This is a genomic window from Enterococcus sp. DIV1224, assembly GCF_050555455.1.
Taxonomy (GTDB): Bacteria; Bacillota; Bacilli; order Lactobacillales; family Enterococcaceae; genus Enterococcus_B; species Enterococcus_B lactis.
Window position 1 is genome coordinate 230,284 of record NZ_CP187859.1, and the last position, 217,217, is coordinate 447,500.

The 217,217-nt window shown below is 38.2% G+C and carries 191 protein-coding genes, 1 rRNA gene, 6 pseudogenes and 2 other annotated features (2 of these 200 only partly in view); of the genes and pseudogenes, 145 read left to right on the forward strand and 53 right to left on the reverse strand.

The window, feature by feature from the left end; genetic code table 11:
* Positions 1 to 858 carry the 5' portion of a diphosphomevalonate decarboxylase gene (mvaD, locus tag IGK53_RS01110; RefSeq protein WP_002293367.1) on the reverse strand. Its footprint begins 120 nt before the window's first position, so 858 of the gene's 978 nt are visible here — the first part of the coding sequence; its start codon is at positions 856 to 858; its stop codon lies off the left edge, out of view.
* Positions 851 to 1,795: a mevalonate kinase gene (mvk, locus tag IGK53_RS01115; protein WP_002329704.1), complete on the reverse strand. Its 945-nt coding sequence runs from the start codon at positions 1,793 to 1,795 to the stop codon at positions 851 to 853. Before mvk ends, mvaD begins: the two co-directional genes overlap by 8 nt.
* A 315-nt stretch (positions 1,796 to 2,110) precedes the next feature.
* Between mvk and IGK53_RS01120 the strand changes: the two genes are divergently transcribed.
* Positions 2,111 to 2,770, forward strand: a complete 660-nt coding sequence (locus tag IGK53_RS01120; protein ID WP_002293362.1) for a deoxynucleoside kinase — start codon at positions 2,111 to 2,113, stop codon at positions 2,768 to 2,770.
* Between the two features lie 83 nt (positions 2,771 to 2,853).
* Complete coding sequence (locus IGK53_RS01125; RefSeq protein WP_002313988.1) at positions 2,854 to 3,759, forward strand: magnesium transporter CorA family protein; 906 nt, start codon at positions 2,854 to 2,856, stop codon at positions 3,757 to 3,759.
* Between the two features lies 1 nt (position 3,760).
* On the opposite strand, the gene IGK53_RS01130 is transcribed toward IGK53_RS01125, so the two are convergent.
* Positions 3,761 to 4,393: a pentapeptide repeat-containing protein gene (locus tag IGK53_RS01130; protein ID WP_002329703.1), complete on the reverse strand. Its 633-nt coding sequence runs from the start codon at positions 4,391 to 4,393 to the stop codon at positions 3,761 to 3,763.
* 150 nt (positions 4,394 to 4,543) lie between these two features.
* Positions 4,544 to 4,669, forward strand: a sequence feature (ribosomal protein L20 leader region).
* 43 nt (positions 4,670 to 4,712) lie between these two features.
* On the opposite strand from IGK53_RS01130, the gene infC reads away from it, so the two are divergent.
* From infC to IGK53_RS01195, 13 genes are all read left to right on the forward strand, one after another.
* On the forward strand, positions 4,713 to 5,237 hold the full coding sequence (infC, locus tag IGK53_RS01135) for a translation initiation factor IF-3 (RefSeq protein ID WP_002293357.1): 525 nt from the start codon (positions 4,713 to 4,715) through the stop codon (positions 5,235 to 5,237).
* A 71-nt stretch (positions 5,238 to 5,308) separates the two neighbouring features.
* Complete coding sequence (gene rpmI, locus IGK53_RS01140; RefSeq protein WP_002289309.1) at positions 5,309 to 5,509, forward strand: 50S ribosomal protein L35; 201 nt, start codon at positions 5,309 to 5,311, stop codon at positions 5,507 to 5,509.
* A 52-nt stretch (positions 5,510 to 5,561) separates the two neighbouring features.
* Complete coding sequence (rplT, locus tag IGK53_RS01145) at positions 5,562 to 5,921, forward strand: 50S ribosomal protein L20 (protein ID WP_002293355.1); 360 nt, start codon at positions 5,562 to 5,564, stop codon at positions 5,919 to 5,921.
* Positions 5,922 to 6,625: 704 nt separating this feature from the next.
* Positions 6,626 to 7,447: a PRD domain-containing protein gene (locus IGK53_RS01150; protein ID WP_002329702.1), complete on the forward strand. Its 822-nt coding sequence runs from the start codon at positions 6,626 to 6,628 to the stop codon at positions 7,445 to 7,447.
* A gap of 101 nt (positions 7,448 to 7,548) precedes the next feature.
* A complete protein-coding gene (locus tag IGK53_RS01155) occupies positions 7,549 to 9,450 on the forward strand; it encodes a beta-glucoside-specific PTS transporter subunit IIABC (RefSeq protein ID WP_002329701.1) in 1,902 nt (633 codons plus the stop codon).
* A 12-nt stretch (positions 9,451 to 9,462) separates the two neighbouring features.
* On the forward strand, positions 9,463 to 10,935 hold the full coding sequence (locus IGK53_RS01160; protein WP_430604891.1) for a sulfatase: 1,473 nt from the start codon (positions 9,463 to 9,465) through the stop codon (positions 10,933 to 10,935).
* Positions 10,936 to 11,031: 96 nt separating this feature from the next.
* A complete protein-coding gene (locus tag IGK53_RS01165) occupies positions 11,032 to 12,144 on the forward strand; it encodes a radical SAM/SPASM domain-containing protein (protein WP_002329699.1) in 1,113 nt (370 codons plus the stop codon).
* Positions 12,141 to 12,917: a sulfite exporter TauE/SafE family protein gene (locus tag IGK53_RS01170; RefSeq protein ID WP_002329698.1), complete on the forward strand. Its 777-nt coding sequence runs from the start codon at positions 12,141 to 12,143 to the stop codon at positions 12,915 to 12,917. The genes IGK53_RS01165 and IGK53_RS01170 overlap by 4 nt, the downstream gene beginning before the upstream one ends.
* A 15-nt stretch (positions 12,918 to 12,932) precedes the next feature.
* The gene (locus IGK53_RS01175) at positions 12,933 to 13,784 is read left to right on the forward strand and encodes a formylglycine-generating enzyme family protein (protein ID WP_002329697.1); all 852 of its coding nucleotides are present in this window, start codon (positions 12,933 to 12,935) and stop codon (positions 13,782 to 13,784) included.
* A 470-nt stretch (positions 13,785 to 14,254) separates the two neighbouring features.
* On the forward strand, positions 14,255 to 16,075 hold the full coding sequence (locus tag IGK53_RS01180; protein ID WP_002329696.1) for a DUF3329 domain-containing protein: 1,821 nt from the start codon (positions 14,255 to 14,257) through the stop codon (positions 16,073 to 16,075).
* Positions 16,076 to 16,368: 293 nt separating this feature from the next.
* Entirely contained in the window at positions 16,369 to 17,706 is a 1,338-nt protein-coding gene (locus IGK53_RS01185; protein ID WP_002329694.1) for a hypothetical protein, read from the forward strand.
* A 47-nt stretch (positions 17,707 to 17,753) separates the two neighbouring features.
* A complete protein-coding gene (locus IGK53_RS01190) occupies positions 17,754 to 19,883 on the forward strand; it encodes a hydantoinase/oxoprolinase family protein (RefSeq protein WP_430604892.1) in 2,130 nt (709 codons plus the stop codon).
* Positions 19,858 to 20,547 carry a hypothetical protein gene (locus tag IGK53_RS01195; protein ID WP_002329692.1) on the forward strand — a complete coding sequence of 230 codons (690 nt, stop codon included), beginning with the start codon at positions 19,858 to 19,860 and terminating at the stop codon, positions 20,545 to 20,547. The genes IGK53_RS01190 and IGK53_RS01195 overlap by 26 nt, the downstream gene beginning before the upstream one ends.
* 269 nt (positions 20,548 to 20,816) lie before the next feature.
* On the opposite strand, the gene IGK53_RS01200 is transcribed toward IGK53_RS01195, so the two are convergent.
* The 4 genes from IGK53_RS01200 to IGK53_RS01215 form a co-directional block, all read right to left on the reverse strand.
* Positions 20,817 to 21,503 carry a GntR family transcriptional regulator gene (locus IGK53_RS01200; protein WP_002312480.1) on the reverse strand — a complete coding sequence of 229 codons (687 nt, stop codon included), beginning with the start codon at positions 21,501 to 21,503 and terminating at the stop codon, positions 20,817 to 20,819.
* Positions 21,504 to 21,637: 134 nt separating this feature from the next.
* Positions 21,638 to 21,805 (reverse strand): hypothetical protein, encoded by a 168-nt coding sequence (locus IGK53_RS01205; protein WP_002292624.1) that lies wholly within the window; start codon positions 21,803 to 21,805, stop codon positions 21,638 to 21,640.
* 77 nt (positions 21,806 to 21,882) lie between these two features.
* Positions 21,883 to 22,323, reverse strand: coding sequence for an acyl-CoA thioesterase (locus IGK53_RS01210; RefSeq protein ID WP_002329691.1), 441 nt, complete (start codon positions 22,321 to 22,323; stop codon positions 21,883 to 21,885).
* A gap of 3 nt (positions 22,324 to 22,326) precedes the next feature.
* Positions 22,327 to 23,172 (reverse strand): NAD(P)H-hydrate dehydratase, encoded by an 846-nt coding sequence (locus IGK53_RS01215; protein ID WP_002329690.1) that lies wholly within the window; start codon positions 23,170 to 23,172, stop codon positions 22,327 to 22,329.
* A gap of 148 nt (positions 23,173 to 23,320) precedes the next feature.
* Between IGK53_RS01215 and pepV the strand changes: the two genes are divergently transcribed.
* Complete coding sequence (gene pepV, locus IGK53_RS01220) at positions 23,321 to 24,739, forward strand: dipeptidase PepV (protein WP_002329689.1); 1,419 nt, start codon at positions 23,321 to 23,323, stop codon at positions 24,737 to 24,739.
* A 55-nt stretch (positions 24,740 to 24,794) separates the two neighbouring features.
* Here the strand turns inward: pepV and IGK53_RS01225 are convergent, their stop codons facing one another.
* A complete protein-coding gene (locus IGK53_RS01225) occupies positions 24,795 to 25,742 on the reverse strand; it encodes a glycosyltransferase family 2 protein (RefSeq protein WP_430604895.1) in 948 nt (315 codons plus the stop codon).
* Positions 25,743 to 25,964: 222 nt separating this feature from the next.
* The gene (locus IGK53_RS01230; protein ID WP_002292629.1) at positions 25,965 to 26,315 is read right to left on the reverse strand and encodes a PepSY domain-containing protein; all 351 of its coding nucleotides are present in this window, start codon (positions 26,313 to 26,315) and stop codon (positions 25,965 to 25,967) included.
* Between the two features lie 199 nt (positions 26,316 to 26,514).
* Between IGK53_RS01230 and pepA the strand changes: the two genes are divergently transcribed.
* The 4 genes from pepA to ytpR all read left to right on the forward strand — a co-directional run bounded on the left by pepA (position 26,515) and on the right by ytpR (position 29,353).
* Entirely contained in the window at positions 26,515 to 27,594 is a 1,080-nt protein-coding gene (gene pepA / locus IGK53_RS01235) for a glutamyl aminopeptidase (RefSeq protein ID WP_002294156.1), read from the forward strand.
* 142 nt (positions 27,595 to 27,736) lie between these two features.
* Complete coding sequence (locus tag IGK53_RS01240; protein ID WP_002292632.1) at positions 27,737 to 28,057, forward strand: thioredoxin family protein; 321 nt, start codon at positions 27,737 to 27,739, stop codon at positions 28,055 to 28,057.
* Positions 28,058 to 28,078: 21 nt separating this feature from the next.
* Positions 28,079 to 28,543: a universal stress protein gene (locus IGK53_RS01245; protein ID WP_002292633.1), complete on the forward strand. Its 465-nt coding sequence runs from the start codon at positions 28,079 to 28,081 to the stop codon at positions 28,541 to 28,543.
* 204 nt (positions 28,544 to 28,747) lie between these two features.
* A complete protein-coding gene (gene ytpR, locus IGK53_RS01250; RefSeq protein WP_002292634.1) occupies positions 28,748 to 29,353 on the forward strand; it encodes a YtpR family tRNA-binding protein in 606 nt (201 codons plus the stop codon).
* A 105-nt stretch (positions 29,354 to 29,458) separates the two neighbouring features.
* Here ytpR and IGK53_RS01255 read toward each other — a convergent pair whose 3' ends face one another.
* On the reverse strand, positions 29,459 to 30,748 hold the full coding sequence (locus IGK53_RS01255; RefSeq protein WP_002290101.1) for a S1C family serine protease: 1,290 nt from the start codon (positions 30,746 to 30,748) through the stop codon (positions 29,459 to 29,461).
* 427 nt (positions 30,749 to 31,175) lie between these two features.
* Between IGK53_RS01255 and rlmH the strand changes: the two genes are divergently transcribed.
* From rlmH to IGK53_RS01295, 8 genes are all read left to right on the forward strand, one after another.
* Positions 31,176 to 31,655: a 23S rRNA (pseudouridine(1915)-N(3))-methyltransferase RlmH gene (rlmH, locus tag IGK53_RS01260; protein WP_002329688.1), complete on the forward strand. Its 480-nt coding sequence runs from the start codon at positions 31,176 to 31,178 to the stop codon at positions 31,653 to 31,655.
* Positions 31,656 to 31,806: 151 nt separating this feature from the next.
* Positions 31,807 to 32,976, forward strand: coding sequence for an IS256 family transposase (locus IGK53_RS01265; protein ID WP_002313998.1), 1,170 nt, complete (start codon positions 31,807 to 31,809; stop codon positions 32,974 to 32,976).
* Between the two features lie 115 nt (positions 32,977 to 33,091).
* Positions 33,092 to 33,340 carry a GlsB/YeaQ/YmgE family stress response membrane protein gene (locus tag IGK53_RS01270; protein ID WP_002292290.1) on the forward strand — a complete coding sequence of 83 codons (249 nt, stop codon included), beginning with the start codon at positions 33,092 to 33,094 and terminating at the stop codon, positions 33,338 to 33,340.
* A gap of 199 nt (positions 33,341 to 33,539) precedes the next feature.
* A complete protein-coding gene (locus IGK53_RS01275; protein WP_002292291.1) occupies positions 33,540 to 33,944 on the forward strand; it encodes an organic hydroperoxide resistance protein in 405 nt (134 codons plus the stop codon).
* A 132-nt stretch (positions 33,945 to 34,076) separates the two neighbouring features.
* Positions 34,077 to 35,120 carry a hypothetical protein gene (locus tag IGK53_RS01280; protein ID WP_002292292.1) on the forward strand — a complete coding sequence of 348 codons (1,044 nt, stop codon included), beginning with the start codon at positions 34,077 to 34,079 and terminating at the stop codon, positions 35,118 to 35,120.
* Between the two features lie 14 nt (positions 35,121 to 35,134).
* Complete coding sequence (locus IGK53_RS01285) at positions 35,135 to 35,698, forward strand: restriction endonuclease subunit S (protein ID WP_002294754.1); 564 nt, start codon at positions 35,135 to 35,137, stop codon at positions 35,696 to 35,698.
* 388 nt (positions 35,699 to 36,086) lie between these two features.
* Positions 36,087 to 36,992 (forward strand): EcsC family protein, encoded by a 906-nt coding sequence (locus IGK53_RS01290; RefSeq protein ID WP_002329687.1) that lies wholly within the window; start codon positions 36,087 to 36,089, stop codon positions 36,990 to 36,992.
* Between the two features lie 438 nt (positions 36,993 to 37,430).
* Positions 37,431 to 39,257: a GmrSD restriction endonuclease domain-containing protein gene (locus tag IGK53_RS01295; protein WP_226087101.1), complete on the forward strand. Its 1,827-nt coding sequence runs from the start codon at positions 37,431 to 37,433 to the stop codon at positions 39,255 to 39,257.
* 670 nt (positions 39,258 to 39,927) lie between these two features.
* Here IGK53_RS01295 and IGK53_RS01300 read toward each other — a convergent pair.
* Genes IGK53_RS01300 through IGK53_RS01310 form a run of 3 tightly spaced genes read right to left on the reverse strand, consistent with a single transcriptional unit; the run spans position 39,928 to position 43,305 of the window.
* Positions 39,928 to 40,809: an ROK family protein gene (locus IGK53_RS01300; RefSeq protein ID WP_002292294.1), complete on the reverse strand. Its 882-nt coding sequence runs from the start codon at positions 40,807 to 40,809 to the stop codon at positions 39,928 to 39,930.
* Between the two features lie 21 nt (positions 40,810 to 40,830).
* The gene (locus IGK53_RS01305; RefSeq protein ID WP_002310605.1) at positions 40,831 to 41,814 is read right to left on the reverse strand and encodes a LacI family DNA-binding transcriptional regulator; all 984 of its coding nucleotides are present in this window, start codon (positions 41,812 to 41,814) and stop codon (positions 40,831 to 40,833) included.
* Between the two features lie 12 nt (positions 41,815 to 41,826).
* Positions 41,827 to 43,305 carry a sucrose-6-phosphate hydrolase gene (locus IGK53_RS01310; protein WP_002329685.1) on the reverse strand — a complete coding sequence of 493 codons (1,479 nt, stop codon included), beginning with the start codon at positions 43,303 to 43,305 and terminating at the stop codon, positions 41,827 to 41,829.
* A gap of 228 nt (positions 43,306 to 43,533) precedes the next feature.
* On the opposite strand from IGK53_RS01310, the gene IGK53_RS01315 reads away from it, so the two are divergent.
* On the forward strand, positions 43,534 to 45,489 hold the full coding sequence (locus IGK53_RS01315; protein ID WP_002292298.1) for a sucrose-specific PTS transporter subunit IIBC: 1,956 nt from the start codon (positions 43,534 to 43,536) through the stop codon (positions 45,487 to 45,489).
* A complete protein-coding gene (locus IGK53_RS01320; protein WP_430604899.1) occupies positions 45,479 to 47,074 on the forward strand; it encodes a glycoside hydrolase family 13 protein in 1,596 nt (531 codons plus the stop codon). Before IGK53_RS01315 ends, IGK53_RS01320 begins: the two co-directional genes overlap by 11 nt.
* A 194-nt stretch (positions 47,075 to 47,268) precedes the next feature.
* On the opposite strand, the gene IGK53_RS01325 is transcribed toward IGK53_RS01320, so the two are convergent.
* Positions 47,269 to 47,589: a PRD domain-containing protein gene (locus tag IGK53_RS01325; RefSeq protein ID WP_002329683.1), complete on the reverse strand. Its 321-nt coding sequence runs from the start codon at positions 47,587 to 47,589 to the stop codon at positions 47,269 to 47,271.
* Between the two features lie 300 nt (positions 47,590 to 47,889).
* On the opposite strand from IGK53_RS01325, the gene IGK53_RS01330 reads away from it, so the two are divergent.
* From IGK53_RS01330 to IGK53_RS01380, 11 genes and pseudogenes are all read left to right on the forward strand, one after another.
* Complete coding sequence (locus tag IGK53_RS01330; RefSeq protein WP_002329682.1) at positions 47,890 to 49,770, forward strand: heavy metal translocating P-type ATPase; 1,881 nt, start codon at positions 47,890 to 47,892, stop codon at positions 49,768 to 49,770.
* A 78-nt stretch (positions 49,771 to 49,848) separates the two neighbouring features.
* On the forward strand, positions 49,849 to 50,076 hold the full coding sequence (locus IGK53_RS01335) for a heavy-metal-associated domain-containing protein (protein ID WP_002329681.1): 228 nt from the start codon (positions 49,849 to 49,851) through the stop codon (positions 50,074 to 50,076).
* A gap of 4 nt (positions 50,077 to 50,080) precedes the next feature.
* A complete protein-coding gene (locus tag IGK53_RS01340; RefSeq protein WP_002329680.1) occupies positions 50,081 to 50,623 on the forward strand; it encodes a ferritin-like domain-containing protein in 543 nt (180 codons plus the stop codon).
* Between the two features lie 243 nt (positions 50,624 to 50,866).
* A complete protein-coding gene (locus tag IGK53_RS01345; protein ID WP_025479011.1) occupies positions 50,867 to 51,586 on the forward strand; it encodes a DUF4767 domain-containing protein in 720 nt (239 codons plus the stop codon).
* 323 nt (positions 51,587 to 51,909) lie between these two features.
* Positions 51,910 to 53,130, forward strand: coding sequence for a serine/threonine transporter SstT (gene sstT / locus IGK53_RS01350; RefSeq protein WP_033607444.1), 1,221 nt, complete (start codon positions 51,910 to 51,912; stop codon positions 53,128 to 53,130).
* A 151-nt stretch (positions 53,131 to 53,281) separates the two neighbouring features.
* Complete coding sequence (locus tag IGK53_RS01355) at positions 53,282 to 53,917, forward strand: DUF998 domain-containing protein (protein ID WP_002329677.1); 636 nt, start codon at positions 53,282 to 53,284, stop codon at positions 53,915 to 53,917.
* A 219-nt stretch (positions 53,918 to 54,136) separates the two neighbouring features.
* Positions 54,137 to 55,777, forward strand: a pseudogene (locus tag IGK53_RS01360) (BglG family transcription antiterminator).
* Positions 55,774 to 56,205, forward strand: coding sequence for a PTS sugar transporter subunit IIA (locus IGK53_RS01365; protein ID WP_002329674.1), 432 nt, complete (start codon positions 55,774 to 55,776; stop codon positions 56,203 to 56,205). The pseudogene IGK53_RS01360 and the gene IGK53_RS01365 overlap by 4 nt, the downstream one beginning before the upstream one ends.
* Before the next feature lie 12 nt (positions 56,206 to 56,217).
* Positions 56,218 to 56,499: a PTS sugar transporter subunit IIB gene (locus IGK53_RS01370; protein ID WP_002329673.1), complete on the forward strand. Its 282-nt coding sequence runs from the start codon at positions 56,218 to 56,220 to the stop codon at positions 56,497 to 56,499.
* 4 nt (positions 56,500 to 56,503) lie between these two features.
* Positions 56,504 to 57,754 carry a PTS ascorbate transporter subunit IIC gene (locus tag IGK53_RS01375; protein ID WP_002329672.1) on the forward strand — a complete coding sequence of 417 codons (1,251 nt, stop codon included), beginning with the start codon at positions 56,504 to 56,506 and terminating at the stop codon, positions 57,752 to 57,754.
* Positions 57,755 to 58,494: pseudogene (locus tag IGK53_RS01380) on the forward strand (sugar isomerase domain-containing protein).
* A gap of 133 nt (positions 58,495 to 58,627) precedes the next feature.
* On the opposite strand, the gene IGK53_RS01385 reads toward IGK53_RS01380, so the two are convergent.
* Positions 58,628 to 61,348 (reverse strand): YfhO family protein, encoded by a 2,721-nt coding sequence (locus IGK53_RS01385; protein WP_430604902.1) that lies wholly within the window; start codon positions 61,346 to 61,348, stop codon positions 58,628 to 58,630.
* 194 nt (positions 61,349 to 61,542) lie between these two features.
* Between IGK53_RS01385 and truA the strand changes: the two genes are divergently transcribed.
* The 10 genes from truA to IGK53_RS01435 all read left to right on the forward strand — a co-directional run bounded on the left by truA (position 61,543) and on the right by IGK53_RS01435 (position 71,229).
* The gene (gene truA, locus IGK53_RS01390) at positions 61,543 to 62,286 is read left to right on the forward strand and encodes a tRNA pseudouridine(38-40) synthase TruA (protein ID WP_430604903.1); all 744 of its coding nucleotides are present in this window, start codon (positions 61,543 to 61,545) and stop codon (positions 62,284 to 62,286) included.
* Positions 62,287 to 62,520: 234 nt separating this feature from the next.
* The gene (gene msrA / locus IGK53_RS01395; protein ID WP_002329668.1) at positions 62,521 to 63,324 is read left to right on the forward strand and encodes a peptide-methionine (S)-S-oxide reductase MsrA; all 804 of its coding nucleotides are present in this window, start codon (positions 62,521 to 62,523) and stop codon (positions 63,322 to 63,324) included.
* Between the two features lie 139 nt (positions 63,325 to 63,463).
* Positions 63,464 to 64,420: an aldo/keto reductase gene (locus IGK53_RS01400; RefSeq protein ID WP_002348342.1), complete on the forward strand. Its 957-nt coding sequence runs from the start codon at positions 63,464 to 63,466 to the stop codon at positions 64,418 to 64,420.
* A 276-nt stretch (positions 64,421 to 64,696) separates the two neighbouring features.
* On the forward strand, positions 64,697 to 65,395 hold the full coding sequence (locus tag IGK53_RS01405; protein ID WP_002316012.1) for a FadR/GntR family transcriptional regulator: 699 nt from the start codon (positions 64,697 to 64,699) through the stop codon (positions 65,393 to 65,395).
* 148 nt (positions 65,396 to 65,543) lie between these two features.
* On the forward strand, positions 65,544 to 66,860 hold the full coding sequence (locus tag IGK53_RS01410) for a PTS sugar transporter subunit IIC (RefSeq protein ID WP_025479010.1): 1,317 nt from the start codon (positions 65,544 to 65,546) through the stop codon (positions 66,858 to 66,860).
* 16 nt (positions 66,861 to 66,876) lie between these two features.
* Positions 66,877 to 68,292 carry a glycoside hydrolase family 1 protein gene (locus tag IGK53_RS01415; protein WP_002329666.1) on the forward strand — a complete coding sequence of 472 codons (1,416 nt, stop codon included), beginning with the start codon at positions 66,877 to 66,879 and terminating at the stop codon, positions 68,290 to 68,292.
* A 311-nt stretch (positions 68,293 to 68,603) separates the two neighbouring features.
* The gene (locus IGK53_RS01420; RefSeq protein ID WP_002292494.1) at positions 68,604 to 68,924 is read left to right on the forward strand and encodes a PTS sugar transporter subunit IIB; all 321 of its coding nucleotides are present in this window, start codon (positions 68,604 to 68,606) and stop codon (positions 68,922 to 68,924) included.
* 24 nt (positions 68,925 to 68,948) lie between these two features.
* On the forward strand, positions 68,949 to 69,266 hold the full coding sequence (locus tag IGK53_RS01425; protein WP_430604904.1) for a PTS lactose/cellobiose transporter subunit IIA: 318 nt from the start codon (positions 68,949 to 68,951) through the stop codon (positions 69,264 to 69,266).
* Positions 69,267 to 69,294: 28 nt separating this feature from the next.
* Entirely contained in the window at positions 69,295 to 70,548 is a 1,254-nt protein-coding gene (locus tag IGK53_RS01430) for a PTS sugar transporter subunit IIC (protein WP_002329665.1), read from the forward strand.
* Positions 70,549 to 70,770: 222 nt separating this feature from the next.
* A complete protein-coding gene (locus IGK53_RS01435) occupies positions 70,771 to 71,229 on the forward strand; it encodes a GNAT family N-acetyltransferase (RefSeq protein WP_002292498.1) in 459 nt (152 codons plus the stop codon).
* A 136-nt stretch (positions 71,230 to 71,365) separates the two neighbouring features.
* Here the strand turns inward: IGK53_RS01435 and IGK53_RS01440 are convergent, their stop codons facing one another.
* Both IGK53_RS01440 and IGK53_RS01445 read right to left on the reverse strand, forming a co-directional pair.
* Positions 71,366 to 71,680, reverse strand: a complete 315-nt coding sequence (locus IGK53_RS01440; protein WP_002292499.1) for a YrhK family protein — start codon at positions 71,678 to 71,680, stop codon at positions 71,366 to 71,368.
* 30 nt (positions 71,681 to 71,710) lie between these two features.
* Positions 71,711 to 72,844 (reverse strand): alcohol dehydrogenase catalytic domain-containing protein, encoded by a 1,134-nt coding sequence (locus tag IGK53_RS01445; protein ID WP_002329664.1) that lies wholly within the window; start codon positions 72,842 to 72,844, stop codon positions 71,711 to 71,713.
* A gap of 290 nt (positions 72,845 to 73,134) precedes the next feature.
* Between IGK53_RS01445 and IGK53_RS01450 the strand changes: the two genes are divergently transcribed.
* Positions 73,135 to 74,007 carry a hypothetical protein gene (locus IGK53_RS01450; protein ID WP_002329663.1) on the forward strand — a complete coding sequence of 291 codons (873 nt, stop codon included), beginning with the start codon at positions 73,135 to 73,137 and terminating at the stop codon, positions 74,005 to 74,007.
* A 398-nt stretch (positions 74,008 to 74,405) separates the two neighbouring features.
* Here the strand turns inward: IGK53_RS01450 and IGK53_RS01455 are convergent, their stop codons facing one another.
* On the reverse strand, positions 74,406 to 76,100 hold the full coding sequence (locus IGK53_RS01455) for an oleate hydratase (RefSeq protein ID WP_002292503.1): 1,695 nt from the start codon (positions 76,098 to 76,100) through the stop codon (positions 74,406 to 74,408).
* Between the two features lie 56 nt (positions 76,101 to 76,156).
* Positions 76,157 to 76,285 carry a hypothetical protein gene (locus IGK53_RS01460; protein ID WP_002287569.1) on the reverse strand — a complete coding sequence of 43 codons (129 nt, stop codon included), beginning with the start codon at positions 76,283 to 76,285 and terminating at the stop codon, positions 76,157 to 76,159.
* Between the two features lie 432 nt (positions 76,286 to 76,717).
* On the opposite strand from IGK53_RS01460, the gene IGK53_RS01465 reads away from it, so the two are divergent.
* Positions 76,718 to 77,083, forward strand: coding sequence for a DUF1622 domain-containing protein (locus IGK53_RS01465; protein WP_002316003.1), 366 nt, complete (start codon positions 76,718 to 76,720; stop codon positions 77,081 to 77,083).
* A complete protein-coding gene (locus tag IGK53_RS01470) occupies positions 77,080 to 77,445 on the forward strand; it encodes a DUF1622 domain-containing protein (RefSeq protein ID WP_002292507.1) in 366 nt (121 codons plus the stop codon). The genes IGK53_RS01465 and IGK53_RS01470 overlap by 4 nt, the downstream gene beginning before the upstream one ends.
* A 160-nt stretch (positions 77,446 to 77,605) precedes the next feature.
* On the opposite strand, the gene IGK53_RS01475 is transcribed toward IGK53_RS01470, so the two are convergent.
* A complete protein-coding gene (locus IGK53_RS01475; RefSeq protein WP_002329662.1) occupies positions 77,606 to 79,033 on the reverse strand; it encodes a helix-turn-helix domain-containing protein in 1,428 nt (475 codons plus the stop codon).
* A 469-nt stretch (positions 79,034 to 79,502) separates the two neighbouring features.
* Between IGK53_RS01475 and tdc (IGK53_RS01480) the strand changes: the two genes are divergently transcribed.
* From tdc (IGK53_RS01480) to IGK53_RS01495, 4 genes are all read left to right on the forward strand, one after another.
* Complete coding sequence (gene tdc, locus IGK53_RS01480; RefSeq protein WP_002329661.1) at positions 79,503 to 81,338, forward strand: tyrosine decarboxylase; 1,836 nt, start codon at positions 79,503 to 79,505, stop codon at positions 81,336 to 81,338.
* 306 nt (positions 81,339 to 81,644) lie between these two features.
* Positions 81,645 to 83,123 carry an amino acid permease gene (locus IGK53_RS01485; RefSeq protein ID WP_002329660.1) on the forward strand — a complete coding sequence of 493 codons (1,479 nt, stop codon included), beginning with the start codon at positions 81,645 to 81,647 and terminating at the stop codon, positions 83,121 to 83,123.
* Complete coding sequence (locus IGK53_RS01490; RefSeq protein WP_430604907.1) at positions 83,089 to 84,420, forward strand: amino acid permease; 1,332 nt, start codon at positions 83,089 to 83,091, stop codon at positions 84,418 to 84,420. Before IGK53_RS01485 ends, IGK53_RS01490 begins: the two co-directional genes overlap by 35 nt.
* A 112-nt stretch (positions 84,421 to 84,532) precedes the next feature.
* Entirely contained in the window at positions 84,533 to 87,085 is a 2,553-nt protein-coding gene (locus IGK53_RS01495) for an HAD-IC family P-type ATPase (protein WP_002329658.1), read from the forward strand.
* A 6-nt stretch (positions 87,086 to 87,091) separates the two neighbouring features.
* Here IGK53_RS01495 and IGK53_RS01500 read toward each other — a convergent pair whose 3' ends face one another.
* Positions 87,092 to 88,531, reverse strand: a complete 1,440-nt coding sequence (locus tag IGK53_RS01500) for a helix-turn-helix domain-containing protein (protein ID WP_430604909.1) — start codon at positions 88,529 to 88,531, stop codon at positions 87,092 to 87,094.
* A gap of 143 nt (positions 88,532 to 88,674) precedes the next feature.
* Between IGK53_RS01500 and IGK53_RS01505 the strand changes: the two genes are divergently transcribed.
* On the forward strand, positions 88,675 to 89,037 hold the full coding sequence (locus IGK53_RS01505; RefSeq protein ID WP_002315996.1) for an MmcQ/YjbR family DNA-binding protein: 363 nt from the start codon (positions 88,675 to 88,677) through the stop codon (positions 89,035 to 89,037).
* A 186-nt stretch (positions 89,038 to 89,223) separates the two neighbouring features.
* Here the strand turns inward: IGK53_RS01505 and IGK53_RS01510 are convergent, their stop codons facing one another.
* Positions 89,224 to 90,081, reverse strand: coding sequence for a LysR family transcriptional regulator (locus IGK53_RS01510; RefSeq protein ID WP_002329656.1), 858 nt, complete (start codon positions 90,079 to 90,081; stop codon positions 89,224 to 89,226).
* A gap of 119 nt (positions 90,082 to 90,200) precedes the next feature.
* On the opposite strand from IGK53_RS01510, the gene IGK53_RS01515 reads away from it, so the two are divergent.
* The 33 genes from IGK53_RS01515 to IGK53_RS01675 all read left to right on the forward strand — a co-directional run bounded on the left by IGK53_RS01515 (position 90,201) and on the right by IGK53_RS01675 (position 124,110).
* Positions 90,201 to 91,112, forward strand: a complete 912-nt coding sequence (locus tag IGK53_RS01515; protein ID WP_002329655.1) for an ACP S-malonyltransferase — start codon at positions 90,201 to 90,203, stop codon at positions 91,110 to 91,112.
* 6 nt (positions 91,113 to 91,118) lie between these two features.
* Positions 91,119 to 92,765, forward strand: a complete 1,647-nt coding sequence (gene mdcA / locus IGK53_RS01520; protein ID WP_002329654.1) for a malonate decarboxylase subunit alpha — start codon at positions 91,119 to 91,121, stop codon at positions 92,763 to 92,765.
* A gap of 101 nt (positions 92,766 to 92,866) precedes the next feature.
* Positions 92,867 to 93,166 (forward strand): malonate decarboxylase subunit delta, encoded by a 300-nt coding sequence (locus IGK53_RS01525; protein ID WP_002292523.1) that lies wholly within the window; start codon positions 92,867 to 92,869, stop codon positions 93,164 to 93,166.
* Positions 93,156 to 94,832 carry a biotin-independent malonate decarboxylase subunit beta gene (mdcD, locus tag IGK53_RS01530; protein ID WP_430604911.1) on the forward strand — a complete coding sequence of 559 codons (1,677 nt, stop codon included), beginning with the start codon at positions 93,156 to 93,158 and terminating at the stop codon, positions 94,830 to 94,832. Before IGK53_RS01525 ends, mdcD begins: the two co-directional genes overlap by 11 nt.
* Positions 94,833 to 94,835: 3 nt before the next feature.
* Positions 94,836 to 95,429: a malonate decarboxylase holo-ACP synthase gene (locus IGK53_RS01535; RefSeq protein WP_002329652.1), complete on the forward strand. Its 594-nt coding sequence runs from the start codon at positions 94,836 to 94,838 to the stop codon at positions 95,427 to 95,429.
* A 23-nt stretch (positions 95,430 to 95,452) separates the two neighbouring features.
* Positions 95,453 to 96,538: an acyltransferase family protein gene (locus IGK53_RS01540; protein ID WP_002329651.1), complete on the forward strand. Its 1,086-nt coding sequence runs from the start codon at positions 95,453 to 95,455 to the stop codon at positions 96,536 to 96,538.
* 21 nt (positions 96,539 to 96,559) lie between these two features.
* Entirely contained in the window at positions 96,560 to 97,429 is an 870-nt protein-coding gene (gene mdcB, locus IGK53_RS01545) for a triphosphoribosyl-dephospho-CoA synthase MdcB (RefSeq protein ID WP_002329650.1), read from the forward strand.
* A gap of 111 nt (positions 97,430 to 97,540) precedes the next feature.
* On the forward strand, positions 97,541 to 98,305 hold the full coding sequence (locus IGK53_RS01550; RefSeq protein ID WP_002329649.1) for a TIM44-like domain-containing protein: 765 nt from the start codon (positions 97,541 to 97,543) through the stop codon (positions 98,303 to 98,305).
* Entirely contained in the window at positions 98,266 to 98,616 is a 351-nt protein-coding gene (locus IGK53_RS01555; protein WP_149029028.1) for a hypothetical protein, read from the forward strand. The genes IGK53_RS01550 and IGK53_RS01555 overlap by 40 nt, the downstream gene beginning before the upstream one ends.
* A gap of 176 nt (positions 98,617 to 98,792) precedes the next feature.
* A complete protein-coding gene (locus IGK53_RS01560) occupies positions 98,793 to 100,874 on the forward strand; it encodes a BglG family transcription antiterminator (RefSeq protein ID WP_002329648.1) in 2,082 nt (693 codons plus the stop codon).
* A gap of 35 nt (positions 100,875 to 100,909) precedes the next feature.
* Positions 100,910 to 101,212: a PTS sugar transporter subunit IIB gene (locus tag IGK53_RS01565; RefSeq protein WP_002292534.1), complete on the forward strand. Its 303-nt coding sequence runs from the start codon at positions 100,910 to 100,912 to the stop codon at positions 101,210 to 101,212.
* Between the two features lie 25 nt (positions 101,213 to 101,237).
* On the forward strand, positions 101,238 to 102,518 hold the full coding sequence (locus IGK53_RS01570) for a PTS sugar transporter subunit IIC (protein WP_002329647.1): 1,281 nt from the start codon (positions 101,238 to 101,240) through the stop codon (positions 102,516 to 102,518).
* Between the two features lie 18 nt (positions 102,519 to 102,536).
* Positions 102,537 to 102,944, forward strand: coding sequence for a hypothetical protein (locus IGK53_RS01575; RefSeq protein WP_002329646.1), 408 nt, complete (start codon positions 102,537 to 102,539; stop codon positions 102,942 to 102,944).
* Between the two features lie 22 nt (positions 102,945 to 102,966).
* A complete protein-coding gene (locus tag IGK53_RS01580) occupies positions 102,967 to 103,836 on the forward strand; it encodes a class II fructose-bisphosphate aldolase (protein WP_430604915.1) in 870 nt (289 codons plus the stop codon).
* Position 103,837: 1 nt separating this feature from the next.
* Positions 103,838 to 104,458 (forward strand): AAA family ATPase, encoded by a 621-nt coding sequence (locus IGK53_RS01585; RefSeq protein WP_002292538.1) that lies wholly within the window; start codon positions 103,838 to 103,840, stop codon positions 104,456 to 104,458.
* 196 nt (positions 104,459 to 104,654) lie between these two features.
* Positions 104,655 to 105,260 (forward strand): NUDIX hydrolase, encoded by a 606-nt coding sequence (locus IGK53_RS01590; RefSeq protein WP_002292539.1) that lies wholly within the window; start codon positions 104,655 to 104,657, stop codon positions 105,258 to 105,260.
* 135 nt (positions 105,261 to 105,395) lie between these two features.
* Positions 105,396 to 105,848: a MarR family winged helix-turn-helix transcriptional regulator gene (locus IGK53_RS01595; protein WP_002292540.1), complete on the forward strand. Its 453-nt coding sequence runs from the start codon at positions 105,396 to 105,398 to the stop codon at positions 105,846 to 105,848.
* A gap of 36 nt (positions 105,849 to 105,884) precedes the next feature.
* Positions 105,885 to 106,382, forward strand: coding sequence for a GNAT family N-acetyltransferase (locus IGK53_RS01600; protein WP_029744075.1), 498 nt, complete (start codon positions 105,885 to 105,887; stop codon positions 106,380 to 106,382).
* A 17-nt stretch (positions 106,383 to 106,399) separates the two neighbouring features.
* Positions 106,400 to 107,110, forward strand: coding sequence for a B3/B4 domain-containing protein (locus tag IGK53_RS01605; protein ID WP_002329644.1), 711 nt, complete (start codon positions 106,400 to 106,402; stop codon positions 107,108 to 107,110).
* Positions 107,111 to 107,249: 139 nt separating this feature from the next.
* On the forward strand, positions 107,250 to 107,672 hold the full coding sequence (locus IGK53_RS01610) for a hypothetical protein (RefSeq protein WP_016853114.1): 423 nt from the start codon (positions 107,250 to 107,252) through the stop codon (positions 107,670 to 107,672).
* 19 nt (positions 107,673 to 107,691) lie between these two features.
* Positions 107,692 to 107,916 (forward strand): hypothetical protein, encoded by a 225-nt coding sequence (locus tag IGK53_RS01615; protein WP_002315978.1) that lies wholly within the window; start codon positions 107,692 to 107,694, stop codon positions 107,914 to 107,916.
* A 243-nt stretch (positions 107,917 to 108,159) separates the two neighbouring features.
* The gene (locus IGK53_RS01620) at positions 108,160 to 109,473 is read left to right on the forward strand and encodes an NCS2 family permease (RefSeq protein WP_002292548.1); all 1,314 of its coding nucleotides are present in this window, start codon (positions 108,160 to 108,162) and stop codon (positions 109,471 to 109,473) included.
* 327 nt (positions 109,474 to 109,800) lie between these two features.
* Positions 109,801 to 111,438 (forward strand): glycoside hydrolase family 13 protein, encoded by a 1,638-nt coding sequence (locus IGK53_RS01625; RefSeq protein WP_002329642.1) that lies wholly within the window; start codon positions 109,801 to 109,803, stop codon positions 111,436 to 111,438.
* 147 nt (positions 111,439 to 111,585) lie between these two features.
* The gene (locus tag IGK53_RS01630) at positions 111,586 to 112,020 is read left to right on the forward strand and encodes a MarR family winged helix-turn-helix transcriptional regulator (RefSeq protein ID WP_002329641.1); all 435 of its coding nucleotides are present in this window, start codon (positions 111,586 to 111,588) and stop codon (positions 112,018 to 112,020) included.
* A 102-nt stretch (positions 112,021 to 112,122) separates the two neighbouring features.
* Positions 112,123 to 113,214 carry an NADH-dependent flavin oxidoreductase gene (locus tag IGK53_RS01635; protein ID WP_002329640.1) on the forward strand — a complete coding sequence of 364 codons (1,092 nt, stop codon included), beginning with the start codon at positions 112,123 to 112,125 and terminating at the stop codon, positions 113,212 to 113,214.
* Positions 113,215 to 113,243: 29 nt separating this feature from the next.
* Complete coding sequence (locus tag IGK53_RS01640; protein WP_002310684.1) at positions 113,244 to 113,921, forward strand: type 1 glutamine amidotransferase domain-containing protein; 678 nt, start codon at positions 113,244 to 113,246, stop codon at positions 113,919 to 113,921.
* A gap of 344 nt (positions 113,922 to 114,265) precedes the next feature.
* Positions 114,266 to 115,561: an NAD(P)/FAD-dependent oxidoreductase gene (locus tag IGK53_RS01645; protein WP_002329639.1), complete on the forward strand. Its 1,296-nt coding sequence runs from the start codon at positions 114,266 to 114,268 to the stop codon at positions 115,559 to 115,561.
* Positions 115,551 to 117,011 (forward strand): helix-turn-helix domain-containing protein, encoded by a 1,461-nt coding sequence (locus IGK53_RS01650; protein ID WP_002329638.1) that lies wholly within the window; start codon positions 115,551 to 115,553, stop codon positions 117,009 to 117,011. The genes IGK53_RS01645 and IGK53_RS01650 overlap by 11 nt, the downstream gene beginning before the upstream one ends.
* A 136-nt stretch (positions 117,012 to 117,147) precedes the next feature.
* The gene (gene glpK, locus IGK53_RS01655) at positions 117,148 to 118,644 is read left to right on the forward strand and encodes a glycerol kinase GlpK (protein ID WP_002292557.1); all 1,497 of its coding nucleotides are present in this window, start codon (positions 117,148 to 117,150) and stop codon (positions 118,642 to 118,644) included.
* A 13-nt stretch (positions 118,645 to 118,657) separates the two neighbouring features.
* Complete coding sequence (gene glpO / locus IGK53_RS01660) at positions 118,658 to 120,481, forward strand: type 1 glycerol-3-phosphate oxidase (RefSeq protein WP_002329637.1); 1,824 nt, start codon at positions 118,658 to 118,660, stop codon at positions 120,479 to 120,481.
* Positions 120,482 to 121,198: an MIP/aquaporin family protein gene (locus tag IGK53_RS01665; protein WP_002329636.1), complete on the forward strand. Its 717-nt coding sequence runs from the start codon at positions 120,482 to 120,484 to the stop codon at positions 121,196 to 121,198.
* Positions 121,199 to 121,503: 305 nt separating this feature from the next.
* Positions 121,504 to 123,432 (forward strand): endonuclease MutS2, encoded by a 1,929-nt coding sequence (locus tag IGK53_RS01670; protein WP_430604919.1) that lies wholly within the window; start codon positions 121,504 to 121,506, stop codon positions 123,430 to 123,432.
* A gap of 123 nt (positions 123,433 to 123,555) precedes the next feature.
* Entirely contained in the window at positions 123,556 to 124,110 is a 555-nt protein-coding gene (locus IGK53_RS01675; protein WP_002329634.1) for a CDP-alcohol phosphatidyltransferase family protein, read from the forward strand.
* 649 nt (positions 124,111 to 124,759) lie between these two features.
* On the opposite strand, the gene IGK53_RS01680 is transcribed toward IGK53_RS01675, so the two are convergent.
* Together IGK53_RS01680 and IGK53_RS01685 are read right to left on the reverse strand one after the other, a co-directional pair.
* Entirely contained in the window at positions 124,760 to 125,074 is a 315-nt protein-coding gene (locus IGK53_RS01680; RefSeq protein ID WP_002329633.1) for a DsrE family protein, read from the reverse strand.
* Positions 125,075 to 125,087: 13 nt separating this feature from the next.
* Positions 125,088 to 125,348, reverse strand: coding sequence for a metal-sensitive transcriptional regulator (locus tag IGK53_RS01685; protein ID WP_002292566.1), 261 nt, complete (start codon positions 125,346 to 125,348; stop codon positions 125,088 to 125,090).
* A 170-nt stretch (positions 125,349 to 125,518) separates the two neighbouring features.
* Here IGK53_RS01685 and IGK53_RS01690 point away from each other — a divergent pair, with 170 nt between their 5' ends.
* The 6 genes and pseudogenes from IGK53_RS01690 (at position 125,519) to IGK53_RS01715 (ending at position 132,657) form a co-directional block, all read left to right on the forward strand.
* Positions 125,519 to 125,833: a rhodanese-like domain-containing protein gene (locus IGK53_RS01690; protein ID WP_002329632.1), complete on the forward strand. Its 315-nt coding sequence runs from the start codon at positions 125,519 to 125,521 to the stop codon at positions 125,831 to 125,833.
* A 1-nt stretch (position 125,834) separates the two neighbouring features.
* Positions 125,835 to 127,490, forward strand: a complete 1,656-nt coding sequence (locus IGK53_RS01695) for an FAD-dependent oxidoreductase (RefSeq protein WP_002329631.1) — start codon at positions 125,835 to 125,837, stop codon at positions 127,488 to 127,490.
* An 82-nt stretch (positions 127,491 to 127,572) separates the two neighbouring features.
* Positions 127,573 to 129,708 carry a HelD family protein gene (locus tag IGK53_RS01700; RefSeq protein WP_002329630.1) on the forward strand — a complete coding sequence of 712 codons (2,136 nt, stop codon included), beginning with the start codon at positions 127,573 to 127,575 and terminating at the stop codon, positions 129,706 to 129,708.
* Between the two features lie 173 nt (positions 129,709 to 129,881).
* Complete coding sequence (locus IGK53_RS01705; protein ID WP_430604922.1) at positions 129,882 to 130,391, forward strand: hypothetical protein; 510 nt, start codon at positions 129,882 to 129,884, stop codon at positions 130,389 to 130,391.
* Positions 130,388 to 131,692, forward strand: a pseudogene (locus IGK53_RS01710) (glycosyltransferase family 2 protein). Before IGK53_RS01705 ends, IGK53_RS01710 begins: the two are co-directional and overlap by 4 nt.
* Before the next feature lie 107 nt (positions 131,693 to 131,799).
* A complete protein-coding gene (locus IGK53_RS01715; RefSeq protein ID WP_002329628.1) occupies positions 131,800 to 132,657 on the forward strand; it encodes an LPXTG cell wall anchor domain-containing protein in 858 nt (285 codons plus the stop codon).
* 110 nt (positions 132,658 to 132,767) lie between these two features.
* Here the strand turns inward: IGK53_RS01715 and IGK53_RS01720 are convergent, their stop codons facing one another.
* Positions 132,768 to 133,088 (reverse strand): putative heavy metal-binding protein, encoded by a 321-nt coding sequence (locus IGK53_RS01720; protein WP_002329627.1) that lies wholly within the window; start codon positions 133,086 to 133,088, stop codon positions 132,768 to 132,770.
* Between the two features lie 152 nt (positions 133,089 to 133,240).
* Here IGK53_RS01720 and dhaM point away from each other — a divergent pair, with 152 nt between their 5' ends.
* The 10 genes and pseudogenes from dhaM (at position 133,241) to IGK53_RS01770 (ending at position 140,164) form a co-directional block, all read left to right on the forward strand.
* Positions 133,241 to 133,636, forward strand: coding sequence for a dihydroxyacetone kinase phosphoryl donor subunit DhaM (gene dhaM, locus IGK53_RS01725; protein ID WP_002304157.1), 396 nt, complete (start codon positions 133,241 to 133,243; stop codon positions 133,634 to 133,636).
* Positions 133,611 to 134,621 (forward strand): dihydroxyacetone kinase subunit DhaK, encoded by a 1,011-nt coding sequence (dhaK, locus tag IGK53_RS01730; protein ID WP_002329626.1) that lies wholly within the window; start codon positions 133,611 to 133,613, stop codon positions 134,619 to 134,621. The genes dhaM and dhaK overlap by 26 nt, the downstream gene beginning before the upstream one ends.
* 28 nt (positions 134,622 to 134,649) lie before the next feature.
* Positions 134,650 to 135,255, forward strand: coding sequence for a dihydroxyacetone kinase subunit DhaL (gene dhaL, locus IGK53_RS01735; protein ID WP_002315957.1), 606 nt, complete (start codon positions 134,650 to 134,652; stop codon positions 135,253 to 135,255).
* A gap of 125 nt (positions 135,256 to 135,380) precedes the next feature.
* Positions 135,381 to 136,040: a glucose-6-phosphate 1-dehydrogenase family protein gene (locus IGK53_RS01740; protein ID WP_002292583.1), complete on the forward strand. Its 660-nt coding sequence runs from the start codon at positions 135,381 to 135,383 to the stop codon at positions 136,038 to 136,040.
* A gap of 380 nt (positions 136,041 to 136,420) precedes the next feature.
* Positions 136,421 to 136,942 carry a hypothetical protein gene (locus tag IGK53_RS01745; protein WP_002329625.1) on the forward strand — a complete coding sequence of 174 codons (522 nt, stop codon included), beginning with the start codon at positions 136,421 to 136,423 and terminating at the stop codon, positions 136,940 to 136,942.
* Positions 136,942 to 138,305, forward strand: a pseudogene (locus IGK53_RS01750) (DUF2974 domain-containing protein). Before IGK53_RS01745 ends, IGK53_RS01750 begins: the two are co-directional and overlap by 1 nt.
* A 16-nt stretch (positions 138,306 to 138,321) precedes the next feature.
* Positions 138,322 to 138,633 (forward strand): hypothetical protein, encoded by a 312-nt coding sequence (locus IGK53_RS01755; protein WP_002292588.1) that lies wholly within the window; start codon positions 138,322 to 138,324, stop codon positions 138,631 to 138,633.
* A gap of 18 nt (positions 138,634 to 138,651) precedes the next feature.
* Positions 138,652 to 138,915, forward strand: coding sequence for a hypothetical protein (locus tag IGK53_RS01760; RefSeq protein ID WP_002329623.1), 264 nt, complete (start codon positions 138,652 to 138,654; stop codon positions 138,913 to 138,915).
* 418 nt (positions 138,916 to 139,333) lie between these two features.
* Complete coding sequence (locus tag IGK53_RS01765) at positions 139,334 to 139,444, forward strand: cadmium ABC transporter ATPase (RefSeq protein ID WP_162499746.1); 111 nt, start codon at positions 139,334 to 139,336, stop codon at positions 139,442 to 139,444.
* Between the two features lie 60 nt (positions 139,445 to 139,504).
* Positions 139,505 to 140,164 (forward strand): Crp/Fnr family transcriptional regulator, encoded by a 660-nt coding sequence (locus tag IGK53_RS01770; RefSeq protein ID WP_002292592.1) that lies wholly within the window; start codon positions 139,505 to 139,507, stop codon positions 140,162 to 140,164.
* Between the two features lie 78 nt (positions 140,165 to 140,242).
* On the opposite strand, the gene IGK53_RS01775 is transcribed toward IGK53_RS01770, so the two are convergent.
* Positions 140,243 to 141,853: an ABC transporter permease gene (locus tag IGK53_RS01775; RefSeq protein ID WP_002292594.1), complete on the reverse strand. Its 1,611-nt coding sequence runs from the start codon at positions 141,851 to 141,853 to the stop codon at positions 140,243 to 140,245.
* A gap of 12 nt (positions 141,854 to 141,865) precedes the next feature.
* Positions 141,866 to 142,747, reverse strand: coding sequence for an ABC transporter ATP-binding protein (locus IGK53_RS01780; protein WP_002329622.1), 882 nt, complete (start codon positions 142,745 to 142,747; stop codon positions 141,866 to 141,868).
* A 253-nt stretch (positions 142,748 to 143,000) separates the two neighbouring features.
* Here IGK53_RS01780 and IGK53_RS01785 point away from each other — a divergent pair, with 253 nt between their 5' ends.
* Positions 143,001 to 143,600, forward strand: a complete 600-nt coding sequence (locus tag IGK53_RS01785) for a TetR/AcrR family transcriptional regulator (protein ID WP_002329621.1) — start codon at positions 143,001 to 143,003, stop codon at positions 143,598 to 143,600.
* A 66-nt stretch (positions 143,601 to 143,666) separates the two neighbouring features.
* On the opposite strand, the gene IGK53_RS01790 is transcribed toward IGK53_RS01785, so the two are convergent.
* Positions 143,667 to 144,968 carry a polysaccharide deacetylase family protein gene (locus IGK53_RS01790; protein WP_002329620.1) on the reverse strand — a complete coding sequence of 434 codons (1,302 nt, stop codon included), beginning with the start codon at positions 144,966 to 144,968 and terminating at the stop codon, positions 143,667 to 143,669.
* A gap of 261 nt (positions 144,969 to 145,229) precedes the next feature.
* Positions 145,230 to 145,435, forward strand: a binding site (T-box leader).
* Between the two features lie 104 nt (positions 145,436 to 145,539).
* Here IGK53_RS01790 and tyrS point away from each other — a divergent pair.
* The 4 genes from tyrS to nhaC all read left to right on the forward strand — a co-directional run bounded on the left by tyrS (position 145,540) and on the right by nhaC (position 152,105).
* Positions 145,540 to 146,796, forward strand: a complete 1,257-nt coding sequence (gene tyrS / locus IGK53_RS01795; protein WP_002315946.1) for a tyrosine--tRNA ligase — start codon at positions 145,540 to 145,542, stop codon at positions 146,794 to 146,796.
* 291 nt (positions 146,797 to 147,087) lie between these two features.
* Entirely contained in the window at positions 147,088 to 148,965 is a 1,878-nt protein-coding gene (gene tdc / locus IGK53_RS01800; protein ID WP_002286400.1) for a tyrosine decarboxylase, read from the forward strand.
* 266 nt (positions 148,966 to 149,231) lie between these two features.
* The gene (gene tyrP / locus IGK53_RS01805; protein WP_002316652.1) at positions 149,232 to 150,629 is read left to right on the forward strand and encodes a tyrosine-tyramine antiporter; all 1,398 of its coding nucleotides are present in this window, start codon (positions 149,232 to 149,234) and stop codon (positions 150,627 to 150,629) included.
* Positions 150,630 to 150,737: 108 nt separating this feature from the next.
* Positions 150,738 to 152,105, forward strand: coding sequence for a Na+/H+ antiporter NhaC (gene nhaC / locus IGK53_RS01810; RefSeq protein WP_002329619.1), 1,368 nt, complete (start codon positions 150,738 to 150,740; stop codon positions 152,103 to 152,105).
* Positions 152,106 to 152,287: 182 nt separating this feature from the next.
* On the opposite strand, the gene IGK53_RS01815 is transcribed toward nhaC, so the two are convergent.
* Positions 152,288 to 153,505, reverse strand: a complete 1,218-nt coding sequence (locus IGK53_RS01815; protein ID WP_002329618.1) for an IS110 family transposase — start codon at positions 153,503 to 153,505, stop codon at positions 152,288 to 152,290.
* Between the two features lie 455 nt (positions 153,506 to 153,960).
* Between IGK53_RS01815 and IGK53_RS01820 the strand changes: the two are divergent.
* Positions 153,961 to 154,556, forward strand: a pseudogene (locus tag IGK53_RS01820) (hypothetical protein).
* Here the strand turns inward: IGK53_RS01820 and IGK53_RS01825 are convergent.
* From IGK53_RS01825 to IGK53_RS01845, 5 genes are all read right to left on the reverse strand, one after another.
* On the reverse strand, positions 154,542 to 156,500 hold the full coding sequence (locus IGK53_RS01825) for an RNase A-like domain-containing protein (protein WP_430604926.1): 1,959 nt from the start codon (positions 156,498 to 156,500) through the stop codon (positions 154,542 to 154,544). The pseudogene IGK53_RS01820 and the gene IGK53_RS01825 overlap by 15 nt on opposite strands.
* 378 nt (positions 156,501 to 156,878) lie before the next feature.
* Entirely contained in the window at positions 156,879 to 157,904 is a 1,026-nt protein-coding gene (locus IGK53_RS01830) for a LacI family DNA-binding transcriptional regulator (RefSeq protein ID WP_002329615.1), read from the reverse strand.
* A gap of 21 nt (positions 157,905 to 157,925) precedes the next feature.
* Positions 157,926 to 158,933 (reverse strand): aldose epimerase family protein, encoded by a 1,008-nt coding sequence (locus IGK53_RS01835; RefSeq protein WP_002292607.1) that lies wholly within the window; start codon positions 158,931 to 158,933, stop codon positions 157,926 to 157,928.
* Positions 158,926 to 159,591 carry a beta-phosphoglucomutase gene (gene pgmB / locus IGK53_RS01840; protein ID WP_002329614.1) on the reverse strand — a complete coding sequence of 222 codons (666 nt, stop codon included), beginning with the start codon at positions 159,589 to 159,591 and terminating at the stop codon, positions 158,926 to 158,928. The genes IGK53_RS01835 and pgmB overlap by 8 nt, the downstream gene beginning before the upstream one ends.
* Positions 159,584 to 161,878, reverse strand: a complete 2,295-nt coding sequence (locus IGK53_RS01845) for a glycoside hydrolase family 65 protein (protein WP_002329613.1) — start codon at positions 161,876 to 161,878, stop codon at positions 159,584 to 159,586. The genes pgmB and IGK53_RS01845 overlap by 8 nt, the downstream gene beginning before the upstream one ends.
* Before the next feature lie 258 nt (positions 161,879 to 162,136).
* Between IGK53_RS01845 and IGK53_RS01850 the strand changes: the two genes are divergently transcribed.
* A complete protein-coding gene (locus tag IGK53_RS01850) occupies positions 162,137 to 164,302 on the forward strand; it encodes a PTS transporter subunit IIBC (RefSeq protein ID WP_002329612.1) in 2,166 nt (721 codons plus the stop codon).
* Between the two features lie 188 nt (positions 164,303 to 164,490).
* Positions 164,491 to 165,321: an endonuclease/exonuclease/phosphatase family protein gene (locus tag IGK53_RS01855; RefSeq protein WP_002329611.1), complete on the forward strand. Its 831-nt coding sequence runs from the start codon at positions 164,491 to 164,493 to the stop codon at positions 165,319 to 165,321.
* 102 nt (positions 165,322 to 165,423) lie between these two features.
* Here the strand turns inward: IGK53_RS01855 and IGK53_RS01860 are convergent, their stop codons facing one another.
* Positions 165,424 to 167,124, reverse strand: a complete 1,701-nt coding sequence (locus IGK53_RS01860) for a hypothetical protein (protein ID WP_024636437.1) — start codon at positions 167,122 to 167,124, stop codon at positions 165,424 to 165,426.
* 258 nt (positions 167,125 to 167,382) lie between these two features.
* Here IGK53_RS01860 and IGK53_RS01865 point away from each other — a divergent pair, with 258 nt between their 5' ends.
* Entirely contained in the window at positions 167,383 to 168,543 is a 1,161-nt protein-coding gene (locus tag IGK53_RS01865; protein ID WP_002329609.1) for a class C sortase, read from the forward strand.
* 15 nt (positions 168,544 to 168,558) lie between these two features.
* Positions 168,559 to 169,002: a GNAT family N-acetyltransferase gene (locus IGK53_RS01870; RefSeq protein WP_002329608.1), complete on the forward strand. Its 444-nt coding sequence runs from the start codon at positions 168,559 to 168,561 to the stop codon at positions 169,000 to 169,002.
* A 483-nt stretch (positions 169,003 to 169,485) separates the two neighbouring features.
* On the opposite strand, the gene IGK53_RS01875 is transcribed toward IGK53_RS01870, so the two are convergent.
* Positions 169,486 to 170,016, reverse strand: coding sequence for a phenolic acid decarboxylase (locus IGK53_RS01875; protein ID WP_002314051.1), 531 nt, complete (start codon positions 170,014 to 170,016; stop codon positions 169,486 to 169,488).
* Positions 170,017 to 170,120: 104 nt separating this feature from the next.
* Between IGK53_RS01875 and IGK53_RS01880 the strand changes: the two genes are divergently transcribed.
* Entirely contained in the window at positions 170,121 to 170,675 is a 555-nt protein-coding gene (locus IGK53_RS01880) for a PadR family transcriptional regulator (protein ID WP_002293202.1), read from the forward strand.
* Positions 170,676 to 170,831: 156 nt separating this feature from the next.
* Here IGK53_RS01880 and IGK53_RS01885 read toward each other — a convergent pair whose 3' ends face one another.
* The gene (locus IGK53_RS01885) at positions 170,832 to 171,305 is read right to left on the reverse strand and encodes a MerR family transcriptional regulator (RefSeq protein ID WP_430605042.1); all 474 of its coding nucleotides are present in this window, start codon (positions 171,303 to 171,305) and stop codon (positions 170,832 to 170,834) included.
* Between the two features lie 137 nt (positions 171,306 to 171,442).
* Between IGK53_RS01885 and IGK53_RS01890 the strand changes: the two genes are divergently transcribed.
* From IGK53_RS01890 to IGK53_RS01900, 3 genes are all read left to right on the forward strand, one after another.
* The gene (locus IGK53_RS01890; RefSeq protein WP_002293204.1) at positions 171,443 to 172,915 is read left to right on the forward strand and encodes an MDR family MFS transporter; all 1,473 of its coding nucleotides are present in this window, start codon (positions 171,443 to 171,445) and stop codon (positions 172,913 to 172,915) included.
* A complete protein-coding gene (locus IGK53_RS01895) occupies positions 172,912 to 173,622 on the forward strand; it encodes a DUF4811 domain-containing protein (protein ID WP_002329607.1) in 711 nt (236 codons plus the stop codon). Before IGK53_RS01890 ends, IGK53_RS01895 begins: the two co-directional genes overlap by 4 nt.
* 230 nt (positions 173,623 to 173,852) lie before the next feature.
* Positions 173,853 to 174,137, forward strand: a complete 285-nt coding sequence (locus tag IGK53_RS01900; RefSeq protein ID WP_002329606.1) for a DUF1905 domain-containing protein — start codon at positions 173,853 to 173,855, stop codon at positions 174,135 to 174,137.
* A gap of 42 nt (positions 174,138 to 174,179) precedes the next feature.
* On the opposite strand, the gene IGK53_RS01905 is transcribed toward IGK53_RS01900, so the two are convergent.
* From IGK53_RS01905 to IGK53_RS01915, 3 genes are read right to left on the reverse strand one after another with little or no spacing between them, the layout of a single operon-like run.
* Positions 174,180 to 174,599 (reverse strand): hypothetical protein, encoded by a 420-nt coding sequence (locus IGK53_RS01905; protein ID WP_002315934.1) that lies wholly within the window; start codon positions 174,597 to 174,599, stop codon positions 174,180 to 174,182.
* A 1-nt stretch (position 174,600) separates the two neighbouring features.
* The gene (locus tag IGK53_RS01910) at positions 174,601 to 175,185 is read right to left on the reverse strand and encodes a UbiX family flavin prenyltransferase (protein ID WP_002293209.1); all 585 of its coding nucleotides are present in this window, start codon (positions 175,183 to 175,185) and stop codon (positions 174,601 to 174,603) included.
* A gap of 46 nt (positions 175,186 to 175,231) precedes the next feature.
* Positions 175,232 to 176,707 carry a UbiD family decarboxylase gene (locus tag IGK53_RS01915; RefSeq protein WP_002329604.1) on the reverse strand — a complete coding sequence of 492 codons (1,476 nt, stop codon included), beginning with the start codon at positions 176,705 to 176,707 and terminating at the stop codon, positions 175,232 to 175,234.
* 180 nt (positions 176,708 to 176,887) lie between these two features.
* Here IGK53_RS01915 and IGK53_RS01920 point away from each other — a divergent pair, with 180 nt between their 5' ends.
* Positions 176,888 to 177,199: a hypothetical protein gene (locus IGK53_RS01920; protein ID WP_002320403.1), complete on the forward strand. Its 312-nt coding sequence runs from the start codon at positions 176,888 to 176,890 to the stop codon at positions 177,197 to 177,199.
* A gap of 262 nt (positions 177,200 to 177,461) precedes the next feature.
* Here IGK53_RS01920 and IGK53_RS01925 read toward each other — a convergent pair whose 3' ends face one another.
* Positions 177,462 to 179,798 (reverse strand): ATP-binding cassette domain-containing protein, encoded by a 2,337-nt coding sequence (locus IGK53_RS01925; protein WP_002329603.1) that lies wholly within the window; start codon positions 179,796 to 179,798, stop codon positions 177,462 to 177,464.
* Between the two features lie 141 nt (positions 179,799 to 179,939).
* Here IGK53_RS01925 and IGK53_RS01930 point away from each other — a divergent pair, with 141 nt between their 5' ends.
* A complete protein-coding gene (locus tag IGK53_RS01930; RefSeq protein WP_002329602.1) occupies positions 179,940 to 180,608 on the forward strand; it encodes a response regulator transcription factor in 669 nt (222 codons plus the stop codon).
* Between the two features lie 2 nt (positions 180,609 to 180,610).
* A complete protein-coding gene (locus IGK53_RS01935; protein WP_002329601.1) occupies positions 180,611 to 181,654 on the forward strand; it encodes a HAMP domain-containing sensor histidine kinase in 1,044 nt (347 codons plus the stop codon).
* A 233-nt stretch (positions 181,655 to 181,887) separates the two neighbouring features.
* On the opposite strand, the gene IGK53_RS01940 is transcribed toward IGK53_RS01935, so the two are convergent.
* Positions 181,888 to 182,769 (reverse strand): LysR family transcriptional regulator, encoded by an 882-nt coding sequence (locus IGK53_RS01940; protein ID WP_002329600.1) that lies wholly within the window; start codon positions 182,767 to 182,769, stop codon positions 181,888 to 181,890.
* Between the two features lie 161 nt (positions 182,770 to 182,930).
* Between IGK53_RS01940 and IGK53_RS01945 the strand changes: the two genes are divergently transcribed.
* The 10 genes from IGK53_RS01945 to IGK53_RS01990 all read left to right on the forward strand — a co-directional run bounded on the left by IGK53_RS01945 (position 182,931) and on the right by IGK53_RS01990 (position 191,516).
* A complete protein-coding gene (locus IGK53_RS01945) occupies positions 182,931 to 183,659 on the forward strand; it encodes a DUF554 domain-containing protein (RefSeq protein ID WP_002329599.1) in 729 nt (242 codons plus the stop codon).
* A 155-nt stretch (positions 183,660 to 183,814) separates the two neighbouring features.
* The gene (locus IGK53_RS01950; protein ID WP_002293224.1) at positions 183,815 to 184,132 is read left to right on the forward strand and encodes a PadR family transcriptional regulator; all 318 of its coding nucleotides are present in this window, start codon (positions 183,815 to 183,817) and stop codon (positions 184,130 to 184,132) included.
* Positions 184,125 to 184,733, forward strand: coding sequence for a DUF1700 domain-containing protein (locus tag IGK53_RS01955; protein WP_002329598.1), 609 nt, complete (start codon positions 184,125 to 184,127; stop codon positions 184,731 to 184,733). Before IGK53_RS01950 ends, IGK53_RS01955 begins: the two co-directional genes overlap by 8 nt.
* A gap of 14 nt (positions 184,734 to 184,747) precedes the next feature.
* Positions 184,748 to 185,578: a DUF4097 family beta strand repeat-containing protein gene (locus IGK53_RS01960; RefSeq protein ID WP_002315929.1), complete on the forward strand. Its 831-nt coding sequence runs from the start codon at positions 184,748 to 184,750 to the stop codon at positions 185,576 to 185,578.
* A 137-nt stretch (positions 185,579 to 185,715) separates the two neighbouring features.
* Entirely contained in the window at positions 185,716 to 186,204 is a 489-nt protein-coding gene (locus IGK53_RS01965; RefSeq protein ID WP_002293229.1) for a DUF5348 domain-containing protein, read from the forward strand.
* 47 nt (positions 186,205 to 186,251) lie between these two features.
* Positions 186,252 to 187,124: an SPFH domain-containing protein gene (locus IGK53_RS01970; RefSeq protein ID WP_002329597.1), complete on the forward strand. Its 873-nt coding sequence runs from the start codon at positions 186,252 to 186,254 to the stop codon at positions 187,122 to 187,124.
* Positions 187,125 to 187,293: 169 nt separating this feature from the next.
* Positions 187,294 to 187,656 carry a YxeA family protein gene (locus IGK53_RS01975; protein WP_002310770.1) on the forward strand — a complete coding sequence of 121 codons (363 nt, stop codon included), beginning with the start codon at positions 187,294 to 187,296 and terminating at the stop codon, positions 187,654 to 187,656.
* A gap of 8 nt (positions 187,657 to 187,664) precedes the next feature.
* Positions 187,665 to 188,417, forward strand: coding sequence for an ABC transporter ATP-binding protein (locus tag IGK53_RS01980; protein WP_002312797.1), 753 nt, complete (start codon positions 187,665 to 187,667; stop codon positions 188,415 to 188,417).
* A 13-nt stretch (positions 188,418 to 188,430) separates the two neighbouring features.
* Positions 188,431 to 190,233, forward strand: a complete 1,803-nt coding sequence (locus IGK53_RS01985) for an FtsX-like permease family protein (RefSeq protein ID WP_002329596.1) — start codon at positions 188,431 to 188,433, stop codon at positions 190,231 to 190,233.
* Positions 190,234 to 190,466: 233 nt separating this feature from the next.
* A complete protein-coding gene (locus IGK53_RS01990) occupies positions 190,467 to 191,516 on the forward strand; it encodes an aldose epimerase family protein (RefSeq protein WP_002329595.1) in 1,050 nt (349 codons plus the stop codon).
* Between the two features lie 47 nt (positions 191,517 to 191,563).
* Here the strand turns inward: IGK53_RS01990 and IGK53_RS01995 are convergent, their stop codons facing one another.
* The 6 genes from IGK53_RS01995 to IGK53_RS02020 all read right to left on the reverse strand — a co-directional run bounded on the left by IGK53_RS01995 (position 191,564) and on the right by IGK53_RS02020 (position 198,618).
* Positions 191,564 to 193,738 (reverse strand): glucosaminidase domain-containing protein, encoded by a 2,175-nt coding sequence (locus IGK53_RS01995; protein ID WP_430604930.1) that lies wholly within the window; start codon positions 193,736 to 193,738, stop codon positions 191,564 to 191,566.
* Positions 193,739 to 194,097: 359 nt separating this feature from the next.
* A complete protein-coding gene (locus IGK53_RS02000) occupies positions 194,098 to 195,471 on the reverse strand; it encodes a PTS transporter subunit EIIC (protein WP_002293240.1) in 1,374 nt (457 codons plus the stop codon).
* Positions 195,471 to 195,866, reverse strand: coding sequence for a D-ribose pyranase (rbsD, locus tag IGK53_RS02005; RefSeq protein WP_002293242.1), 396 nt, complete (start codon positions 195,864 to 195,866; stop codon positions 195,471 to 195,473). Before rbsD ends, IGK53_RS02000 begins: the two co-directional genes overlap by 1 nt.
* Before the next feature lie 21 nt (positions 195,867 to 195,887).
* Positions 195,888 to 196,811 (reverse strand): ribokinase, encoded by a 924-nt coding sequence (gene rbsK / locus IGK53_RS02010; RefSeq protein ID WP_430604931.1) that lies wholly within the window; start codon positions 196,809 to 196,811, stop codon positions 195,888 to 195,890.
* A gap of 109 nt (positions 196,812 to 196,920) precedes the next feature.
* A complete protein-coding gene (rbsR, locus tag IGK53_RS02015) occupies positions 196,921 to 197,934 on the reverse strand; it encodes a ribose utilization transcriptional repressor RbsR (RefSeq protein ID WP_002293245.1) in 1,014 nt (337 codons plus the stop codon).
* Positions 197,935 to 198,015: 81 nt separating this feature from the next.
* The gene (locus tag IGK53_RS02020; protein ID WP_002293246.1) at positions 198,016 to 198,618 is read right to left on the reverse strand and encodes an isochorismatase family protein; all 603 of its coding nucleotides are present in this window, start codon (positions 198,616 to 198,618) and stop codon (positions 198,016 to 198,018) included.
* A gap of 184 nt (positions 198,619 to 198,802) precedes the next feature.
* On the opposite strand from IGK53_RS02020, the gene IGK53_RS02025 reads away from it, so the two are divergent.
* The 3 genes from IGK53_RS02025 to treC all read left to right on the forward strand — a co-directional run bounded on the left by IGK53_RS02025 (position 198,803) and on the right by treC (position 204,304).
* Entirely contained in the window at positions 198,803 to 199,504 is a 702-nt protein-coding gene (locus IGK53_RS02025; protein ID WP_002293249.1) for an ABC transporter ATP-binding protein, read from the forward strand.
* Positions 199,505 to 199,513: 9 nt separating this feature from the next.
* On the forward strand, positions 199,514 to 202,234 hold the full coding sequence (locus tag IGK53_RS02030; RefSeq protein WP_047927972.1) for an ABC transporter permease: 2,721 nt from the start codon (positions 199,514 to 199,516) through the stop codon (positions 202,232 to 202,234).
* Between the two features lie 441 nt (positions 202,235 to 202,675).
* Positions 202,676 to 204,304, forward strand: coding sequence for an alpha,alpha-phosphotrehalase (gene treC, locus IGK53_RS02035; protein ID WP_002293254.1), 1,629 nt, complete (start codon positions 202,676 to 202,678; stop codon positions 204,302 to 204,304).
* Positions 204,305 to 204,365: 61 nt separating this feature from the next.
* Here treC and IGK53_RS02040 read toward each other — a convergent pair whose 3' ends face one another.
* Positions 204,366 to 205,547: an AI-2E family transporter gene (locus IGK53_RS02040; RefSeq protein WP_002293256.1), complete on the reverse strand. Its 1,182-nt coding sequence runs from the start codon at positions 205,545 to 205,547 to the stop codon at positions 204,366 to 204,368.
* 246 nt (positions 205,548 to 205,793) lie between these two features.
* On the opposite strand from IGK53_RS02040, the gene IGK53_RS02045 reads away from it, so the two are divergent.
* Complete coding sequence (locus tag IGK53_RS02045) at positions 205,794 to 207,317, forward strand: zinc ABC transporter substrate-binding protein AdcA (protein WP_002293257.1); 1,524 nt, start codon at positions 205,794 to 205,796, stop codon at positions 207,315 to 207,317.
* Between the two features lie 67 nt (positions 207,318 to 207,384).
* Here IGK53_RS02045 and IGK53_RS02050 read toward each other — a convergent pair whose 3' ends face one another.
* The 3 genes from IGK53_RS02050 to IGK53_RS02060 all read right to left on the reverse strand — a co-directional run bounded on the left by IGK53_RS02050 (position 207,385) and on the right by IGK53_RS02060 (position 210,149).
* Entirely contained in the window at positions 207,385 to 208,113 is a 729-nt protein-coding gene (locus IGK53_RS02050; RefSeq protein ID WP_002293258.1) for a LytR/AlgR family response regulator transcription factor, read from the reverse strand.
* Between the two features lie 12 nt (positions 208,114 to 208,125).
* Positions 208,126 to 209,406, reverse strand: coding sequence for an ATP-binding protein (locus tag IGK53_RS02055; protein WP_002293259.1), 1,281 nt, complete (start codon positions 209,404 to 209,406; stop codon positions 208,126 to 208,128).
* Between the two features lie 140 nt (positions 209,407 to 209,546).
* The gene (locus IGK53_RS02060) at positions 209,547 to 210,149 is read right to left on the reverse strand and encodes an accessory gene regulator B family protein (protein WP_002293263.1); all 603 of its coding nucleotides are present in this window, start codon (positions 210,147 to 210,149) and stop codon (positions 209,547 to 209,549) included.
* A gap of 245 nt (positions 210,150 to 210,394) precedes the next feature.
* Between IGK53_RS02060 and IGK53_RS02065 the strand changes: the two genes are divergently transcribed.
* Positions 210,395 to 210,601 (forward strand): hypothetical protein, encoded by a 207-nt coding sequence (locus IGK53_RS02065; protein ID WP_002293266.1) that lies wholly within the window; start codon positions 210,395 to 210,397, stop codon positions 210,599 to 210,601.
* Between the two features lie 184 nt (positions 210,602 to 210,785).
* Positions 210,786 to 211,505, forward strand: a complete 720-nt coding sequence (locus tag IGK53_RS02070; RefSeq protein ID WP_016853096.1) for a deoxynucleoside kinase — start codon at positions 210,786 to 210,788, stop codon at positions 211,503 to 211,505.
* Positions 211,506 to 211,584: 79 nt separating this feature from the next.
* On the opposite strand, the gene IGK53_RS02075 is transcribed toward IGK53_RS02070, so the two are convergent.
* Complete coding sequence (locus tag IGK53_RS02075; RefSeq protein ID WP_002293268.1) at positions 211,585 to 212,268, reverse strand: YoaK family protein; 684 nt, start codon at positions 212,266 to 212,268, stop codon at positions 211,585 to 211,587.
* Positions 212,269 to 212,487: 219 nt separating this feature from the next.
* Here IGK53_RS02075 and IGK53_RS02080 point away from each other — a divergent pair, with 219 nt between their 5' ends.
* The 4 genes and pseudogenes from IGK53_RS02080 to IGK53_RS02095 all read left to right on the forward strand — a co-directional run.
* On the forward strand, positions 212,488 to 214,674 hold the full coding sequence (locus IGK53_RS02080; RefSeq protein WP_002336062.1) for an ATP-dependent helicase: 2,187 nt from the start codon (positions 212,488 to 212,490) through the stop codon (positions 214,672 to 214,674).
* Between the two features lie 348 nt (positions 214,675 to 215,022).
* The gene (locus tag IGK53_RS02085) at positions 215,023 to 215,433 is read left to right on the forward strand and encodes a Spx/MgsR family RNA polymerase-binding regulatory protein (RefSeq protein WP_002286258.1); all 411 of its coding nucleotides are present in this window, start codon (positions 215,023 to 215,025) and stop codon (positions 215,431 to 215,433) included.
* Between the two features lie 13 nt (positions 215,434 to 215,446).
* Positions 215,447 to 215,804: pseudogene (locus IGK53_RS02090) on the forward strand (Spx/MgsR family RNA polymerase-binding regulatory protein).
* 674 nt (positions 215,805 to 216,478) lie between these two features.
* Positions 216,479 to 217,217, forward strand: a 16S ribosomal RNA gene (locus IGK53_RS02095); it runs 822 nt beyond the window's last position.

Here is a 217,217-nt window from a genome sequence, read left to right on the forward strand (position 1 = left end):
ATTAGGGCCAGCATCCATCGTAAAGTAGCATGGAATGCCTTGCTTTCTCAATTGCCGCACCGCATCCATCGCTTTTAAGCTGTCAGGAGACCAGTAAGTGAAAGGTGGTTGGGCAGCTAAAGTCGTTCCGTGCATTTTTAGTCCGTTTCTTTCCATCGTTTCTCCGAGAAGTTGGAAATCTTTTGTTTTGATTGCTTGTTTCAATTGATATAGATCCCCTTCAACGGAATCTAACCAGCCTTGATAAAAACTGGATGTTTCGACTGTCCGCCGCATCCCATTTCTGCTAGACACTTCTTTTTTCTGGTCGTTGATCAAAATGAAAACCATTGCTAGATCGTCTTCGAAAGAATCAGAAGGGACTGGCTTGGCATAAGAGCTTAAGTCATCATGACCTTTTTCCCATTCGACGAAACCACCAAAAATACTTCGGCAAGCTGAACCAGACCCGCGTCGAGCAAATCTTGAAAGAGAAAGATCGTCTAATCCAAGCTTAAGGGCAGTATTACAAGCGCCTGCTAAAGCAGCTAGCCCGCTAGCAGAGGATGCTAATCCGGCTGCGGTAGGAACGAAATTCTGACTGATTACTGAAGCTTTTAGTGAGATGCCGGCTTCTTTACGAAAAAGGTCAAGAAACTGACTAACTTTTTTTGTTGCTTTTTCGTCTTGCAAGGTGTCATCTAGATAAAATTCATCTGCTATATAGCTATCAGAAAAGATGACTTCTGTTTCGGTATAAAATGCATCCAATGTCAACGAAAGACTGTTGTTCATCGGAAGGATGAGTGCTTCATTTTTCTTACCCCAATATTTGATTAGGGCAATGTTGGTATATGCGCGTGCTTTGCCTTTAAACATAGGTATGTACTCCTAATCCTTGTATCCAAGTTTCAGCCGCACCCGCATCTTCAAGTGCTTGACTGATTTCTTGGGCTTTTGTTTTTGTTTGTGCTAATGCAATCATGCAGCCACCGCGTCCGCCGCCAGTTAATTTAGCACCTAATGCACCGGTATCTTTAGCTGTTTGGATCAGTAAATCAAGGAAATCGTTGCTGATCGTCAGTTTTTCCAGAAGTGATTGTGATTCATCCATTGTTTGAGCTAACATTTCTGGTGAATTTTCAATGATTGCTTGCTTCGCTTGCTTTGTGAAGTATCCTAATTTTTGGATCATTTGTCCAGTTTCATGTGGTTGTCTTTCAAACAGGTGAGCGACATCTTTGACGGCTTCTCTTGTTTGTCCTTTGATTCCTGTATCAGCGACAATCAAAAAAGCATCGATATTCAAAGAAAAATAATCAAAAGGATGCCCTTTTATAAAATAAATTGGCTGCAAGCTGCTAGTAGCGGCTGCATCGATCCCACTAGGATTGCCATGTGCGATTTTTTCCGAAAGTTGTACTTTCTCTAATAGTATTTCACGAGACAAAGGGAGTGCTAAGTAATCATAAAAAGCACGAGTAACTGCTGTGGCGACCGCAGCACTTGATCCCATTCCACGTTCAGCAGGAATCGTGCTTTCGATGGTTAGTTGCAAGTTTTTATGGATATCATGCTCTTTTTTTAAATGGATGAATAATTTTTTGATATTTTTTAATGTATGAGGAGCTTCGGCTAAATTTCCTGAATAGTAGGAAGAAACCAATTGATCGTCCATTGCATCCAGCTCTTCAAGGAATGCGGTGACTTTTGTTGCATAAAAAGGAAAGGCAATCGCCGGTTCTCCATAAACAACCGCGTGCTCGCCCATCAAGATAATCTTTCCGCTTGATTCTCCTTGGCCATAGTTTGCCATAATCTAACTCCTTCTCACGTAAAAGTGATTTTTAAGCAAAAAATAAAGCGCCCAAAACGAGTTGCGCTGCTTCACGAAATTTTTTGTCCGCTAAGGGTCTCAAAAAACATTCCTTCTTTATTTTACTAAAATCATCCCAGAAGTAAAACTAAGAATACGTTTTCTAAAGGAAAAACCCTTTTTTCTTAAGAATTTTTTGACCTTTTTTCTTTTTTGACTAGAAAAAAATACAATTGACACTACTAGATATTGGGGGTATATTTAAAAATGTTGGAGTTAAACACAATATTTAGTGATGAAGTGAGCTGGAGGTAAATGAGCGTGATCGTTTTAGCAGGTACAATTGGTGCCGGAAAATCAAGTTTGACAGAAATGATGGCTGAACACTTTGATAGTCAGGCATTTTATGAATCAATTGATGATAATGAAGTCTTGCCCTTATTTTATGCAAACCCTGAACAGTATGCTTTTTTGTTGCAAATTTATTTTTTGAATAAACGTTTTGCAAGCATCAAACAAGCAATGAAAGATGACAATAATGTATTGGACCGTTCGATTTATGAAGATTCGCTGCTTTTCCATCTAAATGCAGATCTAGGAAGAGCGACGGAAACGGAAGTTCGTGTGTATGATGAACTGCTGGAAAACATGATGGAAGAACTGCCCTATGCTGCCCATAAAAAACACCCGGATTTATTAGTTCATATTCGTGTATCTTTTGATACGATGCTAGAACGGATCGAGAAACGTGGTCGTTCGTATGAACAATTGTCCTTTGACCCAAGTCTGTACGATTATTACAAAGAATTGAACAGACGGTATGATCAATGGTATGAAGAATACAAAGAAAGTCCAAAAATCCAAATCGATGGAGATCGCTATAATTTTGTGGAAGATCCTCAAGCAAAAGAAGAAGTCTTGAAAATGATCGAAGAAAAATTAGCAGAAATCCGCCAAACTGAATTAGCTATTTGATTTAAAGCTACTCAAAAAAGGATGCTCCTTTATTTGAGTAGCTTTTTTCTTTATACTAGAAACAAATATCAGGAGGATGGAGTATGCGGGAAAAACACTATTTTAATCAAGAACGTAATTTTTGGATCAATATACAGCAAGATGATGTGCTAGCTGTTAAAAATTTAAAAGAAGAATATGGCATCAGCGATGAGATGCTGACTTATTCTCTAGATAAAAATGAGCGGGCACGCGTAGAGTATGACTCTTTTGATGAAGCGTTACTACTTGTATCAAATGTCCCGCACCAACAAAAAGTTGATAATCATTACGAAACTAGTCCTATCGCTTTTATTTTAAAAGAAGATGGTTTGTTTACATTTACCACGCCGAATACCGAGTATGTGATTCGACTGATTCGATCACTTTTGGAGCGAATGCCAGACATGAGTGTATACAGTTTATTGTTTCGTACATTATTTTTAATTTCCGATTCCTTTTTTCCTTTAATCGAGGAAGTAAATAGCGAACGTCAACGGCTCAACCTAAAGTTAAGGGAAAAAACAACAAACAAGAATCTACTGCAACTTTCAGATTTAGAGATTGGTTTGGTTTACTTAGTTACAGGAACAAAACAAAATGTAGTACTTTTGGAACAAATCAAGGCATTAGCCATTTATCGCAAGTTGTCAGAAAAGGAAAAGGAAGAGTTGGACGATGCACTGATCGAAGCACGACAAGCAGTTGAAATGACGAACTTAGCTTCGCAGATTTTAGATCAGCTTTCTGGCACTTATAATAATTTACTGAATAACAATTTAAATGACACGATGAAGTTTTTGACTGTCTGGTCGTTGATCTTGACTGTACCGACTATTGTGACAGGATTTTTCGGGATGAATCTTAAGCTACCATTTACCCATTCTGTTTTCGGATGGGGAATCGCCTTGATCATCAGTCTGGTTTTATCTGTTTGGATGCTCATTGCACTATGGCGGCGGATTCGTTGATCTAGTCTTTGATCTGCAAACCAAGGGCTTGAGCAATCACAAGTGCTTGCTCCTGGTTGACGATCAGTCCTGCCAAATAATCTTGAGATAAAGCAATGGCAGTGAAGAAATTAGTCGTAAAGTCTAATCCCTTCAGAGAAGTTCGGAACCAATTCGAACCAGTTAACTGATTATCAGACAAAAAAAGATTTTTCCAAGTGACCTCATAAAATTCGCTGTCTTCTAACTGGCAATGATCGAAGGATACGGCTTTCAAGTTTGTGCTGCTAAAGGAAGCCATCGAAGCAATGCAGTCAGTGAAAGTGCAGTCTCTAAGATAACTTTCGGCAAAATTCGTACCTGTTAATTTACATTGATGAAACACGACTTGGTGGAAACTGCCACCAATCCACTCCAGATTGGAAAAATCACACTTTTCAAAAATGACATTACTGCATTCAAAATGACGTAAAGCTGTTTTTTGCATGGTCAGTTTTTGGACATGACTCTCTCTTAATACCATATTTTTGGCATCAAGATAGCTTTGATCACCTCCATTGATCAGAAGACCAGAGAGGATTTCTTCATCTTCTAAATAAAAATCTCCTTTTGTCAGAGGAGGAAGAGAAGGTGGGATAGGTTCGATTTTTTTCATTTGGATTCACCTCGTTTTTCTTTAGTATAGCAAAGAAGCGGGAATCACTGCTAGAAAGTCTGCTAGACCAATCATTTTCAGAAAAGGAAGAAAAACTGTATGAAAAACATTGACAGAAGGATTGGTTTTTGCTATACTATGATGGTTGAGAAATAAAAGCAGAAGCACCCGCTTCTCGCCTTAGTTGATAATGTCACTGGGCTAGATAGTTTTCACTGGTTCTATTAGGTGAAGTACGCGCGGGTTCTGTAAGAGAACTCGTTTTTTTATTGCCGTTTATTCGGTAAGCTTTTCTTTCTCTCATAATATTTGGAGGTGAATGACCATAGCAAAGGATATGATGGTTAACGACGGCATTCGTGCACGAGAGTTACGATTGATCGGTTCAGATGGTGAGCAATTAGGAGTTAAGACAAAAGCAGAAGCATTGAATATTGCAGAACAAGCAAACTTGGATCTTGTGTTAGTTGCCCCTGGTGCGAAACCACCAGTTGCGCGAATCATGGACTACGGTAAATACCGTTTCGAACAACAAAAGAAAGACCGCGAAGCGCGTAAAAAACAAAAAGTGATCAATGTAAAAGAAGTTCGCTTAAGTCCTACGATCGACTTGAATGACTTCAATACAAAACTTCGTAATGCACGTAAGTTCTTGGAAAAGGGCGATAAAGTGAAAGCTTCTATCCGTTTCAAAGGCCGTGCCATTACCCATAAAGAAATTGGTCAAAAAGTCTTGAATCGCTTAGCTGAAGAAACTGCTGATATTGCAACAGTGGAACAAAAAGCGAAAATGGACGGACGCAGCATGTTCTTGACGCTGGCACCGAAAAACGACAGTAAGTAATTTGAATGACTAACTGGCTGTTGGACAGCCGATAGTCGGATAACGAAAGATTTTGAGGAGGAAATATAGTCATGCCAAAACAAAAAACACACCGCGGATCAGCAAAACGTTTCAAACGTACTGGTAAAGGCGGATTGAAACGCTTCCGCGCGTTTACAAGTCACCGTTTCCACGGCAAAACAAAAAAACAACGCCGTCAATTGCGTAAAGCAAGCATGGTTTCTAGTGGCGACTTCAAGCGTATTCGCCAACAACTAGCAAAAATGAAATAAGAAGTACAAATAACAGAATCTGAAGATTTATTTTTATTAGGAGGAATTATACATGGCACGTGTTAAAGGTGGAACAGTAACTCGTAAACGTCGTAAAAGAGTGCTAAAATTAGCAAAAGGTTACTACGGTTCAAAACACACTTTATTTAAAACAGCAAAAGAACAAGTAATGAATTCATACAACTACGCATATCGCGATCGTCGTCAAAAGAAACGCGACTTCCGTAAATTGTGGATTGCTCGTATCAACGCAGCAGCTCGTATGAATGGCTTGAGCTACTCAAAATTAATGCACGGTTTGAAAGTTGCTGAAATCGACATCAACCGTAAAATGTTAGCTGACTTGGCTGTTAACGATGCAGCAGCATTTACTGCATTGGCTGACCAAGCAAAAGACGCTTTGGCTAAATAAGCTTACAAACATTGATTTATAAATGTTATCCCTGCTCATTAAGCAGGGATTTTTTTGTCTTAAATTTCCACCCCAGAGATTTAAGACAAACTCAATATTTACCCTTGAAATGAGCGATTAGTGTGAAAAAAATATTGAAAATATTAGAAGATGAGTGAGAAAAACAGCGAATGTTGAAAATAATGAAAAATAGAAAGGAATAAAAATCGCTTTTAAGAGATATGTTAAGGATTTTTGTCTTAAGAAGAAAACTGAGTAACTCAAGCGAGACAAATATTTGAGTAGATTCCCCACCAATTTGATAATTGCCAAAAATAGTCCAGAGATATGCAAATAATAAAAGATGATTAAAAAATCTTAAATCGGAGATAAAACACAATAGATTTATAATATAAAGAGGAACAAAAGATTAACAAAGTATTTAGAAGAAAATAGCAAGAATTGAAAAAAGATGGGCAATGTACTTTTGAAGAATTAGAAAAAGTTGAAGGTAGACAATTATTAAAATTGTTGTTTCTTATGTCTTAGTATAAATATTGTTAAAAAGAAAAACGCTTGCAAAATGATATGGAATCATTTATAATTACATCAAATTGAATGGGTAGTTACTGATAAGGCAGGCTATACCTTACTACAAGTGAGATTTTATCACGTGTATTAAGGTATGCCTGTTTTTGCTTGTGCTCAAGGAGGTGAAACAGGTCTTGAAGATCAAAAAGATACTCAATAACAATGCAGTTCTGGTCGGAAAAAATGGGAAAGATTTTATATGGATTGGTACAGGATTAGGATTTCAAATGAAGCCAGGGTTAGAAGCTGATGAAAGCAAAATCGAAAAAATTTTTGTGTTAAAGGAAAAAACTTCTTATCAGCGATTTGAAAAATTGATTGCTTCTATACCAATTAAGTATTTTTCATTAACGGATGATATTATTCAATTGGCAAAGGATAGATTAGATTACGAGGTAAGCGAAATGCTCTATATTTCTTTAACGGATCACCTATTCAATTTAATGAAGCTTTATCGACAAGGAATATCTCTTCATAATCGTTTATCTTGGGAAATCAAAAAAAGTTATCCGAAAGAGTTTGAAATAGGAAAACAAGCGTTACGATTAATAGAAGAAAAACTGAATGTGAGACTAGAAGATGAAGAAGCTGGCAATATTGCTATGCATCTAATCAATACCCAGATTAATGAAAACGGCAATCAAAAATTTGATGCTAGGACCATTGCTAAAAAGATCCGTGATATTATTGTGATTATTCGTTTATCGAATAAGTTAACAATTAATGAAGATTCATTAGCTTACGATCGATTCATTACACATCTGCGTTTTTTCTTTCAACGTTTAGATGCAGAAGATCAATCAAAACCGAATCCATTATTAACGTATGTGAAAGAGCAATATCATCAAGCATTTCAGACAATGAAATTAGTAGAAGAGTACTTAGAATCAGCTTTAAATGATGATGAGCAATTATACTTAACCTTGCATATTCAAAAATTAATAGAGAACGATTAGGGTTGTTACTGGTAAAGCAGGCAAGACTGACAGAAGCTTTCTTAGGTGAAGGTCTTTGTTTGTCTTGCCTTTTTTAGTTGAAAATAGAAAGGAAGAAAAAAATGGCCTATGAAAAATTAGTAAAAGAAATCTTAAAAGATGTTGGTGGAAAAGAGAATATCAATGGACTGACTCATTGTATTACTCGTTTACGTTTCAACTTGAAAGATGAAGAAAAAGCAAATACAGAAGAACTAAAAGAAGTACCTGGAGTTGTGACCGTAGTTCAAAGTGGGGGACAGTACCAAGTTGTTATTGGTAATCACGTTCGGGATGTTTACAAGGAATTTATTGAACTTTCCGGGCTGTCAACAGAAACAGAAGTAGTTAAGGAAAAGAAAGGATTATTGGATAGCTTTATTGATATTATCTCAGGGATTTTTACACCTGTCCTAGGACTATTAGCTGCGACAGGGATGATTAAAGGACTGAATGTTCTATTTGTATCTTTAGGTTGGTTTACAAATACTTCGGGTACTTACGCCATTTTACAAGCTGCCGGAGATTGTTTCTTTTATTTTTTCCCAATCTTTTTAGGATACACAGCAGCAAAAAAATTCGGGTTGAATCAATTTGTCGGGATGGCTTTGGGAGCGGCATTAGTTTATCCCGCGATAGCAGGACTGACAGCTAGTGTAGAACCTCTATATACATTGTTTTCGGGAACGATTTTTGAATCACCAATTTATATTACTTTTTTAGGAATTCCAGTTATTTTGATGAACTATGGTTCAAGCGTTATCCCAATTGTCGTTTCAACTTTTTTTGGTAGCAAACTTGAAAAATCCTTAGCTCGCATTATTCCTGGTATATTAAAAAGTTTCTTAGTCCCCTTTCTAACAGTAATAATTATGGTTCCTTTAACTTTTATTATTATTGGACCCATAGCAACTTGGGCTGGAGATTTGCTAGGTGAGTTCGTCTTAACAATTTATAATTTTAGCCCAATTGTAGCAGGAATTGCTGTAGGAGCTATTTGGCAAGTTTTAGTAATGTTTGGTTTACACTGGGGAATTATTCCGATTGCAATCAACAATATCAGTGTCCTAGGTTACGATCCTGTGATGGTTTTAGGACAAGCAACGCCATTTGCAACTGCTGGAGCTGTGTTGGCGGTAATTATAAAATCTCGTAATGTCTCTGTTCGAGCAATCGGCATTCCGGCTTTTATTTCTAGCTTATTTGGCGTTTCTGAACCATCACTGTATGGGGTTACTTTACCACGAAAAAAACCATTCATTGCTACTTTGATTTCAGCCTCAGTTGGTGGATTAATAATGGGTATCTTCGGAACCAAGTCTTTCATTATGGGAGGAATGGGGATTTTTAGCTTACCAAATTATATTAGTCCTGAAAGTGGGATAGGAAGTGGATTTTATGGTTACGTTATTGCGATTGTAGTTGCTTTTGTACTGTCGTTCATCTTAACTCTAACTTTCTTATATGATCCAAAAGAAGACCGAGAAGCACAGAATAGAAGAGACAATGAAAAGAATAAAGTAGAGTCTAAGAAAAATGATTTGATGACAGAAGTAGCGGTCTCATTACCTATTGCTGGCGAAGTTTTTCCGCTATCAGAAATCGCTGATGCAGCATTCTCTACAGAATTATTAGGAAAAGGACTTGCTGTTCGACCAAGTGAAGGAAAAGTATATGCTCCTTTTGACGGTACAGTTGAAACATTTTTTCCAACAAATCATGCAGTTGGCTTGAAATCAGTAGATGGGATTGAACTATTGATCCACATTGGAATGGATACCGTGAATTTGGAGGGAAAATATTTTGTACCTAAGGTGAAGCAAGAAGATACGATTAAGAAGGGACAGTTATTGTTGGAATTTGATGGAAAAGCAATTCAAGAAGCAGGCTATTCCATTGATACACCAATTGTTGTTACAAATACGAAAAAATATTTGGATGTGGTAGAAAAAGTCGCAGAAAAAGAATTGATTATTATCAAATAAAGGAGCGAGATCATGCGAGCAATAATGATTATGTTCGATACTTTGTCACGAGAATATTTATCTAATTACGGAAATGAATGGATGAAGACTCCAAATTTTCAAAGATTAAGGGAACAAACAACAACTTTTGATCAATTCTATGGAGGTAGCATGCCTTGCATGCCAGCTCGTCGTGAGTTGCATACAGGACGCTATAATTTTATGCATCGTATGTGGGGGCAATTGGAACCTTTTGATCACTCTATCTTTGAAATTATGCAAAATAATGGGATTTATTGTCATTTAGTGACAGATCATTCTCATTATTTTGAAGATGGTGGGGCGACCTACCATAATCGTTATTCAACTTGGGAAGGATTTCGTGGGCAAGAAGGAGATCGTTGGATTCCCAGAAAAGCAGGAGAGAACCATCCTCAACAGAACTCTTTAAATAAGACAGGAATTTCTGTCGATCAACATTTTGCAAATCGAACCAAGCAATGCACTGAAGAAACAATGTCTAGTGTACAAACAATTCAAGCAGGACTAGAGTTTTTGGAAGCATACCGTACAGAAGATAATTGGTTCTTACAAATTGAATGCTTTGATCCTCATGAACCTTTTTTCGTTCCAGAAAAGTACCGAGAACTTTATCAAGACCAACCGACAGATCAACCTTATTTCTGGCCTAAATATGGACGAATTACGGAAGATATTACTGAAAATGACTTAACGGGAGTTCAAAAAGAATACGCGTCATTAATAAGTATGTGTGATAAACATCTAGGAAAACTATTGGATTACTTAGATGAAAATAATATGTGGGAGGACACATTAATCATAATTAATACGGATCATGGTTTTTTGTTAGGCGAACATGATTGGTTAGGAAAAAATGTAGCGCCTATGTATGAAGAAATTATCCACCTTCCATTTTTCATTAGTGCCCCAGATAGTAAAGTGGGAAATCATTGTCAAACTTTGAGCCAAACAATTGATATTCCAGCCACTTTACTGGATTATTTTGGAATTGAGAATGAGCTAGATATGGATGGGAAATCTTTACTACCTGCATTAAAAAATGAAGAAACACTGCTTCATCCGGAAATTATTTTTGGTACGAACGGCGGACATGTGAATATTTATGATGGACGTTATGTGTATATGCGAGCATCTATTTACCTTGATAATGGTCCAATTACTATCCAGACTTTAAATTATTCTATGATTCGAGGTTTTCTAAAAAAAGAAGTTTTAGATCAATTAACACTTAAGCCAGGGAATCGTTTTACAAACCAATATCCTTACACCGAAATACCAGTATCAACATATATTGATTCATATTCTATTGGACATTTGTTATTTGATTTGAAAAATGATCCTAAGCAAGAACACCCAATTAAAGATAAAAAAATCGAAAACAAAATGATTCGAAAATTAGTAGAAATTATGGATCGAATTGAAGTACCAGATAGTGAATATGAACGATTAGGACTCGTAAAATAGAGAAGAAATTAGCGAATCTTTAGTAAAAATTTCTAAGGATTCGTTCCTTTTTCGGTAAAAGTGAATAAATAAGGAGTTCAGAAAAAAGGTGAAGGAATGAAACATTTATCGGTTTTAATCAAACCAGCATCTTCGTTGTGTAATCTTCGCTGTAAGTATTGCTTTTATGCCAATGTTAGCTCACTCAGAGAGGTTCGTTCGTATGGAAAAATGAAATGTGAGATTGCGACAGCAATGCTAGAAAGTATTTACATCGATTTAGAAGATGGTGATGAATTAACTCTGGCTTTTCAAGGTGGCGAACCAACTATGGCAGGGATAAGTTATTTTGAAAACATTACTGATTTTGTAGCTCAACAAAACAAACAAGTGCATGTAAACTATGCGATTCAAACCAATGGCGTCATTATTAATGATCAGTGGTGTAAATTTCTAAAAAAACATAATTTTCTTGTAGGATTGTCCATTGATGGACATCCGTTGTATCACGACCTAAATCGTATAGATTCAAGAGGGAAAGGCACTTTTTATCGCGTTCTAGAAACCAAAAAACTCTTTGATCATTATGCAATTGACTACAATATTTTGTGTGTATTAACAAGGCCGTTAGCAGATGAAGGAGAAAAAATTTTTCATTTCTTAAAGGAGAAACGAATTGATTATGTCCAGTTTATTCCTTGTTTAGAAGATCTGGATGCAAAAGGGAAAAACAGCTATCCTTTAACGCCAAGAGGTTTTGCCAGTTTCTATCACAAAATATTTCAACTTTGGCTTGATGAATTGCGGACAGGACGATATATAAGTATTAAGTTATTTGATGACTTGATTAATTTGTTAGTTAGGCAACAAGTAACTGCTTGTGGCATTCTTGGGAATTGCCAAGTTCAATACGTCATTGAAGCAGATGGCAGTGTGTATCCTTGTGATTTTTATGTTCTAGATGAGTATAGAATTGGTTATATTCAAGAGAATACTTTACGAGAATTGTTTGAACAGGATGTTTCCCGTAAATTTATTTGTGAACGACCAGTGACTCCTAAAAAGTGTCAAAGTTGTCCTTTTCAGCAAATGTGTGGTGGTGGATGTAAACGAATGAAGGACGTGGTATACATTGACGAAGACGGTTACTGTGGCTATCAGGAACTACTTCAAGAATTTATACCAAAAATAGAAGAAATATTGATTTTGTTGCGGGAGGTGAATATGTGATAGGAATTCTTTACTTTATTGTAATTGTCTTAGCCAATACTGTTGGAGCAGTTTCTGGAATGGGCGGTGGCGTAATCATTAAGCCTATTTTTGATTTTATAGGTGCGCATGATGTGGCAGCAATATCCTTTTATTCTGCCACTGCGGTTTTTACGATGTCTGTCATTTCTACTACGCGTCAATTGACTAGTGGTCGTAAGTTTAATTGGGAAATCGTCAGTTGGGTATCTGTTGGTGCAGTGTTAGGTGGGAGTTTCGGAAATCTAGCATTTGAGGCTTTTTTTAGCTGGTTTGGAAATAAAGATATCGTGCAATTGATTCAAATAGCATTAACAATGGGTACCTTAATTTTTGCTTTTATGTATACAAAATACAACTGGAAAAATTTTCAATTTACACATGTTATTTGGTATTTTAGTTGTGGTTTAATCTTAGGATTTTTAGCTAGTTTATTAGGTATTGGTGGTGGTCCAATAAATGTTTCATTACTTATGTTACTGTTCTCGATATCTATTAAAGATGCAACTGTTTATTCTATCTGTACAATTTTATTTTCCCAGTTTGCCAAATTGCTTACAATTGCTCTTACGACCGGATTTAGTCGGTATGATTTAACAATATTGTGGTTTGTGATTCCAGCAGCAATTATTGGGGGATTACTGGGGGCAAAACTCAGTAATGTTTTATCACCAGAAAAGGTTACTATTGTTTTTCAGAGTGTCATTCTTCTTGTGCTATTTATAAATCTTTATAATGCTTATCAAATATTATAGAAAGAAGGGAACGGGATGATTGCTATTCCAGAAGGAACGTTTCACATTGGGACAAATCAACCAGATGGATTTCCTACAGATAATGAAGGTCCGAAAATAACTATCCAACACCCTGCATTTATGATTGATGAAACAACGGTAACCAATAAAGAATTTGCTTCATTCATTAAGAAAACTGGTTATATTACCGAAGCAGAGAAGTTTGGTTGGTCCTTTGTTTTTCATTATTTTTTGAGCGAAGTGACAAAAAAGAAAAGTAAATTAGTTCCTAATATGAACTGGTGGTACGCAGTAGCTGGAGCTGATTGGTCTCATCCCGAAGGACCAGATTCTTCAATTGAAGCCAGATGGGATCATCCGGTTGTTCAAGTCTCTCGAAATGATGCTGTTGCTTATTGTCAATGGGCTGGCAAACGGCTACCTACTGAAGCAGAGTGGGAAATTGCTGCTAAAGGGGGAACTGAGTTTCAAAAATATTATTGGGGGAAAGAATTCTTAAAAGATGGTACTTATCAATGCAACATCTGGCAAGGTGATTTTCCTAGGACGAATACGTTGGCAGATGGTTTTGCCAATACGGCTCCAGCAAAATGGTATGAAGCTAATGAGTATGGAATGTATCAACCTATTGGAAATGTATGGGAGTGGTGTAGTAACCCCGCGCGAATTGATTTAACAGAATTTAAGGAAAAGGACAGTGCTTATTACTGGTCACATCATCAAATAATTGATGATAAAACTTATGCTACGCGTGGAGGGTCCTTTTTGTGTCATGAATCTTATTGCAAACGATATCGGCTTTCCGCTCGAAATGGAAATACTGGAATGTCTGCTGCAAATAATTTAGGTTTTAGATGTGTAAAGTAATTAGTTGTTTAAAAATTCAGTTGATGATAAAGGATAAGACAGCTATTAGTTTAATAGTTTCTATTTTTGTTTAGATGTTTAAATTCTCTTCCTATATGTCCCACATTATTGATCCAGATTTTTATATGACGAGTTTATAGATTGACCCAGAAAATGACCCAGATTAATATGAAATTTGTTGATATTGATTGAAATGAGTATGATTATATTTCCTGAGCAATGCTTGATTTTAACTACGTATTCATAAAGAGGAAAGAAGATAACGAAAAGTTATGTTCTTTCCTCTTTTTTAGTGTTGTAATATACATAATTAAACAAAACAGTAAGAGAAATTTAGTAATCATTATTTCATCCTGCAGATTATTGGATTCATCGCGCATTAAAATAGAATAGATGCTATAATTTTTAAGAGAAAAGAATATTATTTAGCTAACTTTTCTTAAACAAAATATAACGAAAGAGGGAAAAAAGTGAATTGGTTAAAAGAAAATATAGACAAGAATAAAAGAATAGCCATGTTGTTATGTACTTATTTAATAATGGTTGTATTAAATTTTTTAACACCTTTAATTGCTGATGATATTGAATACATGTATAAAACTACGGATTTTTCAACTATACTACAAGACGAATATCATCAGTATATGACGTGGACTGGAAGATCCGTGGTGCATATCATCGCTCGTGTGTTTTTATTGATGCCTAAAATGGTTTTCAATTTAGTCAATCCATTAATTTATGTGTTGTTAACCATTTTGATTTACAAGATAACGACAAAAGATAAAACAGAGTTTCATGCTTTTAAATATTTGATGATAAATGTCGTTATATGGCTATTCATTCCCACATTTGGACAGACGATTTTGTGGGAAACAGGCGCTGCAAATTATATATGGGGTGGAATAATTATAACTAGCGTTCTGTTTATTTACCACCGTTATTGTTATGCCGATAGATTACTCCCTTTTAAATCAGTAGGAAACCTTATAATTATGGCAATTTTAGGTGTCGCCGCAGGTTGGTGTAATGAGAACACATCTGGAGGTGCTGTTTTAATTATTTTAGGTTATATCTATATAACTTACTGTAAGAAAAAGCCATTACAATTATGGATGTTCTCAGGCTTGGTTGGTACTATTTTTGGGTTGTTTATGATGGCATCAGCTCCAGGAAATGCGATTAGAGCAACTTACTTTGAACGTAGTACATGGTCTTTACCTCATAAATTGTTTTCAGGAATTGTAGATATTACCCAAACTCTACAAGAAAATGGATTACAGTTATTTATTTTATGTGCAATATTACTGTCATTGGGAATAATTTTTGATCACAGAAAAGAGTGGTTACGTCTATCTTATATTTATATAATAGCGGGATTGGCAACTATTTATGTATTAGCAATATCACCTGCAGGTCTTGGATGGGGGCGTTCTTTTTTTGGCGGAGTATTATATATTCTTATTGCAATGATGATAGAATGGCCCGATAAAATTGAAAAAAATGCGCCAAAGATTGTTTACAGTGTGATCAGCTCTATTTTGCTAGTCCAATTTCTATTTTCGTTTGCCTTAGGATCCATTGATATTGCACGTTCATATCGTAATATTGAAGAACAATACGATTACTTGAAAGCTCAAAAGCAACAAGGTAATTTGAATCCTGTTGTAAGTGAATTTCATTCGTATAATAATACGAGTTATCCTGCCTATTCCAACGCACTTTCGCATATAAAAGGGGATGTTGATGCGCAAGTAAACAGAGCTAACGCAAAGTATTTTGATTTACAAAGTGTCCGTTCTATATCTGAAGAGGACTGGAAAAATATCTATAAAAACGGCGATTCTAAACTGATGAATATATGGAATGCTCAGGATTATCTAAAAAAACTAGCGGACTCTGAAAATCCACTCATTGTTGCTGGATTTGGTGATGTCACACAGATAAATGAAACGTTGATAAATGACATGATAAAATTTTTCCCTAGCTTAGATCCAGAGATTTTTAAACAACACTGGAACTTTTCAGGAATGATTCTAGATAAAAAAGAAGCAATTTTATCACAAAAACAAAATTACAATATTTTCAGTAAAGATGTGGCTAGAAAAGAAATTACTGTTCGAACTAGCTATACGCCTTACGAAGATCAGCAGTTTGGATATATTAACATTGACGGGATAGCAATTTCACGGAATAAACCTGGAATCAATATAGTTGTTCTATCTAAGGATGGAAAGATCTTGGATTCTGTAAACATTGGCATAGTTAATGAAGAAGCGACTTTATTAAGATAAGGTTACTGAGACATCTTTTCATAAGTTTATTTCCTTTTGAACACCGTTTATTCGGAAAAGGGGGACTGTGACACAACTGTTGTCACAGCCCCCCTTTTTTTTGTTTCCAATTCTTCACCATATAAAACGGGATAACAGCGTATAAGACTAAAATAGCATAATTAAGGTTTTTTAATTGAAATCCGAACATTTATGGTCATCCTCTAATGAAAGCGCTAACTGCATAAGTTAGAATGAACTTGACTGATATATTAGTTTGTTTATTAGAAAAACAAAATGGACGGAGGAATAACATGAGTGATATTATTATTGGTATTTTGTTAGTTATCTCATTCTTTTTCATGGTTTGGTACTGTGTAAAGGGCTACAACTTGATGGTCGGTTTTGCCATCATGGCGACTGTATGGATGGGATTAGCGCTAGTCGGAAACACGTTTTCGCCGAACCCGGCGATGGAAGGACAAGGAGTAATTGATGTATTGACGCATATCTATACGACTGGACCTGCTGAGTACGCCAAATCGATTTTGGTAAATGTCTTCTTTGGTGCCTTTTTCGGGCGTGTTCTAGTAGATAGCGGGATAGCAGCCACACTGATTCGTAAAGTAGTCGAACTTGGAGGGGACAAACCAAGAATCACGATGAGTTTGCTGTGTGTTGTAACCGCTGTTATATTCATGTCGATGACAGGAATTGGACCAGTGATTTCTATCGCAGTCATTGTTTTACCGATCTTGATGTCTTTAGGAATCTCAGTACCAGTTGCGCTGTTCTCATTTATGGGCTCGATCATGGCTGGAATCTTTGCTAATATCGTCAACTTCAAACAGTATCAAACGATTTACGCTGGTTTCAACCCAGCAGCTGAAAGCTACACTTATAATGACTATTTCCAAATCGGTATGATTGGGATGGTTGTAAGTTTAGTTGTTGTACTAACGGTGGCTAATATATCAATGAATAAAAAGAAACGCTATGCAATGGCAGCAAACGTACCGGCTGAAGGCGGCGACGCACCAATGATCTCATGGTTAGCCGTATTATTACCAGTTTTAGGGGTCGTTTTGTTAGATCTTCCAATCATCTTAGGTTTTATTCTAGCAGGTATTTGGGCATTGCTGTTTACTGGAAAATTGCGCGGAGGTTATAAAGAAATCTGTCGTCAATTTGCGAAATTATTTACAGATGGCGCAGTCGATGTCGCACCAATGGTCGGTTTCTTGATGACCTTAGCGATGTTCAATAACTCAGCTGCGTACGCTTCTCCTTATTTTTCAGCTATTTTCGGAGATTTGATACCGCAATCACCATTAGTCTTAGCAATCGTATTTGCTATATTGACACCATTAGGATTTTTCCGCGGTCCAATGAATCTAGTCGGTTCAGGATCAGCTATTTTAGCTGTTGTATTAGCTGTGAACCCAACAATGTCGCCAGCCTTTTTGTTCCCATTGTTTGCAATCACAACGATTGCCCCTCAGCATTTAGATATTACACAATCTTGGGTCGCTTGGGGATTAGGATATACAAAAGTAACGTCTCGAGAATACATGAAGAAATCCATCCCAACTGGTTGGATCATCGGTGCGATCTTATGTTTGATTACATTCTTCTTGTACGGGAACGCCTAGTAAACAAAACGTCGATAGAAATGATTAGATGAATGGAGGAAAAGAAAATGAAACGTTTTGTGCGAATGGGAATTGATGTCGGTGGTACGCATACGAAAGCAGTGGCAATCGATAATGCGACACATGAAATCATCGGAAAGTCTTCAGTGAAAACGACCCACGACGATGTTCGTGGGGTGGCTGCAGGAGTCGTTCAATCTTTTCAAAATTGTTTGCGGGAAAATAATATTAGTCCAGAAGACGTTGTTTTTGTTGCACATTCTACTACGCAAGCGACGAATGCGCTGATTGAAGGGGACGTAGCAAAAGTCGGTGTAATCGGTATGGCAAAAGGTGGATTAGAAGGTTTTTTAGCAAAACGCCAAACTAGATTGAACGATATCGATTTAGGGAATAAGAAAAAAATAGAAATTGTCAATGCATTCTTACCTGTCAAACACTTAAATGTAGACCGTGTTTCAGAAACGATTTCTTCTCTAGAAAGGGAAAGAGCGGAAGTCTTGGTTTCTTCTATGGCATTTGGAGTAGATAATCGGGAACCAGAACGGGTCGTTTATGAAGCAGCATCGGTAAAATCGATCCCTACAACGATGGCTTCTGACATCACAAAATTATATGGATTGACAAGAAGAACTCGGACAGCAGCGATCAATGCGTCTATTTTACCAAAAATGTTAGATACGGCAACATCGACAGAAGACTCTGTACGAGAAGCAGGGGTCAATGTCTCTTTGATGATCATGCGCGGAGACGGCGGAGTAATGGAAATCAATGAAATGAAAAAACGACCTGTTTTAACCATGCTTTCCGGTCCAGCAGCATCAGTCATGGGCTCTTTGATGTACTTGAGAGCGTCTAATGGGGTTTATTTTGAAGTAGGCGGAACAACAACCAATATCGGGGTCATTAAAAATGGACGTCCAGCAATCGATTATTCAATTGTAGGTGGCCACCCAACATATATCTCTTCATTAGATGTTCGGGTTCTAGGTGTGGCAGGCGGTTCGATGGTACGGGCTAATCAGTCAGGAATCATCGATGTCGGTCCACGTTCTGCACATATTGCCGGTCTAGATTATGTAGTATTTACGGAGACAGAAAAAATCAAAGGTCCTAAGGTTGAATTTTTCTCTCCTAAAGAAGGAGACCCTGCTGATTACGTCAAGGTAGTGATGGAAGACGGAGAAGAAGTGACTATTACAAATACATGTACAGCCAATGTCCTTGGATTAGTGCAAGAAGAACATTTTTCTTATGGAAATGTCCCATCTGCACGAAAAGCCATACAGGCATTAGCAGACTATTGTCATACGACGGTTGAAGACATCGCAGAGCAGATCATGGAAAAATCCTATGCTAAGATTGAACCAGTGATTTTAGAATTGGCAGACAAGTATCACTTGGAGAAAGATCAGATTTCTCTTGTAGGTGTAGGGGGCGGCGCTGCCTCTTTGATTACTTACTTCAGCAATAAAATGGGTGTGAAATATTCTATCCCTGAAAATGCTGAAGTGATCTCTTCTATTGGTGTAGCACTTGCAATGGTCCGAGATGTTGTAGAACGTATCATTCCTTCACCAAGTAAAGAAGATATCCGATCATTGAAAAATGAAGCGATGAATAAGGCGATTGAATCAGGTGCTACACCAGAATCGATCGAAGTCCACGTAGAAATCGATCCACAGACTTCAAAAGTAACGGCTATCGCTACTGGTTCTACGGAAGTGAAAGCAACCGATCTAACCAAGGAAATCACAACAGAAGAAGCACTAGAGCTTGCTGCAGAGGATATGCGATTAAATAAAAATGAAGTTTGCTTATTGGAAAATACACCTTTCTTTTATGTATGCGGCGAACAGAATCGTTCAAAAAATGCTGGAAGTCTTCGGATCATCGATCAAAAAGGATTTATCAAGGTCCAACGTGGACATGCTTCATGTATGAAAACAACTGCAGCCAATTATATGGCAGCAGTCGAACAACTTTGGGAAGATATGGCAGTTTATCAAACTGAGTTGATCGCCCGACCAGAATTTTATCTCTGTTTAGGAGCAAGAGTCTCTGATTTTACAGCGACGGATCTGGAACAACTACAGCTTTTGATGGATCTGGAAGTATCTACTATGGAACCAGAGGAAGAAGTGATCGTCGTTGCCGGAAACATCAAACAAACATAAGTTAGAAGAGTTACTAAACAAATTACAACAGATCCCCGAAGAAATTTGGGGATTCTATCAGTTTCAGCGAGATTTGTTTTGGAAAAAGATCCCTTTGTCCAAGCAGAAAATCCTCATACAACAATCAATCGATTGTGGTATCGAAACGGCATGTAGCATCAAAAAAAAGTACCCTTTTGCCGATGTAGGAGAAATTTGTGAACAAATGGCTATTCCAATCGTTCCCTGTGAATCAGAGCAAATAAACGAACGAATCACTTTTGCAACTTATGCAGAAGATGAAGGGATCCGATTGATGACGGAGCCGTTAGAAAAATTAAAATGTTCAGGACTTACTTCGATCTCTAAAGAAACAGCGCAAGCTTTGATTATTGGACATGAACTATTTCACCACATCGAAGCTTCTGTTAAGGGAATTTATACGCAAAATGAAAAAATTGTGCTATGGCGGCTGCCTTTTTATACACACCAATCAAACATTCGTGCATTGAGCGAGATAGCAGCGATGAGTTTTTCAAAAGAGATGAATCAAAGCTGTTTTTCGCCTTATGTATTAGAGGCAGTCTTGCTTTGGCCATATAATGAAACGCATAGCCAAGGGATTTTAGAAGAAATAAAAGAAATAGAAAAAAGATGTGCGGAGTATGATTTTGCTCACAAATAAAGAGGTTGTGACAGAAGTGGTCAGCTTCAAGAAATAAGAAGGAATTTACGAAAATGGCTTCTTAAATTTTTATGACATTTCGGCTTATTTCAAAGAAGCTACTTCTGGAACACTGTGTATAAGAGGTTGTGAAAAAGCTGCCCTGCATCAAGTCATAAGAACAGCCAAACAAAAATAGCTCCTCATATTTTGCCGTTTTTTGAGCTAATACGAGGAGTTGGCAGGAGAACACTGAAAGGGACTGTGACACGATTTTTGTCACAGTCCCTTTATTTGATGGGTCTTTCCTGAATATCTTCAAAATAATCGGGGTAATTATGAATTACGTATTCTTGCTCTTCGATAATCATATGTAAATGCATCGTACAAAGAAACCCGACTTCATCAAAGTTATGATCAATCATTGATTGAAGCATTGTCTGATGTTCATCTAATACTCGACCCCAATCTAATTCTGAAATCGTCAAACGTAACCATCTGAAACGGTTCAAGTGCGTACTATAACTTTCCAGCCAGTCCCAAATCTCTCGTTTTCCAGCAATTTCATAACAAGTTCGGTGGAAATCAGTATCCAAATCAAAAAAAGCTTTTTTATTTTGAGCGATCACTGCCTGATCGGTTTGTTCTAATATTTTTTCTAGTTTAGCTTGATCTTGCGCTGTCATTTTCGCACTACATTCTTGCAGGATCGGTTTTTCCAGCTTTTCCCGCGTATAACGGGCTAATGAAGCAGATCGGATATCGATTTTTGAAACATAGGTGCCGGACTGTGGAATGGTTTTTACAAGTTCCTGATTACGAAGTTGGATCAGTGCTTCCCGAATCGGTGTGCGTCCGATAGCTAGTTGTTCTTCTAACACTTTATCGGAGATTTTACTTCCAGGTGCTAACTCGGAATAAATAATCTGTTTACGAATAGATTCATAAGCTTGCTGCTGCAAATTATTGATACCCATTAAAACTTCCTTTCTGTGTAAGTATAATCTATTATAACATAAATCGCTTACAAAACGTGTGGATGCAAAGACGTATTCTTGAAAAAAAGCCCTGATAGGCATGCCTATTAGAGCCTCGAAAAGAAAATACTGAATCAATCTGGTCGTACCTCTTGGATCGGTTTGACACGACCGCCGATTCTTTTAGCAAAAGCTTCGGATTCTTTTTTGTCTTTGAAAATGAGCAGATTGTCTAAGTTTTTTTCCCGAGTGCGGCAGCCAGTTTTATCGATGTAACCGTGCATTACTTTAACGACATACATGGGGATCACCTGCTTTTTTCTTTTCATTATACGAACTACTCGACACAATACAAGAAAAATGCTTAGACGGTTTTTTATTAAGAAATAGCATTATCCAGAGAAGCGTACGCTTGGAATAACTGATCCAGCTCCGGATTGACTTTGCTCAGCTTCACTAAACGTTGCGAATCAGAAAGTAAGAAACAGTGTTTACTGCTACCAATAGTTTTTAATTTTTTGTCTTCAGTTCCCACAATTTCGTAGCTAAAATCTAAACGTGTCCCCGTATATTTTTGGATAGTTGGATGGATGCTCACTTCTTCTCCGTAATGGATCATTTCTTTATAGCTGCAATTTACTTCCAGAACGGGGATAATGATCCCAGATTCTTCGATTTTTTTATAGGGAAACCCTAGATGTACCAATAAGGCTACCCGAGCCTCTTCAAACCAGCGGATATAATTGCTGTGATGAATAATCCCCATTTGATCTGTTTCATAATAAAAAGGTTCTCGTACATAACCTGTAAATTTCTCCATGATTCATGCCTCGTTTTCCATTGATTTTTTACAAAAATAATTCATCCACTTCGGAAGTGCTTCGCTGATCTGTGTCGGCAAAACGACATATTGTTCTTTTGCTAGCTGGTCTCCGATGAAACTATGAAGATAAACAGCTGCCGCAATCGTTTGGTCATTTTGAGGGAATTGGGCGAAGAATCCTGTGATCATTCCTGCTAAAGTGTCCCCCATGCCGCCTGTTGCCATAGCAGCTGAACCTAAAGGATTGGTGTAGAAGTGTTGGTGACCATAAATTTTTGTCTCATGACTTTTCAAAACGACCGCAGCACCGATTTCCTGTTGCTTCTTTTTGTTTTCTTCATCTCGCTGTTCTTTTATCGGTAGAGCACTCAACCGTTGCCACTCCATTTGATGAGGTGTAAGTACTGTTTGTTCGGGATAGGGTAGCGAAAGATGGTTAGCAGCCAGTAAACTTAAAGCAGAGCCATCAATCACCAGCCATTGTTCTTTTGATTGGTTTTCTAGTACTTGTTTGAAACGTTCCAAACTCTTGGAAGAAGTACCCAATCCGGGACCAATCAAGAGTACATTTGCTTGCTTTATCACGGAAAGAAACTGGTCAGTATCCGTCCAATCTACGATCATTGCTTCTGGCAGATGACTGTGAAGGGCACTCCGATTTTTTTCATCAGTTACTACTGTCGTGAGACCTGCTCCACTGTGTACGGCAGCTAAAGCACTCATGATGATTGCTCCGCCGTATTGTTCATTGCCGCCAATCAAAACGACACGTCCAAATGTTCCTTTATGTGAAATTTTTGGACGAGGTGTGATGACTATTTTCACTAGTTGTTTGTCTATCAGCATCAAAAAACCTCCTTTTACTCATTATAACGTATATTTTTTTTAGAGAAAAACAGATAAGAAAAGGAATTGTCAGATTTTTTGAACTATTTTTTTCTGTAATTTGTGGTATCATGAACACGAAGACTTAAATAAGTGGAGGATTAACTTTATGACAATTGATTGGCAAAAAGAAGTAGAAGCACGTAAAGAAGACTTGCTTGAAGACTTGAAAAATCTTTTACGTGTCAACAGCGAGCGAGACGACTCAAAAGTAACACCAGATGCACCATTTGGACCTGGACCTCGCGACGCATTGAAACATATGTTAGCTTATGGTGAACGTGATGGATTTAAAGTAAAAAATGTCGATAACTATGCAGGGCATATTGATCTTGGCGAAGGAGACGAAACACTAGGGATATTTGGACACATGGATGTCGTTCCTGCAGGAGATGGCTGGGACACAGATCCTTATGAACCAGTAATCAAGGATGGAAAGATCTTTGCACGCGGATCAAGTGATGACAAAGGTCCAAGTATGGCAGCTTACTATGCGATGAAAATCATTAAAGAACTTGACTTGAAACTATCGAAAAAAGTGCGTTTCGTAGTCGGTAGTGATGAAGAAAGCGGCTGGGGCGATATGGCTTATTATTTCGAACATGAAGAAGAACCAGATTTTGGTTTCTCGCCAGATGCTGAATTTCCAATCATCAATGGTGAAAAAGGAAATGTTTCTTTAGCTTTACGATTCAAAGGCGACAATGCAGGAGATTATGTATTGAAATCTTTTGTTTCCGGACTTCGCGAAAACATGGTGCCAGGAACAGCAACTGCAGCACTTCAAGTACCAAGTGCAGATACAGCTATCGCGATGGAAGAAGCATTTTACCAATTCATCGAAGCCAATCCAGTAAGCGGAACGATTGAAGCAGACAATACGTATGTAAAAATCGAATTAGTTGGTAAAGGTGCACATGGTGCAAGCCCACAATCTGGCATCAATGCAGGTTCTTTCTTGGCATTGTTCTTAGATAACTATGAATTCTTAGGATCTGCTAAACAATTTATCCATGTAGCAGCTGCTTATGTCCATGAAGATTTCTATGGAGAAAAACTAGGAGTCGCTTATGAAGATGAAAAAATGGGCAAATTGACAATGAATGCTGGACTGTTTGCTTTTGAAGAGAATGGTACAGAGGAAGCGAACTTCATCAATATGAATTTCCGTTTTCCAAAAGGTGTAACAGTAGACGGATTGCAAAGTGACATCGAACAAACAGTGGGCCAAGAAGGCGCAACAGTTACTCGAGGTGCTCGCGTAATGGAACCACATTACGTACCAATGGATGATCCATTGGTGGCTACATTATTGCAAGTCTATGAAGACCACACTGGAGAAAAAGGCTACGAACAAATCATCGGTGGCGGAACTTACGGACGTTTGTTGAAACGTGGCGTTGCTTATGGAGCGATGTTCCCAGGATATACTGATACAATGCACCAAGCAAACGAATTTATGAGTCTTGATGACTTGTTCAGAGCAACAGCAATCTATGCAGATGCTATCTACCGTTTGGCGAAATAATTAATTAAAAAAGGATCAAGAATTGCAAATTATCTTTGCAGCCTTGATCCTTTTTTTACTTTCTACTATGGTATTCATGATACACATGATATAGATTCAGCTCGTACTCTTTCTTTGCGTTCGTGACGACCGTATCCAAAATCAGTCCTGTTACTAATGAAAGAAGGGCTAAAGTCATCAATCCAGTACTTAAAATCGCAGAAGGGATGCGTGTAATGAAGCTTGTCAACATATATTCACGAATCACAGGAATCCCCGTGACCAATCCAAATATAAAGAAGAAGATGGTCCAGATCCCAAAGAAAAGCAAAGGTTTATAATCTTTGCACATTTTGATGATCATCATGATCACTTTGAATCCGTCAGAGAATGTATTCAATTTTGATTCGCTGCCTTCTGGTCGGTCCCGATATTCGATTGGGATCTCAACGAACTTGAATTTTTTATCTAGAGCATGGATCGTCAATTCTGTTTCGATTTGAAAACCAGAACTCATAATAGGAAAGCTTTTGACAAAAATTCGATTGAATCCTCGATAGCCGGTCATGACATCAAGAATTTTTGTTTTATACATTCTAGTAATTGTATTTCTAACAAGGTTATTTCCAAAATCATGGAAAGGACGCTTATTCTCATCAAAGTAGGTTCCATTTGATAGACGATCGCCAATGACCATATCTGCTTCGCCAGAACGTAATTTCTCAAGCAAACCATGTACAGCTTCGGCGGGATAAGTGTCATCGCCATCTACCATCAAATAATAATCGGCATCAATATCAAAGAACATTTGACGGATCACATTCCCTTTTCCTTGACGTGGTTCTTTCTTTACGATTGCTCCACCTTGAACGGCCAATTCGTATGTTCGATCGGTCGAATTATTATCATAGACATAAATATCTGCTTCTGGTAATTCTCGTTTAAAGTCTGCAATGACTGTTGAAATTGTTGCTTCCTCATTGTAACAAGGAATCAGAACAGCAATTTTTTCTTGTTGTTCCATTTTTCACTCTCCTTAACTATAGAAAACAAAAGCTGAATTAAAAATACCTCATAATCAAAGTAAATGCTAGTTTTTCCCGCTAAATATCATTTATTTAAAAAGAAAATACTGGAATATGTGTTTAAAAAGACCTGTCTAAAAAACCACCCACTATAAAAGAAGGATAGGAGACCTCTCTTTTAGATAGTGGGTGCGTATTCGTTATTTCATTTTTTTGACGTATTAATCTATTGCGCCCTTTTTTCTTGAAATGTCTAATACGGTTCCTGTATGAGCATCTGCTAAAAATTCATAATAAACAGTTTCGCCATCTTCTATCCGAGAAAGCCCACCTCGATAAGCACTCGACCGAACGGCGAATTTTCGAATAGGTTCTTTTTCAAAAGAGATCCAAGAACCTTCGATTGCGCCTTCTTTTAAAAAAGATGTTTTGATATTTTCAAGCACTTGGTCTGCTGACAATACTTTTTTGCGATGATACCAAATCGTTGAAGCTACCCCGCTCAATAATCCTAGACCGATCCCAACGGCTAACCCGCCTTTAAAATAGCTTAATTCGCTTTCTTCATACATGTGGATATACCTCCTTCTTCTCACTTGCTACTCCTTGTGCTTATTTTACCACACTCTCATATTTTCTTTGAAATAAATAACCGCTACCAGAAAAAATAAGCTATAATAAATACGATCGGTCTGCAGAAAAAATCATATTTTATCCGCAGATCAATATAAGTCTGAGAGGAGTTTAGTCTGAAATTTAGACGAATAGCATATGGAAGAAAAAACATTTCAACGAATCAAAGAGTTAACAGAATTACAAGGAACAAGCGGTTTTGAACAAGACGTTCGCGCCTATATGGAAAGTCATATGGAACCGCTGGTAGATGAGTTACAATTAGATGGTTTGGGCGGCATTTTTGGGCTGCGCCACCATGAAGAAGCGGATGCACCTCGTGTAATGGTCGCAGCACATATGGATGAAGTCGGATTCATGCTGACACAAATCCAAGAAAACGGGCTTTTCAAAGTCGTACCTCTAGGCGGCTGGAACCCTTACGTTGTTTCTGCTCAACGTTTTACACTTAAAACCTCTACTGGTAAGAATTATCCATGTATTTCTTCTTCCGTTCCCCCACATTTATTGCGAGGAACAAGCGGACAAAAATCAGTAGAAGTAACAGATATTTTGTTCGATGCTGGGTTTGAATCAAGAGAAGAGGCAATGAGTTACGGTGTCCTTCCAGGAGACACAATTGTGCCTTATGCTGAAACGATCAAAACAGCCAACGGAAAGAATATCATCAGCAAATCGTGGGACAACCGCTATGGCTGTACAATGGTATTAGAAGCTTTAGAAGCGTTACAAAATGAAACATTAGGTCATACATTGATTGCAGGCGCGAATGTCCAAGAAGAAGTAGGCTTACGTGGTTCTAAAGCTTCTGTCAATAAATTCAAGCCAGATCTGTTCTTTGCAGTAGACTGCTCTGCAGCAGATGACACAGTGACGAAAAATGGCACATTCGGACATTTAGGAGAAGGTACATTGATGCGTATCCAAGATCCAGGTTTGATCATGCTTCCTCGTTTGCGTGAGTACTTGCTGGATATTGCTGAAACAAACAATATCCCTTATCAATACTTTGTTTCAAAAGGCGGTACAGATGCAGGTGCTGCTCATACACAAAATGAAGGAATCCCAAGTACAGTGATTGGCGTAGTGGGACGTTATATCCATACGCATCAAACGATGTTCAGTATTCGCGATTTTGAAGCTGCACGAGAAATGTTGATTCAAACACTGAAAGGTTTGGATAAATCAACAGTGAACACGATCGTATACGGAAAATAACGCGATAGTAAAACTATAAAATCTGGCAAAAGCAACCTTTTGTCAGATTTTTTTTATAAAAAGAGGATCAATGTTTGTTAGTTCGTAAGAAAGGTGTATAATTTAATTGAAAAATACATAAAGAGAAAGTAGAGGAAAAAGAATGATTATCCCAAATAGTTTAGAAGAATTAGCAGGCTACGTAGAAACTGGAAAGAGTGTATTTTTCTTTACTGCCGGCTGGTGCGGAGACTGCCGTTTTATCAAACCGCAAATGCCTGAAATCGAAAATGACTTTTCTGATTGGCAATTTATTGAAGTAGACCGTGACAAGTACATAGATGTAGCCGCTGAATGGAACATTTTTGGTATCCCAAGTTTTGTCGTGATCCAAGACGGAAAAGAATTAGGTCGTCTAGTGAATAAAGATCGTAAAACAAAACAGGAAATCGAATCGTTCCTAGAAAGTGTAATAAAAGGCTGACATCTGTTAGGAGGGGTCAAGATGAATCAAGAATATAAGAACATTTTAGTAGGTATCGACGGTAGTGAACAAGCACTTGCTGCTTTCAAAAAAGCGGTAGAAGTGGCTCGCCGTAATAATGGGAAAGTATATGTAGCAAACGTAATCGATCAGCAATTTTATAACTTTATGGGCTATGCTCCTATTGATCAAAATCTAGTCGATCAGCAAACTGAAACAGCCAAGCAAATGATCGAAGAATGTAAAGAATATGGGAAATCTGTTGATTACACAAATATAGAAGGAATTATTGCCTACGGCTCTGTTCGTGAATCCATGGCAGTCAAATTGCCAAAAAAATATGCAATCGATCTAATCATGGTTGGGCAGTCTGGACTAAATGCAGTCGAACGCTTTATGACAGGAAGTGTAGCCAGCTACGTTATACGTCATTCACCTTGTGATGTCTTGATCGTTTCTGACGAAGAAGAACAGCCAAGTAATTAAGCAAGTGGAACTTGTATAATCTTTTTAATCAATTCACTAAAACAGTAAAGGGACTGTGACAAAAGTCTTGTCACAGTCCCTTGTTACGAATAAATGGTGTTCCAGAAGAAGCTTCTTCGGAAATAAAGCATGAAAAAAATCTCATGCAGTGAATGCAATTTTTTGTTAAGATAAATCTCAGCAAAGGATAATGGAGGAAAGAACATGATTTTTGCTTATAACAAAGCACACGTCGGAGACACTTTGATGGTTATCATAGCCGACGATAAAGGAACAGAAAACACTGTTGAACGTAAATGGAATGTTGCTCGGATCAAAGATGAACAAGGTCAAGTTGTTGCTTGGAACTTTTTCCATATCTCCGATCATCTAACAATCGAAGGGAACGGCCAAGTAAGCTTAACAGATGAAGAATTAGCGAAATTGAATCGATTGATCAAAGAAGCAGGATTCGAAGAACAGCTTGAAGCTGATCGTGAACCGAAGATCGTTGTCGGATATGTAAAAACATGCGTCCCGCATCCTGACTCTGATCATTTATCGATTACTGAGACAGAAGTAGACAATGGGACAGTATTACAAATCGTTTGCGGTGCACCAAATATCGAAGCTGGACAAAAAGTTGTCGTTGCAAAACCAGGAGCCATGATGCCGGATGGCATGATGATTTGGCCAGGAACTTTGCGAGGGGTAGACAGCTATGGAATGATCTGTTCCGCTCGTGAATTGCATTTGCCAAATGCTCCAGAAAAAAAAGGAATCTTAGTATTGCCTGAGGATGCCGTAGTCGGAGAAGCATTTCCAAAATAAAGAGGTTGTGAGCCTGCCGTTTCACTCTGAGTCGCAAGAAGTTGGCAGAAGAACACCATTTAAAAAAGAGGTTGTGACAAGTCTTTGTCACAACCTCTTTTTTTATTAATTTTCACTATTTTGATTTTGTTTTAATGCCGATTGATCGATCGTCAATTCAACAGTAGTTGTTTTTTCTTTCGAGCCTTCATAGTAAGTGATTTTGACAGAATCTCCCACTTTTTTCTTATACAAAGCAGATTGAAGTTCTACGCCAGAAGAAACTTCTTTGTCATCGATCTTAGTAATGACATCATATTGTTTCAATCCAGCTTTTTCAGCCGGTGTAGCTGTTTGGACATTTGTCACGATGACACCGTTAGTTACAGATGAAGGAATCTTCAAGATTTGTTCTTGTTGCTGAGTAGAAACGGCAGATAAGTCGACCATTGTGATACCTAGAGCTGGACGTGTCACTTTTCCGTCTTTTTCCAGTTGATTGATGATATTCACTACATCGTTACTTGGAATAGCAAATCCCATTCCTTCTACGCTTACATTAGAAGTCGATTCAGAAGTACTTGCGATCTTACTTGAGTTGATACCGATAACTTGTCCTTCGATATTCACTAAAGGACCACCAGAATTTCCCGGGTTGATCGCTGCATCTGTTTGGATCGCATTGATATTGACTGTTTCGTTCGATTCATTCGTACTTGTTACTTGTCGATTCAAAGAAGAAATGATTCCTGAAGTGACAGAATTCGCATATTCAGATCCTAATGGGGAACCAATCGCAATCGCAGGTTCACCAACCTTTAGAGCGCTTGAGTCACCAAAAGAGGCAACCGTTTCGACTTTATCTGAATTGATCTTCAACACCGCTAAATCTGAATAAGCATCTGTTCCAACTAATTCAGCTTTTACTTTCGTCCCGTCTTTCATCATGACTTCCAAACCTTGCTGTCCATCTACTACGTGGTTGTTTGTGACTACATAAGCAGTATTCCCGTCTTTTTTGTAGATCACGCCGCTTCCTTCACTATAAGCTTCCAAATTACTATCATCTGAGCTGCTACTTTCTTCTTGCTGCCCGAATAATCCGCCAAAACCGCTTGATTGATTTTGACTTTGTAAGTTGATAACAGAAACGACAGCGTCTTGAACTTTATCTACCGCTTTGGTGATATCAGAATCTACATTGACTTTGACATTTTCGACAACTGTTTCACCGGCTGAATTTTGATTGCCGCTTGTAGCAGTAGAACTATTGTTGCCAGTGCCCATCGCTGCATAAAAAATGCCAGCTGTCAGTAGTCCTCCAACGATCCCTCCAACAAGCCCCAGACCCAACTTACGCCAGAGGCTATTATTTTTATTTTTTTTCATCTTTGGTGTCACATTTTTTCTATCCATGTGTTCCTCCTCCAATTACATTCATTTATCTACTTTTAGTATAGTCTTATTTGTTGACTTTAGTCTACTTTGAGACTGTGAACTTTTTATGAAAAACTTTAGGAAAAATCATTGTTTTCAGATGAAAATATTTGATTTTCTTTTTCCACAGATACTGTGTAAAACTACGCGGATAGAATTGGAAAAATAAGGGATAAAACATATCCACAGCCTGTGCATAAAGTGGATAAATTCTTATAAAACGTATGTTTGCCTAATAAATGTGATGAAATAAGGTAAAATAACACTGTTTTCTGTGGATAAACCTGTGGATGTTGTGCATAACTGTTGGGGAAATCTTTTTAACAAAAATAGCCAAAATAAACATATAGATGAAAAAATTGATTATAATAAACAAAGTGAGCGTGAAGATCAAAGGAGAGAAAACATGAATATCAAAATTATTTCAGTAGGAAAATTAAAAGAAAAATACTTGATCCAAGGTATCAATGAGTATGTCAAACGGCTGAATGCCTATGCAAAAATCAAATTGATCGAAGTTCCTGACGAAAAAGCCCCGGAGAATTTGAGCGAAGCGCAAATGAGACAAGTAAAAGAAAAAGAAGGAGAACGGATCTTAGCGAAAATCAAAGAACAAGAATACGTCTATGCCTTAGCAATTGAAGGGAAAAATCCCACAAGCGAATCTTTTGCTAAACAAATCGACCAATTAGGTATCCAAGGAAAAAGCCACCTTGTTTTTGTTATCGGCGGCTCTTTAGGACTCAGCGAAGCCGTCATGAAAAGAAGCAATGCTCAGATCTCTTTTGGCAAAATGACGTATCCACATCAATTGATGCGTCTGATCCTCGTCGAGCAAATCTACCGTGCCTTCCGGATCAACGCGGGGGCTCCGTATCATAAATAATGATATTTTTTTAAAATATAATGATGTATAACATATAAATTGTAATTTTCATAATTTGAGAGTGTAAAATATTTTGTGTAAATAGAAAAAAGGAAGTCCCTTCTATAGAATAGAGTTACCACAACACATTCACAGAAAAGAGGACTTCCATATGAACGATTTTACTACAGAAATTATGGAAACACTAATCAATAAAGGTGATTTAGATGAATTATTTCGATGTCATTTAGAATTAGCTGTTAATTCATTATTGCAGGCTGAATTAACAGCTTTTCTTGATTATGAAAAATATGATCGTGCTGGGTTCAATTCAGGTAATTCCCGTAATGGGAATTATTCACGTTCATTCAGAACAGAGTATGGAGAATTAAATTTGGTGATTCCTAGAGATAGAAATGGTAAGTTTTCTCAACAAACTTTACCTGCTTATAAAAGAACCAATGACTCTTTAGAAACCACTATTATTCAGCTATTTCAAAAAGGAATTACTATGTCTGAAATCTCTGAATTGATTGAAAAAATGTACGGGCATCACTATACGCCACAAACCATTTCAAATATGACTAAAATAGTTTCTGAAGATATTATTGCCTTTAAAGAAAGGTCCTTAGAATCCAGATACTCTGTCATTTTTATGGATGCTACTCACATTCCTTTAAAAAGACAAACTGTTTCAAAAGAAGCAGTTTATATTGTAATTGGCATTCGATTAGATGGAACCAAAGAGGTTCTTGGGTTTAGTCTTGCTCCAACTGAATCTGCTTATGTTTGGAAAGAGATTCTTCAAGACCTAAAAGACCGTGGTTTAAAAGAGGTTTTATTAGTCGTAACTGATGGTTTAAGTGGCATTAACGATAGTATTCATAGTGTTTATCCAAATGCTCAATTTCAACAATGTTGTGTCCATATATCTAGAAATATCGCTCATAAGGTTCGTGTTAGTGATCGACAAGAAATCTGTAGCGATTTCAAATTAGTTTATCAAGCAAGTTCAAAAGAAGAAGCAAATAATCAAATAAGGTTTATGATAGATAAATGGAAAAAGCAGTATCCACGAGTGGTTAAATTGCTCATGAATCCTGCTATATTAACCTTTTATAATTTCCCTCCGTCAATCAGAAGAACTATTTATTCAACTAATTTGATTGAAGGTTTTAACAAACAATTAAAGAAATATACCAAAAGAAAAGAGCAATTTCCTAATGAAGAATCTCTGGAGAGATTTCTAGTATCTCAATTCAACAACTATAATCAAAAGTTTCTATGCCGAGTTCATAAAGGTTTTAAAGAAATACATGATACATTAGAATCAATGTTTTAACTTGATCAACAGAATGGGCTTTTCCATTTACACATAATTCTTGACGCAACCTTAAGAAGAAGCGTAACATAATATGTGTAATAAATATTTCACAGAAAGAAAGAAAGAGAAAATTATGCATTGGTTATGGGTATTAATCGTAGGAGCTATTATCGGTTTGATTGCCGGAGCAATTACAAATAAAGGTGGATCAATGGGATGGATCGCTAACATCGTTGCAGGTTTAGTTGGTTCAGCAATTGGACAAGCATTATTAGGTAGCTGGGGTCCTCAATTAGCAGGAATGGCTTTGATTCCTTCTATCATTGGTGCGATCATCGTTGTTGCTGTAGTATCATTTTTCTTGGGACGTTCAAGAGGTTAATCGTCAAATATATCAGCAATTTTACCTATTATCTTAAGGAGCAGCTTTTCGCTGCTTCTTTTTTTGTATAGATAAACTGCTTCTATCACTGATCATCGATGTTGTCTAACTGATGTCGCCGAATGCAAGCATTACCTTTGTCAGATTAAAAAATACTCGTTACACTTAATATAGAACGACGAAAGAAAGGATGATCTCAATGAAAAAAATGTACGAAACAGCAATGATCAATCGTGGAGGCCGTGATGGCGAGGTTGAGGCACCAAACGGAAGTATGCACATGAAGATCGACCGCCCAGGAATCCATAGTGAAGGGACAAATCCGGAACAACTTTTTGCGGCTGGATACGCATCTTGCTTCAACGGCGCGGTTCAACACATGCTGGAAGAAAATAATCTTGAGTCTGATTCTGAAGTCAAAGCACGGGTATCTTTATTTCAATTAGAAGATGGGGGCTACCAAATCGGGGTTGTTTTAGAAGTTTCTTTGCCAGGACTTGAGAAGGACCAAGCAGAGAAAATCGCAGAAGAAGCCCACGCATTTTGCCCATACTCTAAAGCAACAAGAGGCAATATTGATGTGGAAGTGACTATAGTAGAATAAGGGATTCTTAATGTTACTATAAATGAGATTATGAAAGATCCTATAAAGAAACGCTAGTAAAAGAAACATGTAGTTACGGTAATTAATAGCGGTATATGTACGATTGATCGAATAGAACAAGGAGGCAAAAAAATGACACAGCGGGTAGCAATAATGATTTTAGTGTTGCTGGTCATTGGCCTCCTTGTTTACTATGTCCTAAAGTTTAAGCATTGGAAGCAGCAACGGATACATCAGGATATTGAAAAAAAGTTAAAACGGTATCCTATTGTTCAAGCAGCTTGGGAAAAGGCTGAAGCAAAACAATATAACATTCCTGGATTAACAGAAACAAGAATGGTGGTGCCGGAAACCGGCGAAAATGAGGTTTGTCAATGGATGACGCCGCAAGGGTTGGCTTTTTCTCAAGATTTTGTGTTTATTTCTGCCTACTGCTATGACCATCAGCATCATTCTATTATTCATGTACTGGATAGAGAAACAGGACAGCCGATCAAACTGCTGATTTTACCTAAACGGCCACATGTAGGGGGCTTAGTATATGATACAAAACGGGAACTTTTATGGTTGACAATCACAGGATCTGCTACTGGACGAGTAGCCGCTTTACGTTTGATCGATATCTTAGCAGATACATCTGAAGAGACGGGACAGCCAATCGCTTATTGGTTGACAACTGATCTCTCAGAGATTCCACAAGCATCGTATTTGACTCAAAACAATGATCAACTGGTATCTGGCAACTTCACACTAAAAGGTGAAGGACAGTTGACTTTCTATCTATTGCCGACGATAGCTGAAATGAAAACAGCAATTCGCCGCAAAGACAAAATCCAACCAACCGTGACAATGAGCAGAAAAACATCTGATAAGATTCAAGGTGTGGCTTTTTATGGCCATTATCTCTTAGCCAGTCGTTCTTATGGTCCTTATACCTCGGAACTCTTAGTGTCCGAGCGGGACTCTCCTAGCCGGATCCTAAAACGAATCAAATTTCCACCGTATTTGGAACAAATCGTTGTTGTAGAAGATCGTCTAGCAGTATTGTTTGAAAGTGGCGCCGCAGCGTATCGCGAGAAAGCCAATCCTGTGTTAGCCAATGTTTTATTACTAGACTTAGCAACGTTGCTTCATGCAAATAAGCGTCCCAAAAAGATTGCTGCAACTAAAAAATAGTCGGACAACTCAAGATGATCACTGTTGTTCATAAAGAACGACAAGAAAAATCATCTAGCGATGTTCGACTATGGGTTTATTTAGGAAGTATTTCTACTAAGATTCAATATGGCTATACAGATTCGGCGAAAAAACAAGGCAATGTTAAGTTTTTGAGAATCACAGATATACAAGAGGGACGTGTAAATTGGTCCAGTGTGCCTTACTGTGATATTAGTAATTCTAAACTAGTTGATTTAAGATTGGAAGAAAATGACATTTTGATAGCAAGGACAGGAGGAACTATGGGAAAAAGTTTCTTGGTTAAGGAAATAAGTGAGGAATCTGTTTTTGCTTCTTACTTGATTCGAATTAGGTTAGTTGAGAAATTATTATCAGAATACGTAGACTGCTTCTTAGACTCGCCATTATATTGGAAGTTATTAGAAAAAATTTCTTACGGAACTGGGCAACCAAATGTAAATGGTACAAATTTATCTAAACTACTTATACCATTACCACCTTTAGAAGAACAACAACGCATGACTACTAAAATAGAAATGATAAGAAGATCTATTCGTAGAATCAATTTTGAGTAAATATAACGGACCTAGCATCCATTTTATACCAGATGATGCTAGGTCTATTATTTATATTTTATGGAATTTAATTGATTTGTTCTAGTGTTTTAATATTATTACGACAGTAAAAAAATAGTTTGATTCTTCTAACATGAATGACCATCTAGAAGTGGAAATGTATAAAAGATTTATTTTATGAAGTTTTCCTAATATCATTCACTCATGATACGCAGCGCCGTATCATAAATAATGATATTTTTTAAGAGAAAAAATGATTAATGAGATAAGTTCATATTTTCATAAATTTATTTGAGACAAAGGTATATAATATTTTTATTGGAAATAGAGATATTATATACAAAGATATGTTTATGTAACTGTTTATAAATGAGAGGAAGGAATAAATTTGGAAAATAATGAAAGTTTGGCATTAAGAGTAGTAAATGAATCGCTGAAATTACCTGTCGTAAAAGTGAATCGTTCAGAATTTTTAGTGAAAGTATTTGGTGACAAGGTAGAAGATATCAATCAATTGATTGAAGAGGGACCACAAGCATTTTTATCTATAGAGGACCTAGATCGAGCTGCGAATAATCGAATCTATTCTATCGTTGCTCAGTCTAGTACATTGTCATTTGCTACAGGATTACCCGGAGGATTAGCTATGGCAGCAACAATACCAGCAGATATCACACAGTTTTACGGCTATTCTTTAAAATTGGCACAAGAAATTTCTTATATCTATGGGTATGAAGATATTTGGAATCAACAAGGAGAATTGACTGAAGAAGCTAAGGAAACGCTAATCTTGTACTTAGGGATCATGTTAGGTGTATCAACTGCTAGCTCTGCTGTTAGGGTATTATCAGGAAAACTTTCTGTACAGGCTTTGAAAAAGATCCCACAAAAAGCATTAACAAAAACGATCTATTATCCAGTGATAAAGAAAGTACTTGCAGTATTTGGAACAAAACTAACAAAAGCAACATTTGCAAAAGGAGTTTCCAAAGTGGTGCCTGTTGTAGGTGGTGTAGTATCAGGAGGATTGAACTATTTTTCAATGAAACCGATGGCTACAAAATTAAAAAACGAATTGAGAAAAGGTATCAATTATTCTGAAGAAAATTTGAAGCAAGATTTGAAAATTTTAAACGTTGAAGACATCATCATCGATGAATCTAATTTATTGGAAAGTAGCATGAAAGGTGAAAATATCATCGAACAGATAGAAAAGGCACATGATTTGTTGAAACAAAAAATTATTACTGAAGAAGAATTTATATCAATTAAACAAAACATACTTTCGAAATAATTAACTAATTACATGTCATAGAAAAGTACTTAGCACTCAATAAAAATCAGAAAATAAGAGATACATTTTTAATTTCTTAGTTATAGAAGTAATAGATCATATTCGAGAAGCCGACTCATCTATATCAGATGGGTCGGCTATTTTTAATGGCAAAGGATAGGAAAATTCATGTTTCAAAGAACAACGTTAGGTCACAAAGTGAGTAACGGATTTTTACTGAATTAAAAAACTAAATCGTACCTTTATTGAGAACAACCTTTGATTCTAAACATAAAGAGATATTACAGATTACAATAAAATTCACGTCTGCTGTGGTAAAACAAGTGAATAAGCAATATCAAAATTAAGACTAGATGCTTTTTTCGAGTAAATAATTTTTAGAAAATGTCTTCCTTTTTATCTGTTCTGATATAATGTTAAATGAGACTATAAGGAAAAATGATAATTATTTTAGAAAGCGAGTTGCTAATGTTGGATAAATATACTGTAACCAATATAAAAGTAGGAAATTTACTCAGTGATGCACAAGTGGGAAATATTGCCATCCCTGAAATTCAAAGACCTTTTGTTTGGAAAAGAGCTAAAGTAAGGGATTTGATTGATTCATTATATAAAAATTACCCTGTTGGTTATATTATTACTTGGAAATCTCCAGACATTAAAATAAAAGATGGAAAGACATCAAATGGACGTTTAATTTTAATTGATGGACAGCAAAGAATTACTGCGCTGTCTACTGCATTGAATAAAATTGAAGTGGTTAATGATAAATACAGAAAAGAAAGAATTATCATTTCATTTAATCCGTTGACTGAAGAGTTCAAGGTTCGAGATAGAGGGACAGAAAAAGGAAAAGAGTGGATAACTGATATAGCAGATGCAATGGATGCTGGTAGAAAATATATTAACAATTATTTAAAATTAAATGAAATCACTGACGATGATGAATGTGATCAAATTAGTGATAGGATTGAAAAGCTAAAACAGATAAAAAATTCTGACGTTGGCAATATTACTTTGGATGCCAGCCTTCCAATTGATATTGTAACAGAGATATTTATACGTATTAACGATGCAGGAGTGAAGCTTTCTCAGGCAGACTTTACCATGAGTAAAATTGCTATTTATGAAAAAAATAGTGGTGATGAATACGGAATGTATTTACGTAAATACATTGATTATTTTTGTGAATTAGCAGCTTCTCCAGAAAATTCTTCTCAGATTGAAACTAATGATTCAAATTTTGTAGAATCTAGATACTGGGACAAAATCAAATGGGTAGTTAACGACGAAAATGAAGTATATAATCCCACATATAATGATATATTACGTGTCATTTCACTTGTTGAATTTAATCGAGGAAAGCTAGGGGAGTTAGTTTCATTACTTTCCGGACGTGATTTTAAAGAGAAAGATTATAAGCAGAAAATTGCTGATGATTCATTTGATAAGTTGGAAAAAGGTATTGAAAAGTATACTAAAAAAGCAAACTTTGAACACTTTGTGCAAGATATTTTATGGAACCTTGGATATAAAGAACCGGGGCTTGCTATTGCTCAAAATGCAATAAATTATGCGTATGCTATGTATTTGCGTAACAAAGATCTAGGCGTCGAGGATTCAAAATTAAAGAGTTTGATCAGACGTTTATTAATTATTAGTCTCTTAACTTCAAGACATAGTGGCAGTTTTGAAAGTCAATGGACAGCAGATTTTCAAAGAATGGAATCTGCTAATTCTTTGGAAGAATTTGTCACAACATTAGAAAGACAAAACCTCACGGATGTATTCTGGAATGATACAGTACCAAGCAGATTTGATAATGCTAACGTCAATAGTTTGTTTTGGACTCTATATACATTGGCACAAAAGTATTTAGGAAATCAAGGTTTTCTAACATCCACTTTAGTTCGAGATATGAAAACTGCTCAAGTTCACCACATCTATCCAAAATCTTATTTACGAAAGAATGGTTTTTCAAGTAAAAACATGTACAATAAGTTAGCTAATTATGTTTACCTTCATGATCAAGTGAATAATAAAGTGAATGACTATGCTCCAGAAGTTTATATGAATGAAGTGATGAAATATACTGGAACTTATGGGAATGAAATGAAAGGACTGGAGGAACTGAAGAGAAATCTTGAAGATAATGCTATACCAGAATTAGTTAAAAGTGGAAATAGCAGTAACTATTTATTATTTTTAAAAGAACGTGCTGTGATGATGTCATTGAAAATAAAAGAATATTATGAAAAATTATAATCTTGTGAAAAAAGGGGTCAAGATTAATGAATTATAATAAAGGTTTGTAAATTAATAATAGAAACTCGCATAAGAGTTAGTTAGAAGTTTAGTATAATAGAACTCTCCGAATATCATCACTCATGATACCCAGCTCCGTATCATAAATAAATGATATTTTTGTAATGAGTTCGGGCATGCTCTCTACTTACTAGTAGGTCAAGTGATTGATCATTAAATAGTAGAAATAGCATGTCTAAGGAGACATTCCACAAAATCATTAACATACATTAAATAAATTGAGCTGTTGCATAATAGACATAAGGAAATGTTCTTTTCTATATTTAGAAAAGCTGTCAAGGCGAAGTTTAAATATCACAAAACTTAATTGGAAAAGATAATCAACTGGAACTTGCTAGCGTTGCAAGTTGAATAAAAAAACAACCAAGATTAGATTGTAGGAACTTGTAGAAGATCATAATTTGAAGTTAACAAAAGAATTCCACGACACCTCTACTCTGTTAAGTACAGGAAATAGAGAGTTAAGGGCAAGAAAAATAGGCGAGGATATCGGGTTGAAAGGCCGATTGTAGAACATAAGTTAATAGTAAATAAAAAGACGAAGAAATCTCGTCAAGTGGATTCTTCGTGTTTTTATTGATGAGATTGTTGTGACAACGTGCTTATTTTATTAGAAGATATCTTTTTCTGATTTTTCTAATGCTAAAGCTAAACACCCAATGATTCCAGCATCATCTCCTAATTTTGGAGGTAATACATAGTTTTCGAATGCTGGGTAGTCTACATAGTGATTCATCAAACCAACCAAAGCTTCTTGGACTCGTTCTCTCAGATGTGCTTGTTTCATTACGCCTCCGCCAAAGATGATGACATCAGGTGAAAATAGAAGAGTTGTGTTATAGACACATTGAGCGATGTAATAAGCTTCTAATTCCCAAGAAGGATCAGCGACAGACAACTCTTGACCTTTCATGCCTGTTCTTTGTTCGATTGCAGGTCCAGAAGCCATTCCTTCCAGGCAATCGCTATGATAAGGACAAACACCTTTAAAGGTATCCACAGGGTGTCGGCGCACAAGCATATGTCCCATTTCAGGGTGGCTGAAACCTTCTACAAAAGTGCCATTTTGCAAGGCACCGCCACCAATACCTGTTCCAATCGTATAGTAAACAATAGTGGAACGCCCTTTTCCATTCCCCGCGACATATTCTCCGTAAGCAGCTGCATTGACATCGGTGGTAAAGACAATCGGTAGTTCTTTTAAATTTTTATTTAAATAACCGATAAAATCAAAATTCTGCCAAGCTTTTTTTGGCGTAGAGGTGATATATCCGTATGTTGCTGAATTGGGATGAATATCAATCGGTCCAAAAGAACCTATTCCAATCGCTGCCAGTTGTTCTTGGTGTTTTTTGAAGAAATCAATAACGTTATTCATCGTTTCTATCGGCGTGGTTGTAGGGATTTGTATTCTTTCAATTACTTCTAAATCTTTCGTACCTACTGCGCAGACAAATTTTGTTCCGCCAGCTTCAATTGCTCCATATAACATAAAACATTTGCTCCTTTGCAGTTAAGTCGTTTTACCTTGAATCAGCTTTACTGGTAAAACGTAATGTGATTCCAGTGGTTTTTCAGCATCTTGGATTCTTTGCAGTAGCAAGTCTACAAGGATGTCGGCAATATCCGTTATTGGTTGAGCGATAGTAGACAGATGCGGAAAATAATTCTGGATAAATTTTGTTCCGTCATATCCAATGATTTTCAATTGCTCAGGGATGCGGATATCGAGCTCTTGACACAGATTGTATGCCAATACAGCTGTAAGATCATCTGTGCAAAAAATACTGTCAATCTCTTCATTTTGCAAAATCCGTTTGATTTCTAAATTTTTTAAAGCAGTGGAACGAGCAGTTGAATGGAATTGAAAAATCTGTGGTTCTAGCTGCTGCTCATCCATAAATTTCAAATAGCCGTTCATTCGGTCATTTGTGGGGGAGTTGGATTCTTGCGAGCCCGTCAAAATAGCGATTTTACGAGCTCCTTTTAGATAGAGATTTTCTGTCGCGAGATAACCGCCTCGGAAATTATCACTGCTGACGATTGGTGTTCCGTCTGCCAGATAGCGGTCAAAAGAGACGATTGGCAACTCAATATTTTCGTACTCCTGTATCCCGAGATTATGAGCGCCGGCGATGATGCCGTCCACTTTATTTGCTGCTAACATGTTGAGATAATTTCGTTCTTTTTCTTTATTATTAGCACTGTCACATAAGATCGAACGATAGCCTAAATCAAATAATTTACTTTCCAACTGTTCGACTAATTCGCCAAAAAACGGATTGGCGACTGTTGGGAAAATCAAGCCGATCAATTGGGTGTTTTTTCCTTGAAGTGAACGAGCTAACGAATTCGGCTGATAATTGAGTTCTTTCATTGCTTGATTCACTTTATCGATTGTTTTTTGACTTAAAGAACCATAATTATTTATCACTCTCGAGACAGTAGTAGGAGAGACTCCTGCTTTTTTTGCCACATCTGTCAATTTAACAGCCATTTTCTTCATCCTTTATTTGTTCATATTCCGCAGATGCCATAATTTCCCTTTAAATTCCCTGTCACTTTTTATATACAAGCCCGTTTGATCATCTGTCGGAAAGACACGGGCAGTTGCTGTTTGCTGTCCATCATTTACAAACACCTCTACAACGGAACGATCAACAAATATTTGTAATTTCAGCGGTTTCTTTTCAATTGAGAATTCACGTACAGTTCCAAAATTTTCAGCGAAAGATTTGCCGGCATGGCTGCGATCCATACTCATTTTACCATGTATCGTATCAAAGGATAGTGTTAAACCGTGTTTTTGTTGTTCATCTGCAAACAATAAAATAGTACCTTTCTGTGAGTAATCGAATTCTAACTGGAGTTCATATTGATTTATTTCCGCGTCAATAGTGGTTTCCAAACCGCTAAAGTGATAAGATTTTCCTTTTCGCAACTGCGCTGTTTCTTTCACCGGTCGTTGATAGAGCTGCTCTTTTTCAATAGTAAGTTCTTTTACGATGCTCAAGCAGTGTGCCCATCCTTCTTCGTCAGTTGGATAGCTGATTTCAGGCAACCCAATCCAACTGATTGCCAAGGTTCGTCCATTTTCATCACTGAAACAATGCGTCGCGTAAATGTCAAATCCTTCATCTATATTTTTTATGTGAGTAAGGTCGGAAAGCTCATTTTTTTCAAAATCAAATGTTTGACCGATCACGTAAGTATTCGGGTAAATATTACTGTATGAGTGGATCTCGTGAGATAAACCTTGTGGGCAGAAGACCAGTAGTGCTTTGCCGTTCACAAATAATAGATTTGGACACTCGATCATAAAACCCATTTCTTCCTCTGTAAAACCCAAAGTTCCTAAAAACTGCCAATTTTGAAGATCTTTACTGTAATAAGTTAGGATTCTTCCTTGTTTTTGTTCAGTTTGTGCTCCGACAATGAGCAAGTAACCGTCATCATAAGCAATCAGCTGAGGATCACGGATTTCTTGTGTATATCCCGGAGGTGGGGAGCTGATCAAAGGAGTCGGTATCTTAGTGATATTACCATTTTTGTCCATCCATGCCCCTAACTGGAAGGAATGACGTCCCCAATTCGAATCACGCACATTTCCGGTATATGCAAGGAACAGTTGATTATCAATCGGCAAAGCTGAACCTGAGTACACACCGTGACTGTCAAATGAATTATCCGGAATCAGTTTGAGGCCATCGTTTTTCCAATCTATCAGATTAACTGAGGAGAGATGGTACCAAGATTTCAGACCATGAACAGACCCCATCGGATATGCTTGATAAAATAGCTGCCATTTCCCGTCGAAATAGGAAAAACCATTCGGATCGTTCAATAAACCAGTAACTGGTTGTATATGGTAGCCTAAGCGCCAATGGGAAGAATTGATTTTTTTCTCTAAGGAATGCAAATGTTCTTCAGACCATTCTTTATATGGACGATAACGATCCGTTCGTGACCAATTTTCTTTAAGTTTCATGACAAACTCCTTGTAAACGTATTCTTGGAATTATAATATATTTTTTCTGGTAAAATGTCAAACGAATATCAAAATTAAATGGCTTATAAAAGCTATTTTTTTATATATAAAAAATTATTTTATTTAAAATTTGATAATCGATTGACAATTGTTTTAAATCATGGCATATTGTGCTTAAGAAAAATTTATAGTTACTGCTTCAATAATTTTGGATTAGGAGGAAATGAAATGGATTACAAAAAAGTAGCTGAAGAAATCAGCAAAGCGCTTGGAGAAGACAATGTACAAGCAGCTGCGCATTGTGCAACACGTTTACGGCTTGTCTTAAAAGATTCAGACAAAGTAGACCAGAAGGCTCTGGATGATAATGAAAGTGTGAAAGGAACTTTTGAAGCAAATGATCAATTTCAGATCATTATCGGAGCAGGTGATGTGAATAACGTATATGATGAATTCGTTAAGATCACCGGCGTAAAGGAAGCTTCAACCGACGATTTGAAAGCGGTAGCATCGAATAAGAAGAATAATCCTGTCATGGCCTTTATCAAGGTGTTGTCAGATATCTTCGTTCCGATTGTCCCTGCATTGGTTGCGGGTGGACTGTTGATGGCTCTGAATAATGTTTTGACGGCACAGGATTTGTTTGGTCCTCAGTCAGTGGTTGAGTTGTATCCATCAGTGAAAGATTTTGCTGGCATCATTAATTTACTTGCTTCAGCGCCGTTTGCTTTTTTGCCGATTTTGGTAGGTTTTTCAGCAACTCGACGTTTTGGAGGCAATCCGTATCTTGGAGCAGCAATGGGGATGGCGATGGTCATGCCGGATTTAGTGAATGGATACAGTGTGACGAATGCTATTGCAGAAGGATCGATGCCTTATTGGAATATTTTTGGAATGAATGTGGCACAAGCCGGTTATCAAGGATCTGTTCTTCCAGTCCTTGCAGTTTCTTGGATTTTAGCTACTTTAGAAAAATTCTTCCATAAACGGTTGGCTAATGCTTTCGACTACACATTTACTCCAATGCTAGCTATTATTATTACTGGTTTTTTAACTTTTACAGTAGTAGGGCCGGTGATGCGTACTGTCGGAGACGGCTTAGCTGATGGATTAAGCTGGTTATACAGTACTACTGGAGCTTTCGGCTTAGGTGTCTTTGGTTTCTTCTATTCGCCGATAGTCATTACCGGATTACATCAAAGCTTTCCAGCAATCGAGACTACTTTACTAGCAGATGTTGCCAGAACGGGTGGCTCTTTTATCTTTCCAGTTGCCTCAATGGCAAATGTAGCGCAAGGAGCGGCTGCTTTGGCGATTATGCTGCTGACAAAAAATAAAAAGCAAAAGAGTCTAGCTACCACTGCAGGTGTTTCCGCTATGTTGGGGATTACTGAGCCAGCGATATTCGGTGTGAATTTGAAACTGAAATTTCCGTTTATTTGTGGAATGATTGCTGCAGGAATTGCTTCATTCTTTATCGGCTTGTTCCACGTATTAGCAGTTGCGATGGGACCGGCAAGCGTCATTGGCTTTATTTCCATTGCACCTCGTTCGATTCCTTCATTCATGATCGGAATTGTTATCAGTATAGTGATCGGTTTTTTAAGCACTTACTTCTATGGAAAAAAACATATGGAACTGCTAGCAGATGGTGAATCAAAAGGAACAGAAGCAGCTGAGTCAATCAGTTCAGCTCCTAAAACGACTAGGAAACCGCAAGATGAAATTTTAGCTGCATCAGTCAGCGGGAAGATTCTCCCTTTAACGAAGGTAAAAGATCCAGTTTTTTCCACTGAAATGATGGGAAGAGGTATAGCAGTCAAACCAGATGACGGGGTAGTCCATGCTCCAGCAGATGGTATATTGACAGTTGTCCACGAATCTAAACATGCATATGGCTTGAAAACAGAGAAAGGAGCGGAAGTACTGATCCATATCGGTATCGATACAGTGAATCTAAAAGGGGCCGGATTCACGACACAGCGACAATATGGTGAATTAGTGAAAAAAGGGGATATTCTCGGTACATTTGATCGTAAATTGCTTAAAGAAGAAGGGTACGACGATACAATTATGGAAATTGTCACTAATTCCTCTGCATATGCTAATGTAAAAATTCTTGAAAAAAACACGGTCAAAAGTGGTGAAGATATTCTGATAGTGAGTGAAACAGATGAAAAATAAATGGTGGAAAAGTGCAGTAATCTATCAAATCTATCCTCGAAGTTTTCAAGATACAAATGGAGATGGCATTGGAGATATTCCTGGTATTCTTTCAAGATTAGATTATCTAGAAAACCTGGGAATCAATGCGATATGGTTAAGCCCGGTTTATGAATCACCTAATGATGATAATGGCTATGATATCAGTGACTACAGAAAAATAGGCGCAGAATATGGAACGATGGCAGATATGGATTTACTGATAAAAGAAGCACGACAAAGGGGAATAAGAGTCATCATGGATCTTGTTATCAATCATACGTCAGACAGACATCCATGGTTTCAATCGGCAAAAAAAAGTGTTACCAGTCCCTATCACGACTATTATGTTTGGCGTAAAGAACCGAATGGATTAGAGTCGAACTTCGGCGGTTCAGCATGGACCTATGTGCCCGAAGTGAATCAATATTATCTGCACTTGCATTCGAAAAAGCAGCCGGATTTGAATTGGCAAAATCCAAAGATGAGACAAGCAATCTATGACATGATGAATTTTTGGCTTGAGAAAGGGATTGGCGGATTTCGATTAGATGTCATTGATCTGATTGGAAAACAGCCGGAACAATCTATTACTAAAAATGGTCCTCTTTTACATAATTTATTGCAAGAAATGTACCAAAAAACATTTGGTCATTATGATGTAGTGACAGTGGGAGAGACTTGGGGGGCAACGCCCAAGATTGCGCAGCTGTATTCAAAAGAAGAACGCAAAGAATTATCAATGGTCTTTCAATTCGAGCATATTAATCTAGACAAACAGAATGGCAAGCGAAAATGGGATCTAAAGGATTTAGATCCACAGGAATTACATCGGACTTTTTCTAAATGGCAGATTGAATTAGGTGGTTGTGGTTGGAATTCTTTATTTTGGAATAATCATGATCTCCCACGAATCATTTCTCGCTGGGGGGACGATCAAGAATATCGAACAATCAGTGGAAAAATGCTAGCGATATACCTCCATTTTATGCAAGGTACTCCTTATATCTATCAAGGAGAAGAGATCGGCATGATCAATTATCCAGTAAAGAGTATTGATGAGGTAGATGATATTGAAAGCCAAAGAATGTATGCAGAACGTATAAAAAAAGGCTATTCGAAGGAAGAGTTGATCCAATCAATCAACTCGAAGGGGCGAGATAATGCTCGCCATCCGATGCAATGGAACAATCACAAAAATGGTGGCTTTACGGAAGGCACTCCTTGGTTGCCAGTGGGGAATACAGAAGAGATCAATGTAGAAGCAGCATTAGCTGCTCAAGATTCCTTGTTTTATACGTATCAAAAACTGATCGAATTGCGCAAAGAATTACCTGTGATTGTCTATGGGAAATATCAAGTCATTGAGACAGAGGAACCGAATGTTTTAGCATATCTACGCAGTTTAAAAAAACAAAAAATACTAGTTGTAGTTAATTTTTCTGATCAAAAGACTACTTTTCCAATCGGTAAGTATCGTGTCAAACAAGTCTTGATCCAAAATTACAAAAAGAAAATTACTAACAATTTACTCCCATATGAAGCTTTTAGCGCGCTGATCTATTAAGTGGTTTTTTCTATAGATGAATCTTTGTTATGAGGTAGATAGTTCAATGAAACAGTTATTCGATTTGTTTATAGAAAACAATTTAATCAGCAAAAAGGGGGACAAACTTTTAATTGTCTCCCTTTAATTGTTAGGATGGAATATTATCACTCTTAAACAATAAGTTAAAAAAATACTCGTTTACATAAAAAAGATTATTTAGATGCGATAATATCATAGATAAAGAAACATTCATCATAAGAAACAGTGATCCCAAATTCTGTTTCAATATTTTTGAAGGCCTTTTTTGCATGAAAAATTGTTTCATGAGAAGGTCTTGTGTCATCTTCTGATATAATTTTAAGTTCATGACCGTTTATCAATGTACGCTCAATTAGACACGCTGTATGAATCAAAAGTTTTAAAAGAATGGAATGAGTGAATTTTTTGTGGAAAGTACATTCCAATTCTTGGATAAAATCCATTAAGCTTTTTTGGATCTTATTCCCAGCTAATAAGTAGAGATATTTGTCCACTGCTTCAATTCCCATATCAAAAAACGATATTTCTTGTGAATGAGTGGCTGCTGCCCTTTTTTGATTGTTGTTCTTCAGTCGTAAGATGACAAAGCATCTTATCTTTGAATAAAAAAATAGAACTACCTAAGGAAGCGTTTCGGCGCTTCCTTTTTCTATATGATCGTTTAATGACTGTAGGAATTCAGTATACCAAAAGAAAACCACCTTTTTGACTAAACTTGATAGTGGTCAATTTTTTATGATGGATAAGTATCTATACTTAGTCTCGTAAGAACGAAAAGGAAAAGAGGGAGAAAGATGAAATTTCAAAAGTGGATCCAAGAGCATCGAAATCATATCACCGCCTTATCAGCTGTGTTGATTATTTTTGGTTTTATCGGAAAATTTACTGGATTTGTCTTGTTCTATAACATTGCTCTAGCCATAGCTTCTATTATTGCGGTCATACCTATTATGATCCATGCGTATCAGGCAGTAAAAGTCAAAGTTATCTCAATTGATTTACTCGTTACTATTGCTGTGCTTGGTGCCTTTATGATCGGAGAATACAAGGAGTCAGCTATCGTTACATTCTTGTTTTTGTTTGGTAGCTATCTGGAACAAAAAACATTGACCAAAACGCGGGAATCAATCAAGGCTTTGACCGAGATGGCCCCATCGACTGCTAGCGTTGTCCAAGAAGATGGAACGACCGAAGAAGTGGAAATCGATGACGTGGAAGAAGGCGATATCGTCTTAGTAAAAACTGGTGGAGCTATTCCTGTGGACGGTCGAGTCATTGACGGGAAAGGGTATGCGGATGAAGCCGCAGTGACGGGTGAATCACGACAAGTCGTCAAAATCAGTGGAGATGACGTATTTTCTGGAACGATTTTAGCAGATGGCTACGTGACGATTGAAGCAACTAAGGTCGGAGATGATACGACCTTTGCCAAAATTATCGAATTAGTCGAAGAAGCACAAGATACCAAATCACATGCGGAAAAATTCATTGATCGTTTTTCTCAGTATTATACTCCAACCGTTTTACTTATTGCGTTGCTTGTTGGTCTGATCAGTCGTGATTTTCGTTTAGCCATCACTGTTTTGGTTCTTGGTTGTCCTGGCGCTTTAGTCATTGGTGCGCCTGTTTCGAATGTAGCAGGAATCGGTAATGGAGCGAAACGTGGCATCTTAGTAAAAGGCGGTGAAGCAATGGATACTTTTTCCAAAACTGATACTTTTGTCTTTGATAAAACCGGTACATTGACCAAAGGAACTCCTGCTGTATCCACTATCAAGAACTATACAGAGGATGAAGGGGACAGCTTAGCTTTAGTGGCTCGATTAGAAACGTTATCCGATCATCCTCTGGGGCGCGCCGTGATCCATTATGCTCAGGAGAAAGACCTTGATTTTCAACAATTAGCAGTCAAAGATAATCAGACGATCAAGGGACAAGGAATCACAGCTGAGATTGATGGTCATACAGTTTGTGCGGGCAACACCAAATTGATTGCCGCTCACAAACTTTCTCTCACACCAAAGCAAGTACAAGATTTACATCAATTACAACAAACAGGCAGCTCGGTCATTATTGTAGTAATCGACAAAAAAATCACTCAAATCATTGGTGTGTCAGATGTGATTCGACCAGAAGTCGCTGAACAATTAGCTATGTTGAAACAAGCAGGAGCAAAACATTTAGTGATGCTGACAGGTGATAATCAGATGACTGCTGATTATGTAGCTGATATGTTAGGCATTGATGAAGTCCATGCTGAATTATTACCAGATGAAAAGGTTCAATTTGTGAAAAAATACCAAGAACAAGGATTGCGCGTTGCTTTTATTGGAGATGGAATCAATGATTCTCCCTCTTTGGCTGCGGCTGATATCGGGATTGCTATGGGATCAGGAACGGATGTCGCTATCGAAACGAGTGACGTTGTCTTGATGCAATCTAGTTTTGGATCGTTGGTTCATGCTTACCGTTTGGCTAAGAAAACTGTTTTGAATACCCGTGAAAATGTAGTGATTGCCATTGGTGTCGTCTTATTTTTACTCATCGGCTTATTTGCCGGGTTTATTTACATGGCTAGTGGGATGTTCGTTCACGAAGCTAGTATCTTGATCGTTATCTTTAACGCGATGCGTTTATTGTATTTTGGACACGAAAGCAAAGAAGAAAAATCGTAAAACTTGATAAGAATCAATTTTTTTATGGAAGCTGTAATCTAGAATAAGACTATCAAGAAAAAGGAAGGAAGAACTACGATGAAAAAAATGATTATGCAATTAGATACACTAGCTTGTCCAAGCTGTATGCAAAAAATCGAACATGCGGTTTCTCAACAGCCTGGGGTAAGCAATACGAAAGTTTTGTTTAATGCGAGCAAAATCAAAGCAAACTTTGATCCAGAGGAAGTCCACCCTGAACAATTAGCTGCAGTTGTGGAAAAATTAGGTTATGAAGTCCAATCAACAAAAGTAAAAGAGGCGTAAATCAATGAATATAGTGGAAGAAAAATTTGCTCAAGAAACAAAACAAGCAGATATCGACCATCATAAACCAACTGCTGGCGCCATGGTGGGGCATGTATTAGCAAATTTTAAATTAGAAGAAATGAAATTGATCCAAGCACAATTGTATGTTTTGGGTACATCTTCGCAAGAATTAAGTACCCTTTTTTCAGAATATGCTGATCAAGAAGCGAGATGGTTCAATGAAATCTCTCATGAGTTAGTGATTGAGAATGAAATCGTTCCGTCTACTTTAGAAGAAGTCATGCGTTATGGAAAAATTTACGAACATGGTCAAAACAAATATTTACCAGCCTCAACAATGTTGGAAAACTTTGCAAAAGATTTTGATTTCCAAAATGTCTTTATCACACGGGCAATCAAGTTAGCTGAAAAAGAAGAAAAATATGGCTTGCAACAATTACTCGTTGAACTTTTAAGTTTCAATAAAGAAATCATCTACCAAGTACAAAGACTCCAAGGAAAAACTGTCCGTCAAGATTTGGATGAGGAAGACGATGATGACTAAAAGTCTATGTTTCTTCAAATACAAATATAAAGCGTGAGAAAAGCGGGAAAAAACACGAAGTTTTTGTCTTAAAAATAAAATAAAAAGAAGCACCCGCTGATGTTGTCTATAAGACATCAGCGGGTGCTTCTTAGTTTTTAAATGGTTTAAAAGATGGATGAGAAAATACAAAAAATCAATAAAATCACATTGCTTATTTGATAGAATAAAGAAGTGGGGGAGTAATCGAAAGGGGTTTTTTAATTGAAAAAAAGGATTTTATTAACAATGGGTCTAGCTTTTTTGTTAGCTGGTTGTACCAACGGGAATGAACCAAGAAAAGAATCAACAAAAGAAACAGCGAAAACAACAATTGCAACTACTACAACAACTAGCACAGAGAGCAAGTCAACTGCAACAAGTACAGAAACAGCAGATACCTCTACTTCATCAGAGTCTTCCAAAACGACTGAAACAACTCAAACATCTACTTCAAGTTCTTCTGTAGAGGCTTCATCTTCCTCTTCAGAAAGCAGCGAACAAGTCGAACAAACACTGTGGAATGCAGACAAAGCCGCACAATTAGAGGCATTTATGACCACATGGGGCCAAACAATGGGACAACAATACAAAAGTTATACGAATCAAATGAGTGTGGACTTATATGGTCTTAAAGTCCCTCAAGCTATTTTGAACGGGGAGTGGAAGATGGCTATTGGTGGAGTGCCAGTTTCTGCAGAATGGTCAGAAAGCGGGACAGGTCAAGCAGATTATCAAATCACGGCCGTCTATTCCGATGCAGAGACAGAACCATATCTGAAAAAGCACGTCTATCTATTCGGGTTTCAGCAAAATCAGCCAAAAGTATTGGTGACACAACAAAATCAGGGGAATCCCGATAATTATCTTTACTTCAACGAGACAGCGAATAATGAATTGAAAAATGGCTTTAATCAAATCGTTTATGGGCAAGTAAACCAGTGAGAGAAAGAAGAGACACAGTGGAAAATATTAATTGATTGCTATGACTAAGAATTAAGATGAAGGATGAAATTTCTAGTTTCGTCCTTCATCTTAGTTACGTTTTACTTGGATAACTTTAATAATAACGATAAATAGTTTTCTCTCGACTTCTTTAGAGATTGAATAAACCCTCCAATACTAAAATTGAATGTTGCAAGAGCATGAATTGCCAATTGTATTATTAGAATTTTTAGAAAATTGCACCTTTAGTTTCTTTAGATAAAATGATACAATGATTGGTAAAATTGTGAAAGGGTGGTCATTTGTTAGAGAAGTTTTTGGATATGTCGTTAGTTCAACGTATTGTTGTTGGTATTTTAGTCGGAATATTGTTTGGTATCTTTTTCCCCACGTGGACATTTATTTCAATATTGGGTACGTTGTTTGTCAGTTGCTTGAAAGCAATTGCACCTCTTCTAGTTTTTTTCTTGACGATGGCTTCAATTGCCAAACATAAAATAGGAAATAAGACATTTGTGAAGCCTATTTTAGTCTTATATTTAGTAGGAACATTGCTTTCGGCACTTGTAGCAGTGATTATAAGTTCAATTTTTACTGTTCCTATTACTTTACAAGAAACAGTATCTGAACAAGCACCGCAAAATTTGGAAAGTGTTTTATCTACGATGTTGACAAATGTCACACAAAATCCTGTTCAATCGCTCATTGATGCGAATTATCTTGGCGTCTTATTCTGGGCTGTGTTGTTAGGTCTGGCTTTTCGAGCACGTTCAGAATCGACAAAAGAATTGGTGGATCAAATATCTGTAGCATTATCACAAGTCGTACAAGTGATTATTGCATTCGCTCCGATAGGGATTTTAGGATTGGTTTATCAATCGATTGCCACGACTGGAATCGCTGGATTGGCAGAGTATCTGCAGCTTTTACTTGTGTTGATTGGCACGATGCTGTTTGTCGCATTAGTTGTGTACCCGTTCCTCGCGTTTTTGTTTATTAAAGAAAACCCCTATCCATTGATTCTTTTTTGTTTGAAAGAAAGTGCGCTTCCCGCTTTCTTTACCCGAAGTTCTGCCGCAAATATCCCGATAAACATGATGCTGGCTGAAAAATTGAAATTGACGAAAGAGTCTTATTCCATATCGATCCCATTAGGTGCTACGATCAATATGGGCGGTGCTGCGATTACCATTTCCGTGATGTCATTGACGGCTGTACATTCCTTAGGGATTGAAGCACCATTTGTTTTGAAAGTCCTTTTATGTATTTTGTCTGCTTTAGCTGCTTGTGGGGCTTCAGGTGTTGCGGGCGGTTCACTGTTATTGATTCCATTAGCATGTAGTTTGTTTGGTATCTCTAATGATGTTGCGATGCAAATCGTCGGTATCGGATTTATTATCGGTGTTATCCAAGATTCAATGGAAACTGCCTTAAATTCGTCAAGTGATCTGTTGTTTACTGCAATAGGAGAATTAGGCGCGCGTAAAAGAAGTGGAGAAAAAATCAAATTGAAAGATCGATTAGATGGGTTAAATGAACGTTGAATATTAGATATTTAGGGATGAACCTTAAGACGATTCAAATTTTTAATGAGTTATATAGATGTACGTGTAAAATAGAGGTTCCTGTTAAATCGAGATAAAGTCGTTTATAATAACAATTAAAAGCATAGGTAATTGTTATTGGAGGCGCATCATGGATTTTTTACGTAAATTTGGTTTCTTCTTTTTATTATTAGGCGTGTTGAGTGATTTTTTGACTCCGTACGTATTAGGATTGTATTATCCTGAATTAAATCAAATGAAGAGTGTGATCAGTGTATTTGGAGAGGTTTCCAGTCCTGTAAGAAAGGCGTTTCTTATTTGGTCAGTGGTTTCAGGGATTTTATTCATCCTGTCATCGCCTGCATTGTATGCTGCATTTGCAAGTACATCTCGTGTGTTAGCTACCCTAGTTACAGCATCTATCGGTTTCTATGGTATAGGTGATTGTATCTTCACAGGTTTGTTCAGTATCAATACCCATGAGTCTTCGTGGAATGTCTCGACATGGGTCCATAATATCGGATCAGGTTTAGGTTATAGTGGTTTTTTATTGTTTCCAGTTCTTCTTTTCTTGATCTATCGAAAAAATGGGCAAATGGACGTAAGCCACTTATACCTTGGGCTGTCTGTAATCAGTTTGCTTTTTGCGGCGATTTATGGTCTGGCAAGAATTCCTTCTATAAATTCTTGGCCATTACTGAATAAAATAGGATTTTGCCAAAGAATCAGTTTTTTCTTTAATTATGTGCCCATTGCCTGGTTGAGTATCTTACGTCTCAAACAGTAAAACTTGAGCCATCAAATTGAACAGTCAGCGGACATTTCGTCCGTTGGCTGTTTTTTTGTTTTTCTGAAATATAGTTCCATAATTTTCTTGTAGAGCTTCTGTTTTAGCGTATATTAACTGAGAAAGAGTAGTGTATGATTTCTCAGGTTATTTTAATCTTTTATTTGGTCTAGTTCTCCTTATAAGAAAAAATTATAGTGAATATAGAAGGTGATGGAAATGAGTGTAATACAATATCAAGAAAGCAAACTACGAAGAGTAGCGATCCTGAACAGACTGTCCAATTTCGAGCATGTAAGTTACCAGCAACTTTCTGAAGAATATTATGTTTCCAGAAGCAGTATCGCAAATGATATTTCTTACATCAAATATGTATTTGCGAAAGAAGGATTGAATCTCAGTTTTGATCGTTTCGGGACATATTTTGAAGGAAATGAAATACAGGTTCAGAAGGTACTGAAGCGTATGATCCTGAATCATTTTGATGAATTGGAGATCGTAAGAGAAATAGTGGATCGAAAGCTTCTAGCAATAGTCGAACGATCTTTTCACGAGAGCATTGCAGACAAGCAAATTGAGATACCAGAAAGCTACTTTTCAAGTATCATCGTTTCGATCTTATTGATGATTCAGCGTTCAAGAGAAGGGAAGAAAATCAGCTTAAAAGGTAAAAATCAATATGGAAAGTATTTTTTAGAATTCAATAAATATCCCCTCGTTTGTTAATTGCTGTATCAGTTAGAGGAACAGCGTATTTACCAATTTTCGCAAGAAGAAGTACAGTATCTGACTTATGTTATTGTGGGAAGTGGTTTACGCTTTTTCATGAAAAATGAAACGATCCCTTTAGTATTTCGAGAAAAAATCCGGCAATTGATCCAAAAAGTGAGTAGAGGCATTCAGATAGATCTTACCCAAGATAGTCGTTTAGAAGAAGATCTGCTTGTCCATCTGTATCAGCTGCTTTTACGTATTGAGGCTCAAACGACCATCGTAAATCCTTTGATAAATGAGATAAAACAAAATTATCCTTCTTTGTATGGTGTTGTCTGGTTTGCGTTAAATGATTTTCGCTGGCCTTATCAAGTAAGCTTGTCCGAAGATGAAGTAGGTTTTGTAGCTATCCATTTCCAAGCAGCAATCGAGCGTGTCAAACGATTAAATAGACTCTTATTCGTATGTCCCAATGGCATGGGAACCAGTTCATTTGTTTCTGCAAAAATCAGAAGAATCTTACCTGATATCGATAGTATCGAAACAGCATCTGTCGATAAATTGAACAGACTAGATTTGTTTGACGTAGATTTGATTATCTCCACTGTCGATATACCTAAACAAATTAGACCAGTAGTAAGAATCTCACCAATGGTTACTGCTAGAGATATGAAACGTATCATGAATCATTATATCGATCTGGTCATAGATAACGAACAAATAAACATCGAAGGCTCGATAGCTGAAAAAGTGAAAACTCTTATTTCTTCTAATGTCTATTTTGATCACTTTGATTCAAAAGAAGCTGCTATCCGTTTTTTGGTTGATCAGCAACAGTTTGAGAATGAAGATTCGAAACAGCGATTTCTCCACTCTATTTTTGAGCGTGAGGAAATCCAATCAACATACTTGGAGAATGGTTTTGCTATTCCTCATGGCAATCCTAATGTCGTTAAACAAACTTCGGTTGCTGTATTGATAGCAGACAAGCCATTTTCATGGGGATATCAAAAGGCAGATATCGTTGTTCTGCTAATGATCCGAGAAGAAGATGTGAAAGAAGTCGAACCTGTGATGAAAATGGTCATGCAAGGAATAGAGGATAAAAATTGGTTTATTTCAAAAATGTTGGAGGTCAGAGAATGAGTAGTATCAATAAATTGCTACCGAAAAATCAAATCCAAGTAATAGAAACGGCTGAAAATTGGATGAAAGCAGTCGAAATTGCTAGTAATCCATTATTAAAAAACAAAATGATAACGCATACGTATTTAGAAAACATGATCAGAAGTGTAGAGGAAAATGGACCATATATGGTGTTGGCTGATTATTTTGCGCTGATGCACGCAAAACCAGGTCTTGGAGTAAACGAGCAAAGTATGAGTCTTTTAGTCGTAAAAGATGCTGTAGATATGAAAGGGAAACCAATCCATATTTTTTTGGTTTTAGCTGCCAAAAACCACGAAAGCCATCTGGAGAGATTAAAAGATATCATGGAAATATTTATGGACAATGAAAAATATCAAACGATTTTATCAGGAAATAAAGAAACAATCATTCAGTTATTTGCATAAGGAGGAAGAAAAATGAAAATTTTAGCAGTATGTGGATTTGGTGTGGGGAGTTCTATGGTTTTGAAAATGTCTCTTGATAAAGTAATTAAGGAGCTTGGTTTAAAGGTGACAGTGGAAAATACAGATTTATCCACTGCCAAAGCAACGATGGCAGATGTTTATTTTACAAGTCATGAATTACTTCCAGAACTAAAAGCTTCTGTAAAAGCGCCTGTTTATCCTATTAAAAAGTATATGGATACTTCAGAAATAAAGGCGCAATTGGAACAATATCTAGCTGATAAGGGGGAATAAAAGAATGAATTTCATTAGTGAACACATCTTGAAGAATCCGCCCGTCTTGCTAGGTTTGATTGCGATGCTCGGGCTGATCATCCAGCGAAAATCATTTTCAGAAACGGTTAAGGGAGCTTTGACCGCTGCATTTGGTATGGTTGCTTTGACCGCCGGTGTCAATATGCTGGTCGGAACGATTTCTCCAATCAATATAGCTGTCCAAACACAGTTGGGTGTAGAAGTGACAGAAGGACTATCTGATGTGACGTTTACTGCAGAATATGGCGGAACGGTCGGATTAGCTATGTTTTTAGGATTGGTTATCCATTTATTGATTGCTCGGTTTACACCTGTGAAGACGATCTTTTTAACAGGTCATATGCTTTGGTGGTTTCCTTTCGTATTTGTAGCAGCTGGTGTGGAAGCAGGACTGTCAGGGGGAGCATTGATTGGAATCAGCGGGATTTTATCGGCTTGTTATTGGTCTTTCATGCCGTGGATCATGCGCAAATATGTCTGGGATGCTACGGGAGATGATTCTTTCCTGATTGGTCATCCAACGGGTGTTTTGTCTTTAGTTTCGGGATTTGTAGCAAAACGAGTAGGAAATAAAGAAAAATCGACAGAAGATATCAAAGTACCTGAGAATCTTTCATTTTTCCGAGAAATCTCAATTACAGGTGCACTAGTCATGTTCTTGATGAATACCGTAGTTGGGATCATCGCACCTGTTTTGATACCAGAAGGGGATAATCTCCTGATGTTTTCGATTGAAGCAGGGTTGAATTTTGGTGCAGGACTACTCATTATGCTATATGGTGTCCGACTACTGATCAATCAAATCATTCCAGCATTTCAAGGGATTGCAGAAAAAGTCGTACCGGGAGCGAAACCAGCATTTGATGTGCCTATTTTATTCAATTATCGACCAAATGCAGTGATTATCGGTTTTATCGTGGCAATGATCACTTCTACGATTTTAGTTGTTTTGGCTAATTCATTCCATCTATTCGGTGTGTTGCTTGTGCCATTAGTAATCACAAGTTTCTTTGAATGTGGTGGTGCAGCAGTCATCGGTGAAGGTCAAGGTGGCTTTCGTGGAGCGGTTGTCGGAACAATCGCAGCTTCATTTGTCATGGTCGTATTAGCTGGTTTTTCAGCTATTGTTTTTAGTACGACGATCCAAAGCTGGATATTGATTTTCGGCGGAAACGATTTGTCGTTATGGGGAATGATCGGTAGAGGATTCAGCGGTTTGTTTGGAGGGTTCTAGATGTTCAAATATATGGATAAAATCAAACAGTTATTAGATTTGGTTGAAAAGGAAGAAAAAAGTCAATCAAAGAAGCAATCGATGTATTGACCCAAGCGAATCTGCAAAAACGTTCGGTCTATATTTTTGGTGCTAGTCATGCTGGTATCTTAGCGGAAGAGATGTATTATCGGGCTGGTGGGATGATGACCATCAATGCTATCTTTGGACGAGAAGTGATGCTAGATCGTTCCCCTATCACCTTTACCAGTCAAATGGAACGTTTAGAAGGATATGGAACGAATTTAGCAAAAACAGTTTCATTTAAAGATCAAGATGTATTGATCCTTCACTCGGTATCGGGAAGAAACCCAATCATTATTGATTTAGCGTTAGCTGCAAAAGCGAAGGGCGTAAAAATCATTAGTTTGACGAATGTCCAATATTCACGATCGGTGACTAGTCGTCATTCATCAGGGAAACGATTGTTTGAGGTTTCTGATATAGTTATCGATAACCATGGGGATATAGGAGATGCTTGCTGTGAGCTGACAGGTATCGTACAAAAAGCTGGTCCTTCCTCTACTGTAATCGGTGCAGCCATCCTCAATACGATCATCGTGGAAGTTTGCGAACAGCTTATTGCAAATGGGATAAAACATCCTCCTATATTTTATTCGGCGAATTTAGATGGGGGCGATCTGCGAAACGCGGAATTATATGAGGAATATAAAGAAGTGATTCATTATGAATTCATGTAATTCATAATGGCAATTTATCTTTTAGAATATAAGTGAAATAAAAGGGCTGCGACAAAAGTATTGTCACAGTCCCTTATTTCGAACAAAGGGTGTTCCAGAAGTATCTTTCGGAAATAAACCCAAATTTCTTGAATTATTTAAAAGAAAATCGTTTTTTCAAGATAATAGTGAATAAGAAGATGATCCATCCAACGATAGTGAGTATCCAACCTGTCGTTAAACCAGGTGTATGATAGATCAGTTTGATTTGATGATTACCTGGATTGAGGAGTAATCCTGTATACATATAATTCGATTGGATAATTGGTATTTTCTTTCCGTTATCATAAGCAGTCCATCCTTTTTCATAAGGGATGGTTAATAAAAGCAATTTTTCTTTTTCCAGATTTAGTTCACCAGATACTTCATTTGCCGAAAAATGAACATCCTGAAGTGTGTTTTCCCTTAATTTAGCTATTTCCGTACTTAATTGACTATAGTCACGCGTATATAACTCAATAGAATCAAATGTATAGACTCCTTGATTTCTAAAGCTGACTTGAATAGTTTGATTAGGTTGCACTGCCCCTAAATTAAGTAAGGAATTTTTGATCCCTACGTACCATCCTTGATATTGATTTCGAAAATTAAATTCTTTTGACAGTTGTCCATAAGTTACTTTTAAATACGTGGCGGTCTCAGTTGGAAGAAATAATCCTGGTTGTGTATTAGGATAATTTATTCCCTTAAACCGTAGAAACAAATAATTGTTTGTCAAATCAGATGGAGCATCTACAGAAAACGTAACAGTTGCATTGTTCTTAGAAACGATATACTGATTTCCTTTTATCTCTACTCCATCCGTTTGCTGTATATGATCGTTCAGTTTTTTGATTCCTTTATCGGTAATAGGATTTTTCTTTAGACCAGAGATATCTTTATTTATAATAACGCTTTTTGTCATACTATCCATAATAGCTAATGAACTAGTTTGAGTATCATTTTGTTTGATATAGGAATCGTACGTATAGCCAAAAGGTAGGAAATTTGTATTCTGATAGATTTCTACATCTTGACCATTTTTATTGATTGTTTGTAAATAAGTATAACCAAAAGGAATATCTTGATTAGTGTCAGTTTTTAGTTTTGCGTAATATTTGCTATTTGCTAAAGTGCCTAATTCTGCACGACTATCTAGCCCATAATATTCATAGTCACTGTTGATATTGTTCTCAATAGACTTATTGAAGGAAAAAATATTTTTATTTGCTAAACTAAAATAAAAATTCGTACTATTTATTCCCCTTAACAAAGCATTGTTTTCTTCGGAACGAGGATTTCCAGTTTTAGACAATTCATACCGAGACCAGTCAGTATCTTTATTGATAATATCTGAGATAGCTGAACTTTTTGGTGCCCAATAATCATTTTCTACGATATTTTTATCAGTATAACTGTTAATAATAAGGGGATTGATTTTGACATTTGTTTGAAAGGCTCCATAAACTAGAGCATTCAAAAATACCAGTATACTCAACGCGATTTTTGTTTTTTTCGAATTAGCAAACAATAAAAAGATAGTTGAATAGAGCAACAGGAAGATCAAACCGATATAAGGCTGTACATTTCGCTTATAGTTTGCAAAAGCGAAAAGGATAAAGAAAAAGAAAACAATAGAAGAAATATGCACAAACCGTTTTCTTTTTGATAAATCAGTTGCGGATTCAACTAAAACAGGTAAGTATTTTGCTGTTAGAAAAGCCCAAAAGAATGCATAACCAAACATCCAACGATTCGTGCTATAAGAGAATCCGTTGAAAAGACTACCAAAAAATGGAAAGAATAAGAAAATAGTCAACAAGCTAATGGCTAAAAGATCAAGTCTTGCAAAATTATTTTTTTGCTTAGAACGATATAAAATAACAGATAATACAAAAATGATGATTGGGAAAAAGGCTGTGACAGTTGAGGCTTCTCCTCCGTAAACTGGTGAAATAAAGTTTTTCACAAAATTCAAATAAAATGATTTCGTGTAAAAAGGTAAGAGCGTTGAATGAATCTCCCCGCGTCCAGCATTGAAAAATTGATTAATTACGGGAATGAAAATAACGGAGCCCATCATTATTCCTAATACGTAACTACCAATAGATTTGAATAACAGAGAAAACAACACTTTATAGTCTTTTAAAGTATAAAGTTCAAAATATCTGTAAACAGCGTATAAAAAGATTAAGATAGAAAGCATATAAAAGAAATAAAAGTTGCTGATAACAGAAATGAAAATCATAAACGTAAAGAGTTTATATCCTCTTTTCTCGAAGATATACTCAAGCCCCAAACATAGCAATGGTAGATAAATCATCGGATTGATGAAGTAAGGGTGTTTCCAAGCAGAACTTAGTACGAAACCAGAGAATACATAAATGAATGTGGCGATAAAAGTTTGATAGTTGGCCATTTTCTTATGTCGAAGAAAGATCGATATAGAGATTCCGGAAAAGAAAATGCGTAACATGATTGCTAATGAAAAGGCAAATTCTGCATACTTTGGTTTAGCAAATACTGCTAACAGTGAAAAAGGATCACCAATGATATAGTAATGTAATGTTCCTAAAATATCTTGACCATAACCAATACTAAAATCATAAGTTGGGATAGAAAAATTATGATCAATCAAAATATTTTTGATTATTTCCCGAATGTATTCGCCAAAATAAACAAATGAAACAAAGTGTTGGGATTGACCATCCCATAGCTCAACAGGGGCTTTTCCAGCAATAGGCCACCACATATAAAGACTAACGATAACGACCCATAAGCAGATGCTTAAAATAGAATAGTAAGTGAAAGCATCTTTTTTTAACAGTTTTTTCAAAACAAGTTCCTCCGATAATAGATTAAAGAATATATATCAAGTATAGACAATGAGAATTAGGAAAACTAGCATTATTTTAAAATGAGTATCTGAAAATCAAGGAGACATCAATAGTTTGCAAGCTACGCTATTTAGATTATGTTATACTCATGAAGCAAATAAATTGTAACTGACCATAAAGGAGTTAAATAAATATGAGAAACATCAAGTTGACGATCGAATATGACGGAAAAAGATATTCAGGCTGGCAAAGACTTGGAGATGACGATAAAACCATCCAAGGGAAAATCGAAAAAGTGTTGCATCAGATGACAAATGAAAAGATAGAAATTATTGGATCAGGAAGAACAGACGCCGGCACGCATGCGCGAGGACAAGTGGCAAATTTCAAAACAAACACAGAAATTGGACTGGCAGAAATGATCGACTTTATGAATCGCTATCTTCCGCGAGATATTGTCATCAAAAGAATCGAAGAGATGCCTGAGCGCTTCCATGCAAGATATAATGCGGTGGGCAAAAAATACAGCTATTATGTTTGGAACAACGTGATTCCTTCAGCATTTGAACGAAATCACAGCTTTTATTTTCCTCAAGAGTTGGATATGGATAAGCTGAATGCAGCTTGCGAAAAATTGATGGGTACACATGATTTCATTGGTTTTTCTGCATTGAAAAAATCAAAAAAATCTACAGTACGCACGATTGATGAATTAGCTATCGAACGTAAGGGAGAAATGCTTCATTTTACCTTTGTCGGAGACGGATTTCTATATAAAATGGTGCGAATCATCATGGGAACATTACTAGAAATCGGTACAGGTGCCATGCCGATAGAAACAATCGATGAAATATTCGAAAGGAAAGTGCGGCAACATGCAGGAGAAACCGTCCCTGCACAAGGTCTGTTTTTGGATGAAGTTTATTATCGTTCATAAAAAAAGAATCATCTTTACTCGACTTCTGAGAACTGGAGAACATCCCTTTTTTCAGAGGTCGTTTTTTAGTTAAACCAAACCATAGAGTATACTTTTTAAGATAAAGATCATCTTATATCATCTGAAGCCGCTTATCTTCTTTGAATAGATACGATTCAATCGCTTATTTCCTCACTTTATGATAAATTACAGCTAAAGTCACTAGCTTGTCTTCTTCGGAAAGGAGGAGAGTCTATGGATAAGGAACAAGTATTCATTCAAACACTTTATAATCTGATTTTAAATCCGAATACACGAGATTGGGAACGAAAAGTATTGATCCAGACAAAGAATGACATAAGAGAGAATACATCCGCTAAAGAACAGTTATCAAAACTAGAAGCAACACTACGTCCATTAGCTATCCGAATTAATCTGACGCCTGACGTAATGGACTTTTATTTATTGCTTACGGAAGGATTTGACACGCAGCAAAAATATGACTTTTCCAAGCATGCTATGCAAGATGCTGACTATCAAGAACGTGCAGTATTTGCAGGGGGATGTTTCTGGTGCATGGTCGAGCCGTTTGAATCGAAAAAAGGGATCCTATCCGTTTTGTCAGGATACACGGGCGGACATGTTGAAAAACCAAATTATGATCAAGTAAGTGGTGGTTACACAGGCCATGTGGAAGCTGTGGAGATCATTTATGATACGAGAGAGATAAGTTATAGCGATTTGTTGACAATCTATTGGCAAATAACTGATCCCACAGATGCCTTTGGACAATTTCAAGATAGAGGGAAGCAGTACCGTCCGGTGATTTTTTATCAAGACGAACGTCAGAAAAAATTAGCGGAGCAATCGAAACAGGAACTAGTCAGTTCAGGAACGTTCCACCAACCAATCGTCACAAAAATTGAACCAGCTGGTACGTTTTGGCCAGCAGAAAATTATCATCAGCAATTTTACAAAAAACAACCGAAACGCTATAAAAAAATTCAGCAAGCACGTAAACAATTTCTGATCTATCAACGAATAAAAAACAAATGGTAAAAAAATACAAGAAAAAATCATTTTGACTAACTCCTTTTCTTTAAAATGTAGTAAACTAAAACCAGAACGAAAGAAAGCGTTTTAAAAATGGTAAGGAGGAGAAAACTTGTATATTGCAGATAGTGCACGTTATGAAAAAATGGAATATCGTAAATCCGGTCATTCAGGTTTGAAATTACCGATTTTATCTCTCGGATTATGGCAAAATTTTGGTGATTATGATCCTATCCATAACCAAAGAGAGATTTTAAGAGGTGCATTCGACATGGGAATTACCCATTTCGACCTTGCGAATAATTATGGAGGCCCTGCTGGAGCTGCAGAGAAAAACTTCGGGCGTATTTTTAGAGAAGATTTTCAAGCCTACCGTGATGAACTGATTATTTCTAGCAAAGCAGGTTATCATATGTGGGAAGGTCCATACGGAGAATGGGGCTCTCGTAAATCTATCATTTCAAGTTGTGATCAGAGTCTCCAAAGAATGGGGCTAGATTATGTCGACATCTTCTATCATCATCGTCCAGACCCTGATACACCTTTGGAAGAAACAGCAGAAGCATTGATGCAACTTGTAAGACAAGGAAAAGCATTATATATTGGTATATCCAACTATAATGGAGAAGATACCAAAAAAATGACTGAAATTTTAAAAAGAAAAGAAGCACCGTTCATTATTCATCAGATGCGCTACAATATGTTTTCTCGTGAACTACTAGAAGACGACTTATCTCCAGTATTAGAAGAAGAAGGTCTAGGAGCAATCACGTTCAGCCCGCTTGCCCAAGGTTTGCTGACAAATCGTTATCTGCATGGGATTCCTGAAGATTCTAGAGCACATCGTAAGGAAATACCATTCCTTTCAGAAGAACAAGTTGGATCAACTCTGGAAAAAATCAAAGCACTGCAGACAATCGCCGTATCACGAGGGCAATCATTAGCGCAAATGGCTCTTGCATGGAATTTGCGACAAAAATCTGTTACGAGTGTACTGGTTGGAGCAAGTCGGTTAAGTCAGTTACAAGAAAGTGTTCGAATGATGGATAATTTAGATTTCTCACCAGAAGAAGAATTGAAGATCGACCAAATTCTAGAATAGAAATGATGTAATCAAACTTTTTATCCATCTATCAAAAAATGTCATCAAGAAACGAATGAAGCTCATCTATTATTGAACATCATACGTTTTGTCGTTCAAAATAAAAATGATCGAAGGCTAGGAGTGAATTTTATCCTAGTCTTTTTTTATGGTAAATAGCTTCGTTTGTATATCCATGAACGGATGAATCAATTTTTTATACAAAAAATCATCAGATGATTCAAACGTGTTATAATAATTACGAAAAAATCATCAGATGAAAAGGAGGTATGTGGTTTGGAAGAAAATAAAACCCTAGTAGAAGTAACCACGGACAAGATCCTTAGATATTTAAAGGAAAAGCAGTTGCAAGTAGGAGATAAATTGCCGAATGAATATGAGTTGTCCGATTATTTAGAGGTGGGACGCAGCACGGTGCGAGAAGCTGTCCGAGCGCTTGCTTCTAGGAATATTCTTGAAGTTCGGCAAGGGGCGGGGACATTTGTCAGTGATAAGCGAGGGATTGCTAATGATCCACTCGGTTTTTCTTTGATTGAAGATCAGGACCGGATGATACGAGACTTGTTTGAGCTGAGATATTTACTGGAGCCAAAGATGGCAGGGTTAGCGGCGGAATATGCAACGAAAAATCAAATCAGCCGAATGAAAAGCTTAACGCAAAAGATTGAAACGTCTTTTCGAGAAGGTACACAAGATCATGTTCAATTAGACATCGATTTTCATACGACGATTGCAGAAGCTAGCGGAAACGTAGCGTTACTGCATATCATTCCAATCATTAATGAATCGATTGCTTTATTTAACAAAAATTATGATATCCAGCATTTGAAAATCGAGACGATCGATATCCACACAGAAATCGTTCAGGCTATTGAGAGGCGGAATGTACTTGCGGCATTTGATGCGATGACTGTCCATATGGCAACAAATCGGAGAGAATTACAGAAAATAATTGGGAAGAAAGAAACTAATTGACAGTTCATCTGATGTATTTTATGATAAATACATCAGATGAATTTTTGTTTTATATTTGGTAAAACGGACAAGCAAATAGTTTTTATTCACCGAAATGTAAGCGCTGACTAACAGGCAAAAAGAGATGACGCAAGGAGAAGAAGCAGGAATGAGGGGATCTGGAATGAGTTTTATGGATAAATTAGCCAATGTTTTAGGGAACGTGGCAACGAGAATCAATAATTTAAGGTATATCATGGTGATAAAAAACGCATTTGCTGCATTGATTCCGGTAATTATTACGGGTGCTTTTGGCACGTTGTTTTCAGCAATGGTCTTTGATTCGGAAAATGGGTTAGCACAGATAAGTTTTTTGCGTTTTTTAGAAGAATTAAAACCTATCGCATCTGCCATCAGCTATGTCACACTAAGTTTCTTGACCATCTATGCTGTTTTTCTGATAGGAATCGAATTATCAAAGCTGAATAAAGTGGAGGGTGTATTCCCTGGTATCATCGCAGTGATGTCTTATTTATCTGTTAATCCAACTGTTTATGAATTAGTGAATGAAAATCAGACTGTTATAGTAGAAAACGTATTGGCTAAACAATATACAGATACGAAAGGGTTATTTTTGGGAATGTTGGTCTCCATCCTTTCCATTGAACTTTATTGCTGGTTGAGGAAACAGAAGAAACTACAGCTGAGAATGCCGGATACCGTGCCAACGAATGTTTCTGCCAGTTTTTCTGCGTTATTTCCCACGATTCTGACAGTATCAGGTATCGCGGCTGCGGGGTTTATCATCAAAGAACTTACAGGGATGTACCTTTATGATATCATTTACAATGTCGTACAACGCCCATTAGAAGGTGTCGTTCAAGGGCTACCAGGTATTTTGTTATTGATGTTCATTGCGCAAGTCTTTTGGGTGATTGGTATCCATGGAAATCAAATGGTGAAGCCAATTCGAGAACCGTTGCTTTTAGCGGCAATTGCTGTAAATACGGAAGCTTTTGAAGCTGGAAAAGAAGTACCAAACATTATCACTATGCCATTTTGGGATATGTATATGAGTATGGGCGGGTCTGGGGTCACGATAGGTCTACTGATAGCAGTATTGCTAGTGGGAAAGCGAGAAGATATGAAACAAATCACCAAGTTATCTCTTGCTCCTGGGATCTTCAACATCAATGAACCAGTTATTTTTGGTATGCCGATCATGCTGAATCCTATTTTAGCTATCCCGTTTATCTTAACGCCGCTTGTTACAGGAACGATTGGTTATTTTGCAACCGCTTTAGGATTTGCGGCAAAAGCAGTTGTAATGGTTCCTTGGCCGATGCCGCCGATCGTCAATGCTTATCTGGCCACAGCAGGAAATATCGGTGCAGTTATTACGCAACTTGTTTGTATTGTTGTTTCTATTTTGATCTATCTGCCATTCGTAAAAGTAGCAAATCGTGTGGAAAATGATGGGATCTAAAAAACAGGAGGAAATCATGAAAATTACTATTCCAGAAAATTTTATTCTTGGTGCAGCATCTTCTGCTTGGCAAACGGAAGGTTGGAAAGGAAAAAAAGAAGGACAGGATTCGTTTATAGATAGCTGGTATAAAAATGAATATTTTGTTTGGCATAATGGGTATGGTCCAGCCGTAGCAACTAATTTTATGGAGCAGTACCAACAGGATGTAGATTTGATGAAATCCATCCATCTGACACATTATCGGACTTCTATCAATTGGGCTCGTTTTTTCACTGATTACGAGAATTGTATAGTAGATGAAGAATATGCTCAGCATATAAGTGAAATGATCGACTCTTTGATCGAAGCAGACGTAGAACCGATGATTTGTTTAGAACACTACGAAGTCCCTGCTTTTCTTTTGGAAAAATATGATGGCTGGTCTTCAAGAAAAGTGGTTGATTTTTATGCTAAGTACGCAAAGATTGCTTTTGATCGTTACGGTGACAGGGTAAAAAACTGGTTTACATTCAACGAACCAATCGTTCCCCAAACGCGTTGCTATTTGGATGCTGTTCGCTGGCCGCATGAACAAAACACAAAAAAATGGATGATGTGGAATTATCACAAAGTATTAGCAACGGCTAAAGCTGTAGAAATTTACCATAGTGGCAATTATGGCGGAAGGATTGGCTGTATTTTAAATCCTGAGATGGTCTATGCTCGTTCCAGTTCTCCAGAAGACCAAAAAGCTGCTTATATGTATGATCTGTTTTATAATCGAGTATTTTTTGATCCGATGGTAAAAGGGTACTACACAGAAGAGTTCCTAGAGTTGTGTCGAAAACAATCGATTTATTTCGATCCTGCAACAGAGGATTTAGAAACGATTCAGCATCATACAATAGATTTCCTTGGGATCAATCAATATTACCCTAAACGCGTTCGTGCTCCTCGTTACCAATGGAATGAAGAGACACCTTTCCATCCAGAACGATATTATGAAGTCTTTGATTTACCTGGAAAGAAAATGAACAATTCTAGAGGGTGGGAGATCTATCCAAAAATCATGTACGATATAGCCATGTATCTAAAAGAAAATTATCATAATATCCCTTGGCTGATAACAGAAAATGGTATGGGAAGAGAACATGAAGAACAGTACATGGATGAGAAAGGGATCGTGCAAGATGACTATCGTATCGAATTTATTGGACAGCATTTGCGTTATTTGATCAAAGCAGCAGAAGAAGGTGCAAATTGCGAAGGTTATATGCTATGGGCATTCACTGACTGTGTTTCACCAATGAATGCATTTAAGAATCGATATGGATTAGTTCGAATCGAATTGAACGATGAACGGAGCAGAATATTGAAAAAGTCCGCTTCCTGGTATCAGTCTCTGATTGATAAGAGAGAATTAAGCTTGCCTAATGAAGCCTATAAATAACTAGAAGTTTTTCGAAGATATTGATTGTATTTGCTGGTTATTTGGAATAAAGGAGGTTGTGAAAGTAGCATTTTGACCTCTTATTCAAAAAAGTTGTGACAAAAGACTTGTCATAACTTTTTTGTGCACGTTAAAAGAAATAAATACAATAAAAAAGAATTTGTGTGTTTAGTGTGCGCTTTCTTTTTTAGTGTGTATGCAACTTGGTATAGACCATAAACGTGATATTATCAACTTTTTAAAGCGCTTTTAAAGTTGGCACACTACTTGCTTTATATACAAGTGTAAGAATAGAAAGGAACGTGTTTAAAATGGAAAAGAGAACAATCATGCTTGTATGTTCAGCGGGAATGAGTACAAGCCTCCTAGTCACAAAAATGCAAAAAGCAGCAGAAGCAAAAGGAATGGAAGCAGATATCTTTGCTGTCTCTGCCTCAGATGCAGATAATCAACTAGAATCTAAAAATGTAGACGTTTTACTTTTAGGTCCGCAAGTACGTTTTATGCAAAATCAATTTGCTGAAAAGCTAGCACCTAAAGGCATTCCTCTAGATGTGATCAATATGGCTGACTATGGCATGATGAATGGTGAAAAAGTACTCGACCAAGCAGAAAAACTAATAAACAAATAATAAAAATATCGGAGGAAACAAGAAATGGAAGATCAAAAAAATCTAGAAGCCATTATGGGTCTGATCATGTTTGGCGGAAATGCAAAAAGCGATGCAATGGAAGCGATTGCTTCTGCGAAAAAAGGAGATTTCACTTTAGCAGATGAAAAAATCAAAGATGCAGAGGAATCTTTAGTCCAAGCACATCACTCTCAAACAGAGATGCTGACGCAAGAAGCACAAGGAAACCACGTTGAAGTAACACTTTTGACGGTTCACAGTCAAGATCACCTGATGACATCTATTGCTTTTACAGATTTAGCAAAAGAGATCATTGATCTGTATCGTCGGTTGGACGCGTAATTCACAGTAAAGAAAAGAGGGAAGATTTATGGATAAATTTGTTGCATTTATGGAGAAACATTTTATACCTGTCGCATCAAAAATTGGTGCACAACGGCATTTAGTTGCGATTCGGGATTCATTTATGGTGAGTATGCCGTTAATGATTTTAGGAGCATTAGCAGTAATGATCAATAACTTACCGATTCCCGGATTCCAAGAATTGATGAATTCAATTTTTGGCGGTGAATCATGGAAAGGATTCGGGGCTGCAGCTTGGAACGGCACATTTGCCATTCTTTCTGTCTTGATTGCTTTCTTACTTGCGTATCATTTAGCTAACGGCTACCGAAAAGACGGTGTTTCCGCAGGTGTGATTTCTTTAGGCTCTTTCTTTGCTTTAGGCGGAGCATTAGGTATGAGCTCAAACGGTTTGTTTATTGCTATTATTGTTGGGATTATTTCAACAGAAATCTTTGTACGTTTAAGCGGAAATGAAAAATTGATCATCAAAATGCCTGATGGTGTGCCACCAGCAGTTGCGAAAGCATTTGCTTCATTACTGCCAGCAATGATCACTATCTCTGCCTTTGCTTTAGTTGCTGCAATTTTTGCTGCATTTGGGGTTGATGATATCGTAGGTTCGTTCTATACAGTGGTCCAAGAACCATTTATGGGACTTGCGAACTCTTATCCATCTGCATTATTGCTTGCATTTATCACACCATTCTTATGGTTCTTTGGTTTACACGGGGCGAATATGGTCGATCCTTTGATGCAAACGATCAATGCGCCGGCAATCGAAGCAAATGTCAATGCGATCGCAGCTGGACATAGCGCACCATTTATCGTGAACAAACCTTTCTTCGACAGCTTTGTCAATTTAGGAGGAACAGGTGCAACATTAGGTTTACTGTTAGCTATTTATTTAGTAGGACGTAAAAACAAACCGTATATGGTTGTAACAAACTTGTCGATTGCGCCAGGTGTTTTCAATATCAATGAACCAACGATGTTTGGTTTACCGATCGTATTGAATCCAATCATGTTCATTCCATTTATTTTGACACCAATGGTCTTAGTTAGTGTTGCGTACTTTGCGACTTCTACAAGTTTAGTGCCAGCAGCTACTGTTATGCCACCATGGGTAACACCACCAGTTATTGGCGGTGTATTGGCAACGAAGAGTATTGCAGGTGGTGTACTGGCCGCTGTCAATCTGATCCTTTCTATTTTGATCTATCTGCCGTTCGTCAAGGTAGCTACGATCCAAGAAAGAAGAAAAGAAGCTTTGGATGCTTAATGAAAAAAGAAAGCAGAACCGGTTATCTGGTTCTGTTTTTTTTATGGAAATAAGTAATTTAAAACTTAGGATCGAATAATGAATGAGAAAATCGAGGTATATTTGTCTTGAAATTTGTGTATAAATAAAAAATCCCATTCATTCAAAAAAATCGAGCGATTGGAAAGCTATTTGAAATACAAGGTGCTATAATAGACCAAATATGAATGGGAGAGAGTACAAATGGAGAGAAGAACAGTCATAAAATTGCGGGATCGACCGACATTGATAAAAGAAACAGCCGAATGGTTTGCTTCAAAATGGCATCTGCCAGTTGCTGTTTATGAAGAAAGTATCCAAGCAAGCACGAGAAAAAACACATCGGTTCCGCAATGGTATGTGGTGTTGAATGAATGGGGAGAGATTATTGCAGGTGCAGGTGTTGTTGACAATGATTTTCATGATCGAGTAGATTTGACTCCGAATGTCTGTGCGCTGTTTGTTGAAAAAGACTACCGAAACCAACGGATTGCCAAAATGATTTTAGAAACGATCAAGCAAGACTTTGCAGAAATGGGCGTAAAGGTGCTTTACCTTGTGACGGATCATACGGATTTTTATGAAAAATACAATTGGCAGTTTATCGGGATGGCTCAGGATAATGAAGGAATTCCTGTGCGAGTGTACCAAATGACGCTGTAAGAGTAGATACATGAAACAGCATAGACGTGAGTATATAGAGAAGGAAACCGAAAAATTGTTCTATACTTAGAAATTTTTCGAATCGCAGTATGCGAAATATGCACAACACAAGAATAACAAAAAAGCATGGAGAAGGCTAAACTGCCTTCCCATGCTTTTTCCTTGTTCTTTTCTCGTCGTAAATGAAAATGTTCCTAACGATTCTGAGAATAGGACGAATCGTCAAGAAAACAGCACCAGCCAAATAAAAATAGGTGCCATATCGATCGGGGATTTTAGTTAAGGAAGCAAGGCTTCCAAAAATATAGAAAATCCCGGTTAATAAGTCTACAGCTAGTGAGATCAATGTGTAACGGTTTTGGAAATAGAAGCGGAAGCGACGTCCTCGTATTTCGATATCTTCTTCTTTTCCTATTTCGATCTCATGGGTATTTCGTTTGATTTTGGGCATAAAGAAAATCACCTGTATTTTTTACTGATTTCAAGGTTTCAAAACAACTTTTATATTTTTATCTTCTTTTTTGTCAAAGATCTCATATGCTTGTGCTGCTTCTTCCAGTGGTAGCGAATGAGTAATGATTTGTGTAGGATCAAATAGTCCTGCTGCAATCATTTCGTAGATTTTCGGCATCAGATGGATAATTGGTGCCTGTCCATGCTTGACCGCAATATCTCGCATGAAAAACTCTTGAAGCGGGTAAGAAGAAGCTGGCGTCATATACACACCAGTTACTTGGACGGTTCCGAATTTTTTGACAGCTTGCGAAGCCATCTGTAATGGAGAAATCGTGCCGCTTTGTAGGCTCACCAAATTTTTTGCTTTTTCTTTTACAGGTTCTAACCCATCCATTCCTACACAATCGATGATGACATCGGCACCACCTTTAGCCAACTCATACAATTCCGTTCCAGCTTGTGCTGTGTCTTCTAAGAAATAAGTTTCCACGCCGTTGTAATTAGCCGCTTTATCTAAACGATGTTGTACTGGATCCACTGCAATCACGCGCTCTGCTCCAGCCATTACAGCGAATTTTTGAGCAAATAGACCGACTGGACCAGATCCTAGAATCACAACTGTATCGCCTTTTTTTACGCCTGCATTTTCAACGCTCCAATAAGCTGTAGGCAAAATATCTGATAAAAACAAAACTTTTTCATCAGGAAGATTATTATCTGGAACGACAAATGAAGTAGAGTCCGCATAAGGCACTCTTAGGTATTCTGCTTGCCCACCCCAATGATTGCCATTCAACTTGCCAAAACCGAAAAGCCCGCCATATAACTGATCTGGATTTGATTCATCACATTGGCTTTCCATGTGATTCAGGCAGAAATGACAATGACCACAACTGATATTAAAAGGGATAACCACTCGTTGCCCTTTTTTCAATGTTTGAACTTGTGATCCTACTTCTTCAACGATTCCCATAGGTTCGTGACCTACAACATACCCTTTTTCCAAAACTGCTTCACCATGATGGTAAAGATGCAGATCGGATCCGCAAATGGCGGTTGCTGTGATACGGATGATTGCGTCTGTTGGTTCTAATATTCTTGGATCATCTACGTTTCTGATTTCCATTTTTTGTTTTCCTTGCCAAGTGACTGCTTTCATTGGAGATGCTCCTTTCAGATTCACAAAATTGTCTGCATTATTGGTACTACAGATAGTTTCATTCTAAAGGAGTTCTTATCTTTTTGATAATGAAACGCTTTTTTCTCAACATAAAAATCCTCAAAAAAGCAAGAGTTCCAAAAATTTTTTTTATTAGAAAAAGAAGGAGTGTGCCTTCATTGTATCCTTACGTACAGTAAAGTATAGTTGAACTATTGAATCATTTTAACTATTTAAATAATAACCAACCATCATTCGTTTCAGTGAAAAAACAAATACGAGGAGGCGTAATGAAACAAATTCAAAATAAATGGAATAAACGGATCATTGTTATGATTAGTTCTGTCTGCCTGTTTTGCCTGACTGTTATGCTTTGTTTAATAAGCACCTTGGCAAATCAACATTTTATGTTAGAGCAAAACATGCAATCGGGCTATGCGAAAAAAGTAGCTGCTGAGATCAATCGAGAGATCCAAAGCTATCATTATGAAATCGGAGCTCCGGCTGAAGCATTGGAAAAGATTGTTTCTGAAGAACTAGTACAAAAAAATATCGAGCTTTTCATCCGCAACAGATATGAAAAAGAACCAGCAGAGCTGATCGGAGAAAAAGAAGTAGAAGAAAAGCTCCAAGAGATAATCAATACATACAAACAAGAAGAAGCAGAGGATGATCCATTTGCTAGTGAAGAAAACAATTTACTCATCTATATGACTTCTGGGATTTTTCGACGAGGAATACAATCAATTTATTTGATGTCGTTCATCGATCAGATATTGACGATACGAGAGCGAATGGTTTCTTTTCTTCCAGTGATCAGTAGTATCTTACTTGTATTGCTGAGCGGAGTGTTTTACTTATACAGAATGTCTTGGAAAAAAGTTCTTTGGTCATTTGCAGTGGTGATTGGAGGTGCAGGCTTCCAATTATTAAGTCTGTCAGTCAGTCTCTATTTGTACGATATGACCAGTCAGTTAGATATTCGAACCCAAGCACTGCAACATTTGTTAGACACATATATTTTGTCATTCATCCAATTTTTTAGTGTAGTAGCAATCGTTGAAGTAGCGATAGCAGCTGGATTATGGTGGATTGGCAAGAGAGTGAATACTGAAAAAAGGTTTTTTCAAAAAGAAACGAATATAAATAATAAGAGGTTGTGACGTGAAATCTGTCACAACCTCTTGTTATGAATAAACGGTGTTATCCTACCAACTCCTCAGTCACAAGTCACAATATTCATAAAACATAGGAAGCTATTTTTTGAAATTGCTTCTTGTGACTCAGAGCTAAACGGTAGGTTCACAACCTCTTGGTAAACGGTGTTCAAAAGCCAGTTTCTCGGTATTAAGCCAAATTTATGTAAAAATGTGAGGAACCATTTTCACAAAATTTTTCTTAATACTCGAAACTAAACGACTTTTTCACAACCTCTTGATAAACGGTGTTCAAAAGCTTGCATCTGCGATAATAAGTCCAACCAAGTCAAAAACATAAGTAGCTGTTTTTGCTTGGCTGTTCTTATTACTTGATGCAAGGCAGCTTTTTCACAACCTCTTGATTATTCAAACATTTTTTTTGCGGCACGAGCTAGAGTAGGGATGTCTTTGTCGTAACGCGGTGTTTTGACAAGACGGGACATAGGGATGCCCGCAAAATGGAAAGCAGCGATTTCTCCAGAACGTACAGCACTTTGTTCAGTAAAGATCATCTGATAAGGCTGCTCAACAAATTCTCCTGTAAAGGCCAGATTGGTTGAATGCTTAGGAATGACTTTTGGTCGATCACTTTTTGCACGGTTATTAAATAATGCAGAAGCATAAGGCATATAGACAGGGATATTATTTATTACGCTGTCGAAAATCTCTGTTTCTTTTTCCCGAATATTCACTGGACCAGGATCTACTTTTGAAAGTTGTCCGATCAGTTCTTCCAACATTTCTTTTCCGTTCATCTTAATATACTGTTTATCCACAAATTCGCCACGTCGTCTTGGATAAAGGAAATAACCCCAAATAACTGTTTCATTTGGTTTTTGAGACGTAAAATGCGGTTGATGATGCACGACGATAGACATATTGACATCTTTTTGGCCTAATGGCGTGATCGGTGTAGTTGAAATAAATGAATTCAAGGCATTTCCTGGTTCTTGAGTCGTGATACGGGTGATTTCATTCAATAACAGGTGGTTTTTCGTCGTCAGAGTAAAGCTGACCCATTCGCTCGCATCTCGATCCGCGAAAAATTTGTCGGGATTTCCTAAGTTATAGAAACGTTCGCTGGCTTTTTTCCAGAGACTAGAAGCTGCACCATAATCCATATTTTCTACAGCTGGTGTTTCGTAATCTCCCAAAGTAGCTGAATCTGTAATGGAACCATTCGTGAAAATGACCGCTGTATCTTCATCTACCGTGACATGTTCCTCTTCCTGAGTCAATGTATTAGTCATTTTCAAACCAGTGACAGTGATTTCATCTTGCATCGGTGTATCTTTGAATTCCCAGTCAGTGACACGGCGGTTCAAAATGATTTTGCATCCTTGTTCTTTCAAGTACTCGATCAAAGGAAGCATGATACTTTCGTACTGATTGTAACGTGTTCGATTGACGCCCACTAAATGCTCGATTTGAGTGAATTCATAAATCATTTGATGCATATAGCGACGCAATTCTTGAGCAGAACTACGTGTTCTGAAAGCAAATGTTGTTTCCCACATAAACCAGAAGTTTGTTTCAAAAAAGTGTGGATCATCTTTGAAATATTCTTCGATAGTGATATTGTCTAGTTTTTCTTCTTCTGAATCAGGCATGGCAATCAGTTTAGTCAGAAGAATACGGTCCTTGTTGTTGAAGCCCAGTTTTCCGCCGTCAATGATCCCTTTACCACCTTCCATCAAACGTGCTTTGTCAAAGGTACGGTGTTTTGCATCAAAATCTCTCGTATCTTCTTCAGCAGTCATTCCTGGCTCAGTAACAGAAGGTATTCGACTTAATAGATCCATCAAATCTACATAGGTACGGTAATTAAGCATGCGACCGCCTCGAGCAATATAGCCTTTTTGGTTTTCTAATGGATGATTTTTATTCCAATATTCATCCACTACAGTGTCGGTAGGTGCACCATCATTTGAACCGTGATCATCCAATGAATAAAAGGTGATCTGATCCCCTTTCCATTTGCCTTCTTGAATCAAATAAACAGCCGCTGCCATATTGGCAATACCGGCACCAATCATTATTGCTTTACTTTTTCTCATTGTGATTCCTCCAATGTCTTCCAAGTATGTCCGTAGTGATTCAACGAAATAGGATGCTAGATGGATTCAAATTCATCATATAAATGACTGTCATCTTCGAATAGCCCTGTTTTTTTTCCTAGATATGCAGCGCCAAGGGCAAGCAAACCTAGACCGATGCCGACTTTGATTAATTTTTTACTCATGAAAAACGCCTCCTTGTTTTCTCTTTCTATATCCAAGGATAGTTCGTTTTTATGAGAATGCCAAATGATAGGGTGAGAAGAAAAAGGAAATTTTGACAAAAAAGAAGAAGTGTCTGATTTTCCTGAAATTAGTAATAGGGTAGTAAAGAAGAAAAGATTTGAGGAGATGTATGGTTCTATTTTTAGAAATTTGGGTACAAAAAAGCGCGAGACAGTGCCACTTTGAAAAGCTGATGACGGACAAAGCCTTATTTTAACTTTCTATGTTGTTTTGGATACTTCCATGATTTATGGATGGAGAAGAATGAGAAAGGGAAGAAGAGGATTTTAGGCAAAGTGTGATCAATAAAACAACTTTTAAATAGACGAACAAGGTCTCTTTCTTTTACAATAAAAGAATAGGAACAAATTAAAAGAAAGTAGGTAGCTTATATGTTTCACTCAAATTTGATTGAATTTCTAGAATGGATCATTGCTATTTTAAATATTTGTTCTATCGGTATCTTAGTTGCTGGGATCGTTCTTGTTCTATTCAAACTTTTTGATTGGTCTCATGTCAAGAAAAATTATGCAGAACGTAATACTCGTAATGCAGATACAAGAAAACTGTTAGCAAGTTATATTTTGTTAAGCTTGGAAGTGCTAGTCGTTGCTGATATCATCGAGTCAGTTATCAAGCCGACTTGGACAGATATTTTGAAGCTTGCACTTATTATTATCATTCGAACAGTCATTTCTTATTTCTTGAATCAGGAAATAGAAGACAAAGAGAAACAAAGAAGAGGAGAGATAGGATGACGACAGAGTTGATGCAGTTTCTTCTTCCATATTTTGAAAAACTTGTACTGGGACTTGATATTTTTGCTATCTGTTTATTGATTTGGGGCGTTTGTCTGTCGATTAAGGATTTCTTGAAATACTTATTTGTCCATACAGAAGCGAAAAACGACCGAGTCAGCGAGAACAATGCTATTAAAAAGATGTTAGGAGGTTATATACTCCTAAGTTTAGAAATTCTTGTTTCGGCTGGGATCATCGAATCGATTATCAAACCTACTTTGCAGGATATTTTCCAGCTAGCTGCATTGGTAGTTATCCGAACGATCATTTCTTATTTTTTAAATAAAGAAATCGGACCAGTAGACGTCCCAAATAAGTGAGGTTACGAGCCCGCCGTTTATCGAGAGGTTGTTAAGAAGTGGGCAGAATCAAGGAATAAGAAGAAATTTACGAAAATTTCGGCTTATTTCCGAAGAAGTTGCTTCTGGAATATTGTTTACTCAGAATAAGAGGCTGTGACATGATGTTTATCACAGCCTCTTATTTATTTTGCACAGCTGAAACGATTGCTCGTTCTATCGTATTGATTGAAATAGGAATAATATTCTCATATTGGACTGCATCCGGTGTATATAATGTACGTTCACATAACACTCGGTTCGAGGGTTGCTGTGCATACTTCTTTATATCAGATATACTTGCATAGATTGTTGGTGCAACTTGAAAATCGAAAGTAGTTACAGCTTCCAAGGCTTCCCGATAAATCAGATAATGAACATCCGAATTTGTGACGATATAAATAGTCAGACGTTCTTTTGTCAGACGGAGAATTCCACTCAATTCGATGACAAAAGCTCGCATGCAATTAGGATTAAACCGTAAATCATAAGGTAGCCGTTTGGTCCAACTGGAAAAAAGTGTTTGGACGTCTTTATATAAATTTGCCTGTTCCTCATTTAGAAGATAAAATTTTTCCGGCATGAATAATTGATAGTTATCCCAAGCCGAACGCATCAAATGAATCAGCGCACGTTCAAATGGCTGATTCCCGAATAATTCTTGATGGAAATGAGTTTCAAAGGTAGCAACTAGTTCTTTTATTTCGGGAGTATTATCAATAAACACTTGGTGTAGCTGTTGAAAATCTTCCGCAATCAACTGATAAGAATGGAAACCATAATTACAAAGATTGAACAGTGTCAAAATAAAGACAAATTCTTCTTTTTTATAATATGTTTGGAAATCAGTGGTTTCCCATGCTGACTCGACATAATTGTAAATAGGACGTTTTTTGATTTCTTCGATAAATGTTGGATCTATTGTCACCGTACACAACTGTTGGCGTAAGAAACTAATAGCAAAGCCAATCGATAAGATTTCTTTATTTTCTTTATCATAAAATCTACCGCTATTCTCCGTTACAGATTCAATGAAACGATCCGCACGTTCAAAAAATGATTCAGGTAGCTCCCAGGACTTAAAGCTGCCTAAACGATAAGCCACATTAAGAAGCAACAGACGTCTTTCCATTTCAGTGAATCGAGGGGAGTAGCGGTCGATTTCGATCCCACAATCATGAAAATAAGCCAATACTTGTTTTTTTAAGGAGTAAGCTTTGCTGACAGAGATGAATTCACACTCAGTTAATTGGAGATAATCAGGTTCATCTTCTTCCAAATAAAGCAGGCAAGTTTTTAAAAACAACGAATTTTGGGTCAATTGCTGCATGATCTTACATCGAGGTATATGTTCTGAAAAATATAAAGTGTAACAATCCTTTTCCCGATGTGTATAAACAATTTGTTCTTCAAATTCTTTTTTTATGTTATTGATATCATTGAGTAAAGTGGTTTTGCAAACATGTAGAAGATTGGAGAGCTTTTCTAGATTGACTTCTTTATTTACATAGAATTGTCCACATAAAAACAGCTGTCTCAAAATATTCTTCTCAATATATTCTTCAATCATGGTAAAGCCTCCATCTTGTATTTTTTTGCACAATATGGAAAATATTATGACATGTTTTCTTTTGGAAATCATCAATTAATTTCTGAAAAAGCCTGTAAATTCCGTTAATAAAAGATTTTTATGTTATAAAAATTGAAAAATAAATATTTTCATTAGAAAATAGATTGTGAATTTCTAACAAGCAAAAGGGATGCAAATACAGTTGATGAATGAATGATGGTCATTTAAGTTATTTGTTCGTTTTTTTTAGACTATCCATTTTAGAAGTCTGATTTATTAAAAAATTGTTCGTTTTTCCACGTTTAATTATCAGAAAAATCCGAATTTATTTATTTTTGTTTGAAATATTCTACGTGAATCTGATGTTATAAAAAAAATTTTCTCATTTTTGGCGCTATAGTGAAGAGGTGTTACAGATAAGCACATGTATCTGCGAGACATTGACCAACGAAATATGGAGGGAAGAAACATGAAAGATATGGATATCAAGGCCGTCTTTATAGGCGACAAAGCTGAAAATGGACCAGTTTACAAAATGTTGTTGAACAAGATGGTAGATGAACATCTTGGCTGGAGAGAAAATTATATTCCTTCAGATATGCCTGCAATTAGCGAAGGAGATAAGCTAACTCCAGATTATCTAGCCACCCGCGACCATATGATAGAAGTCTTGGATGAAGTCAGTCAGCGATTACGCGCAGGATCGATCCCCTGGCATTCAGCAGGCCGTTACTGGGGACAAATGAACGCTGAAACACTGATGCCTGCTTTATTAGCTTACAATTATGCGATGCTATGGAATCCCAATAACGTTGCACTAGAATCTTCTATGGCAACTTCGCAGATGGAAGCAGAAGTAGGACAGGATTTTGCCTCACTATTCAACATGGCAGACGGATGGGGACATATTACAGCAGATGGTTCTATTGCTAACCTTGAAGGATTATGGTACGCCCGTTGCATCAAATCGATTCCTTTAGCTGTCAAAGAAGTTCTGCCTGAAAAAGTGAAAAACATGTCTGAGTGGGCTCTTTTGAATATGTCTGTTGAAGAAATTTTGGAAATGACCGAAAGCTTTACGGATGCAGAGATGGATAAGGTCAAAGCAGCTTCTTCTCGTAGCGGAAAGAATATCCAAAGATTAGGGAAATGGCTGGTTCCTCAAACAAAACACTATTCTTGGATGAAGGCGTTAGATATTTGCGGAGTGGGCTTAGATCAGATGGTTGCTATACCAGTTCAAGAGGATTATCGAATGGATATCAACGCTTTGGAAAAAACAATTCGTGAATTAGCTGATCAAAAAATCCCGATTCTAGGTGTGGTTGCTGTCGTAGGAACAACAGAAGAAGGACAAGTAGACAGTGTAGATAAAATCATCCAGTTAAGAGAAAAGTTAAAAGATGAAGGTATCTATTTCTATTTACATGTTGACGCTGCATATGGCGGGTACGCGCGTTCACTGTTTTTAAACGAAGCAGGAGAATTTGTGCCGTATGCTTCCTTAGCTGAATTCTTTGAAGAGCATCATGTATTCCACCATTACGTAACGATCGACAAAGAGGTATATGAAGGATTCAGAGCTATTTCAGAAGCGGATTCTGTCACGATTGATCCGCATAAGATGGGCTATGTCCCTTATGCTGCTGGAGGAATCGTGATCAAACATAAAAATATGAGAAATATCATTTCTTATTTTGCACCATATGTGTTTGAAAAATCAGTCAAAGCACCAGATATGCTAGGTGCCTATATTTTAGAAGGATCAAAAGCTGGAGCGACGGCTGCTGCAGTCTGGACAGCTCATCGTGTATTGCCATTGAATGTGACCGGATATGGTCAATTGATTGGTGCTTCAATCGAAGCAGCTCAAAGGTTCAGAGAATTTTTAGGTCAATTACACTTTACTGTTAAAGGAAAAACAATTGAAGTCTATCCACTGAATCATCCTGATTTTAATATGGTCAATTGGGTATTTAAAGTACAAGATTGTGCAGATTTGAACGCTATCAATGAATTAAATGAAAAAATGTTCGATCGGTCTTCTTATATGGATGGCGATGTTTATGGTGAACGGTTTATTACTTCTCATACGACATTTACACAAGAAGATTATGGTGATTCTCCGATCCGTTTTATTGAAAGAATGGGTCTATCGAAAGAAGAATGGCAAAAAGAACAGCAAATCACTCTGCTACGTGCGGCTATCATGACTCCTTATTTGAATGATGATCGAATTTTCAATTTTTATACAAAAGAAATCGCGAAAGCAATGGAAAAGAAACTAAACGAAATCATCAAATAGAACTGATTTTTGTGTGAAAGAATAGCAAGAGACATATGGAGAACAGACAATTATTTGCCTCATCAAAACAGTTGTATTTCCCCCTGTTTTTCATATATTCCTCAGCAAGACATTCTTTTTTATAAATATTTCTATAGTTGGTTCGTTCGTTTCACGTATCAAACCCAGTTCACTAAGTTCGTTCAATGGATGTTTCGGTGATACTGGGTTTTGTACTGAATCGATGAAGCCTTGTCACTTTTGTTCTTGAACAAAAATAAAAGAAAACGAAAAACATGTCGCTATTGAAAGAAAGAAGGAATAAAGATGAAAGATGCTGGTTCATCAAAACAAATCACGACCATGACCTTTATCGGGATGACTTGTGCCCTTGTAGCAAGTGTACGAAATATTCCAGATGTGGCAGCAACGAGCTGGACGATGATTTTTTACATGCTGGTTGCCGTATTGTTATATGCCTTTCCGATCTCATTGATCTCTGGTGAATTTGCCGGAATGTTTCCTCAAAAAGGTGGTCCAGAACTTTGGGTATCGAATGCTCTAGGAAAAAAATGGGGATTCGTTGTCTCCTGGCTGTTATGGGTCCAAATGTTTCCAGGGATGGTGATGGTTGCTTCAGCACTCGCTCCGTTGTTTGGTAATATTATCGATAATGTGCCGCTTGGACTGAACAGCAAATTTACATTAGTTGTTATTTTAGTGGTTTATTGGATCATCACTTTTTTGAATTTAACATTCGACATGGCAAAAATCGGAGGAAAAATCGGTGTTTGGTTAGGTCTATATGTGCCTTTGACGATGATGCTCTTATTAGGGCTTGCTGCGTGGATCAAAGTTGGAATCGTACCAACCGGAACATTAGGCAATTTTTCATGGGACAAAGTAATACCAGATAGTACGACTGCATCCTCATTTGTTTATTTTGCGCCGATCATGTTTATTTTTACTGGCATCGAAATGTCCTCCGTGTATATCACTCGATTGAAGAATCCAGTGAAAACGTATATTCGCGGAGTATTTGCTGCGCTGATTTTTATATTTTTCGTCAATATTTTGAATGCTTTAGTTGTAGCAAATGTCGTACCAAAAGGTCAAATGGAATTGAATAATATCGCACAATCTATTTCGATTTATTGCCAAATTCTCGGTTTGCCGCATCTTATTGTGAATCTGTTTAGTTTGCTTGTCTTCATCGGTGTGGCAGTCCAATTATCTGCTTGGGCATCAGGACCTGCAAAGACAGTGACAGAAAGTGCTAGAAAAGGTGCGTATCCACCAAAATTCAATTTTTGGAAGACGAATCAATTTGACGTATCCAAATCCGTTATTTTGACTCAATCTGTCATTATCTCAATCTTTGCACTTTTTTATTTGCTGATTCCTGGCGTCAATCAAGCATTTTTGATGCTAGTTAATTCAACTACTGTTATCTATTGTATCGTCTATGTCATTATGGGGATCGCGGTTTTGAGATTACGTTATACACATGCAAAGTTGAACCGTCCATTCAGAATTGGAAAAAAAGAGAACAAAAGCAATCTTGGCGTCTGGGCGGTCGTTATTGTTTTATTTGCGGCCATCGGCTTTTCTGTTGGACTGACGATGAAAGCTGGAACATGGATCAATCTAATTGCAGTCACATCCATCAGTGTCATTTTGTTTGTAGTACCACTATGTATTGAAAAAATAAAGAAACCTTCTTGGGAACAGGAAGTCGCCATGCTGCTTGAAAAAGAAAAAGGTGAACTTGATGGAAAAACCGGCAATGAAACGGACTCTAACTAATCGAAATATCCAGTTAATCGCACTAGGTGGCGCAATTGGAACAGGATTATTCTTAGGTTCAGCAAAGGCAATTGCACTGGCAGGACCAGTTGTTATTCTCGTCTATTTGATATGCGGTGTGGCTATTTATGGCTTGATGCGGGCTATGGGTGATTTGTTTTTAGCAAATAGTAAATTTAACTCTATCAGTGATTTCATTGACTACTATTTGGGTGAAAAGTGGGCCTTTTTTGTCAATTGGACTTATTGGCTTTGCTGGCTTGGAGCTGGACTTGCGGAATTGACAGCAATAGGATTGTATATCCATTTCTGGTTTGTACATGTACCAGCTTTGATAAGCGGAGGTAGTGCATTAATGATCTTAATGGCAGTCAATCTTGTTGCCGTCAAATGGTTTGGCGAATTGGAATCTTTTTTCTCAATCATCAAGATTTTGGGGATTGTTCTTTTTATTTTATTGGGTATAGGATTGAGCGTTTCGGATTTTCATACCCAGTCTATCGGAATCAAAGCAAATTTTGAACAGCTCAATGAATTACTCCCGTTTGGCTTTGCTAGAATGATTGCTTCATTTCCTATGGTTTTATTCAGTTTTGCTGGAATTGAAATGATCGGATTAACAGTTGGTGAGACGAGTGACCCACAAAAGAATTTGAAAAATGCAATCAACTGTCTGCCTTGGCGTATCCTCTTTTTCTATGTAGGAACGATTCTGTCGATTTTATTCGTTGTTTCATGGTATTGTTTAGATTTAAAAGAAAGTCCTTTAGTCACTATGTTGCAAATGATCCATTGCCAAAGCGGGGCAGCAATCGTCAATCTGATGATTCTGGTTGCTTCTTTGTCTTCGGCAAATAGTGCGGTTTACAGTACTAGCAGGATCTTATATCAAACAGCAAAAGAAAAAAGTCTGCCCCCTTGGTTTTGTGCGCTTTCTAAGAAAGGCGTACCTTTACACGGTATTTTGATTACAGGAACGTTATTTCTTGCAGGCCTTTGTCTACATTTTTTTGTCGCTGATAGTCGATTGTTTTTTCAGCTTTTGGCAGGCATGACAACGAGTTGTTTTCTATTTGTGTGGTCTTCAATCTTATGTGCACATGTTCAATTTGTTAAAGAAAAGAAACGGAACACTATACCAAGATATAAAGACCTTGCTTTGTTGGTATTTTTTGCGGCCATTGCTTTCAGCTTGTTATTCGAAAGAACGACACGTTTTATTCCTTTTTTATTAGTTATCTGGTTTGTTCTCTTAAGTTTTGTATATAAAAGAATAAGCGATAGAAATACCAATTAAGACTAAATATATCCGGCAAAACGAATTATTTCAGACTTCTCTGAAATAATCGATACGCCTGAAAGATCTCCCTACGTATAATAAAAGTATCAATTAAGTAGGAGGGGATAGGATGAACTGGTATAAATTGACGGTAGAAGATACATTGAAAAACTATCAAACATCAACAGAAGGCTTGTCGCAAGAAGAACGGCAGAAACGCCTGACTGATCAAGGATATAATGAGATAGAAGCAAGACAGCAGACAAAACGATGGAAAAAAATAGTAAAGCACTTTACTGATCTGCTAATGATCGTGTTGATCATTGCCTCTTTTTTGAAATTTGCTTCGAACGAATACATCGAAGGAAGTATTATTTTATTCGTAGTGATCGTCAACGGACTCGTTAGTTATTGGCAAGAAAGAAAAGCAGAAGAATCGTTGAATGGTTTGAAGCAGCTGATGGGACAAGAAGCGATAGTACTATCGAACGGGATGCAAGTAAAAATCCCTGCGAAAGAACTAGTAAAAGGAGATGTCATTGTCTTACGTGCTGGAGACGTCGTTCCAGCAGATGTTCGGTTGATCGAAGTACATGATCTACTAGTGGAAGAATCGATTTTGACGGGAGAATCAGAAGCATCTGAGAAAAATCATACCGTTTTGGCAGCAGAAGAATCAATCGGTGACCAGAAAAATATGGCTTTTTCAGGAACACTTGTACAATCTGGTTCTGCAGTCGGTGTCGTTGTAGAAACAGGAAACACGACAGAAATCGGTAAAATCAATCAAGCACTGCAATCGGTCGAACAACAGACGACGCCTCTGATCAAGAAGATCAACCGATTGAACAAACAAATTTTTCAAGGCATACTTTGTTTGATCTTGTTCTTAGTTGTTTTTACAACATTCCGCTATGGCATGGATTGGTCTATCCTTCTTTCAGCTATGATCGCTTTGGTAGTGTCAATGGTACCCGAAGGATTGCCAGCTGTTTTGACCATGATCCTATCTGTCGGAGTAAATGAAATGGCAAAAGAAAAGGCAATCATCAAAGGACTGCCTTCTGTAGAAACATTAGGTTCTATGACAGTGATCTGTTCAGATAAGACAGGGACATTGACAAAAAATGAAATGACAGTTGTGGATATAGCAGCAAAGGAAGAAACTCGCGTACTGTCTATTATGAAAAATTGTCAGGAGTTAAAGACGAAAGAAGAACAGAAAACAGAAAATTTAAGTGGCAATCCGACAGAACTTGCACTGATTCGACACACCGAAACAGCCAATCTGCCTTTGAAAAAAATAGAAGCAAAGATTCCGTTCAGCTCTGAATACAAATATATGGCAACGATGCATACGGAGGGAAAAGGAGCGGTGATTTACGTCAAAGGTGCGCCAGAAGTATTATTGGCTAAATCAACTCTTTCTTCTTCAGAACAAGAAGCATGGGGTCAAACAGCCACAGCGTTTGCGAAAAAAGGTCAGCGTGTTTTAGGATTTGCTTACAAAAAAGTAGATTCGAAACAGGAACTCACGCATGAGACTTTAACCCAATTAACTTTTGCAGGGATTGCCGGGTTGATCGATCCGCCAAAAGAAAGTGCAGTCAAGGCTGTAAAGGAATGCCAACAAGCAGGGATCTCAGTGAAAATGATTACGGGGGATCATAAAGACACAGCAAAAGCGATTGCGGAACAAATTGGCTTAAAACATACTGCTAAAGTTTTAGAAGGGATCGATTTGGATCTTATGTCTGAAGAAGAGTTGATTCGACAAGTACCAAAAGTCGATGTCTTTGCTCGAACGACACCAGAACACAAACTGCGAATCGTGAAAGCTTTGCAGAAAAATGGAGAAATCGTCGGAATGACCGGAGACGGCGTAAATGATGCACCTGCTTTGAAAAGAGCCGATATAGGAATTGCGATGGGAATCAAAGGTAGTGAAGTAAGCAAACAGGCAGCTGATATGGTTTTAGGAGATGATAATTTCCATACGATCGCAAAAGCCGTAAAAGAAGGTCGGCGTATTTTGGATAACTTGCAAAAGACCATCAATTTCTTCTTACCAACTGCGTTAGCTCAAGGATTGATCTTGATTTGGGCGCTGATACTGAATCGGCCGCTACCTTTGTCCCCAGTACAGATTTTATGGGTCAATATGGTAACGACAATCACTTTATCTTATGCATTAGGGTTCGAGTCGCCAGATCCAGAAATCATGAAGCGTCCACCAAGAGATCCAAAGCAAGGAATCCTATCAGGTTATCACTTGTTTCGGATCATCTATGTCGCACTACTGATCATGGTTCCTGCCTATTTATTGGCTATGCAATTTGAAGGGCAAAGCTTACAGCAAACCATTCTTCTGCAAAATATCGTCTTAGCTCAAGCTGTTTACATGATCAATTGCAGAGAGTTGTCCAAGCCGTCGTTGAACCAAGGTCTTTTGCAAAACAAATCGCTTTTTCTTTCATTGGGTATCCTTGCTTTATTGCAGGGGATGGTTATTTTTCTGCCAATCGGCCAGCAGCTGATCGGTACAGTAAGTTTAACGATGACACAACAGTTATTGATTGGGGCAAATGTGATTCTTCTATTCTTAGTTGTAGAAATAGAAAAAGGGATCATGAATAAACTGTTTCGCAAAAAAGAAAAAACAGCTAGAGAATTCAGTCGCTAGCCGTTACTATAAAAAAGTTTTGAAAGTGAGTTCAGTCAAACGATTGAGCTCATTTTTCGTTGGAATAGAAGAAATGTATACAATAGGGATATCTAGAGAATCCAGAGGGAAATTGGAAATCAAGATATCTGTTTTTTCAAAAGAAATAGTGGAAAGATCGGTTAGTTCGATAGGTAAGAAGAAGACACGTTTTCCCAAGTAATCTTTTAATTCCTGCTGCAAGAACGCCTTCCATGAAGGTTCTCCTTGGAAAATAAAATAGACATTGAACAAATTCGGTTTGATAGAAAAAATCGTTTGTTGGATCAGTAAAGACAAGAGTTGAAGAAAGTAATTTGGTTCATTGATTTCCATTTCTTTTTTTAGATCGTTCAGTAAATTCTCTTTCTGCTGATACAAGTGTGCATATTGCTGATCATACGTCTCTAAAAAACGATGGTATTGGCGTTCCAAAGGTTCGATCAGTATCGGCGATTCATGATATTTTAATACGAGGAGAGCCAAGTTATCAGTCAGAGATGTTTTTTTTAGTTGATCAAGAGACAGCTCTGAAGCTAGTTCCTCTACAAACGTTTCGAGGACCTCTAAAAATGGAGAATGATGCAGGCAGCGAGCGATTTCTTGTCCATAGTTATTGTTGTAATTCCAACTTTCCAGAAAGCAGAAATAAGCAAAAGAAAGCTCAGTGTCTTTAAGATAAATACCTTCCGTTAAATACAATTTTTTCAATGCAGAGTCATACAGGGAGGAGAGTGTGCTGTTGATATGGATAGAAGAATCTAATCGGCAATTCGCTTTTATACGGATCGTATTGATAAAGAACCAACATGTTCCGAAAATCTCTTCTGTTTCAACAGCTAGTTCAGTTTGACTGAGGGTTCTTAAAAATTGAAAATAATGGGATTCATGGATCGAATAATCCTCGAAAAAATAGTTGTTATGAGTGAAAGGAATCAGCAATCGATGATAGAAAGTACGAATCGCACGCTCTTTTCCAAGAATACAAGCTGTATATTTCGTCAAATCGATCTGCAAGTCGTAACTTGCTAAACGCTGATTGATTTTAGTCACATGTCTTTTCAATGTCCCATAAGAAAGCCCGTGATCCGCTAGAAAATCAGGGACAGCAACTTTTTTTGTAAAAAGCAGATTTTTCAGCAGTTCGACACTGACTGATTGTTTGAAAAAAATCTCCCAAAGGTCATTTGTTAATAAATTTTGCTGGTTTTGCAAACTGATTCCTGCTTGATCGCTGAGGATGTCCCAGCCTTCGGGCAGCTGAGAGCGAATAGATTGAAGGTCAGAAAAAATCGTTCGTTCGGTTGTCCCTATAATTTCAGCTAATTCATTTACGGTTATCTTTGTATGATTCAGCAATTGTTCGACTAAAGAAACATGACGTCGAATATCTTTTTCGGTAATGATTTTTTTCATTAGTGAATACATAAATCAGACTCCCTTCTATTCTAAGAATACGGAGAAAATAAACGGTGGTCAAGTTTCAACTGATCTTTCAACCAGTATTCATTTTTCTATTCTTACGTGGTATCTTTGAATAAAGCGAATCAATAAGAAAGAGATGGAAGCAGATGCTAACGAAAAAAGAATTAATCGATCACATCGATGAAACATACAATTTGTCTCCAGAATATATTTTTAAAAAATTTCCTGATTATTGCGTATTCAGACATCAAAAAAGCAAAAAATGGTTTGGGGTCCTGATGTCTGTTCCAGAAGAAAAAATCTATGATGATGCAAGTGACCATAGGATCATCGACATCCTTGATTTGAAGGTCGATCCTGAACTTGGCGGAATTTTGCGAGGAAAAGAGGGGTATTTTCCAGCCTATCACATGAATAAAGAACATTGGATCTCTGTTGATCTACGTAAAATAGAAAAACTAGATGAACTAGCAAGTTTGATTGATGGAAGTTTCAAATCAACGCAATGAATTCTAGGAAAAATAGAGAAGAGGTTGTGACAGAAGTGTTTAGCTTCAAGAAATAAGAAGGAATTTACGAAAATTGCTTCTCAAATTTTTGGGGAATTTGGGCTTATTTCTGAAGAAGTTACTTCTGGAACACCGTTTGTTCAAAAAAAGAGCTGCGACAAGAATTTTGTCCCAGCTCTTTTCTTTTTATTTTCCTAAATAAAATTCCCGCATCGTTTTTGCAATCATTTTGATCAAAGGATGATCTTCTGTGAAGCTAGAAGATAAATAAATTGTTCGTGTCAAGGGCAAACCTTTGATTTCCCGCAAGACGAAAGGATCATTTTTATCGTAAGACCAAGAAACTTTTGGGAAAAAGCTAACGGCTAATCCTTGCTTGACAATAGAACGTAATGTCGCAGGATCATCTGTCGTCGAACTGATCGTCAATTCGATACTTTTCGCTTCAAGTGCTGCATCCAGTGTATGACGGAAGGCATTGCTCTTTGACAGCATCAAGATGGGGGTGCGTTGGATATCTTCTAATTGCAGATGTTCTTTTTTCGCAAGAGGATGTTTCTTAGGAATGGCTACATAAACAGGTTCTTTCATGATAGGAATATTGGTCATGCCAGGCTTCATCTCCGAAGTGATGTACAGTACAGGGTCGGTAATATCATCTGGTAAATGATGTTGCATGATCGTTAATTGGATATCAGGATGCTTTTCCATAAAAATTCGGACCAAGTTCGGAATAGAAACAGAGGCTACCTCTAAATACAAAATGACGGAAGTAACGATCTTCTCATTGACCGAAGACAATAATTTGATTCCTTCTTCTAATGTGTCTAATGTCTTGACTGCATATGGATAGAATTCTTCTGCATAAACAGTTGTCTCAATATTTCTGCCGCTATGGTAAAACAAAGGGACTCCTAATTCGTTTTCCAAATGTTTGATCGCACGGCTCAAGGCAGGTTGAGAAATAAATAATTCTTTGGCTGCTTGGGTGACATTTTTTGTTTCGAACACTTTTTTAAAATACTGTAGATGAAGCAATTTCATAATTATCCATCCCATCCATACCTTTTTGTTATGGTTTTTTCTTTTTTTGGCATTTTTTATTATAGCAGAAATTGACTAAGATAGCAGTGGAAAAAGTAAGTGCTAAGGAGGCGAGGCTCATGAGTACAGGTTTCTTATTTCCTGGGCAAGGCAGTCAGAAGTTAGGGATGTTAGCGGATATCCCTGAAATGTACATGGAACGTTTAGAAAATGTGATGGGGTATCGGTTAGTTGATAAAGAAGAAAACTATCAAGATACGGTTTTTATCCAGCTAGCATTACTGACAAAAGCAGTATTTTATTTAGATGAAATGGAAAAAAACGGTATTCAGCCTGATATTGCAGCAGGACATTCGATCGGTGCTTTTTGTGCAGCTGTTGCTTGTCGATCTTTGACATTTGAGAATGCAGCGGAACTAGTCTATCACCGCGCAGTCTTAATGAAAGAAGCTTATCCAAGCGGTTATGCAATGGGCGTAGTAGTAGGTGTGACGAGAAGCGAAGCAGAGGAAATTGTAGCAAAAACATTTGATCCTGACCACCCAGTCTATCTGTCAAATGAAAATTGTCCGATGCAACATACGTTATCTGGGAGTATCGAAGGTTTATCCGTTACGTTGGCAGAAGCCAAACGGCACCAAGCGCAAACAGCGAAGCTGCTGAAAGTTCCTGTGCCATCTCACTGTCTCTTGATGAATGATACGGTCAAGAAATTCAAGCCGTATATGCAGTCTGTCCATCTATCTGATGCCAGATGTTTGTATATAAAAAATACGGATGGAAGAGCCACTCAGGACGCAGAAGAGATTCGTAAAGATCTGTTGGAAAATCTAGCTTTCCCTGTGCAATGGAACCAAATGATGGACTTGGCAAAAGAATTAGGAATGGATCTGACGATTGAATTTCCCCCTGGCAATACTTTGACAAAGCTGATTCATACAAAATTTGGTGTAGATAAAGGGATCCGTACGATCAATCTAGACCAATATGGTATTGATGACGCCACGTTTCTATATCAAAAATGGAGATGACTAATTATGGAAAAACCAAACCGCAACTGGGCTTCTAAACGCGAAAAAAAAGCGCAGCGATTGGAAAAAATCAGCAACTTGCTCAATGGCAAGTATGTAGAAACTGAAAAAATCGTAGAAGTAATGGAAAAACTGATTGCTCCCGGCGATAAAGTTGTATTAGAAGGCGACAATCAAAAACAAGCAAGTTTTCTTTCAGAAAGTCTTGAAAAAGTAGATGCAGAAAAAGTGAATGATCTGCATTTGATCATGTCTAGTATCTCACGACCAGAACATTTGAATATTTTTGAAAAAGGAATCGCAAGTAAGATCGATTTTTCTTATGCTGGTGCACAAAGCTTGCGTGTCGCCCAAATGATTGAAGACGGCACAATGAAATTAGGTGATATCCATACTTATTTGGAACTTTATGGACGCTTATTCATCGATTTGATTCCAAATGTTGTTTTAGTAGCTGCAGATAAAGCAGATAAAGACGGCAACTTGTACACAGGTTTCAATACGGAAGAAACACCAACAATCATCGAAGCTGCAGCTTTCAAAGATGGTATCGTGATCGTTCAAGTCAACGAAGTTGTCGATTCTTTACCACGTATAGATATCCCTAGTGACTGGGTAGATGTTGTCGTGAAAGCAGATCAACCTTATCAATTAGAAGCTTTATTCACACGAGATCCTCAAAACATCACAGAATTGCAAATCCTAATGGCAATGATGGCAATCAAAGGAATCTACGCAGAACACGGCGTACAATCTTTGAATCACGGTATTGGATTCAATACAGCAGCTATCGAATTGTTACTGTCAACTTATGGCGAATCACTAGGGTTGAAAGGGAAAATCGCGAAGAACTGGGTATTGAACCCACATCCAACGATGATTCCAGCCATCGAATCAGGTTGGGTTGAAAGCATCCATAGTTTTGGTGGCGAAGTTGGTATGGAAAAATATATTGCTGCTCGCCCCGATGTCTTTTTTGTCGGTAAAGACGGCACGATGCGCAGTAACCGAACATTATCACAAGCAGCTGGACAATATGCCATCGATATGTTTATCGGTTCAACCTTGCAATTAGATTACGAAGGAAACTCTTCTACCGTAACAAAAGGACGTTTATCTGGTTTTGGCGGTGCGCCTAACATGGGACATAATCCTGGCGGTCGTCGTCATTCTACACCAGCATGGCAATCACTTCGCGACAATGATGATCCATTAGGGAAAGGCCAAAAATTAGTTGTTCAAATGGTTGAAACATATGGTTCAAATAAAAAACCAGTCTTTGTCGAAGAATTAGATGCACTAGCTGTTCAAAAACAAGCAGGCTTAGCCAATGCACCAGTGATGATTTATAGCGAAGATACTACACATATCGTGACAGAAGAAGGAATTGCTTATTTGTACAAAGCAAAAACAAAAGAAGAACGACAAGCAGCAATTGCAGCCATCGGCGGTGTCACACCTCTTGGGATGACAAGTACTAAAGAATCACTAGACCGTTTGCGTGCAGCCGGCATCGTGAAATTACCAGAAGATCTAGGCATCAAACGTAGTGAAGCGAAACGTTCATTATTAGCTGCACAAACCATCGATGATTTGATCGAATGGTCAGATGGCCTATATGAACCACCAATGAAATTCAGAACTTGGTCATAAAATTGGCGAGGAAAACCTTTTGTCGCCATTTACCCAGATGGAAGAAGAAAGACGAATAAGCAGAACGTGTATGCTCTGTTTTACAAAAAGGGGAGAGATCCATGGAACAATTAGCTTATAAATATCCAACGAAACAGCCGATCAATAAGAAAATCCATGTAGGAGTGGTCGGTTCAGGTGATTTGGAAATCTTGATGTTTCCAACAGAAAAAAAAGAATCTACTGTAAAAATCTGTACAGGAAGCGATGGCTTCGGCGAAGTATGGAACAACGTATTAACGAGATTTTTTGATCGTTATCCAATTTCAGCAGATATCGTGATCAATGACTTCGGTGCTACACCAGGAGTTGTGTACCTACGATTGACGCAAGCAATGGAGGAACTTTCAGATGAAAAATAGTTTTGTAGAATTAAACGCCAGAGAACGAGTGAACGCTCTACTTGACAATGGACGTGAATTGATTGGTCCATTCGATCAAATCATCGCGCCAAGTTTGCCAGCACAAGGAATCGTCCCTGAAAGTGATGACGGGATCGTTGTCAGCCGTGGCACGATCAATGGCAAACAAGCAGTAGTAATCGCTATGGAAGGAAAATTCCAAGGTGGCGGTATCGGTGAAGTTTCCGGTGCAAAAATCGTTGCTGCACTCGAACATGTATTAGAAGAAAACAAAAAAGGAAATGAAATTTTTCCAGTCATCGTACTAGATACAGGCGGTGTTCGTCTGCAAGAAGCGAACTACGGACTGTTATCTATTTCAGAAATCGGAAATGTAATCATTGCTCTAAAACAATATATACCAGTCATCGGTTTGATTCCAGGACGTGTAGGATCATTTGGCGGTATGTCGATTACTTCAGCATTGATGAGTTATTTGATCGCAACAAAAAAAGCGAGAGTCGGTTTGAATGGACCAGAAGTTATTGAGCAAGAAGCAGGTGTTCGAGAATTTGATTCTAGTGACAAAGACTTGATTTGGAATACATTAGGATCTCGTCAACGGGTAGAATCAAAAATCATTGATGAACTAGTGACTGATAGTGTAGAAGCAATCAAAGCTGCTGTCATCGCAGCAATGGACGAACGAAAAGACACGCATCGCAGTGAAAGCTCAGCATTTTATTTATCATTACTTGATTCTTTGGATCTTTCAAAACCAATGTCCATTGACGATTACAATGAAGCAATTGCTAACCATCAAGCAAAATCAATGGACTTACCAGAAGTAGCAGAAGGAAATAAACCAGCTGCAGCAAGTGTTGGTTACGATTGGTTTGCGGCACTAACTGGCATGAAAAATCCAACTTCTTCTATTAGTACTGTGTATTATGGTCAATCAAGTAAATTCATAGAAGAAGCCATCGTGACAGCAATCGTACCTGATCCTAAAAACCCGATGTACCGTGTACGAAACGGTGAAGTTGGTTTAGTTGAAGGTTTCCGCATGGGACAAATTTTGAATCGCGTTTACGAAGAAGATAAAGATAAAAAAGTGAAACGGCCAATCGTCGTTGTGATCGATGTACCAAGCCAAGCATACGGCTATAACGAAGAATTAATTGGTATTCATGTGGCTTTGGCTAATAGTGCTGCTGCTTATGCAAAACTCCGTCAAGCTGGACATCCAGTTATTGGATTGATTGCAGGAAATGCTATTTCAGGTGAATTTTTAGCGCATGGATTACAATCAAGCCGCTTGATTGCTTTAAACAATAAAGAAATCACTGTCCAAGCGATGTCTAAAGAAAGTGCTGCACGTGTGACAAAACGTTCGGTTGCTGAAATCGAAGCAGCTGCTGAAAAAGTTCCAGCTATCGCTTACGACATCAATAATTATACAAAACTAGGAGCAATCTATCATTTCCTAGAAGATATCACCGACCAAGCTGCTTCAGAACAAAATGTCAACAAAGTCATCGAAGCAATCAATGAAGCCATTCAAGATGTCCGCAATACAAATGACACGATGCTGACAAATCGATACACGAACGAAACAGCCAAAACATTCGGACGTGTCGAAACAAACAAAGTCCGTGCCAAAATGGACGAAGAATGGGATGCATAAAAAATGATTCAAGCACATGATATTGTTCTTTTTGATAAACATGAAATAGAAGGGTTCCCCTTGCCTGAATGGGTCGTTCTAACTGAAAAGATGTTCGGAACAGTCCGTCGTGCGTCGACAGATCACGCCGAAATACTACCGATTGGATTACGTGGCCCTGCCCGCAATCAGAGATGGGCAACAGAAATCTCAAAACATGCTGTCAAACAAGTCATTCATCCGTGGGACATCATCGAACAAGAATCGTATAGACAAGAGAAAATCATGGATTATCCTGTTTATCAGCAATTTCATGCTGCTAGAAACATATTATCAGGATGCAAGTGGGGAATCGGCGGCAGCTTAGGATTTGAATTATCGACTGGGATTCCGGCAGTAAAAGAAACCAGTGATTTTGATTTGCTGCTGTACGCAGATTCACCGATTGAATTGCCAATTCAGGCAATTCGATCGCATCCTGCTTTTTTTGAGCAATTCGATACCCAAGTAGTGACTCGGCAAGGCGGTTTTTCACTAAAAGAGTATTTGAGAGAGCCAGAGAAAAAAATTCTATTGAAAACAGTCGAAGGACCTAAATTAACCAAAGAACTTTGGTAATAAAGAAAAAGAGAGAGAAAGAGATGTTTGAAAACAAAAAAATCAAAATCAACGTAAGTGACTTCCAGAAAGTATCAGCTGTAACGGCTGTTATGATGCAAACGATATTGAGCTTTGCTTTGGCAAACAGCCACAGCGCAACAAATACAGCTTTTCTTGGTACCTTTTACGTCATCGTTAAATACACAGCACCAATGTTTATTTTTGCAATTGTCTATAATATGGTAAAAACAAGTCAGCATTTGTCTTATTGGGAATTTTTGAAAGAAAAGTTTTTTGAACTAGTCGTTCCGTATCTTCTATGGACGACGGCTTATCTTTGGCTATTTCCAGCAGTCCAACAACAAACTCCGTATACGGATACTGCAAGCTTTTTACTGAAATATGTCACAGGTGATGGAGCGCCTCATTTATGGTATACCGTGATGATGCTGCAGATTCAATTGTTCATGCCGTTTTTTGTTTGGCTCGGTTACAAAGTATTTGCTAATAAAAAATATGTATGGCCAGTATTGATTGGTTCAACGATTTTATATGTTGCATGGTATCTGTTCTATCAAACACAAGTATTGACTGGTCCTTATCATGACAGCTGGTACTTGTTAGATCGGTTTGTTGCTAGTTTCATGATTTACGGGATTTATGGGGTAGCCGCATTTGTTTATCACGAAAAAGTCTATCAATATTTGGACAGAGTACGTTATCTTTTCTTACCTGTTGGCTTAGTTATCGCGTTCTTTTCTGTCCGTTCATTGCTCGCACATCCAGGAGACTTGAGCTTTGCGAATGCGCCTTACTTGAATACGATCCAAAGTTTGTACAGCTTAGTCATCATCTTTGCTGTCTTCATGGGCGCTTCAAAAATGATTGTAAACGATTCGCCAAAATTACCATTGTTCAAATGGTTGTCTGTTTATGCTTACCGTACGTATTTAGCCAATGTATTTGTTTTCCAAGTACTGTTGTTATTGTTTAAAGATAGTTGGCTGCAGTTACCTTCAGGAGTCATGATTCTTGTAGCTTATCTAATGACGGCAAGTTGTGCATTTGCTTTAAGCTGGTTGCTTCACATCATTTGGGCAGCCATCAAAAAAGGGTTCAACAAGTAATAGAAAGAAGGAGTGAGTGTCATGATAAATGACGAACGAAAAAAAGCAGTGACTCAGCAACTTGCTGCGTTGGTAGAGGAAGCATTGCTCGCAGAAGTAACATTAAGCCCAAAACCTGGATTAGTGGATGCACTGGATGCGGGTGCACATTCCGATATGGACTATGCTTTATTTCTTAAGTCTGCGAAGACGCTGACTCCTTTTTTTGAAGAAATGGCTCAAATAGCATGGCAACATGCTATCGATCAGGAGTTAAGAGAAAAGATTGCTGAGATTGGACGGAAAGCGGAAAAAGCGATGTTGATTGCTACAGATGGCATCAATACCCATAAAGGAGCGATTTGGGCAATGGGGCTATTGACCAGTGTGACTGCACAAAAAATCAGTATGGAACAGCCTTTTTCTTTAACGGAAATACTCGGTGATGTCAGCAAGCTTGCTGCTTTTCCTGATACAAAATATCGTCATAAAAAAACCACTCATGGGTATACGGTGAAGCAAAAATACGGCGTAAATGGTGCATATGAAGAAGCAGTGTTGGGTTATCCGCATATCAGGCTTGCAATCCAAGCTGCTAAGGAGCTAGATAATGATTCTGATGTACAGAAACAAATGCATATGTTGTTAGTTTTGATGAGTTCCTTAGATGACACCTGCGTATTGCATCGCAGTGATCAGAAAACGTTAGTGGAAATGCAAAAACTTGCTCATGCTGCTAGTCAAAGTGCTTTACCAAATCGTCCATTTATAGCACTGTTGCACTTTTGTCAGGAAAACCAAATCTCTCCTGGAGGAAGCGCAGATCTTTTGTCTGCCAGCTTGTTCATGCTGAAGATAGAGGAAATATGGGCTGCCAACACATATGTCTGTCCGCTGTTACTCAATGATTAAATTAAGACAAAACTGCTAAAAAAACAGTTTATGCATCTGGTTATTGACTCTTCTTTTCGGCAAGGCTATGATAAAAATAGTTTTTTGTAATAAAAGATAACGAGGAAGACAATGAAAAAAATCAATTATTTAGCAATCATTTTGTTAGTGGGGTTATGTTTGTTTGCTTTGCCGACCCAAGGATTCGCTGTCGCAGGTGGTCATGGCGGCGGAACATCTAGCGGTCGAAGTTCGGGCAGAAGTTCATTTGGCGGTCGTTCATATGGGGGCAGTTATTTTGGCAGTCGTTCTTACGGCAGAGATTCTTATGGGTATTATGGTCCAAGTACAGGTCCTTCTAGTTATGAGCAAACGGGATTTCTTGCATTAGCTGTTTTGTCAGTAGGAGGGGTTTCCGCTTTTTCTATTGTCAAGAATAAAAGACAAAAGAAAAGGCTGAAAGCGGAGATATTGTCCCGCATGTCAGGAACGGCTAAAGAAAAGAAAGCACAGTTTCTGGAAATCCAAAAGATATTCATGAAGATCCAATCCGCTTGGGAAGAAGAAACTCCTGAAAAAGCCAGAAGCTGTTATACAGACAAGCTGTTTGCCGAACATCAGAAAGCTCTGCAAAAAAACAAAGCAGACGGTGTAAGAAATCATACTAAAAAAGTAACTATTCAGGAAGTAGGAAATTATCGACAGATCCACGAGAATAGTTTTGCCATCCGAATTGATTTCAGATGCTGTGATTATTTAGTTGATCGAAAAGATGGACGCTTGATCTCAGGAAGTACGACGCAACGACAGTATTTCTCTCAGATATGGTATTTTGATTTTTCTGAGAAAGAAAAAAGATGGCAGGCCGATTTTATTCAGCCGATTATGCTGGATTGACAGGAAATATTTATGAATGGAGCTGTGACAAAAATTTTGTCGCAGCTCCTTTTTCGAATAAACGGTGTTCCAGAGATAGCCTATCGGCAATAAGGCACGATTTTGTAAAATATGGGAAGCTATTTTTCAAAATCGCTTCTTATCGCTCAAGGCTGAACCTTTCTGTCACAACCTCTCCACTAAATGGTGTTCAAAAGCTTACATTTACGGTAATAAGCTCAACCAAACGAAAAACAGGAAGCACTATTTTTGTTTGGCTGTTCTTCTTACTTGATGCAGGACAGCTTTTTCACAACTTCTTTTTTGTATAGATGGGCAAAATTTTTGTAATAATAGGCGTATGTCTTTTTCGTTGAGAAGTTGAAAAAGCATACGGCTTATTTTTTGTTTGCTAGGCTTACTTTCTTTCCACTTCAAGTGGCAGAAATATCTACTTTTTATTATGTAAGCGGAACCATATACTTGAAATCAGAAGGAGATCATTTCTATGAAAACAAGAACAATTGAAATACTTCACAGAATCATGACAGCCCAATATCCAGTAAAAGCGGAACGTCTAGCAGCTGAATTCAATGTCAGTCAGCGGACGATCCGTCAGGAAGTTCTTGAAGCGAATATCTGGTTGAGCAGTAAAAAGCTTCCGGAAATCAGAACAATTCGCAACAAAGGTTTTTCGTTGAAACTGGAGAATGACAAGCAAGTTCGATTAGAAACTGAAATAAAAGAGGTGAAAGACGGCTTTTTGAATCGGCGGGAACGTATTTTTGATTTAGTTTTAGCCATTGCTTACAGCCGAAACCCGATCCATCTAAACAAAAAAGAAGAAGAATTTCAAATCTCTAAAAGTACGTTAGATGAAGATATGAGACGATTACGAGCAACACTGGTCAGTTATGGAATCGAGATCGTCAGTTATGGAAAGCAGGGACTGGTTTATAAAGGTTCAGAACGATCTATCCGTACGATGATCTATGATTTTATCAATCAGAATCTGGGGATGACCGACTTCTTTATGAATCAAGATGCGCAACTAACACCGGCTCAAAAAATCTTTTTCCATTATTTTCCTTTGGCGGAAATCAAAAAAATAGAGGAGATCTATTCCAATAAGTTGTTAAAACAAGAGGATGATATTTATAAAAAGCAAATTCTGCTTTTTACATTGATCTGGATCCAGCGAATCAGGAAACATGAATTCATCTCCGCCATTAATTGGAAAAATACAGAAATAAAAGACAGCAGCTTCTCTGCATTTATCGACTACATGATTACGGAATTTCAATTGAACAATGTCCCACAAGTAGAAAGAAATTATCTTCGTTTCACTATCGAGACGTTCAATGCTAGAGATATCTCCAATTCGATTGAGTGGGTACAAGCTCAACTACTAACGATCCAATTGATCCAATTTGTAGAGAACGAGACACACATACCTTTTCATTTAAAAAAAGAAGCTTTATTCGAAAATCTCTATAAACACATGGCTGCACTGATCATAAGAATCAAGCATGCTATTCAAGTCATGAATCCATTGAAAGAAAACATCCGAACAAATTATTTTCCAATCCACCGCGCAGTCACTCATTTTGTTCCTACGATCGAAGAAGTAATCGGCGGCAAGATACTGGAGGACGAGATAGCTTTTCTTGTCATCCACTTTTCGACGATTGCCAGTGTGATCAAGCGAGACCTGAATTATGTTTATCAATCAGTTGTTGTCTGTAATCACGGCATGGCTACCGGGAATCTGTTAGCAGAAAATCTGAAAGAAAAATTTCCTCAAATCGAGATTACTGCAGTTTTAAGTTCAAAAGAAATCGAATTAGTGGATAAACTGGATGTCGATCTGATTTTCAGCACCTTTCAATTGAATTATCGCAATAAGCCGCTTTTAGTTATCGATCCAATTTTGACTGAGACGAATATTTTAGTTATAGAAGACTTTTTGAAAAGAAATGAAGGACTGCAGCGGTTAAAACCTAACAGTCATGAATCAACGCAGTTATTCACTCAAATAATCGGTGTCATGGAAGAAAGTGGTGGCCGAGTAGATCGCATCATCTATGGCAAGTTGGAAAAATTATTTGAAATAAACAATCTAGAAATCAACAAAAGGGAGATCCAGCCTATGTTAAAAGATATTTTGACGGACAGCAATATCATGATCAAAGAAAAAGCCGCTACTTGGGAGGAATCGATTGAACGAGCTGCTAAACCATTGGTCAAAGAAAACATTGTTGAAGAACGCTATGTCGAAGCGATGATTCGCGCAGTGAATGAATACGGGCCATATATCGTGATCGGCAAACACATGGCGCTAGCCCATGCTCGACCAGAAGATGGGGTCAATAAGTTAGGAGTCAGCGTAGCTACGATTGAGCAACCAATCGATTTCGGTAATCCTGAAATGGATCCAGTAAAGATTATTTTTTGTTTAGCGGCAGTAGATTCCTACTCGCATCTGAACATCATGAAAGAACTGATCGAACTGATCAACAATGAAGAGAAGTTGGATCGATTGATCGAGTGCACAAATGTTGAAGATTTCAAACAACTGCTTTTTCAGTAGTTGAAAAATAATAAATGATACGGGAGAGAACAAAGATGAACAAATTGAACATTTTATTCGTATGCGGCGCAGGTTTAGGAAGCAGTTTTGCAGCACAGATGTCTGCTGAGGATGTTTTGAACAAATTAGGAGTAGAAGCCAAACTGGACCATTGTGATATTTCTTCTGCAGTGTCCATGAAACCAGATGTGATCATCACAGCAGAAAATTTTCGCTCGCAGTTCGAAAAATTCTCAGTCGATCCTAAAACAGCGATGATCTATTTGAAAAATATTGTCTCGAAAAATGAAATTGAAGAAAAAATCACCCCAGTTCTACAAGATAAGGGAGTTATCTAAATAAAAAAGAAAAGAGGATAAAAACATGGGCGTTATCAATTTTATCATCGAAAATATTTTGACTCAGGCATCGATCACCATTGCATTGATTGCTATGTTGGGTCTACTGCTGCAGAAGAAATCAGCAGGACAAGTCATTTCTGGCACGTTAAAGACACTCCTAGGATTCCAAGTGTTGAGTGCCGGTTCGAGTATCATCGTTGGAAGTTTAACTTATTTCGGAAAAATTTTTACTGAAGGATTTCATATGCAAGGAATCATCCCTTCTATTGAGTCTATCAATGGTCAAGCAATGAATGATTTAGGTTTAGGTAGAGATATTGCACTGACGTTCTTAGCGATTTTTGTATTCAATATTATTTTGGCTCGTTTCACAAAATGGAAGTACATTTTTCTAACTGGTCAAGCCATTTTATGGATGGCGACGGTCTTTGGTTATTTCGCCGGTCTGCGAGGGATCGTATTGATCTTAGTCGGTGGTTTTATCGGAGCTTGTTTCGCCATTGCTATGCCAGCAGTAGCGCAACCAATTATACGTAAGATTACAGGATCGAATGATATTGCTTTAGGGCATTTTTGTACGATTGGATACTTATTTGAAGCTGGTGTGTCTAAGCTTTTTGGTGAGAAAGGTGAAAATAAAAAATCGATTGAAGATATCAAATTGCCCACGCATTTCGAGTTTCTGCAAGATACTTATTTGTCTGTCATGGTCGTGATGGTCCCACTATATATCATCACTGTTTTGTTTGCCGGTGAACCATTCGCTTCTGAATTATCAGGAGATCAAAACTATATCATGTTTGCCTTTTTGCAAGCCATCCAATTCGTAGTAGGTGTGTATGTATTGCTAGCTGGTGTACGTCTACTGTTAGGTGAAATCGTGCCGGCATTTCGAGGGATAGCTATGAAATTAGTTCCTGATGCGATTCCTGCCTTAGATTGTCCAGTTTTCTTTCCCTATAGCCCAAATGCTGTTATTTTAGGTTTCATTACGACAACAATCGGTACGATTATTGCCATGTTCACTTTGCCGATGTTCGGCTTAGCGATGATTTTACCAGGTATGCTAACGAATTTCTTTGCCGGAGGAACAGCGGGGATATTTGGTAACGCAGTTGGCGGACGTCGAGGAGCGATCATTGGCGGTATTGCTCATGGCTTTTTTATCACACTATTGCCTGCTTTGCTAGTAACGATCTTTAATTCGATGGGGTTCATCAATGCTACAGCAACCGATGTAGATACAGTAGCCGCCGCACTCTTATATGCCTGGATCTTAAGCCCAATTTTGAAAGCATTTTAATTGAAAGTAGGGAAAATGATGTTCGGATTTTTTAAGAAAAAAGAAAATGAACCAAAAAAAAGATCGATAAAAGAGGAAAAAATCCTCTCGCCAGAAGCGACCGAAAAGATTCAATCAGAGATTACACAATTAAACCAAGAGATTTCAACGACCCAAGAGAAGCCCAAATTAGCGGAACTTTACGAACAAGTTGGACTTAAATTTTCTGAATTGTATGAGAACGATCAAGCCATCCAATATTTAGAAAAGAGCTTGGAAAATAAACAGACGATCGGAGAGGGGTATAAAAAACTGATGAGCCTCTATAACCAGAAGCGTGCAGATGCTGCTCGTGCGGGTGATGATCAAGGAATCGATTACTACATGGGCAAAATGGATGAGATGCGACAAATTGCAAAACAAGTAACGATCAAAGGAAACAAATAAAAAGATAAGGTGGCAATAAAAGATGTATACAACATTGAAAGAAGTAACAAAAACAGCAGAAGAATTGAATTTTACAGTTGGAGCTTTTAATACGCATAACCTAGAAATGCTTCCTGCCATGCTAGGCGCAGCAAAAGAAATGGGTTCGCCGATCATTATTCAAACAAGTGTCGACACCGCAAAATATATCGGTATGCATGTGTTAGTCAATGTAATGACAGCTATTGCAGAAGAAGAAATGGTTGATGCAGTCTTACACTTAGACCACGCCCGAGACTTTGATGATATCAAAGAAGCAATCGATAGCGGATATACTTCTGTCATGTATGACGGGTCCCATCTGCCTTTCAAAGAAAATATCTTGAAGACGAAAGCAGTGGTAGAATATGCCCATGCACACGGTGTTTCCGTAGAAGGAGAACTTGGAACGATCGGCGGTACAGAAGAAGGAATCCATGTCGCTGAAAATGACAAAGTATATACAAGACCGGAAGACGCAGTGAAATTTGTAGAAGTTACAGGTGTGGATGCATTAGCTATTGCTATCGGTACGAATCATGGACAATTCAAATCAAAAACAGAAGTGAACATTCCCTTGCTGAAAGAAATCGATGCAGTAGTCGATGTCCCCCTCGTTATCCATGGCGGAACAGGTGTGAAAGAAGAAGATTATCCCGAATTGATCAATAACGGGATCCGCAAATTCAATATTGGAACGGAGCTTTTAGTCAACTGGACAAAAGTGACTAAAGGAACCTTTAGTGAAACAGAAATCAACAAGTCTCTTCGCCATAATGTGATTCCAGCAAATGAAGCAGTAAAAGAAATTGTCAAGCATAAGATTGGACTGTTTATGAACTTGGAAAGTCCAATTAACTTAGGAAACAAATGAGATGAAAAAGTATTTCATTCTTCTAGCTGGTAGTCCTGGTACAGGAAAAACATATCTTATGAATAAACTACGGGAACGATTTCCAGATATGTATGCCATCACGCTCGATGAAATCAAGGAATATTATGCAGAATCCATCGGTTTTAACAACTTGGAAGAACGGGCGAAACAAGAAAGGACGAAAGTTTATCCTTTCTATTACAAAGCACTTGATCTGTATATGGAAGCAGGAAAGAAAGTGATTGTGTCAGAGTATCCTTTTAGTGATAAGCAAAAAAATCGACTCCAAGAATTAGCAGAAAGATACGGATATCAGGTAATGACGATTCGCCTAACAGCAGACTTTGAAGTGTTATGGCAACGTCGGTACAAACGTGATCGTGAACCAGATCGTCATTTGAGCTATATCATGGATCATTATCACTATGGCGACATATTGGAAGATCGATCGAAAGGGACGAATCATATTACGAAAGAAGCATTCAAAAAAATCATCACTGACCGAAAATATGACGAATTTCAGTTAGGAACACTATATGAATTTGATGTAACAGACTATACTCAAGTGGATTACACTCCACTATTGGATAAATTAGAAAAAGAAATCAATGACAATAAGTAACGAAGAAATGGTTTGATAGTGACAGATAATAAAAAAGACATTTGGTCCCCAGAGGAGCCAAATGTCTTTTTGTTCTAAAATATTTTTTCATATTCTTTTATTTATTACCGATTTCCTTGTGTTTATTTGCCGTAATTAGGTCAGTCTTCTATACTTGATTACATAGTCATACATTTACTGAAAAGAAGGGAAGAGAATGAATAACAAGTTGGCTCAATACAAAAGACTGCTCGCACTTTCTCAAGCTGGTCTGTATTATGGAAAAGATGTATTCGATAAAGAACGATTTGAAGAGATTCGGACGATCTCATTGGAATTGATCAGTGAAATAGGAAAAGAAACTTTCGAAGAAATAAAAGCACTTACAGTTATTGAAGAAGGTCATCCCACACCAAAAGTCGATGTTCGTGCCTATATCAGAAAGGACGGCAAGATCCTACTAATCGAAGATAAACGGACGAGAGAATGGTCACTGCCAGGCGGATTTGCCGAAATAGGTTTGTCCCCTGAAGAAAACGTGCGGAAAGAAGTCTATGAAGAAACGGGTTTAACAGTAGAATCTACTCAGCTGCAAGCGGTTTTTGATACGAATAAACAAAAAGATATTCCGCAGCTTTTTCAGTATTATAAGCTTGTTTTTGCTTGTACGATCCACGACGAAGATGCAAAATTTATTGAGAACAATGAAACTTCCGACATGGGATTTTTTAGTATAGAAGAGCTGCCAAAGCTATCAGAAAAACGAACAACAAAGAAGCAGTTGCTTATTTTAGAAAACAAAAATCAGCTCTATTGCGATTGAGTTTTTTCGTAAAAGAAGAAAGCTGTTTACTCTGCGAGTTCTCTAAAAAAGAACTCGTTCTTTTATTAAAAAATAGTTGCATTTGCAACAAAAAGAGGTAAACTAGTCTTACAAACAAAATAAAGGTGGGGTGAAATGGCTGAAATTCTTCGAGACATTGGAATGATTGCCCGAGCGTTGGATTCTATCAGCAATATCGAATTCAAAGAAGTTGATTTAACAAGAGGGCAGTATCTTTATTTAGTACGTATTTGCGAAAATCCAGGAATCATCCAAGAAAAACTAGCAGAAATGATCAAAGTAGATCGTACAACGACTGCACGAGCAATCAAGAAATTAGAATCCAATGGGATGATCGAACGTTTGGAAGATAAAGAAAATAAAAAAATCAAGAAACTTTATCCGACTAAAAAAGGAGCAGAAATCTATCCTTTCATCATCCGAGAAAACAACTACTCTAATGCAGTCGCATTAAATGGTCTGTCTGACGAGGAAGCAAAACAATTGGAATATCTTTTAAAGAAAGTATGCAAGAATGTTAGCGAAGATTGGAATTTTGTCAAAAAAGGTAATAAAAGGATCTATTGAAAGGAAGAAGCCGTGAATAAATACGAAATTCGAAAAATGACGCCTTTAGATGTAGACTTACTACAACAAATCAGTATCGAAACATTTACAGATACATTTGGAAAAGATAATTCGCCGGAGCATCTAGCTGCTTACTTGAGACAAGCTTATGCGCCAGAAAAACTTACAGAAGAGCTAAAAGAGAAAGAAACCGATTTTTTACTAGTAAGTATCGACCAAGAGCCTGCGGGTTACCTGAAACTAAATATAGGAACGAGTCAATCTGAGGAAATGGATGATCATTTTTTAGAGATCGAGCGAATCTATGTACGAAAAAAATTTAAACATCAAGGTATCGGTACATTTTTACTAGATACAGCTATTGAAAAAGCAAAAGAAAAGCAAAAAAAAGCTATTTGGCTCGGTGTGTGGGAACATAACGATGCTGCGCTTGCTTTCTATCGCAAAAGAGGATTTACCAAGTACAGTGAACATGTTTTTTATATGGGAGATGATCCCCAAACAGACTATCTATTCATCAAACAATTATTCTAATCAAGAGGTGTGAACATATGAAAAAAGTAATAGTGGATGCCGATTTCTGGGAAGTATTTCCTGAAGCAACCATCGAAATCTTATCCGTGAGTGGTATCGATAATCACGTAACAGAAGAAAATGAAGAAACGTATCATCAATTATTGAATAGCGCGGCAAAAGAAGCAAGAAATTACCTTACGGAAGAAACATTCAGCCAAAACGGAGTCATTGCTCAGTGGCGTCAGGCTTTTACCACATTCAAGACTAAAAAAGGTGCACGTTCTTCTATTGAAGCTTTACTGAAACGTGCAAATCAAGAACGGGAATTTTTCCCAATCAATCCGCTTGTAGATATTTATAATAGTATTTCCTTGTCTTTTGGCGTACCTTGTGGCGGAGAAGATATCGAAAAGATTTCAGGAAATCTGCATCTAGGAAAAGCCCAAGGTGGCGAATCATTCCTGCCTTTAGGTGCAGATTCCGATGCTCCGGCACTTCCGGAAGAAATCATCTACTATGATGAACAAGGAGCAATCTGTCGCTGTCTCAACTGGCGTGAAGCCCAAAGAACGATGCTGACGGAAGAAACGCAAGCAGCGGTGCTGGTCATTGAATCCATCAATGCTGAACAAGCGGCACGCGGCGCACAGGCAATCGAAGCGTTGAAGGAAAAAATCGATCAAACATTTGGCGTGTCCAGTGTCAGACACACACTAACCAAAGATGAATCAGAGGCAGAATTATAAAAGAATCGAAAAAAGAAGAGCGGCATTCATTGCCGTTCTTTTTTTGTGAAAAAATTAATGGAGTACATCAAGTCTAGAAACTATTGCTTTATTTTTTTGAATAGGATCAAACACAAGGTGTTTACGCTTTCGTGATATAATGGAATCAGTTTATAGACAGGAAAGAAAATCAACTAGAAAGAAGGGTCAAACGATGATACAAAAAACACGTGTGATGCTTTATGTCAATGACGTAGAGATGATTTGCCGATTCTTTGTAGAAAAAATTGGTGCAGAAATTTCAGAAACGATCGAATTGCCAGAAGAATTTAAGAGTATTGTACTGAGTATCTCAAAAGAATTAGAATTAGGTATATTTCCAAAAGTATTTGTGCAGAAGTTTTCACCAGAAGTATTGGGACCGCCACCTTCTTTAGTCTTTTTTACGAATGAATTTGAAACTATTTACGAGAACATGGACGAACCTGGAGAAATCACAGACAACAATGGCGTCTTGACTTTCAATTTTTCGGACCCTGAAGGCAATTATTTTGTTATAGGAAAAGCTGAGTCGTCTGATTGAATAAAAAGGAGGAAAAACAGTGGATCTAATGGGAAGGCTAGAAGGTTATTTGAAGTATCGGCGAGCAAAACATAGTGAGAAGCTTCGAGCAAGGAATCTCAAATCAGGTAAAAAGAAGACAAAAGGCTGGGGAAAAATGGTCGATACAGGTTTTGGCGGACTAAATAACCTAAATCCTGTCGATACAAAAGAATTCATCAAAGAAGAGCAGAAACGAAATGGTAAAGTCAAATCACACTATTGATTTTGATACTAGAATGAAGAAACTTTTTTAACACAATAAAGAAATTCTTTTGATCCAAAGTGAATGTTCATGGACTTTGAGATAAAAGGATTTGATCAGATGGAACGTTCGGATTTTGCTTGAAATCCGAATTTTTTGTTTACTTATGTTTTGTTTTAGTATATGATAAAACACGTTGTTTTATTAATCAATCGAAATTTTAACGGACTTTATTTATAATGTTCGGATTTAGGGGGATGGAAGATGAAGGAAAAAATACTTTCCTACTTCGAAATAGAAAAATTGAACACCACGGTAAAACGTGAGGTACTGGCAGGATTTACGACATTTATTTCAATGGCCTATATCTTATTTGTAAATCCAACTGTATTAGGCGCTTCTGGAATGGATGAAGGAGCGGTGTTCACTGCGACTGCATTAGCCAGTGCAATCGGCTGTATTTTGATGGGGGTATTAGCCCGTTATCCAATTGGAACGGCACCTGCTCTTGGGATCAATGCTTTCTTTGCTTATTCTGTTTGTTTAGGGATGGGGATCCCATGGGAAACAGCATTGTCCGGCGTATTCGTTGCTTCTTTGATCTTTATTTTGATTACAATCTTCAAACTGCGGGAAATGATCATTGATGCGATCCCAGCAGATTTGAAATATGCGATTTCTGGTGGTATCGGTCTATTTATTGCTTTCCTTGGTCTGAGCGAAGGTGGGATCATCGTTTCGAATGAATCTACATTAGTAGGATTAGGATCACTCAACGTTGGTTCTACTTGGTTGACGATTTTTGGATTAGTCGTCACGGCTATCTTGCTTGTTCGACGTGTACCAGGTGGCATTTTCATCGGGATGGCAGCTACAACGATTTTAGGTCTGGTCACAGGTTTGATTCCAATGCCTTCTGAAATTGTTGCTGCAGCACCAAGTTTGAAACCAACATTTTTAGTTGCGTTAAAACATGTAGGGGACATCAATTCTCTTCAAATGTGGGTCGTAGTACTAACATTCTTGCTTGTGACTTTCTTTGATACAGCAGGAACTTTAGTTGGATTAGCAAATCAAGCAGGCTTTATGAAAGACAACAAGATGCCTCGTGTAGGGAAAGCTTTAGCTTCTGATTCAACAGCTATGCTTGCGGGCTCCTTATTAGGTACTTCTCCTGTTGGTGCATTCGTAGAATCATCAGCTGGGATTGCTGTTGGAGGACGCTCAGGAATCACAGCTATTACTACAGGGATTTTCTTCTTGTTAGGTTTGTTCTTTTCTCCATTACTGTCAGTTGTTACTTCACAAGTAACTGCACCAGCATTGATCATGGTAGGTGTTTTGATGGCTCAATCATTACGTCAAATCGAATGGGGAAAATTAGAAATCGCGATCCCTTCATTCTTAATCTTGATTGGCATGCCTTTAACTTATAGTATTTCAGATGGGATTGCATTAGGTTTTATTTTCTATCCAATTACGATGTTAGCGGCTAAAAGAGGAAAAGAAGTATCTCCAATCATGTATGGTCTGTTCTTTGTATTCGTGGGATTCATGTGGATATTGAATGTGAAATAAAGAGGTTGTGAAATCAGCGTTCTGGCCTGAGTATTAGAGAAAAAAACGAAAAAATAGTTCCTCATATTTTACCGTTTTTGGAGCTAATACCGAGGGACAGCTGAGTGAACACCGTTTATAAAGAGATTGTGAAATCAGCGTTCTTCCCTGCATCAATCAATCCTTTCAAAAAACAGTTGAGGAAATTTCCTCAGCTGTTTTTTTGTTTTATTCTGTTACCGATAACAAGGTGCAATGACTATTTGAAAGCGTTACAATTTTTGGTGGAAGAAACTAAACTAGATGATTAAGCGAAAAATAGAAACATCCATTTATAGGAGGGAAATCATGGAACGAAAATGGTGGCACCATTCAGTTGTTTATCAAATCTATCCAAGAAGTTTTCAAGATTCAAATCAAGATGGGATTGGAGACTTGCGAGGGATTATTTCCAGATTGGATTATCTGGCATATTTGGGCATTGATGTGATTTGGCTTTCGCCGGTGTACGAGTCTCCAAATGATGACAATGGCTATGATATCAGCGATTATCAAGCAATCATGGCAGAATTCGGTACGATGGAAGAAATGGAGGAACTGATTGAAGAAGCAAAGAAAAGAAACATCCGTATCGTTATGGATCTGGTGGTGAATCATACTTCTGATGAACACCCGTGGTTCATTGAGGCACGTAAAAATAAAGAAAATCCTTATCGTGACTACTATATTTGGCGTGATCCAGTCAATGGAGAGGAGCCTAATGGATTGCGCTCGATATTCAGTGGACCTGCTTGGCAGTTGGAGGAGCAAACAGGGCAATATTTTCTGCACTTGTATAGCAAGCGTCAACCTGATTTGAATTGGAAAAACAAACAGGTTCGCCAAGCGATTTATCAAATGATGAATTTCTGGATCGACAAAGGTATTGGCGGCTTTCGTATGGACGTGATCGATATGATTGGCAAAGAACCGGATAAAGAAATCACAAGTAATGGACCTAAACTGCATGAGTATCTTCAGGAAATGAATCAAGCAACTTTTGGCGACAAAAATCTGATGACCGTTGGCGAAACATGGGGAGCAACTACCGAGATTGCTAAACTTTATTCCAATCCTAAAAGAAATGAATTATCCATGATCTTCCAATTCGAACACATAGGATTAGATCAGCAAGAAGGCAAAGACAAATGGGATTTGAAACCTTTAAGTATCTCTGAACTGAAAAAAGTATTATCGAAATGGCAAACTTCTTTGGGTAATGAAGGATGGAATAGTTTATTTTGGAATAATCATGATCTGCCTCGAATCGTCTCACGTTGGGGAAATGACGATGTGTATCGAAAAGAAAGTGCCAAGATGTTTGCTATCTTGCTTCATATGATGAAAGGCACTCCTTATATTTATCAAGGAGAAGAATTAGGCATGACGAATTGCCCAATTGATGATATCTCGGAAGCAAAAGATATTGAGACAATCAATATGTATAACGAAAGGATTTCTTCTGGATTTACAAAAGAGGAAATCTTGGAATCAATCAATGCGAAAGGAAGAGACAATGCTAGGACGCCTATGCAATGGAACGCCCGTGAACATGCTGGGTTTACTACTGGAATTCCATGGCTTCGAGTCAACCCAAATTATAAAGAAATCAATGCAGAAGAAGCGTTAGCAGATCAAGATTCTGTTTTTTATATGTACAAGAAATTGATCGATTTGCGTAGAAAACATGACATCATCGTCTGGGGAGACTATGAATTAGTAGAAGAGACGCCAGAGCATGTCTTTGCCTATTCTCGCATATATGAAGACCAGCGATGGCTCGTTGTTTGCAATATGTCCAGTGAAAAACAGGTGTTCACTGTTCCACGTGAAGCTTTAAGGATTATTGTGTCAAATTATCCTCTGAAACAGTTACCAGACGGCAAAGTTGAGTTACGACCATATGAAGCATTTGTGGTGGAAGTAAATAAAGAAAAGCTTATTTGATTGAAACGTATTACCGAGAGGTTGTGACACATTTTTTGTCACAACTTCTTTTTCTCAAAACTAAACAGAGGAGGCGGTCATTACTCCGTGTTTTTTGACAAAAAATAAAAATCATACTATGATATGTACGCCAATGGAGGGGATGAAATGGAAAAGCCAATTGAAAAAGCGTTGGATGAATGTCTTTTCTTTAGCGTGAAAAAGCTAGATCGCCTATTGAATAAATTAGCGGATGAAGCGTTTAGAAAAACAGGTCTGGCACCAACTTATGGATTTATTTTATTGATATTAAAAGAAAAAGATGGTATACCGCAAAAAGATATTGCACAAATGCTCTATTCTGCGCCTTCAACAATCACTCGTTTTGTTGAAAAATTAGAATATAAAGGATACGTCAAAACAGTTAGCGAAGGGCGCTTATCATTAGTTTATCTTACAGAACAAGGACGCCAATTTACTAAGGAAGTCGATGGTAGCTGGGAAGAACTCCATCAGTCGTACAAAGCAGTCTTGGGAAATGAAGCAAGTAAAGAATTAGCCGAGATAATGAATGAAGCAACAGATAAGTTACAAAAAAAATAAAAATTTTTTTAAGCAAATTAGTTGCATGTACAACTAACCGAGTGGTTTAATGATAGATGATTCTCGATAGGTTAATCAGAGTGAATTATGGGAGGAATGACAATGTCACAATTTGATCAATCAATTATTTTACCTTCAGGAGTTCAATTGAAGAACCGATTGATGCTGTCGCCTATGACGACACAACTCAGCTTCTTCAATGGAGTGATCACCGAAGATGAGATCACTTATTATAAACAACGTTCTAAAGGACTTGGTGCTGTTATTACTGGTGCTGCAAATGTCCAAGATATCGGAAAAGGCTGGCCAGGTGAACTGAGCATCGCTCACGATGAAATGATTCCTCGGTTAAGTGAACTAGCTAAAGCAATCCAAGGAGAAGGTGCAAAAGCGATTGTTCAGATTTTCCACGGTGGACGAATGACTAGTCGAGCTACTCTATCCGGAGAACAGCCTGTATCTGCAAGTGCAGTTGCAGCGGAACGACCTGATGCAGAAACACCGCGAGCATTAAGTGAAAATGAAATCAAAGAAACAATCCAAGCATTTGGCGAAGCCACACACAGAGCGATTGAATCAGGATTTGATGGTATCGAGTTGCATGGAGCAAATACGTATTTGATCCAACAATTTTTCTCTCCGCATTCGAATAGACGAGAGGATCAATGGGGCGGTAGCTTAGAAAATCGCTATCGTTTTATTGACGAATTATTAACAACGGTTTTCTCAACGGTTGAAAAATATGCAAAAAAACCATTCATCGTAGGGTATCGTTTCTCGCCAGAAGAATATGAAACACCAGGTATCCGTTTTGAAGACACGATCTGGCTTCTTGAACGATTACGTGAGACAAAATTAGATTATCTGCATGTTTCATTAAATGCGTATGATCGAAGAGCCCGTTCTGATAAATACAGCGATCAGTCGATTCTTGAAGCTGTCCATGACACGATCCAAGGAAAGATCCCTTTAATTGGTGTCGGAGGCATCCGTACTCGCAAAGACGTAGAGCAAGTACTGAAATATGCAGAACTTGCAGCAATTGGACAGCAAATGATCGTCGATCCTGACTGGGCAGAGAAATTATTGGAAAACCGTGAGGATGAATTTGTAACGAAACCTTTTGAAGAAGCATATAAAGAGCTTTATTTGCCAAGTCCATTATATAATTTCTTGAAAGCACGTTATCAATAACTCAATTTTTATAGAAAGAGGATGGAAAAATGAAAGTATTGATCGTATTAACAAATGTAGAAAAATACGAAAAGATCGAGCGTCCTACAGGTTTGTGGTTAAGTGAACTGACTCATTTTTATGATGTATTAGTAAAAAATGGGATCGATGCAGATTTTGTCAGTCCTAAAGGCGGATATGTACCTTTAGAACCGCAAAGTGTTTTGAATATGGATGAAATCGATTGGGCCTATTATAAAGATGAAGATTTCAGAAATCGGGCCTTGGGAAATACCTTACGTCCTGATGATGTGGATGCAAAAGATTATGCAGCAGTTTATTATGCTGGTGGCCACGGAACAATGTGGGATTTTCCAGAAGCAACAGATCTTGGGAAAGTTGCTTCACAAATCTATCGAAATGAAGGACTGGTCTCAGCTGTTTGTCACGGTGTTGTCGGATTGTTGCCAGTTACAGATGAATCTGGAAAGTCTATTTTAGCTGGACGCACAGTGACTGGATTCAGTAATGAAGAAGAGGAAGCCAATGGTACAACGAATGAAGTACCATTCTTAGCAGAAGATGCTTTGAAAGAAAAAGGAGCTGACTATCAGTCAGGTCCAGCTTTTTCAGAAGTCGTTCAAATCGATGGACGTCTTCTTACAGGGCAAAACCCTCAATCTGCTCATCAATTGGGCGAAGTAGTGGTTGAAGCATTAAAGCATTAAAAATTGTCAGCATAAAAATGTTTTGCCTATTCTAACTATTACATTACACACGCTAAAACACGTCTTTTCGTTCTTTTCTGTTTCCTATTTGGACAGAGGTACGCAAAAGGCGAGTTTTTTGCCTTTCTAAGAGTACATTTTTTGAAACATCTCTTCAGAAATGATACTCTTCAATTAGGTCAACTAATTTATTACTGAGAAGCAGACCTAGTCACACGGTAGGATGGACAGAGTGTGTTCTGCTACGCTGCTATGGATCATAGGAATGAGTAAACATGGTTTAAGAACATTGTGATTTCAGCCCATGTTGGCAGTCGCACACTTAATAAGAAAGAGGAATACAGATGAACATTGTAATTGTCGGCGGGTCGTTTGCAGGGATTCATGCGGCTATTTATCTTCGCCAATTGATACCAACAAGTGAAATATATTTGATTGAAAAGCAATCGAAGTTAGGGTGGATTCCCAGCGGGTTCAATCTGATAGTAAAAGGAAAGGTCACCAGTGAAAAACAACTTTTTTGGATCACCAAAGAAGAGCTGATCGACCGCTATCGTATTCATGTTTACACAGAAAAGACGGTAATAGGATTGGAAGAAAAGAAAGTCGTTTTAGCAGGCGGAGACAAACTGGATTTTGATTGTTTGATTTTGGCGACTGGTTCAAATCAAAATTTTCGAAATGTTCCTGCAGAAGCAAGGTTCATTCACCCAGTTAAAAAGATACAAAACATAGCTGCTCTTCAGCAAAAGATCATGGATGCAAAAAAAATTGCCATCATTGGAGCAGGTCAAGCAGGGATTGAAATAGCTGAAGGCTTAGCATCAGGAAAAACACAAATCCATCTTTATGAAAGCCGAAAGTCGATTCTTTTTCGTTACCTAGACCCTGAAATGACGGAGCCGTTAGTAAAGGAAATGAAAAATCAAGGGATATCGCTTTTCTTAGAAGAGCAAGTCGTATCTTTGTCCGAAAATGAAACCGCTATAGTAGAGACGGAAAGAAGAAGGGAAAACTATGATCTTGTTTTGCTGGCTAACCATTCTCGCCCCAACAATCAGATGTGGGAAGAACAATTAACATTGAATGATGATGGAACGATCTGGGTAGATGACTATTTGCAAACGTCTCAAAAAGACGTCTATGCAATTGGCGATGCAATCCAAGTCACTTTTCGCCCAACAAATGAAAAAATGTACGTTTCTCTAGTAAATAACGCTGTCCGTACAGCGCGAAATGTCAGCAAGACAATTAGTGGTTCTGCGACAAAGGATCAGGGAACCTATCGACCAGTTGGTAATCAGTGGTTTGGCTATTTCTTAGGAAGCGTAGGTATGACAGAAGAAGAAAGCATTTTTTATCCCCAAAAAATTGAAACAGGGTACGCGGAATACAAGCTTGCAGCAATAAACCAGAGCAAAGTCAAAGTCAAATTCCTATTTGATTCTGAAAAAAAGATTCTTGGAGCACAGCTCCAAAGCAGAAAAGAAATGTTCCATCTTCTTGACCAACTGACAATCGCAGTAGAAGAAGGCTGGACGTTCGAACAGTTAGAAGAACATGAGCTGTTTTTCCAGCCAGAATATCGTGTACCTAATATGGTGTGGTCAAAGGTGGCGAATACTGCCTATGAAGATTGAAGCATTATTAGAAAGAAAAGAGCAGTTACAGATCCTGATTTTGCGAAACCTTGTTCTGCAAGGGGGAACAGCCTCTATCAATGGATTGAGAGAGCATGTCCAACTGTCAAAAACCTCTTTTGATCAATATTTGGAAGATATTGAATTGATTGGACGGATGATGGGAAAAAAAGTAGAAGTACAGCGAAACGAGTATCAGGCGCTGCTTGTGTTGGACGAAGATGTCAGTTTGGAAAAAATTCTTTTGTTTTTATTACAGGAAAGCTTGAAGTTTAAAATGCTTGTCTATTTATTAGAACACCAGCAAGTATCCATCATTCGATTAGCGACAGCGTTTAATATCAGTGAGTCTTCTGTTTTTCGAAAGATCAAAGAATTGAACCAGCTCTTAGAGGAATTTGGATTACAAATCAAAAACGGACAATTATACGGAGAAGAGCTACAGATCCGATATTTTTATTATGAATTATTCCAATATATTCCGGAAGATCAACGACCGCTTTTTTTGCAAAATACACCAGAAAAAAGACCATTCATTCTAGGATTGGGCCGCGTATTAGAAACGACGTTTACGGCATCAGCAGAAGCACAGATTGCTTGCTGGCTCGGGATCACGAAAAAAAGACTATTGAATGAAAAAAGTACGTACGAAACTTTGAAAGAAAAGAAATTACTCTATCAGTCGGACCGGCTTTATCAAGCAATCGATCCAATCATCGTGATGCATCTTAGTCGAACAGCAGCAGAACTGAATGTATACGAAACAATGATGTTTTACAGCTTTTTTGTTTCTTTTTCGATAGTCGACGAAGAAATATTTTATCAATATGATTTGACACGGAGCAAAAAGTTACCCACCGCTGTTTTGGATACTTATATTCGGGAAACGATGCTATGGCATTATCGTCCTCGTCGTTTGAAAATCAAAGAGGAAAAAGCAGTAGGCTACCAAATTTCACAAATCAACAATGAATGGTTTTTCTTTGTTGGAAAGATCGAAGTCTACGAGCGTGATCGGCTTTTGGAGCAGCAGCAAAAAATGCTTGGGCATTCCTTAACACAGTTATTGGAGAAACTACAGGAAACAGCGATGCAGCAATTGCCAAGGAAAAGCACCGAAGACAGTGCACTTAGTTATCTGATGATCCAGTATGCCAATGTTCTTTTGATGATCGATTTTTATATTGCGAAACCAGTAGTGATAGGGATCGATTTAGAAAGTTTGCCTATTTACCGTATTGCTTTCCAACAGTATCTGATCAGAGAACTGAGAGGAGTCAGCGGTATTGAGATTGAAAGTTATGAAGAAGGAAAAAACTATGATTTGGTCATAACGTTTTGTCAGAGAAACAAGCAACAGAATGAATATTATCTATCAGAATTTGCGTCGCCTTATGACATTATCCGATTGAAAAGAAGAATAGAAATGTTGAAAAAAGAAAAGAATTGATCAAAAACTAGCATCATAATAAAAAACTGTCAAAAAAAAGAAAAAAAGAATAAAATTTTGACAGTTTCTTTTTTTAAATGAGTAGTATGATAAAAGCAGTTAAAGAAAGCGTTTGCAGATAATGGAGGGAATCACAATGACAGAACCAACGTATATCATGGCGATTGACCAAGGTACAACTAGCTCACGAGCAATTATCTTTGACAAGAAAGGAAGACATATCGGCAGTTCTCAAAAAGAGTTCACGCAATATTTCCCGCAAGAAAGCTGGGTTGAACATGATGCAAATGAAATCTGGAATTCTGTACAGTCAGTTATTGCCGGAGCTTTCATCGAATCAGGGATCAAACCAAACCAGATTGCTGGGATTGGCATAACGAACCAGCGTGAAACAACAGTAATCTGGGAAAAAGATACAGGACGTCCAATCTATCATGCAGTTGTTTGGCAATCCAGACAATCAGCTGGAATTGCAGATAACTTAAAAAATGAAGGATATCAAGAATTTTTCCACGAAAAAACAGGACTAGTGATCGATGCCTATTTCTCAGCAACGAAGATTCGCTGGATTCTTGATCATGTAGAAGGTGCGCAAGAACGCGCTGAAAAAGGCGAGTTAATGTTTGGAACGATTGATTCGTGGTTAGTATGGAAACTGACCGATGGACAAGCACATGTTACTGATTACTCGAATGCCAGTCGGACGATGTTGTTCAATATCCATCAGCTAGATTGGGATCAGGAAATTTTGGATTTATTGAATATTCCTCGAGTGATGTTACCAAAAGTTACTTCTAACTCAGAAGTTTATGGTTATACGCAAGGTTATCATTTTTATGGAAGCGAAGCACCAATTTCAGGGATGGCAGGAGACCAGCAAGCTGCATTATTCGGACAAATGGCATTCGAACCAGGTATGGTCAAGAATACTTATGGTACAGGTTCATTTATTGTCATGAATACCGGTGAAAAACCGCAATTATCCAAAAATAATTTATTGACGACAATTGGTTACGGTATAAATGGAAAGGTTTACTATGCTTTAGAAGGAAGTATTTTTGTGGCTGGTTCTTCGATTCAATGGCTGAGAGATGGTCTTCAAATGTTGCAAAAGGCTAGTGATTCGGAAGCCGCGGCAAAACGCTCCACAAACGAAGATGAGGTCTATGTTGTTCCTGCATTTGTTGGACTGGGTGCTCCTTATTGGGATCAGGCAGCACGAGGGGCTATGTTTGGTTTGACACGTGGAACGACAAAAGAAGATATCATTAAAGCTACTTTGCAGTCGATTGCCTATCAAGTGAGAGATATCATCGATACGATGCAAGATGACACTGGAATCAAGATTCCTGTATTGAAAGTGGATGGCGGTGCAGCAAATAATGAATATCTGATGCAATTCCAAACAGATATCTTGAATGTACCGATCCAACGAGCAGAAAACTTGGAAACAACAGCACTAGGGGCAGCATTTTTAGCAGGATTAGCTGTCGGCTATTGGAAAGATACAGACGAGATTCGTGAATTTTACGAAGCTGGCAAGCTATTTGAAGTTCAAATGGAGGAAGAGCGCCGAGAAAAACTTTACAATGGCTGGAAAAAAGCAGTAAAAGCTACCCAAGCATTTGAATAAGGAGGAAATCCATATGTTTTCAAACAAGACAAGACAAGATAGCATTCAAAAAATGCAGCAAGAAGAATTGGATCTGTTGATCATCGGTGGCGGAATCACTGGTGCCGGTGTGGCAGTCCAGGCAGCAGCATCAGGAATCAAAACAGGATTGATCGAAATGCAAGATTTTGCAGAAGGGACGTCCTCTCGCTCGACCAAACTTGTGCATGGCGGTATTCGTTATCTGAAAACATTTGATGTGGAAGTAGTAGCTGACACAGTTGGTGAACGTGCAGTCGTACAAGGTATTGCCCCACACATCCCAAAACCAGATCCAATGCTTTTACCAATCTATGAAGATGAAGGAGCAACAACCTTCAATATGTTCTCTGTCAAAGTAGCAATGGACCTTTACGACAAACTGGCAAATGTGACAGGAACTAAATATGAGAACTATACCCTGACACCAGAAGAAGTATTGGAAAGAGAACCATTTTTGAAAAAAGAAGGGCTAAAAGGTGCAGGTGTTTATCTGGATTTCCGCAACAATGATGCCCGTTTAGTGATCGATAATATCAAAAAGGCTGCAGAAGATGGGGCTTATCTAGTAAGTAAAATGAGAGCGGTTGGCTTCTTATATGAGGGCGATCAAATCGTTGGCGTCAAAGCTCGTGATCTGCTGACAGATGAAGTGATAGAGATCAAAGCAAAATTAGTGATCAATACGAGTGGTCCTTGGGTAGATAAAGTACGGAACTTGAATTTTACGCGTCCAGTCTCTCCTAAAATGCGTCCAACCAAAGGAATCCATTTAGTCGTAGATGCGAAAAAACTGCCTGTACCGCAACCCACATACTTCGATACAGGAAAACAAGATGGGCGGATGGTTTTTGCTATCCCAAGAGAAAACAAAACTTACTTTGGTACGACAGATACGGATTACCAAGGAGACTTTACGGATCCAAAAGTCACACAAGAAGACGTGGATTATCTATTGGATGTAATCAACCATCGCTATCCAGAAGCAAATATCACATTGGCAGATATCGAAGCAAGCTGGGCAGGGCTTCGTCCACTATTGATTGGTAATTCTGGTTCTGATTATAATGGCGGAGATAACGGATCGATTTCAGACAAGAGCTTCAATAAAGTGGTTGATACAGTAAGTGAATATAAGGAAAATAAAGTTTCTCGTGCTGAAGTAGAAGATGTGTTGAACCATTTGGAAAACAGCCGCGACGAAAAAGCACCTTCTACGATTTCCAGAGGTAGTTCTTTAGAAAGAGAACCAGATGGCTTGTTGACTTTATCAGGTGGGAAAATCACTGATTACCGTAAGATGGCAGAAGGAGCTTTACGATTGATTCGTCAGCTGTTAAAAGAAGAATACGGAATAGAGACGAAAGAAATCGACTCTAAAAAATATCAGATTTCAGGTGGAAACTTCGATCCAACGAAATTAGAAGAAACAGTGAGGGAATTAGCAAAAGAAGGAGTAGCAGCCGGTTTAGAGGAAGAAGATGCTACTTATATCGCTGATTTTTACGGGACTAATGCTCGACGTATCTTTGAATTAGCAAAAGAAATGACACCTTATCCTGGTTTGAGTCTCGCTGAGTCAGCTCGGTTACGTTATGGCTTAGAAGAAGAAATGGTTTTAGCCCCAGGTGATTATCTCATTCGTCGGACGAATCATCTGTTGTTTGAACGAGATCAGCTGGATGAGATCAAGCAACCTGTGATCGATGCAATTGCTGAGTATTTTGGGTGGACAGAAGAAGAGAAGGCGCAACAGACTAAACGTTTAGAAGCATTGATCGCAGAATCAGATTTGCGGGAACTAAAGGGGGAGAAATAAATGAACAGTGATATGACTCAAATCATGGGGGAGTTTATTGGGACATTGATCCTAGTTTTGCTTGGAGATGGTGTGTGTGCGGCTGTGAATCTAAACAAAAGTAAAGCACAAGCTTCTGGCTGGATTGTCATCGCGTTTGGTTGGGGACTCGCTGTAACAATGGCTGTCTATATTTCTGGATTCATGGGCCCAGCTCATTTGAATCCTGCAGTCTCTCTAGCTATGGCGATGACAGGGGCAATTAGTTGGAATCTTGTCGTTCCTTTCATCATTGCGCAAGTTTTAGGCGCTTTGGCAGGGGCCATTCTTGTTTGGCTTTCTTATTTGCCACATTGGAATGCAACGAAAGATGAAAGTGCGATTTTAGGTACGTTTGCAACGGGTCCTGCTATACGGAATTATCCAGCAAATGTAATCACAGAATTAATTGGTACATTTGTATTAGTTCTTGGGTTGCTAGCTTTTGGGCAAAACGAATTTGCACCTGGAACGAACGTATTCGCTGTAGGTGGATTGATCTTAGCCATCGGTCTTTCATTAGGAGGACCAACAGGATACGCAATCAACCCTGCTCGGGACTTTGGTCCTCGATTAGCACATGCGGTATTGCCAATAGCTAATAAAGGAACTTCAGATTGGGCATATTCATGGGTACCAATCGCAGGTCCAATGATCGGAGCAATTATCGCGGTAGGTGTCTATTCATTAATGGTGTAAATCTATAAAACATACTAAGGTTTGACAATCAAAAGGCGTCTTGCTATAGTTAAGTGGAAAATAAATAAGACCTAGAAGAATGGGGAATGTTTTGTGAGTGTAGCTGGTATCTAATCAGTAAGTCGAATAGCCAATAAACAAGGTTTATTTGGTGTGCTTATGAAACGGTACCTGTCAGGAAAACAATATCTTTGTATTCTAATGAGGATAGGACATGACTTTTTTAAGCTGTGTTCTATCCTTTTATTTATCTCTAGGCCCTTATTTATTTTGGGACAGGTATCTCTTCAAGAAAAGGGGAGAGTATGAACGACGAAATGATTAGTCAATTACAATTTGATCAGATCAAAAAGGAAGTCCAAGCAAGAGCAATCGGAAACTATAGCAAAAAACGAATCAGTAAGATGACGGCCTCGTCAAACCTACAAACCGTCTTGGATCGTCAAGAAGAAACAAGAGAAGCACGCTTGATCTTAGAAAGTAGTCAGCATGTTCCATTTATGGGATTGCCGAGGATTGATGCACTGACAGAACAAGTCAAAAAAGGGTTGGTTCTGTCGCCCGCTGATTTGATTGAATATGCGGATTTTCTAAGAAGCAGTCGGATGATCACAAAGTTTTTTGATAAGAATCAATACCAGGCACCTTTGTTATTTGCTTATAGCAAGCATCTTCCTGATTTGATAAATGTAGAAGAGTTGATTGACCAAAAAATAAAAAATAATAAAGTCAGTGACGATGCTTCACGTAATTTGCGTAAAGTACGCAAACAATTACAAATAATAGAAAAAGAAATCCAGTCAAAAATGCTGAAATTCTTGCGTCATCCGAAAAACAAAGAAATGATCCAAGAAGCAATAATCGTTCAAAAAGGTGAATGCTATACGATTCCTATCAAAGCCAGCTATAAAAATAAAGTAGATGGGACGATCATCGATGAATCGAACAAAGGAACGACGTTTTTTATTGAACCGACTGTGGTTTCTAAACTGAATGAACACTATCAGTTGTTAAAAGCTGAAGAAATCAGTGAAGAATATCAAGTTCTGGCTGCATTGACTGGTGCTATTGCAGAAAATGAAGAAGCAATCGATTTATTGATCGAAACGATGACGGTATTAGATATCATTTTTGCTCGGGCAAAATTCAGTCGAGAAATCAATGGGATCACGCCTAAAATCAATAAATCAGAACATATCGTCATCAAACAAGGCAGACATCCATTTTTACCTGATCATGCGGTATCATTGGATGTTGAAATCGGTAAAGACTATCGAGGCTTGATTATCACCGGAGCAAATGCCGGCGGCAAAACAGTCGTGTTGAAGACGGTCGGTTTATTGACTTTGATGGCGATGTTCGGCATGCAAGTTCCGGCAAAAGAAGGGACGGAGCTTGCTGTCTTTGATGAGGTTTTCGTCGATGTCGGTGACCACCAAAATTTAGAAAATGCGTTGAGTACATTTTCTGGTCATATGCAAAACATTGCTGCTATTTTGAAAAAGATAAAAAGGAATACATTGGTACTTCTGGATGAGATTGGCAGTGGAACAGAGCCAAATGAAGGGGCTGCATTAGCGATCGCAATCATGGAATCTATGTATGAGCAGGGGGCATTGATCATTGCCACGACCCATTATGGAGAAATTAAGAAATTTGCTAGGGATCATGAAGATTTTGTGCCGGCTGCTATGGCTTTCGATCGGGAAGCACTTCGTCCTAAATATCAATTGCGTGTTGGAGAAACAGGAGAAAGCCAAGCTTTATGGATTGCTCATAAAATGGCTATGTCTATGAAATTGATCCAGCAAGCAGAGCGTTACCTGGAGGAAAAAGCCTATCGGACACAGAAAAAAGAATTTCCTCCTAAGACAGCAGGTATAAATAGGAAGGACAATAAAAAAGAACGCCAGATCTTTGCAAAAGGCGATCGAATATTTGTGAATGAATACCAAAAAGAAGCATTAGTTTATGAGGATATAGGTGAAGATACGATTGCCGTATATTTAGAAAAAGAAATGATCCGTGTGCCTCGTCAGCGCGTTCGTCTGGTGCGTTCAGCAGAAAATCTGTACCCGACAGGTTACGATTTAGATAGTCTATTTATCGATTTTAAAACACGGAAACAGCAGCGTGACCTAGAGCGAGGATCAAAAAAAGCCCATAAAGCGTTAGTAAAAGAAATGCGTAAACGACAGGAAGAAAGAAGCGCAAAAGATGAAAACAACAAGTGATTATTTCAGACCAACGCATATGATCAGTGATTGCAAAAAAAATAACAGCAGTAAAATCATTGGTTTTATTCTCTATGTAAGCTAAAATAAAAAAAAAGAGTGCTGAGGAGGTGGGACGGTCAAATGAAAATAAGCACAAACTGGCGTAAAGAAATCCAAACAATTCCGAATCTTTTATCGATATTCCGTATTCTCTTGCTGCCGATTTATCTTTATTTTGTGCTGAGACAGTCGTTTTATGTAGCAGGAGCGGTCATTGTTGTCTCAGGTTTGTCTGATTATCTAGATGGGGTCATTGCTCGGAGATATAATCAGGTAACAGACTTAGGGAAGGTGCTTGATCCGTTTGCAGATAAATTGACACAACTTTTTCTGATTTTGTCTATGGCATGGTATCGACCGTGGCTTTGGCTGTTGTTTGGTCTATTCTTGATAAAAGAAGGCTTTATGTTTGTAGCTGGATTAATCGGGCTATCTAAAAATATCAAATTAAGTGGAGCGAAGTGGTATGGCAAAGTAGCGACTGCTGTCATCTATGTTGGCATGATCCTTTTGCTGCTTTTCCCAGAATTACCAACGCTGTGGGTGAGAGTCATTTTTGCCGTCATCACTTACGGTCTTTTACAATCTTTTATCTTGTATGCTGTCGAGTACCGAAAGATGTTTCAAAGAAAATAAAGAAGGGGTGTGACCTATGTCGCACTCCTTTTTTTGATAAATAGACTCCCAATAGCTACTTCTCGATAATAAGCCAACCAAACCAAAAACATGAGAAGTTGTTTTTAAAATTATTTCTTGTAACTCGGAGTTAAATGGGTAGGCTCACAACCTCTTGGTAAACGGTGTTCAATCAGCTGACCTTCGGTATTAGCTCAAAAAACGGCAAAATATGAGCAGCTATTTTTCCGTTTGTTTCTCTAATACTCAGGTCAAACCGCTGATTTTACAACCTCTTCCTTAAACGGTGTTCAAAAGCCAGTTTCTCGGTATTAAGCCAAATTTATGCAAAAATGTAGAAAGCCGTTTTCACAAAATTTTTCTTCATACTCGAAACTAAGTGACTTTTTCACAATCTCTTCCTTAAACGGTGTTCAATCAGCTGACCTTCGGTATTAGCTCAAAAAACGGCAAAATATGAGGAGCTATTTTCCCGTTTTTTTCTCTAATACTCAGATCAAACCGCTGATTTCACAACCTCTGATTCACGGTGTTCCAGAAGTAACTTCTTCGAAAAATAAGCCGAAATGTTACAAAAATTTGAGAAGCAATTTTCGTCAATTCCTTCTTATTTCTTGAAGCTGATCACTTCTGTCACAACCTCTACTGACTAAGGCTTGATATAAGCATAACCTTGGGATTGCAGTTCAACTAAATCAAGTACACCTGCTGGTACAACGATTACTTGTTCAGGTAAAGAACTTTCTGAAATATGATTAGCACGCATAGCATTCGCACAAGCGTGAAAAACGACTTCTTTCAAATCTAAGAATTCTGCATTGGCAGAGTCTAGATAACCGGTAATTGCGATACCGTTGACGGAAACGACGATCGTCGTTTCAGGAGAAGCTTTTATCAGGTTTTTTACGTTTTTCCCTGTTTCTGACCATTTTTCTAATTCATCAATATGGAAAACGACTTTCATTGAAATCATTCCTTTACTTTTTAATAATCATCTTGATCGCTTGCTCTAATTTAGCCGCTTGTTCTTCTGGATTACTATCGGGATTTTCAAAGCAATTTTTCAGATTATCTGCAACGATCATTCCCATTACGCGATCAATGCTAGAACGAACAGCGCTTAATTGAGTGATGACATCCATACATTCTTTTTCATCTTCGATCATTTTTTGGATACCACGAATTTGCCCCTCTGTACGTTTCAAACGGTTCAGGATATTTTTATTCTCAATCTCCATAGCACATTCTCCTCTATTTTTTTATAACTCGATAATACCCCTAATCGGTATTTTATGCAAATATAAAAAGCAGTTAAAAAAATGAAGAGTCATTCTGGTTGACAGAATAAGAAAGCTCCTGTTTAATATACCCCGTAAGGTATTTATAAAATATAAACGAGGTGCAGAAAATGAGTTTGTTATTTCAGCCAATAAAATCGATAACAGTCCCAGAATTAAAGGAAAAGCTTTTAGAAAAGTCAGTATTACTTGATGTTAGAACACCTGAAGAATACCGGGGCGGGCATATAAAAGGAGCTAAAAATATTCCATTACAAAGCATAAACAGATATGATGGAGACAAAGAAAAGACCGTTTATGTGATTTGTCAATCAGGGATGAGGAGTAAACAAGCAGCAAAAGAATTAAAGAAATCTGGTTATGATGTGGTGAATGTACGTGGCGGTATGAATCAATGGTTTGATCGAACAGTAGGAGGGAAATAAGATGAAAATCGTTATTGTCGGAGGTGTAGCGGGTGGGATGTCTGCTGCTACACGGCTTCGCCGGTTAATGGAAGAGGCAGAAATCGTTGTTTTTGAAAAAGGACCGTATGTTTCTTTTGCAAATTGCGGCTTGCCTTATTATCTTTCTGGTGAAATCAGTGACCGGGAAAATCTTCTTGTCCAAACGCCAGAATCATTATCCGCTCGTTTTTGTTTAGATGTGCGTCCAAATCATGAAGTGACAGCTATCTTTCCTGAAAACAAAACGGTAGAAGTCGTACATGAGGGTCAAAAACACTTGGAACAGTACGATGTATTGGTTTTATCTCCTGGTGCAAAACCAGTTGCTCCGTCGATTCCAGGGATAACAGAAGCCGACAATGTTTTTTCTATTAGAAATGTACCAGATATCGATAAAGTGATGCATGCATTAGAAAAACAGCCAAAGCGTGCGGTGATCGTTGGTGCAGGATTCATCGGATTGGAAATGGCAGAAAACCTAAAAAAAAGAGGTTTAGAAGTCATGGTGATCGAACAAGCACCGCATATTCTTCCGACACTGGATGAAGAAATGGCAGCTTTTATAGAAAAAGAATTGTCTCATCAAGGAGTAGAAGTGATTACTTCTCATGCTGTCGCTGGATTTGAAGACCTTGGGAAACGATTGCGACTGGATGACGGGCGTACCATTCCTGCTGATTTAGTTATTTTATCCATTGGTGTTCGTCCTGATAACCAGCTAGCAGTGACTGCTGGAATCGAATTAGGTATACGCGGGGGTATCCTAGTAGACGAACGTTATCAAACGAATATTCCTGATATTTATGCGGTTGGGGATGCTATCGTTGTAAAACAGCAAATCACTGGAAAAGATGCACTTATTTCTCTTGCTTCACCAGCCAATCGTCAAGGTAGACAAGTTGCGGACACGATTTCCGGAATTTCTCGAAGAAATCAAGGCGGTATTGGCACAGCAATTATACGAACGTTTGGAATGACTGCCGCATCCACCGGATTAAGTGAAAGAACAGCCAAAGAAAACGAGCTGTCTTTTGAAGTCGTTCATGTGTCAGGAAAAGATCATGCAAGCTATTATCCAGAAGCAACAGATATTTTACTGAAGTTGATCTTCCATCCAGAGACTGGCGAGATTTATGGTGCACAAGGTGTTGGGGCAAAAGGTGTGGATAAACGGATCGATATTTTAGCAACAGCAATCAAAGGGCATTTGACGATCTTCGATTTGCCGGAGTTAGAATTGACGTATGCACCGCCATTTGGCTCAGCCAAAGATCCAGTAAACATGCTAGGATATGCAGCAATGAACATTGCAGAAGGGCTTAGTGAAACCGTACAATGGCAGGAATTGCCGACAGAATTAGCCAAAGGAAAAATTTTATTAGACGTGCGAACAGCAGAAGAATTGGAAAAAGGCAAATTCAAGGAAGCCAAACATATCCCTTTGAATGAACTTCGGGACCGATTAAATGAATTAGACAGCCAACAAGAATATATCGTCAGCTGTCATAGCGGATTACGTAGCTATCTAGCGGAAAGAATCTTGAAGCAGTCTGGCTACCACGTAAAAAACCTTGATGGTGCATTTTCTTTATATCAAACTGTCCGACCTGAAGAACTGATATATCCTAACAAATGATACTCGTTAAAAAGCTTGCATTCGACTCTTAAAAGAGGTAAACTAATCGGTTCCACCACTTTAAAAAAAGAGGAGAATGTGTATGGTCAACACACAAAAGCAGTTAGAAGAAGCATATCTGAAGAACGTGTATCAAAAGCTAATCGATAAAAGAAACGAACTGCGTGAATCGATGGATACGGCAAAAGTAGAAGGAAACCAGTCGCTGAAAGAAATGGCTGGCGAGCTTCGATTGAATTTTGACAGTTACTTAGATAACCTGGATACTTTTTCGATGATTGAAATGAAAAATAGAGAAACCGATCAGATGAATATCAAACAGAAAAACGCAGAAAATCAGCTAGCAAAGATCGAACGTTTATTGAAAAGTCCCTACTTTGGAAAAGTCGTTGTAGACTTTCTGGATAATGAGCCAAAAGAATCCTTTTATAACGGTACAGCAAATTTCACAGATGATGCAGATGAAAATCTTGTTTATGATTGGCGTTCACCAATTGCCGAACTTTTTTACAATAACATGATTGGCCCATCTTCTTATACGGTTCGTCAAAATAAAATCGATACGGTTATCAAAGAAAGACGTCAATTTATTTTGGAAAGAGATCGTTTGGTCAAGTTTTTTGATACGTCTGTAGCTATCCAAGACGATGTGTTATTAGAAGTGTTAGGTCAAGATGAGACCAATGAAATGAAGGCTATCACTGCTACGATCCAATCGGAACAAAACACAATCATTCGGGATGTGAAAAGTCAAAATATCTTGGTAAATGGCGTAGCAGGAAGTGGTAAAACCTCTGCTATCATGCAGCGTATTGCGTATCTGCTCTATTTATATCGAGATACGATGACGTCTGATGACTTGCTGATTCTATCACCTAATCATCGGTTCATCGACTATATTTCGAATGTCCTACCATCATTAGGCGAAAGAAATCCACTGAATCTAACCATCTTGCAGTTAGTTTCACAGCTTTCAGCAGAGGAAATAGAAGGTGAAGAAGCTTATTTCAAACGTATCACCAAAGAAAATGTATCAGAGCAAGCAGAACACTTGCGTAGTAAAGAGTATATTGATGATCTAAAACGATCAGATCCTTTGTTTCTAGATCATCCTGATTTTATCCGTGGACTTACTAAAAATGGAAAAACAGTTCTTTCTAAAAAAACGATCGAAAAAATATATGAGAAAGTCCCTGCTCATCCTAAATTGATCGATAGGCTTCAAGCAACGAAAAAGGCACTGATGAGCGAATGGAAGAATCATCTTTTGAAACAAGCAAAAAGTCCTGCTGTGCAGAATCAGGTACTCTCGTTGACAGAAGATAGGCAGTTGAAATTATTCGGTGAATTGATTTCTGATGATTCGGAACAAAGTATCGCAGTTTATGCAAGGAAACTTTTACAAAAAAACTATCGAAAAATAACCAGACAGATTGAAGAAATGGCATGGGTGGATGAGCACCGATTGTTTGAAAGAATTTATGAAAAACGATATGGCTCAGCTTATGTTTGGCAACACACACGTACTGTTGATGAAGCAGTCATTTTATTAGCTATTCATCATTTGCTTGTTGAAAAGGTAAATGTACCAGCGTTTCGCTATCTATTGATTGATGAAGTACAAGATTATACCCTGGCACAATTAGGTCTATTGATCGAATTATTTCCAAAAACTCACTTTACTTTAGTAGGTGACGAGAATCAAGCAATCTTTAATTCTTCCACTACTTTTGCTGATATTATGCGTTGTTTCGACGACTACCATCTGCCGATCCATCGGTATGATCTTAGAAATAGTTACCGTTCTAGCGGAGCAATCACTGAGCTTTTCAAAACCTATGCTGTGGATCAAGAGAAGATCGACATCGTATCGATCCGACCGCAAGGAAAAGAACCCGAATACCGCTCTTTTCGATCCTCTGAAGAATTGTTGGAAATACTAGCTGAGATTTTGGCTTCTCTAAAAGGAGAAAAAGCGGCAATTATCACCCAAACAGAAGAGGAAACCCAAACGCTACAAGAATCGATTAAAAAAAGTTCATATGGATTAGAAAACTGCCAGATCATCCCTTTGAGTCTAGCAAAAGGACTGGAATTTGATCATGTAATCTTGTATCCATTTGAAAACGATAGAGATGAGCAAAGAAGACGCAGACAAATGTACACGGCGATATCTAGAGGAATGAAAAGCATTGTCGTATTGGAAAGAGAAACATAATTAAGAGATAAAAAAATAAAAAGAATAACTGATAAAAAGAACAAAATATTTTTCATTTGCCGATGAGAAATGTTTTGTTCTTTTTCTTAGGAAAAATTTAGGAACACTTTATGTGAAAAGAAATGAAAAGTATGGTAAACTCCTACGTCGTAACAAAAATGTGAGGTGAGGATATGAAAAAAGTAACAAGAGAAGAAGTTGCATCGATTTTGGTAAAAAATAAGTATTTTTCAAAAGGTAATTATTGGTTAAAAATTTGGCAAACGCTAGTGGCTCTTTTGGGTTGGATGATCGTTGTTCTTCCTTTTATATGGGTGTTTTTTCCATTGACGAGACCAGAAAGAGCCAAAGATTTTTACTTGTACGCTTTTTTATTGGAAAAGAAAATGCTGTATTTCTTCATCGGCTTTTTTGCATTGATCTTTTTCAGCTTCCTGATTATCTCATTTGTGTTGACTAGATGGAACAATCGAAATTTGTATAGAAAAGTAAATAAGTCTTTTGAATATGAAGATGAAGAATTGAAAAAAAGACAAGAATTACTTGAAGAAATGTATACGGAACGTTTTGGAACAAAAGAAGAGAGAGAAACGGTCCGTTTTTATTCTGTCTCCGAAGAGAAAAATCTAGATACGACACTCATTGCAGATTTGTATAAAGAAAATGGGGTGGAACTGAAATGACCTCAATCACTCATACAGGTAATCAATTCCTAGATACTTGTTTGTCTATCATGTATTTTTTTCTCGTTTCTTACCCGATTTTAGGCGGATTTGCATGGTTTATTGGTGTCTGGTGTTATGTTTTTTTATACAAACATAAACAAAAAGAATGGGTAGATGTTCCATCGGGTGTCGAACCGTTCATTACGATCATGGTGCCAGCCCATAATGAAGAGATCGTGATCGAAGATACGATCGAGTATTTGATGACGAAATTGAATTATCACAACTATGAAGTATTAGTGACCGATGATGGTTCAACGGACCAAACACCAGAAATATTAGCCAGACTGATGAAAAAATACGCTAATCTTCGTGTGGTTCGGATCGAAAAAAATAAAGGGAAAGCCCATGCGTTTAATATCGGACTTGCCTTTGCAAAAGGAAAATTGATTTTAAGCAATGATGCAGATACGGTACCGGAGCCAGATGCACTGAACAGGTATGTGAATTATTTCATTCGCCCTGGTGCAAGACATATTGCTGCGGTCACTGCAAATATGGATGTCCAAAATCGTACCAAGTTGATTGCAAAATCGCAAACGGTTGAATTCTCGAGTATCGTTGGTATCATCAAACGAACACAGTCAGCTGTTTTCGGTGGCCTTTATGCGTACAGTGGGGCAAATACGATGTATCGAAAAGAAGCCTTGATCGATGTGGGCGGATTCAGGCAAGATCGAGCGACAGAAGACATCAGTATTGCGTGGGATCATCAGTTGAATGATTGGGTATCTGTTTTTGCTCCTGGGATCATCTTTTTCATGGAAGTACCTGTGACGTTGAAGATGCTATATCGACAAAGAAAACGTTGGGCAAAAGGTGGAACAGAAGTCTGGCTGACGAATTTCAAAAAAGTGATGCTCCATCCTTTTGAACATATCGGAAGAACGATCATCTTCATTGATCAAACATAGAGTATTGTCTGGTCAATATTCTTTTGTATTTCCGTGATTCTTTTTATTGGATTGATTGGGCATTATGTGTACCAAGGAAACTATGAACAGATCTATGTCACTTTTACATTCAGTTTTGTGTTCATCTGCTTTGAAATGGTCGCAGGATTTTTCCAGTTGCTAGCTTCGCTGATTGTAGATGATCGACGAAGAAAATTGAAATATCTTCTTTTCGCGCCACTATATATGCTTTTGTTCTGGATAGTGAACGCGATAACGATCGTGACGACTTTCATTCCAGCAGTCAAAACGATTTTAGGTTATGGAAGCGGGACATGGAAAAGTCCGGAACGTACAAAAAAATAAAAGATGCACCGTTTTTTAGACAAACAGCCTGTTGTGTTTATGGTTCTTCCAATCATTTTTGCTTATAATAAGAAATTAGTTAAAAAGTAGTAAGGATGGGAAAAGTGATGAAAAAAAGAATGAAGCCGTTGATCTGGCCGATTGCTGTTTCCGGTATTTTCTTCTTCGGACACACAGCTTTTGCAGAAACTTCTGAACCTGCTCAAACAGAGCCTTCAACAACTATAAGCTCTTCTGATGCTGAAAACGGAACCTCGGAAACAGAAATGACTTCCAATGTACCGACAGATAACTCAGGAGAAACGATTTCGTCTTCAGAAGATACATCAACGAATAGTTCTACCTCTTCTGACCAAATCGATCATTTGCAAGACTTGGAAAATAAAAGAAAAGAACTCGAAGAAGCATTAGAAGCTGCAAAAAACAAATTGAAAGAAGACCAAGCAGCAATCGATCAAGATTTAGCTGATCTTAAAAATAAAGCGGGAAATGACCGTGCACAACTTGAGAAAAAGCTTGCTGAAGCGAAAGCAAAAGCGGAAGCTGTCCAAAAAGATCTTGACGGGAAGATCCAACAAGCAAAAGAGTTCAATCAACAATTAGATCAGGTTGCTCAAACAGCTTCTGGAAAGCTAAGTCAAACTCAAGCGGATATCACAGCGGCCAGTCAAGCGATCCATGGAAAGATCAGCGAAGCGCAAACAGTTGCTAATGATTTTGAAGCAAAAAAAGCAGACTTAGCAGCTAGTTTCCAACGAATAAAAGATATTTTGCATTCGGCAGGAGAAAAATCAGTGGCCTCTGGAACCACGACAGAAACAGTTCAGCAAACGACAGAGCCATCCGAATCAACAAGTCAGACTTTACCAAAAACAAATGAAAAAACAGCTTCTGTCAATTATTCCTTCGTAGGCACAGGTGTGCTAGTTGCAGCAGCTTACGGAATCATTCGCAAAAAGCAATAAAAAAGAGAGAATGGGAAGGTAGTGAACCTCGAAGTTAGACTGAAAAATCTAACTCTTGGGTCCCACTACATGTCCCATCTCTTTTTATTTATTAAGACAGCTATTCCTACTTATCTTGTGGAGACAGCTGTTCCACTACATGTGACCATTAGCATGCCATTGTCGCTGCCTAATACTTCGTAGTCCATTTTTACGCCAATGATCGCATCAGCTCCTAATGCTTTTGCACGTTCGGCCATTTCCTCAAGGGCTTCTTCTCTTGCGCCCATTAGTTCATTTTCATAACTTTTTGAACGGCCGCCAAAGACGTTTCGCAAACCAGCCCCAAAATCTTTCAATACATTGATCCCAGTAATAACTTCACCAAAAACGATTCCTTTATAAGCTACTACGGTTTTTCCTTCCACACTATTCGTGGTTGTTGTAATCATTCGATCACTCCTCTCTTTAATGAAAGTATAACAAAGTTCAAGATGCGCAACACATATTTTCCCAAAATTAGGAATTTATTATATACTTGAATTGTTCATTAATGAAAGCGAAACCAATCGTTAGCAACTATGTAAAAGAAAGGAAGATTCTTGTGAAAAAGAGTATTTTGCTTATTTCTCATAGTCAAAAAGTAACAGATGGTATTAAAGAAATGATTGAGCAGATGCAAAAATCCGAAGAGGTGCAGATCTTTTCTCTCGGCGGAATAAATGGCGAGATCGGTTCAGACCCGATGAAAATCGTAGAAGCTGTCAATGAATCAAGTGATGCAGCTAGTTATTTTGTTTTTGCGGATATCGGCAGCGCGGTATTGAATTCGGAATTGGCAAAAGACATGTTGGAAGAAGAACAGCAGCAACGTTATCATCTGGTGGATGCGCCTTTAGTGGAAGGAGCTTTTGCAGCAGCCATCACTGCCGGTATAACGGATGATACTCAGCAAATCTTAACAGAAGCACAAAATGCCGGAAAGAAAGGATGGGAATAAATTGAAAAAAATCATGAATGATCCAAGCAATATTGTCGAAGAAATGTTGGAAGGATTAGTAAAAAGCTATCCAGAACTTGTTCATCGTGTAGAATCTTCCCGTGTTGTAGCCAAGAATCAGAAAGCAGAACAAGTTGGTTTGGTTTCTGGTGGAGGAAGCGGACATGAACCATCCCATGCCGGGTTTGTAGGGGAAGGAATGTTAAGTGCAGCGGTGCTTGGTGATGTGTTTACTTCTCCAACTCCAGATCAGATTCAAACGGCTATCAAGGAAGCGGATAGTGGAAAAGGAGTTTTACTAATCGTTAAGAATTATACAGGGGATGCATTGAACTTCGATATGGCAAAGGAACTAGCTGCTATGGACGATATTGAAGTAGAAAGTGTGATCGTAGATGATGATATCGCCGTTGAAAATAGTACGTATACTGCTGGAAAACGCGGAGTCGCAGGTACTGTCCTTGTACACAAAATCGTGGGCGATGCAGCAAGAAACGGTGCTTCCCTAGCAGAGTTGAAAGAATTGGGAGAAAAGGTCGTACAGGCAACTAAGACGATCGGTGTAGCGCTTCGAGCAGCAACTGTACCAGAAGTAGGGAAACCAGGATTCGAACTAGGAGAAGATGAGATCGAGTACGGTGTTGGTATCCACGGTGAGCCAGGCTATCGTCGAGAAAAAATGCAGCCTTCTAAAGTACTGGCAAAGGAACTTGTTACTAAGATTTTAGATGATTACTCGAATTTGCCAAAAGAAGCAGGTGTATTCGTCAACGGAATGGGCGGGACGCCTTTGATGGAACAGTTCGTATTCATGAATGATGTTTTAGCTCTGTTGGAAGAAAGAGGCGTCAATGTAGTTTTCCGAAAAGTCGGTAATTTTATGACCTCACTAGATATGCAAGGCCTTTCTCTGACGCTGATCGACTTGACGGAGACGCAATGGAAAGATTCTTTAGAAAGCAATGTACAGACGATTTCATGGTAAGACAATCTCAAGATAAAAGGGTGATAATATGAAACTAACCGTTCAAGAAATCCAAGAATGGCTCTCACAATTTGCAGAGGCAATCAATCAGAACAAACAATATCTCAGTGATCTAGATACCCCGATTGGCGATGGAGACCACGGAAATAATATGGGAAGAGGGGTTTCAGCTTATGAAGAAGCTTTTCAAACCGATCATCCTGAAACAATTAGTGATACATTCAAAGTATTCTCTATGGCGATGATATCGAAAGTTGGTGGTGCTTCTGGTCCGTTATACGGATCTGCATTCATGAACATGATGAAAGCGACAAAAGAGGTCGATTCTATTGATTCTCAAGAAAAATTAGGAGAAGTGATCGAGCAGGGAACAGCGGGTATTCAAAGCCGAGGAAAGGCAGAAGCTGACGATAAAACGATGTTAGATGTTTGGCTACCAGTTACAGAGGCATTGAAAGCAGGAAATCTAACAAAAGAAATCATTGAACAGGCAAAAGAACACACCAAAGACTTGGTAGCTAAAAAAGGACGAGCTTCCTATCTAGGAGAGCGTGCAATCGGACATATCGACCCGGGAGCTGCTTCCAGTGCCATTTTATTTACGACACTACTCAATGTGATCAAAACTTCATGACCGTTCCTGTAAATGGAAACAGAGGCTGAACTCGAAAAGCAAGCAGTTGCTTTTTCGATTCAGCTTTTTTACAGTTGTTTCTTTTAAATAAGATAGTTAAAATAAAAAAGAAAAGAGGGAACAAAATGGATCTAATGAAAGAAGACTATCAGTTATTTGACAGAGACAATTATGCATTCAAACAACTCAAAGAAATACATACACCAGATGAAGTCGAACAAATCAAACAAGAATACAAAGCACATTGGCAAAAATGGAAAGAGATCCAACTCCAGACTGCTGCACTTTTGCCTGATACGTATGGCATGAGCAAACCTAAAATCGAGAGTTGGACGAATGGCTGGAATTTACGCAGTCATTTTTGGAGCGCGTACCGAAGCGAATCTCGTCAAGACGAGAATGCCTGTCTAGCAGTTTTGTTGAATCAAAAACAATACCAAATCTATTTGATGTATCAGCACTATAAAAGTGACACGAGAGAAGGAAGCGTTGAAGGATACAATCAATTGCTATCTTTACTGCAGGAATGGAGTACTCAGGTAGCGATTGAAGAATATTATATCTGGCCTCAGCCTGAAAATGAGCTGGAAGATCATTTGCCTTTATCCGTTTATTTATCAGATAAGAGCAAGCAAGAAGAGCTGCGAGAGACAATGGGCAATCGAACCTTCCAACTTGGCAAACTGTTTTTTTCTCCAAATGAATACACAAACATCGAAGAGAAAACTGCTGAGGCGCTCAAAGAACTAGCGCCATTGTATCATGCGATAAAAAATAAGTTATGAAAAAGCTGATTGCGTTGCGTACTAAATAGATGGCACATCATCGAATCCACTGCTCTCATGATGCAACATAAACAGACACCTGCAAAAAAATGATTTTTTCGCAGGTGTCTGTTTGGTTTTTCCATCAGCCAAATCAGAATAAAAATTTAAACAAATTTAAAAACATAACGGTTAACGAACTCTAAAAAACGACGATTACTTGCATCCTGCTCATTCTTTTGTATATATGTTTCGATTTACATAACAGAAAAAATGAAAAAATATTCATTTCGTTATCAAACAAGGAAAAGTAAGAAAAAGGCTTCTTTTTTCACTGATAAGCCTATGGTAAAATCCATTTAAAGCGTTTTCTTTACGAAGAGAAGTAAGAAGGAGCAAGCATGAAAAAAATCATTTTCAGAGGAGTCATCGTCATCATCGCACTGAGTATAGGAGGGAAAATATTGATGGATAGAAGAGAAAAAGACAATGAAGAACTGCGTACCATCCAAACCGATCTGGCAAATTATTTGTATAATCATTATGAGATTTATACAAAAGATAAGGACAAAATCGATGAAGCAGATAAGAAATACAATGGTGGTAATGGAACAATAACAGATGACGAATACTTAGAGAGTTTAAAAAATGCTAGGCAATATTTCAACATCGAAAAAATAGAATTTACAGGTTTCTCTGTAACCCCTATGAAATCTTTAGAGGTACACTTCGAAATCAATGACCTGCTTTCCCACACTGCGACATTAGGAGTAAAGTCTGCAGAAACAGGTCAGTGGATCTATAGGATTGATAGTGGTATAGAAAAACAAGGGCAAGATCATTATCTCAGTAGAAAAGACCAAGAGACCAATAGGAGCATACCCATGAATATCGTCACATTCTATGATGGGGGGATCGACTGATGAATCAGAATCGAGTTTTTTCAGAAACAGTTTATCAAGTAGAAGTAGGAAAAATTAAAAATGGTGATAGAACGGGGAAACGCAATGAATATTTAATTCTTGATACGGTAAACACCGACAAACATACGATCGGAAAAGAAAAAACACCAAAGAAAAACGGTATGCAGGCCATGGTCGTGGCTGAAATCAAGGATAAATACAAAGGCTATGATAAAGATGATTTGAAAAAGCAAGCCGACTACCCCAAATCGGTCATCAAAAAAGACCTGACCATCGCCTACGCGGGCACTAAAAACTGGCAGGACTGGAAAACGAACATCCGAGAAGTCGGCTTTGAGGACAAACACGACAACGGCGCCTTCCAGTCGGCTTTAGCGTATGCCGATGCAATCGAAAAGACCTATTCTGTCAAAGACGGCTACACCATTTCCACGACCGGTCATTCTTTAGGTGGAGCGCAGGCAATCTATGTCGCTGTTTTAAAAGGTTATCACGGATTTACATATGCAGCGGCAGGCCCAGGCTTGAGTGAGAAGCAGCTCATGAATTATGAAGGGCAGATCATCAATCTGTATGACACTTCAGACATCGTGACTAGTGGCTGGCTGACTGGCGGGAAAGGCCAACTGCCATTTCACAGTTTCGGAATCGACAACGCCGGCTGGAAAAACTATGGACACGATCTAAATCAGTTCAATCTCGACAAAAACGGGAATTACATCGATAAATATGGCGATATCGTCATCTATTCCGACCAACATGGAGGGGTCGCCCTCGAAAAGACCTTACTCGCCCAGCAAATCATCAAAAACAAAGCTATGATCCGTCAAATGGAGACATATGGCGAAAAAAATCAATGGGAGAAAGATCGGATCAGTCAACTGAAAGAAGAAAACAAGTGGCTCCAGCTACAAATCAGTGCTTTCTCCAAGCTAGTGACTTGGCGGAAAAGATTCACAGCGAGCAGCGGCGGTTTATCGACTAATGAACAGATCTATTTAGACGACCAGCAGGCGCTGATGATCGTGAAACATGCGGCTTCCGTCTTCAATCAAGCGATGGAACAAGTGCTAGTCATTTACCAGCGTGGGATTCGTGATTTGGAACAGCTGTGGCCAGATGGTCTTGCGATGGTCCGCAGACAGACACCGCTTTTGTCTCAGAACGAAATGCTCGATGCTCTGCGAGAAGTCGGTTGTACAAAGCAGACGATCGTTGATGAACCTACGCAGGAATTCCGGGAAAAAAAATCTTCAAAATCAAGCAGCTTTCAGCAGAATTCTCTACCTTGGCAAAAGAGATCGAAGCGAAAATCAATGAGCTGGTCCAACGTGATCGGGACTTGGCACGACAATTATTTTAAAACAAGGAGTAGTGAGATGGAAAAAGAAAACCAGATTCATGAAACATACCGAAAAGAACGACTGCAGCTAGAAGATCAGGAAGATCAGCTCAGACAGATGCAAAAGAACATGCAGCAGCTGGCAGAAACGACTTATTCCAATATACGTTTTTCGGTGCGTTCCTTTGAATGCTCGAAGGATTCTTTGTATTTTGCACAAAAAGAACTCAGACGTTTAGAAGAGAGGTTCTCTCATGAATTGATGCAGAAACGAAAAAAAATCTATGATCAGCAAGATGAAGTCGAACGCCGTTATCGTGCTGATCTGCAACGATTAAACAAAAAGTAACAGGAAAGGAGATAATAAGTGATCGTTCTAGAGGAAAAAATTTGGGAAGACTACCAGAAAGAGATACAAAAAATCTCAGCAAGATCTTTAGGGATTGCGATGACTCAAGACAAAGTCACGAAATGCAAAAAGGCGAAACAAGCCGCAGAGGTGGAAGCAAGCACGGCAAAAAAAGCGGTATCCTCTGCAACGACTGGATTGGAAAAAGCAGTAAAGGGTCGTTTCGGCAAAAAAGTAACAGCGGCATTTAGTAAAAAAAGCCGAATGTTAGTAAGTTTTTAGAAAATCAGCTACAGTAATAAAGAGGTTGTGAAAAAGCTATTCTGCATCAAGCAGTAAGAACAAGCAGAGAAAAATAGCTTTCCATATTTTTCATCTGATTGGGCTTAGTATCGTAGATGCAAGCTTTTGAATACCGTTTAAGGAAGAGGTTGTGAACTTGCCGTTTAACCCTGAGTCACAAGGAACAATTTCAAAAAACAGCTTCTCATGTTTGATGATATTGTGACTTGTACCCGAGGAGTTGGCAGGAGAACACCGTTTATTCAAAAAATAGGAGTTGTGACAAGGCGTTTGTCACAGCTCCTATTTGACATAAGCGGCAATTTTCAATTTTACTTGTAGATAGTATCAAAAAATGATTTTAGGACATAAAACACTCATCACCATTATTACCGAGAGTCTGATCCTGGTGGCCGAGATGGCAAGCGGTATGCTTTTCCATGAAATGAGTATTCTGATCGTGGTCATAAACGGCATGTGTCTGCTTACTTATCGCACAAAAAGAAAAATCTTGATACAAATCAATTAACCAAGTTAAAAGAACAAGTAGAATAACAAACAAGGAAGAAATCCAAAGGAGGAATCTGCTATGAGACATGAAGGATTGTGTGTTTCACTCGTTCCATTATTCAATCATCTCGAGATAGAAGATCAGCAAAAAATCCACTCGCTAGTGACACACAGAAAAGTGGAAAAAGGAGAACAGATTCTTGCGCCGAATGGAGAGTCTCAATTAGTGATCGTGGCTTCCGGCAGTATGAAAGTGTATCAATTATCTGCTAGCGGAAAGGAACAGCTTTTACGAGTAGTAGAGCCGGGCGGATATGAGGGAGAGAGCCAGTTGCTAGGCGTTCCAAATGAGTCTTTATTTGGCGAAGCACTAGAAAAAACGGAAATTTGTGTATTGAGACAAAAAGATTTCTCGGAACTTTTACTGCATTATCCCGCCCTTAGTCTGAAACTTTTAGCAATCAACGCTGAGAAATTAACAAAAGTACAGCAGCAGACAACTTTTTTGATGATGGAAAAAGTAGAAGAACGAGTCGCTGTCTATCTGCTTGATTTAGCTAAAGCGACAGGGAAGAATCACTTTTTCCTGCCAATGAAAATGAAAGAACTTGCTGCATTTATCGGTACGACCCCCGAAACTTTATCTAGAAAATTTAAATTATTAGAGGAGAATGGTTATGTAAAAAGAGAGAATCGGGAAGTCTGGATCATTGATAAAGAGCAGTTAGAAGACTTGTAAATACAAAAATGACCTCCAAATGTTGGATTTTTGATCCCAATTTGGAGGCTAGTATGAAATTGAACATGCTCTTTTTTGTTATCCTTCCACTAAATCTCTTCTCCTATAACCGATAGCACCAAGGACGATCAGTGCAAGGCTGATACAGGATAACGTAAGGAATACGGAAAGATCGAAAGAATCGTTTGGCATCCGTGGTACCCAGCTAGGGACCGCTGTTTTGGAGAACCATTCTGGCAAATCCAAAATCCCGCCAAAGTAATTGAGCGCAAAGGAGTAAGCTAAGTAGATATAAGCAAATTTACCCATTCGAGGAAGCCATCCGAATAGAAAGCCACTCATCCCGATAAACACTAAAACAGCAGGCAGAAAGTTGAATCCGGCTTTAAGAAACAGCAATAGATCCATATCTTTCGCATCCTTCATCGATGCCAAAGCAGAAAGTCCTAGCGCACCAGAACTAATCAGAATCGACAATATAGAAAACAGGATCGCTAGTAATAGATTTGTCCAATAAAGTTGGTTCCTAGAAATTTTTGTTGCGAACAGCTGATTCATACGTCCGTGGGTTTCTTCTGTAAATAAACGATTGATGCTAGCAATTGGTAAAATAGCAGCTAGACAAATCAAGACGACCATGATCGTGCTTGTAAAGTTTTTTTCAATTGAGACGCCAGATTGGATAAACATCTGTTTCATTAAGTCGTTACTTTCTAAAAACTGTTGCATATTCCCGTAGATAGAGCCGTATGCCGCCCCCATCAAACCAAAAGTGATAAGCCAACTGATTGTCATTCCTTTATTTAGATAGAATAATAAACCACGCAAGGATAGAAGAGAACGTTTAGCATACGGTTTTCCTTCACGTTCGGGGATATAGCCGGTGTTCAAGTCTCGATGTTCCTCTAAAACAAATGAACTGATTATCAAGATGAGACTGAACAAAAACAAATAAAGCAAAGGAATCCAGTTATTAGTTGTAAATGGATAGGTCAAATAAGACCAGCCTAAAGGATTCCACATCGAAAGGGAGGAAACAGCTACATCTGTTATTGCTCTTAGAAGGTAGAGTCCACCTAAAAACGCTAGAGACAGACCATTCGAACTGGCTGAACTTGGCATCAGTTGTGCAGCAAACAGTGCAACGGCACTCCCCAAAATCCCCGTACTACCTACAGATAGCCCAAAAAGCCAAGCACCTTCTGCAGTGATCGAATCTGCTTGAAAAAAAATCATCGTACAGCTGATCGATATTGCTAAAAGCAAATTGATCAGAATACTTTCAGCGATGACAGCTAAAGAGTTTGCTTGACGTCCGACTCGAAAGGAACGAATAAGTTCAATCAGACCAAGTTCTTCTTTTTTTCTCGTTTGGCTCACCACATGCAAAACAGAGATCACAGCAGCAAACAAACTGCAAAAAAGCAACATTTCGTTTGCATACATCGCTCCTAAAGTATACTCAGCAGCATTCGAAGCGGGAGTTGGTCCGACCATTGCTATCATTGCCGGATTTTGCATTGTTTCGTATAATCCAGCTAACCCTTGTCCTGAAGTCAATTCTTCAAACGCAGGGACAAAACCACCAGAAAAAGCAGTGACACCGACTAGCCATATCAAAATTTTTTTCCAGTCACGGCTAAGGTTTTGAGAAAAAAGGGTGGACCAGCGTGAAAATTTATCAGTCATTTCGATTCCTCCTCATCCTTCATAGTGCCTCATGAATAAATCTTCAAGAGTCGGTGGAATAGATTCAAATTTTTTCACTCCTAATTTGGAAGTTTCAGCTAAAATCACATCGAAAGCTTCGTTGTCAGCAGCAAATTGAGCAAGGTGGCCTTTTTGCACAAAATCATGGACACCGTTCAATTGTGCTAAGTGGCTGTTATCTGCTTCTGTTTCTATAGTAATGGTCGAGCGGGTCAAATGACGCAATTCATCGAGTGTTCCTTCTTCTACGACTGTTCCCTCGCGGATGATCACGACTTTATCTGCCAACCGTTCGACTTCACTGAGAATATGAGAAGAAAGCAGGATGGATTTGCCCTGTTCTTTCAGTTTTTCAACTTCTTCTTGAAAAATGGTTTCCATCAAGGGATCTAAACCAGATGTAGGCTCATCAAATAAATAGAGATCCGAATCAACAGATAAAGCAGCAATCAAGCCCACTTTTTGACGATTTCCTTTTGAATAGTTTTTTGCTTTTTTCTTAGGATCAAGAGAGAAACGTTGAATCAGTTCGTCCTTTTTTTGAGCGTTCCCTTTTCCATGAAGCTTCATGAAGAGATCGATGATCGCTCCTCCAGTCAAATTTCCCCATAAAGAGATGTCACCTGGAACATAAGAAAGACGTTCATGGATAGATAAACTATCTTCCCATACATCTTGACCAAAAATCGTTGCCGTTCCGCCGTCTTTTTTTATAATCCCTAAAAGTGTCCGAATCGTCGTGGATTTTCCAGAACCATTTGGTCCGATAAATCCAACGACTTCACCTGAATGTACGGTGAAAGAGACGTCTTTTAAAGCTTCGAAACGACCAAAGTTCTTTATCAAATGTGTGACTTTGACGATTTCTGCCATAAAAACCCCACTCCTTTTTTTGAAAATATATACTAAATAAGATTAAACGGTTTAATAAAATGGTTTTATGCCTTTTTATAAAACTTTTTTTATTATTTTAGTACATAATATTCTTTTTATAAATTTCTGTCAATGAATTCATAAACAAGGAATTGCTGGCTTGATACTTTCTCAATAGATAGTTATAATAAACCTCAGAATAAATTTGAACTATATATATTATAAAAGTTTAAAATTACGGGAGGCTCTACAAATGAACGGTTTTGAAAAGAGAGCACAAGAGAAAAAGAAAGAGATTTTACAAGCAGCTTTTGACTTGATGAACACAGACATAGGAACCGCCGGAGTGACGATGGATAAGGTAGCTGAGAGCGCTCAGGTAAGTAAAGCGACGATTTTTAAATATTTTGGCAGCAAGGAAGGGCTGATTTATGAAGTATTTTTCACATTTATGAATGATTTAGGGCAAGAAGCGAAAGCGTTGATTGCGGAAAATCTTCCATTTGAAGAAACGTTGATTGCCATGAGTGAAAATAAAATCCGCTATCTCAATCGAGTGAACAAACAATTTTATATCGATTTGATGACATACTATACAAAAAAAGAAAAAAAAGAATTTTCTGACGCGATGGATGCGTATACGCAAGAAAGTTTCAGTATCATGCTTGATCTTTTCCATCGAGGGCGTAAAGAGGGAAAAGTGGATTTGAAATATTCGGATGAGTTCTTGATCCTCTATTTTCAAGCAATGGTAGAAGGAATTTCTAAGCCGGAGATATACGCAAAACTGCTTCCATATACAGCAGAATGGACAGAAGTCCTGATCAAGGGAATCGCGCCGAAGAGGAAATAAACCAAAAAAGCCGAAACTGACGATAAAATGTCAGTTCGGCTTTTTTGGTTTATAAATGACGTAAAATCAAGCGGATTCTCGTGCTTCTTTGTCATAGACATCATGAACGTTGATGAATGGATCAAGAATAGGGTTTTGTCCGTCTAAATCTGATTGGAACCGAATGCCATCGATATTGATTCGAGCATTTCGATAGAAATCCGTACCTAATTGTCCCCAAGCGGGAGTAGAAGCATCTACATTGCAGAAAATATCGAAACCTTGACTCTTTAAGTAAACAAATTTTTGATTTTCTGCTGAATAAGGCTGCCAGTCGCTAATATCTGCACCAAATGGATAAATCAGGATATTTGTTTTTCCTAGGATAGGTGCAACTTCTTGCTGCCATAATTCATTGTCTTTTTTGACATCCTCTAATGAAGCTTGAGTCATATTCAAGTGTCCCCAGGTATGGGAAGCAAAGCTCCAGCCATCTTTCTTCAACTGATCAGCTACTTTTTTAGCTTCTTCGATCTCTTTTTTTGTTTTCTCGTTATCTCCGTATTGAGACTTGGATGTTCGATAACCTAAAACACCGTTGTAACCCGTCAGGGCCAAGGTGCCTTTTGCGCCTCGATAAGAAAAATCAGGATGTTTCTTGACAAAAGCATCAATCAGAGGAACCATGTCAAAGTCCCCAATTTCTTCCTTATCATTCTCTTTATAAACATTTTTGATTTCATTGTTATTTGATACGACCAATCGGCTAGGAAAACCGGAATTATCCATATATTCATAATAGCTGACATCATCTTGCGAAAGAACTAATGGTTTTTTTCCTTCAGGTAGCGCGAGTCCGTTAAAGGAAAGATTTCCTTGTTCATCTTTTTGGATCAAATCATTCAAATTGACTAAAACAAAATCATTTTGATAGAGTTGTTCGATCGAACGGTTGAACTCTTCAACAGTTACCATATAGTCTTTATATCCTTGCGACTGTTGAGAGTGGAAGGCTTTTTGTGGGTCCACAATCAAGCTGTGAAAAAAGACGTGAGAGATCTGAGTAGGATCAGACCAGTCAATCAGTTGTTCTTTCTCCTTTTTCAGTGTTTGAAGAAGTTGCTGTGTTTCTGCAGATCCGTTTTTACTGTTTTTCTCCAATAAAGCAATCGCTTGGTCATAATCATAGCTTTGTGCCAGATTTTTTGCTTGAGTAACTAGCTGTTGCTTATCATCCATTGGCTCTTTTGTCTTTTCTGTTATTTTTTTTTCAGGAATGATCGGTTCTTTTTTTGTGTATGCTCGGATGACAAAAAACAGACTTAAAATTAAAATAACGACAGTTAAAGCAGAAGTAGCTCCTAAAATAATTTTTTGCTTTTTTTCCATATACCTCGTCCCTTGCTTTTTCATTTTTTTACTCGTCCCATTGCTCATTGTAACGAAGAAAGAGTAAGAGGAAAAGTAAAGTGACTTCTCGATAAATTGCAGAAAAAATACAGAAAAAATAGTTTCTTTTAACAATATTAAAAATAAAATGTTCGGGATTAGAACGGATTCAAAAAAGAAAAAATGAGGAATTTAAAAAAAATATCCTTTTTCTGTTGACAAAGAAAAAGTTGCGCTCTATGATAGACACATATTAATAATAACAAGACGAAGATCGAAACGAAGTAGTTGTTAAAGCCAATGTTTCAGAAAGCTGGTGGTTGCTGCAAACCAGTACATGCTTTAAAGCGAATTACATTTCAGGAGTCTCTGGCAGTGATTGCCACGCGACAGCGTTAAATGTTTGAGAGGTATGTTGGATATCTAGACATACAAATTGGGTGGTACCGCGAGATTTCGTCCCTTGGCTATATGCCAAGGGACTTTTTTTATTTTCCATCCCGAAGAAATACTTAATGACGCATGCTAGCAGGTTCCTGCTTTCATAAAAAACTACACGGAGGTCAGTAAAATGAATATTATTGATGAATTAACTTGGCGCGACGCCATTAATCAGCAAACAAACGAAGAAAGACTTCGCGAGCTCGTTGAAGAAAAGAGCATTTCACTTTATTGCGGCGTTGATCCAACTGGTGATTCGATGCATATCGGACATTTGATCCCATTTATGATGATGAAAAGATTCCAATTGGCAGGCCATCATCCATATATTCTGATTGGCGGCGGAACAGGAACGATCGGCGACCCAAGCGGCCGTAAAACAGAACGTGTGTTGCAAACGATGGAACAAGTGCAACATAACGTGGATGCACTTTCCAATCAAATGAGAAAATTGTTTGGTAAAGACGCAAATATCACATTTGTGAACAACTACGACTGGTTGTCAAAAATCTCTTTACTTGAATTTTTGAGAGACTACGGTAAAAACTTCAACATCAACACGATGTTAGCAAAAGATATCGTTGCCAGCCGTTTGGAAGTAGGGATCTCATTCACAGAATTCACTTACCAAATCCTGCAATCCATCGACTTTTTACATCTGCATAAAACATACGATGTACAACTACAAATCGGTGGAGCAGACCAATGGGGAAATATCACAGCTGGTTTAGACCTGATCCGAAAATTAGAAGGACCAGAAGCAGAAGCATTCGGTTTGACGATTCCATTGATGTTGAAAGCGGACGGAACGAAATTCGGAAAAACCGCAGGTGGTGCCGTTTGGCTTGATCCTAAGAAAACTTCACCATTTGAATTCTACCAATTCTGGTTGAATCAAGATGATCGTGATGTAGTGAAATACTTGAAATTCTTTACGTTCTTATCTCAAGAAGAAATTGAAGAATTAGCGAAAAAAGTAGAGACAGAACCTGAGAAACGTGAAGCACAACGCCGTTTGGCAGAAGAAGTCACAAGATTTGTGCATAGTGAAGAAGACTTGAAAGAAGCGCAAAAAATAACACAAGCATTGTTCTCTGGAAATATTAAAGAACTAAATGCGGAAGAAATCGCGCAAGGATTCGGTAAAATGCCGAACGTTGAAATTTCAAGCACACCTGAAAATATCGTGGAGCTACTTGTTTCCACAAAAATTGAACCATCTAAACGTCAGGCACGGGAAGATGTTTCAAACGGAGCTATAAGCATTAACGGTGACCGCGTTACCGATTTAAATTTTGTCATAAATCCATCCGATGAATTCGATGGTAAGTTTGTGGTTATTCGAAAAGGTAAGAAAAATTACTTTTTGGCCAAAGTAATTGATTAGAATTTAGTAAGTTTTTGCCTTGAAAAAGGGGAATACTATTACAACATTCCAATTTTGAAACCCATCCTAAAATAGAACGCTGGTTGTCGTTAATACAATCTTTGCGAGGGAGTTTACTTTTGTAAATTCCCTCGTTTTTTTTTAATTATTTCAAAAGTATGAACAATTCGAATAATTGATACATATTAAAATACGATTAAAAAACGGTCGAAAGCTTAGTTTACAGAATAGGAGAACAGGTGTAATGTAGGGCTCGACAAAATTTAAATATTTTTTTAGGAGGGTTTCACTATGAGTGAATCATTGTCGAAAGATCTAAACCTAAATGCCCTATTCATTGGGGACAAAGCTGAGAACGGCCAAATCTATAAAGCTTTGTTGAATGAATTGGTGGACGAACATTTAGGCTGGCGTCAAAACTACATGCCTCAAGACATGCCTATCATTACGCCAGAAGAAAAAAGCAGTGCTAGTTTTGAACACACTGTGAATAAAACAAAAGATGTTCTATCAGAAATTTCAGCGCGGATGCGTACCCATTCCGTTCCTTGGCATAATGCCGGACGCTACTGGGGTCATATGAACTCTGAAACATTGATGCCATCTTTACTAGCGTATAATTTTGCTATGCTATGGAATGGTAATAACGTTGCTTACGAATCTTCTCCTGCAACAAGCCAAATGGAAGAAGAAGTAGGCATGGAATTTGCAAAATTAATGAGCTATAAAGATGGCTGGGGACACATCGTTGCTGATGGTTCTTTAGCAAACTTAGAAGGACTTTGGTATGCCCGCAACATCAAATCATTGCCACTTGCTATGAAAGAAGTGACACCTGAACTAGTTGCTGGAAAAAGCGATTGGGAATTGATGAACTTGTCAACAGAAGAAATCATGAACTTGTTAGACAGTGTTCCAGAAAAAATCGACGAAATCAAAGCTCACTCAGCACGTAGCGGAAAACATTTAGAAAAATTAGGAAAATGGTTGGTTCCACAAACAAAACACTATTCATGGCTAAAAGCTGCCGACATCATCGGTATCGGTTTAGACCAAGTAATTCCAGTGCCAGTTGACCATAACTACCGCATGGACATCAACGAACTTGAAAAAATCGTTCGTGGTCTAGCAGCTGAAAAAACACCAATCTTAGGTGTAGTCGGTGTTGTAGGGTCAACAGAAGAAGGAGCAATCGACGGTATCGATAAAATCGTTGCATTGCGTCGCGTATTAGAAAAAGACGGTATTTACTTCTACTTGCATGTAGATGCTGCTTATGGCGGATATGGCCGTGCGATTTTCTTAGACGAAGACAACAACTTCATTCCATTCGAAGATTTAAAAGACGTTCATTACAAATACAATGTCTTTACAGAAAACAAAGATTATATCTTAGAAGAAGTACACAGTGCATATAAAGCAATCGAAGAAGCAGAATCTGTAACGATCGACCCGCATAAAATGGGCTATGTTCCATATTCTGCCGGTGGTATCGTCATCAAAGATATCCGCATGAGAGACGTTATCTCTTACTTCGCAACATATGTATTTGAAAAAGGTGCAGATATCCCAGCATTACTTGGAGCGTATATCTTGGAAGGTTCAAAAGCAGGGGCAACAGCAGCCAGCGTTTGGGCAGCACATCATGTCTTACCTTTGAATGTCACAGGATACGGTAAATTGATGGGTGCATCAATCGAAGGGGCACATCGTTTCTACAACTTCTTGAATGACTTGTCATTCAAAGTAGGTGACAAAGAAATCGAAGTTCATCCATTAACTTATCCAGATTTCAACATGGTAGACTACGTATTCAAAGAAAAAGGCAACGACGATTTAGTTGCGATGAATAAATTGAACCATGACGTATACGATTATTCTTCATACGTGAAAGGAAGCATTTACGGTAATGAATTCTTAACTTCACATACTGACTTTGCTATCCCAGACTATGGCAACAGCCCATTGCAATTCGTGAACCAACTAGGATTCTCAGATGAAGAATGGAACCGTGCCGGAAAAGTAACTGTATTGCGTGCCAGCGTAATGACACCATACATGAACAAAGAAGAACACTTTGAAGAATATGCTGAAAAAATCAAAGCAGCTCTTCAAGAAAAATTGGAAAAAATCTACGCAGACCAATTATTGGCAAGCGAAGCAAAATAAGCAAGGTAATCATGTTAGAAAACAGCTTGAATGCTAACTGTTTCTGACGCATGTTTGGATCGGAAGAGCAAGGGGTGACCTAAGCTCTTCGATCCCTTTGTTTTGAGGTTGTCTTTGAAGAACTCCTTCAAGCAATAGACTCAAAGAATCCCCTCAAATATTCGCTGAATTGTTTCGTTTATTGCTGAAACTACTTCAAAGACACCGTTATTTTATCCAAAAAATCAAGGAGAGTGTCAACGGTGAGTAAATCTGAAGTAAGTAAAATGGGTCTTGGGACCTTTATCGGTCTGACAATGGCACTGTGTGCAACGGTTCGGAGTATTCCTACGTTAGCCGCAGTCGGTTGGACATTGATTTTTTATTCAATTTTTGCAGTTTTGTTTTTTGCCGGTCCGATATCAATGGTTTCCGGTGAGCTTTCAACGATGCTTCCTCAAGAAGGCGGTCCTCAGTTATGGGTAAAAACAGCACTGGGCAGCAAATGGGGATTTGTCGTTGCATGGCTATTATGGGTGCAAATGTTCCCAGGTATGGTAATGGTCGCTTCTACTTTAGGACCATTGTTAGGAAACACATTTGGTAATGTAGAACTTGGCAATAATCATTGGTTCGTTTTAGGTTGTATTTTAGTTATCTACTGGATCATCACGATCTTGAACTTGAAATTCGATATGGCAAAAGTCGGCGGGAACATCGGTGTATGGCTAGGGGTATATATCCCAGTAGTCATCATGTTCGTTTTAGGTGTTTTGGCAGCCTTCAAAGTCGGACTAGTCTCAAACGGCTATCTAGGTGACTTTTCATGGTCAAAAGCTTTCCCTGACTTGGAACATATTGATTCATTGAAATACTTAGCTGGTATCACATTTATTTTTGTTGGGATCGAAATGAGTTCTGTTTACATGCCTCGTTTGAAAGACGCAACAAAAAATTATACAAAAGGCGTATTTATCGCTTTGATCGGATTAGTTTTATTGAATGTCATCAATGCGATGCTTGTTGCCAATGTCGTACCAGATGGAAAAATGGAATTAGCAAATATCACGCAGCCAATCTTGATTGATTGCCAAATCCTAGGCTTACCAGAAGTGATCGGAAATATCTTCAGCTTCATGGTATTTATTGGTGTGCTTTTACAATTATCAGCTTGGGTTACTGGACCATCAAAAACAATCATCCAAGTAGCTCGTGAAGGATTCCTTCCACCAAAATTCGGATTCCATAAAGAAAACAAATACGGCGTATCTAGAAATGTCGTTCTAACACAATCAATCGTTATTTCATTATTTGCTTTGCTTTATGGTGTAATGGATGACGTAAGTGCTGTATTCTTGACACTTACAAATGCTACAACTGTTATTTATTGTATCGTGTACATTTTGATTGCTGTTTCATTGCTTAAAATGCGTAAGAAACATCCAGAATTCGAACGTCCTTACCGAATTGGTAAAAACGGAAACGGCTTAGCTTGGGTAGTCAGCTGCATGCTGATCTTCTCTATCATCGTTGTCGTATTTGCTACATTAGGTACAGCGACATTGAGTGATGCATTATTAGTAGCAGCTATCACAGTGGTCATGTTCGTTATTCCATTGATCATCAATCACTTCAAGAAAGATTCTTGGGGGATTGAGGTAGAAAAAAGTTTAGAAGAAAAATAAAAAAATAAGTCTTTCAGCCGACGATCTGTCGCTGATTTAGTAGGAGGTCCTGCCAAGTGAATAGTTTTTTCATGGCAGGGCCTTTTCATTTGAAATAGGAGATCGACGATGAATAAAAATATTTCTTTAAAAGAAAGTATCGCTGTATTGATCGTGTTGTTGGTACTCCTAGGAGTACTGATCATCGGATTCCAACTCTCGCCACATATCCCGATCCTTGCAGCTTTCATGTGTTTGTTGTTTTATGGCAGATTTAAAAAGTTTTCATGGGATGAGATCCATGACGGAATCATCAAAGGAATCACCCCGGGGATCATTCCGATCCTGATTTTTCTTTTGATTGGCATCTTGGTTGCCTCTTGGATTCTATCTGGAACCATCCCTACGATCATGGTTTATGGATTTAAGCTTGTCTCTGTACGTTTCTTTTTACCGACAGCATTTCTTGTTTGTGCAATTGTCGGAGTGACAGTCGGCAGTTCATTTACGACGATTTCGACGATTGGGATTGCTTTTTTGGGAATCGGTCATTTGCTTGGATTCAACGATGCAATGACTACAGGTGCGGTCGTTTCTGGTGCATTTTTAGGGAATAACTGCTCGCCTCTATCGGATACGACGAACTTGGCGGCTGGTATCGGCGGAGTCAATCTATTCGAACATATCGCTGGCATGCGTTATACGGATTTTCCGGCATTCGTCCTTTCGTTGCTTTTTTATACGATATTAGGACATAACAGTCATTCAGCCGACCTAGCCAGTATCAATGAAATGATCCAAAATATGAAAGCAAGCTTTTGGATCTCTCCTTGGACATTGATTCCGTTAGTTATTTTATTTGGCGGGGCAATCAAAAAAATCCCAGCTATCCCTACATTATTAGCAGGATCGACAGCCGCCCTCGTTCTTTCCTTTATCCATGAGAAAAGTTTGACGATTGGAAAAGCAGCAGACATCTTGATGAATGGTTATGTCGCGCATACACCTGATCCCAAGCTAGATGAACTGCTTTCTCGAGGCGGGATCATGAGTATGTTGGGCTCAGCCAGTTTGATTTTACTGGCATTGGCATTAGGTGGTTTATTGATCAAATATTTGATTGTTGAGACCATCGTGCAAGAATTAAAAGAAAAGATGGACCGACCTTCTCGTTTAGTCGGGTTTACTGCCTTGAGTTGTATCGGAGTCAATCTGATCGTTGGAGAGCAGTACTTGTCCATCATTCTTCCGGGAGAAACATTCAAACGCTCCTTTGATGAGGTTGGCTTATCAAAAAACTATTTGACACGGACGCTAGCAGATTCAGGAGCAACCGTCAATTCTCTTGTACCGTGGGGAGTTAGCGGCACATTCATTATGGGGACGATGAAAGTTAGCGCGTTGCATTACTTGCCATTCGCTTTTTTCTCGATCCTTGCTCCTGTCTTTACAATAATAGGCGGTTTTTTATTGAATCGCCGACATGTGAAAAATTGAAGAAAAGATCAAAAGGTTGTGACTATTTTTGTCACAGCCTTTTTCCTACGATTAGTCAAGTAAAAGGTGTAAGAAAAATAGCTCATAAACGAAAGCGACAAAATCAAGGCACACCAAATAAAGCCCCGTTCGTAAAAAATTTTCGATCTGGGCAAAGAAGTGGTATACTGTAAGTGGTTTAGTTAATGGTCCACTGAGACCGCGTACGCATAGTCGTACTCTGTATGTGCCCTAACCATAGCGTGCATACATTTCAGAAGCTTGTTCATACAAGCAACTGTGGCAACCTTATCTTTCTTAGGGATAGGTTGCTTTTTTAATTTGTAGTAATAATCGACAATATGATTAGGAGCTGCGCGTTGCTGGCGAATCATATTTCGAATGGTGAAGAAAATAATTTTCCGTGCTTTGGGATTACCACGCTTATTGATGCGGTCTTGGCCAGTATACTTACCTGAATGATACCGTCGGATGTCAATTCCGACAAAGGCATTCAATTGTTTATGGGTTTTAAATCGTGTGATATCTCCTAATTCACCGAGCAATAAAGCGGCTGTGAGTGCGCCAATCCCAGGGAATGTTTGGTACAACAAAAAGCAAGGAGAGCCTTCGGCTTTTTTGATCATTTGTGTCGCCAGTGCTTCTTTTTGTTCGAGTAAATCTTGGAGAAGTTCGGCGTAATAGATCGTTTTTTGACAGTGGATACTGTCTTTTTCAACAGCTGGATAGGCACACTGTGCATAGTGGATGATTTGATCTGCCTTTTGCTCGGCACGATTCGCGGAGATTTTTTTCCGTGTTTCGTTGATCAGTTTATTTTTTATTTTTGTCCGAGTAGATGCCAATACAAAATCTGGATGGGGAAAAAGACGGATCAATGTCAATGCGTAAGGGGTCAGCCTGTTTGAAAAGAACTGTTCAAGCTCTGGAAAAGTCAACTGAAGGCAGTTGTGTAAATCCATGCGCAGACGAGTGATTTTCTTCTCAATCTCTTGATAAAAACGGGCTAAATCGCGCATCTCTAAGTAAAAATTGCTTTGTACTTCTTTTGGCTGACGTTGATTTTTAAGATGAGTCTGTGCGAGCCGATGGGCATCCGATTTATCTGTTTTCCAACTGCGTAAGGTGTTTTCTTCCATCTGCTTTTTCGCTTCTAACGGGTTTAACAAACAGTAAGAAAAGTGATGATCTTGAAAGAACTTTTCGACTGGTCTGGAATAAATCCCCGTTGCTTCAAAAACAATCAATGGACGTTCAGGCAAGTGCTGGATCTCTTCGAGTAATGCATGAAATCCTCTTTGAGTGTGTTCGATCTCGTCTTCAAATAAGCAGGTGTCGTCTTTGTATAGGACACTGTAGCTGTGTCCCATTGAAACATCTAATGCAAGAATGTAAGGCATTTGTTTTCCTCCTTTTTAAGTTTTGAAAGAACTTTACTGCTTCATTTCGATTCCAATTTCCTATACACGGGCTCATGGCCCCAACATACGTAAACCTGATTCTAAAATGACAGTAAAGAAGTTCGGTTTTTGATAGGGACTCGTAGTCCTCAAGGCTTTGTTCGAACTTTCTTTCATTCTTCACTATAATCTAAAAATAGAAAATAGAGGAGAACATCATTCGTCAATGATGTTCCCCTCTAATCTTAGTATGTTTTGCGAAACTAGCGATTTATACGATTGAAAAACTATCTTTTCTTTAAAAAGAAATAATAGGAATAGAAGCCTTGATAGTTGCGATAAAATAAAAATGGATAGATAAAATTCGAGAGAAACATGTATTGACGTGGTAGATGAAAGGGTCAGATTTGTTGGTGTATCAGGAGTGCCGTTAGAAGAACAAAAGGAGAGAGAAGATGAAACTATTAGAAAAAGAGAGTATTGATTTTTATTTGGAGCGTGCTTGGACCGTGTTACGGTATGCTTTTTTCAAGGACGAAGAGTATGACGGACTAAATAGTCATCAGGAGGCAGTTTTAGAATTTCTCAATTACTCAAGCAGATTGTGTGCTGGTTGGTCATGGCGAATCAAAGAAGGGCTTATAGTTTCTAAAAAAATATATGCACAGAAACTTTACGAATTCAGAGAAGAAAAAATCATCTATACGGATATCCGATTTTTTGACAAGATGAAAAAGTATCCTATTTATGTGAATAAAGAAATGATGAAGGCGAAAGAATCACGCCTGAATCATTCTGGGCGGATGATGGTATCTATCGGACTTCTTTTCTTGAAGCAACTCAAGGAGCAGAGGGAACGGAAGAGGAATTTAACCAGTTGAATGATCGTCTTTTCCCAGATAAAGATCATCTGTATATTTACCTTTGGAACAATGAATTTACGAATTATTATAATGAAGGTCGTTATTGGGATGGCGCTTATGTGTGGTCAGTGTATGACGAAAAGAGAAAGCGATTCACTGTTTTCGATGCTAGGTTAGTGATGATTTGATTTTTTCAGACTAAAAATAAATAAAAATTTTGAAGAGGAAGGAGCCGCCCTTGGCGGCTCCTCTTTTACAGTTCTTCGTAAGTCAGGATAAGCGGTTAGGATATAATACTTTCGTTTTTTCCATACGATGTTGGGCATTCTTTGAATAATCACTTTGGCGTAATAGATCGAGTCGTATTGAATATGAGTATCCTGATTTAATCTATAAAACCCCCACCCTAATGTTTTCCCAAGAGCGATTGATTTATACGATCGATAGATTACACGATTACCATCTTGTAAAGAACAATCACCTAGAGGTAACTTGATCGTACCCTCTAAGTATTTTTTATTGGCAGTATAGATCGCGAAGTTGATAAATATCAAAGCTTGTTCCGTAGTATGGAAGGCAGCGGAATAGGTTATGTCCTCCAATCGTGCTCGTAGTGCATCCTCAGACTGTCCCACATGCCGTTCCATCGTATGCCCTTTCCCGCCGTCTGCATACCATTCGTCATAGTACAAATCAAGAGGGGAATACCATTCGAATTCATCGTCATCATCGTCATCCCCTTTGAAGTTTTTGATTGCTTCAAGGACGCGAGCTAGACTCAATGCATTCCATGCAGCGCCCATTGCGCCTTCGACTAATGTTTTACCTGTACCATCTTCTACGATGTCTCCAGTCTCTTCATCTAATACACCTCTTCGCCCATCGATCGTGATCGAGTCATCTATTGGGATGGCTGCTTCACTGTAAGCAAAATCGATCGCTCCCCACTGGTATTCTGGAACGGCTACTCGAGTGTCAGCGTACACGAACTTTCCTGTTGCATCAAGGACAACCGTTTGTCCGTATAAGGTAGCGATTATACCAGAAGGATCGAAGCTCAATCCGTTTTCAGTCGGTGCCAAGACTTCCGCTAAGTTCTTTTGTATATCGGCAGTGCGTGTATGATAGGCTTGCGCCATTTGCTGAGCCGTCTGGACAGCGATTTCTCTTGAGGGTGTTTCGATCACCCCAAATTCAAAAGTGGTGTTTTGCTGGATGTATTCCAGAAAGTCTTCTTGAGTCGCGATCTGGCTCATCAAGACAGACATCGGGACACTTAATTCGACTTCATAGACGAAGGAACCGTTGCTACCCCGATGGCCATAATTGTGACCGGAGATCGTCAGTAATGTTGTATCACTGCCGACTCGAGTTTCCATGACACGAACCATTTCCAGTAAGAAGAATTGATCTTCGATGAACATTCGATCAGCTACCGAGGCATCACGTCCAATCACACCAGTCCGAGCCGTTTCAGTAGAAAGAGAACCATAAGAGATCAGTTTACGGAATGCCGGATGGTCATTGATCGAAAAGCGATAAGCACCATGATCCGTTGTTACTGTCAAATATTCCCGCATCAATGCATGACTGGTCACGTCTTGCGCGTATCTTTTTTGCAGACCTTGCGAGAAATTATAGGTACTAGTAGTGGAATCAATTCCCGAAGTGGCAAAAGCGGCCAATTCTTGTTGCAGGGCAGGATTATTGGAAGATAATTCATACAAGCTCGCATTCGTTTTGAGTAAGTCTGCAGTGGCGACACCTAAGGAAGAACCTAATTGGTAAAAACTATAACCAAGTCCTGCTCCTAGGATAGCAGAAACTACTGCAGCAGAAGCAGGGAGGGAAACCAATGCAGAACTTAATGTAGCACCAACAGCAGAAAAAGGAGAGAGAAAAGAGGAGAAACTGACGCCACCGGTTAAAGGAACCAATGCTGCGTTGTGCGGATCTGGTTCTTGGGTAGTGACAGGGATACGAGAGATAGACGGGAGTTCAGGAACAACTTCGGTCGTCGCATGTTGTTCTGCTTTAATCGTATACGTTTCTTGGGCGTGCGTTTGGACAGGCGTGGCAGCAAATGGCAGAAGTGTCAACACAACAAAAAACAAATGAGTGAGTTTTTTCATGTTTTCTCCTTTCAAGAACACGTGCGACTGATCGACAAGGGGGTCTTTTGCACCTCCGTTCATTCGTATTCGCTTACACATTTAATTATTCTTGAAAAAACAAAAGAATACAAGGCGTAATAGAAAAAATCAATTTAAAAAAATGTTTTTTATATTATTGGTGTTTCCTTCGTGTATTCTCATGGAAGACAGCAGTTATGTCAAATAATCGTTTGTTTTGGATGCATAATCGTTCGCGTAACTGATAAAGAAAAAGAAGGGATAGATTTATTTATTTTAATATTAATGTTATTTAATGTTTTCTTTTCAAACTTATAGAAATAACATATTTTATGTAAAAAACTGACCATAGGATAAATGGTCAGCAAATTCAGTGATTTAACTAAGTTTCGTGCTTTCTAAGGGAACGACTGTCTCTCTTTTGATCAAGCGATGAGGGATGACCAAACGTACGCCGCTACTTAATTCTTCATGAATCAGTTCACGCAGTTTTTGCATAGCGACACGTCCTAATTCGGAGATATCGATATCGATGCTTGTAAGGTAAGGATGTGTCAATGTTGAGAATATCGAGTTGTTGAAGCTGATGACAGAAAGTGTCTCTGGAATGACATAACCATACATTTGTGCCAACTGCATCGTGCGAAGGGCGAAGATATCGTCAATGACTACCAATGCTGTGGCTTCGTTTTCTTTCAACGTTTTCTCAAAGGTCAGATAATCTTCTGTATGTTCCAGTACTACACTGGAAAACGCAGGAAGATCAGCCATCATCATCGCTTTTTGATAACCGAAATATCGTTCGAAATACAAACTCTCATGAGTCGTATTCGTCACGAATAGGATATTCTTATGTCCGTTCTGAATCAAAAATTCTGTTGCTTGTTTGCCTAGAAGCTGGTTGTCATTATCTACATAAACGATTTCGTTTTCGTGATGATAAGGCTGTCCGATCAAAGTGAAAGGGATATGGTTTTGGTATAAATAATCAATGACAGGGTCTTGACTATCTGAATACACTAGAATAAAGCCATCTACTTGTTTTTGTAGATGCATACGCTGGACGTTCTCTAACAGTAAATCAAAATTTTTAGCAGTAGCAATCGCTGTCGTCATATCATAATTCCGCGCTTCTTCGTTGATTGCTTCCATGATCTCAAGATAAAAGGGATTCCCAATCCGCTCTTTTGAATCAAGAGGGGGTAAGATCACGCCGATGGCACTGGAAATGCGTTTTCCTAGATTGCGGGCAGTCATGTTAGGAACATAACCTAGTTCATCCATGATTTTTCGGACTTTCTTCTTTGTTGCTTCGGAAATACTAGGATGATCATTGATAACACGAGAGACGGTCGAGGTAGCAACACCGGATTTTTTCGCCACATCTTTTACAGTAATAGCCATGATAAAAACACCTTTCTCTTGTTATTGTGCAGAGAACCGATAAATCGTCTGACTGACCCGTTCTTGACCAGGATGGAGGTTGATCGATCCAAAGTTGGGAAAATGAACGATATCAGGGATTTCTTGCGGTTCGATTGCTAATCCGTAGTTTGAATGCATCTGTTTTCCGTTGACAGAGAAATCAGCTTCAAATCCAGTCGTAGAAAATAATACCATACTTTTATTGGAAGTTGCTATAGTCATTTGACGACCAGAATGCTTCTCGAATAATTGTAAGGAAGTTCTGGAAAGCCTAGGATGATGCAAAAGAAATACATCATCTAGTCCAGCTGGATAACAAGCAAGGATTTCTTGCAGTGTTGGAGATTTTCTAAAGTCGATGGGCAGGTCTTCTTTTTTCGTCCAATTTCCAGTAGGTAGTTTTTCTTGATCTAATTCAAGTATACCATCTAAGAAGACCGTTAACTGATGGTCATAGATGTCTCTTTTTCCATTTCCTGAAAGGTTGAAGTAGGCATGATTGGTCGGATTGCAGATGGTTTCGACCAGGCTACTGGCAGAGGTCGTCATCTCTAACTCGTTTTTTGTCAAACGGTAAGTGATCGTAGCAGTGATTGGTCCTGGATAGGTAGAAAATTCATCTTTTAAGTAAAAGACCACGCCTATTGATGAAGGAGTTTTGAAAACTTCTACTTCCCAATATTGGAAAGACCAGCCTTTCGTGCCACCGTGGATATGGTGTGATCCGCAGTTTTTTTCCAATCTATGCTCACCCCAGGAAGCATCTCGGATCCTTCCAGCTACAGGTCCGACAGTTGCGCCAAAAAAGCTTTTATCTGTTAGAACATCTTCGAAACGATCGTAAGACAATAAAATATTTTCTGATTTTCCTTCTTTGTCTGGCGCGAAGATTTGATGCAGGCGGGCACCATAGTTGAGAAGAACGACTTCTAAATAGTCGTTCTTCAACGTGATTTTCTTTATTTCAGTCTCTGGAACTGGTACGACGGAGATTTCTGGATTATCCATGTTCGTGCCACTTTTCTTTTAAGTAATCGATCGTAAGAAAAGTCGTATCAGGGACAAGCGGGATCTCCTCTCCAAGGTCTTCAGCACGTCCCACGCCAATTGGTTGAGCACCACTTGAGAGGATGGCTTGGATACCGGCTTGCGCGTCTTCGATCCCGATACATTCTTCTGCTTTTAGTCCGACAGCTTTTGCTGCAAGGAGGAAGATATCTGGCGCAGGTTTTCCGTTTGCTGCTTCTGCCGGGTCGGCAATAGCGTCAAAGTAAGGTGTGAGACCCATTTTTTCAAGTAGGAAAGGCCCATTTTTACTTGCAGAAGCAAGAGCGATCTTGATTTTTTCTTCTTTTAAAGAATCCAGTAAAGGGACGATCCCAGGGAAGACATCTTTTGGTTCGATCGTCTGGATCATCTCTAAATAATAATCATTTTTTCTTTTTGCTAATTCTGCAAATTCTTCCTTTGAAAAAGAGTGTTCTTTTCCGCCATAAGCTAAAAGCAAAGAGAGAGAGTCTTCTCGGCTGACGCCTTTTAGCTGTTCGTTGAATGTGCGGTCGATCGTAATGCCGATTTCCTGACCAAGCTTTTGCCAAGCACGATAATGGAATTCGGCAGTATCGGTAATGACGCCGTCTAAATCGAACAATACCCCTTTAAACATTTGCTTCCTCCTTTCTTAGCGTTATTTCTAGGCGATCCTCTAAAGTGTAAGACTGTTCATAGACGAAAAGTTCCAGAGGCGTACCTTCTAATAACTCGAAAGTAACTTGTTCATCTGTAACTGAGATGAATAATAAACGTCCGCGATAATTGATATGGAAAGAATAAGCATTCCAGGTTTTTGGCAGAAATGGTGCGAATTTCAATTGATCATGGGCGGTTTTCATTTGAGCGAATCCTTGGACGATCGACAACCAGCTGCCAGTCATGGAAGTGATGTGCAAGCCGTCTTCTGTGTCGTTATTGTAATTATCCAAATCCAAGCGAGCTGTTCGTTGGTACATTTCTACAGCTTTGTTTTCCATTCCTAATTCTGCTGCTAAAATCGAATGGATACTTGGTGAAAGGGAAGACTCATGGACAGTCATTGGTTCATAGAAATCAAAGTTTTTTTGTTTTTCTTCTTTTGTAAAAGTATCGTTGAAGAAATAAATCCCCTGTAATACATCTGCCTGCTTGATGAAGCAAGATCTAAGGATTTTGTCCCAAGACCAATGCTGGTTCAGAGGAAGATCGCTTGTGGGAATATCGGATACAGGCATGAGATCTTTATCTAAGAATGTGTCATGCTGGACAAAAATACCTAATTCTTCGTCCACTGGGAAGTACATGTTCTCTGCGATATCTTTCCATTTGGCTAGTTCTTCTTCGCTGATAGCGATAGCAGCTTCTTCTTGATAAGTTAAATAATTTTCTCGCGTGTAACGCAAGACCCAAGCTGCGATCGTATTTGTATACCAATTGTTATTGATGTTGTTTTCATATTCATTTGGTCCAGTCACTCCGTGGATCATGTATTTATTTGCTCGTTTTGAAAAATGGACACGGTCTGCCCAGAAGCGGGCGATTTCTGCTAAAACTTCCAGACCTTCATTTTTCAAATATTCCGTATCACCGGTGTAATTCGTGTAATTGTAGATTGCATAGGCGATTGCACCATTTCGGTGGATCTCCTCGAAAGTGATTTCCCACTCGTTATGACATTCGACGCCAGTGAAGGTGACCATAGGATAAAGCGCGCCTTTCAATCCTTGCTGCTGAGCGTTGTGGATCGCTTGCGGCAGCTGGTTATGCCGGTATTTCAGAAGATTCTTAGTTACCTCGGGTTTGGCTAAAGCGAGATAAAGAGGGACTGCATACGCTTCTGTATCCCAGTAAGTGGCACCGCCGTATTTTTCTCCTGTGAATCCTTTAGGTCCGATATTCAATCGTTCATCTTCGCCGTAGTAAGTAGAGAATAGTTGGAACAAATTGAACCGAATACCTTGCTGTGCTTCTTCGTCTCCTTCGATGACCACATCGGCAAGCTTCCATCGTTCTGCCCAAGCCGCTGTTTGTTCTTCTTTTGCTTGGATATAATTGTTTGTCTGATTTGCTAATTCTGAGACGGCTTTTTCTGCTTGCTGCGCTTCTGGGATATCTCGACTAGTAAGAACGATGATTTCTTTCTCTACTGTCCATGTCTCGCCTTGAGATAATTCAGCAGACAGGCAACCATGTAAGGCTAAAGTATCTTCGTGATAGTCAGGAACGACTGCTTTTCCGTTAACGAAATGACGCATTGCTGCAGTAACAGTGAATTGTTCGATCCCGAAGTTGTTTGGAATAGTTTTGGTTGTCAAATAGCCGATTTCTTCTATGGTTCCACGATCGATCTCATTCCAAAAATGTTCATCATAGTTGCTGTCTTCGTTTTGGACATTTCCATCCAATTTCGATACGAGGTCGACTGTTCCATTACCTTCAAGCATTTCTATAGTCAAATGGATGTAAGCCGCTTCTTTTTTGACAATGCTTAAAAAACGTTCAAAGGAGATACGTACTTTATTAGTAGAAGTAGTGATTGTGAACGTACGAGATAGCACACCATTTTTCATATCTAGTTCCCAGTAAAAGTCTTCTGGTTCCAAAGAAGCCAAGTCGATCAGCTGATTGTTGATCGAAATATCTATTGCGATAAAGTTCAAGGCATTGATTACTTTTCCAAAGTACTCTGGATAACCGTTTTTCCACCAGCCGACACGTGTCTTATCAGGATACCAGACACCTGCCAAATAAGTACCTTGATGGTGGTCCCCTGAGTAAGTTTCTTCAAAGTTCCCACGCATCCCCATATAACCGTTTCCAATACTTGTCAAAGATTCTTGCAGTCGAAGATTTTTTTTATCTAATTGGGTCGTGCTGATTTTCCATGGATCAATAGCAAATAGTCGTTTGATCTGTTTCATTGTTCTCCTCCTAATGAGCTGTTTTATACGTTCATAATAAACGCAACCGATTGCGCAAGTCAATAGACAATAGGAAATATTTCATAGAAAAAAGCATAAAAATAAAATTTTTTCGAGCTATTTATAGAAGGAAACTTATGTATTATGGGTTTTGTAGAATGGTATAGACAGAAGAATAAAAAATAAAGCATTTACAAAAAAGAAAACGCACGCTATAATACATTTAACGAAACCGATTGCGTAAAGGAGCTAAACGGAATGAAAAAGATATTTAGTTTTGAGTTTTGGCAAAAATTTGGAAAGGCTTTAATGGTTGTGGTGGCAGTGATGCCGGCAGCTGGATTGATGATCAGTATAGGGAAATCAATTCCTTTGATCAATCCTGAGTGGACGCCGCTTGTTACAACGGGCGGAGTAATAGAAAATATTGGTTGGGCAATTATTGGGAATCTTCATATTTTATTTGCTTTAGCAATAGGAGGAAGTTGGGCAAAAGAACGGGCAGGTGGGGCATTTGCTGCTGGGATCTCATTTATTTTGATCAATCGGATCACTGGGGCCATCTTTGGGGTCACAAGCGATATGCTTGCGAATGAAGATGCGTTTACTCACACTCTTTTCGGTACGAAGATCATGGTTAAAGGGTTCTTTACAAGTGTGTTGGAAGCACCAGCTTTGAATATGGGTGTATTTGTAGGGATCATCGCTGGTTTTGTCGGGGCAATGGCTTATAATAAGTACTATAATTATAGAAAATTACCGGATGCTTTGTCTTTCTTCAATGGAAAGCGCTTTGTTCCGTTTGTCGTTATCTTATGGTCAACGATTGTGGCATTGATTCTTGCTGTTGTTTGGCCAAACGTACAGGCCGGAATCAATAATTTTGGTTTATGGATTGCAGAATCACAGGAAAGCGCACCGATTCTAGCACCGTTTTTATTTGGTACATTGGAACGTTTGCTATTACCGTTCGGATTGCATCATATGCTGACAATTCCTATCAACTATACACAGCTTGGCGGATCGTACGAGATTTTATCAGGCGCACAGGCAGGAACACAAGTTTTTGGACAAGATCCGTTATGGTTAGCTTGGGCCACTGATTTAGTGAATCTTAGAGGTGCAGGGGATATGTCGCAATATGAATTTGTGTTGCATAACTGGACACCTGCTCGTTTCAAAGTAGGACAAATGATTGGTTCTTCGGGTATTTTGATGGGGATGGCATTTGCGATGTACCGTAATGTCGATCCTGATAAGAAAGCAAGATATAAATCAATGTATTTTTCAGCAGCGTTAGCTGTCTTTCTAACAGGTGTAACAGAACCATTGGAGTTCATGTTCATGTTTGCGGCTGTACCATTATATGCCATTTATTCAGTCATTCAGGGAGCTGCATTTGCGATGGCAGACATTTTACCATTGCGGGTCCATTCATTTGGAAATATCGAATTGCTGACGCGGACACCATTAGCTATCAAAGCGGGTCTAGGTGCAGATCTTATCAACTTCGTGTTATGTGTGATCGTTTTTGGTGTTGTTACGTATTTCTTAGCAAATTTCTTGATCAAAAAATTCAATTTTGCTACACCTGGGCGTAACGGAAATTATGACAATGACAGTGAAGAAACCACTGTATCTAACAGTGGAACAGGAACTGCAGACCAGCAAGTGGTGCAGATCATCCATTTGTTGGGAGGAAAAGAAAATATCAAAGATGTCGATGCCTGTATGACTCGTTTACGTGTAAGTGTAAACGATCGGGAAAAAGTTGGGACTGAAGAAGCCTGGAAACGAGCAGGAGCAATGGGACTGATCGTCAAAGACAATGGAGTCCAAGCAGTTTATGGACCAAAAGCAGATGTCTTGAAATCAGATATCGAAGATCTGCTGCAATCAGGAGCAGAGATTCCAGAGCCGCAAATGGTTTCTACAGGAAATGGACAAGCAGATAGTAAGCATTACTTAGGTATAGAACAAGAACTAGTTTCCGCAGCTTCTGGGGAAGTGATTCCTTTAGCTGAAGTAAAAGATCCAGTATTCTCACAAAAAATGATGGGTGATGGTTTTGCTGTTATTCCAACGTCAAGAGAAGTTGTTGCGCCGATCGCTGGAAAAGTGACAAGTATTTTCCCTAGCAAACATGCAATTGGGCTAGAAACGAAAGAGGGCGTCGAAGTTTTGATCCATATGGGGATTGATACAGTCCAAATGAATCAGTCAGCTTTTGAGATTGCTGTCAAAGAAGGACAAGAAGTAGGAACAGGATCGAAATTAGCTGAAATGAATCTTGAAGTGATCCAAAACGAAGAAAAAGATCCAACGATCATGATCGTATTTACGAATGATAAAGTGGAAGAAGTAGTGATCAAGCAATTAGGGACAGTGGCAGCTGGTAAAGTGATCGGCTCCATTAAAATATAAAGGGAGGTTGTGAAATCAGCGCCCTGACCTGAGTATTAGAGAGACAAAACGGAAAAATAGCTCCTCATATTTTGCCGTTTTTGAGCTAATACCGAAGGTCAGCTGATTGAACACTGTTTACTGGGGAGGTTGTGACAAAATTTTGTCACAACCCCTTTTGTTTCGAAATGAAGAGAAGGAGAAGAACCATGAAATTCATGACATTGAACACACATAGCTGGCTTGAGCCAGAACCAGAGAAAAAATTACAGGAATTAGCAGAGAAGATCCTGTTAGAAGATTATGAAGTGATCGCTTTGCAAGAAATCAACCAATTACTGGAATCTGAAGAAGCAGACCCTGCAAAACTAATGAAGTTCTGTCCAGTAGAGAATCAAGTTCCTATCCGCAAAGATAATTTTGCCTACTGTTTAGTCCAGCTTTTAAAAGAACAAGGAAAAGAGTATTTTTGGAGTTGGGAAATGAGCCACATCGGTTATGATAAATATGAAGAAGGAAATGCGCTGCTTGCGAAAAGACCATTGGAAAGTCAGGTCCTCACCGTCTCCGAATCTCAAAAGAAAGAAGATTATCGGACGCGCAAGATCTTGATTGGGAAAACAAAGATAGATGATCAAGATATTTTTGTCTCTAGTTGCCACTTTTCTTGGTGGACAGATAAAAAAAGCGGCTTTTATTTTGAGTGGAAAAACTTGGAAAACTACTTTTTTGAAACCCGCGCACCACTTTTTTTCCTAGGTGATTTCAATAATCCGGCAGATTCTGAAGGTTATCATATAGTAAAGGAAAGTGGTCTTCTTCTTCAAGATTCGTATGTTATCGCGAATGAAAAAGGCAAAGCTGCTACTGTGGAAAAGAAGATTGATGGTTGGGAACAAAACACAGAAAAATTGCGTATAGATTTCATTTTTGTCCCTGAAGGAGTACAAGTAAAAAAATATCAACGGATTTTTGACGGGGTCGATAGTCCAATCATCAGTGATCACTATGGGGCTGAAATCGAAATAGATGGACGATGAACGAACAAAAATATGACATAAAAAACTAAACAAAATAAAACTCTCCGATCGATCCTACCGTTCGGAGAGTTTTTTTTTGATTGGATGTATCATCCGTTTTGACTAAGCATGTAGATGCTTGTATCTATGATAAATAAATAAGCACAGCAAGGTAAACCAACCAATCAAAGTAAGAGAAAGAATGAAATAGAAATAGATCGGCGTTCGATAATGAAGCGTGAGCTCGTTGATCCCTTTTTGCTGATTCACGATTGGGGTCCCGATATCCGTTAATTCATAATCAGTCAATGTTTTTCCATTTTGCTGTAGTACAGTCCGATCATAAACGATAACAGGGATATGAACCGTTTTGTCCCCAGTATTTTTCCACTTGATTGTCAAAAGACCGCCTGGATGTGTTTTTATGAAAGTTGTTTCGTTTTCTAATATTTCTTCGTTATATCGGTCGTATTTGTTGTCTTTTGTCTCCTTATAGATTGGCAGATAGTCAGGGGTGGTTTTTTGGAAAACGAATAAGCTGGTAGACATATCTTTGCTGAAGAATGTTTTCCTTGCTTCTTCCGGTGTATCGAATAGATAAGTATGTCGACTGACAAATGTTTCATTCTCCCACTTTTCTAGATGCTGGTATAAGTTTTGGATCGTCTGTGCAGAAAAAATAAGAATACCCAATATACCTAAAAGACGGAACCACTTTTGCTCAGACCATTGATTTAGTGATAGGGAAAGGTAAAGCAGAAGCAATAGCGTAAATGGGACGAAAAATCGAAATGGAAACTGAATTAAGCTAATAAAAGGCACATTTTTTTCGATCAATGTCGTCCATGGAATCAAGCTAGTAGAAAGAAAAAAGAAAACAAGACTTGTATACAACACGATTTTTTGGAACAAGGTATTCTTTTGTTGAAAGAAAATAAAAAGCAAAAAACCTGACAATATCAATATCGGAAAGGCTTTAGGATAATGAAGCCAATAACTGCCATCCAGGTCGATCGCCTTTTGACTCATTTCTCTGTTAACAAAGGGAGGAAGAATCTTATTCCCGCTGTAAACAATAGCCAGTCCTGCCCAAATATTTGCTGTCAGGACAAAATAAAGCAAGACCGACTTGATCAGTTGAAGCAGTGCTTTTCCTTTTTCAGTCTGGTTAAAAAAGTAATAAAGATAAAAAGGAATATACATCAAGGCTAACATGATCGAAGACAGTAGATGAATCTGCGTCATAAGTCCAACTGAGATCGCAACTTTGATTACAGGAAACTTTTTATGAAGGACGAAATCAACAATAGGGATCATGCATAAAGGATAGAAACAAGTCCCCCAACTAGTGAATCCTTGATTGATAGACCAATATTGAATAGAATACGTACTCATGAATAAAACGGCTACTGGTACACTTACCCAGTTCCGAACATTGACATATCTTAGTAAGATCAGCATAGAAAATCCTGAAATAAGATAAAGAATAAAATTTGAAAGAATCTGATAGTGAAACCAACTACCTGCAAGCAACACAATCAATCCTTGTAAATAAGCAAAAAATGGGCCGTAAACGGCATTAACGATCCTACCGCTTTGCTGGAATCCATAAAGGGAAGGAAAATAGTGGAAATCCCCATGTTTGATTTGTTGCGCAGCATCGTAGAACCGATTGTAATGGAAGGGGGCATCAGCACCCAAAATTAGTTTATGTGTGAATAAATGAGGCATGAGAAATGCCAAAGCAATGAAAAAAATTGCTAAAAACGGGCCATATTTTTTCAATTGTCGAACTCCTTTGCAAACTTTAGATAAATTCATCATATATCCTATGCGGTAGGGAGGCAAGAAATTAGAAAATTCATGAAAATATTTATGAATTTTACAAGAAAAACATAAGTGAAATTTCTAAGGAGAGAGGATGTGGCAAAGCCATGTCGCATTCCTTGTTTTGAGTCAAAATTTTCTTAATACTCGAAACAAAGTAGCTTTTTCACAATCTCATCGGCTTTCATTTTCTATTTTTTTCCTGAACCCATATAATAAAAGAAAGAACAAAAAAACTTGCAAGGGAGGACGCATGTGAAGCAGAGAAAGCAAAAACAGTCTCGTCGGCTTTTGTTTCGTTTATTTTTATTGATATGTATCGTCGTAGGGTTACTAATCGCTTTGTATCCATTTTATGTGGATTCTTTAAATAGTCTTATGGATCAAAAACGAATGGAACAAGTACAAAAACGAACCGCAGCCGAAAATGAAGCGCAGCGAAAGAAAATGGAGGAGCAAAACCAACGATTAACTGACCAAGGATTCAATCCTGGGGCTGATCCTTTCGATGAACAGAACAGAAATGAAAGCACGACATCCAGCCAATTAGAGGAATGGCTGATTGGAAGTGTCAATATACCTAAAATCCAAATAAATATTTCACTTTATGACCGGCTTAACGGCATGATTCTTGAGAATGGAGCAGGCGTCTTACAAGGAACTTCTTTCCCACTTGGTGGAAATTCGACGCATTCAGTGATTTCTGCTCACAGTGGGTTACCCAATCGACGATTATTTACCGAGTTAGATCGTTTAGAACACGGAGATACGTTTATTTTGACTGTTTTTGGGGAGAAATTGGCTTATCAAGTTGAAAATATACAAGTGGTACTGCCAGATGACACGTCTGTTCTAACGATTGAAGAAGGAAAAGACTTAGTTACCTTGCTTACATGTACACCGTATATGATCAACACGCATCGTTTGCTAGTGACGGGACATCGGATTCCTTATAGTGAATCGGTAAAAAACGAAGAAGAAAAAGGAAATCAGGAAAGAACTTTGCGACAGTTGCTTATTCTTGCAGGAACGATAATAGCTGTAGTTATACTGTTACTGTTTATTGGTCGACTGATTTATCAGTATCGGTTAAGTAAAAAAGTGCTTGATTTTTCATTTATTATAAGTGATTCAGCAGGAAATCCAGTAAAGGGTGGCTCATTTATTTTGAAACATAAGAAAAAAACACTTACTAGAAACGGTGTGCCGTTTTCAGTGCAAAGCGATCATTATGGGAAAGTCAAGCTGGATCAATTGCCTGGTGGGACTTATCGAATCGTGTCAGTTGATGATCCTAAAGTCGCTGCTTCTTTTGGTATCAGAAAATTAAAACAAGAAAAGATGTACTTTTTTGAGGGGCGAAAACTGGTGAAAGAGCTTCAAAAAAATGGTTTTTGGTTTAAACTCAATGACTAAGTAAGGAGAGAAAAAATGATTCGTACAACAACAGAATTGTCTGCTGAAGAACTGGAAACTGTTCTATCGATTTGGCTGCATGCTAATTTGGATTCTCATGGATTCATCTCACCAACTTATTGGGAGAGTCAAATAGAATCTGTTAGGAAAGCTTTGCCAGAGGCAGTGATTTACTTAGCAGAAATAGATCAAGAAATCGTCGGTTTTGCTGGGGTGATTGATCAGTTCATCGCAGGGATTTTTGTAAAGAGGGAATATCGGCAACAAAAAATCGGTACGCAACTAATGAAAAAAATAAAAGAAACCAATAAAACACTGACTTTGACAGTCTATCAAAAAAGTCAATCAGCTATTCATTTCTATCTTTCACAAGGCTTTGCAATTCAAATACTGCAAAAAGATGAAGCAGTAAATGAGGAGGAGCTTGTGATGCAATGGAATCAAACCAATGATTTTTGATGAACAGAGTAACGAAATAATGCTCCCAGCCTAATTTTTGCTGGGAGCATTATTTCATTTTGAAGTCACTAATTTAACTGTGTGAAGATGCAGTTGTTACGACCTTTGATAAACGGTGTTCAAAGCTTGCATCTGCGGTAATAAGTCCAACCAATTTAAAAACATAAGGAACTGTTTTTACTTGGCTGTTCTTATTACTTGATGCAGAACAGCTTTTTCACAACCTCTCCACTAAACGGTGTTCAATAAGCTGATCCTCGGTATTCGCTCAACAAACGGCAAAATATGAGGAACTATTTTTCCATTTGTTTCTCTAATACTCAGGTCAAAACGCTGATTTCACAACCTCTTGATAAACGGTGTTCAATCAGCTGCTTCTCGGTAATAAGCCCACTAGCCTAGAAAATATGAAAAGCTATTTTCTGACTAGCGTTCTTATTACTCAAAGCGTAACGCTGATTTCACAACCTCTCTTTCACAACCTTATTTTACTCGTTTATAATTTTCATCGAAGTATTTTCCGCTACGGATATCATCAGGCATGCCATCATATGGCGCTTCACTAATGACATCTTCATTGTCTATACCTGCATCACCCATATAAGTGATGGTAGCAAATTCAGGAACAAGTAATTTTGGATAAGTTTCATATTTTTCACGAGCTGCTTCCATTTCTGCGATATGTTCATTTTGGAAAGTAACAGTGATTTCTGGATGTTCTTCAACCCATTTAGGGAAAAAGATCATTCCGTGAAGTTTCTTTTCATTTGGCATAAAGTCTAATGCAACGTCTGTCCCTGTTGGTTCTGTCCAAGTAATTTTGAATACGCCATCTGTCAATTTAACGATATCAGCTTCTTGGTCTTTTACCCAACGACCTTTGACCATTCCGCCGTGGATACGGTAATCGACAGTATGGTCATTTTTTGCATACCATTCATATTCCCAACCGTTGTCATACGTATAAATAAAGTGAGTTCCAATAAAATCTTCCAATTCTTTAAATTCTTTCATGATTAAGCATCTCCCTCTAAATTAAAACATGTAATAAACTACATGTTTTTGATTACTCGTTTATGATAGAATGGATTTAAAGATTTGTCAAGGAGGAAAAACTGATGGCAAGAAAAAATACACTTCGCTATATTTTATTAGGGTTATTAAGTAAGAAGCAGATGACAGGATATGAATTGAATCAATCATTCAAAAATGAAATAGGAGAATTTTGGCAAGCAAAACATAGTCAGATTTATCCTGAGCTGGCAAAAATGGAAGAGCAAGGAATCATTCAACATCAAGTAGAGATCACAGGCGAAAAATTGGAAAAAAAAGTTTATGAATTAACAGAAGAAGGGAAGGAACAATTAGCAGAGTGGATTCATACACCGACCAATGAACTGCCGGTTAATCGAGACGAATTCGTTTTAAAATTGTATTTCGTCAAAGACGTGAATGATCCGGCATTAGTAGAAATTATCCAGCAGCAGCGTGATCTTCATGAAGAAAAACGCCTTCATCTATTAGAGCGAAAAAAAACAATCTTTCCTACAGAAAAAGAAAAACATGAAAATTACGGACATTACTTGATTTTAGCGCATGCGATCAATCGGGAAACAGAATATGCAAGTTGGCTGACAGATGTATTGGAAGAAGAAAACAACCGAAAAAAATAAACTAAAAAATATCCGAACAGTGATGGATGCTTCCTTTCTATATGAAAGAAATGCAGATCACCGTTCGGATATTCTTATGTTCAAACAGGCTTTTTCTAAGTGTTATATGTATCATCTACTTTTTAAAAAGTCTGATGTTTAGGAGATTAGCGGAGCTTAGAGTTCTTTTAACAGCTGCTCGTAGTCAGCTTTTTCATAGACAGGAAGGAGTTTGTAAGACAATTCGTCTGTCTCGTTGTCATGAATGATGTACATCTTCGCATTCTCTTCTTTGAAGTTGCCAATTTGTAAAATCGTATAGCGTTCGTCGATCAATTCGATATCTTTGATTGCTTTTGAAAAAACTTTGCGGACATGATGCATTTTCTTTTGTCGGATTTCTGCCTTTTCTGCAGCTTTAGATAAGGTAAATCCGTCATCTAAGTATTTTTTGATCAGTTCTACTTTTATAACTGTAGGCAAACGATATTTTCTAGGACAATTCGCATCAGCTTCGATTGAACGAATGAATCCCTTTTGTTCCCAATACCTTAATTGACGTGGAGACACACCGACGATATCACTTAATTCACTGATGCCAACAACCAATTGATCGTTTTCCAACAAACGTTTAAGGGAAGCCCCAACCATTTTTGTCACTCCTTTTGTCCTCTTACTTTCCTTAATTATATCTGTATTAACTAATGTGTCAAGTAGGTTGACAAATGGCGGATTTAGGACTAAAGTATTCTAGTAGTTTCAGAAAAAATTCAGAAAGAAGGAGAAATATGAGTAACAACCAACCCGTAGATATTTACGGAAAACCATATAATCGGACACTTTTAGTTGTTGTCTTATTAATTGGTACATTTTGTACCGTTTTGAATCAGACCTTATTGACGACAGCTTTTCCTACATTGATGAAAGCTTTCGATATTTCAGCATCTGATGTGCAATGGTTAACGACTGGTTTCTTGCTAGTCAACGGGATCATGATCCCAATAACAGCATGGCTGATCAATAAATTCAGTTCAAGAAATTTATATCTTTCTGCCATGACGATCTTTTTGATCGGAACGATTACTTGTTTTACAGCACCTAATTTTAGTACATTACTAATCGGTCGCTTGATCCAAGCTTGCGGTGTGGGAGTATCGATGCCATTATTGCAAAATATCATGTTGTCTATTTTCCCACCAGAAAAAAGAGGATCAGCAATGGGGATGTCAGGAATCGTTATTGGGCTTGCTCCTGCTTTAGGCCCTACATTATCTGGTTACATCATTGATAACTACCATTGGCGTGACTTGTTTGGTATGGTACTGCCAATCGTTGTTCTTGTCTTGGTTTTAGCATTCTTCCTAATGAAAAGTGTTATTCCATTGTCAAATCCTAGCATTGATATTTTATCAGCTATTTTGTCAACGATTGGATTCGGTAGTTTGCTTTACGGATTTTCTAGTGTAGGTGATGATGGCTGGGGAAGCTTGAAAGTAATTGGTTTCTTAGTCGTTGGTGTGATTTTCATCGCCTTGTTCTCATGGCGTCAATTACATTTGGAACATCCATTCTTGGAGCTTCGTGTATTCAAATCATCTACATTTACGATTGCAGCTGTTTTAGCCGGTGTAACGAATATGGCGATGGTAGGGGCAGAAATGGTCGTGCCGTTGTATATCCAAAACATTCGCGGAGAATCAGCATTCCATTCTGGCTTGATGTTGTTGCCAGGTGCTTTGATCATGGGGGCTATGATGCCCGTTACAGGTGCGATTTTCGATAAATACGGCGCGAAACGTTTAGCCATTACAGGGATGTTCATTTTGACAGCCGCAACTGCACCATTTGCTTTCTTGACAAAAACGACTCCAGTTTTATATATCGTGATCCTTTATGCGATCCGTATGTTTGGGATCTCCATGGTCATGATGCCGGTAACGACTTCTGGTATGAATGCATTGCCAAATAACTTGATCAGTCACGGGACAGCGGTAAATAATACATTCCGTCAAATTGCAAGCTCGATCGGTACAGCTATTTTGATCAGTGTGTTGACGAATGTGACAAAAGCAAATATCCCAAGCAAATCTGTATTGGACAATACACCATTAGCTTATAAAGATCAGGCAATCAATGCCACACTGTCAGGTTACCATGCCGCGTTTATCGTAGCGATCATCTTTGGGATCCTTGGCTTTATTATTGCCTTTTTATTGAAGAAAAAAGAACCTGTTCTAACGAAAGCGGGGGATAATGCATGATTATTGGAGTTTTGATTGTCAGCTTGCTTGCTTTTGCTTTAACGAACGTGTTCGCTAAAAAAACATGGCAAACCTTTTTATCTTTGATTTTCGGACTAATCTTCGTCGCTTCACTAAGTTTGATCGTCGCTAATTTGTCCAATCACTTTGGAATGGAAAAAGTAACGGAAACGAAAACAGAAAAAATTGTTTCCAGTGCTGATTCCCAAGGAGCAGATATGCTTTTGTATAAAGCTTTAGGGAATGGAAAAGAAAAAGTGTATCTTTACCGAACGAATGAAAAACAAGAGAAACCAAAAGTAACTGGTACGGATAACGAAACAAATAAAGTAGAAAAGACAGACGGCGATGCTGAAAAAGTGACGAAAACTACTTATTGGGAATACAAAAACGACATGTATAAATTCTGGTTCAATATTGCTGATAACAATCACGAATATGACAGCCGAGTGAATACATTCAAAATCCCAGAGACATGGGTAGAATTAAGTACGGACCAAGCATCCAAGTTAGCTGAATTAGTGAAGAAACAGCAAAGTACGATGGAAAGTGAAGCAAAAGCTTATGTGCAAGACGGTATGGTAAAAGCAATGACTGAAAATCCGCAAATGAGCAAAGCAGAACAAGAACAACGTACGAAAGCCTTAACTGCTGAATTCCAACAACAAGCATTCGCGAAATTAGTGAAAGAAGCAAAAGGCGAATAATATTTTGAACACCGTTTAAGGAAGAGGTTGTGAAATCAGTGTTTTGACCTGAGTATTAGAGAAAAAAACGGAAAAATAGCTCCTCATATTTTGCCGTTTTTTGAGCTAATGCCGAGGGTCAGCTGATTGAACACCGTTTATTCAAAAAAAGGGAACTGCGACAAGACTTTTGTCACAGTTCCTTCTTTTTTTGCTATGCTATACTAGATGTAAAAAATAGGAGGAATAAAATGAGGAAAACTTATTCTTTTGAATCAAAAATCTATGCTTCCGAAGTCGGCAAGGGTGGCGCATATATTGTTTTTCCATATGACATAAGAGAAGAATTCGGTGCTGGAAGAGTGAAAGTCCAAGCAACTTTTGATAATGTGCCGTACGAAGGCAGTATCGTGAATATGGGCGTGAAAAATTTAGATGGTTCGGTCTGCTATATCCTTGGACTACGAAAAGATATTCGTAAAAACATCGGAAAAGATATTGGTGATATCGTAGCAGTTACAGTGAAGCAAAAATAAAAACAAGAGGTTATGACAAAAGATGTGTCACAACCTCTTCTTTCATAATGGTTTTTCACCATCTTTATAATAAACGGGTTCTTTGATATGGAAATCTGTTTTTTCCAACCAATCTAAAATCTTGTAACCTAACTCTTCTGACATCGGAAAAGAAGCGTTGATTTGTGCATTGGAGATATGGTCAACATGGATACCGGAAGTGATCGTACAGCTTCCTGGTACGGCATTTTTGATGACCACAGCTATTTTTTCGGCTAAGACATCGTCTTTGTGGAAACGACCATCGTGGCTAGGGAAACGTACAGTTTGGATCTCTGTATCACGAGAAAATGTAGTGACTGTTCCGATATGTGGTGTATCTCCGCCTGTTAAAGTAATCAATAAGTCTTTACCGATTACTTTAACAGCAGCTTGGATCGTGAAACCTAGTTTTGTTACTTCAACTATCGTTTCTTTTTCCATATTAATCACCTTGCCAACGTTTTGAATGTTCATTTACAATCCCAAATTGATCCAAAAGTTTCATTGTATGGTGATCAACAAGATCTTGGATCGTTTGAGGCTGATTATAAAAAGCAGGGATCGGTGGTATGATTTGCACACCTAGTCGTGCTAATTTAGTCAAGTTTTCCAAGTGAATGGCATTTAATGGCGTTTCACGAGGGACAATTACTAACTTTCGTTGCTCCTTCATTGTTACATCAGCAGCACGTGCAATCAGGTTGTCGCCTAAACCAACAGAGATACCTGCGACTGTTTTCATACTTGCCGGTACGATGATCATTCCATCGGTCAAAAATGATCCGCTGGCGACAGCAGCACCTAGATCTTTGTTTGAATAATGGTAATCAAACAGGCTTTCGAATTCATTTAGGGATAAGTCGGATTCCAGCTTTAAGTTCTGTTTTGCCCATGGACTGATGATTCCGTGTGTTTCTACCATCGGATATTCTTTTAGTTTCTTCACTAGGTTGATGGCATAAATGGTGCCCGAAGCGCCACTTACACCAATCACGATTTTTTTCTTCCGTTGTGCCAATTGTTCCATTTTCCGCACTCCTTTTTATGATGTCAAAACAGTTGCAGATCATTCATTATTTCAAATATTTTTCCCAATCTTCTACTTCTTGGAATTTTGCACGTACAAAATGTTCTTTCATATCGAAAGGAACTGTACCGTCAAAGATAGTTTTTGCACTCATCCCACGGAAACGAATAGAACCAGGATTATATTCTGGTAATTCTGATGGGTCCAATGGATGGTTTCTCATTCCTGGGAGCACAATAATGTCTTTATCTCCTTGGAAACGAGTGTTGAAAGTCCAAACTACATCGTTCATGTCGAAAATATCAACATCTTCATCGACTAAAATGACTGTCTTCAATTCTTTGAAGGCTGATAAGGCAAGAATAGCTGCTTGGCGTTGAATACCTTCATCCGCTTCGTTTTCTTTACGAATCTGCATGATGGTCATCAATTTACCGCCACCTGCAGGAGGATTGTAGACATTTACTACTTTTCCTGGAATAGCTTTATCAACCAAGGCAAGAATACTTGCTTCTGTAGGAATACCGGCCATAGATACGTGTTCTTCACTTGGACCAATTGTTGTTTGCATGATTGGATTGTCTTTTCGATGAGTAACTGCTTTGACTTTTACTACTTGTACAGCTGGATTAGCATCCCCAGTATAACCAGGAAATTCTGGCATTGCTTTCCCTGAGTTCGTGTTGATATCTTCTTGCATTGTTTCATTTGGCATGATTTCTGCTTCAATGATGAATTCAGCACGAGCAATACCCACTTCATCGACTGCTACACCATCAACGATTTGAATAGGTTCGTTACGCAAAGCTCCTGCACACCATAGTTCGTTGTAGCCAAGTGGAGTGGTAGGTGGTTCGAAAGTCGTACCAATGGCAATTGCTGGATCTAAACCAATATTGATAGTGATAGGCATTGGTTTATTCAATGCTTCAAATTGTTTTTGGAAGTGACCAATGTGGCGCCCACCAGGCATGATGTACATACCGATCGTATCTTTGTCTTCTAGGACCATACGATGGATCGTTACATCGCTCATTGTTTTTTCTGGATCTGATCCTAAGACTACACCCATCGTGATGTATGGACCTGCATCTTCAGGAGTATTTGTAGGTGCAGGCAAAATGTTGCGAATATCGAAGTCTGCATCGGTAGCTAGATGAACGACTTCTTGTGCTGGAGCGTCTGCTTTGTCTACTTTCACAGGTTTGATTGGATTTTCTACAGCGTCTTTCAAGAAACGGCCAAGTGTTCGATAATCATGGTGCAAAATTTCACCTACACGTTTACGACTAGCCATTGTCCCGATGTTCACACGTGTGCCGGGGAAACCTTTGATATTGTTGAAAGTCATAGCTGGTCCTTCTTGAGTCGGACGTTTTACTGTACCGCCAGCACCGATATAACGGTAAACACCAGATAATTCTGCTTCAGGATCGATTTCAATATCTGTTTCGTGATATTGACCTGGAAGTGTCTTTAGTTCTTCGATGACTTTTCTTAAATCATACGGTTGATCTGTCATGAAAAATTCCTCCTTAGTTGTCTTTACCTATCTATAGTAAAAGGTACAAAGGAGGAAAACAATTCAACTTGTTTGATAAAATATTCCTTAATGGAATGGATACGGTTTTTTGATAATAGAATAAATTATGATATACTTACAACAATAAGAAAGCGCATACTAAATGCTAATGGAAGGAAAGTGAAAAAAATGGAGGAGTCATTTCCTAAAGCAGTAAAAGTAGAAAATATAGCGAATATTTTGAAAGTTACATTTGAAAACGGGGAAGTAAAATACGTGAAATCTCATTGGACAGAAGAGATAACCGATGCCTTGCAATTTGGAAAAAAAGGAAGAGGAAAAAGAAAAAATCTTCTCGCTTTGTCTACTAATATGTGGATTGGGACTGAAGTAACGATTGAAGCAGATGGAACAGTATTCATAAATGGAAAAGACAAATATACACCGCAAGAACTGTGGCTCAAAGGGGAAAACCATATTCCAGAATTATAAATAGGCAAGAGGTTGTGACAGAAGTGGTCAGCTTCAAGAAATAAGAAGGAATATACGAAAATTGCTTCTCAAATTTTTGTGACATTTCGGCTTATTTCCGAAGAAGCTACTTCAGGAACACCGTGAATCAGAGGTTGTGACCGAGGAGTTGGAAGGAGAACGCCGTTTATCGAGAGGTTATGAAAAGCTGTTTATTCAAAAAAAGGGTGGTGACAACAATTTTGTCACCACCCTTTGTAGTAATTGGAAAAAACGAATAGCTTTATTCTGCACGCAAAGCGATAGCAGCGTCTTTTTTCGCTGCCATTCGTGCAGGAAGATGACCGCCAAGCATCGTCAATACAGTAGAGACAATCACTAGAATGATCGCATGGACAGGATTTAGTTGCGCAACATTTTTTAGATCCGTCATGCTGTACAAGATGCTATTGATAGGGAATGTAGCTAGCCAGGCAATAAACACACCTAGTATCCCAGAAGAAATACCTAAAATACACGTTTCTGCGTCAAATACGCGAGTGATGTCTTTTTTCCGTGCACCTAAAGCTTTTAGTACACCGATTTCTTTTGTCCGTTCAATCACAGATGTATAAGTAATGATACTGATCATGATCATACTTGTTACTAAAGAGATCCCTGCAAAAGCAATGAGGACATAAGTGATAGCATCCATCAATCCGCCAGTCAGTTCAGTCATCGTTCCAGCTAAATCAGTATAAATGATTTTATCTTCATCTGATTTGCCTGTATTGTAATCATCTAAATAATCCAAGATTTTTTCTTTGTCTTCAAAATTGTTCGGATAAATCATGATACTTGAAGGCAAGCTGTCTCCGCCTAAATAACTAAGCAATGTTTGTTTGGCGTTTTCGTCAACTTTTTCAGTAGTTAAGACATTTACATCACTGTCTTTTTGGGCTTTGACGATTTCTGATTCTTTGTTCTCATTGACGATTTGAGTCGTTAATTGATCACTATAAGCGATTCCTGGCGATAAGAGATTCATTGTAGAAGAAGACTTCACGCGTAGGATTCCTGAAATCTTCAATTCATCTGAAGAATTCTGGTACATCGAGTCATAATCTGTATTAGGAATGAAATTCCCAGTTGGAAGTTTTGTATAGTAAGTATTGTTGTTTACTAACTTGAATGTTGTATCGACGATATCATCGAAATCAAGTTTTTCGTCTTCCTTCACATCAAATCCAAGATTCTTCAATGCGTTGATATTAGTATTATTGTTGCCGTCTACGATCAGCACGACATCTGTTGCTGAGGCTGGATAACTTCCGGCAAGTAAAGAATAATTGTCTTTTAAAAAGTTTTCTTTGCTAGTGTCAAGCTGTGTAGGGAAACTTGACACTCCCACACCTGTCATTGCTGACATCGTACTAGACAAGGAAAGAGATTCCGCATCAGGGTTTTGATTCGAGAAACTTACAGGCTGTACTTTCCCATTTACATCACGTAAAAGATTGATTCCTGTTGTACGAGTAAACCCAATATTATTACTTAAATTAGGATCGATGTCTGTTACATAATCGACATATGTTTGATCGATTTTATTCGTATGCTGTGCTTTGTCTTCTTCGCTGACTTTTGCTGTGATCGTTTTGCTGTCTGGATAATCTGCTTTGCTTGCGCCCAATCCAGCATCGTCACGGGTCTGGTTAGTCGTTACCTTAGAAATAGTGATCGGAAATTTCGCCATTGTTTCAGCTTGCGTGTTATCGATTTGCTTTTGGAAACCAGAAGAAAGGGAAAGGACGATCGCGATTCCGATGATCCCGATACTGGAAGCAAAGGAAGTCAAGAAAGTACGTCCTTTTTTTGTTCGGATATTGTTGAAAGAAAGCTTCAACGCTGTCCAAAAACTCATCTTCGTTCTGCGTAGGTTAAATTGATCATCCTTTGGTCGTTCGATGTGAGGATGGGAATCCGTTAAGATCTTACCATCAGAAAATTCAATGATCCGGTCTGCATATTGATTGGCCAGTTCAGGATTATGTGTGACCATGATCACTAATTTTTCTTTCGATAACTCTTGGATCAGTTCCATGATCTGGATACTTGTTTCTGTATCTAAAGCTCCGGTTGGTTCATCACACAAAAGGATATCTGGATCATTGGCTAGCGCTCGAGCGATTGCTACCCGCTGCATTTGTCCACCAGATAGCTGATTTGGTTTTTTGTGCATATGATCTGTCAAGCCGACCCGATGCAAGGCATCTTCTGCCCGTTTTCGTTTTTCGTCTTTAGAAACACCACTTAATGTCATCCCAAGTTCAACATTTTCAATAATGCCTAAATGACCAATCAAGTTATAACTTTGGAAAATGAACCCGATAGAATTGTTTCGGTAGGCATCCCAGTCGTTGTCTTTGAAGTCTTTAGTAGACTTTCCGTTGATCACCATATCACCGGAATCATAATTATCTAGTCCACCAATCACATTCAGCATAGTCGTTTTACCAGAACCACTAGGACCTAAAATCGCTACGAATTCTTTTTGTCTGAAAGCGACAGATACACCATCCAATGCTTTAGTGGTGGTTTCGCCGACTTTATAATATTTTTTTATATCTTTTAATTGAAGCATAATCACCCTTCTCCCGTAGTGAAATATTCGGTATACTAATAAGTATATCAGAACAATGATCGTAGTATACAAAATAAATGTTAACTGAAGATGAACTGCAAGAAAAAATCTAGAAATTTTTCAAAAAACAGAGGGAGAACAATGAATCGTATTTTAATAGTAGAAGATGATCCGCAATTACAGTTGCTTTACCGTTCTGTGTTGGAACGAGCGGGCTTTTCAGTCATCACTGCACTGAATGGAGAGGATGCGCTGAAAAAACTAGAAGCGATACGTATAGAATTGATCATTACAGATATCATGATGCCGAAAATGGATGGCTATGACTTGCTAGACTCATTACGTAGCACCAGATTTGACACACCTGTTCTGATGATTACGGCAAAGGCCGATTTTGAGGATAAGAAACGCGGGTTCAAACTAGGAGCAGATGATTATATGACAAAACCCATCGATGTCAATGAGATGATCCTACGTGTGGAAGCATTGCTTCGACGTTCAAAAATCAATTACAGCAGTAGCTTGATGATTGGACAAACAAAATTAGAGCTGGATACTTATACAGTGTTACAAGATCAGCATTCGTTGATTCTGCCTCAAAAAGAATTTCTGCTTCTGTATAAATTACTGTCTTATCCCAACAAGATCTTCACTCGCCAACAGTTGATGGATGACATTTGGGGATTAGATACGAATACAGAAGAACGAACGATCGATGTACATATCAAACGTTTAAGGACCCGTTTTGAAAAGACGGAAGATTTTCAAATCATGACAGTACGGGGACTAGGCTATAAGGCGGTTATTTAAAGATGAAAAAAAAGCTATTTTCACAATTATGGATCTATTTTGCCAGTATTGTCTTCATTTCGATCTTAGTGACACTGCTGTGTTTTCTCGGTTTTATTTTCTTATTGTCTCGGCATTCTATCTCACCTGCTGAATCGGCTGGAAAACCAACGCTATACCCGTTATTCGTCTTTGCAGGGTTCAGTATGATCGTGGGTACAGGAATATCGATTTTTGTTGGGCGGCGTATTCTGCATCCAATCAGTGCACTAGGGACAAATATGAGTCTGGTAGCAACGGGAGATTTTTCGATTCGAATGGATGAGCAGCAGAAAGTAGCAGAAGTACAGCAACTGTATAAAGATTTCAATGTTATGGTCCAAGAACTAAATAGTATCGAAACATTGAGGAATGATTTTGTGTCCAGTGTATCCCATGAATTCAAAACACCATTAGCAACGATCCAAGGATATGTACAATTGTTACAAGCCCCAAATCTCTCTGACGAAGAATGCCAAATATTTTTATATCGGATTATCGAAAGTATCACGCAGCTTTCACAATTAACAGAGAATATCTTAAAATTGAACAAACTGGAAAACCAACGTATCCAACTGGAAAAAAAAGAGTACCGATTAGATGAACAAATTCGAGAAGTAATCGTTTTTTTGCAGCCTAAATGGGAGAAAGAACAGCTAGAATTGGATATCGAACTGGCTGCAGTAAATTACACAGGCAATGAAGAGTTTTTGTACCAAGTGTGGTTGAATATCATGGATAACGCCATAAAGTACAATCAAGTCAATGGACAGATTCATATCAAACTATTTGAGACAGCCACAGAGATTGTACTGGAAGTGACCGATTCAGGTGTAGGAATGAATGAAGAGACCAGAGATCGAATGTTTGAAAAATTTTATCAAGGAGATACAAGCCGTCAAATTTCTGGGAATGGGCTAGGACTTTCACTGGTCAAAAAAATTCTAGAACTGCATGATGGTCGTATTGATTATAGCAGTATCGAAGGAGTAGGAACGACAGCAATGATACGGTTAAGTAAACAATAGGAAAAAGAATAAAACCCCCTAAAAATTCGATTGAAGGTTTTTAGGGGGGGAGTCGTTTTTTTGTGATTAGGGAAATGTTCTTACGGTTCTTTCGACATAAAATCGCTGCTTTCTTATTGAACTACGAGAAATGATAGATGTGTCATTGAAACAAGGATATGATGCAAAAAAGAGAGCGAAAGTCATGAGTCGCTCTCTTTTTTGGATGGATTGATAGACAGAAAATGAAGGGCCTAGTTCTCTTCTTGTTTCAAATACTCCCAAAATGTGTCTGAAGCCAAAGAATGTTCACCGATTTTACGCGTAAATGCGAGATAACTTTCTTTTGTTGGAGAGATGGGGAGGATCACAGTATTTTCTTTTAACAGATTTTTGACTGTTTTTTCCATAACAATAGCAATCCCCATGTCATTTGCAATCATATTGATGATCAAGTCGGTCCTAGATCCTTTATAAGAGATTCTCGGTTCAAATCCAGCTTCGCGACACAAGTCCAGCACAGGTTGATACAAGTTCGTAGTAGGGCCAAGAACCAAAAAATTCTCCTTTTTCAGTTCACTTAGATCCAATTTCTTTTTAGCAGCTAAAGGATGGGTTTTAGGCAGAACTGCTACAAAATCGTCTGTTTCAGTAGGTAGCCACTCAATCGAACTTGGTGGGGCCTGGAAGCTTCTGGCAAAGTGGATCGTATCACTATGTTCATTTGTATCGTCATAAGTCAGTTCGATACTTTCTACTTCTTTCAACTGGACCGTAAATTCAGGATGATGTTTCAAAAATTCGGTAATCTTGGAAAAGCCTTGGTAATTGATCATGGTTGGTATCGTTAAGATATTTAATGAAAGATTGTTTTCTTGCGTATAGGTTTCAAGCACTTCTTGCATGGCATGGTATTGTTCTACGACATTTTTTACATAAGGGAGCAATAAGCTTCCAGCTTCGGTCAACTCGATTTTTCTATGGGCACGTTCGAATAATTTGACGTCTAATTCTGTTTCTAACGAAAGAATCTGTTTAGAAATGTTTCCTTGGGTGGTGAATTGTCGTTCAGCAGTTTTGGTAAAATTCATCGTTTCGGCTAAATCAAGAAAAACTTCAAATTTATGGATATCCATCATATTCCTCCTACTTATTCCAATAAAGAATACTTTAACACAAAAAATGAATTGGTGTAACCTATTCTGTCTGGTACAATCTTTCTTGCAGTGAAAGCAGTGATTGCAGAAAATTTTCTGTAATAATTTTCGCTTTATAGAGAAAGAGAGGAGTTTTTTTGATGCCAACTGGAGTTTTGATCAATGTAGGTTCCGTTTTGCTTGGCGGACTAATTGGCGGATTAGTAGGAAATAAATTAAGCGAACACTTTAAAGCGCAGCTGACGATGGTTTTTGGTGTGTGTTCAATGGGGATGGGTATCTATTCCATTGCGCCAATGAAAAATATGCCAGCTGTTATTTTTGCTTTGGTGATAGGAACAGCGATTGGACTGATTGTTAATTTAGGTAATGGGATTAACAAGGGCGCTGCGTTGATGCAAGTGCCTATTTCTAAAATCTTTCCTAGTGAAAAGCTTGGTATGACCCACGATGAATTTATCAGCACATTAGTGACGGTCATTGTTTTATTTTGTGCAAGTGGTACGGGGATTTATGGAAGCTTAGATTCTGGGATAACTGGAGATAGTACGATTTTGATTTCTAAATCTGTCCTTGATTTTTTCACAGCAGCAATTTTTGCATGTAATTTAGGATATGTCGTTTCCGTAGTAGCGATTCCCCAATTCATTATTTTTTATATCTTGTTCTTATTGGCAAAATTTATTTATCCATTGACTACACCAGATATGATCTTAGACTTTAAAGCTTGCGGTGGATTCTTGATGGTTGCTACCGGTTTTAGAATGATCAACGTGAAAATGTTCCCAGTAGCTGACATGATACCAGCGATGATCGTTATCATGCCACTAAGTTGGATGTGGACGAATTGGATCATGCCACTGTTATAATAATAATCAAAGAGAAGCCATTTTTTGCTGACTAAAAGGGATCAAACCTTTTAGTCAGTTTTTTTGTATTTGACAAACTGATTTTGAAACTATATTATATGATGTATAATATAGATTGTAATAAAATATTACACTTGAGAATAGAAGGTGACGTAATGCACATCCAGATTCCAACTGTTCTTCTTGATGGCACTGTGTTAGCAGCATTAAGCAAAGAAGATATGTATGGTTATGCCTTAACAAAAATCGTACAAGAAAGTCTCTCAGTCAGTGAATCTACACTTTATCCGGTTTTGAGAAGATTGAAAAAAGAAGGGTATCTTGAGACCTATGATGAACCTTTTGAAGGTAGGAACCGTCGATATTACTCGTTGACACCAATAGGAAGTCGTCATTTAGAAGAAATTATTGATGAATGGATTGTTTTTCGAGATTCTTTAGACCGGTTATTGGAGGAGAGCACAAATGAATGATTATTTGAATGAAGTTGTGGATCATCTTCAAAAAATTCCTGAAGACGATCGTTTTGATTTGATCCAATATTATGAGGAGTATTTTTTAGATTCCGGAAAAACATTAGATCAGGTCATTGATGAATATGGTACACCAAAGCAGTTTGCTTTAAAATTAAAAATCAGTTACTTTTCAGAAGAAGAACAAGCAGAAGACGAGTTAGTGAGGAGTCCAAAAAGACAAATGCGTCTGATTTGGTTAATCATTATCGGTTTATTTGCTTCTCCTGTCCTCATTCCACTAGCATTGGGGTTTATATTGGTTATTGGGGGACTATTGATTGCTTTGCTGGCGCTCATTTTTAGTATCTATGTTCTATGTATCAGTATCTTAGGTATTGGCTTATTCATGATTATCTCAGGAATCAGTGTGTTTGGTCAATCGATTCTGAGTGGGTTATTCTTTATCGGTGTTGGTCTGTTCGCCACGGGAAGCGCAGTATTTATTTCGCCACTGTTGCTGAAAGGAACAAAAGGGCTTTTTTATGTCATGATGAACTTTGTTAAATGGATGGGACGGCGTTTTATTACAAAAAGAGATCTGCATTCAGCGGGCGCTTGAAGGAGGACAGATAAATGAGATTGAAACATTTTTTGATTACCGGTATTATCCTGATGGTTACTGGCGGACTCCTAGCAGGTGCAACTTATACATTAGGCGCTCAAAAGAGTCTGACTTGGGATGATGGCCCTCGATTGATCGATATGGTGACGGAGACGAAAAAAATCAAAGAGGCAAACAAAATCGTCATCCATGCAGAACATCAAACAGTGTCAGTCATACGCGGGTTGGATTTTGAGATAAAAACGACCTACGATAAGACAGAAAAGCCAGAAATAAAGGAGAAAAATGGTGTATTGACCGTGAATGCAGTCAAAAAATCAGAAGGTGCGATTATTAGTTTGGAAGACACCAGTGCACAAATCACTATTGTTGTCCCTGCAGATCAGGAATTATCTGAATTGACAATCGAAGGGAATAATAGTGCAATCGACATCAACGAAGTATCGATCAAAAAAGTAAATACTATGACACACGATGGTTGGGTATCATTCAATGAATTTACGGGAGGAACAATAACGGCGAAAGATGAATTAGGTTCTCTTCGTTTAGATGAAGTCAAGGTGGATAACTTGACCGTCATAGGAGAAAGCAGCAATTTACATCTAGAAGACAGTTTGGTCAGCAAAGAAGGAAACGTCACTCTAAACAATAGTAATTTATCTTTGCATGAGATGGAAAACAGTGGCTATACTCTCCAAACATCTGGTGAATCTCATATTGAAAAAGACTACCAGCCAATAACAAATACGTTGTTAGAGCAAGGACAGAAACGGCTGAAGATCACTGCCAAAGACACTTCGATCAATATCACGACAGATCAAGAAGACGATGAAACAGATTGATCTAGCAAACAACTGGATAGTTTAAGAAAAAACAGCAAAGATCGGAAGGATCTTTGCTGTTTTTCATCGCTTAACACACATAACTATAGTAAAATAAGTAAGAACATATCTATAAAGAAAACAGGGTGAAAAAGTATATGAAGGCAGAAGAAGGTCAAAGAGAAAAGTTAAAAACAGAAATGGAAAGATTACATACTTATATCACTCAACTAAGTCAAACCTTTTATGATCCAGATAAAGAAAAAGTGATGGTCAACTATCCGAACAATTCAGAAGGTCGTCAATTAGAGCAAGTGTACCATGAAGTTTTCAAACATTTATTGACGGTGAAGAAAGAACTGGACTATTATTCTTTACCGATTATCGATACAGGAATATTGAAGTATGATGGGGAGAAGGAACGATTTATCTTTAAATCTGTTCGGGAAGACTTGCCTCTTTCAGCAGGAATGGATCTAGAAATCTTGGTAGAAGACTATTTTACAGAAGAAAAACACTGGGTTCGAACAAGATTGGATTATTTGCCGCAAGCAGCCGGAGGAACACAAGCAAGCGGTTGGTACATCACTGAAGACAAAGATTTGGAACTAGAAGGTGCAATGGCGCGAATTCGAAAAAAGGATTAAAAAGCAACACTATATTTATTGAAGGATAAAGGAGCGCAGAAAGTAGAATGAGAGAAAAAAGAGCAATTTATATCAATGGTTATGCAGGAATCGTCGGTTTGGTCGTATTAGCTTTAGTTGGTTTATTTTTCTTCTATTTAGGCATGTGGCAAGCGAAAGTTTGGGCACTATTTTTAAGTATTTTTCTTTGGCTGATCGCGTTACTGTTGCTAAGTTCGGCAACTGTAGTCAGCCCTAATCAAGCAAAAGTGATTTTGTTTTTTGGACAATATTTAGGTACGATCCGGGAAAATGGCTTTTTCCTTACGATTCCTTTGGCACAAAAAATGACTGTTTCGTTGAAAGTTCGGAATTTCAACAGTTCTGTTTTAAAAGTCAATGATTTAGACGGAAATCCCATCGAAATCTCAGCGGTAGTCGTGTTTAAAGTCATTGATACAGCAAAGGCATCATTCGATGTAGCGTATTATCAAGATTTTGTAGAAATCCAAAGTGAGACAGCCATCCGGCATATCGCTAGCCAATATCCGTATGATACCTTCAATGATGATGATTTGACGCTTCGAGGAAATACTACGGCAGTGTCTGACGAGTTGAAAAAGGAGTTGCAAGAGCGTTTAGCAGTAGCAGGTGTCGAAGTAATCGAAACACGATTGAATCATTTAGCCTATGCAACAGAAATCGCCAGTGCCATGCTGCAACGTCAACAAGCAAGAGCTATTTTGTCTGCTCGACAAACCATTGTTGAAGGAGCTGTCACGATCACTCAAATGGCTTTGGAACAAATCGAAGAAGGACAAGAAATCAATTTCACCGATGATCGAAAAGTCCAATTAATCAATAATTTACTTGTCTCAATCATTACAGACAAAGGAACGCAACCCGTTATCAATACAGGCGATATGAAAGACCGTAAGTGATATAGTTTTTGTAAGATAGGAAGAAGGAGTTTAGGACGATTGTCTTAAACTCTTTTTTAGTTGTTCAATGAAAATGACAAAATTGAAAGAAGAATGATAGATGATTCGAAGGCATAATTGTTCGTTTTTTTCTATAATCAATATATAAAGTAAGAGAGAAGGGGAAAAAGTGAAAAAACTTCTGATCGGACTACTTGTTTTCATCGTTGTGGCACTTGCAGGGGTGAAAATCGCAGATTACGTAGTGATGGGCGGAGAAGAATACTATGTACAGATTACGACAGATGGTGCAAAAACAGTATCCAAAGCAGACTCTGGACAAGAAACAGTTAACTATAGATATATCCTGCCTGGTTATACGAAAGAGGGTAAGGAAAAAGAACTAGATTTCAATGGGCAATTGACTCGACCGCTTCGTAAAGGAGCATATTTGAAAATCACCTGGAACAAAAAGAAAGGTGTCACTTCATATGAAGAAGTCGAAAAAAAAGATGTGCCGAAAACAGCACTAGAAAAACTAATTAAAGGGTAGGGAAAGAAATGAACAAAATAGTCGAAGTACAGAATGTAACAAAAGTATACGGGAAAAACAATGAGAAAAAGACGCAAGCATTAAGCGGCATCAGCTTCGATGTAGAAAAAGGTGAATTTATTGGCATCATGGGTGCTTCCGGTTCAGGTAAATCAACGCTTTTGAATATTTTATCCACATTAGACAAACCAACAGATGGACATATCCGAATCAATCAAAAAGATGTGACGACATTAAAAGGAAATCAACTAGCAGATTTTCGTGCGAATGAAATCGGCTTTATTTTCCAAGATTTCAATTTATTAGAAAGTTTGACAGCACAAGAAAATATCGCTGTTCCTCTTTCTTTACAAGGTGTCAGACCAAAAGAAATCAAGCAACGTGTCCAAAAAATTGCAGAACGTTTATCGATTGCTCATATTTTGGAAAGCTATCCTTCTGAGATTTCCGGTGGACAAAAACAACGGGTCGCTGCCGCACGTGCATTGATCACACAACCAACGATTTTATTAGGCGATGAGCCTACAGGTGCGCTGGATTCTAAAAGTGCCCGTGATCTTTTAGATACGATGGACGAATTGAATACAAAAGATCATGTATCGATTCTTCTAGTGACACATGATCCGTTTTCTGCAAGTTATTGCCAACGTATTTTATTCATCAAGGATGGCGGTATCCATCAAGAAGTGAAACGTGGAGATCAAAGCCGGGATTCCTTCTATCGGGAAATACTATCTATTCTTGGAAACTTGGAACAGTAGGGGGAGATTGACTATGCTTTGGAAATTATCACTTACTGGGATCAAGAGCCGTTTAAGAGATTACTTGGTATTATTCTCAGGATTAGTTATGGCATCTGCTATTTTTTATATGTTTGAATCAATGGCGAGCAACGAAGCCTTTTTGAAAAGCAATACGGTCGTTGCTGCTACAGTTATCATTTTCCGACTAGGTTCTGTTTTACTAGGGATCATCACATTCGTTTATATTTTATACGCGAATTCCTTTTTGATGACGATGCGACAAAAAGACTATGCCATGTTTATGATGCTAGGAGCAAAAGGCAGAAAAATCGCACAGATGATTTTTTCTGAAACATTCGTAGTAGGGATCGCGGCTACTTTAGTAGGTTCAGCTGTCGGTGTAGGATTGACAAGTATCGTCCACCGATTATTAGTGGATCAGTTAGATATCAATATTTCGCATTTTACACCTTTTAGCATTCATGGGTTGTTGATCACCGTTTTGTTTTTTGCTATTTTGTTTTTATTAGCAGCTATTGTCAATGCTTTTTCGATTGTCAAAAAACCGATTTTAGCATTGATTCGTGCGGATCAGACACCAACAAGAATCAAGCAGCATAAATTCTTGTTCTTCCTTGAAGTAGTACTAGGGATTGCTTTTCTAGGCTGCGGTTATTATATGATGAAACATGTGGGGACCTATCAAGTTTTTGGTATGGGAGTAGCTCTAGTCACGATCGTATTAGGAACTTATTTCATTTTCCACTCTGTGATCATTTTCTTCTTATCATTACTAAAGAAATCAGAACAGATTTCATTGAAAAAATTGAACAATTTCACATTGTCACAGTTAAGTTTTCGTATTCGTGAATATACACAAATGCTCTCCATGGTTGCTATGCTGTTTGCTTTAGCACTTGGTGCTTTGACAGTAGGTCTAGGATTTAGAAATGAAATTTCGGAAATGACGGAAAATGCTGCTGGTTATGACCTAGTGATGAATAATCCTCGGGCAGAAGATCAGCAAAAAATCAAAGAACTATCACCAACACTTTCTGCTCCTTATACTCAAAAAGAAGATGCGGGAACGATTTACTATAATGCAAGTGAATTTGCGGCTCAACCATTGATCATGATAAAACATGAAGATGGGACACCGCCGAAAATCACGAAAGAAAAAGTTCCTGCTGAAAAAATGAATGAACTGACTGTACAAGATGAGCTTCGTGGCTATGAATTGCCTGAACAGCAAGAAAAAGAAATCAAGGTAGTCAGTCAATCGGAATTTGATCAACTGAGTTTGCCACAATCCACTTTACAGCTAGTTCAGGTCAAAGACTTCCAAGCAAACTTGGAACCAATCAAAGCACTTGCTACACAAAATAAAACGAACAATCCATCTTTGCAAAAAGTAGAGTACAGTAACCAGAAGTATGAAATGTATGAAGGATATAATAGTCTATTCTCTGGTTTTGAATTTATGGGATTCTTCTTAGGTTTAGCTTTCTTGACTATGCTTGCTAGCTGTTTGATGTTCAAGATCTTGTCAGGAAGCAAGAGTGACATCGCTCGTTATGAAATGCTTGAAAAGATAGGAACACGACGCGGATTGCTTAAACAATCGATCCGTAGAGAAGTAGGTGTGTTATTCTTAGCACCAGGAATCTTAGGTGTAGTCCATGTCTTATTCGGATTACAAATGTTTGGTCTATTCATGCAAAATCCATATAAAGATATTTGGGTGCCATTTACGATCTTCTTCGTATTGTATTTCATCTACTATGTACTGACGACATGGTTGTATACTGGAATCGTATTGAAAAAGAGGTTGTGACAGAAGTGATCAGCTTCAAGAAATTTCGGCTTATCTCCGAAGAAGCTACTTCTGGAACACCGTTTGTTCAGAAAGAGGGACTGTGACAAGATTTTTGTCACAGTCCCTCTTTCGTGATCTTTTATTAGAATATAGTAAATTTTTTCTCGTTACTCACGGAATAAGCTGTTAAGAAAACGGTTTCCATGTATACTGGAATCAGTACAAATGAAAGAAAAGAGGGTGCAAGGAACATGGAAATCAATGAACAAAATTTTGGCGGAAACTATCACTTGATCACGATCACGAATCAAAATGGGACATCTTTGTCTGTCAGTGATCTAGGTGCACGAGTCGTCCATTTTCAAACAATGATCGATAATGAAAAACGAGAGTTGGTTCTAGGCTTTGATGAAGCAAAAGAATATCTGGAAAAAGATCCTTATATCGGAGCTTCAATCGGACGTATGGCTGGACGGATCACGGATGGCACATTCAAATTAGATGATGAAACATTCAAAGTAAAAACAGATCCAGATACTGGCCATTGTTTACATGGCGGTGCACCTAGCTTTGAAGCCAAGCAGTGGCATTATACAGTTATTAATGGTGAGAACGAAGCCTCAGTCATTTTCTATCAGACTAGTCCAGACATGGAAAATGGATTTCCTGGCACTTTAGACGTAGAAGTACGGTATACACTGACGAATGATGATACATGGCGAGTGACAGTCCAAGGGATCAGTGACCAGAAAACAGTATTCAATCCGACGAATCATGTTTATTTCAATTTAACTGGTGATCCAACACAGCCAATCGACGAACATACGCTTTGGTTGAACAGCCGATTATTCGCTACGCTCAATAAAGATACGACGCCTACAGGAGAAGTGGTTTCAGTAAGCGGTACAGCATTTGACTTTCAACATCCTAAAAAATTAGGTGAGGTATTCGCCAGTGATTTTCGCCAATCAACGATGGTAGGCGGTATCGATCATCCATTTTTATTAAAAAAACAGGCTGATCTGCTAAATGCAGCGGAATTGACGAGCCCTGATGAAAAAGTATCAATCCAAGTAAAAACGGATGCTTCGGGAATCGTGATTTTTACCGCAAATTTTGGAGAAGATGGGCCAGAAATGCGTGGAAAAAAATTAGTAGATCATGGCGGTATCACATTTGAGACTCAAGAACTACCAGGAGCAGAGCGACTTGAAAGTTTTGGAGATGTCACTCTGGAACCTAACCAAGTACGCGAATTTGTAACGGAATACAAAATAAATAAATATAAAGAAATAGAATAAATTAAAAAAGGGGATGTGACACTGTCACACGCCCTTTTTTATTTATTCTATTTCTTTAAAGGCAGATCAAGCCAGAATGATTTGTCTAAACTTAACAAAGTTAGTACAGGAACAGTTGCAGCTTTAACTGTACGAGTAGTTGTTTCTGGTATCTGTCTTGCCGTGAACGTGTTCCACAAATCCCAGATTGAAGCGACACGGAAGATGGAAGAAGCATTGTTGACGCGTTTTATCGTTGAAAATTCTAATCCTGTGATTGGCACGCCATCTGTTGTCCATTTGATTGGCACATCGAATCGCTTAGACATATGGAGAATTTCAGTATTTGCTTCTTCAGTTGTTGTTGCTTCTTTTTTCGGTTCATCATATTTTGTCAGGTCGTACGCTTCGATGATCGCGTTCAATTTTTGTGAATATTGGCGATCTGTAGCATAACGTCCTTCCAAATATTTGGTTGCTTCTTTGTAGTCTTTTGTTTCCGACTTCCAAGTTGGTTTGTAGAAGTCAGGATTGCCAGTCAGTCCATTTTTGATCAAGTCGGCATAGTCTTCCAAACTTTCCTTGTAAGAAGGATACTTACGGAATTGGGCGCGGATTTGGTAGCTTTGTCCCGAACTATCTTGTTCAAGTGTATTGAAGGTCACGCTGCTTCCTTTATACGATCCTTTGATACCAAAAAGGTTATGATTTGGTTCGCTTGATAATAAGCTGTTTCCAGATCCACTTTCCAGGATGGCTTGAGCCATCATGACTGATGCGTAGATTCCTTCTTTTTGGCCGATTTCCTGTGCATCATCTGCAATCTTTTTCAGGAACTGATCAGTTGTTTGGTTTTGACTGAAATGGAACGAGCCATCTAATCCATCTAAAATAGATGAGCCGCCTGTCAGCGAACCTGAAGCAGCAGGTAAACCTGCTAAGTTTACTCGGACAGCAAAATCAGGCGTGAAATCTGAAATAGAAGTTACTCGAACTTTATCTCCTGGTTGGGGCGCATGGATAAATTGTCCGTTCCCAATATAGATACCTACATGGTGAGTAACACCGGAAGAAGGTCCCCAGAAGACGAGATCGCCAGGTTGGGCCTGACTTACTGGAATCTGCGTACCTGCATATTGCTGTTCGCCTGTCCAGCCACCGATATAATGACCGGTTGCTTTCATATATACGTAATAAGTCAAACCAGAACAGTCAAAAGTATTTGGACCTTTTGCTCCCCATACGTATGGTTTTCCAAGATGCTTGAATGCTTCTCGAACGATTGCTTGTTGGACATTTGTTGCATTTGTAGGCAATACAGCATCAATTGGTGATTTTACAACAAAATCAGAAGAAGCAGAAGATGGATCCTCTATACCGCTTTGATTTGCTGTATTTGGACGAGACGAAGCATTGTTCGTTCCGCCATTCGATGAACCATTGTTTGGATGATTTGGTTCTCTCTGAGTATTTCCATTGTTATTCGATCCAGATGGGTTTGTTTGATTCGAAGAATTCCCGCTGTTCGAATTATTGTTATTATTATTTGAATTATTTGAATTATTTGAATTATTTGAACCATTATTATTGTTGCTATTGTTGCTATTGTTGTTATTACCCTCATCTGGTTTATTTGGCGTTTCCGGATCTGGTGTACTAGGGACTTCTTCACTAGGATCAGTTGGTTCCTCTGTTGAAGTATCCGGTACAGGTTCAAATTCTGCAGTAATAGATAAATTGTTCGTACCTACTGTAAAAGTCTTTGCCTCATAGTTCACTTCTTTAGCACCATTCACAGCGACGGAAGCAATTTGTTCACCTTCAGCTGGCGTAATAGTGTAAGTCACCTTTGTTCCTGCTGATAAACCTTCTACCGTTCCGCTTTCTGTGATATTCAAAGGTTGCTGTTCAGCGGTATCCTCTGACGAAGCAGTTAGTTGGATCTTCCCTATCAAAGAAGGAGCAATCGTAAGGGTATATGTCTCGGCTGGTTTTTCATTTTCTGATGGATCAGCCGGATCAGTTGGTTCGGACGATTCTGTTGATGAGTCAGTTGTTCCGGTTGTGCCTTCTGTAGAAGAATCCGTAGTTTCGCTAGTAGATGAGCTGGAAGTAGACGTACCTGTTGAGACTGTTTGATCGGTTGTTTGATTATCTACAGCAAATACGGCATTAGTCGACAAAACAGTAGGAGCAATCAGCCAAGTAGCAGCTAGCAAACGCATCGTTTTTTTGTTTTTCATAATAAACTAGTCCTTTTCCTTTCATTGATTTTCTGTTTTATTCAGCATTCATAAGTTATTCGATTGAACAGATAATCGTGTCGAAAAGCTTTTTCTTTCCATGAATCTGCTTGTGTATTCTAAATAAAACAAGTTGTAAAAAAGCAACGAGCAGTCATTCGTTGTGGTTTGTCGTTCATTTTATTGCATAAACCATCTTTGTTTGGGGATAAACAAGTGGGGATAAAAATGGTCATGCATATGTAAATTATACCAAAGATTGGAGAGTATCACAAAAAATTTATAAAAATAACGATCCTAAAAAAGAAAAAAACTGAAATATGTGATAAGCATCTCATACTTCAGTCTTTTTTCGTTCATTATTCGTAAGACATTAGGTCTTCATCAAACCCGCTAACAAGGGTGGTGATCATTGCTACGACTAGACTAACAGCCAATCCTGCTAAGTACCAGAAAAAAGTACCGGAAATAAAGGCTGGCAATGTGGTCAGACTACCAAATACAAAAGCGATCGCTTTCACTTGAGCAAATCCCATGACAGCTCCACCAGCAGCTGCACCGATGCAAGCAGCAACAAATGGTTTTTTCAATGGAATCGCGATTCCGTAAACAGTAGGCTCGGTCACTCCCGCAAGTAAAATCGAAGCGAAAGCAGAACCAGAAATCGAACGTGTTTTTGAACGTTTACTTCGGAGGAATACCCCTAAAGCTGCACCAGCCATTCCAAAATTAGCTGCTCCTGTCAACGGAACGATACGGTCGAACCCATAAGCTGAGATATTGCTGATCATGACAGGATTTACAGCCCATTGGATACCAAATATCACCAAAATGTTCCAGCCTCCAGCGATGATTGCTCCACTGATCGGTCCGTTAATATCCATCATCCAAGTAATTGCTGCAGCTAAACCTTCACCAAGATAAACACCGGCAGGTCCGAAGACCATTAATGTCAAAGGAACCGTGATGACTAATGAAAGTAAAGGTACAAATACTAATTGCATGTTTTCACGAATATATTTTTTAAGGAATCTTTCGACAAAAGAATAAAAGAAAATACCTAAAATCGCCGGCATGACAGTAGACGTGTACTGCATCAGCACTACAGGAATCCCCAGAAAATCAGTAGCTGCTTTACCACTATCTGAAAGTAAAGAGGTCAAATTTGGCTCAATCAGCGCTGCAGCAATGACAGCCGCGATATATCCATTCACTTTAAACGTTTTGGCGGCAGAAAAAGCGAGAAAGATTGGCAGAAAATAAAAGGCAGCATTCGACGCAGCAGACAAAATATGATAAGTCCCGCTCGTTTCACTAAGCCAGCCAATCGTAGTCGCTAAAACAACCAGACCTTTTAATATACCAGAACCGGCAAATAGGGGAATGATTGGCGTAAAGATTTCCGATATCAAACCAAATAGTTTTTCGATCGGATTTAGCTTTTCTTTCGGAGCTGAATGATCGATTTGACGTGTCAATTCCTTATAAGCAGGGGCCAATCCCTGATCCATAATTACTTCTGCATATCTATCGAGTAAAATGAAATATTTGATGGAAGGGATTTGCTGCTTTAATTTTTCTACATTTGCTGCCGGCTGTTTTTGTAATTTGATACGAAGCCGAGTCGCACATGGGAGGACAGAATCAATATTGTCTTTTCCCCCTAACTGATCAATCAGCAGATGAATCTGTTCGGACAGTACCATCTGTTCAGGATTCATTGTCGTTTCCATTAGAAGACCACTCCACTCACTAAGATAATATTGGCATAAGGTGTCATCTCGCCTGTACGAATAAATGCATGGCAGTTATTCAAATCTTTTTTCATTTCTTCATGTGGGATAAAGCTAATCGGTGTATCTGGTAACAGTAATTTGATTTTTTCCAATATTTCCGGATTCATTGTCTTTATTTCTTCCGCCAATTCAATGGATTGTACTTCAAGTTCTTCTAAAACGTTTTCTAAAACAGATAAAAAACTTGGAAGTCCGTTTGAAACAGCTAAATCTATTTTTTCAGTACCAAAGGGAACAGGCATGCCTGCGTCCCCGATACTTAATTTGTCAAAGTGTCCCATTTGTGCGATTACTCGCGAAATATCTGAATTGATGACTTTTCCTTTTTTCATGTTTGTTTCTTCCTCTCGTTGTTAATTTATGACTGCTGATTGTTCTAAAGCTTCACGGTAAGGGATAGAAGGTTGCGCACCATAAGACTGTACGGCAATAGAAGAGGCTAGATTTCCATAAAGGATCGCTTCTTTCAAGTTACCAAGGTCTGGCAGAAGTGTGCTGCTCAATGCCCCAATAAATGTATCACCTGCGGCTGTCGTATCGACAGCATCTACTTTAAAAGCAGGGACGATACCGTGTTCTTTTTCTGTGTGGTAGAAAGCACCGGCACTGCCCAATGTAATGATTACTGTTCCAATGCCTAAGTCATGCATTTTTTCAGCTGCTGCGACCAAACTGTCATGGTCTGTAACTCTGATTCCTGTAATAATTTCTGTTTCTGTCTCATTTGGTATAATGATATCTGTCTTTTCGAGTAGTTCAGTAGGAATGGTTTCTCTAGCTGGTGCAGGATTCAGGATCGTTGTTTTTCCTGCGTTTTTTGCAATAGAAAAAGCTAGGATCGTCGCATCTAAACTACTTTCGAATTGAGCAATAATAAAGTCACTGTTTGTAATCAATTCTTTGTTCTTTCGAACTTCTTGTTCATGGAAAGCATTATTTGCGCCTGCATGAATCAAGATACTGTTTTCTCCTGCGGCATCCACCATAATCATTGCTTGTCCGGTTGCGGCGCCCTCAATTTCAGCAATTCCAGATGTATCGATGTTTTCTTTCGTCAGTAGATCCAACAATTGCTGTCCTTCACTGTCAGTTCCAACACCTCCAATAAAAGATGTTCGTGCGCCTGAACGTTTGGCTGCCACTGCTTGGTTGGCGCCTTTGCCTCCGCCAGCGTGAAAAATCTCATGTGCATGCATCGTTTCTCCTGGTTTTGGCATTTTGGTTAAACGAAGGGTAGTGTCCATATTAATACTTCCAATTACTGTAACCGTGTTCATTTCACAAACCTCCAACTATCTCATTTATTTTGATGGGAAGAATTATTTTTTTAAAACGTTTTAGTAAAACGTTTTAATAGTTCGATAAAAATATAGCACACCTTGAAAGCTATTTCAAGGGTGCAGTCGAAAATCTTTTTTCTAGTCGTACAGGTAGCCGTTTTTCTTCCCACTCTTTTTCTGGGAATTGGATTCGATCTAACAATAATTGGGCAGATGTTTGCCCCAATTCGAAGATTGGTTGTGCGATTGTCGTCAGTTTTGGCTTGATATATTCGCACATATCTATATTATCATAGCCAATAATGCTATAGTCTTCTGGGATGCTTTTTCCAGCTTCCTCTAATCCGCGATATAATCCAAAAGCTAATTCATCATTTAAAGCAAACACACCAGTTGCAGCAGAATCAAGAAGTTTGGCTGTGATTTGGTAGCCGCCTTGTTTTGAGAACTGTGTAGGCAAGAGGATCAGTCGGTCATGAGGGATTTGGTAAACATCAAGAGCAGATTTAAACCCATCAATCCGAGCGTGGACATTTTCTGGCAGATTTTCAGGATAGACAAGGGCGATCGTTTGATGTCCTAGACTAAGTAGGTGCATACCTGCCAGATAACCACCGCGAAAATCGTCTGTTCGTACGGCATCACTAAATCCTTCAGATTTTTTTTGATCCAAAACAATGAAGGGCCGGCCTTGTTTTTTCAAATTTTCGTTGATTGCATTCGTAGAGACAGCAGAAGTCGCAATAATGAATCCATCCACACCTCGACGTGTGAGCTCGGCTAGGTACTCGATTTCTTTTTGATGATCAGAATCAGCATTACATAATATCGTGACGAAGTTCTGATTGTACAAGATATCTTCAATTCCTCGCATCAATGTACTGAAGAATGGATTCGTGATATCAGGAACGAGTACGCCAATCGTTTTCGTTTCCTTGGTAATCATTTGTCTAGCAAAATAATCAGGTTGATAGCCTAATTCTTCTTTAGCAGCTAAAACTTTCTGAACGGTTTTCGGACTGAATTTCTCCGTATTTCCATTTAATATCAAGGAGACAGTTGTGATTGAAACACCGGAAAGTTTAGCGACTTCTTTGATTGTGATCTTTTTTTTCACCATGTTCATACTCCTATCTAAATCCTGTGGTTATTTTCCCATGAAATCAAAAAGAAGTAAATGAAAATCACATACGCTAGTACCCTATTTGCTTTGTTGGATTGCTTCGATTATTTGTTTCGTTGAACGTACTCGTGCAGTTTTCGGAAATATCTTTTTTATGAACAATTGATGCGATTCTTTGTCGCGATCACTACAAGCATCTTCAGCAAGCACGACATGGTACCCGTGTTGAAAGGCATCTAATGCAGTAGCATATACACCGTTTGTTGTCGCTACACCGCTTAAAATGATGGTTTCGATTCCACGACGGCGAAGTTGAAGATCAAGAGAAGTACCAAAAAAAGCACTTGGATTGTATTTTGTGATAGTCAACATATTGTCTGTATCTTTCAAAGAATCCTTCAAAAGTAAATCAGTGAATTCTGGAGGTACAGAAGCAGCAGTCATTCCACCCATATCAGTTTGTTGACTCAAATAAGGGAAAGTGGAGATGTCTACATTCACTAAAACTTTCAAGGCAGCGGTACGTTTCAATGTTTTTGCTAACGAATCATTGTTTGTCAGAATAGATGCTGCAGTGTGTGGAGAGAGTGTACCGTTATTTACGATCCCTTTTTGCATGTCGATCGCGACAAAAGCAGTTTTTGATAAATCAAAAATCATATTTTTCTTTAAATCATTCATGATGTTCCTTCTTTCAAATAACAATGTTTTTTATGTAAGTAAATCATAAATCGTTTATTTGTCAACTAAATAAAGAATTCCTTTCTTTAGTCTAGAGAAATTCAATGGTAAAATGAATAAGTGTGAGAAAACGCATTCGATGCATAGATATAGCGAGAAATATCGTGAAAATGGAGGAATCAGAGTGAAGTATGTCGAAGTAAAAAATGAATACAAACGATACAAGATGGGAGAAACGACCATTACAGCAAATGACGATATTTCTTTTTCAATTGAAAAAGGCGAATTAGTGATTATACTTGGCCCTAGTGGAGCGGGAAAGTCAACGATTCTTAATATTTTAGGTGGGATGGACACACCTGATGAAGGGCAGATTATTATTGATAACACAGATATTGCACAATTTTCAGACAAGCAGCTTACTGCTTACCGACGAACAGATGTAGGGTTCGTCTTCCAATTCTACAATCTCGTTCCTAATCTAACAGCAAAAGAAAATGTGGAATTGGCAACGGAAGTTTCCCCTGATGCGCTTGATCCTGTCGAAGTATTGACGCAAGTGGGCCTAGCTCATCGATTGAATAACTTTCCGTCCCAATTATCAGGAGGCGAACAGCAGAGGGTTTCCATTGCTCGAGCATTAGCCAAAAACCCTAAACTGCTTTTATGTGATGAGCCGACAGGTGCACTGGATTTTGAAACAGGAAAGCAAGTATTGAAATTATTGCAAAATGCTAGCAGACAACACGGTAATACTGTTTTGATCATTACACATAATTCTGCTTTAGCGCCCATCGCTGACAGAGTTATCCACATCAATGATGCGAAAGTAAGGACAGTTGAATTGAATGAGCATCCTTCATCCATTGATGAGATTGTATGGTAGGAGGATTTTATGAAAACAAAAACATATCTTAAAGCAGGTTTTCGCGAAATCCGGCAATCTAAAGGGCGGTTCATTGCAATCATCCTTATTGTCATGCTAGGAACACTTTTATTCGTAGGTGTCAAAACTGCTGGACCTGTCATGCAAAAAACGATGGATCACTATGTTGATACAGCAGGACTTTCTGATTTGCAAATCGTTTCTACTGGTGGTTTGACACAAAAAGATATCGCTCAAGCAGAAAAGATTCCAGATGCAAAAGTAGAAACAGGAAAACAGTTCTATTATTCCAATACTGGCAAAAATGAAGTGATTCAAATCTTTTCTTATAACAAAAATAGCAGGCAGAACAAGCTACAATTAATTGATGGAAAATGCCCGGAAAAATCCAACCAACTTTTATTAGATGAAAAAGCGGAGAATGAGGAGAATGAAGGGTATAAAATCGGTGATGTCTATCAGATTGATTCAGATGAATTGAAAGAAAAAGAGTATACCATCACTGGCTTTGTCCGTTCTCCATTGTTCATCAACAATTTGGAGAGAGGATACGCGAATGTCGGAAATGGTAGCGTGGATTATTTTGTCTATTTGCCTGAATCCAATTTCAAGACGGATATTTATTCTGTCTTATATCTGGATTTTACGAACGTAAAGAATTTGAATACGTACAGCAAAGCTTACAAAGATAAAATGGAGCAAAATCAAGAAAAGGCAGAAAAGTATTTACAAGATCGACCCGAAGAACGCTTAGAAGAGCTGAAAAAATCGGCAAACGAAGAATTAGAACCAGCACAGCAAAAAATAACAGAAGGCAAAGCACAAATAGCACAGGGAAGAACACAGTTAGAAGATGCTAAAAAACAGTTAGCGCAGCAGTCAGCAGCTATCCAGCAGCTTCCTGAAGCGCAACGGACAATCGCTGTACAAACTTTGTCTCAACAAGAAACTCAACTCGCTGAACAAGAAAGGCAGTTAGTTGAGAAAGAACGAGAACTAGCTTCTGCAGAGGAAGAATGGAACAAAAATGCAGAAAAAATTGAAAATTTAACTAAACCATCATACCTATACAATGAACGTTCAGAAAATGTCGGGTTTCAAGAATTTGGTGATCTGGCTGAACGTATCGCAGCAATCGCCAATGTTTTTCCTGTTTTCTTTTTCTTTATTGCTGCATTGATCACCTTTACGACAATGACGCGTATGGTAGAAGAAAACCGCAGGGAAATCGGAACATTGAAGGCGTTAGGTTATACGAAAGTTGAAATCGCAAAAAAATATGCAATCTATGCAAGTCTAGCCTCAGGAATAGGCATTGTTTTAGGAACGATATTAGGAACGAATCTTTTACCAAGGATCATTTTTGAACTATCTAACGAGCGATATGACATTGGGAGTGCCCTTGTTTTTTATGACTGGCCACCTATTTTACAAGCAGCTGCCGCATTCTTCATTGCCGCATTTGGCGCTGCAATGATTGTTTTGTTCAAAGATTTAAGAGAACGGCCTGCTGCACTGCTTCAGCCGAAAGCACCGAAGCCAGGGAAACGTATTTTTCTTGAATACATCACTCCGCTGTGGTCACGCCTTAGCTTTAATCAAAAAATCAGTTATCGAAATCTCTTCCGATACAAGTCAAGAATGCTTATGGCGATTATCGGAATTGCTGGATGTGCCGGTCTGATGGTTGCGGGCGTGGGATTGAAAGATTCTCTAAGTTCTGTCTCAGCCAAACAATTTGGACCGATCATTGACTATCAAGCAATTGTTACATTAGATTCATCCACGGAAGAGAATCATCAAAAAGCAGCGGATATGTTGCAGCAGCAAGAAAAAGTAAATGAGATCCTAGCTATTCATACTCAAACCGTAGAATTGAGAAAAAAAGGGCATGCTTCACAAAGTCTGACAGTGATCGTACCGAGTAAAACAGCTGATTTTGATCGTTTTATCCATTTAACAGATCTTGAAGAGAACCCACGTTCCTTACCTAAAGCAGGAATCGCTATTACGCAAAAAGCAGCAGAACTATTTGACTTATCTACAGGAGATCATATATCGCTTTATGATGAAAATCAAAAAGAATGGAAAGTCGAAGTAAAAGAAATCGTGAAAAACTATCTAGGCAGCTTTATTTATCTGTCCCCTGAATATTATGCTTCAGTGACTGATCAATCGATGTCGGATAATGCATTTTTGCTGCGTACAGATAAGATGACAACGAAAGAAGAAGAAATGCTTTCCGAGAAACTGCTGGCTACAGACGCTGTGACAAATACGTCTTTCATGTCCAAACAAATCGAAACGCAAGAAGAATCAATGGCGAACTTAGACTCAGTTGTATTAATCTTTGTCGTATTGTCAGGATTGCTGGCTTTTATCGTCTTGTATAATCTAACTAATATCAATATTTCTGAACGTGTACGCGAATTATCTACGATAAAAGTCCTTGGATTTTTTGATAAAGAAGTCACGATGTATATTGTTCGAGAAAATATCATCTTTACTCTCTTAGGGATCATTGGAGGATTTGGTGTAGGATATGTATTGACTGACTTTATCTTACAACAAGCATCTATGGAGAATGTCATCTTTCCATTAGTGATTACATGGTGGGCTTATGTTTTATCAGCAGGATTAACCATCGTATTCACGGTTATTGTGATGATTGTTACCCATTTCAAATTAAAGCATATCGATATGATTGATGCGTTGAAATCGAATGAATAAAAATAGAGGTTGTGAAATCAGCGGTTTGACCTGAGTATTAGAGAAACAAACGGCAAAATAGTTCCTCATATTTTGCCGTTTTTTGAGCTAATACCGAAGGCCAGCTGATTGAACACCGTTTAAGAAAGAGGTTGTGACAGAAGTGGTCAGCTTCAAGAAATAAGAAGGAATTTACGAAAACAGCTCCTCATATTTTTCATTTGAAAGGACTTATTGTCGTAGATGTAAGCTTCTGAACAACATTTATAGAAGAAACAAGAACTTTAAACAAGAGACTAGACAAATACATGTCTGTTCTCTTGTTTTTTATTGGACAACACCCTCTTAGGAAGTATAAAGATAAATTTTACAAACGCTTTCGGTTCAGTTATAATAATAAATGATAACTTGTATATATAAGTTGTGATAAGTAAGAAATCAGTTGAATGGAGGCAAATATCCATGACATTTAAAGACAAAGTCATTTATCAAATCTATCCCAAATCTTACAAAGACAGTAATGGTGATGGAATTGGAGATTTAAAAGGAATTAAAGAAAAACTGCCATATTTGAATGATCTAGGGATCGATATGATCTGGCTAAATCCTATTTATCCAAGTCCTCAAAAAGACAACGGTTATGATATCTCTGATTACACAGCCATCGATCCTATCTTTGGTACGATGGAAGAATTCGAGCAACTAATAGCTAAAGCAAAAGAATACCAAATAGAAGTCATGCTTGATATGGTATTGAATCATGTTTCGACAGAACATGAGTGGTTCAAAAAAGCACTAGCAGGGGATCAGTATTATCAGGACTTCTTCATTTTAAGAGAAGAACCAACGGACTGGGTATCAAAATTTGGTGGGAGTGCTTGGTCGCCCTTTGGAGATACAGGGAAATATTATCTGCACTTATATGATCAGACACAAGCTGACTTGAACTGGCGGAACCAAGCAGTAAGAGAGGAATTATTCAAAGTAGTTCGTTTTTGGATGGAAAAAGGGGTAAAAGGATTCCGTTTCGATGTTATCAATGTTATCGGTAAAGACGAGCAATTGAAAAATAATAAAGAAAATGATGGTAAACCTGAATATACAGACAAACCAATCACCCATACGTATCTAAAAGAATTGAACCAAGCAACGTTTGGGACGGATTCCACTATCATCACAGTCGGTGAAATGAGCTCTACGACGATCGAAAATTGTATCTTGTATACAGAACCTAGTAGAGAAGAATTATCAATGGTCTTTAATTTTCATCACTTGAAAGTCGACTATGAAAATGGCAATAAATGGTCAACTCCTCCATTTGATTTTGCAGAATTAAAGCGACTGTTCCATACTTGGGGAGAAAAGATGAGTGATGGTAATGGCTGGAATGCTTTATTTTTTAATAACCATGATCAGCCACGTGCGCTCAATCGGTTTGTAGCTATCGATCAGTATCGAAAACAAGGAGCAGAGATGCTAGCAACCATGATCCATTTAAATCGTGGAACACCATACATTTATATGGGAGAGGAAATCGGCATGGTCGATCCAGACTATTCCTCGATTTCCGACTATATTGACGTAGAAAGTTTGAATGCTTACAAGTTGCTCCTTGCACAAGGATGTACAGAAAAAGAGGCGTTCCGTCGAATCAAAGCAAAATCTCGTGATAACTCTCGAACACCCATGCAATGGTCCGATGCAGAACAAGCAGGTTTTACTACAGGAAAACCTTGGTTAAAAGTTGCAGGTAAGTTAGAAGAGATCAATGTAGAGAAAGAACGATCTTCTGAGGATTCTATTTTGTCCTATTATAAGAAATTGATTCGGTTGAGAAAAACATATCCAATCGTTGCACAAGGCGATTATCATGCTTATGGAGCAGATCATCCGCAAGTTTATGGCTATCTTCGCCAATTTGAAGGGCAGCAGCTACTTGTATTAACAAATTTCTATGATAAAGATACAAGGATCACCATTCCAGAAGGATTCACAGAAGCCGATATTCTTATCGATAATTATTCCGATACTGTTCTCCATCAAAACCTGGAGCTAAAACCATATCAGGCAATTGCTTTACTGAAAAACTAAAATAAAAAAGTATAAAACGCCGATCCTACGAGCTATTCTCGTGAGATCGACGTTTTGTGTTTTATTTAAAATAATCTTCTTCAGAAAATGAAGAGTGTTCATACTCTCCTTTGTCGCCATAAAATTTATTGTAGCGTTGTTTGAATTTACGGAAAATAAAAGTAACGAGTAATTTGACTAGCGTATAGATAGGAATACCGAAAATAACGCCCACAATTCCCATTAGATCACCCATGACAAGCAAAACGATCAAGATCGTAATCGGATGGATCTGCAAACGATCACCCATTACTCGAGGAATTACCAAGTCACCATGGAGAAGTTGTACGGCAAACCAGACAATGACAAATTTGACAGCCATAAAAGTAGAGTCTTGGAATGCAATGATCAAACCCGGGAAAAAAGCGATAAACGGTCCAATATATGGAATAATACATAATAACCCAGCAGAAATAGCTAAAACACTGGCAAATTCTAATCCGATCAGTAAGAAACAAACCCAGTAGACTGCTCCAAGGATAAATGAAGCAATGATCTGCCCCTTTAAAAATGAACCCAATTGTTGATTAGCAATCTTTGTCAAATTTTTAAAGTCTGTACGAAAGGCTGGTGGGACAATGGCTAAAACTGACTGATAAAATTTTTGAGGATTTCTCAAAAGGAAAAAAGTGACAATGGGCCCAGTAAATAAAGTAATGAAAATAGCTGTAACAGTTGAAAAAATATTGCTGATCCGTTGTGCGCCGCTTTCCCAATAATTTCCAATAAAGCCAGCTATATCAGACGTCACGTCATCAATAGAAGTAAAAAATTGATTAAATGAATCGGCAAAAGGTGTTTTCTCCAAAAATTGACGGAGACTCTCTTGGAAATCTTGAAATAAATCTGGCAAACTGCTAATCAATGTTTTTGTCTGTTCTTCAAGAAAAGGAACAAGCCATACGCTTCCAAGCCCCAATAAAAATAAAATAATCACATAAACAATAATGACTGACAGGTTCCTCGAAAGGTGCTTGCTTAAACGCTTGATGACTGGTTCCAAAAGATAATATAAGATCAGCGCAAACAATAATGGGGGCAAGATAGTAGCGATAATAATCCCAACAGGCTTGAATATAAATGAAATCTGATGGAAAAAATAAATGATCAGTGCCAGCAGGATCACCATACCTAAAACATAGTAAGAGGTTTTGCCTCCCAAAAAGCGGATCAAACGATTCGTTGTATCTGTTTCTTTTTTCACTCATTTTCCTCCTTTGTCTATAACTTTATTATAGACAAAAGAGGGGATAAAAGGAAAATGATAGAGGTTGATTGAAAAAATATCGTGAATCATCCATACAAAAGTTCTCCTCAATTAAAATAAGAAAACGCTTGACAGCTCTTTTAACCCTATGATAAATTAAATTCTGTTGCTAAAACGTAACTATTACGATTTACTAGAGGCGAATCGGAACATTATGAAAGAAGATGAGAAGGAGTGTTATAAATGAAACGACTGATAGGTATATTGGCTACACTGGTTTTAACAGGTATGTTAGCTGGTTGCGGGGCAAGTGGAGAAGCAGGGGACAGTAAAGAAAAATTGAGCGTGATGACGACCTTTTATCCTATGTATGATTTTACAAAAGCAATCGTCGGGGATGAAGGAGAAGTAGAATTATTGATTCCAGCAGGGACTGATTCCCACGATTATGAACCTTCTGCTAAAGACATGGCAAAGATCCAAGATACAGATATCTTTGTTTATAATGATGAAAACATGGAAACATGGGTCCCCGCAATCCAAAAAACATTACAAGAAGGCAACGTCCATACGATAAAGGCGACAGAAGGTATGCTTTTACTTCCGGGAAGTGAAGAAGGACATGATCATGACCATGAACACGGGGAAGAAGGTCATACACATGAGTTAGACCCGCATGTATGGTTAGCACCAAGTTTAGCAATCAAGCAGGTAGCAAGCATACGTGATCAGCTGATTGAAGCCTACCCAGAAAAACAGGAAGTATGGACAAAAAATGCAGCAGCCTATACCGAGAAACTTCAAGCACTCCATCAGCTTTATCAAGAAACATTTAAGCAAGCAAAACAAAGATCTTTTGTCACGCAACATGCTGCATTCAACTATCTGGCATTAGAATATGGATTGAATCAAGTATCTATTGCTGGTCTTTATTCTAGTGAAGAACCCTCTGCGGCGAGAATCGCTGAACTGAAACACTTTGTTAAAGAACATGGGATCAACTATATTTATTTTGAAGAAAACGCCAAAGATAGTATTGCTAGAACGTTAGCAAACGAAGCAGGTGTATCTTTAGAAGTATTGAATCCTTTGGAGGGGTTGACGAATGAACAAATAGAAAATGGAGAAAACTATCTTTCTATCATGGAAGCAAACCTCGAAGCGTTGAAAAAAACGACAGAGACAGAAAACCCGTTAGAAGATACTTTGACCCCCAAAAAAGAAAAGAGCGTCTATAACGGTTATTTCGAAGACGAGGATGTACAAGATCGCTCTCTTTCAGATTGGTCAGGAACTTGGCAGACAGTAGATACGTATGTAGAAGATGGGACATTTGATCCTGTTTTTGAATATAAAGAAAAATTGAATCAGGATAAAACAGCACAAGAATATAAAGAATACTATACGAAGGGCTATCAAACAGATATTGCTTCAATCAAGATCGGTGAGAAAGAGATGGCATTTACGTTTAAGGATGGAACAACGAAACGTTCAAATTATCGTTATGTAGGGAAAGAAATCTTGACCTACGAGGCAGGAAACCGTGGTGTAAGGTATCTATTCGAAGCAGAAGATAAGGAAAGTGGCGCGTTTAGATATATTCAATTCAGTGATCACACGATTGCACCGGCTGACTCCGAACATTTTCATTTATATGCAGGAAATGAAAGTCAAGAAGCATTGCTAAAAGAAATGGAAAATTGGCCAACATTTTATCCAGACACAATGGATGGCCGTGAAATTGCACAGGAAATGCTTTTGCACTGAGAGACAAAAAGAACCGAAGGGTTTGGATCGGCTGATTATTTAGTCGGTCCAAACTATTCGGTTCTTTTTATGAAATTAACTTTTTTAATCCACGGATAGAGACAGGGATAGTCTCACCGTTTGCCAACGTGACTTCTCTGGTTTTTTTATTAATCGACCGCACGTTTTGTGTGTTGATAACATAAGATTTATGGCAACGAATAAAATTCCGATGCATTTTCTCGATTTCTTTGATCTTCTCGTAGAATTGCAATTGAGCATGAGTCAAATGAACTTCCAATTTATGTGGTGCGCCTAACGAAGTAGAAAAATATTGGATTTCTTTGATCGGTAAAAATTTGATCTCATCATTGAACTCTATTTTGAAGATATCTTTTTGGATCTGGGACATTTGAAAATCTTCAAAAATTTTGCTCAGGATCTGCTCGACATTTTCTTTTAAATCATAAAGGTCTTCTTTCACAATATAGTCAGTCGGCTCAATGTTGCTTTTTAAGATTTTCATCGACATTTCCGTATGAGAAGTCACGTAGATGATTTTTCCTAAAGGATCTAATTCACGGATCAATTTACCAATCGCTACGCCATCCATTTCACTGTCTTCTAATTCAATATCTAAAAAGTAAATACCAAAAGAAGAAGTTCTGATCTTGGCCGCATTGAGAAGTTCTTCCGGATCAGAGGTAGAAATATGAACATAACTGTCTAAGTTTTCAATCATGATCCTGTTTTTGATCACCGTTGATAAAACTTCCAATTGTTTTGGATCGTCTTCACAAATATAAATGGGAATCATATCATTACTCCTTTATTTTATTTGTATATAAATCGTTTGAGAAAAACGTTGGTTTTCAATTGATGTTTCAAGGAAAAGATAAGGGTTTGTCTTTGTCAATTCATCCAAGATAAACAAGCCAAGTCCTTCGTTTTTTGGATTTGTTTTTGTTGAGAAACCTTTTTGTTTCAACTGGTTTAACGGTAATGTATTGGTTGTTGTATTGATTACACGAATCATCACGGAATGATTTTTCTTGATGATTGTCAATTCGATCTTTTTCTTCTTTGCAGCACTAGCTCCTTCAATCGCATTGTCCAAGATAATACCAAGCATACGTACAAGGTTTACCGTATGTTTCGTATCCAACTCGATTGGCTTAGGAAAATGAAGCTGGACGATCAATCCTTTTTCCTGTGCCATCATAAGTTTTAATGACAGCAAACTGCGTATTTCAGGAACTTTCATATTATCCAACATACTTAGATTGGCCGGGAAAAGGTTCATCATCTGGCGTGTAGGCAATATCGTTTGATCGTAGTACGACCGTAATCCTTCCAAGTCGCCTTCTGCAATATAGCTGTGAAGAGAAAAGAGCAGATTTTGGTAATCATGTTTGAATTCTCTCAAGTCTTGATAGTTTTTTTCCAGATCTTTGATATAATCCTGCTGCATCCTGACTTGTTGCTCTAACAACTGATCAGCTAACTTCTTATTAGAGATTTTCCAATAATAAACCAAGATGATCAAGCCGACACACAGATAGAGAATAAAAAAACTAGTATTCAAAGCTAAGACATCAGGTGTTTCACCAGAAAAACGGGTATAAAAAATAATGATATAGTATGTAAATAATATCAACGTCCCAATCGTACCGATCATACGGCGGTCCACTGTGTGAAACCAAGTCTCTAACGATTTTTTAAAACAAAAAGCTAATAAAGCAGATAAAAGAGCGGATAAGGCAATGTGAAAATACTGCAAGGAATCTCCTGGTTCAACAACCGCAGATTTCAAAACAAAAAAATCGCCGATGCTTGTTAAATGATCTCCTAAAAGCGACGTCAATAATCCAAAAGGAAGCGCGTAAACTAATTGTTGACGCGAAGTCGAAAAGAAGAAAAAAGTAAGCATCAGCATTCCTATAGCAATTAGAGCAGTAAAAATCCCTAAAACTGAGTAGACCCATCCAATCAAAATGCAAGAAATCAGAGTGAATCCTGCAAACAGATAATTGTATCGGATATGATGGTCAATCAATAAGATACAAATTGTGTAAATCAAATATTGCAACGCTATGGACCATAAAAACATAAAGTACAGCTCCCATTGATTTTTACCAAATTATAGCACAATTAGCGTATTATTTTTTTAATTTTTCAGGGATTTTGAATTCAGAACTCATACCAAAGCAGCAGCCAGATACAAAAAAGTCAGATAAGTTAGTTAATTGTTTAATGATTGTTTTTTTCATGAAAGATTCCTCCAAAATTCATCAAGTAGTTTGTAATAGGGAGCAACGTAGCTATTTCTAAAACAATCCCAAGTAGCAAATAGGTAGAAAAGTAAGAAGCTGAGAAAAATAAAGTGATGAGAGAAAAAATTAGAAACATGCTGATCGCCTTCTTTAATAATGGTGGACGTTTCTCGGGTTCAATGGGATTGATGGCTGTACCTCTTGATCCATAGCGAAGCAGTAACAAAAAGCAGCTGATTAACAAAAAGACCATCATTGGGAAGGAGATAGTCAATTGCAGATGTTTCATCACCAAAGGAACGCCCCATAAATAAAGCAGTGTCCACAGCAGACAAACGAATTCAGAGTCGGAATGCAATCCATAAGCATATCTGCGGATGCAGATATAGGAAAGAAAGGTGATTCCTGTTTCCGCCCATGAGCCCGTCACCAGAGAAAACACTAGAACGACCGCTAGTTTTCCAAGGTTGTTCAATAAAACTTCTAAGGCAAATTTTACTTGGACATACACCATATCTTCTTCCGATTTGTCTCCGCTGAATAAGGTTTCTAATAATTTGTTCACAACTTTATCTTTCATCTCATACGTACCTCCACCACAAATTCTATGCTAAAAAAAATAAAAAACGTGTTTTGTTTCATAAAAAGTGGTTTTGACATCAAAACCGTCATGATTTCCTTAAAAAAATCTTCATTTTTTTAAATCCTTTCCAAAAAAGGTGACAGTTTTGATACGAAAAGTACATTTTATGACAAGTTTGTGTTTTTTCGAGTATTTTATGTTAAAAATTTACTGACCTTAGAAAAGGTGATGGAGGGATTCTTATGGAAAATGAACAATTGTTTGAAGTCGGCGAAACATATGCATTTAAATCTGATTTATTTGAATCACCAATAAAAGGAAAAATAGAAAAAATCTATGAAAATAGCGTGATGATACGTGTCATGAATTGCGCAGCAGAAGACAATGATACCGCTCATAATCTGCACTGGCAGTTAGTCGTACGCAAATCAAGTACAATAGAAGAATAAAAACAGATAAAATGTTGAGAGCATAAAAGAGTAGAAGTTCATCCATTCTACTCTTTTATTTTCATGAATAGGCGTGACTTCTAGCTACTATTGGCGAAGCAGCCTTTAAGGAGCAGATAAAGTCAAGGCTTTTATTTCTATAAATGAAGTAGTAAAATGAAGAACAGATTTTATTACAGGAAGGATGCCGATAATTGTGATTATTGTTGCAGGAACGATCGGTGCAGGGAAAAGCACACTGACTGAAATGCTTGCCCAAGATTTAGAAACAAAACCTTTTTATGAGAACGTGGAGGATAATGAAGTATTGCCACTGTTTTATTCTAATCCGGAAAAGTATACTTTTTTATTGCAGATATTTTTTTTGAACAAACGTTTTTTGGCGATTAAAGATGCTTTCAGCCATGATGACAATGTACTAGACCGCTCCATCTACGAAGATAGTATGTTGTTTCATCTGAATGCCGATTTAGGGCGTGTTTCTGAAGTAGAAGTAAAGCAGTATGAGGGTCTTTTAGAGACGATGCTGAAGGAATTAGAAGAAATTTCGCCGCAAAAGAAACCGGATCTACTGGTTTATATTCGTGTATCCTTTGAAACTATGTTAGCAAGAATCAAAAAAAGAGGTCGGGAATATGAACAGCTAGAGCAAGATCCTGAACTCTATTCCTACTATAAAGAACTCAATCGACGTTATGAAGAATGGTATGAACAGTTTGATATATGTCCCAAAATAGTAATCGATGGGGACAAATACGATTTCGTAGCCGATCCAGCATGTGGAGAACAAATCGTACAAGAAATCAAGATGCGGGCAAAGAAAATGACAGAAGAGGCAGATGGCCAGTCGATCCGCTACACTACAAATAACCCGAAAGCAAAGGGTATCTTTACAACTAAATAATAAAAAAACTAAGCAAATTGCTCACTCACAAAATTTCTTTGTGAACAGCATCCTGCTTAGTTTTTTTGATTCAGGGGAATCAAAAGGTGAAACGGTTCGTATGATAAAACTGCCATAACTGAAATGTCTGAGTGAGGGCCATGATCAAGAATAAAATAGAAACGACCAAAATCGAATAGGCGCCAAACAAATGATGACAGAATACAAGGACAATAGCCCCTGCGATAAAGGCAAGAACGACAGTTAAATAGTGGAAAAATCGATCAAAATCTGCTTTTTCTTTAGAAATACAATAATCATATAAATTTGTTGCTACCCCTTTTAAATTTCCTGTTGTGAATAAATTGGTGTAGGCACGCCCGTTGATTTTATCAAAAGCCACCCACTGGATCGAGGCCGTAAAAGCAATTAAAATCGTTACTAATGCGGGATGTTCATGGACAGGTGTCAAACTGACAAAGAAAAAAATCACCGCTTCATAATATAGAACAAATAAGCGCCAGAAATGTTTTTCTTTTTTTCTAAAATAATCAATCAAATACTTTGTTAGAAGAATCCCTAAGAAAAAGAAAAGGGTAGACAATACTTTTTTGCCAACGCTTAGCCACTCTCCGTCAAAAGCTTGGATGATCGATAGGATGATATTGCCAGTTTGAGCAGAGGCAAAAGCACCATACTGGATATAAGTATAACTGTCCATTGCTCCTCCGATAAATGTCAGCAAAAGACCTATTGTACGCCCTTCGTGAAAGGAAGTCTGCATTTTTTTCATCACCTTTTATGAATATAATTTTGTCTTCCTTATCTTAGCATAAACGATTGAAAAAAAGGAAAAATTTTCAGAAAACTAAAATCATCTCGCTCCCCATTTTCATTTTTAGAAAGGTCTGTTAGTATAAAGAAAAAATAGACAACGAGATTTTAAATAATCAAATTGGAAGAAACAACTTCAAAGAAGAAAGATGGGAAGGAAATCAATCAGTTGGATGAAAAAGAAATTCTCCGATTACAAAAAGAACTGAATCGTTGGGAGAACAAATATAAAAAGCTTCAACAAGTCTTTCGGCTACAAGAAGAAATCATTGCTACCTATGAAGCGGCTTATGGAGAAGCCCCTGGACTTATTGAGGAAGAAATGCAGGAAAAAGAAAGCAAAGAAAACAACTCTTTCTTTAAAATGATGGAGAAACGTTCTTATAATCGCTTCAATCAAGAACAAAAAGCAGCTATCACATACGATATGCAGAAACATCTTCGAATCATAGCGGGAGCTGGGAGCGGCAAGACGCAAACAATCTGTGCAAAAGCTGTGTACCTGATGACACAAAAACAAGTAGACGAAGAACGCATACTGATGATTACTTTTACACGGAATGCTGCAAATGAACTAAAAAAACGAGTAGATAATTTCAGCCAAAGGAAAACTGCTGTCCATATCGGAACATTCCACAGTATCTTTTTCAGGATATACAATGAGATTTGTCGAAAATTCCCTGATGTGGCAATGCAAGGGATACAAGGAGACTTTTCAAAAGATACTGCGCAAAAAGTAAATGCTGTTTTGCAACAGCTGATACGTAAATATAATCTTTATCTTTTTGATCAATATGGAGAAAAAACGATTGCTTCTCGCTTAGACTATTGGCAGAATATGAACCTATCAATAGAAGAAATGATCCAGTTAGTTAAAGAAAAATATGATTCCATTGATAAGAATACAAGACAACCGATATCAGAACGACTGTATGGATTGCTCACAGAACTCCAAGAACAAAAAAGAAGGCAGCAATTGTTAGAGTTCAATGATGTACTCCAAAATTTGAAAAGCGCTTTGGAGAATGACGAGATTCAGCGCTATATTGGACAGAAATATGATTATCTATTTATTGATGAATTTCAGGATACTAATCCACTTCAATGGGAAATCGTGAAGCGGATGACAAAGGAAAACGGGATCAAGTTAATCGTTGTTGGAGATGATGACCAAAGTATCTATGGATTCAGAGGATCAGAGCCAGCATATATCAAGAACTTTGAAAAAGAATATCCTACTAAAACTCTTTTCTTATTAACTAATTACCGCTCTCGGGCAGCTATTGTCCAAGGAGCGAATAGATTGATCAGCTATAACAAAAATGATCGGATACCAAAGGCGATGATTCCAGCACAAAAAGAAGCGGGCATTATGGAGGCTTATTTGTTCTCAGATACAAAAGCAGAAAGCCAGTGGCTGATAAGTCAAATTCAGTCATTTATTCAAAAAAATGGGAAATATAAGGAATCGATCATATTATACCGATCGGCTTCGCAAACACAGCAACTTGTCCAATCTCTGCTGAAAACGAATATTCCTTTTGTACTGGAAGCAGATAGTCCATATGAAGGTATCTTTGGCATCAAGTTTTTCCAACAGTTCTATCAAAAAATCGTTCATTGGCAAACAGCACAGAATCCGCAAAAGAAAAATCAGGCCTATCAGCAGTTGTTGCGGCAGCTGATGGTAGACTGCTATCTGAAAAAAAATGAATGTGATCAATACTTTTCTCCTAAATATCAAAATATAGCCATTACGGATTATATTTTGTCGGTAAGACCTAATTTAAAATCCAAATCTGCAGAAATCCGCCAGTTTGAGGAAGCGTTGCGTAAAACAGACCAGCATCAAGAAATCTATTCGCTTGTACAAAGCTATCTTCATCTGCCACGTATAGCTAAGGAAATCGATCAGAGTGATCAAGAATGGATACGAGAAGAAGTAAAGCAACATGCTACTTTTAGAAGTATCCAAACCTTATCGCAAGAAATCCAAGCAACAGCTAAAGAATTAAAAACCCGCTTGATTGCTTACAGACAAGGAAAACTTGATGCGCTATGTATCCAGAGCATTCATAAAAGTAAAGGTCTTAGTTACAGAAATGTCTTTTTAATTGGCTGTAACGAAGGAAGTTTGCCTTATAACGGAGCAACAGAAAAGAAAGTCATTGACTCTAATGAAATAAAAGCAGAACCAGCGACGACGATAGAAGAAGAACGAAGACTATTTTATGTTGCGATGACTAGAGCAAGAAATCGTCTGTATCTATGTGTACCTCAAATGAAAAATACAAGAAAATTGAAAGTATCGAGATTTGTCAAAGAAACCGGTAGTCGTATGAAAAAAGGAAAGTGATGGAAAAGAGGTTGTGACAGGAGTGGTCAGCTTCAAGAAATAAGAAGGAATTTACGGAAATTGCTTCTCAAATTTTTGTAAAATTTCGGCTTATTTTCGAAGAAGCTACTTCTGGAACACCGTTTATTCGGAAAAGGGAGGTGTGACAAGATTTTTGTCACACCTCCCTTATTTATTTTTGAAAAATGAGAATACTATTATTAAAATAGGGAATAAATAGAATAATTCTCATTATTTAAACGCAAATAATCGATTTTTTTCGACTTTTTTTATTTTTTATTAGCTAATAATTGGTATTTTAAAAGAAATTGCTGTAGAATTGGATTATAATTAAAAAGGAGTGAGAAAATGATAAAAGTATATACTTCGCCTAGCTGTACTTCCTGTAGAAAAGCAAGAGCATGGTTGCAAGCAAATCAACTTGAATTTGAAGAGAAGAATATTTTTGCCGAACCGTTAACAGAAAGTGAGATCAAAAAGATCTTAGCAGCGACTGAAGGAGGAGTTCAAGATATTATTTCCACTCGGTCGAAAATTTACGAGAAGTTGGGAATAGATTTTAACGAATTAACTTTAAAGCAAATGATCGTCCTATTCAAAGAATATCCTTCATTATTGAGACGACCTATTTTGATTGATGAAAAAAGAATACTAATCGGATTCAATGAAGATGAAATCCGGTCATTTGTCCCTCGTGAAATTCGGTGTGTTGCTAGAAACCTAATCTATTTACAAAACAATAACATCTTAAATTCATAGGGAGGGAGTCTTCGTGGAAGTGAAAGTCTATGGATCGGCGCACTGTGTAACCAGTCTGAAGGCGAAACAATGGTTAGAATACCATCAATTGCCTTATCAATTTGTTGACTTAGAAGAACGCGATCTAAGTACAGAAGAAGCAGAAGAATTATGCAGTTTTGAAGAAGTGCAAGCAGAACAGCTATTTGCGACTTGGTCTGAGGCTTTCCATAACATTGCGATAGACCTTTCCTCTGTAGGTAAAAAAACAACTGATTTCTTTATGTACACAACATACAAAACTCCTTAGACGTCCGTTGATCATTATCGATGAAGTTCTATTTATTGGATACAATGAGCAGTTGATGGAGCAACTTATCCTAAATAAATAGTCTTTACCTATTTTAATCAATTTCTGAGCGCTTCGTACAGTTGGAACAGTCGAACACTTAACATCAAGTGTGTTATGTGTTCTTTTTTTTGTCTTTATTTTTCTACTATAAAAGATATGCTCGATTTATTTGGTCAAAATTCAAATGTACGAGGGAAAATAGGCTGAGAAATATATTGACATGTGTAAATTTACATGATATATTCATTTTTGTTGTTTTAAGTAATACGCAAATAAAGCAGCATTAAAAAAACTTGAAAAATAGTTATTGACATGTTGATGATGACATGATAAGATAACTGAGTCGTTAAAAAAGAACAGCTTACGAAGCTTGATTCTATCGAAAAAAACTTCAAAAAAAGTTCTTGACAAATAACAAACAACAAGTTATGATAAATGAGTTGTTGAAAGATTTCGAAAAAACGAAATTGAAAAAACTTTTAAAAAAGAGTTGACAATCACTTGTCGCTCTGATATGATATAAAAGTTGCTACGGCAGCCAAAAATAAATCGGAAAAACACTTCCGATGAAGTAGACCTTTGAAAACTGAACAAAGTAAGACAAACCAAATGTGTAGGGCGTCTTGATTCAATTCAAGACAACAAACATTTTTAACAAGCAAGCAATATGCTAGCAAACAAATTGAGCTTAACAATCGCAAGATTGTTCGAACTTTTTATGAGAGTTTGATCCTGGCTCAGGACGAACGCTGGCGGCGTGCCTAATACATGCAAGTCGTACGCTTCTTTTTCCACCGGAGCTTGCTCCACCGGAAAAAGAGGAGTGGCGAACGGGTGAGTAACACGTGGGTAACCTGCCCATCAGAAGGGGATAACACTTGGAAACAGGTGCTAATACCGTATAACAATCGAAACCGCATGGTTTTGATTTGAAAGGCGCTTTCGGGTGTCACTGATGGATGGACCCGCGGTGCATTAGCTAGTTGGTGAGGTAACGGCTCACCAAGGCCACGATGCATAGCCGACCTGAGAGGGTGATCGGCCACATTGGGACTGAGACACGGCCCAAACTCCTACGGGAGGCAGCAGTAGGGAATCTTCGGCAATGGACGAAAGTCTGACCGAGCAACGCCGCGTGAGTGAAGAAGGTTTTCGGATCGTAAAACTCTGTTGTTAGAGAAGAACAAGGATGAAAGTAACTGTTCATCCCTTGACGGTATCTAACCAGAAAGCCACGGCTAACTACGTGCCAGCAGCCGCGGTAATACGTAGGTGGCAAGCGTTGTCCGGATTTATTGGGCGTAAAGCGAGCGCAGGCGGTTTCTTAAGTCTGATGTGAAAGCCCCCGGCTCAACCGGGGAGGGTCATTGGAAACTGGGAGACTTGAGTGCAGAAGAGGAGAGTGGAATTCCATGTGTAGCGGTGAAATGCGTAGATATATGGAGGAACACCA

Bases quoted from the DNA above. Each gene is read 5' to 3' on its own strand.
- IGK53_RS01255 (WP_002290101.1), bottom strand. From the start codon at position 30,748: ATGGATAGAAAAAATGTGACACCAAAGATGAAAAAAAATAAAAATAAT.
- IGK53_RS01690 (WP_002329632.1), top strand. From the start codon at position 125,519: ATGAGTTTGTTATTTCAGCCAATAAAATCGATAACAGTCCCAGAATTA.
- IGK53_RS01895 (WP_002329607.1), top strand. From the start codon at position 172,912: ATGATTATTGGAGTTTTGATTGTCAGCTTGCTTGCTTTTGCTTTAACG.
- IGK53_RS01960 (WP_002315929.1), top strand. From the start codon at position 184,748: ATGAGATTGAAACATTTTTTGATTACCGGTATTATCCTGATGGTTACT.
- infC (WP_002293357.1), top strand. From the start codon at position 4,713: ATGACCATAGCAAAGGATATGATGGTTAACGACGGCATTCGTGCACGA.
- IGK53_RS01500 (WP_430604909.1), bottom strand. From the start codon at position 88,531: ATGTATTCACTAATGAAAAAAATCATTACCGAAAAAGATATTCGACGT.
- IGK53_RS01740 (WP_002292583.1), top strand. From the start codon at position 135,381: ATGGATCTAATGAAAGAAGACTATCAGTTATTTGACAGAGACAATTAT.
- IGK53_RS01265 (WP_002313998.1), top strand. From the start codon at position 31,807: ATGAACGATTTTACTACAGAAATTATGGAAACACTAATCAATAAAGGT.
- IGK53_RS02070 (WP_016853096.1), top strand. From the start codon at position 210,786: ATGCCGATAATTGTGATTATTGTTGCAGGAACGATCGGTGCAGGGAAA.
- IGK53_RS01465 (WP_002316003.1), top strand. From the start codon at position 76,718: ATGTTTCACTCAAATTTGATTGAATTTCTAGAATGGATCATTGCTATT.
- IGK53_RS01610 (WP_016853114.1), top strand. From the start codon at position 107,250: ATGGAATCAGTTTATAGACAGGAAAGAAAATCAACTAGAAAGAAGGGT.
- IGK53_RS01590 (WP_002292539.1), top strand. From the start codon at position 104,655: ATGAATAACAAGTTGGCTCAATACAAAAGACTGCTCGCACTTTCTCAA.
- IGK53_RS01215 (WP_002329690.1), bottom strand. From the start codon at position 23,172: ATGCTGATAGACAAACAACTAGTGAAAATAGTCATCACACCTCGTCCA.
- IGK53_RS01570 (WP_002329647.1), top strand. From the start codon at position 101,238: ATGGGCGTTATCAATTTTATCATCGAAAATATTTTGACTCAGGCATCG.
- rlmH (WP_002329688.1), top strand. From the start codon at position 31,176: ATGAATATCAAAATTATTTCAGTAGGAAAATTAAAAGAAAAATACTTG.
- IGK53_RS01205 (WP_002292624.1), bottom strand. From the start codon at position 21,805: ATGTATGTCGTTAAAGTAATGCACGGTTACATCGATAAAACTGGCTGC.
- IGK53_RS01245 (WP_002292633.1), top strand. From the start codon at position 28,079: ATGAATCAAGAATATAAGAACATTTTAGTAGGTATCGACGGTAGTGAA.
- IGK53_RS01540 (WP_002329651.1), top strand. From the start codon at position 95,453: ATGTTTGAAAACAAAAAAATCAAAATCAACGTAAGTGACTTCCAGAAA.
- IGK53_RS01400 (WP_002348342.1), top strand. From the start codon at position 63,464: ATGGAATATCGTAAATCCGGTCATTCAGGTTTGAAATTACCGATTTTA.
- IGK53_RS01935 (WP_002329601.1), top strand. From the start codon at position 180,611: ATGAAAAAAAAGCTATTTTCACAATTATGGATCTATTTTGCCAGTATT.
- IGK53_RS01470 (WP_002292507.1), top strand. From the start codon at position 77,080: ATGACGACAGAGTTGATGCAGTTTCTTCTTCCATATTTTGAAAAACTT.
- IGK53_RS01450 (WP_002329663.1), top strand. From the start codon at position 73,135: ATGAAACAAATTCAAAATAAATGGAATAAACGGATCATTGTTATGATT.
- IGK53_RS01310 (WP_002329685.1), bottom strand. From the start codon at position 43,305: ATGAAACTTAAAGAAAATTGGTCACGAACGGATCGTTATCGTCCATAT.
- IGK53_RS01560 (WP_002329648.1), top strand. From the start codon at position 98,793: ATGAAAACAAGAACAATTGAAATACTTCACAGAATCATGACAGCCCAA.
- tdc (WP_002329661.1), top strand. From the start codon at position 79,503: ATGAAAGATATGGATATCAAGGCCGTCTTTATAGGCGACAAAGCTGAA.
- rplT (WP_002293355.1), top strand. From the start codon at position 5,562: ATGGCACGTGTTAAAGGTGGAACAGTAACTCGTAAACGTCGTAAAAGA.
- IGK53_RS01475 (WP_002329662.1), bottom strand. From the start codon at position 79,033: ATGATTGAAGAATATATTGAGAAGAATATTTTGAGACAGCTGTTTTTA.
- IGK53_RS01780 (WP_002329622.1), bottom strand. From the start codon at position 142,747: ATGGCAGAAATCGTCAAAGTCACACATTTGATAAAGAACTTTGGTCGT.
- IGK53_RS01315 (WP_002292298.1), top strand. From the start codon at position 43,534: ATGGATTACAAAAAAGTAGCTGAAGAAATCAGCAAAGCGCTTGGAGAA.
- IGK53_RS01580 (WP_430604915.1), top strand. From the start codon at position 102,967: ATGTATACAACATTGAAAGAAGTAACAAAAACAGCAGAAGAATTGAAT.
- IGK53_RS02050 (WP_002293258.1), bottom strand. From the start codon at position 208,113: ATGATTCCCATTTATATTTGTGAAGACGATCCAAAACAATTGGAAGTT.
- IGK53_RS01330 (WP_002329682.1), top strand. From the start codon at position 47,890: ATGAAATTTCAAAAGTGGATCCAAGAGCATCGAAATCATATCACCGCC.
- IGK53_RS01230 (WP_002292629.1), bottom strand. From the start codon at position 26,315: ATGTATGAAGAAAGCGAATTAAGCTATTTTAAAGGCGGGTTAGCCGTT.
- IGK53_RS01190 (WP_430604892.1), top strand. From the start codon at position 17,754: ATGAAACGTTTTGTGCGAATGGGAATTGATGTCGGTGGTACGCATACG.
- IGK53_RS01945 (WP_002329599.1), top strand. From the start codon at position 182,931: ATGCCAACTGGAGTTTTGATCAATGTAGGTTCCGTTTTGCTTGGCGGA.
- IGK53_RS01370 (WP_002329673.1), top strand. From the start codon at position 56,218: ATGAAAATTTTAGCAGTATGTGGATTTGGTGTGGGGAGTTCTATGGTT.
- mvk (WP_002329704.1), bottom strand. From the start codon at position 1,795: ATGGCAAACTATGGCCAAGGAGAATCAAGCGGAAAGATTATCTTGATG.
- IGK53_RS01155 (WP_002329701.1), top strand. From the start codon at position 7,549: ATGGCCTATGAAAAATTAGTAAAAGAAATCTTAAAAGATGTTGGTGGA.
- IGK53_RS01695 (WP_002329631.1), top strand. From the start codon at position 125,835: ATGAAAATCGTTATTGTCGGAGGTGTAGCGGGTGGGATGTCTGCTGCT.
- tyrP (WP_002316652.1), top strand. From the start codon at position 149,232: ATGGGTCTTGGGACCTTTATCGGTCTGACAATGGCACTGTGTGCAACG.
- IGK53_RS01700 (WP_002329630.1), top strand. From the start codon at position 127,573: ATGGTCAACACACAAAAGCAGTTAGAAGAAGCATATCTGAAGAACGTG.
- IGK53_RS01680 (WP_002329633.1), bottom strand. From the start codon at position 125,074: ATGAAAGTCGTTTTCCATATTGATGAATTAGAAAAATGGTCAGAAACA.
- IGK53_RS01745 (WP_002329625.1), top strand. From the start codon at position 136,421: ATGAAAAAAATCATTTTCAGAGGAGTCATCGTCATCATCGCACTGAGT.
- ytpR (WP_002292634.1), top strand. From the start codon at position 28,748: ATGATTTTTGCTTATAACAAAGCACACGTCGGAGACACTTTGATGGTT.
- IGK53_RS02055 (WP_002293259.1), bottom strand. From the start codon at position 209,406: ATGTTTTTATGGTCCATAGCGTTGCAATATTTGATTTACACAATTTGT.
- IGK53_RS01825 (WP_430604926.1), bottom strand. From the start codon at position 156,500: ATGAAAAAACTCACTCATTTGTTTTTTGTTGTGTTGACACTTCTGCCA.
- glpK (WP_002292557.1), top strand. From the start codon at position 117,148: ATGACAGAACCAACGTATATCATGGCGATTGACCAAGGTACAACTAGC.
- IGK53_RS01905 (WP_002315934.1), bottom strand. From the start codon at position 174,599: ATGGAAAAAGAAACGATAGTTGAAGTAACAAAACTAGGTTTCACGATC.
- IGK53_RS01240 (WP_002292632.1), top strand. From the start codon at position 27,737: ATGATTATCCCAAATAGTTTAGAAGAATTAGCAGGCTACGTAGAAACT.
- IGK53_RS01860 (WP_024636437.1), bottom strand. From the start codon at position 167,124: ATGATGAATTTATCTAAAGTTTGCAAAGGAGTTCGACAATTGAAAAAA.
- IGK53_RS01445 (WP_002329664.1), bottom strand. From the start codon at position 72,844: ATGAAAGCAGTCACTTGGCAAGGAAAACAAAAAATGGAAATCAGAAAC.
- IGK53_RS01165 (WP_002329699.1), top strand. From the start codon at position 11,032: ATGAAACATTTATCGGTTTTAATCAAACCAGCATCTTCGTTGTGTAAT.
- pgmB (WP_002329614.1), bottom strand. From the start codon at position 159,591: ATGTTTAAAGGGGTATTGTTCGATTTAGACGGCGTCATTACCGATACT.
- IGK53_RS01595 (WP_002292540.1), top strand. From the start codon at position 105,396: ATGGCTGAAATTCTTCGAGACATTGGAATGATTGCCCGAGCGTTGGAT.
- IGK53_RS01320 (WP_430604899.1), top strand. From the start codon at position 45,479: ATGAAAAATAAATGGTGGAAAAGTGCAGTAATCTATCAAATCTATCCT.
- IGK53_RS01720 (WP_002329627.1), bottom strand. From the start codon at position 133,088: ATGATTACAACAACCACGAATAGTGTGGAAGGAAAAACCGTAGTAGCT.
- IGK53_RS01300 (WP_002292294.1), bottom strand. From the start codon at position 40,809: ATGTTATATGGAGCAATTGAAGCTGGCGGAACAAAATTTGTCTGCGCA.
- IGK53_RS02045 (WP_002293257.1), top strand. From the start codon at position 205,794: ATGAAACGACTGATAGGTATATTGGCTACACTGGTTTTAACAGGTATG.
- IGK53_RS01650 (WP_002329638.1), top strand. From the start codon at position 115,551: ATGAAGATTGAAGCATTATTAGAAAGAAAAGAGCAGTTACAGATCCTG.
- IGK53_RS01685 (WP_002292566.1), bottom strand. From the start codon at position 125,348: ATGGAGATTGAGAATAAAAATATCCTGAACCGTTTGAAACGTACAGAG.
- IGK53_RS01270 (WP_002292290.1), top strand. From the start codon at position 33,092: ATGCATTGGTTATGGGTATTAATCGTAGGAGCTATTATCGGTTTGATT.
- IGK53_RS01160 (WP_430604891.1), top strand. From the start codon at position 9,463: ATGCGAGCAATAATGATTATGTTCGATACTTTGTCACGAGAATATTTA.
- IGK53_RS01715 (WP_002329628.1), top strand. From the start codon at position 131,800: ATGAAAAAAAGAATGAAGCCGTTGATCTGGCCGATTGCTGTTTCCGGT.
- IGK53_RS01510 (WP_002329656.1), bottom strand. From the start codon at position 90,081: ATGAAATTGCTTCATCTACAGTATTTTAAAAAAGTGTTCGAAACAAAA.
- IGK53_RS01910 (WP_002293209.1), bottom strand. From the start codon at position 175,185: ATGGAACAATTGGCACAACGGAAGAAAAAAATCGTGATTGGTGTAAGT.
- IGK53_RS02060 (WP_002293263.1), bottom strand. From the start codon at position 210,149: ATGAAAGATAAAGTTGTGAACAAATTATTAGAAACCTTATTCAGCGGA.
- IGK53_RS01665 (WP_002329636.1), top strand. From the start codon at position 120,482: ATGAACAGTGATATGACTCAAATCATGGGGGAGTTTATTGGGACATTG.
- nhaC (WP_002329619.1), top strand. From the start codon at position 150,738: ATGAATAAAAATATTTCTTTAAAAGAAAGTATCGCTGTATTGATCGTG.
- IGK53_RS01870 (WP_002329608.1), top strand. From the start codon at position 168,559: ATGATTCGTACAACAACAGAATTGTCTGCTGAAGAACTGGAAACTGTT.
- IGK53_RS01355 (WP_002329677.1), top strand. From the start codon at position 53,282: ATGGATTTTTTACGTAAATTTGGTTTCTTCTTTTTATTATTAGGCGTG.
- IGK53_RS01835 (WP_002292607.1), bottom strand. From the start codon at position 158,933: ATGGATAATCCAGAAATCTCCGTCGTACCAGTTCCAGAGACTGAAATA.
- IGK53_RS01225 (WP_430604895.1), bottom strand. From the start codon at position 25,742: ATGGAACAACAAGAAAAAATTGCTGTTCTGATTCCTTGTTACAATGAG.
- IGK53_RS01525 (WP_002292523.1), top strand. From the start codon at position 92,867: ATGGAACAATTAGCTTATAAATATCCAACGAAACAGCCGATCAATAAG.
- IGK53_RS01845 (WP_002329613.1), bottom strand. From the start codon at position 161,878: ATGAAACAGATCAAACGACTATTTGCTATTGATCCATGGAAAATCAGC.
- IGK53_RS01770 (WP_002292592.1), top strand. From the start codon at position 139,505: ATGAGACATGAAGGATTGTGTGTTTCACTCGTTCCATTATTCAATCAT.
- pepV (WP_002329689.1), top strand. From the start codon at position 23,321: ATGACAATTGATTGGCAAAAAGAAGTAGAAGCACGTAAAGAAGACTTG.
- IGK53_RS01955 (WP_002329598.1), top strand. From the start codon at position 184,125: ATGAATGATTATTTGAATGAAGTTGTGGATCATCTTCAAAAAATTCCT.
- IGK53_RS01430 (WP_002329665.1), top strand. From the start codon at position 69,295: ATGGATAAATTTGTTGCATTTATGGAGAAACATTTTATACCTGTCGCA.
- IGK53_RS01855 (WP_002329611.1), top strand. From the start codon at position 164,491: ATGAAATTCATGACATTGAACACACATAGCTGGCTTGAGCCAGAACCA.
- IGK53_RS01995 (WP_430604930.1), bottom strand. From the start codon at position 193,738: ATGAAAAACAAAAAAACGATGCGTTTGCTAGCTGCTACTTGGCTGATT.
- tdc (WP_002286400.1), top strand. From the start codon at position 147,088: ATGAGTGAATCATTGTCGAAAGATCTAAACCTAAATGCCCTATTCATT.
- IGK53_RS01830 (WP_002329615.1), bottom strand. From the start codon at position 157,904: ATGGCTATTACTGTAAAAGATGTGGCGAAAAAATCCGGTGTTGCTACC.
- IGK53_RS01365 (WP_002329674.1), top strand. From the start codon at position 55,774: ATGAGTAGTATCAATAAATTGCTACCGAAAAATCAAATCCAAGTAATA.
- IGK53_RS01200 (WP_002312480.1), bottom strand. From the start codon at position 21,503: ATGGGTATCAATAATTTGCAGCAGCAAGCTTATGAATCTATTCGTAAA.
- IGK53_RS01210 (WP_002329691.1), bottom strand. From the start codon at position 22,323: ATGGAGAAATTTACAGGTTATGTACGAGAACCTTTTTATTATGAAACA.
- IGK53_RS01785 (WP_002329621.1), top strand. From the start codon at position 143,001: ATGAACGGTTTTGAAAAGAGAGCACAAGAGAAAAAGAAAGAGATTTTA.
- IGK53_RS01125 (WP_002313988.1), top strand. From the start codon at position 2,854: ATGCGGGAAAAACACTATTTTAATCAAGAACGTAATTTTTGGATCAAT.
- IGK53_RS01635 (WP_002329640.1), top strand. From the start codon at position 112,123: ATGTCACAATTTGATCAATCAATTATTTTACCTTCAGGAGTTCAATTG.
- IGK53_RS02000 (WP_002293240.1), bottom strand. From the start codon at position 195,471: ATGGAAACGACAATGAATCCTGAACAGATGGTACTGTCCGAACAGATT.
- IGK53_RS01435 (WP_002292498.1), top strand. From the start codon at position 70,771: ATGGAGAGAAGAACAGTCATAAAATTGCGGGATCGACCGACATTGATA.
- IGK53_RS01565 (WP_002292534.1), top strand. From the start codon at position 100,910: ATGAACAAATTGAACATTTTATTCGTATGCGGCGCAGGTTTAGGAAGC.
- IGK53_RS01775 (WP_002292594.1), bottom strand. From the start codon at position 141,853: ATGACTGATAAATTTTCACGCTGGTCCACCCTTTTTTCTCAAAACCTT.
- IGK53_RS01535 (WP_002329652.1), top strand. From the start codon at position 94,836: ATGATTCAAGCACATGATATTGTTCTTTTTGATAAACATGAAATAGAA.
- IGK53_RS01815 (WP_002329618.1), bottom strand. From the start codon at position 153,505: ATGCCTTACATTCTTGCATTAGATGTTTCAATGGGACACAGCTACAGT.
- IGK53_RS02085 (WP_002286258.1), top strand. From the start codon at position 215,023: ATGATAAAAGTATATACTTCGCCTAGCTGTACTTCCTGTAGAAAAGCA.
- IGK53_RS01415 (WP_002329666.1), top strand. From the start codon at position 66,877: ATGAAAATTACTATTCCAGAAAATTTTATTCTTGGTGCAGCATCTTCT.
- IGK53_RS01550 (WP_002329649.1), top strand. From the start codon at position 97,541: ATGAAAAAAATCAATTATTTAGCAATCATTTTGTTAGTGGGGTTATGT.
- IGK53_RS01375 (WP_002329672.1), top strand. From the start codon at position 56,504: ATGAATTTCATTAGTGAACACATCTTGAAGAATCCGCCCGTCTTGCTA.
- IGK53_RS01555 (WP_149029028.1), top strand. From the start codon at position 98,266: ATGGCAGGCCGATTTTATTCAGCCGATTATGCTGGATTGACAGGAAAT.
- IGK53_RS01460 (WP_002287569.1), bottom strand. From the start codon at position 76,285: ATGAGTAAAAAATTAATCAAAGTCGGCATCGGTCTAGGTTTGCTTGCC.
- IGK53_RS01890 (WP_002293204.1), top strand. From the start codon at position 171,443: ATGAGTAACAACCAACCCGTAGATATTTACGGAAAACCATATAATCGG.
- sstT (WP_033607444.1), top strand. From the start codon at position 51,910: ATGTCGTTAGTTCAACGTATTGTTGTTGGTATTTTAGTCGGAATATTG.
- IGK53_RS01295 (WP_226087101.1), top strand. From the start codon at position 37,431: ATGATAATTATTTTAGAAAGCGAGTTGCTAATGTTGGATAAATATACT.
- IGK53_RS02030 (WP_047927972.1), top strand. From the start codon at position 199,514: ATGAAAACAAAAACATATCTTAAAGCAGGTTTTCGCGAAATCCGGCAA.
- IGK53_RS01970 (WP_002329597.1), top strand. From the start codon at position 186,252: ATGAGAGAAAAAAGAGCAATTTATATCAATGGTTATGCAGGAATCGTC.
- IGK53_RS01585 (WP_002292538.1), top strand. From the start codon at position 103,838: ATGAAAAAGTATTTCATTCTTCTAGCTGGTAGTCCTGGTACAGGAAAA.
- IGK53_RS01275 (WP_002292291.1), top strand. From the start codon at position 33,540: ATGAAAAAAATGTACGAAACAGCAATGATCAATCGTGGAGGCCGTGAT.
- IGK53_RS01185 (WP_002329694.1), top strand. From the start codon at position 16,369: ATGAGTGATATTATTATTGGTATTTTGTTAGTTATCTCATTCTTTTTC.
- IGK53_RS01600 (WP_029744075.1), top strand. From the start codon at position 105,885: ATGACGCCTTTAGATGTAGACTTACTACAACAAATCAGTATCGAAACA.
- IGK53_RS01625 (WP_002329642.1), top strand. From the start codon at position 109,801: ATGGAACGAAAATGGTGGCACCATTCAGTTGTTTATCAAATCTATCCA.
- IGK53_RS01640 (WP_002310684.1), top strand. From the start codon at position 113,244: ATGAAAGTATTGATCGTATTAACAAATGTAGAAAAATACGAAAAGATC.
- rpmI (WP_002289309.1), top strand. From the start codon at position 5,309: ATGCCAAAACAAAAAACACACCGCGGATCAGCAAAACGTTTCAAACGT.
- IGK53_RS01175 (WP_002329697.1), top strand. From the start codon at position 12,933: ATGATTGCTATTCCAGAAGGAACGTTTCACATTGGGACAAATCAACCA.
- IGK53_RS01885 (WP_430605042.1), bottom strand. From the start codon at position 171,305: ATGGTTGGGGCTTCCCTTAAACGTTTGTTGGAAAACGATCAATTGGTT.
- IGK53_RS01485 (WP_002329660.1), top strand. From the start codon at position 81,645: ATGAAAGATGCTGGTTCATCAAAACAAATCACGACCATGACCTTTATC.
- mdcB (WP_002329650.1), top strand. From the start codon at position 96,560: ATGATAAATGACGAACGAAAAAAAGCAGTGACTCAGCAACTTGCTGCG.
- IGK53_RS01340 (WP_002329680.1), top strand. From the start codon at position 50,081: ATGAATATAGTGGAAGAAAAATTTGCTCAAGAAACAAAACAAGCAGAT.
- IGK53_RS01130 (WP_002329703.1), bottom strand. From the start codon at position 4,393: ATGAAAAAAATCGAACCTATCCCACCTTCTCTTCCTCCTCTGACAAAA.
- IGK53_RS01950 (WP_002293224.1), top strand. From the start codon at position 183,815: ATGCACATCCAGATTCCAACTGTTCTTCTTGATGGCACTGTGTTAGCA.
- IGK53_RS01675 (WP_002329634.1), top strand. From the start codon at position 123,556: ATGAAAATAAGCACAAACTGGCGTAAAGAAATCCAAACAATTCCGAAT.
- IGK53_RS01925 (WP_002329603.1), bottom strand. From the start codon at position 179,798: ATGCTTCAATTAAAAGATATAAAAAAATATTATAAAGTCGGCGAAACC.
- IGK53_RS01455 (WP_002292503.1), bottom strand. From the start codon at position 76,100: ATGAGAAAAAGTAAAGCAATAATGATTGGTGCCGGTATTGCCAATATG.
- mdcD (WP_430604911.1), top strand. From the start codon at position 93,156: ATGAAAAATAGTTTTGTAGAATTAAACGCCAGAGAACGAGTGAACGCT.
- IGK53_RS01670 (WP_430604919.1), top strand. From the start codon at position 121,504: ATGAACGACGAAATGATTAGTCAATTACAATTTGATCAGATCAAAAAG.
- IGK53_RS01880 (WP_002293202.1), top strand. From the start codon at position 170,121: ATGGCAAGAAAAAATACACTTCGCTATATTTTATTAGGGTTATTAAGT.
- pepA (WP_002294156.1), top strand. From the start codon at position 26,515: ATGGAAGAAAAAACATTTCAACGAATCAAAGAGTTAACAGAATTACAA.
- IGK53_RS01515 (WP_002329655.1), top strand. From the start codon at position 90,201: ATGAGTACAGGTTTCTTATTTCCTGGGCAAGGCAGTCAGAAGTTAGGG.
- rbsK (WP_430604931.1), bottom strand. From the start codon at position 196,811: ATGAACACGGTTACAGTAATTGGAAGTATTAATATGGACACTACCCTT.
- IGK53_RS01915 (WP_002329604.1), bottom strand. From the start codon at position 176,707: ATGACAGATCAACCGTATGATTTAAGAAAAGTCATCGAAGAACTAAAG.
- IGK53_RS01120 (WP_002293362.1), top strand. From the start codon at position 2,111: ATGAGCGTGATCGTTTTAGCAGGTACAATTGGTGCCGGAAAATCAAGT.
- truA (WP_430604903.1), top strand. From the start codon at position 61,543: ATGAGAAACATCAAGTTGACGATCGAATATGACGGAAAAAGATATTCA.
- IGK53_RS01495 (WP_002329658.1), top strand. From the start codon at position 84,533: ATGAACTGGTATAAATTGACGGTAGAAGATACATTGAAAAACTATCAA.
- IGK53_RS01285 (WP_002294754.1), top strand. From the start codon at position 35,135: ATGATCACTGTTGTTCATAAAGAACGACAAGAAAAATCATCTAGCGAT.
- glpO (WP_002329637.1), top strand. From the start codon at position 118,658: ATGTTTTCAAACAAGACAAGACAAGATAGCATTCAAAAAATGCAGCAA.
- IGK53_RS01410 (WP_025479010.1), top strand. From the start codon at position 65,544: ATGAGGGGATCTGGAATGAGTTTTATGGATAAATTAGCCAATGTTTTA.
- IGK53_RS01965 (WP_002293229.1), top strand. From the start codon at position 185,716: ATGAAGGCAGAAGAAGGTCAAAGAGAAAAGTTAAAAACAGAAATGGAA.
- IGK53_RS01850 (WP_002329612.1), top strand. From the start codon at position 162,137: ATGAAAAAGATATTTAGTTTTGAGTTTTGGCAAAAATTTGGAAAGGCT.
- IGK53_RS01620 (WP_002292548.1), top strand. From the start codon at position 108,160: ATGAAGGAAAAAATACTTTCCTACTTCGAAATAGAAAAATTGAACACC.
- tyrS (WP_002315946.1), top strand. From the start codon at position 145,540: ATGAATATTATTGATGAATTAACTTGGCGCGACGCCATTAATCAGCAA.
- IGK53_RS01930 (WP_002329602.1), top strand. From the start codon at position 179,940: ATGAATCGTATTTTAATAGTAGAAGATGATCCGCAATTACAGTTGCTT.
- IGK53_RS02020 (WP_002293246.1), bottom strand. From the start codon at position 198,618: ATGAATGATTTAAAGAAAAATATGATTTTTGATTTATCAAAAACTGCT.
- IGK53_RS01985 (WP_002329596.1), top strand. From the start codon at position 188,431: ATGCTTTGGAAATTATCACTTACTGGGATCAAGAGCCGTTTAAGAGAT.
- dhaK (WP_002329626.1), top strand. From the start codon at position 133,611: ATGCCGGAAAGAAAGGATGGGAATAAATTGAAAAAAATCATGAATGAT.
- IGK53_RS01490 (WP_430604907.1), top strand. From the start codon at position 83,089: ATGGAAAAACCGGCAATGAAACGGACTCTAACTAATCGAAATATCCAG.
- IGK53_RS02075 (WP_002293268.1), bottom strand. From the start codon at position 212,268: ATGCAGACTTCCTTTCACGAAGGGCGTACAATAGGTCTTTTGCTGACA.
- IGK53_RS01425 (WP_430604904.1), top strand. From the start codon at position 68,949: ATGGAAGATCAAAAAAATCTAGAAGCCATTATGGGTCTGATCATGTTT.
- IGK53_RS01630 (WP_002329641.1), top strand. From the start codon at position 111,586: ATGGAAAAGCCAATTGAAAAAGCGTTGGATGAATGTCTTTTCTTTAGC.
- IGK53_RS01980 (WP_002312797.1), top strand. From the start codon at position 187,665: ATGAACAAAATAGTCGAAGTACAGAATGTAACAAAAGTATACGGGAAA.
- IGK53_RS01765 (WP_162499746.1), top strand. From the start codon at position 139,334: ATGGCAAGCGGTATGCTTTTCCATGAAATGAGTATTCTGATCGTGGTC.
- msrA (WP_002329668.1), top strand. From the start codon at position 62,521: ATGGATAAGGAACAAGTATTCATTCAAACACTTTATAATCTGATTTTA.
- treC (WP_002293254.1), top strand. From the start codon at position 202,676: ATGACATTTAAAGACAAAGTCATTTATCAAATCTATCCCAAATCTTAC.
- IGK53_RS01335 (WP_002329681.1), top strand. From the start codon at position 49,849: ATGAAAAAAATGATTATGCAATTAGATACACTAGCTTGTCCAAGCTGT.
- rbsR (WP_002293245.1), bottom strand. From the start codon at position 197,934: ATGGTGAAAAAAAAGATCACAATCAAAGAAGTCGCTAAACTTTCCGGT.
- dhaL (WP_002315957.1), top strand. From the start codon at position 134,650: ATGAAACTAACCGTTCAAGAAATCCAAGAATGGCTCTCACAATTTGCA.
- IGK53_RS01605 (WP_002329644.1), top strand. From the start codon at position 106,400: ATGAAAAAAGTAATAGTGGATGCCGATTTCTGGGAAGTATTTCCTGAA.
- IGK53_RS01990 (WP_002329595.1), top strand. From the start codon at position 190,467: ATGGAAATCAATGAACAAAATTTTGGCGGAAACTATCACTTGATCACG.
- IGK53_RS01940 (WP_002329600.1), bottom strand. From the start codon at position 182,769: ATGGATATCCATAAATTTGAAGTTTTTCTTGATTTAGCCGAAACGATG.
- IGK53_RS01900 (WP_002329606.1), top strand. From the start codon at position 173,853: ATGAGGAAAACTTATTCTTTTGAATCAAAAATCTATGCTTCCGAAGTC.
- rbsD (WP_002293242.1), bottom strand. From the start codon at position 195,866: ATGAAAAAAGGAAAAGTCATCAATTCAGATATTTCGCGAGTAATCGCA.
- IGK53_RS01440 (WP_002292499.1), bottom strand. From the start codon at position 71,680: ATGCCCAAAATCAAACGAAATACCCATGAGATCGAAATAGGAAAAGAA.
- IGK53_RS01705 (WP_430604922.1), top strand. From the start codon at position 129,882: ATGAAAAAAGTAACAAGAGAAGAAGTTGCATCGATTTTGGTAAAAAAT.
- IGK53_RS01645 (WP_002329639.1), top strand. From the start codon at position 114,266: ATGAACATTGTAATTGTCGGCGGGTCGTTTGCAGGGATTCATGCGGCT.
- IGK53_RS01305 (WP_002310605.1), bottom strand. From the start codon at position 41,814: ATGGCTGTTAAATTGACAGATGTGGCAAAAAAAGCAGGAGTCTCTCCT.
- IGK53_RS01790 (WP_002329620.1), bottom strand. From the start codon at position 144,968: ATGGAAAAAAAGCAAAAAATTATTTTAGGAGCTACTTCTGCTTTAACT.
- IGK53_RS02065 (WP_002293266.1), top strand. From the start codon at position 210,395: ATGGAAAATGAACAATTGTTTGAAGTCGGCGAAACATATGCATTTAAA.
- IGK53_RS01280 (WP_002292292.1), top strand. From the start codon at position 34,077: ATGACACAGCGGGTAGCAATAATGATTTTAGTGTTGCTGGTCATTGGC.
- IGK53_RS01575 (WP_002329646.1), top strand. From the start codon at position 102,537: ATGTTCGGATTTTTTAAGAAAAAAGAAAATGAACCAAAAAAAAGATCG.
- mdcA (WP_002329654.1), top strand. From the start codon at position 91,119: ATGGAAAAACCAAACCGCAACTGGGCTTCTAAACGCGAAAAAAAAGCG.
- IGK53_RS01420 (WP_002292494.1), top strand. From the start codon at position 68,604: ATGGAAAAGAGAACAATCATGCTTGTATGTTCAGCGGGAATGAGTACA.
- IGK53_RS01505 (WP_002315996.1), top strand. From the start codon at position 88,675: ATGCTAACGAAAAAAGAATTAATCGATCACATCGATGAAACATACAAT.
- IGK53_RS01755 (WP_002292588.1), top strand. From the start codon at position 138,322: ATGGAAAAAGAAAACCAGATTCATGAAACATACCGAAAAGAACGACTG.
- IGK53_RS01875 (WP_002314051.1), bottom strand. From the start codon at position 170,016: ATGAAAGAATTTAAAGAATTGGAAGATTTTATTGGAACTCACTTTATT.